This is a genomic window from Nitrosarchaeum sp. (assembly GCF_025699065.1).
GTDB lineage: Archaea > Thermoproteota > Nitrososphaeria > Nitrososphaerales > Nitrosopumilaceae > Nitrosarchaeum.
Genome location: NZ_JAILWF010000003.1, coordinates 55486 through 249269, shown reverse-complemented (window position 1 = coordinate 249269; position 193784 = coordinate 55486). Strand labels below are relative to the sequence as shown.

General features: G+C 32.4%; 240 protein-coding genes, 3 tRNA genes and 1 other RNA gene (1 of these 244 running past the window's edge). 117 read left to right on the top strand and 127 right to left on the bottom strand.

The genetic code is table 11. From position 1 onward, the window contains the following. The 6 genes from K5782_RS05305 to K5782_RS05280 form a co-directional block, all read right to left on the bottom strand. A partial coding sequence (locus K5782_RS05305; RefSeq protein WP_297464618.1) for an AAA family ATPase occupies positions 1 to 240 on the bottom strand: 240 nt, incomplete at its 3' end. Then, complete coding sequence (dndC, locus tag K5782_RS05300) at positions 218 to 1744, bottom strand: DNA phosphorothioation system sulfurtransferase DndC (protein WP_297464616.1); 1527 nt, start codon at positions 1742 to 1744, stop codon at positions 218 to 220. The genes K5782_RS05305 and dndC, both read right to left, overlap by 23 nt. Then, positions 1741 to 2844: a DNA sulfur modification protein DndB gene (gene dndB / locus K5782_RS05295; RefSeq protein ID WP_297464614.1), complete on the bottom strand. Its 1104-nt coding sequence runs from the start codon at positions 2842 to 2844 to the stop codon at positions 1741 to 1743. The genes dndC and dndB overlap by 4 nt, the downstream gene beginning before the upstream one ends. Positions 2845 to 2910: 66 nt before the next feature. Further along, entirely contained in the window at positions 2911 to 3081 is a 171-nt protein-coding gene (locus K5782_RS05290) for a hypothetical protein (RefSeq protein ID WP_297464612.1), read from the bottom strand. Between the two features lie 198 nt (positions 3082 to 3279). Further along, complete coding sequence (locus K5782_RS05285; protein ID WP_297464609.1) at positions 3280 to 4050, bottom strand: hypothetical protein; 771 nt, start codon at positions 4048 to 4050, stop codon at positions 3280 to 3282. A gap of 77 nt (positions 4051 to 4127) precedes the next feature. Continuing rightward, positions 4128 to 4772 carry an HNH endonuclease gene (locus tag K5782_RS05280; protein WP_297464607.1) on the bottom strand — a complete coding sequence of 215 codons (645 nt, stop codon included), beginning with the start codon at positions 4770 to 4772 and terminating at the stop codon, positions 4128 to 4130. A 98-nt stretch (positions 4773 to 4870) separates the two neighbouring features. On the opposite strand from K5782_RS05280, the gene K5782_RS05275 reads away from it, so the two are divergent. Continuing rightward, positions 4871 to 5017 (top strand): hypothetical protein, encoded by a 147-nt coding sequence (locus tag K5782_RS05275; protein WP_297464605.1) that lies wholly within the window; start codon positions 4871 to 4873, stop codon positions 5015 to 5017. On the opposite strand, the gene K5782_RS05270 is transcribed toward K5782_RS05275, so the two are convergent. Next, complete coding sequence (locus tag K5782_RS05270; RefSeq protein WP_297464603.1) at positions 5014 to 5844, bottom strand: hypothetical protein; 831 nt, start codon at positions 5842 to 5844, stop codon at positions 5014 to 5016. The genes K5782_RS05275 and K5782_RS05270 overlap by 4 nt on opposite strands. Positions 5845 to 5860: 16 nt before the next feature. Continuing rightward, positions 5861 to 6661 carry a hypothetical protein gene (locus K5782_RS05265; RefSeq protein WP_297464601.1) on the bottom strand — a complete coding sequence of 267 codons (801 nt, stop codon included), beginning with the start codon at positions 6659 to 6661 and terminating at the stop codon, positions 5861 to 5863. Positions 6662 to 7224: 563 nt separating this feature from the next. Here K5782_RS05265 and K5782_RS05260 point away from each other — a divergent pair. Further along, on the top strand, positions 7225 to 7740 hold the full coding sequence (locus K5782_RS05260; RefSeq protein WP_297464599.1) for a hypothetical protein: 516 nt from the start codon (positions 7225 to 7227) through the stop codon (positions 7738 to 7740). Here K5782_RS05260 and K5782_RS05255 read toward each other — a convergent pair. Continuing rightward, positions 7737 to 8018: a hypothetical protein gene (locus K5782_RS05255; RefSeq protein ID WP_297464596.1), complete on the bottom strand. Its 282-nt coding sequence runs from the start codon at positions 8016 to 8018 to the stop codon at positions 7737 to 7739. The genes K5782_RS05260 and K5782_RS05255 overlap by 4 nt on opposite strands. Before the next feature lie 62 nt (positions 8019 to 8080). Here K5782_RS05255 and K5782_RS05250 point away from each other — a divergent pair, with 62 nt between their 5' ends. Continuing rightward, positions 8081 to 8512 (top strand): hypothetical protein, encoded by a 432-nt coding sequence (locus K5782_RS05250; protein ID WP_297464595.1) that lies wholly within the window; start codon positions 8081 to 8083, stop codon positions 8510 to 8512. A gap of 105 nt (positions 8513 to 8617) precedes the next feature. After that, positions 8618 to 8926 carry a hypothetical protein gene (locus K5782_RS05245; protein WP_297464593.1) on the top strand — a complete coding sequence of 103 codons (309 nt, stop codon included), beginning with the start codon at positions 8618 to 8620 and terminating at the stop codon, positions 8924 to 8926. A 283-nt stretch (positions 8927 to 9209) separates the two neighbouring features. Here the strand turns inward: K5782_RS05245 and K5782_RS05240 are convergent, their stop codons facing one another. Both K5782_RS05240 and K5782_RS05235 read right to left on the bottom strand, forming a co-directional pair. Beyond that, complete coding sequence (locus K5782_RS05240) at positions 9210 to 9335, bottom strand: hypothetical protein (RefSeq protein ID WP_297464591.1); 126 nt, start codon at positions 9333 to 9335, stop codon at positions 9210 to 9212. A 182-nt stretch (positions 9336 to 9517) separates the two neighbouring features. After that, positions 9518 to 9820 (bottom strand): hypothetical protein, encoded by a 303-nt coding sequence (locus K5782_RS05235; RefSeq protein WP_297464589.1) that lies wholly within the window; start codon positions 9818 to 9820, stop codon positions 9518 to 9520. A 308-nt stretch (positions 9821 to 10128) separates the two neighbouring features. On the opposite strand from K5782_RS05235, the gene K5782_RS05230 reads away from it, so the two are divergent. Beyond that, positions 10129 to 11487, top strand: a complete 1359-nt coding sequence (locus tag K5782_RS05230; RefSeq protein WP_297464586.1) for a pyridoxal phosphate-dependent aminotransferase — start codon at positions 10129 to 10131, stop codon at positions 11485 to 11487. A 405-nt stretch (positions 11488 to 11892) separates the two neighbouring features. Here the strand turns inward: K5782_RS05230 and K5782_RS05225 are convergent, their stop codons facing one another. After that, positions 11893 to 12180: a hypothetical protein gene (locus tag K5782_RS05225; protein ID WP_297464584.1), complete on the bottom strand. Its 288-nt coding sequence runs from the start codon at positions 12178 to 12180 to the stop codon at positions 11893 to 11895. A gap of 141 nt (positions 12181 to 12321) precedes the next feature. On the opposite strand from K5782_RS05225, the gene K5782_RS05220 reads away from it, so the two are divergent. From K5782_RS05220 to K5782_RS05200, 5 genes are all read left to right on the top strand, one after another. Continuing rightward, entirely contained in the window at positions 12322 to 12597 is a 276-nt protein-coding gene (locus K5782_RS05220) for a hypothetical protein (protein ID WP_048109645.1), read from the top strand. 262 nt (positions 12598 to 12859) lie between these two features. Beyond that, positions 12860 to 13003: a hypothetical protein gene (locus tag K5782_RS05215; RefSeq protein WP_007550356.1), complete on the top strand. Its 144-nt coding sequence runs from the start codon at positions 12860 to 12862 to the stop codon at positions 13001 to 13003. Between the two features lie 168 nt (positions 13004 to 13171). After that, positions 13172 to 14986, top strand: coding sequence for a potassium transporter TrkG (locus K5782_RS05210; protein WP_297464581.1), 1815 nt, complete (start codon positions 13172 to 13174; stop codon positions 14984 to 14986). A 75-nt stretch (positions 14987 to 15061) separates the two neighbouring features. Beyond that, positions 15062 to 15340, top strand: coding sequence for a hypothetical protein (locus K5782_RS05205; protein ID WP_297464579.1), 279 nt, complete (start codon positions 15062 to 15064; stop codon positions 15338 to 15340). Positions 15341 to 15380: 40 nt separating this feature from the next. Continuing rightward, entirely contained in the window at positions 15381 to 15686 is a 306-nt protein-coding gene (locus K5782_RS05200) for an MTH1187 family thiamine-binding protein (RefSeq protein WP_297464576.1), read from the top strand. A gap of 5 nt (positions 15687 to 15691) precedes the next feature. Here K5782_RS05200 and K5782_RS05195 read toward each other — a convergent pair whose 3' ends face one another. After that, positions 15692 to 16789 carry a radical SAM protein gene (locus K5782_RS05195; RefSeq protein WP_297464573.1) on the bottom strand — a complete coding sequence of 366 codons (1098 nt, stop codon included), beginning with the start codon at positions 16787 to 16789 and terminating at the stop codon, positions 15692 to 15694. 79 nt (positions 16790 to 16868) lie between these two features. Here K5782_RS05195 and K5782_RS05190 point away from each other — a divergent pair, with 79 nt between their 5' ends. Continuing rightward, the gene (locus tag K5782_RS05190) at positions 16869 to 17042 is read left to right on the top strand and encodes a hypothetical protein (RefSeq protein WP_297464571.1); all 174 of its coding nucleotides are present in this window, start codon (positions 16869 to 16871) and stop codon (positions 17040 to 17042) included. Here K5782_RS05190 and K5782_RS05185 read toward each other — a convergent pair. Then, positions 17029 to 17526 carry a tetratricopeptide repeat protein gene (locus K5782_RS05185; protein WP_297464568.1) on the bottom strand — a complete coding sequence of 166 codons (498 nt, stop codon included), beginning with the start codon at positions 17524 to 17526 and terminating at the stop codon, positions 17029 to 17031. The two genes, K5782_RS05190 and K5782_RS05185, sit on opposite strands and share 14 nt — an antisense overlap. Positions 17527 to 17702: 176 nt before the next feature. Between K5782_RS05185 and K5782_RS05180 the strand changes: the two genes are divergently transcribed. Then, positions 17703 to 17858, top strand: a complete 156-nt coding sequence (locus tag K5782_RS05180; protein WP_297464566.1) for a hypothetical protein — start codon at positions 17703 to 17705, stop codon at positions 17856 to 17858. A 256-nt stretch (positions 17859 to 18114) separates the two neighbouring features. Here K5782_RS05180 and K5782_RS05175 read toward each other — a convergent pair whose 3' ends face one another. From K5782_RS05175 to K5782_RS05165, 3 genes are all read right to left on the bottom strand, one after another. Continuing rightward, entirely contained in the window at positions 18115 to 18273 is a 159-nt protein-coding gene (locus K5782_RS05175) for a hypothetical protein (RefSeq protein WP_297464564.1), read from the bottom strand. Positions 18274 to 18366: 93 nt separating this feature from the next. Then, positions 18367 to 19284, bottom strand: a complete 918-nt coding sequence (locus K5782_RS05170) for a TFIIB-type zinc ribbon-containing protein (RefSeq protein ID WP_007550345.1) — start codon at positions 19282 to 19284, stop codon at positions 18367 to 18369. Between the two features lie 130 nt (positions 19285 to 19414). Beyond that, positions 19415 to 19639, bottom strand: coding sequence for a tetratricopeptide repeat protein (locus K5782_RS05165; RefSeq protein WP_297464561.1), 225 nt, complete (start codon positions 19637 to 19639; stop codon positions 19415 to 19417). Between the two features lie 136 nt (positions 19640 to 19775). Between K5782_RS05165 and K5782_RS05160 the strand changes: the two genes are divergently transcribed. Both K5782_RS05160 and K5782_RS05155 read left to right on the top strand, forming a co-directional pair. After that, positions 19776 to 20219 (top strand): Lrp/AsnC family transcriptional regulator, encoded by a 444-nt coding sequence (locus K5782_RS05160; protein WP_297464558.1) that lies wholly within the window; start codon positions 19776 to 19778, stop codon positions 20217 to 20219. A gap of 48 nt (positions 20220 to 20267) precedes the next feature. Continuing rightward, positions 20268 to 20792, top strand: coding sequence for a DnaJ domain-containing protein (locus K5782_RS05155; RefSeq protein WP_297464556.1), 525 nt, complete (start codon positions 20268 to 20270; stop codon positions 20790 to 20792). Here K5782_RS05155 and K5782_RS05150 read toward each other — a convergent pair. Next, positions 20789 to 21193, bottom strand: a complete 405-nt coding sequence (locus K5782_RS05150) for a hypothetical protein (RefSeq protein ID WP_297464554.1) — start codon at positions 21191 to 21193, stop codon at positions 20789 to 20791. The genes K5782_RS05155 and K5782_RS05150 overlap by 4 nt on opposite strands. Positions 21194 to 21345: 152 nt before the next feature. On the opposite strand from K5782_RS05150, the gene K5782_RS05145 reads away from it, so the two are divergent. The 3 genes from K5782_RS05145 to K5782_RS05135 all read left to right on the top strand — a co-directional run bounded on the left by K5782_RS05145 (position 21346) and on the right by K5782_RS05135 (position 23538). Continuing rightward, positions 21346 to 22641: an HD domain-containing protein gene (locus tag K5782_RS05145; protein WP_297464638.1), complete on the top strand. Its 1296-nt coding sequence runs from the start codon at positions 21346 to 21348 to the stop codon at positions 22639 to 22641. 133 nt (positions 22642 to 22774) lie between these two features. Continuing rightward, a complete protein-coding gene (locus K5782_RS05140; RefSeq protein ID WP_297464552.1) occupies positions 22775 to 23236 on the top strand; it encodes a CARDB domain-containing protein in 462 nt (153 codons plus the stop codon). 158 nt (positions 23237 to 23394) lie between these two features. Next, entirely contained in the window at positions 23395 to 23538 is a 144-nt protein-coding gene (locus tag K5782_RS05135; protein ID WP_007550336.1) for a DUF5679 domain-containing protein, read from the top strand. A gap of 16 nt (positions 23539 to 23554) precedes the next feature. Here K5782_RS05135 and K5782_RS05130 read toward each other — a convergent pair whose 3' ends face one another. From K5782_RS05130 to K5782_RS05120, 3 genes are read right to left on the bottom strand one after another with little or no spacing between them, the layout of a single operon-like run. After that, a complete protein-coding gene (locus tag K5782_RS05130) occupies positions 23555 to 23833 on the bottom strand; it encodes a hypothetical protein (RefSeq protein WP_297464550.1) in 279 nt (92 codons plus the stop codon). A 35-nt stretch (positions 23834 to 23868) separates the two neighbouring features. Next, entirely contained in the window at positions 23869 to 24261 is a 393-nt protein-coding gene (locus K5782_RS05125) for a hypothetical protein (RefSeq protein WP_297464548.1), read from the bottom strand. A gap of 1 nt (position 24262) precedes the next feature. Then, on the bottom strand, positions 24263 to 24532 hold the full coding sequence (locus K5782_RS05120) for a hypothetical protein (RefSeq protein ID WP_297464545.1): 270 nt from the start codon (positions 24530 to 24532) through the stop codon (positions 24263 to 24265). A 334-nt stretch (positions 24533 to 24866) separates the two neighbouring features. On the opposite strand from K5782_RS05120, the gene K5782_RS05115 reads away from it, so the two are divergent. Then, positions 24867 to 25445 carry a matrixin family metalloprotease gene (locus K5782_RS05115; RefSeq protein ID WP_297464543.1) on the top strand — a complete coding sequence of 193 codons (579 nt, stop codon included), beginning with the start codon at positions 24867 to 24869 and terminating at the stop codon, positions 25443 to 25445. A 39-nt stretch (positions 25446 to 25484) separates the two neighbouring features. Next, positions 25485 to 26933 carry an FAD-binding oxidoreductase gene (locus K5782_RS05110; RefSeq protein WP_297464541.1) on the top strand — a complete coding sequence of 483 codons (1449 nt, stop codon included), beginning with the start codon at positions 25485 to 25487 and terminating at the stop codon, positions 26931 to 26933. 201 nt (positions 26934 to 27134) lie between these two features. Here the strand turns inward: K5782_RS05110 and K5782_RS05105 are convergent, their stop codons facing one another. The 3 genes from K5782_RS05105 to K5782_RS05095 form a co-directional block, all read right to left on the bottom strand. Next, positions 27135 to 27503, bottom strand: a complete 369-nt coding sequence (locus K5782_RS05105; RefSeq protein WP_297464539.1) for a hypothetical protein — start codon at positions 27501 to 27503, stop codon at positions 27135 to 27137. Positions 27504 to 27612: 109 nt separating this feature from the next. Then, complete coding sequence (locus tag K5782_RS05100) at positions 27613 to 28236, bottom strand: superoxide dismutase (protein ID WP_297464537.1); 624 nt, start codon at positions 28234 to 28236, stop codon at positions 27613 to 27615. A 134-nt stretch (positions 28237 to 28370) separates the two neighbouring features. Continuing rightward, positions 28371 to 28934, bottom strand: a complete 564-nt coding sequence (locus K5782_RS05095; protein ID WP_007550327.1) for a TATA-box-binding protein — start codon at positions 28932 to 28934, stop codon at positions 28371 to 28373. 166 nt (positions 28935 to 29100) lie between these two features. On the opposite strand from K5782_RS05095, the gene K5782_RS05090 reads away from it, so the two are divergent. Continuing rightward, positions 29101 to 29715, top strand: coding sequence for a hypothetical protein (locus K5782_RS05090; RefSeq protein WP_297464535.1), 615 nt, complete (start codon positions 29101 to 29103; stop codon positions 29713 to 29715). On the opposite strand, the gene K5782_RS05085 is transcribed toward K5782_RS05090, so the two are convergent. The 7 genes from K5782_RS05085 to K5782_RS05055 all read right to left on the bottom strand — a co-directional run bounded on the left by K5782_RS05085 (position 29707) and on the right by K5782_RS05055 (position 36621). Further along, positions 29707 to 31431 (bottom strand): DEAD/DEAH box helicase, encoded by a 1725-nt coding sequence (locus tag K5782_RS05085; protein WP_297464533.1) that lies wholly within the window; start codon positions 31429 to 31431, stop codon positions 29707 to 29709. The genes K5782_RS05090 and K5782_RS05085 overlap by 9 nt on opposite strands. Positions 31432 to 31759: 328 nt before the next feature. After that, entirely contained in the window at positions 31760 to 32419 is a 660-nt protein-coding gene (locus K5782_RS05080; protein WP_297464531.1) for a hypothetical protein, read from the bottom strand. Positions 32420 to 32466: 47 nt separating this feature from the next. Further along, complete coding sequence (locus tag K5782_RS05075; protein WP_297464529.1) at positions 32467 to 33372, bottom strand: PEFG-CTERM sorting domain-containing protein; 906 nt, start codon at positions 33370 to 33372, stop codon at positions 32467 to 32469. A gap of 129 nt (positions 33373 to 33501) precedes the next feature. Beyond that, positions 33502 to 33879: a hypothetical protein gene (locus K5782_RS05070; RefSeq protein WP_297464527.1), complete on the bottom strand. Its 378-nt coding sequence runs from the start codon at positions 33877 to 33879 to the stop codon at positions 33502 to 33504. Between the two features lie 36 nt (positions 33880 to 33915). Next, positions 33916 to 34608, bottom strand: a complete 693-nt coding sequence (locus tag K5782_RS05065; RefSeq protein WP_297464525.1) for a hypothetical protein — start codon at positions 34606 to 34608, stop codon at positions 33916 to 33918. A gap of 74 nt (positions 34609 to 34682) precedes the next feature. Next, positions 34683 to 35129 (bottom strand): GNAT family N-acetyltransferase, encoded by a 447-nt coding sequence (locus tag K5782_RS05060; protein WP_297464523.1) that lies wholly within the window; start codon positions 35127 to 35129, stop codon positions 34683 to 34685. Between the two features lie 76 nt (positions 35130 to 35205). Then, positions 35206 to 36621, bottom strand: coding sequence for a hypothetical protein (locus tag K5782_RS05055; RefSeq protein WP_297464521.1), 1416 nt, complete (start codon positions 36619 to 36621; stop codon positions 35206 to 35208). Positions 36622 to 36848: 227 nt separating this feature from the next. Between K5782_RS05055 and K5782_RS05050 the strand changes: the two genes are divergently transcribed. Further along, positions 36849 to 37934 (top strand): carboxypeptidase-like regulatory domain-containing protein, encoded by a 1086-nt coding sequence (locus K5782_RS05050; RefSeq protein ID WP_297464518.1) that lies wholly within the window; start codon positions 36849 to 36851, stop codon positions 37932 to 37934. A gap of 249 nt (positions 37935 to 38183) precedes the next feature. Here K5782_RS05050 and K5782_RS05045 read toward each other — a convergent pair whose 3' ends face one another. After that, entirely contained in the window at positions 38184 to 38423 is a 240-nt protein-coding gene (locus tag K5782_RS05045; RefSeq protein ID WP_297464516.1) for a hypothetical protein, read from the bottom strand. 18 nt (positions 38424 to 38441) lie between these two features. After that, positions 38442 to 38744, bottom strand: a complete 303-nt coding sequence (locus K5782_RS05040; protein WP_366069425.1) for a hypothetical protein — start codon at positions 38742 to 38744, stop codon at positions 38442 to 38444. A gap of 95 nt (positions 38745 to 38839) precedes the next feature. On the opposite strand from K5782_RS05040, the gene K5782_RS05035 reads away from it, so the two are divergent. Both K5782_RS05035 and K5782_RS05030 read left to right on the top strand, forming a co-directional pair. Further along, the gene (locus K5782_RS05035) at positions 38840 to 39886 is read left to right on the top strand and encodes an ABC transporter permease (protein ID WP_297464512.1); all 1047 of its coding nucleotides are present in this window, start codon (positions 38840 to 38842) and stop codon (positions 39884 to 39886) included. After that, a complete protein-coding gene (locus K5782_RS05030; RefSeq protein WP_297464508.1) occupies positions 39883 to 41250 on the top strand; it encodes an ABC transporter permease in 1368 nt (455 codons plus the stop codon). Before K5782_RS05035 ends, K5782_RS05030 begins: the two co-directional genes overlap by 4 nt. A 2-nt stretch (positions 41251 to 41252) precedes the next feature. On the opposite strand, the gene K5782_RS05025 is transcribed toward K5782_RS05030, so the two are convergent. The 3 genes from K5782_RS05025 to K5782_RS05015 form a co-directional block, all read right to left on the bottom strand. Continuing rightward, positions 41253 to 41570 (bottom strand): hypothetical protein, encoded by a 318-nt coding sequence (locus K5782_RS05025; protein ID WP_297464506.1) that lies wholly within the window; start codon positions 41568 to 41570, stop codon positions 41253 to 41255. A gap of 1 nt (position 41571) precedes the next feature. Beyond that, positions 41572 to 41886 carry a hypothetical protein gene (locus K5782_RS05020; RefSeq protein WP_297464504.1) on the bottom strand — a complete coding sequence of 105 codons (315 nt, stop codon included), beginning with the start codon at positions 41884 to 41886 and terminating at the stop codon, positions 41572 to 41574. An 84-nt stretch (positions 41887 to 41970) separates the two neighbouring features. Beyond that, positions 41971 to 42369 (bottom strand): Mov34/MPN/PAD-1 family protein, encoded by a 399-nt coding sequence (locus K5782_RS05015; protein WP_297464501.1) that lies wholly within the window; start codon positions 42367 to 42369, stop codon positions 41971 to 41973. A gap of 93 nt (positions 42370 to 42462) precedes the next feature. Between K5782_RS05015 and K5782_RS05010 the strand changes: the two genes are divergently transcribed. Then, positions 42463 to 42648 carry a hypothetical protein gene (locus K5782_RS05010; RefSeq protein ID WP_297464635.1) on the top strand — a complete coding sequence of 62 codons (186 nt, stop codon included), beginning with the start codon at positions 42463 to 42465 and terminating at the stop codon, positions 42646 to 42648. Between the two features lie 4 nt (positions 42649 to 42652). Here the strand turns inward: K5782_RS05010 and K5782_RS05005 are convergent, their stop codons facing one another. Continuing rightward, complete coding sequence (locus tag K5782_RS05005) at positions 42653 to 43924, bottom strand: exonuclease SbcC (RefSeq protein WP_297464499.1); 1272 nt, start codon at positions 43922 to 43924, stop codon at positions 42653 to 42655. A gap of 74 nt (positions 43925 to 43998) precedes the next feature. Between K5782_RS05005 and K5782_RS05000 the strand changes: the two genes are divergently transcribed. Both K5782_RS05000 and K5782_RS04995 read left to right on the top strand, forming a co-directional pair. Continuing rightward, complete coding sequence (locus K5782_RS05000; RefSeq protein WP_297464497.1) at positions 43999 to 44460, top strand: SRPBCC family protein; 462 nt, start codon at positions 43999 to 44001, stop codon at positions 44458 to 44460. Positions 44461 to 44522: 62 nt separating this feature from the next. Then, positions 44523 to 44831 carry a hypothetical protein gene (locus K5782_RS04995; RefSeq protein WP_297464633.1) on the top strand — a complete coding sequence of 103 codons (309 nt, stop codon included), beginning with the start codon at positions 44523 to 44525 and terminating at the stop codon, positions 44829 to 44831. 168 nt (positions 44832 to 44999) lie between these two features. Here K5782_RS04995 and K5782_RS04990 read toward each other — a convergent pair whose 3' ends face one another. From K5782_RS04990 to K5782_RS04980, 3 genes are read right to left on the bottom strand one after another with little or no spacing between them, the layout of a single operon-like run. Then, entirely contained in the window at positions 45000 to 45374 is a 375-nt protein-coding gene (locus K5782_RS04990; protein ID WP_297464495.1) for a hypothetical protein, read from the bottom strand. A 57-nt stretch (positions 45375 to 45431) separates the two neighbouring features. Next, positions 45432 to 45608, bottom strand: coding sequence for a hypothetical protein (locus K5782_RS04985; RefSeq protein ID WP_007550297.1), 177 nt, complete (start codon positions 45606 to 45608; stop codon positions 45432 to 45434). A gap of 15 nt (positions 45609 to 45623) precedes the next feature. Continuing rightward, positions 45624 to 45854 (bottom strand): Lrp/AsnC ligand binding domain-containing protein, encoded by a 231-nt coding sequence (locus K5782_RS04980; RefSeq protein WP_297464493.1) that lies wholly within the window; start codon positions 45852 to 45854, stop codon positions 45624 to 45626. 277 nt (positions 45855 to 46131) lie between these two features. Between K5782_RS04980 and K5782_RS04975 the strand changes: the two genes are divergently transcribed. Together K5782_RS04975 and K5782_RS04970 are read left to right on the top strand one after the other, a co-directional pair. Continuing rightward, complete coding sequence (locus K5782_RS04975) at positions 46132 to 46488, top strand: MscL family protein (RefSeq protein ID WP_297464490.1); 357 nt, start codon at positions 46132 to 46134, stop codon at positions 46486 to 46488. A gap of 10 nt (positions 46489 to 46498) precedes the next feature. Further along, positions 46499 to 46654, top strand: a complete 156-nt coding sequence (locus K5782_RS04970; RefSeq protein ID WP_297464487.1) for a hypothetical protein — start codon at positions 46499 to 46501, stop codon at positions 46652 to 46654. A gap of 130 nt (positions 46655 to 46784) precedes the next feature. Here K5782_RS04970 and K5782_RS04965 read toward each other — a convergent pair whose 3' ends face one another. The 5 genes from K5782_RS04965 to K5782_RS04945 all read right to left on the bottom strand — a co-directional run bounded on the left by K5782_RS04965 (position 46785) and on the right by K5782_RS04945 (position 52872). After that, positions 46785 to 48371 (bottom strand): peptidase, encoded by a 1587-nt coding sequence (locus tag K5782_RS04965; protein ID WP_297464484.1) that lies wholly within the window; start codon positions 48369 to 48371, stop codon positions 46785 to 46787. 256 nt (positions 48372 to 48627) lie between these two features. Beyond that, positions 48628 to 49644: a hypothetical protein gene (locus K5782_RS04960; protein WP_297464482.1), complete on the bottom strand. Its 1017-nt coding sequence runs from the start codon at positions 49642 to 49644 to the stop codon at positions 48628 to 48630. A 60-nt stretch (positions 49645 to 49704) separates the two neighbouring features. Further along, complete coding sequence (locus tag K5782_RS04955) at positions 49705 to 52026, bottom strand: beta-propeller domain-containing protein (protein WP_297464480.1); 2322 nt, start codon at positions 52024 to 52026, stop codon at positions 49705 to 49707. 304 nt (positions 52027 to 52330) lie between these two features. Next, positions 52331 to 52528 carry a hypothetical protein gene (locus K5782_RS04950; RefSeq protein WP_297464478.1) on the bottom strand — a complete coding sequence of 66 codons (198 nt, stop codon included), beginning with the start codon at positions 52526 to 52528 and terminating at the stop codon, positions 52331 to 52333. A gap of 188 nt (positions 52529 to 52716) precedes the next feature. Further along, positions 52717 to 52872, bottom strand: coding sequence for a hypothetical protein (locus K5782_RS04945; protein WP_297464476.1), 156 nt, complete (start codon positions 52870 to 52872; stop codon positions 52717 to 52719). A gap of 247 nt (positions 52873 to 53119) precedes the next feature. On the opposite strand from K5782_RS04945, the gene K5782_RS04940 reads away from it, so the two are divergent. Then, complete coding sequence (locus K5782_RS04940) at positions 53120 to 54193, top strand: L-threonylcarbamoyladenylate synthase (protein WP_297464474.1); 1074 nt, start codon at positions 53120 to 53122, stop codon at positions 54191 to 54193. A gap of 8 nt (positions 54194 to 54201) precedes the next feature. On the opposite strand, the gene K5782_RS04935 is transcribed toward K5782_RS04940, so the two are convergent. Continuing rightward, the gene (locus K5782_RS04935) at positions 54202 to 54399 is read right to left on the bottom strand and encodes a hypothetical protein (protein WP_297464472.1); all 198 of its coding nucleotides are present in this window, start codon (positions 54397 to 54399) and stop codon (positions 54202 to 54204) included. An 84-nt stretch (positions 54400 to 54483) separates the two neighbouring features. Between K5782_RS04935 and K5782_RS04930 the strand changes: the two genes are divergently transcribed. Further along, a complete protein-coding gene (locus K5782_RS04930) occupies positions 54484 to 54900 on the top strand; it encodes a DoxX family protein (RefSeq protein ID WP_297464470.1) in 417 nt (138 codons plus the stop codon). A 31-nt stretch (positions 54901 to 54931) separates the two neighbouring features. Here K5782_RS04930 and K5782_RS04925 read toward each other — a convergent pair whose 3' ends face one another. Genes K5782_RS04925 through K5782_RS04915 form a run of 3 tightly spaced genes read right to left on the bottom strand, consistent with a single transcriptional unit; the run spans position 54932 to position 56015 of the window. Further along, entirely contained in the window at positions 54932 to 55444 is a 513-nt protein-coding gene (locus K5782_RS04925; RefSeq protein ID WP_297464469.1) for a hypothetical protein, read from the bottom strand. A 2-nt stretch (positions 55445 to 55446) separates the two neighbouring features. Then, entirely contained in the window at positions 55447 to 55740 is a 294-nt protein-coding gene (locus tag K5782_RS04920; protein ID WP_179364973.1) for a winged helix-turn-helix domain-containing protein, read from the bottom strand. Between the two features lie 35 nt (positions 55741 to 55775). Further along, positions 55776 to 56015, bottom strand: a complete 240-nt coding sequence (locus K5782_RS04915; RefSeq protein ID WP_255458159.1) for a hypothetical protein — start codon at positions 56013 to 56015, stop codon at positions 55776 to 55778. Positions 56016 to 56070: 55 nt separating this feature from the next. Between K5782_RS04915 and K5782_RS04910 the strand changes: the two genes are divergently transcribed. Beyond that, positions 56071 to 56769: a DUF3347 domain-containing protein gene (locus tag K5782_RS04910; RefSeq protein WP_297464463.1), complete on the top strand. Its 699-nt coding sequence runs from the start codon at positions 56071 to 56073 to the stop codon at positions 56767 to 56769. 76 nt (positions 56770 to 56845) lie between these two features. On the opposite strand, the gene K5782_RS04905 is transcribed toward K5782_RS04910, so the two are convergent. Beyond that, on the bottom strand, positions 56846 to 57019 hold the full coding sequence (locus tag K5782_RS04905) for a DUF1059 domain-containing protein (protein ID WP_297464461.1): 174 nt from the start codon (positions 57017 to 57019) through the stop codon (positions 56846 to 56848). Positions 57020 to 57174: 155 nt separating this feature from the next. Between K5782_RS04905 and K5782_RS04900 the strand changes: the two genes are divergently transcribed. Beyond that, positions 57175 to 57984 carry an adenylate/guanylate cyclase domain-containing protein gene (locus tag K5782_RS04900; protein WP_297464459.1) on the top strand — a complete coding sequence of 270 codons (810 nt, stop codon included), beginning with the start codon at positions 57175 to 57177 and terminating at the stop codon, positions 57982 to 57984. Positions 57985 to 58000: 16 nt separating this feature from the next. On the opposite strand, the gene K5782_RS04895 is transcribed toward K5782_RS04900, so the two are convergent. Then, entirely contained in the window at positions 58001 to 58813 is an 813-nt protein-coding gene (locus tag K5782_RS04895; RefSeq protein WP_297464457.1) for a hypothetical protein, read from the bottom strand. Positions 58814 to 58930: 117 nt separating this feature from the next. Next, positions 58931 to 59719: a hypothetical protein gene (locus tag K5782_RS04890; RefSeq protein WP_297464453.1), complete on the bottom strand. Its 789-nt coding sequence runs from the start codon at positions 59717 to 59719 to the stop codon at positions 58931 to 58933. A 126-nt stretch (positions 59720 to 59845) separates the two neighbouring features. Between K5782_RS04890 and K5782_RS04885 the strand changes: the two genes are divergently transcribed. Continuing rightward, a complete protein-coding gene (locus K5782_RS04885) occupies positions 59846 to 60904 on the top strand; it encodes a Vms1/Ankzf1 family peptidyl-tRNA hydrolase (protein WP_297464451.1) in 1059 nt (352 codons plus the stop codon). 99 nt (positions 60905 to 61003) lie between these two features. Continuing rightward, on the top strand, positions 61004 to 61396 hold the full coding sequence (locus tag K5782_RS04880; protein WP_297464448.1) for a hypothetical protein: 393 nt from the start codon (positions 61004 to 61006) through the stop codon (positions 61394 to 61396). 143 nt (positions 61397 to 61539) lie between these two features. On the opposite strand, the gene K5782_RS04875 is transcribed toward K5782_RS04880, so the two are convergent. Further along, positions 61540 to 61728 (bottom strand): hypothetical protein, encoded by a 189-nt coding sequence (locus tag K5782_RS04875; RefSeq protein ID WP_297464445.1) that lies wholly within the window; start codon positions 61726 to 61728, stop codon positions 61540 to 61542. A gap of 326 nt (positions 61729 to 62054) precedes the next feature. Here K5782_RS04875 and K5782_RS04870 point away from each other — a divergent pair, with 326 nt between their 5' ends. The 3 genes from K5782_RS04870 to K5782_RS04860 are packed head-to-tail and all read left to right on the top strand — an operon-like array spanning position 62055 to position 62542. Further along, positions 62055 to 62177 (top strand): hypothetical protein, encoded by a 123-nt coding sequence (locus K5782_RS04870; protein WP_297464443.1) that lies wholly within the window; start codon positions 62055 to 62057, stop codon positions 62175 to 62177. Beyond that, positions 62177 to 62317 (top strand): hypothetical protein, encoded by a 141-nt coding sequence (locus K5782_RS04865; RefSeq protein WP_297464441.1) that lies wholly within the window; start codon positions 62177 to 62179, stop codon positions 62315 to 62317. The genes K5782_RS04870 and K5782_RS04865 overlap by 1 nt, the downstream gene beginning before the upstream one ends. Before the next feature lie 54 nt (positions 62318 to 62371). After that, positions 62372 to 62542, top strand: a complete 171-nt coding sequence (locus K5782_RS04860) for a hypothetical protein (protein ID WP_297464439.1) — start codon at positions 62372 to 62374, stop codon at positions 62540 to 62542. Positions 62543 to 62670: 128 nt separating this feature from the next. Here the strand turns inward: K5782_RS04860 and K5782_RS04855 are convergent. Together K5782_RS04855 and K5782_RS04850 are read right to left on the bottom strand one after the other, a co-directional pair. Next, positions 62671 to 62752, bottom strand: a tRNA-Ser gene (locus tag K5782_RS04855). Between the two features lie 58 nt (positions 62753 to 62810). Further along, positions 62811 to 63065, bottom strand: a complete 255-nt coding sequence (locus K5782_RS04850) for a hypothetical protein (RefSeq protein WP_366069400.1) — start codon at positions 63063 to 63065, stop codon at positions 62811 to 62813. Between the two features lie 100 nt (positions 63066 to 63165). Between K5782_RS04850 and fen the strand changes: the two genes are divergently transcribed. Continuing rightward, positions 63166 to 64191, top strand: coding sequence for a flap endonuclease-1 (gene fen / locus K5782_RS04845; RefSeq protein ID WP_297464434.1), 1026 nt, complete (start codon positions 63166 to 63168; stop codon positions 64189 to 64191). Here the strand turns inward: fen and K5782_RS04840 are convergent. Then, the gene (locus tag K5782_RS04840; protein WP_297464432.1) at positions 64188 to 64490 is read right to left on the bottom strand and encodes a hypothetical protein; all 303 of its coding nucleotides are present in this window, start codon (positions 64488 to 64490) and stop codon (positions 64188 to 64190) included. The two genes, fen and K5782_RS04840, sit on opposite strands and share 4 nt — an antisense overlap. A gap of 188 nt (positions 64491 to 64678) precedes the next feature. Here K5782_RS04840 and K5782_RS04835 point away from each other — a divergent pair, with 188 nt between their 5' ends. Continuing rightward, complete coding sequence (locus K5782_RS04835; RefSeq protein WP_297464430.1) at positions 64679 to 65209, top strand: PAS domain-containing protein; 531 nt, start codon at positions 64679 to 64681, stop codon at positions 65207 to 65209. Between the two features lie 2 nt (positions 65210 to 65211). Here the strand turns inward: K5782_RS04835 and acs are convergent, their stop codons facing one another. Together acs and K5782_RS04825 are read right to left on the bottom strand one after the other, a co-directional pair. Then, a complete protein-coding gene (acs, locus tag K5782_RS04830; protein ID WP_297464427.1) occupies positions 65212 to 67128 on the bottom strand; it encodes an acetate--CoA ligase in 1917 nt (638 codons plus the stop codon). A gap of 57 nt (positions 67129 to 67185) precedes the next feature. Next, entirely contained in the window at positions 67186 to 68019 is an 834-nt protein-coding gene (locus K5782_RS04825) for a CdvA-like protein (protein WP_297464425.1), read from the bottom strand. A gap of 187 nt (positions 68020 to 68206) precedes the next feature. On the opposite strand from K5782_RS04825, the gene K5782_RS04820 reads away from it, so the two are divergent. Both K5782_RS04820 and K5782_RS04815 read left to right on the top strand, forming a co-directional pair. Continuing rightward, positions 68207 to 68515 carry a hypothetical protein gene (locus K5782_RS04820; protein ID WP_297464424.1) on the top strand — a complete coding sequence of 103 codons (309 nt, stop codon included), beginning with the start codon at positions 68207 to 68209 and terminating at the stop codon, positions 68513 to 68515. A 160-nt stretch (positions 68516 to 68675) separates the two neighbouring features. Next, on the top strand, positions 68676 to 68801 hold the full coding sequence (locus tag K5782_RS04815) for a hypothetical protein (protein WP_297464422.1): 126 nt from the start codon (positions 68676 to 68678) through the stop codon (positions 68799 to 68801). Between the two features lie 29 nt (positions 68802 to 68830). Here the strand turns inward: K5782_RS04815 and K5782_RS04810 are convergent, their stop codons facing one another. Together K5782_RS04810 and K5782_RS04805 are read right to left on the bottom strand one after the other, a co-directional pair. After that, the gene (locus K5782_RS04810) at positions 68831 to 71662 is read right to left on the bottom strand and encodes a fibronectin type III domain-containing protein (RefSeq protein WP_297464420.1); all 2832 of its coding nucleotides are present in this window, start codon (positions 71660 to 71662) and stop codon (positions 68831 to 68833) included. A gap of 151 nt (positions 71663 to 71813) precedes the next feature. Further along, the gene (locus K5782_RS04805; RefSeq protein WP_297464418.1) at positions 71814 to 72794 is read right to left on the bottom strand and encodes a TerC/Alx family metal homeostasis membrane protein; all 981 of its coding nucleotides are present in this window, start codon (positions 72792 to 72794) and stop codon (positions 71814 to 71816) included. A gap of 451 nt (positions 72795 to 73245) precedes the next feature. Here K5782_RS04805 and K5782_RS04800 point away from each other — a divergent pair, with 451 nt between their 5' ends. From K5782_RS04800 to K5782_RS04780, 5 genes are all read left to right on the top strand, one after another. Then, complete coding sequence (locus K5782_RS04800; RefSeq protein ID WP_048110350.1) at positions 73246 to 73530, top strand: hypothetical protein; 285 nt, start codon at positions 73246 to 73248, stop codon at positions 73528 to 73530. Between the two features lie 20 nt (positions 73531 to 73550). After that, positions 73551 to 75179, top strand: coding sequence for an FAD-dependent thymidylate synthase (locus K5782_RS04795; RefSeq protein WP_297464416.1), 1629 nt, complete (start codon positions 73551 to 73553; stop codon positions 75177 to 75179). A gap of 35 nt (positions 75180 to 75214) precedes the next feature. After that, on the top strand, positions 75215 to 75616 hold the full coding sequence (msrB, locus tag K5782_RS04790) for a peptide-methionine (R)-S-oxide reductase MsrB (protein WP_297464414.1): 402 nt from the start codon (positions 75215 to 75217) through the stop codon (positions 75614 to 75616). Positions 75617 to 75745: 129 nt separating this feature from the next. Next, on the top strand, positions 75746 to 76756 hold the full coding sequence (locus K5782_RS04785; RefSeq protein ID WP_297464412.1) for a homoserine dehydrogenase: 1011 nt from the start codon (positions 75746 to 75748) through the stop codon (positions 76754 to 76756). Further along, positions 76753 to 77229 carry a PUA domain-containing protein gene (locus K5782_RS04780; RefSeq protein WP_297464410.1) on the top strand — a complete coding sequence of 159 codons (477 nt, stop codon included), beginning with the start codon at positions 76753 to 76755 and terminating at the stop codon, positions 77227 to 77229. The genes K5782_RS04785 and K5782_RS04780 overlap by 4 nt, the downstream gene beginning before the upstream one ends. A gap of 229 nt (positions 77230 to 77458) precedes the next feature. Here the strand turns inward: K5782_RS04780 and K5782_RS04775 are convergent, their stop codons facing one another. After that, positions 77459 to 78052 (bottom strand): proteasome subunit beta, encoded by a 594-nt coding sequence (locus K5782_RS04775; protein WP_007550219.1) that lies wholly within the window; start codon positions 78050 to 78052, stop codon positions 77459 to 77461. 96 nt (positions 78053 to 78148) lie between these two features. Here K5782_RS04775 and K5782_RS04770 point away from each other — a divergent pair, with 96 nt between their 5' ends. Then, positions 78149 to 78565 carry a DoxX family protein gene (locus K5782_RS04770; protein ID WP_297464406.1) on the top strand — a complete coding sequence of 139 codons (417 nt, stop codon included), beginning with the start codon at positions 78149 to 78151 and terminating at the stop codon, positions 78563 to 78565. Here K5782_RS04770 and K5782_RS04765 read toward each other — a convergent pair. From K5782_RS04765 to K5782_RS04755, 3 genes are all read right to left on the bottom strand, one after another. Next, complete coding sequence (locus K5782_RS04765; protein ID WP_297464631.1) at positions 78562 to 79911, bottom strand: M20/M25/M40 family metallo-hydrolase; 1350 nt, start codon at positions 79909 to 79911, stop codon at positions 78562 to 78564. The genes K5782_RS04770 and K5782_RS04765 overlap by 4 nt on opposite strands. 5 nt (positions 79912 to 79916) lie before the next feature. After that, complete coding sequence (locus K5782_RS04760) at positions 79917 to 80780, bottom strand: NAD(P)H-hydrate dehydratase (protein ID WP_297464405.1); 864 nt, start codon at positions 80778 to 80780, stop codon at positions 79917 to 79919. 66 nt (positions 80781 to 80846) lie between these two features. Further along, on the bottom strand, positions 80847 to 81695 hold the full coding sequence (locus K5782_RS04755) for a tRNA (adenine-N1)-methyltransferase (protein WP_297464402.1): 849 nt from the start codon (positions 81693 to 81695) through the stop codon (positions 80847 to 80849). 105 nt (positions 81696 to 81800) lie between these two features. Between K5782_RS04755 and K5782_RS04750 the strand changes: the two genes are divergently transcribed. Then, positions 81801 to 82937 (top strand): hypothetical protein, encoded by a 1137-nt coding sequence (locus K5782_RS04750; protein WP_297464400.1) that lies wholly within the window; start codon positions 81801 to 81803, stop codon positions 82935 to 82937. Between the two features lie 68 nt (positions 82938 to 83005). Beyond that, positions 83006 to 83143 (top strand): hypothetical protein, encoded by a 138-nt coding sequence (locus K5782_RS04745; RefSeq protein ID WP_007550213.1) that lies wholly within the window; start codon positions 83006 to 83008, stop codon positions 83141 to 83143. 24 nt (positions 83144 to 83167) lie between these two features. Here K5782_RS04745 and argS read toward each other — a convergent pair whose 3' ends face one another. The 3 genes from argS to K5782_RS04730 form a co-directional block, all read right to left on the bottom strand. Then, positions 83168 to 85054 (bottom strand): arginine--tRNA ligase, encoded by a 1887-nt coding sequence (argS, locus tag K5782_RS04740; RefSeq protein ID WP_297464398.1) that lies wholly within the window; start codon positions 85052 to 85054, stop codon positions 83168 to 83170. Positions 85055 to 85056: 2 nt separating this feature from the next. Further along, positions 85057 to 85752 carry a phosphoglycolate phosphatase gene (locus tag K5782_RS04735; protein ID WP_297464395.1) on the bottom strand — a complete coding sequence of 232 codons (696 nt, stop codon included), beginning with the start codon at positions 85750 to 85752 and terminating at the stop codon, positions 85057 to 85059. Between the two features lie 62 nt (positions 85753 to 85814). Then, positions 85815 to 86240, bottom strand: a complete 426-nt coding sequence (locus K5782_RS04730; protein WP_297464392.1) for a winged helix-turn-helix transcriptional regulator — start codon at positions 86238 to 86240, stop codon at positions 85815 to 85817. A 131-nt stretch (positions 86241 to 86371) separates the two neighbouring features. On the opposite strand from K5782_RS04730, the gene K5782_RS04725 reads away from it, so the two are divergent. Continuing rightward, entirely contained in the window at positions 86372 to 87232 is an 861-nt protein-coding gene (locus K5782_RS04725) for a prohibitin family protein (protein WP_179366079.1), read from the top strand. A gap of 12 nt (positions 87233 to 87244) precedes the next feature. Here K5782_RS04725 and K5782_RS04720 read toward each other — a convergent pair whose 3' ends face one another. Beyond that, a complete protein-coding gene (locus tag K5782_RS04720; RefSeq protein ID WP_297464391.1) occupies positions 87245 to 87538 on the bottom strand; it encodes a hypothetical protein in 294 nt (97 codons plus the stop codon). Positions 87539 to 87624: 86 nt separating this feature from the next. Between K5782_RS04720 and K5782_RS04715 the strand changes: the two genes are divergently transcribed. Beyond that, positions 87625 to 87780, top strand: a complete 156-nt coding sequence (locus K5782_RS04715) for a hypothetical protein (RefSeq protein ID WP_297464390.1) — start codon at positions 87625 to 87627, stop codon at positions 87778 to 87780. Positions 87781 to 87837: 57 nt separating this feature from the next. Here the strand turns inward: K5782_RS04715 and K5782_RS04710 are convergent, their stop codons facing one another. Continuing rightward, positions 87838 to 87975: a hypothetical protein gene (locus K5782_RS04710; protein ID WP_007550203.1), complete on the bottom strand. Its 138-nt coding sequence runs from the start codon at positions 87973 to 87975 to the stop codon at positions 87838 to 87840. A gap of 276 nt (positions 87976 to 88251) precedes the next feature. Between K5782_RS04710 and K5782_RS04705 the strand changes: the two genes are divergently transcribed. The 4 genes from K5782_RS04705 (at position 88252) to K5782_RS04690 (ending at position 90442) form a co-directional block, all read left to right on the top strand. Further along, a complete protein-coding gene (locus K5782_RS04705; protein WP_297464389.1) occupies positions 88252 to 88479 on the top strand; it encodes a DUF504 domain-containing protein in 228 nt (75 codons plus the stop codon). Between the two features lie 2 nt (positions 88480 to 88481). Beyond that, on the top strand, positions 88482 to 89591 hold the full coding sequence (locus tag K5782_RS04700) for a GTP-binding protein (protein WP_007550201.1): 1110 nt from the start codon (positions 88482 to 88484) through the stop codon (positions 89589 to 89591). A gap of 304 nt (positions 89592 to 89895) precedes the next feature. Further along, positions 89896 to 90111 (top strand): hypothetical protein, encoded by a 216-nt coding sequence (locus K5782_RS04695; RefSeq protein WP_297464388.1) that lies wholly within the window; start codon positions 89896 to 89898, stop codon positions 90109 to 90111. A gap of 124 nt (positions 90112 to 90235) precedes the next feature. Continuing rightward, complete coding sequence (locus tag K5782_RS04690; RefSeq protein WP_297464386.1) at positions 90236 to 90442, top strand: hypothetical protein; 207 nt, start codon at positions 90236 to 90238, stop codon at positions 90440 to 90442. Positions 90443 to 90551: 109 nt separating this feature from the next. Here K5782_RS04690 and K5782_RS04685 read toward each other — a convergent pair whose 3' ends face one another. The 4 genes from K5782_RS04685 to K5782_RS04670 form a co-directional block, all read right to left on the bottom strand. After that, complete coding sequence (locus tag K5782_RS04685; RefSeq protein ID WP_297464385.1) at positions 90552 to 91262, bottom strand: peptidase; 711 nt, start codon at positions 91260 to 91262, stop codon at positions 90552 to 90554. A 44-nt stretch (positions 91263 to 91306) separates the two neighbouring features. Continuing rightward, positions 91307 to 92158 carry a hypothetical protein gene (locus K5782_RS04680; protein WP_297464384.1) on the bottom strand — a complete coding sequence of 284 codons (852 nt, stop codon included), beginning with the start codon at positions 92156 to 92158 and terminating at the stop codon, positions 91307 to 91309. A gap of 171 nt (positions 92159 to 92329) precedes the next feature. Then, the gene (locus K5782_RS04675; protein ID WP_007550195.1) at positions 92330 to 92614 is read right to left on the bottom strand and encodes a hypothetical protein; all 285 of its coding nucleotides are present in this window, start codon (positions 92612 to 92614) and stop codon (positions 92330 to 92332) included. Positions 92615 to 92636: 22 nt separating this feature from the next. Further along, a complete protein-coding gene (locus K5782_RS04670) occupies positions 92637 to 94244 on the bottom strand; it encodes a collagen-like protein (protein ID WP_297464383.1) in 1608 nt (535 codons plus the stop codon). A 173-nt stretch (positions 94245 to 94417) separates the two neighbouring features. Here K5782_RS04670 and K5782_RS04665 point away from each other — a divergent pair, with 173 nt between their 5' ends. Further along, positions 94418 to 95536, top strand: coding sequence for a tetratricopeptide repeat protein (locus K5782_RS04665; protein ID WP_297464382.1), 1119 nt, complete (start codon positions 94418 to 94420; stop codon positions 95534 to 95536). Here K5782_RS04665 and K5782_RS04660 read toward each other — a convergent pair whose 3' ends face one another. Together K5782_RS04660 and K5782_RS04655 are read right to left on the bottom strand one after the other, a co-directional pair. Further along, a complete protein-coding gene (locus K5782_RS04660) occupies positions 95537 to 96340 on the bottom strand; it encodes a rhodanese-like domain-containing protein (RefSeq protein WP_297464380.1) in 804 nt (267 codons plus the stop codon). Then, positions 96337 to 98145 (bottom strand): nitrite/sulfite reductase, encoded by a 1809-nt coding sequence (locus K5782_RS04655; RefSeq protein WP_297464378.1) that lies wholly within the window; start codon positions 98143 to 98145, stop codon positions 96337 to 96339. The genes K5782_RS04660 and K5782_RS04655 overlap by 4 nt, the downstream gene beginning before the upstream one ends. 180 nt (positions 98146 to 98325) lie before the next feature. Here K5782_RS04655 and K5782_RS04650 point away from each other — a divergent pair, with 180 nt between their 5' ends. The 8 genes from K5782_RS04650 (at position 98326) to K5782_RS04615 (ending at position 103945) form a co-directional block, all read left to right on the top strand. Then, positions 98326 to 99144, top strand: a complete 819-nt coding sequence (locus tag K5782_RS04650) for a sulfide-dependent adenosine diphosphate thiazole synthase (RefSeq protein ID WP_297464376.1) — start codon at positions 98326 to 98328, stop codon at positions 99142 to 99144. A gap of 23 nt (positions 99145 to 99167) precedes the next feature. After that, entirely contained in the window at positions 99168 to 99953 is a 786-nt protein-coding gene (locus K5782_RS04645) for a DUF6775 family putative metallopeptidase (protein ID WP_297464374.1), read from the top strand. A 252-nt stretch (positions 99954 to 100205) separates the two neighbouring features. Then, positions 100206 to 100559: a hypothetical protein gene (locus K5782_RS04640; protein ID WP_297464372.1), complete on the top strand. Its 354-nt coding sequence runs from the start codon at positions 100206 to 100208 to the stop codon at positions 100557 to 100559. Positions 100560 to 100645: 86 nt separating this feature from the next. Further along, positions 100646 to 101638 (top strand): thioredoxin-disulfide reductase, encoded by a 993-nt coding sequence (gene trxB / locus K5782_RS04635; RefSeq protein WP_297464370.1) that lies wholly within the window; start codon positions 100646 to 100648, stop codon positions 101636 to 101638. A 51-nt stretch (positions 101639 to 101689) separates the two neighbouring features. After that, positions 101690 to 102775, top strand: coding sequence for a sodium-dependent bicarbonate transport family permease (locus K5782_RS04630; RefSeq protein WP_297464368.1), 1086 nt, complete (start codon positions 101690 to 101692; stop codon positions 102773 to 102775). Further along, a complete protein-coding gene (locus tag K5782_RS04625) occupies positions 102772 to 103077 on the top strand; it encodes a P-II family nitrogen regulator (protein ID WP_297464366.1) in 306 nt (101 codons plus the stop codon). Before K5782_RS04630 ends, K5782_RS04625 begins: the two co-directional genes overlap by 4 nt. Before the next feature lie 119 nt (positions 103078 to 103196). Beyond that, positions 103197 to 103415, top strand: coding sequence for a hypothetical protein (locus K5782_RS04620; RefSeq protein WP_297464364.1), 219 nt, complete (start codon positions 103197 to 103199; stop codon positions 103413 to 103415). Between the two features lie 38 nt (positions 103416 to 103453). Next, complete coding sequence (locus tag K5782_RS04615) at positions 103454 to 103945, top strand: hypothetical protein (protein WP_297464361.1); 492 nt, start codon at positions 103454 to 103456, stop codon at positions 103943 to 103945. 11 nt (positions 103946 to 103956) lie between these two features. Here the strand turns inward: K5782_RS04615 and K5782_RS04610 are convergent, their stop codons facing one another. From K5782_RS04610 to K5782_RS04585, 6 genes are all read right to left on the bottom strand, one after another. Next, positions 103957 to 104949 (bottom strand): cysteine synthase family protein, encoded by a 993-nt coding sequence (locus K5782_RS04610; RefSeq protein ID WP_297464359.1) that lies wholly within the window; start codon positions 104947 to 104949, stop codon positions 103957 to 103959. A gap of 9 nt (positions 104950 to 104958) precedes the next feature. Beyond that, complete coding sequence (locus tag K5782_RS04605; RefSeq protein WP_007550174.1) at positions 104959 to 105195, bottom strand: sulfurtransferase TusA family protein; 237 nt, start codon at positions 105193 to 105195, stop codon at positions 104959 to 104961. Positions 105196 to 105265: 70 nt separating this feature from the next. Further along, a complete protein-coding gene (locus K5782_RS04600) occupies positions 105266 to 106180 on the bottom strand; it encodes a PHP domain-containing protein (RefSeq protein WP_297464356.1) in 915 nt (304 codons plus the stop codon). Between the two features lie 50 nt (positions 106181 to 106230). Further along, entirely contained in the window at positions 106231 to 106956 is a 726-nt protein-coding gene (gene cofE / locus K5782_RS04595) for a coenzyme F420-0:L-glutamate ligase (protein WP_297464354.1), read from the bottom strand. Positions 106957 to 106990: 34 nt separating this feature from the next. Next, complete coding sequence (serB, locus tag K5782_RS04590) at positions 106991 to 107641, bottom strand: phosphoserine phosphatase SerB (RefSeq protein ID WP_179366302.1); 651 nt, start codon at positions 107639 to 107641, stop codon at positions 106991 to 106993. A gap of 114 nt (positions 107642 to 107755) precedes the next feature. Continuing rightward, positions 107756 to 107896, bottom strand: coding sequence for a hypothetical protein (locus K5782_RS04585; protein ID WP_297464352.1), 141 nt, complete (start codon positions 107894 to 107896; stop codon positions 107756 to 107758). 247 nt (positions 107897 to 108143) lie between these two features. Between K5782_RS04585 and K5782_RS04580 the strand changes: the two genes are divergently transcribed. From K5782_RS04580 to egtB, 3 genes are all read left to right on the top strand, one after another. Beyond that, a complete protein-coding gene (locus tag K5782_RS04580; protein WP_007550168.1) occupies positions 108144 to 108431 on the top strand; it encodes a hypothetical protein in 288 nt (95 codons plus the stop codon). 70 nt (positions 108432 to 108501) lie between these two features. After that, on the top strand, positions 108502 to 109944 hold the full coding sequence (gene proS / locus K5782_RS04575) for a proline--tRNA ligase (protein WP_297464349.1): 1443 nt from the start codon (positions 108502 to 108504) through the stop codon (positions 109942 to 109944). A gap of 3 nt (positions 109945 to 109947) precedes the next feature. Further along, positions 109948 to 111258, top strand: coding sequence for an ergothioneine biosynthesis protein EgtB (gene egtB / locus K5782_RS04570; RefSeq protein WP_297464347.1), 1311 nt, complete (start codon positions 109948 to 109950; stop codon positions 111256 to 111258). Between the two features lie 2 nt (positions 111259 to 111260). Here egtB and egtD read toward each other — a convergent pair whose 3' ends face one another. Next, the gene (gene egtD, locus K5782_RS04565) at positions 111261 to 112286 is read right to left on the bottom strand and encodes an L-histidine N(alpha)-methyltransferase (protein WP_297464345.1); all 1026 of its coding nucleotides are present in this window, start codon (positions 112284 to 112286) and stop codon (positions 111261 to 111263) included. Positions 112287 to 112382: 96 nt separating this feature from the next. On the opposite strand from egtD, the gene K5782_RS04560 reads away from it, so the two are divergent. Further along, positions 112383 to 113348, top strand: coding sequence for an ABC transporter ATP-binding protein (locus K5782_RS04560; RefSeq protein WP_297464343.1), 966 nt, complete (start codon positions 112383 to 112385; stop codon positions 113346 to 113348). On the opposite strand, the gene K5782_RS04555 is transcribed toward K5782_RS04560, so the two are convergent. The 5 genes from K5782_RS04555 to K5782_RS04535 all read right to left on the bottom strand — a co-directional run bounded on the left by K5782_RS04555 (position 113345) and on the right by K5782_RS04535 (position 119886). After that, positions 113345 to 116869 carry a chromosome segregation SMC family protein gene (locus K5782_RS04555; protein WP_297464341.1) on the bottom strand — a complete coding sequence of 1175 codons (3525 nt, stop codon included), beginning with the start codon at positions 116867 to 116869 and terminating at the stop codon, positions 113345 to 113347. The two genes, K5782_RS04560 and K5782_RS04555, sit on opposite strands and share 4 nt — an antisense overlap. A 297-nt stretch (positions 116870 to 117166) precedes the next feature. Then, positions 117167 to 118261 (bottom strand): inositol-3-phosphate synthase, encoded by a 1095-nt coding sequence (locus tag K5782_RS04550; protein ID WP_297464339.1) that lies wholly within the window; start codon positions 118259 to 118261, stop codon positions 117167 to 117169. A 64-nt stretch (positions 118262 to 118325) separates the two neighbouring features. Further along, on the bottom strand, positions 118326 to 119213 hold the full coding sequence (locus K5782_RS04545; protein WP_297464337.1) for an NAD(P)-dependent oxidoreductase: 888 nt from the start codon (positions 119211 to 119213) through the stop codon (positions 118326 to 118328). Between the two features lie 34 nt (positions 119214 to 119247). Then, positions 119248 to 119628: a VOC family protein gene (locus K5782_RS04540; protein WP_297464335.1), complete on the bottom strand. Its 381-nt coding sequence runs from the start codon at positions 119626 to 119628 to the stop codon at positions 119248 to 119250. A 51-nt stretch (positions 119629 to 119679) separates the two neighbouring features. After that, a complete protein-coding gene (locus tag K5782_RS04535; RefSeq protein ID WP_297464333.1) occupies positions 119680 to 119886 on the bottom strand; it encodes a hypothetical protein in 207 nt (68 codons plus the stop codon). Between the two features lie 122 nt (positions 119887 to 120008). Between K5782_RS04535 and hsp20 the strand changes: the two genes are divergently transcribed. The 5 genes from hsp20 (at position 120009) to K5782_RS04510 (ending at position 123617) form a co-directional block, all read left to right on the top strand. Beyond that, entirely contained in the window at positions 120009 to 120506 is a 498-nt protein-coding gene (hsp20, locus tag K5782_RS04530) for an archaeal heat shock protein Hsp20 (RefSeq protein WP_297464332.1), read from the top strand. Between the two features lie 120 nt (positions 120507 to 120626). Further along, entirely contained in the window at positions 120627 to 120830 is a 204-nt protein-coding gene (locus K5782_RS04525) for a hypothetical protein (RefSeq protein WP_297464330.1), read from the top strand. 413 nt (positions 120831 to 121243) lie between these two features. Further along, a complete protein-coding gene (locus K5782_RS04520; RefSeq protein WP_297464328.1) occupies positions 121244 to 122194 on the top strand; it encodes a deoxyhypusine synthase in 951 nt (316 codons plus the stop codon). A 33-nt stretch (positions 122195 to 122227) separates the two neighbouring features. Beyond that, positions 122228 to 122941, top strand: coding sequence for a PAC2 family protein (locus K5782_RS04515; RefSeq protein ID WP_297464326.1), 714 nt, complete (start codon positions 122228 to 122230; stop codon positions 122939 to 122941). Between the two features lie 58 nt (positions 122942 to 122999). Continuing rightward, positions 123000 to 123617, top strand: coding sequence for a LysE family transporter (locus K5782_RS04510; RefSeq protein WP_297464324.1), 618 nt, complete (start codon positions 123000 to 123002; stop codon positions 123615 to 123617). Here K5782_RS04510 and K5782_RS04505 read toward each other — a convergent pair. The 3 genes from K5782_RS04505 to K5782_RS04495 form a co-directional block, all read right to left on the bottom strand. Next, positions 123614 to 123856: a hypothetical protein gene (locus K5782_RS04505; protein WP_297464322.1), complete on the bottom strand. Its 243-nt coding sequence runs from the start codon at positions 123854 to 123856 to the stop codon at positions 123614 to 123616. The two genes, K5782_RS04510 and K5782_RS04505, sit on opposite strands and share 4 nt — an antisense overlap. After that, positions 123837 to 124094, bottom strand: coding sequence for a DNA-binding protein (locus K5782_RS09720; protein ID WP_338038918.1), 258 nt, complete (start codon positions 124092 to 124094; stop codon positions 123837 to 123839). Before K5782_RS09720 ends, K5782_RS04505 begins: the two co-directional genes overlap by 20 nt. 355 nt (positions 124095 to 124449) lie before the next feature. Next, on the bottom strand, positions 124450 to 124701 hold the full coding sequence (locus K5782_RS04495; protein WP_297464318.1) for a hypothetical protein: 252 nt from the start codon (positions 124699 to 124701) through the stop codon (positions 124450 to 124452). A 66-nt stretch (positions 124702 to 124767) separates the two neighbouring features. On the opposite strand from K5782_RS04495, the gene dinB reads away from it, so the two are divergent. Continuing rightward, positions 124768 to 125862: a DNA polymerase IV gene (gene dinB, locus K5782_RS04490; RefSeq protein WP_297464316.1), complete on the top strand. Its 1095-nt coding sequence runs from the start codon at positions 124768 to 124770 to the stop codon at positions 125860 to 125862. On the opposite strand, the gene artG is transcribed toward dinB, so the two are convergent. The 3 genes from artG to K5782_RS04475 all read right to left on the bottom strand — a co-directional run bounded on the left by artG (position 125849) and on the right by K5782_RS04475 (position 128240). Then, positions 125849 to 126793 (bottom strand): thaumarchaeosortase, encoded by a 945-nt coding sequence (artG, locus tag K5782_RS04485; RefSeq protein WP_297464314.1) that lies wholly within the window; start codon positions 126791 to 126793, stop codon positions 125849 to 125851. The two genes, dinB and artG, sit on opposite strands and share 14 nt — an antisense overlap. Positions 126794 to 126837: 44 nt before the next feature. Further along, the gene (locus K5782_RS04480; RefSeq protein WP_297464313.1) at positions 126838 to 126987 is read right to left on the bottom strand and encodes a hypothetical protein; all 150 of its coding nucleotides are present in this window, start codon (positions 126985 to 126987) and stop codon (positions 126838 to 126840) included. A gap of 95 nt (positions 126988 to 127082) precedes the next feature. Further along, a complete protein-coding gene (locus tag K5782_RS04475; protein WP_297464311.1) occupies positions 127083 to 128240 on the bottom strand; it encodes an Nre family DNA repair protein in 1158 nt (385 codons plus the stop codon). 126 nt (positions 128241 to 128366) lie between these two features. On the opposite strand from K5782_RS04475, the gene K5782_RS04470 reads away from it, so the two are divergent. Next, entirely contained in the window at positions 128367 to 129263 is an 897-nt protein-coding gene (locus K5782_RS04470) for a cobalamin-binding protein (RefSeq protein WP_297464309.1), read from the top strand. Between the two features lie 724 nt (positions 129264 to 129987). Here K5782_RS04470 and K5782_RS04465 read toward each other — a convergent pair. From K5782_RS04465 to K5782_RS04455, 3 genes are all read right to left on the bottom strand, one after another. Beyond that, positions 129988 to 130464 (bottom strand): hypothetical protein, encoded by a 477-nt coding sequence (locus K5782_RS04465; protein WP_297464307.1) that lies wholly within the window; start codon positions 130462 to 130464, stop codon positions 129988 to 129990. Position 130465: 1 nt separating this feature from the next. Beyond that, positions 130466 to 131128 carry a DsbA family protein gene (locus K5782_RS04460; protein WP_297464305.1) on the bottom strand — a complete coding sequence of 221 codons (663 nt, stop codon included), beginning with the start codon at positions 131126 to 131128 and terminating at the stop codon, positions 130466 to 130468. A 372-nt stretch (positions 131129 to 131500) separates the two neighbouring features. Next, positions 131501 to 131866 carry a C2H2-type zinc finger protein gene (locus K5782_RS04455; protein WP_297464303.1) on the bottom strand — a complete coding sequence of 122 codons (366 nt, stop codon included), beginning with the start codon at positions 131864 to 131866 and terminating at the stop codon, positions 131501 to 131503. Between the two features lie 84 nt (positions 131867 to 131950). Here K5782_RS04455 and K5782_RS04450 point away from each other — a divergent pair, with 84 nt between their 5' ends. The 5 genes from K5782_RS04450 (at position 131951) to K5782_RS04430 (ending at position 135792) form a co-directional block, all read left to right on the top strand. After that, positions 131951 to 132337: a hypothetical protein gene (locus K5782_RS04450; protein ID WP_297464301.1), complete on the top strand. Its 387-nt coding sequence runs from the start codon at positions 131951 to 131953 to the stop codon at positions 132335 to 132337. After that, positions 132321 to 133238, top strand: coding sequence for an NAD(P)-dependent oxidoreductase (locus tag K5782_RS04445; protein WP_297464299.1), 918 nt, complete (start codon positions 132321 to 132323; stop codon positions 133236 to 133238). The genes K5782_RS04450 and K5782_RS04445 overlap by 17 nt, the downstream gene beginning before the upstream one ends. A 67-nt stretch (positions 133239 to 133305) precedes the next feature. After that, the gene (locus K5782_RS04440; protein ID WP_297464297.1) at positions 133306 to 134067 is read left to right on the top strand and encodes an SDR family oxidoreductase; all 762 of its coding nucleotides are present in this window, start codon (positions 133306 to 133308) and stop codon (positions 134065 to 134067) included. 241 nt (positions 134068 to 134308) lie between these two features. Beyond that, positions 134309 to 134518, top strand: a complete 210-nt coding sequence (locus K5782_RS04435; RefSeq protein WP_179366041.1) for a hypothetical protein — start codon at positions 134309 to 134311, stop codon at positions 134516 to 134518. A gap of 56 nt (positions 134519 to 134574) precedes the next feature. Continuing rightward, positions 134575 to 135792 carry an NAD(P)/FAD-dependent oxidoreductase gene (locus K5782_RS04430; RefSeq protein WP_297464628.1) on the top strand — a complete coding sequence of 406 codons (1218 nt, stop codon included), beginning with the start codon at positions 134575 to 134577 and terminating at the stop codon, positions 135790 to 135792. 1 nt (position 135793) lies between these two features. Here the strand turns inward: K5782_RS04430 and K5782_RS04425 are convergent, their stop codons facing one another. Continuing rightward, complete coding sequence (locus K5782_RS04425) at positions 135794 to 138760, bottom strand: hypothetical protein (RefSeq protein ID WP_297464295.1); 2967 nt, start codon at positions 138758 to 138760, stop codon at positions 135794 to 135796. A gap of 386 nt (positions 138761 to 139146) precedes the next feature. On the opposite strand from K5782_RS04425, the gene K5782_RS04420 reads away from it, so the two are divergent. Next, the gene (locus K5782_RS04420) at positions 139147 to 139788 is read left to right on the top strand and encodes a class I SAM-dependent methyltransferase (RefSeq protein WP_297464293.1); all 642 of its coding nucleotides are present in this window, start codon (positions 139147 to 139149) and stop codon (positions 139786 to 139788) included. A gap of 22 nt (positions 139789 to 139810) precedes the next feature. After that, an RNA gene (rnpB, locus tag K5782_RS04415) (RNase P RNA component) lies at positions 139811 to 140089 on the top strand. Positions 140090 to 140123: 34 nt separating this feature from the next. Here the strand turns inward: rnpB and K5782_RS04410 are convergent. Beyond that, on the bottom strand, positions 140124 to 141479 hold the full coding sequence (locus K5782_RS04410; RefSeq protein ID WP_297464291.1) for a hypothetical protein: 1356 nt from the start codon (positions 141477 to 141479) through the stop codon (positions 140124 to 140126). Between the two features lie 116 nt (positions 141480 to 141595). Here K5782_RS04410 and cofD point away from each other — a divergent pair, with 116 nt between their 5' ends. The 3 genes from cofD to K5782_RS04395 all read left to right on the top strand — a co-directional run bounded on the left by cofD (position 141596) and on the right by K5782_RS04395 (position 144183). After that, positions 141596 to 142516, top strand: coding sequence for a 2-phospho-L-lactate transferase (cofD, locus tag K5782_RS04405; protein ID WP_366069422.1), 921 nt, complete (start codon positions 141596 to 141598; stop codon positions 142514 to 142516). Between the two features lies 1 nt (position 142517). Further along, on the top strand, positions 142518 to 143156 hold the full coding sequence (cofC, locus tag K5782_RS04400) for a 2-phospho-L-lactate guanylyltransferase (protein WP_297464287.1): 639 nt from the start codon (positions 142518 to 142520) through the stop codon (positions 143154 to 143156). Between the two features lie 118 nt (positions 143157 to 143274). Continuing rightward, positions 143275 to 144183: a TFIIB-type zinc ribbon-containing protein gene (locus K5782_RS04395; RefSeq protein ID WP_007550110.1), complete on the top strand. Its 909-nt coding sequence runs from the start codon at positions 143275 to 143277 to the stop codon at positions 144181 to 144183. 49 nt (positions 144184 to 144232) lie between these two features. Here K5782_RS04395 and K5782_RS04390 read toward each other — a convergent pair whose 3' ends face one another. Together K5782_RS04390 and yciH are read right to left on the bottom strand one after the other, a co-directional pair. Then, positions 144233 to 145225, bottom strand: a complete 993-nt coding sequence (locus tag K5782_RS04390; RefSeq protein WP_297464285.1) for a CPBP family intramembrane glutamic endopeptidase — start codon at positions 145223 to 145225, stop codon at positions 144233 to 144235. Between the two features lie 7 nt (positions 145226 to 145232). Further along, entirely contained in the window at positions 145233 to 145541 is a 309-nt protein-coding gene (yciH, locus tag K5782_RS04385; protein ID WP_048109562.1) for a stress response translation initiation inhibitor YciH, read from the bottom strand. Between the two features lie 103 nt (positions 145542 to 145644). On the opposite strand from yciH, the gene K5782_RS04380 reads away from it, so the two are divergent. Continuing rightward, positions 145645 to 145998: an Sjogren's syndrome/scleroderma autoantigen 1 family protein gene (locus tag K5782_RS04380; RefSeq protein WP_297464626.1), complete on the top strand. Its 354-nt coding sequence runs from the start codon at positions 145645 to 145647 to the stop codon at positions 145996 to 145998. Here K5782_RS04380 and K5782_RS04375 read toward each other — a convergent pair. After that, on the bottom strand, positions 145995 to 146429 hold the full coding sequence (locus K5782_RS04375; protein WP_297464282.1) for a universal stress protein: 435 nt from the start codon (positions 146427 to 146429) through the stop codon (positions 145995 to 145997). The genes K5782_RS04380 and K5782_RS04375 overlap by 4 nt on opposite strands. Positions 146430 to 146462: 33 nt before the next feature. Further along, positions 146463 to 147461: a TIGR00341 family protein gene (locus K5782_RS04370; protein ID WP_297464280.1), complete on the bottom strand. Its 999-nt coding sequence runs from the start codon at positions 147459 to 147461 to the stop codon at positions 146463 to 146465. A 230-nt stretch (positions 147462 to 147691) separates the two neighbouring features. Here K5782_RS04370 and K5782_RS04365 point away from each other — a divergent pair, with 230 nt between their 5' ends. After that, positions 147692 to 147862, top strand: a complete 171-nt coding sequence (locus K5782_RS04365) for a preprotein translocase subunit Sec61beta (protein ID WP_007550105.1) — start codon at positions 147692 to 147694, stop codon at positions 147860 to 147862. A gap of 3 nt (positions 147863 to 147865) precedes the next feature. Then, positions 147866 to 149605, top strand: a complete 1740-nt coding sequence (locus K5782_RS04360) for a DUF2070 family protein (protein ID WP_297464278.1) — start codon at positions 147866 to 147868, stop codon at positions 149603 to 149605. A 221-nt stretch (positions 149606 to 149826) separates the two neighbouring features. On the opposite strand, the gene K5782_RS04355 is transcribed toward K5782_RS04360, so the two are convergent. After that, a complete protein-coding gene (locus tag K5782_RS04355; protein WP_297464276.1) occupies positions 149827 to 150459 on the bottom strand; it encodes a hypothetical protein in 633 nt (210 codons plus the stop codon). Between the two features lie 101 nt (positions 150460 to 150560). On the opposite strand from K5782_RS04355, the gene K5782_RS04350 reads away from it, so the two are divergent. Then, the gene (locus tag K5782_RS04350; RefSeq protein WP_297464274.1) at positions 150561 to 153017 is read left to right on the top strand and encodes an ABC transporter substrate-binding protein; all 2457 of its coding nucleotides are present in this window, start codon (positions 150561 to 150563) and stop codon (positions 153015 to 153017) included. 1 nt (position 153018) lies between these two features. On the opposite strand, the gene K5782_RS04345 is transcribed toward K5782_RS04350, so the two are convergent. The 4 genes from K5782_RS04345 to K5782_RS04330 all read right to left on the bottom strand — a co-directional run bounded on the left by K5782_RS04345 (position 153019) and on the right by K5782_RS04330 (position 157439). Then, positions 153019 to 153513, bottom strand: coding sequence for a DUF367 family protein (locus K5782_RS04345; protein WP_297464272.1), 495 nt, complete (start codon positions 153511 to 153513; stop codon positions 153019 to 153021). Between the two features lie 33 nt (positions 153514 to 153546). Next, positions 153547 to 156837 (bottom strand): lamin tail domain-containing protein, encoded by a 3291-nt coding sequence (locus K5782_RS04340; RefSeq protein ID WP_297464269.1) that lies wholly within the window; start codon positions 156835 to 156837, stop codon positions 153547 to 153549. 135 nt (positions 156838 to 156972) lie between these two features. Next, positions 156973 to 157218 carry a hypothetical protein gene (locus tag K5782_RS04335; RefSeq protein WP_297464267.1) on the bottom strand — a complete coding sequence of 82 codons (246 nt, stop codon included), beginning with the start codon at positions 157216 to 157218 and terminating at the stop codon, positions 156973 to 156975. 144 nt (positions 157219 to 157362) lie between these two features. Then, positions 157363 to 157439, bottom strand: a tRNA-Pro gene (locus K5782_RS04330). Positions 157440 to 157514: 75 nt separating this feature from the next. Here K5782_RS04330 and map point away from each other — a divergent pair. Continuing rightward, positions 157515 to 158411 (top strand): type II methionyl aminopeptidase, encoded by an 897-nt coding sequence (gene map, locus K5782_RS04325; RefSeq protein WP_297464265.1) that lies wholly within the window; start codon positions 157515 to 157517, stop codon positions 158409 to 158411. On the opposite strand, the gene K5782_RS04320 is transcribed toward map, so the two are convergent. Both K5782_RS04320 and K5782_RS04315 read right to left on the bottom strand, forming a co-directional pair. After that, a complete protein-coding gene (locus K5782_RS04320; protein WP_297464263.1) occupies positions 158398 to 158580 on the bottom strand; it encodes a hypothetical protein in 183 nt (60 codons plus the stop codon). The two genes, map and K5782_RS04320, sit on opposite strands and share 14 nt — an antisense overlap. Then, entirely contained in the window at positions 158577 to 159698 is a 1122-nt protein-coding gene (locus K5782_RS04315; protein ID WP_297464261.1) for a DUF1512 domain-containing protein, read from the bottom strand. The genes K5782_RS04320 and K5782_RS04315 overlap by 4 nt, the downstream gene beginning before the upstream one ends. Positions 159699 to 159848: 150 nt before the next feature. Between K5782_RS04315 and K5782_RS04310 the strand changes: the two genes are divergently transcribed. After that, positions 159849 to 160409 carry a TATA-box-binding protein gene (locus K5782_RS04310; RefSeq protein WP_007401319.1) on the top strand — a complete coding sequence of 187 codons (561 nt, stop codon included), beginning with the start codon at positions 159849 to 159851 and terminating at the stop codon, positions 160407 to 160409. A gap of 25 nt (positions 160410 to 160434) precedes the next feature. On the opposite strand, the gene K5782_RS04305 is transcribed toward K5782_RS04310, so the two are convergent. Both K5782_RS04305 and K5782_RS04300 read right to left on the bottom strand, forming a co-directional pair. After that, on the bottom strand, positions 160435 to 160761 hold the full coding sequence (locus tag K5782_RS04305) for a tRNA-binding protein (protein ID WP_297464255.1): 327 nt from the start codon (positions 160759 to 160761) through the stop codon (positions 160435 to 160437). Positions 160762 to 160802: 41 nt separating this feature from the next. Beyond that, a complete protein-coding gene (locus K5782_RS04300) occupies positions 160803 to 161018 on the bottom strand; it encodes a hypothetical protein (protein ID WP_297464253.1) in 216 nt (71 codons plus the stop codon). Positions 161019 to 161162: 144 nt separating this feature from the next. Between K5782_RS04300 and K5782_RS04295 the strand changes: the two genes are divergently transcribed. From K5782_RS04295 to K5782_RS04265, 7 genes are all read left to right on the top strand, one after another. Then, a complete protein-coding gene (locus tag K5782_RS04295; RefSeq protein WP_366069369.1) occupies positions 161163 to 161579 on the top strand; it encodes an SRPBCC family protein in 417 nt (138 codons plus the stop codon). 3 nt (positions 161580 to 161582) lie between these two features. Then, entirely contained in the window at positions 161583 to 162788 is a 1206-nt protein-coding gene (locus K5782_RS04290) for a glycosyltransferase family 2 protein (protein ID WP_297464249.1), read from the top strand. A 37-nt stretch (positions 162789 to 162825) separates the two neighbouring features. After that, positions 162826 to 163968, top strand: a complete 1143-nt coding sequence (locus K5782_RS04285) for a trypsin-like peptidase domain-containing protein (protein ID WP_297464247.1) — start codon at positions 162826 to 162828, stop codon at positions 163966 to 163968. Between the two features lie 42 nt (positions 163969 to 164010). Then, positions 164011 to 165180 (top strand): 7,8-didemethyl-8-hydroxy-5-deazariboflavin synthase subunit CofG, encoded by a 1170-nt coding sequence (gene cofG, locus K5782_RS04280; protein ID WP_297464245.1) that lies wholly within the window; start codon positions 164011 to 164013, stop codon positions 165178 to 165180. Beyond that, positions 165177 to 166442 carry a 5-amino-6-(D-ribitylamino)uracil--L-tyrosine 4-hydroxyphenyl transferase CofH gene (cofH, locus tag K5782_RS04275; RefSeq protein WP_297464243.1) on the top strand — a complete coding sequence of 422 codons (1266 nt, stop codon included), beginning with the start codon at positions 165177 to 165179 and terminating at the stop codon, positions 166440 to 166442. The genes cofG and cofH overlap by 4 nt, the downstream gene beginning before the upstream one ends. 161 nt (positions 166443 to 166603) lie before the next feature. After that, entirely contained in the window at positions 166604 to 166951 is a 348-nt protein-coding gene (locus tag K5782_RS04270; RefSeq protein ID WP_179366016.1) for a hypothetical protein, read from the top strand. Positions 166952 to 166998: 47 nt separating this feature from the next. Further along, on the top strand, positions 166999 to 168180 hold the full coding sequence (locus K5782_RS04265) for a tyrosine-type recombinase/integrase (RefSeq protein WP_297464240.1): 1182 nt from the start codon (positions 166999 to 167001) through the stop codon (positions 168178 to 168180). Here the strand turns inward: K5782_RS04265 and K5782_RS04260 are convergent. Then, complete coding sequence (locus K5782_RS04260; RefSeq protein WP_297464238.1) at positions 168162 to 169244, bottom strand: hypothetical protein; 1083 nt, start codon at positions 169242 to 169244, stop codon at positions 168162 to 168164. The genes K5782_RS04265 and K5782_RS04260 overlap by 19 nt on opposite strands. A 40-nt stretch (positions 169245 to 169284) precedes the next feature. On the opposite strand from K5782_RS04260, the gene K5782_RS04255 reads away from it, so the two are divergent. The 6 genes from K5782_RS04255 to K5782_RS04230 all read left to right on the top strand — a co-directional run bounded on the left by K5782_RS04255 (position 169285) and on the right by K5782_RS04230 (position 172261). Then, the gene (locus tag K5782_RS04255) at positions 169285 to 169488 is read left to right on the top strand and encodes a hypothetical protein (RefSeq protein WP_297464236.1); all 204 of its coding nucleotides are present in this window, start codon (positions 169285 to 169287) and stop codon (positions 169486 to 169488) included. Then, positions 169485 to 170423 carry a hypothetical protein gene (locus K5782_RS04250; protein WP_297464234.1) on the top strand — a complete coding sequence of 313 codons (939 nt, stop codon included), beginning with the start codon at positions 169485 to 169487 and terminating at the stop codon, positions 170421 to 170423. The genes K5782_RS04255 and K5782_RS04250 overlap by 4 nt, the downstream gene beginning before the upstream one ends. Next, entirely contained in the window at positions 170413 to 170661 is a 249-nt protein-coding gene (locus K5782_RS04245) for a hypothetical protein (RefSeq protein ID WP_297464232.1), read from the top strand. The genes K5782_RS04250 and K5782_RS04245 overlap by 11 nt, the downstream gene beginning before the upstream one ends. A 231-nt stretch (positions 170662 to 170892) precedes the next feature. After that, the gene (locus tag K5782_RS04240) at positions 170893 to 171072 is read left to right on the top strand and encodes a hypothetical protein (protein ID WP_297464230.1); all 180 of its coding nucleotides are present in this window, start codon (positions 170893 to 170895) and stop codon (positions 171070 to 171072) included. A gap of 41 nt (positions 171073 to 171113) precedes the next feature. After that, complete coding sequence (locus K5782_RS04235; RefSeq protein WP_297464228.1) at positions 171114 to 171731, top strand: cation transporter; 618 nt, start codon at positions 171114 to 171116, stop codon at positions 171729 to 171731. A gap of 56 nt (positions 171732 to 171787) precedes the next feature. After that, a complete protein-coding gene (locus K5782_RS04230; RefSeq protein WP_297464226.1) occupies positions 171788 to 172261 on the top strand; it encodes a hypothetical protein in 474 nt (157 codons plus the stop codon). Between the two features lie 388 nt (positions 172262 to 172649). Here K5782_RS04230 and K5782_RS04225 read toward each other — a convergent pair whose 3' ends face one another. From K5782_RS04225 to K5782_RS04200, 6 genes are all read right to left on the bottom strand, one after another. Continuing rightward, the gene (locus tag K5782_RS04225; RefSeq protein WP_297464224.1) at positions 172650 to 174380 is read right to left on the bottom strand and encodes a peptidase; all 1731 of its coding nucleotides are present in this window, start codon (positions 174378 to 174380) and stop codon (positions 172650 to 172652) included. 4 nt (positions 174381 to 174384) lie between these two features. Continuing rightward, the gene (locus tag K5782_RS04220; protein WP_297464222.1) at positions 174385 to 175062 is read right to left on the bottom strand and encodes a hypothetical protein; all 678 of its coding nucleotides are present in this window, start codon (positions 175060 to 175062) and stop codon (positions 174385 to 174387) included. A gap of 1 nt (position 175063) precedes the next feature. Next, entirely contained in the window at positions 175064 to 176050 is a 987-nt protein-coding gene (locus K5782_RS04215; protein ID WP_297464624.1) for a plastocyanin/azurin family copper-binding protein, read from the bottom strand. A 158-nt stretch (positions 176051 to 176208) separates the two neighbouring features. Then, positions 176209 to 176493, bottom strand: a complete 285-nt coding sequence (locus tag K5782_RS04210) for a hypothetical protein (protein ID WP_297464220.1) — start codon at positions 176491 to 176493, stop codon at positions 176209 to 176211. A gap of 76 nt (positions 176494 to 176569) precedes the next feature. Next, positions 176570 to 177073, bottom strand: a complete 504-nt coding sequence (locus K5782_RS04205) for a winged helix-turn-helix domain-containing protein (RefSeq protein ID WP_297464218.1) — start codon at positions 177071 to 177073, stop codon at positions 176570 to 176572. A gap of 4 nt (positions 177074 to 177077) precedes the next feature. Further along, positions 177078 to 177461 carry a hypothetical protein gene (locus K5782_RS04200; protein WP_297464217.1) on the bottom strand — a complete coding sequence of 128 codons (384 nt, stop codon included), beginning with the start codon at positions 177459 to 177461 and terminating at the stop codon, positions 177078 to 177080. A gap of 384 nt (positions 177462 to 177845) precedes the next feature. Here K5782_RS04200 and K5782_RS04195 point away from each other — a divergent pair, with 384 nt between their 5' ends. The 4 genes from K5782_RS04195 to K5782_RS04180 all read left to right on the top strand — a co-directional run bounded on the left by K5782_RS04195 (position 177846) and on the right by K5782_RS04180 (position 180869). After that, positions 177846 to 179387, top strand: coding sequence for an SMP-30/gluconolactonase/LRE family protein (locus tag K5782_RS04195; RefSeq protein ID WP_297464215.1), 1542 nt, complete (start codon positions 177846 to 177848; stop codon positions 179385 to 179387). Between the two features lie 117 nt (positions 179388 to 179504). After that, a complete protein-coding gene (locus tag K5782_RS04190) occupies positions 179505 to 180023 on the top strand; it encodes a hypothetical protein (RefSeq protein WP_117439739.1) in 519 nt (172 codons plus the stop codon). A 160-nt stretch (positions 180024 to 180183) separates the two neighbouring features. After that, positions 180184 to 180549, top strand: coding sequence for a YnfA family protein (locus K5782_RS04185; RefSeq protein ID WP_297464211.1), 366 nt, complete (start codon positions 180184 to 180186; stop codon positions 180547 to 180549). Beyond that, positions 180537 to 180869 carry a YnfA family protein gene (locus tag K5782_RS04180; protein WP_297464209.1) on the top strand — a complete coding sequence of 111 codons (333 nt, stop codon included), beginning with the start codon at positions 180537 to 180539 and terminating at the stop codon, positions 180867 to 180869. Before K5782_RS04185 ends, K5782_RS04180 begins: the two co-directional genes overlap by 13 nt. 52 nt (positions 180870 to 180921) lie before the next feature. Here the strand turns inward: K5782_RS04180 and K5782_RS04175 are convergent, their stop codons facing one another. Then, positions 180922 to 181845: a hypothetical protein gene (locus K5782_RS04175; protein ID WP_297464207.1), complete on the bottom strand. Its 924-nt coding sequence runs from the start codon at positions 181843 to 181845 to the stop codon at positions 180922 to 180924. Between the two features lie 255 nt (positions 181846 to 182100). Between K5782_RS04175 and K5782_RS04170 the strand changes: the two genes are divergently transcribed. The 7 genes from K5782_RS04170 (at position 182101) to K5782_RS04140 (ending at position 189525) form a co-directional block, all read left to right on the top strand. After that, entirely contained in the window at positions 182101 to 182826 is a 726-nt protein-coding gene (locus tag K5782_RS04170; RefSeq protein ID WP_297464205.1) for a PAC2 family protein, read from the top strand. Between the two features lie 49 nt (positions 182827 to 182875). Then, entirely contained in the window at positions 182876 to 183898 is a 1023-nt protein-coding gene (purM, locus tag K5782_RS04165) for a phosphoribosylformylglycinamidine cyclo-ligase (RefSeq protein WP_297464203.1), read from the top strand. Positions 183899 to 183972: 74 nt separating this feature from the next. Further along, on the top strand, positions 183973 to 185217 hold the full coding sequence (locus tag K5782_RS04160; protein ID WP_297464201.1) for a cation:proton antiporter: 1245 nt from the start codon (positions 183973 to 183975) through the stop codon (positions 185215 to 185217). Between the two features lie 98 nt (positions 185218 to 185315). Then, complete coding sequence (locus K5782_RS04155) at positions 185316 to 186908, top strand: tRNA uridine(34) 5-carboxymethylaminomethyl modification radical SAM/GNAT enzyme Elp3 (protein WP_297464200.1); 1593 nt, start codon at positions 185316 to 185318, stop codon at positions 186906 to 186908. Between the two features lie 2 nt (positions 186909 to 186910). Next, entirely contained in the window at positions 186911 to 188497 is a 1587-nt protein-coding gene (gene lysS, locus K5782_RS04150; protein WP_297464198.1) for a lysine--tRNA ligase, read from the top strand. 1 nt (position 188498) lies between these two features. Then, entirely contained in the window at positions 188499 to 188696 is a 198-nt protein-coding gene (locus K5782_RS04145) for a hypothetical protein (RefSeq protein WP_007550048.1), read from the top strand. Between the two features lie 37 nt (positions 188697 to 188733). Continuing rightward, positions 188734 to 189525, top strand: coding sequence for a DNA repair protein (locus K5782_RS04140; RefSeq protein WP_297464195.1), 792 nt, complete (start codon positions 188734 to 188736; stop codon positions 189523 to 189525). A 225-nt stretch (positions 189526 to 189750) separates the two neighbouring features. On the opposite strand, the gene K5782_RS04135 is transcribed toward K5782_RS04140, so the two are convergent. The 6 genes from K5782_RS04135 to K5782_RS04110 form a co-directional block, all read right to left on the bottom strand. Next, a complete protein-coding gene (locus tag K5782_RS04135; RefSeq protein ID WP_297464193.1) occupies positions 189751 to 189924 on the bottom strand; it encodes a hypothetical protein in 174 nt (57 codons plus the stop codon). Positions 189925 to 189959: 35 nt separating this feature from the next. Further along, the gene (locus tag K5782_RS04130; RefSeq protein WP_297464191.1) at positions 189960 to 190259 is read right to left on the bottom strand and encodes a hypothetical protein; all 300 of its coding nucleotides are present in this window, start codon (positions 190257 to 190259) and stop codon (positions 189960 to 189962) included. A 29-nt stretch (positions 190260 to 190288) separates the two neighbouring features. Next, positions 190289 to 190438: a hypothetical protein gene (locus tag K5782_RS04125; protein ID WP_297464190.1), complete on the bottom strand. Its 150-nt coding sequence runs from the start codon at positions 190436 to 190438 to the stop codon at positions 190289 to 190291. Between the two features lie 211 nt (positions 190439 to 190649). After that, positions 190650 to 191168, bottom strand: a complete 519-nt coding sequence (locus tag K5782_RS04120) for a ferritin (RefSeq protein ID WP_297464188.1) — start codon at positions 191166 to 191168, stop codon at positions 190650 to 190652. An 81-nt stretch (positions 191169 to 191249) separates the two neighbouring features. Next, entirely contained in the window at positions 191250 to 191621 is a 372-nt protein-coding gene (locus tag K5782_RS04115) for a carbonic anhydrase (RefSeq protein WP_297464186.1), read from the bottom strand. A 48-nt stretch (positions 191622 to 191669) separates the two neighbouring features. Further along, positions 191670 to 192224: a DNA-3-methyladenine glycosylase I gene (locus K5782_RS04110; RefSeq protein WP_297464184.1), complete on the bottom strand. Its 555-nt coding sequence runs from the start codon at positions 192222 to 192224 to the stop codon at positions 191670 to 191672. Between the two features lie 53 nt (positions 192225 to 192277). Here K5782_RS04110 and K5782_RS04105 point away from each other — a divergent pair, with 53 nt between their 5' ends. After that, complete coding sequence (locus K5782_RS04105) at positions 192278 to 192703, top strand: hypothetical protein (RefSeq protein ID WP_297464182.1); 426 nt, start codon at positions 192278 to 192280, stop codon at positions 192701 to 192703. 27 nt (positions 192704 to 192730) lie between these two features. Here the strand turns inward: K5782_RS04105 and K5782_RS04100 are convergent. Both K5782_RS04100 and K5782_RS04095 read right to left on the bottom strand, forming a co-directional pair. After that, a tRNA-Arg gene (locus K5782_RS04100) sits at positions 192731 to 192805 on the bottom strand. Positions 192806 to 192855: 50 nt separating this feature from the next. Continuing rightward, positions 192856 to 193560 carry an MIP family channel protein gene (locus K5782_RS04095; RefSeq protein WP_297464180.1) on the bottom strand — a complete coding sequence of 235 codons (705 nt, stop codon included), beginning with the start codon at positions 193558 to 193560 and terminating at the stop codon, positions 192856 to 192858. A 99-nt stretch (positions 193561 to 193659) separates the two neighbouring features. Between K5782_RS04095 and bcp the strand changes: the two genes are divergently transcribed. Then, positions 193660 to 193784, top strand: the beginning of a protein-coding gene (gene bcp / locus K5782_RS04090) for a thioredoxin-dependent thiol peroxidase (RefSeq protein WP_297464178.1). It continues 340 nt past the right edge of the window; only the first 125 of its 465 coding nucleotides appear in the window; its start codon is at positions 193660 to 193662; its stop codon lies off the right edge, out of view.

Sequence of the window (193784 nt, the reverse complement as noted above, 5' to 3'; positions counted from 1 at the left end):
TTTTGTGCCTAAATATCGATGAATGGACCTCAAAATTGATGCATGGTATTGTTTGAGAGTGATTTTTTGCTCAAAAGAGTTCTGACCATACAAACATAGCATGATGGATTCAAAGAGAGTCGTTTTTCCTGCACCATTTGTTCCCCCACATAAAATGACAGGACATTCAGGTGTTGTTTTAAAATCAAACTCATTGCGTCCTCGATAGACGCCAAGATCATTCAGTGTGACTTTTGTCAAAAGCATTTGATTTCACAGTATTCCTTTTGTCTCTATCATCAGTTAGTTCTTTCATGATTTCAGTCATATCATCACGCCATTCTTTTGTTAATTCAGATTTAATTTTTCCATAAATTTTAGAGTGTCTTGTTGCACCTTGATGTTCAAATTCTAAATTAAGCAGTATGCTAACTAATTTTGCAGGTACATTATGTTTAGTACATACTTGTTGCAACAATTCTTCTTCCATTTTATTAAATCCTCCCATGTCTTCTTTAACTGATTCTAGAGTTTTTCCAGTAACTTTTTTATAAATTTGATAAGCACTATTTTGCCAATCACCTTGTTCCATTCTCCAAATTCTTTGAATTTCATGTATCTCTTCATCTAAGATTAATTTTTGATTTGGATTTGGTCCTTCTTTTTGAATTTTTAGTTGTCCCAAAAGAAGTTTTTCTAAATATTGTTTTCTAAATTCCATCGTATATGGTCCAGGTGTATAATTGATCAGTGGTTCTCCACATCCAGAATTTTTACAATATTCTGCTGATGGTTCATTTAGTGTTTCACATTTTGGACATTTTGAACCATATGTTTTTAGTTCTACTCTACCATGTCTTCTCTTCTTTTCTCGGACTTTTGCCCATTCTGATTGTTCTTGAGTATCTTTTAGGATTTGACGTAGTTCTACAAGAGTTTCCATCCATTCCTCTCCATGTTCAATAAAATTTCCCAAGTGTTTTTGTTTATCTACAACTGTGCATGTCCAGCATCCAAATCTTCCACCACCACATGAAGGAGTGCTAGTATCTACAACTAGAGGACATTCGCTTGCGTTTGCATCTTGGTATAATGCTAATAAGTCTCTATTTTGCTCACCCCATGGATTTTTGTTTTGTAAAAGATAGTTCCAGACATCTTCAGCAGTAAAGTCTTCTAATGGAGTATACACATAGGTTTGAGCATATTTTGAGTGTCTTGAAAGTAGACTATTGTCAATCTTATACAGATTCATTGATTGTTGTCTTGTAGAACTCTCACTTTTTCTCATTCCTAACAGGACTATTGCCTCACCATACTCTGAGACCTTTTCTTGAATGAATCTATCAGCATTGTTAATCTTCAACATATCAGTACACCACCTAAACATAGTAGTTGGTGCAGGATACCCCAAGCCAAGCATTCTAACCCAAAAAGTATCAGTAATCTTTGGTCTCAGTAAATTAGTAGATATCAAAAGGTTGGTATTTTTTGCTGCTTGCTCAATATTGTCTAAAGTAGTAGTGATTCGCTCTGCAATCTTTGGAGTTTCAACTAGAGTATCAGAAGAGATGACATAGATCTTTTTTTGTAATTTTTCTTTTGGTAATTCAGATAATGCATTCCATACAAGTTGAATTAGACATGTAGAATCTTTACCACCACTGAATCCAATTATCCAAGGTCTATTATCACTAAGATAGACTTTTCTTATTTCTTCATAAATATTTGCTAGACTTCTTTTATCAAATATAGATTCACTCAAATTTTAGCCTCATGTTTTAGCCTATCTTCAGGTAATTTGACACCACATTTTTGCATAATTGTATTTGCGGCAAGTTCAATTCCTCGTGCATTTTTGATCATTTGTTTATTAACAATTAATCGACCTTGCCATTCAGGGTTATTTCTAGACCAATCAATATTTTTTAGGCCACGTAATTTTTCTTTCCAAGTACTTGGAAATTCTCGCATCATAATATATCCTACAATACCTAAGGAATTAAGAACATTAGTGTTAGTATGTACAAAATCTTTACGTAACTCAAATGATGAAACTTTATCTTGTATTAGTAATTGCCACTCTGGAATATTTTTAGAAACCGTTTCCCAAAAACTACTAATCATTTCTTTTTCTTCTGATGAAAGTTTTCTTCCCTTAGATGTTCCAAGTAATCGCATTGTAGCATCAGAGATTCCATTTAATGTAAAGACTTTAGTTGAACGATTTGAGATGCTAGTTCTTTCTAGATCAACTCGATTTACAAATATTTCAATTTTATTTACTAAGTCAACAATAAATTTTGAATAGACATCTCGATGATCATATAATATGTTAAGTGATTTGGTTGGTTTTACTGCATTTTTATTTAAATCTGAAAACATTTGTTGGCTTCGTTTTAATCCATCATCTTTGAAAAATACCACAGATATCATCTCGTGACCTAATTCGGGTCTTTCTTTTAGTGCCTCTTCTACGGCTTTTCTTCTATGTTGCCCATCATTTATCAAAAGCCTTGAATCCATGTTGATGTAAAGACGTCCAAGTTTTCCATCTTGACCAAGTGATGCAGCTGGAGTAAATTTCATCACTCCATCAACAGATGCAGTAAGTGAAGAAAAGATATAGCTATCAGGATTATTCAAAATGTAATTTTTGATTGCAGGAATTCTAGTGGAACTAAGGGTTCTTTGTGCTCGAAGTTCGGGGGGAATGTCATAATCGTTGAAGATAAACAATTTTGGGATAATTTTGAGTGGACACATTGCAACATAGAATTCATTTCCAGCCTGGATACCCCTAATTGCATCAAAACCATATGTTTCACTACCCACAAATTGTTCATCAACTCGAGCTCGAGACATGCCTAATCAACATGGAAGTATGTTAAAAGTCTAGTGGAAGTATAAAATTACCAAAAGGAAGTATGTCTATCCCAATGCTTTTTTGAGGATTTCAATGTCCACTTTTGATAATTTTATTGAAAAGACGTTTGCATCGGGATGAGTGGCACCTTTTGCCATAGGATGGAAAACTATCTTGATCTTACCATCTTCTCTTGTAATATCTACTGGACGTCCACCAATTTCAGATTTTACCATGTTTTGGGTATTGAGTAATTGTTTATAGAGTTATTGAATTTCTTCGTTTTAATCAAAAAAACAAACAGATTGGTTAAGATCAAATATTAAATTATAAAATAGCATATTGAATTTTTAATCACATTTTATTTTAGTTATTTTTTTGAAACGAATTTTTAATTTTAAAAAAATTAGAAATATTTGACGATATATTGATCATTAAAAATACGTGTCTAAAACATCAGAGTATATAGATTTGTATTCATCAAAACTTTTATTTTCAACACAAAATTTGTTTTTGTCATGCTCCCAATCTTTTTCGGATTGTACTTCAGATAAAATTGTTTCATGATATTTTTGTTCCCAGTTTAATTCATAAGTAGGTTTTTTGTTAATTTTATTTTCAAGCAACACATCATTGGTAATTTTTAACTTAGATATAATGTGATTAAATTCTTGAATTAAAGATAATAAACGTAATTCTCTTTCTTTTTGAGATTTTTCAAATTCATCAAATGCATTTAATGCAAGAGTATCTTTTGTATTATTAGTTTTAGTAATAGATTTTAATTGTGAAAATTCAATTTCGTTAGATTTGATATCTTTCACCAATAAACTAAATTCACGCATTTTTCTACCTGCTTCAATTATTTCACTTATTTTACGATTAACAGATATCTCATTTTCTTTACTACATGGATTAAATGTCATTAATCTATGAATCATAATTAATTCCAATCTAATTGTTTGATTTATTGGATCTAAATCACCCATAATATTCTTTGGCGTTCTATTGATTCTAAGTCCAATGCTTCCACTTTGAGATAGAATATTAGCTGATGAACTAAAATCAGTATGCCATTCATTTTCAAATGATTTTAAAAATTCTGTAGGGTTTTTCTCAATAAAACGTGGATTTCCATCAGAACAATCAACTTGAATCAGTTTAGAATTACGATTGAGATTACGAAAAAAATTTCCTATACCCATAAATTAATACTTTAATACGATGTACAAAAGGATTTCCAAATTATTTTCGTTTTAAATAGAAGACAAGTTCAAAGATTTTACATATAGTGTTTATCACAAACAATGTGAACATTATCACTAGTTATCAAATCAGTTCCAGTATGAATAAACGTCAGATTATCTGTGCTATGACACTCATGACAGCTACGGCCATGTAGTTCCAATACTTTAGTCATTATATTACTTGGAATAACTTTTCTTCGTTGTATGGTATCAGTATCTTTTACAGTAAATTGACTTCCGTCATGAGCAGTTAATTTGAATTTGAATACTTTTCTTGTGCCATTATGGTGAATCCATGAATCAGTTAGAAAGAAATCTCCATGATAAATCCAAGTTGCACCACCTAGATTTTCATATACTTTAACACGCTCTGCAGTTCTATCACCATTTTTGAACTGAGTTGCAGCCTCATGAAATTTTCCATTCTGAGTAAGTTTTCCTGCAACTCTTTCTGGTTGATCTATAGTTGTAGTATCAACTCCTTCTTTCTGGTAAGCATTATGACCTTCATAAATCAAAACTGTGTTGTTTTCTAGAAATTCATCTTCATATTTTGCACCAGGTATTCTAGACATTAAAACAATAGAGTGTCTTTCACCCAAGTTAAAATTAATGCCTTTTTGAAGACTAGTTTTTTCTCTAGCACACATTTCATCATAACTTAAAATTTCTTCAACCATAAATAATCAAAGGAGATAATGTAGAACTAGAATTTAAGAAAATAATACTTTTATTATAAAATAAAGCCTTTTTTTATAGATACACCATAACATAATTCATGGGTTCAGAAGAAATAACACACATAGATCTGGTTAATGATACACTAAAGTTACTTCTTGAAGAAGTAAAATCATTACATGAGACTATGAAAAAGATTAGCGAAAAATTAGATAAAATTGCAAATGATACCTATAGAATTCCTTAAGATACAGAAAATATTTCCCCAGATACATCAAGAGATTTTTGATTTGAATTTAGAGCAAGTGAGATAAAAACTGCCAAATCATCATTTGGATTCCATTTAATTCCATCACGATGGGATGTAAGTAAACTACTGCTTCCTAATACAGCGTGAGATTCATCACAGAGTAGATATTTTGCATCGTTTTGATTTATTGATAAGTTTTGAGCTAATCTCTTAAACATCTCAGGTTCATCTCCAAGATGAGATTGAAAAGAGGCAATAGATGCATCGATAATTCTTTTCATTCCAACTTCAGATACTAATCGAAGATTAGATGAGGTGATCGAGATGTTTACGCCAAATTCTGTAGTATGATTTTTTTTAAAATGAGTAATGCTACCTTTTTTAATAGAATACCAAATTCTATCAACCTTAGTTTGTGAGTCAAAATTATCTATAGGTAAATTAGAAAAAGTACCTAGAACTTTTTTCCGTTTATGTTCTGATTCTACTTTTTCAACTGTATAATATAGATAATAATCATAATTTTTTCCATCAGGTGTAGGTTTTGGTTTTTGATAACTTCGCTCCATTATAATAGAATCAAGCGATAAATTAGAAAATGTAGAATATGCAACATTGTAAAACAAAACATTATCAAGATCTACCTTGTCTCTTTTTGAAGAGGTTAATTTGGAATAAAGAAAATTTGTAGGTTTTAGTTGTTTTATTTTATTTTGAATTTCTGTTCTAAGGTCTTTTAGCCATCCAGTAGGCTCAAATGGAAGAAGAGCAGTACCCCAAATCTCTATAGACCTATCATTGCTTGAAATAAAATAATTTGACATTTTTTCAAAAATTCAATTAACGTTGAGGTTTTAAGGCCATCTTAACTCCTAATTCAAATCCCTTACTCTGATCCCATAGTGAGCTTAGTTTTTTCAATGTCGACTCTTTCATCATATAGAATGGAACCATTGACGAAAGTTTTCCAATACTGTATTTCATGTTATCAATTATTTCAAAAAAAGCGGGGGTAGATTGTTCCATAGAAAGAATGAATTGTTTTGGCATTTTAGAAATTTCAGAATCAATAAGTTTTTTTCCTTTGACACTAAATTCTTGTTCAAAAGTATCAAGTTCATTAAACATTTCATCAACTTCATTTGGAGACATTTTTTTTAATATTTGATTTGATTTTTTTATTTTAGGATCATGTAAACATTGAAACAACACAATACTAGAAAAATGTCCAATATAATTGAAAAATATAGTTAGTGCATCGATTTTATGATCACCTTTTGGTTGTCTTTTTAATTCTTCAATTGTCCTAATACTAAAAATACCCAAAAAAAAGTTTCCAGATAATACTTTAATAATCAATTTTTTTTCAACATCGTCAAAATATTGGTTTTTTGATTTTAACTGATTCTCTATTTCTAAAAATAATTTTTTTGGATTTACATGGTAGACATTATCAATTTTCTTGAGATATTTAGAAAATTCTAAATCATTTAGATTGCGGTAAATTTTTGACATTGAGGGTGTTTTTCGGCCTTGTAAACGTCTTCCTAGATCAGAGCCAGTATCTGGCTTTAGCATTGCCAAAAAAAATAATTCTGAAGACAATCCAGTTCTCAGTAAATCATGTTTTTTTCTAACCAATCTTATCACCTTATTCTCATTTTGGTCATATGACCATTAAATGGGTTCATCTGTGCAAATATAGTATTTTTAAGATAATTAACATATGGCAAAATCAAAAATGACGACTGAGGCTGCAAAAAGAATCATAGAAAGCAATACCACACCAGACTTCAAAGCCAGAGTGATGAAAACAATAGGTGATAATCAGAAATGATCACAACTGACGGAAATGTATTCAATGAGGAGACTGGGCAGTTTTCAGATTACGTAGAAGATGTAGAGTGGGATAATGACTGAGGAGGTGAAATGACATAGGAAAAGGCGGAAGAGGTGGCGGTAGTGGTAAAGCTGGCGGTGCAAGTAAAACAGGCAGACCATCTGGAAAGAATCCACATAGTTAATTATTTCATCAAAGAAAAATTAACCCATTTTTTATTTTTTAAAAAAATTATAAAACTAGATGAATGTTTGATTTCCCATCTAACAATAAGCACAATAGGCTTAATTAGATTCTAAATTCTGTTGTTCATTTTGCATCAACGTGTGATTAACTACTATATTTTGTAAATTATCTCATGGATATGTCAAATAGATTAATAGGAATGGTGGGTGAATGTTTTGCAAAAGAATGGCTTACTAAAAGAAATTGGGCATATGCATCATCTGAACAAATTTTCAGAGGTAAAAATTATGAAAAAATAGAATTCAAACTAGATATTAAGAGAATTCTAATCTCAATACCAGAAGAATTTCAATTAGAGATAAAGCATATTTGTAAACCTCATGGCAGTATTTTTACACCATACTTTAATTATGATTTTCTTGTCTGTAAAGTTGCATCCAACCAAACAAGATTTCTAGAGGATCCTCAAGAAGATGATTTTTTGTGGATAGAAGTTAAATCAGGAAACAGTGTTCCAAGTAAAGCTCAACTCAGAGCAAAATCAAAGACATCAATTCCTGTAAAGATATGCAGTGTGAAAGGATTTTCAAACATGTCAAATGACATATTTACTGAATTTTTAGAACTAAAAAAAATGCATAACTCAAAAGAAGATTTTCCATATTCTGAGGATATGAAATGGAGAGATTTTTAGATTGTAAAGTCAGCATCAATTAGTCTCTGCTCAATAGTTTGTCTATAAAGATGATTCAATGAATATGTACGTCCTTGCTTTAATTTTAAAACCATTCGATCATTAACTAATTTTGCTAATTGTTTGTCAGTATTTTTTCCATTATTTTTTACTACCATCCCTATTCGCCTTTTCATTTTTTCATAGTTAGTATAACGCTCTCCCCACGCACCCTCTTGCCACAAGTAAAATAATATCGAATCTTGTATCTCTTTATCAGTTTGTGTGCTTTTTACCAATAGTACTCAAATGATACTATTTGGGATTAATCTTTAAGTATATTGATTATACTTGGTATACTATGACCCAAGCAGAATCTGGAGTAATTGCACTTTATGGGGATTCCCCACGTATGAAGATGATTAATTTTTTCATGACATTTCCAAAAAACGAGTTTACTGTACCTGAATTAGTTGAAGGAATAGGAATGAGCCGTACAACTGCATTTAATGAAATTAAGAAATTATCAGATAATGAAATGATCATAAACTCTGGAAATGTTGGAAAATCCCCAACCTACAAAATTAACATCAAAAGCCCAATAGTGTATTCAATGCAAAAGCTGGTCAGTCTTCGAAGTAAAAAAATTGCAGCATCTCAAGTTAGAAATGAAACATTAAACAAATTGCTCAGAACGCAATTGAGATTAGCTGATGAGCTATACGACAGAGAAGCGATGCTCAAAACTGAACTCAAGTTAACTCGTGAAATGATTAATGAAATACCTGCATGATAAGAGAGTCATCACTGATCCAACTAGTCTTAAATGACAATCACAATGAAAAGTTAGGGTGTGACAATTTTAAATAATTTTAAAACAATACACCAATAGAGATTAATGGAAAACTCAATTTATCATTGTGAACATGATGATAGAAAACTAAGACAGTCTGAAGACATGCATCTTGAAATATGTGATAAATGCTTAGATAAGTTCAATGATGTAAAAATAAGACCCATCATGCTTGCAAAATGGTTCTTAGTGATGACCAATGAAGCAACAAGCAAGATAACATCAGGTAAGGGAGATTCACCATATTATCAATCTCTAAAATTATGGGCAAGTTGTAATGAGAAGGTTATAGAACTAATAGAAAAATATCAAAAAGGAAACAAAATAGTAACAAAGAAAAGAAAAATCAAGTAGAGAATAACAAAAAATAGAATCTAAACTCTTTTCGTGCGTACTGTAATGTTTGGTGTTGAGAAAAATTGACTGCGCCTCCAGAAGGATTTTAGAACTTAATTAATTGCAATATGAATTATAAAAAATGCAGTAGTAAAAAATAATTAAAGATATTACAGGATAAAAAAATAATGATTGAATAATTTGTAAGTTCTTTTGGCTACAAAGAAAGAACTAACTATTCAATCATGATTTATCCAATGAGGACAACAGTATAGATTAATACAATTTAGTAATAATTACACTATTTTGTTGCTTTTCGAACATTTCGTTTAGCTGTTCTTGTTGTTCTCTTTGCTGTTTTTGTTGCTTTTCGAACATTTCGTTTTGCTGTTTTAGCAGCTTTTCTGATTTTTCTTTTTATTGCCATACAAAAATTACTAACTACTTACTTTTCTATCCCAAATATGTATAATTCTAAGCTAAAATAACTTATAAAATTCACTAAAAATAAAAATTTGATCTATAAAAAAATAATTAATTTTTTGATTTTAGTTTAAAAGTAAATTACAAACAATTGACAGATATAAAAAATATAAAAAATTTAGAAAATTAAACTCTTCTTTTACCAATGGTTCGTCTTGCAGCTCTACTGTAGGCTTTTTTTGTAACAGATTTACCTTTTTTTGGTTTTGGAGATTGTTTTCTAGGACCTTTTCCACTTAGAGTAACTGTTCGTCTTGCAGCTCTACCATAGGCTTTTTTTGTAACAGATTTACCTTTTTTAGCTGCAACAGTTTTGCGTGGTTTTGGTTTATTTTTAGTAGTTTTGACAGTTCTTTTTGCAGCACGTTTCCATGCAGGTTTAGCAGTTTTTACTTTGCTTGATGTTTTCTTTTTTCTACTTGTTGCCATAAAATAATTAGAAAATTTATGTTCTTTAAGTGTAACAAATAATTTAAATTGATTTATTGTGAATTATATTCAATTAAAAATTATTTTTTAAATTAATTATAGACAGATAAAAAATAATTCAAATTTTTAAATTAATTATAAATGAAGTTTTCATGTTAATTTATTGTAAACAAAATTTATTGCACATAATTTCAGAAAACATTCCACATAACAAAAAATCAATTATTCATATGAATATTATAAAAAATTACCAGAAATTTAATGAAAATGTCAATGACACTAATATTTGAGTAAAAAATACAGTAATCATGAGATTTGTTGTAGACCAGCAAGTTGAAGATATTGAATTACCAGAAAATCTAAAATTAAACACATTTTTGCAAGAATTTCATTCAGACTGCCCTCATTCAGAATGTAGTTTTGGATTTTATGGATTTGCGTTTGGCCAATCACCATTTCCAGTACCAAAAATCATGCAAGATGCGTTGATAAAAAATGCAGATAAAGGAGCATACGCTGCAGTTCAAGGAATTCCCGAGTTAAGAGAAGCAATTGCAAAATACAACAAGCATTATTTTTCAATGGACGTTGATCCAAAGAGGATCTATGTAGGACCAGGAACAAAGGAGCTGATATTTAATTTACTTGAAGTTTTACATGGAACTGTAATTTTACCAACACCAGCTTGGCTTGGATATTTACCTCAGATTAGATTATTAAAGAAAAATTTCCACATGCTTCCAACGCAAGCAAATCAAAAAATTTCACCAAGTGATCTTAGAAAACTTGCGCTAAGATTGCACGATAGACAAAAAGTTCTGATACTAAACAATCCAAACAATCCAACAGGGTTGCTTTACAACAGATTAGAGCTAGAAGAGATTGCAGATGTATGCAGAGAGCAATCAATAGCAGTTATCTCTGATGAAATTTATGCACAGACAACTTATGACTTTTCAAAATTTGTCAGTATGGGAAAAATTTATCCCGAAGGCACATTTGTTACAAACGGATTATCAAAATCACATGCAGCTGGAGGATACAGACTAGGTTACGTAGTATTTCCACAACACGCTTTAGATCTTAAAATACAGTTTAAAAAAATACTTGCTACAGAGTATACTGCAGTATCAACTCCAATTCAACATGCAGCTGTTAAAGGTTTTGAAATTAGCGACGAGATAAACGAGTATTTTGAAATTACAAGAAACATTCACAAAATTATGGGAGAGTATGTGTACAATGAATTATCAAAGATTGAGGGAGTAAAGGTTACAAAACCTGAAGCGACGTTTTATCTTTTGGCAGATTTTAATCACTATGCGCCAGAATTGCAAGCAATGAAGATCAATACATCACAAAAACTATCGGAAGCATTGATTGTTCACCCATATCACACAGCAATTGTTGGTGGAGATAGCCTCGTATTGGAAAGAACTGACTATAGCGCAAGGATAGCATATGTAGATTATGACGGGGTAAAAGTCTATGAAAATTATCAAAAACAGAAACCAAAAACACATACTGAAAAGTTAGAGTTTGCAAAAACCAACGCCCCAAGAATGGTAGCAGGATTAAAAATGATTGAGAAATTCTTTGAAAAACTCAAAACGGATGTGGCAGATAATCTTAATTCAAAAAGAGATAGTCTCAGGGTTCCAAATTAAAGCGGCATAAAACCATTAAAAAAGACCAAGTGTGTTTTCATACCACCCCATGATTCATTCTTAAAAAATGTACACAACAGAATACAACATTAACCTGATTATCATACAAAACAAAATCAATGGACAGTAAAAAAAGAACTCTGACAAAAACTGCTGTCTATAGAGGCTCAACACGGTATTATTGTTTACATTATTATGGGCAACGTCGCATAACATCTATGAAACATCATTAATTACAATAACGTTTAATGTTTTAGCGATAGTGATATATTATTTTCATGAAAGAATGTGGGGCAAAATAAAATGGGGAAATGTAGAACGCAACAAATTGATAAACCAAAATAACAATTTCCAATAGATTCCAAATAGGACAATAATAGTCATAAAAAAGAAGATTAATTTATTTTAAAATGATTTTGTTTTCTTTTTCTTTATTTTAGAATTTTCATCAGCATATTCTATTTTTTCACCGCAAAATGGACAAAAATCAATTGATTGTACTGAATGTCCTTCATATGTAATTTTATTTACTATTGTAAATTTTCCTTGTTCATAATTCCAAACTGTAAATTTTTTACAAAAAGTTTTGAAAAGGTCACAACAAAACTCAGTTTCACGCTTTAGTGTGTAATTTGAATATGTCTTATTTTCAGATTCTGGATCCTCAAGCGTCTCCTTCTTGTACAGTGCCATCATAGAAAAGTCATTTAAATAACGTATTGACGCCTGATAAACCCTTTCTCAATTATGAAGAGCAAAGATATCAAGAATACCACTTGCAAGTCAAGTCAATCAACACATAATTTAAAAAATCAGTGGCTTTGATCTAGTATTATGAGCGTAGAGCGCATAGTCTTTGAGTATGTAAAGTATATCGATAAGGAACCAGGCAAGTGTCCTGCTTGCGGCTTTAAAATAATCATCGAGTGCTGCAGTTTCATAAAAGGCAGGGGGTGGTTTTGCCCAAGTTGTAAAACATTATCAGTTTACGACAAGGATATTCAAAAAATGATAGGAGAGAACGTCTCAGTCTTACCAGTAATTCCAAAGCCCCCATATTCATTTGGGGAGACACTAAAACCATCATCAAAAGTACGATTAATAGAATAGTAATAGAGTCTTCATAAAGAGAACGCCAATTGATAAGGTTGTTTTTGAACCAAGGTTTAATTTTAGTTGCATTGTAGTAAAAAAATGGGAATTGTATCAGTAAAAAAAGGATGGACAAAAAACAGCAAACTTGCATTAATTGGCCTCATAGGAAGCATCATAGTAATTATCATCACATTGTCATTTTGATAACTAATTTTTTAATTGAACAAGCATAAATTTAACACAGAGAACTAACAGCATACATTGTGACGATAAAAGAATGATTGTAGTTCTAAAAGAGAGCATTCTAAATTGTTTTAATGATCTAAAGGAAAAAGACTTTGACGATGAATTAGCTCTGAAAAATCTCAACGAGTCAATAACGGAATACAAAGAGTACAAACTTTCACTAAAAGAAAAATAGTAAAAAACATTACAGATTGGACAAATGAATGGATTTATGCATAAAACTAATGACATATTTTGATTTAGACCAGTAAATTAGAAGAGCCCGATCTGAATTGCACATAGTTTCAAAGATCTAGAATTACTGACCCCAAATTATTTAATGTCAAATAATACAGAATGCTTGATGTCAACAAATCCGGAACGATCAATATCCTACGTTCTAACAAAATATGTTACCGCTTACATGAACAAGGACGTGTTGATGTTAAATCAAAACACTCACACCAGAGAAGCTGCAAGATTACTCCAACATCATGAAAGAGATGACATTATTGTAATTGATGACGATAACAGGCCAATTGGAATCGTAACTGATGAGGACATAATTAACAAAGTAGGCGATACTTCGGTAAATGCAGAATTTACATTTTTAAAAGAAATAATGGCAACGCCACTAATCACAATTAATGAAAAATCAACTCTTCAAGATGCATTACACAAAATGCGAGATCATGACATTAGAAAACTTCCAATCGTAACAAAGAAAAACGAAGTTATTGGGATTATCTACCAAGGAACCATTGCAAATGTAATCAGAGATGCCACCGCTACTGCACCTAGACTTTTCAGTCCGCCAGTAAAGGCAGTATTAGGAAATCTCGGATTTGTGCTACAGTTTGCAGGCGTTTTGCTTATCGTACCTGCAATATTATCAACCATATTAGGGGAAACTGTAACTGCTACAGGAATTTATCTCACAACAGTACTGTTATTGGTGGTAGGGTTCTTTCTGAACTCATACGGTGAAAAGGCAAGTCTTAATCTTCACCAAGCATCCATTCTTGTAGTCTCAAGTCTTTTAGTATTGACGTTATTTGGAACTATACCATATCTGTACATTATTCCGTACGAAGGATCAAGTTACGAGGTATTTGCTAGCGCATTTTTTTCAAGTGCAGCAGGATTTACCACTGGAGGCATATCACTATTTGATCATCCAGAAGATCTTCCTCAGAGTTTTACATTTTATCGAAGTTTCACACAGCTTGTAGGAGGAATGAGTTTTATCTACTTGATAATTACGGCATTTTATCCAGAATCAAAGCTACAGTCTATGCGAGGTTTTATTTCTGGAAAGACACTGCACATGAGAGAGTTATTTGCAACCATAACTATAATTTTTATTCTGTATATTTTCATTGTTGCAATTTTACTATACTTGTTTGGCGAAAGAAACATCATAGACAATTTTTCATTAGCTATGAGCACAATAGCAACAGGAGGATTCGTTCCAAATTCGACGATTCTGGATAATCTGATATGGCAAGAAAAATTAACTTTGATTGGAGGCATGATACTAGGTGCACTTCCATTTACTTTCCACTATGCTTTGGTAAAAAAGAAATTCTTGGCACCAAAACTCGGAAAGGAAGTTTTGGTATATTTTACAATTCTAGGCAGTGCCATACTTTTGTTTATAGGACTTAGCGGATTGGACCCTCTGACAGGGATATTTTATACGGTGTCAGCTAGTACCACCGCAGGATTTCAGATGGATGATTTATCCACATTTAATGTTCCAGCGCATGTGATTTTGATCATCTTGATGTTCATTGGAGGTTGTGGGTTTTCAACTGCAGGTGGAATCAAAATATTTAGATTCATGCACCTAAAAGACATTAAAAAATTAATAAATAAAAAATTACGTTCCGAGTTAACTCCACAGGCAAAAAAAGAGCTAACTTCCACAATAGTCATAATTGCACTCTTTCCATTAATTGCATCAATGAGTGCAGCATACATGACAACTGCTTATGAAGTAAACTTCCAAGATGCATTTTTAGAATCTACAGGAATAATCACAACTGGAGGACTAACAACTGGGATAATTGACATAGATACCGATCCTAATGCCAAAATAATTTTCTCGTTTCTAATGATTTTTGGAAGAATGGAGATTATTGCCATCATCTACATATTTGTCCCCAAATTAATTTAATTAAAAAACCAGACGGTAAAATCACAAATTATCCAATTACCTAATATATGATAAAAATTAACTTTTATTGAAAAGATGTTAATAGACAAAAAAATATTCGCAGCAGGAATTGCAATGGTAATAGTCGGAGTCATCATTGTAGTAAACCTCAACGCAACAATGCCTGTAGGACAATCTGGGATGAGTGAAGAAGAGATTGTGGATTTACTGACAAAACAACAAGAAAATCAAGACATGACCACACTTGCAGGAATTTTGATAGGTGTTGGGTTTTTGCTGATTTTAATTAGTTTTGGAGCAAGAAGAAAAAACAAAGGCAATCTCAAAAAGGAAGAAAAAAAGCCAGCATCATAAACTTCAAACATTTTAATTCCAAAAGTATCATTATAATACATTGATTCATGCAGAGATTAGCGTTTATCCAATTGGAACAAGTGAGACCAGCGTGAGTTTCTACATCGCTAAAGGAATAGAAGCAATTCAGAACATAAAGGAATTAAGATATGAAATTAATCCTATGGGAACTGTTTTAGAATCAGAAAATATCGATAAGATTTACGAAGCAAGTAAAACAATCATGGAAGTGGTCCACAATCTAGGAGTAAATAGAGTAGAGGTTATTTTAAAGATCGATTCAAGAAAAGACAAACAAGTAAAAATGGAAGACAAAGTTGAATCTATTAAAAAGCACTTTAGATAATGAAATTAGAATTTTCTTATAACATTAAAAAAGCTGTCACGTTGTGCAGGATTTCGTCCAATCTCTTTTACAGTTGTAGCTAACTCTTCAACAGACGATGTTGTAGGTTTTCCAGCTGCACGGTAAATTTCCTCAGAGAACGCAGTTCCTACCAAGTCATTTCCACCATTAGACAGTGCAACTTGTGCAAGTTTCTTGCCATATGCTACCCAGTATACCGATATGTTGTTCAAAACATTTGCAAGCATCAATCTAGACAATGCAATAATTCTCAAATCATACACAGAAGAGCATTCATGATTAACAAGATGCTGCTGCTCAAGTTCAGTGTTATCCAAACTGAATTTTAATGGAATCAAGGTGATGAACCCATTTGTCTTTTTTTGTAATTCACGGATTTTTATCAGGTGATCAATTATGTGAGATGGTTTTTCAATATGACCGTAAAGCATAGTCACATTACTTTTGATTCCAAGATTATGTGCCTGCTCTATAGTGTCTAAAAATTCCTGTCCAGTGCATTTACCTCGAACAATTTTTCCCCTAATTTCAGGATGGAATAATTCTGCACCTCCTCCTGGCATAGAGTCAAGACCCGCAGATTTAAGACGGGAGAGAACTTCCTTAACAGAATTTTTTGTAAGTTTAGACAAAAAGAAAATTTCAGCAGCAGTAAGTGCTTTTATGTTTAATTGAGGATGGTTTTTCTTTATAGCTCTCATCATGTCTTCATAATATTCTAAGGGAAGTGTTGGATGGAATCCACCTACAATATGAACTTCAGTTGCACCCATTGATTTAGCAATTCCAACACGTTGTTCTATTTGCTCTGGGGTGAGTGTGTATGCATCTTCTGCTCCATCTTTTCTATAAAATGCACACATTTGACAGCTAGCTGCGCAAACATTTGTGTAATTCATGTAATATGATGCTGCAAATGTTACTGTATCACCAACCAATTTTTTTCTTGCAATATCTGCAACGGCACCTAATACGTGCAAATTATCATAATTCATCAATTCAATACCATCATCATATGTCAGCTCTTCGCCAGAAATTGCTTTATCTAGAGCCTTTGATTCAGATATTAGTTGATCTAACACATAGCAAGTCAATTGTTAAAGGATATATTCCTTAACTATAAGTCTCAAGAAATAAGTAGGCAAACAAACCATATACTTTATGGTACTTCCATTAATTGATGAACACAAGCCAAAGTGTTACTTGTGCCATATGGGATTTGAAAACATTGAGAAGCTTAGAGAACATCAAAATGTAGAGCATAAGGAATTTTTTGAATCGCATGAAAATATCAATAAACGAGAGCCTGCACCTGGCGATGTCACCGTGTTTTAGCTTTTTGTTGTTTGATTGATTTGAGTAATTCTTGTACCATTTCTTTGCTAATATTTGCAAGATCATAATCATGATCAATAGAAAGGGCTTTCTTGAAATGCTTTAGTGCATCAGAAAGATTTCCTGATTCTCCCAGCGACAATCCTTTGTATGCTAAAGCCATAGCGCATTTTTTATCGATTTTAAGAGCAGAATCATAACATCTAATCGCATCAGAATAATTTCCAATTGTATGTAATGAGGATCCCTTGTTTACCAAAGCGTTGATGTTTTTTGGATCAATTGATAATGCCTTATCATAATATTTTATTGCCTGTTTTATTCTACCCAAATTTTGCAGTGTTACACCTTTGTCAATTATGATGTCGGTATTTTTTGGATCTTGTTTTAATGCTAAATCATATAGTTTTAGAGCTTCGGAAAAATTACCATCCTCGCAATACTCATAAGCTTGTGACATCATTTTATCCAATTCTTTACTCATAACATCTTTGATAACACTTTATCAATAATATAGATTGAGTCCAAGCTAGCTACAATTCCACATTTCAATTTAGGAATGAATTAGAACAATTTCAAAATTAGTATTTAATACAATTAGTTAAATCCAAATTTAATCAAAGGTTTTAATCAAAAATATTTTAGGATATTTGAAGTTACATGAAATCTCTTCAAACAAAGAAATCGGCAATTTCCTTAGGAATTATTGCAGTAGCGATTCCTGCAAGAATGCTGCCAATAATTGTAAAACTTGCAAATTTGAAAGTTTCCCCAACAGACAAATGCCAGCATCAGGAAACAATGACTAAAAAATGACTCCGCATGTAACAAAATCAGTATGATCAGAAATTTCCCCTTTTGATCATACTGATTATTTTTTTAATTTCTTACCACGATATTGCCAAATCTTTAATTGAATATGATTAAAAAGAAAATCAATGGATCTTAATGAAATACTCACAAAAGAAAGAGACGTTCTAAGAGATGAAAATATAGAATTAAGAAACAAGATAAAAGAGCTAGAATTGAAAATACAAGAACTACAGAATAGCAGATAAACTCAAAGTATCATCTACCACAAATAATCGATTGTGTGCAATGAGTGTCTCTTTTCTTTGTATTCTATTATCGATTGATGCATGTCGTCTAGAATCTCTTCGTCCAAATCATCTAATTTGTTAATTTTGAGTCCAAACTCACTTGCATTTTGAATGATTTCTGGAATCTTCAATTAGAAAAAATGCCAAAAATTATAGATTTAAAGTTGTTTATTAGATACGATCATCAGATTTGCAAAATTAATTAAAATATTGTTGGAATTATTTTATAATTCCATATTTTGATCTAATTTTAGACCTTTGTATCTATTTCGGATAGTAACTTCAGTCACACTGGCAGCTTCTGCGATATCACGTTGAGTGATGTCTTCACCGTTTTTGACACATGCCAAATACAGGGCAGCTGCAGCAAGTCCCATCGGATCTTTTCCTGCAGATTCCTCATGTTCTTGAGATATTTTTAGAACTTTAGCAGCATAACGTTTTGTTTTTTCAGTGATTCCAATTCTACTTGCAATTCTTGCAACACATTGGATTGGGTCAACTACTGGCATCTTTAGATCTAGTTCTCGATGCAATAATCGATAACATCGTGCAATGTCTTTTTTCTTCAGATTTGCAGCTTCGCCTACATCATTTAATGTTCGTGGTGTTTCAGTGTCTCTGCATGCAGCATAAAGTGCAGATGCAATCATTGCAGATATTGATCTTCCACGTACTAATTTTTTCTCAATTGCTTTTCGGTAAATGTAAGCTGCTTTTTCAATGACAGCATCAGAGAGTGCAAGTTTATCTTTTAATCTGTTTAGTTCGCTTAATGCTTGTCTAAGATTTCTATCAACTGATTCGTGAACTTGACTTCGACTATCCCATGTTCTTAATCGCTCAATGGTACTTTTCATTGATGCGGTTAGAGGTTTGCCAGATGCATCTTTATTCATCGGATTAATGATTGTAGATAATCCCATATCGTGCATAGTAAGAGATGTAGGAGCACCGGCTCGAGCTTTGTTTCCATGTTCATCTTGGGTAAATGATCTCCATTCAGGTCCTGATTCCTGAGATTTTTCAGAAATAACATAGCCACATTTTCCGCAAAATCGCTCCCCAGTTACATCGTCAGTTAGTAATGCATTTTTTGCGCATCGGGGACAATTATCGGCATTAACAGACTGTAAAACCATGATAGTATTCCTTATTGCTTCGATATAATAACTAGTAGGAAACAAGGAATTAATTATTTTTGCTTATTCATAAGCCCGGTTCAGAAGATCGCATTATTTTAAAAATAATAAAAACCAAACAGAAACTAAATCATGATGCGTGTTTATCTCTAGGATCAAGTTTTAGGGATTTGTTAAAGCATTCCAATGCTTCTTCGTAGCGACCTAAACTGCGTAAGGCTACAGCCTTAAAATTCCACAAGTCAGGATCATCTTGATTCAAAAGTAATGCTTGCTCAAAATAACCCAAAGACTCTTCAAAATTTCCAGAGTTCAAAGAAGCCTGACCTTTTAAAACAAGTTCCTTGATTTTCAATGTATCAAAATACAATCTCTTTGTTTTAAGTTTGAACTTGAAGAGTATCTCAAAACGGATCAAAAATTAAGAAAATTAAACATGTATTAAATAAATTAGCTAAAATTTAAATATATTTTTAGAATATAGAAGATACTTGAATTTAGATAAAAACGATGAGAAAATTCTTAAAAATTTATTAGTTGATGCAAGATTATCTGCAAGACAGCTTGGGTTAAAACTTGGAATGTCTACGGTTACGATATTATCTAGAATTAAAAAACTGGAAAGAGAAAAAGTGATCAAAGGATATACAGCATTAATAGACCATGAAAAATTAGGTTATACATTAACTGCAGTAATTGAGATTATTGCAAAAAAAGACAAGATTATAGACATTGAGACGGAGCTATCTAAGATAGAAAATGTCTGTGGAGTATATGACATTACAGGAAATACAGATACGCTAGTGATTGCAAAATTCAAATCGCGCAATGAGTTAAGCGAATTTGTAAAAGGAATAGCATCAATCCAAAATATAGAAAATACCATAACTCACGTAGTTCTAAATACTGCAAAAGAAGACTTTAGACTAGCATAAAAAATGAAAAAAGTCAGCATCATAATATCAAGTGTTATTCTCATATGTATGATTCAAAACGTATCTGCGCAGACAGCGGACACAGAGAAAAATTTGCAAATGAAATTAGATGTTACAGATGAGCAGAAAATTATTTTATTTTCAGGCTTTGCAATAGCAGTGATTGGGCTTTTCATATATCTCGCAAGAGACATAATCTTGAGAAGGAAGACCACATATGACGACAAAGAATTTGATTCAAAGAATGACAAAACATACGAGAAATATCATTCTGACTGGTCTGATGATTATGAAGAGATAGGAACTAGAAAAAATTCAAAGGAGGACAAAGAATTCAGGAAATTATTACAAGACCCATCATTGCCAGATTATTATAAAATATTAGAAGTGTCACATAATGCAACACTTGAAGAGATAAAAAAACAATATAGAGTAATGGCAAAAAAGATACATCCAGACAAAAACAAAGAAGAAAAATCAGATGAAGCGATGGTTCAAATCAATAGAGCATATGAGATATTATCAAACGAAGAATTACGAAAAAAATACGACATACATCTAAAAAGGGATTAAGATGATTCCAGTTTTACCAAAATCATATTTAATTCAATCTTAGATGAGCTTTGAACACTATTTGTCAAATTGGTAAATAATGATAGAGATAATTTTTTGCCATTGTGAATGATTTGAGTAGTAATTTTAATTTCACGAAATTCTGTATTTGGACCTAGCATAGTTTTTGACAATAATGGAATTATTGTTAGATCGTTTACTGTTCCTTTGATCTTATATGCAAATGTATCTGAAAAATAAACCCCACCTCTAGTTGTAGGGGCATTAACAGGAGTAGGAGAATTCACAATAGATACGTCAGTCAAAGGATATGTCATATTATCAATGTGCAAGACATAGTCAAGTGACTGCTTTTCATTAATACTCATAAGCGATTCAAGCAAATCCAAGTCAACAGACAATAAAATCAAAAAAATGATAATTCTATTGAGTCTTTCGCAAAAATAATGATTTTTTAAAAATCGTCATAAAGAGATTTTTAACAAATAGAGTATTCTTTAAAAACAACAATCAGCATCAGTATCTATTGCAAGAGCTTGTCAACTCACACACCATGCGTAATGAGATTTTGAGCCTGATTGTAGAAAGCGGCATGGACCAAGATTGCTATACTGAGATGCTAGACTATACCATCGAGTTATTTGAGACGCAAGGATTAGGAAGCGATTATTATGGATACCACAATATCAATCACGAATTAGAAGTAACTTATGTTGCCCTGTTATCTGCAAATCTAAACAACACATCAAAAAGGTTTGCCAAGGATGATTTGAAGTATCTGTATGCTGCAGCTTTATTTCATGACTTTGATCCTCAAAAAAGTGTAGACAAACCACATGAAGAAAATGTTTTGAGATTTATTTCATCAGATAAAAAATTAAGAAAATTATTAGATGATGCAAAATTAGATATTGAAATAATCAAGGTATTAATTCTTAGAACAACATATCCATGGAGTGGAACACTTAGGGAAAATGCAGAACGACAGATCAAAGAATGTTTTAAAAATTCACCATTAACAAAAGACAATCAATCAAAACAAGAGCATTTTATGAATCTAGGATGGTATCTTTCAGTAGTAGATAGAATTAGTGGTTATTCATTAGGAAATTTTTCAAAAGCAATGGAGATGGCAAAAATGAATGCACATGCTTTAGCATGGAGACCATCACTCATTGTAAGAAGCTCCGTAGCTTATTTTGAAGAATTATTAAATAAAGAAACTGAGATGTGCAGATTCATTTTAGAGTCATTACCAACTAACATGAGAAAGAATTTTTTTGACACAGTGTTAGCATTTATGAATCTCAGACAACAAGAGATCTCAATACAAGCAAACTACACGTATGATAATTTAAAATTAGTTCCAACGATTGAAAAGATCGATACTAGAAAAGATTCTGAGTTTATGAAGACTTTATTTTCAATATTTTTAGAACTACCAAAACCATTACAATTTGCAAAAGATAATTTTGAAGAATCAATAAAAGATCAGAACATAATTCTCAACACTTTAAGATTAAATGATTGTCATGGAGAAATAGTAGGATTTGCAAAAGGAGGACCTTTGGAAAATTATAGATTAAGACCTGAGATAAGAGATGAAAATTATGGATTAAACAATACAATATTCTTGGAGCCTCTTGCATTAAAAATGGGATACTGGGGACTAAAAGGAGGAAGTGAAATGCGTCACATGTTCATCATGCAGGCTCATGCTAAAAAATACAAGTATCTTACCAGTTTTGCCTTAAGAGATGTAATAAAATCAAGGGTGGACAAAGAGAGTGCTGAGTTTGTTACAAGATTTGATCCAGAAAGATGGGATTACTATAGGATCAAGATTTAATCACCAATCATAGAAATAAAGCAATTACTCAAAATATCATATAATAAAAAATACACAACATAACTAAAAGTAAACCAAACAAATCAAAAATAGTGTAGAAATGCTTTATTAACAAAATAATTGCCAGAAAATTATGATAAAGCAATTAGGGATTACTTTTTCAATATTGTTAACATTTACAGTTTTTATCAATCCGGCATTTACAATAGAACCATTAGACAGAGTTGATATCACAAACCCCAGACTTGTAAATTCATTTGGATCACAAATATCAAATCAGATCAATGTCAATCAGCAAGTTCAGATTTCTGTAGATATAAAAAACAATCAAGAAAAAGCTCAAGAATTTGCATATATAGTTCAGATTAAAAATCAAAATGACATAACCATGTCAATAAATTGGGTAATAGGTTCACTCAATCCAGGTCAAACATTCAGTCCAGCATTATCATGGACTCCAAAAGTATCTGGAGAATACACAGCCGAGATTTTTGTATGGGACATAGAGAACATAGTTAACAATGATGGAAAAATTGCAAAGGTAATCAAAAATGATGCATTAGCACAGTATGTAACGTTAAAGATTATCAGTTAACAATGATTACTTACAAAATACACACATAAAAAATACGAAGAAAAAAATCAAGTACAACTAATATCAAATTTACGTAGGAAATTAAGATCAGAGGTTTGCCTCATAGTAAAAAAAAATTAACAAGATCTCGCTAATAGAACCACGTGCCTATTAACGATATGACAATAGGATATTGCGTAAAGTGCCGAGATAAAAGAGACATCGAAGGCGCAAAACCATACACCATGAAAAATGGCAAACCAGCTCTAAAAGGCACCTGCCCAAAATGCAGTACAGCTATTTTTAGAATCGGTAGAGGCTAGAAACTAACAAGTTAAACTAGTAATGCCATTCCGGAGATAGTCCATTCCACAGCGAACGCAGTGGAGATGGATCTTTTTCTATTTCTTGAATTATTCTGTTTTTTACTACAAAGAAAAAATTTTCAAGAGCATCAATTCCACCATCAGAAAATAGTTCTCCACCAATCTCGGTAATTCTTTTTTTCTTTTCTTCTAATTCAGAAGATTCAGGATTTTGCAAACAGAAAGTCAACAAATCCAATAATTCTTCTTCTAGCATAAAGTCCAATAATCTGGTTTCGTTTACAGCTAGCAAAAAGCTTTACTGAAAATAGTCAACAATACAAATTTTTAGGCTTTGGTAGGATCTCTACTTAGAATATTCAAAACATGTTCAATGATTTGTTTTTGTCCTCCTTCATGAAGATCCATTCTAGTAGTATCCGAACCCATACTTACAAAGATTAGATAATCATTTCCTAATGGGAATGTGATCCTAGTAATTTTTTCAAATGCTGCAACCGCATAAAGCCCTCTTCCAATTTTTGGGCTAAGTTGTTTTCGTGCTTTCCATGCACTTGCCGCTCTTTTCAAAGATGCGATTGTTTCGTCTTCAGATAAATAATTCACCACTCCTTGACGATGATTTACTGAAATTATGTTTCCATCTATGTCAGTAATTACGCTATGTCGAATATTAACGTCAGAATCCATAATTATTTGTAAAAGTTTTGCAGCGTCCATATTATCCTCCGTGTGATAATTTATGCGGAATTGATAACTTTTGCAAATATTCATAGTGAGTTCTCAAAAAATCCATGATTTTACGATCTTCATTTTTGTCAATGGGAGCTCCATTTGCAAGTATGCTAAGATATTTTAGATCAGAATCTAAACTATGTAATGACTTTTTAATTCCGCCTACATAACCAGATCGAATATAATCTAAGAGTTTATCTTCAGTTTGGAGAATTTGTTTTTCTAAATTTACAATATCTTCGTGAACACTTCTCAATTATTTTCATATAGAATATTACAAAATAATCTTATTCAAATAATTTCTTAAAATTTATTAAAAAATTTCAATATTTTTAAACAAAAGAAAAAGATGCCAACAATACATCCGGATAGTAGATTAAATACATTGATGAAAATTCTACAACCCATATTATAAAAATTACAATAATAAAACAATAATCATGTGTATTTTTATCATAACATCATAAGATAACAAAATCGCAGGCATGAATCTTGATTGTTGTATGTTATTAAAAATACGAACCGATCAATATTATACTCTATGATGTTCATACCATGTGAAATATCTATTATTGTCAAGTGTGATAATAATGATAGTAACTATAATTCCAATAGAATCATGGGCAGAATACAATCACAAATGGGATGAGCTAGCAGCTTGGAAAGAAGTCAAAAATAATGAAATACAAGTACTAATAATTCGTGACGCAAAGGTCAGTCAAAAACATGTAGATATTGTCGAAGATACTATAAATTCTAAAGAGGTAATTAATTCTGGAAAAAAATTATTTCAAGGATGGAATGAAGGAATTAGACAAATATCAGAATCATACGATGTTACAATTCCCACATTACATGTACAATCAAAACTAGACTCACAAGATGTGATCATCATCTATCTAATGGATAAAATTGACACCAATGGCTATGATGGATATACAAATTTGTATTATGATAAAAATGGCAATATTGAAAAAGCGTTTGTAAAAATATTCAATGTAGACGAATTAAACGAGAATCAGTTAAAGACAATCGTCAGACATGAGTTAGGTCATGCGTTAGGTTTAGGTCATACTAATGAAAAAAATGACCTGATGCAATCAATTATAGATATGAGACACACTGCAATATCATTGTTAGATCTGCAAGCATTAGCAAGAATCTACTAGAGCATTAAAACTTAATAGAAAATCAAGCAGATTTACTCCATGAAAAGTTTTGAACTGCAAAAATCATTAAAGAAGGTTATTTCAGGAGATGTTTTTTGTGATAAAGAGATTTTGAATTATTATTCAGTAGATGCAAGTGCTTATCAAATAATTCCAAAGATTGTTGTCATCCCAAAAAATGAGCAAGATGTGATTAACGTATTAAAAATTGCAAAAAAATACAAAACTTCAGTCACACCAAGGGGAGCTGGGACAGGATTAGTAGGAAATTCACTTAACAAAGGAATCATCGTAGATTTAAAAAGATTTGATGAAATCAAAATTAAAAATAATTATGTCAAAGTGGGTTCTGGAGTAAATAAGGGCCATCTAGACAATGTCTTAAAAGAAGATCAGAGATTCTTCCCACCAAGCCCATCTGTAGGACCATATTGCTCAACAGGAGGAATGATCGGTAACAATTCGTCTGGAAGTAGGAGTTTGAAATATGGTAGCGTTATTGACAATATTAAAAAAATCACATTTATTGACGGTAACGGGAAAAAAGTATCATTACCTCAGAATAAAAAAGTAGGTATAAAAATTCTAAAAATTGCAAAAAAAATACAACAAGATAAATTCCCAAAAGTTACAAAAAATTCTTCAGGATATAGATTAGATTTAATTAAATCAATTAACGATACACAAAAAGTCATTGCAGGTTCGGAAGGCTCACTTGGAATCATATTGTCAGCTGAGCTTAAAATCATCTCCATTCCAAAAAAAAGAATTTTATTTGTAATTGGATACAAATCAGAAATTGAAGCTGCACAAGATTGTAACCATATTGTAACAACATCCCCTTCAGCACTAGAATTTGTAGATAAAACAATAATGAAAAATATCAATCATAATTTTAATAAAATGATCAATTGTCTGCTTTTTGTAGAGTATGATTGCAAAATAACCAATACTCAAAAAAGATTAAAAAAAATAATTACAGGAATAATTGTAAAGACCATCAAAAATGATTCAGAGATACAAAGATGGTGGAAATTTAGAGATTCTGCCCTATATTATAGCTCAAAATCAATGAAAAATAAAACGATGCATGTAATTGAAGATGCCACAGTGCCAATAGAACATCTTCCAGAATTATTCTTAACAATAAAGAAAATTAATCAGAAATTTCATGCTAAATCAATTGCATATGGACATGCAGGTAATGGAAATATCCATATTCGTTTAATTTTAAACGAGAAAAAAATAAAGGATGTAAAATTAATTGCAGATGAGTATTTTGATAAGATAATCAAGATGGGTGGAACCACAACAGGAGAACACGGAGATGGATTGGCAAGATCAGAATATGTCAGAAAGCAATACGGATCAATAAACTATAAAATTTTCAGAGAGTTGAAAAAGATGTGCGATCCTTCAAACATTCTAAACCCAGGAAAAATTATTTCTCATAAAAGTACAATAATTAAGAATTTATCAAACATATAAAACATAGAAAAATAAAGTTAAAAATGAAAGACAGCATAAACTTGCTCATCGAAATTCTCGCAAGTCGCCAAGTCGTCTTTCATCATAGTGAATTAACCGAAATCCAAACTTAAGAGTAACTATTGGCATACAAAATTCTAGAAATATAATCACAGAATTTAGCAATAAGATAAAAATGAAAGTTTGAGATTAGTAAAAAAATTACTTTAAGCGTCTATAAATCTCCAGAAATTCGTCAGCTAGGGTATAAGATATGTTCAAGAGATGAGCCAGTTGATTCATCGTTGTTTTATCTCTGGATAGCTGTCTTAGAATTGTTAGTGCTTTTTGAGGAGAGCTTACGGAAAGCGGCATTTGTCCAGACCAAGTCTTAAACGCGTCATTTACATCCAAACAGAAATTCAAGACGAATTGTTCAGAATAGGGCACATGTTCAGAAGATTTTGCAGTCTTTAAGAGGACACCCGATAGTTCACGAAATTCATTTCTCCTATCAATCAGCAACATATCTAATGCTTGTTTTATTTTAGATTCATCCAAGCCAGATTTTTTTACAATGTAAGTACTCATATCATACTATACGGATGAAGAGAGATAAGTGGTTCTACAATAACATTAAACGTTTATTGAATTTTTAAAAACAGAATAAACAAACGTTAAGAAATTTCAAGAGTACTGTTCAATCAGCTATCTCAGCAAATCGATTTTCAACATAATCCCAGTTGACCACATTCCACCAATTTGAAACATACTCGGATTTTCGATTATTGTATTTTAGATAGTAAGAGTGCTCCCACATATCCAAACCTAAAAGAGGAATTTTCCTTATTGACCAAGGACTATCTTGATTGGCAGTAGTGACTATCTCTATTTTATTAAAAGTTTGATTAAATACAAGCCAACACCATCCACTACCCTCAATAGACAATGCTTTGTTTGAGAATATTTTTTTAAAATTTTCAAAGTTATCAAAATACACATCAATTGAATCACCAAACTTTCCACTAGGATCACCATCGTTTTTTGGAGTCATTGTTTCCCAAAATAATTTATGATTTTCAAAACCACCGCCAAAAAAAGATATATCATTGCGGACAGATTCAGGAATTGTATTTAGATCAGAGAGAACAGATGTTATGTATTGAGGATGAAATTCTCCTGAAATTTTTGCTAGTGTTTTATTTAATCCATCAACATATGCCTGATGGTGTTTTTGATGGTGTATTTCCATAGTTTGAGTATCGATGAAGGGTTCAAGCTCATCATATCCATAAGGCAATCTAGGCAATTCATATTTGACCATACTCGAATTAGATAATGTCCACATATATTTTTCAAGTGGTGACAAATAATCTCGATTTTTTGACGGATTTATCCCCTAAACAAAATAAGAAAATATGAAAATTAAAAAATTTGGAATTAACTTTTTTTCAAAAGCTATTGATCATATATCATTAGATTTTTTTCTTCTAGTAAAGCATGCAAGTTATGAACAGAACGAAATACATCAGATTCATTTTTTGCTCCAGTACAAACAAGTTTTCCAGATGAAAATATCAATATGACAGTTTTTGGGTCTAACATTCTATGAATTAACCCTGGAAATTGTTCAGGTTCATACATGCTTCTAGGTAAGGTTCTAGCAGCTTTTTCAAGATGCACTTTTCCACCTAGATTAATTGAAGCTACAATATTTTGAACCGTAATTTCTGCATCTTTTTTTACTTTAATTCCACCTTTTCGAAGTTTTTGAACAACTGTATTTACCGCCTTAATGGCCATTTCTTCAGATTTTCCACCAGTGCATACCATCTTTCCGGTTCTAAAGATAAGAGTGGCAGTTTTTGGATTTTGTAGTCTAAAGACCAATCCAGGAAATTGATCGGGATTATATTCAGTATCGGGAAATTTTTTAGTAATATCATTTAGATCGATTTTTTGATCCACAGATGCAGATGCAACCACGTTTACAACACTAATAATTGGTTTTGATTGAGGCATACAGATTTTAGATAAACGGCTTTATATATTCTGGATCAATACTAAAAGCTCATTTTTAGATAAATTAATGAGACAAACCCGATATTGCAGAGATTTTTCGGTATGAAAATTCAATTTTTTGAGGTCTAGAGGAAAAAGTGATAACCGCTAGGAGAAATTAACTATAATGACAAAATTAGGTCTGATCGATTTAGAAATACTGTTCTTAGGGATTAAAAATAACGGATCATTTAATGAAAAAGACATTGAAAATTCAGAATTAAAGAGATTGGGGGTTGGGAGGATATTAGACTCGTTAGCATCACTAAAAGATAGAAAACTGTTAACATTGAATAACGATGGAACGTTTTCCATAACAGATTTAGCAAAATACACTTTATGGAGTGAACAAATCCCAACAAGTGTCAAAATTTTACGATTATTAGAAATCAAGTCATTTGACATAGAAACCATTTCAAATTTCTTAAGAAAACCAGAAGATGAGTTAATTGAAGAGATTGAAAAGTTGAGAAAAAAACAACTAGTCCTAATGTCACCTTTAAGACAAGAATCCAGACTAATCAAAATGTACGAAATTCTTCCAGAAGGAGTAGAAGAAATTAAGAAAATAGAAGAGTTTGGATTTCAAAGTAACAACTCGGAGAATACTTCAAAAAAGGAGATTTTTGAATTAATTAATGAATTAATTGAAGAGTTTAGCAACGAGCCAGTTGAACATAACAGAAAGAAAGACATAATTTTAAAACTAGAAAAGATCAAAGAAAAATTAAGTCTAGTTTGACTTTATTTTATCATGAATTTGTGCTAGGATTAATTCAGCTTTATCCCTATTTTCGTATGTGTCAGCTGTTTCATCCATAATGGAATCAATCTCATAACTTTTATCAACTAAAATATTTGCAACGTGATCATCAAGTGTTCCTTTTCCAATAAGATAGTATGCAAATACAGTATTTTTTTGACCGATTCTATGCAATCTATCTTCAGCTTGCCGATGTATAGCAGGACTCCAATCCAGTTCTGCAAAAATGACATATTTAGCTCTAGTCAAATTAATTCCTACGTTTCCAGCTCGTATACCAGCTATCATAAGTTTTGATTCTCCTTTTTGGAATTTATCAATTTGTTCTTGACGAGTCTTATCGGATTGTCCACCAATAATCGTAACTGGAGAAAATTCTTCAAGACTAGTATGCAATAATTTATGGATTACTTTGTGATGGCAAAATACTACTACGCTTTCCTCTATCTCCATAATGTTTTTAACAAAATTAATCACGTGTGGAACTTTGGCAATGCCAGCAATCTGTCGTTCGCTTTGAATTGCTCTTTGATATGATGCTGATTTGTCAAATGCTGTTTCAGCATCTTTTTGTTCTTCTTCAAGCTTATTCCATATTTTTCCTAGTTCATCAAGATAGTAGTCAGTATCAGCATCGATGACTTCTTTGTATCTGACTTTATCTTTTAATTCTTTTAGAACATCAGATTTTTTTCGCCTAAGCATGACATGTTTTTGCAATTCATTTCGAAGTGAGGCTCGTTTGTTTTCAAGTACAATCGCTTTGCCTTTTTCATTGACATAACAAAAGTACTCACAAAATTCTTTGAAACTTCCAAGTAATCCAGGTCTCAAAATATCAACAATTGGCCATATTTCAGAGCCTCTGTTGTAAATTGGAGTGCCAGACAAACCAATCCTATACGAAACTGAAGGAAGTGCTGCCAATTTTTTAACAGCCTTGTATTTTTGGGTAGTCTTTGATCTTAGATTATGAACCTCATCGCAAACAATTGTTCGAATATTTAATTTTGATAAATCAGAAAGACGTTTGTAAAGTAATTCATAGTTTATTATGTAAAAATCAGTCACAGGAAGTTCTTTAGATTTTCCAGTTCTGATGATAGTAGATGTCGGAGATTCGGATTCAATAATTCTTCCATTCCTGCTTTTTTTCTTTAAAAATTTTGAAATTTCTCTTTCCCAATTGTTTAAAGTAACTAATGGTGCAACAACAAGTACTGGAAATGTTTGTTTTTCAGTTGCAACATAAGATAATGTTTGTACAGTTTTTCCCAAGCCCATCTCATCAGCAAGTAATGCGTTTCCTGATGATTTTAATAGGAAATCCAATCCTTCTCTTTGGAAATTCAGTAGTTTTCCACGGAATTGCTCTCCTGTTTTTGCACGGTTGAGATTATATTTTACAGGAGGATGGATGGGTTTTGGAGTATACGTTTTTACAATTTTTCGTTGCCATGCAGATTTGGATAAGATTTCAAGAGGATAACGATCCATAATCAATTTTATCTGTTTTACACTTTCAACACTGTCTGGAATTATTACTTCATCAGTATTTTCACCATACCATGCTTCAGGCACGAGTCTAGATATCATACTGACAGCTCGTTGACCGGTAATCTTCCAACTCCAAATTTTTGAATATTTGTCTAAAACATACTCTAATGTTCCAAAATTTTCCATGGATGTCGCCATAATTTGTCGATAGAATGTTTTATTGCCTTATGAATCTTGATGTTTCTTACGATCAGTTTTAAGATCTTCAAAAATCTACAATGGTTAAAATAAGATGAAATTTTAATATTTAGGCTCAAAAAATTGAGTCGCTTTTAATGATGCCAGATTAATGTGGCTTGTCTACAGGATGAGGTTTTGTATTTTCATCATGACAGTCACAATGACAAAGATGCGTTTTATGATTATTTATACAATCAATACATTCATAGTGCTTTCTTGTTTCACATGCGGCACAAATCATACTAGAACTAAAATGAAGATGAATTTGTATTTTTTCTATTTTGGGTCAATACTCTATTTCACTTCGTTGAAGTAGCTTATGAGTTAAATCCACATATCCTTGAGGGTCAAGTTCCTTGGCAAATCCTTTGTCTATATTTATTAAATAAATTGAATGCAAATGTGCATTTAGAATATCAGAATATTGAATTGGAGGGTTTTTGTAATATCGATCACATAGATCTTTAACTTTTTTCACATCAGACTCATTTCTTGCATTTGGAGGTATGAGGAAAATTTTTGGTATTGGAACTAGACCAATCACCGGAGTTGCCAGAGAAAATTTAGTACAGTGCTTACTATATCTAGCAATTTTACTCATTATCCTTGCGGTGAAATAATCAATGGTATCCAGAGCATGATCAGGAGGAGTAAATCCTGTTTCGATTTCAATAATTGTATTACCATCTCCTTTTTTACCAAAAAGGTCACATACTAAAATATCAGAGATTTGTTTTTCAACTTCGACTGAGTGTCCACGTGCAATAAGTGTAGATGCACAAATTAGTTCTAAAACAGAATGGTTAATTTTTACAAGGTTTTTTTGATACATTTCAATTAATTGTTGACGAACATAATTGAGTTTTGGCAGATCTGATTCTTTCAAATTTTTTGATAGTTTTTCAGTAACTTCATAAACATCGTTACGAAATTTTTCTAAATCCATGTATACATAGTAGATTTAAGGTCGTTGTTTAAGAACTTGACAGTGTTTTAGAACTTGACCAATCTATTTGAAAAAGACTTGCCTACAATCAAAATAGACATTATTGAAGCAACAAGAATCAGAAGAGCAATGGAGCCAAATTCAGGAATAACATGTGTTCCTACAATCTCAAATGAAACTTTGTTACCTATTTGATGAACCAATTTTATTTGTCTAGAATCAGAATCACTTTCTAATTCTTCATATTCTATCATTTTGCCATTAGCCATCGCAACAAAAGAAGAATCACCACCGGCAGGAGATTTTGAATCCAAGATATATCTTGGAATATCAAGTGTGATAGTACCAATGTTTTGTCCTTTGATATCCAAAGTCATTGTTTTAGTATCAGAATTTAATTTTCCTTTGGTTGTACTTACAAGACCATCAGATATCTTATATGGAATACAATAAATTCTGCCATTATTTGCAGTAACTGAAATACTATCTACAGTACATTTGTTAACGCTTCCAGTTAAAGATGGAACTAGAGTAAAATTAGTTTTGAATTGTCGGGTTTCAGCACCGCTTTGAACTTTTAAGATGTATTCTCCATCTTTAGACCATAGAGGACTTTCTGTGTTTAGTTTAAAAGAGAAATTACCATCAGCATCAGGAGTTATTTGTTGTATGGTTACTATGTTTCCTATAGGATTAGTTACAACAACTAAGATTGGTGCAACTGTATTTTGTGGTTTCAAGTATCCAGTTGCGGTAATAGTTGAAAAATGATCATAGGTATGTGAATCAGTCCAGACAGTCAATGGAAAAATCTCTTTGTACAGATCAATTTCGTATGAAGGAATTTGGACACAGTTAATGCATTTGATTTCTTTTTCTCCAAAAGAGGTACCGGTAAATGATAAAGTTACAGTCATGGACAGTATCAAAACAGCTAAAATAGTAATGTGCACGTCATATCGGCTAAGATCATAATATTTATAGATTTTTAATAATATGTTCATTTTTCAGACAAAGGATATTAGAACTATTGGAAAAACTACCAACAAAACTGGTTAGCACAGAAAATAGGCATAAAAAAATTAAAGTTTGTTTTGAGAATTATCAGTAAATTTCTTCATGTGTTCATTCCAAGATGACATGATTAAAAGGCGCGTTTCCAGATATTTCTCAAAGTTTTTTCTTGACGCATCAACATGCATAAGATACAGCTTTGAGAATTCGTTTGTGTAATCTTCAAATATTTTTAGTAATGACTTGTCTGATTTTTCAAAAAAAGTTTCTTCAAATTTTCGCATCACATGAAATAATTGTTCAATGTAATTATTGTATTCTCTGTTCCCATCAGAAAAATTTTTGATTACAAGTGGTAAAAAAGATTCACGATTATTAATAAATTGTTTAATGCTTTTCTCAAAAATATCAGCAAACGTCTTTGATTCTAAAGAAGTTTCATCCATACAAGATACTAATTGATTTTGTATAAATACATACAATCATGACTGAAATACACCATCAACTTTAGAATCTATATCATTAGAATTAAATGTGGAACTTACAATTCCATAGTCCTTATGATCAACTGTAATATCTACATGGTATGTTGATTTAGAGATATCGTTAATTATAGTCTTAAAATTGGAAGTAAAAAAAGTTCCAGAGAAAATCGTGGCATCATTAGTTCTAATGATCACATTAGCACTTTTTGTATTTCCAGTAGCATCCACATATTCCAATAAAATATCACCATTTGATTGTTGAATCATAGATAGTGAAAGATTTTCATAAATTGGTGAACCATCATAGTTGAATTGAATTTCTCCATTATTGGAACCACTGTTTACGACAGGAGATGAATCAGGAGATTCTTCTGACGTGACATCTTTATAAGAATCATCTTTATTTAGAGGGTTAAGGCCAGATATCTTTTCAGATATTTCTTTTGTAGATTCTTTTGCGGATTCTTTAGCATTATTTATCTGAGTGCTAATTTTACCTCCAGTTTCATCAACTGTTTTCATAAATCCAATACCTGTATCAACGGATTCATTAGTTTTTTCTTCCAGCGTATTTGCATGTTCTTTTACAGAATCGATGACTTCAGAGCTGGAATATACGCCATTGTTTTCAGTGATTAAAAATATGCCCAAAGCAAGAATCGAGGTTATTACGATTATTTTAAGTAACATCAAATCAAATTCCAAAAAATATGTTTTAGAGGACTAGTCAAAAAAAATTGGTGGCAAGCTAAAACACATACTTCTCAACGGATATTCATAGAAAAAGATAACGAAGACTGCTCAAATCCAAGATTTTTGTAAAATAAATGAGAGTCTTTTCTTTGATTTCCAGACTCCAGTCTTATTCTATAGCAGTCTTTCTTTTTTGCAAGGATGATACAATGTTCAATTAGTTTTTTGCCAATACCTGTATTCCTATACTCTTTTGTAACTATCAATTCAGGGATATACATTTCCAGCTTTACTCGGTTTAAACGTCTTAGAAAAATAACGCTAACAAGTCCTACCGGTTTGAAACCTTGCTTTGCCAACAATATTATCTTTTGAGGATCTGAAAAATAATCTTTAATTTTATTTCGGAATACTTTGATTTCTTTATCATCAATAGGAGTTGGCCTCTCTAACTCATAAAGTAATTCAAGAATAATGGGAATGTCCTTTTCAGTAGCTTTGACTATGGAAAGATTCACAAATGTATTTTGTGTTATGGAATTTTAAACATATTCTAATTTTTTATTTAATATTGCTTAAAATAATATTTAGAATCTAATTTTTCTTTACTGCTTCATATTTTGAGAATTGAGAATTCCATACCACTTGGATATAGGGATCAAGTTCGTATGTTTGGGCAAACTCTTCTAGATTTTTATCGGTTATTTTGTCTAGTTCCTTTAGTGCATTTAGTTTTTCTTGTATGATATTATCTTTAGTTGAATCATATTGTTTTCTTATTTGGATGATTTTGTTGCTTAGTTCTTCTTTAGACATGTTTGGTCGCTCACTATGGTTCTTTATGGCATTCTTTTCGTCTAGTTTTGATTGTAACAAAGCATCATCGTATTTTTTATCAAATCGTGTTTTAAGTTCTGCTTGCTTTAATGCAAGGTCATCGTAGAACCCTTGTATTTTTTGATTGACTTCAATTATTGTAAGCGATACATCCTTGTCTTTAATCTGGTCTAAGATATATGATTCAGGATTATGTTTTTCTGCTATTCCCTGAGTTATCCATGATTCTGCTGTTTCTTGTAATATACAAGAATACTTGCCAGATTCCAATGCATATACTACAGTAAATCCTTCATCACATTTCGTAAGTGGCGTCACCAAGTTTTCATTTGATTGAGTTGAACCTCCAGAAATTTCGCCCATTCCATGACGAATCCACATCTCTGCAGTGTTCATTGAAACACAAACATAGTCACTTGCATGATATCTATACACAACAACAGAGCCTTTTCTACACTCAGTATCAGGAGTTGTCTTTCCCAAATCTTCCCATGATATTACATCATCTGGATTTGCTTTCAGATATGCAGGATTTGTTCTGTAATCTTCATAATATTCTCTGAGTTGTTCACCGGTAATTGGGGTATCAATGAATTGTCCATTTTTGTTAAATAAAATTTGTTGATTATAATATGCCAAGTTATGATTTACATTAAAAATGCTATTTGCTTCAATTAACTCAATTCGTTTTGTCTCAGCTGCAAGATGATATGCTTGACGTGCTTCACTTAGTGAACCGCCGTTTGCAATAACTATTTTGAGTGCCTCTCTACCTGCATCTACTTTCATTTGATGAAATTCAAATTGATCCCAAAAGACTTCCTTAACAGGAGTATCTTGTATGGTATCTACAAATCTTGAAAACGAGTTTCTTGGAGAATAATATTCCCATAATGCCTCCCATTCTTTAAGATCTTGGTTTAGTTTTTCAAGTGCTTGCGCTCTTTTTGCTTCAAGTTCTTCTTTAGCTTTCAGATCTTCATACTTTCTGTCTTCAAGTTCTTTTATCCATTTTTTAGTCTGTTCTATTTTTTTAAGTATATCTTGTGCAACAGGATTATTTGCTAAGTCTTTTGATAGTGTGGTTTGCTCACTTGTTGTTGCATCATTGTCTGATTGGGCATAAGCTGATTGAATGGCTAGTGATGCACCTAGCACAAATAATACTGTCAAAGTAAACCTAGGCACCAATGCCTGAATCAAAAAATGATGATACATAAACAATTCGTACAAATCCTACTAAAAAATGATCAAATAAAGAATCACCTAAGCATATTCCAAAAGGCATGTGAAAACGACCGATTTTATTAAAAAAAGAATCAACCTGGCTCAAATAAAATTACATACTGGCAAGATTTTCTTTATTCTTTGTTTTATCAATAGAATTTTGAATCGTCATTGTGCTCAAAAATAAAATCATTATTGTCGGTTTATTCTCAATATTTGCATTAAGCGTGCTCATTCCAGCCTCTGATGCTGCATTGTGGAGCCTCATAATTCAATCCAGCATAGACAATCCAAAGATATTACCAGGAGACGCACCAATAATTTCGGGTAGAATTACCGACCATGCATCAAATCCAGTAAAAGATGTTCAGGTTCATGTTAGCACAAAGTATGACTCTTTGTTTACAACCACAAACGACCTAGGAGAGTATAGAGTTCAACTTAGTCACTACGATAGAATGCCAGGGACATATATCGTCAGTATCAAAGCAACATCACCTGACGGAAAAACAGGTATTACAAATACAGAATTTCAGGTTAGAGGAGAGTTAACTACAACGTCAGTAATTGAAGAAAAACTTTCAACCCCAGAAGCAATAAGATATCTTAATGCAAACCCGTCTGATTTTGAAAAAGATCCTATAGGTTTTATTTTATACTCACATTATCAGAAATTATTACAAGAATTTATTTCAGAAAAGAAGATATATGAAAAAATATTAGAAGAGCAAAAATACATCGAAGAACAAACAAGAATTTCAGAAGAATTACTCTTAAAGGAAATAGAAGAGTTAGATCCGGGTTCTGGAGTTTTTTCAGGATACAAGTATGATGATTATGTTAAAAATTTAGATCCGGCAGTAAGAGACACAATTGTGAACCAAATGAATTTCACCAAAAACATATTTGATGAAGCACAGCAGATCAGAAAAAACATTCTTGAAAATGGTGGAACCCAAGAAGAAGCAAATAAAGCATATCTAGAAAAAATCACCATTTCAAGACAGACCATAGAAGAATTTGGGTATAAAACTGAAGAAGAGGCATTATCAGAAGACATAATCACACCAACTAACAGCACTGAACAATTATCAGATGAGATAACAGAAGAGAAAAACGATACAATCAATACAAATATCGCAGGAATGGATGTGCAGGTTGGAAATAGCGGAGCATCGTTTTTTGTAAATATCAATGGAACAATCATAGAATTTTTAGTAGATGGGAATCGTATTATTCAAGTAAATCCTAAAAACTAAATTTCATGGATGATTTATCAGTTCTACGCGCGCCTTATAATTAAAAAAGTAATAACATCATCAATGAAGATAGACATACCGCTACAATGCCCCTCTTGCGGAGGAAAGATGTATTCAGTAAGCTATGATGCATCTTTTTCAATACTGAAAAAAAGAAGTTGGCAAGTATGCAAAGAATGTAATTTTGAAAGGGATTCAGAAAGTTTCAAAAAAGCCATTTGTTGCGTATAACAACTTTTATTTTTAATTCTAAGATTTTTCTTTGAAAATGCGTATTGCTTCCAAATGAGAGCAATTTGCCTTTAGACCCTTACCATGATGAAATTTGTAGAAATTTTTGAATCCAGGACATTCACAAGTATCAGAGGTCACAAAGTAAGATTTTTCTGGATTAGATGATGACTTTATTTGATAAAGGTCATCATCGACTTGAACTACACTTCCACTTTCAACTAGTTTTTTGGCTTTTCGTATTGTACTTGCACTCACAACATAATTACAGCATAGTTATTTTTTATTCTTTAATTTTTTCATAACGCTAGACCAATCAACGTCATCAATTTTACCTTGAGATAGAGCATTCTCGTAAAGTAATTCAAAAACCCAACTGATAATTTCACCCCATATTGCTTTGAGGGAATCTTCATCAGTCCAAATAATACTTGCTTTGACAGCAGTCATTGCCAAAATATTATTGGCATTTTTACTTGGTTCTTTATTCCATTTTTCTATGACTTTATCACAGAAAGCAAGAATTTCATTTTTAGTCAATACGAGCCTGTCGGGGTCAAATGAGTCATTTTTTACCATATAAAGTATAGAATCTCGTACTAAATTAGAATTTTTTTTCAAATTATCACACTGCAATTATTATAAACTGAGTTCACCATTTCTGGTTATTGACTTTGAAGAGGTATGTCGGAACTCGATTAATTACAATGTTTGGCGTGTTAATGATCACACTGCTCATCACAGTTCTTCTAGTAGGATCAAACATGGACAGTATCTTAAAACAAGGAGTTGTGTTTCAAGTAAGATCTGAAATAACTGAAAATCCTAAAATTTCAGAAAGTTTTTCATCGGTAGACGAATTTGAGTCGTTTGTTCAAATGCAAATTGAGCAAAGAGTCAAAACTCTAGGGTTAGATGAACCATGGTATTCACCACAGAGAATAGGATTGACAATGTACAAAATACTTACTTTAGACTTTGGTCGTGCAACATTTCTAACTAGCGACTCAGGATCATCTGATGTCAAAGAAATAATTTTAGAAAAACTTCCTCGAACAATCCTATTGTTTACAACTGCAACAATCATAATTTCTGTAATAGGTATCTTCCTTGGAGCATTTTCAGGAAGTAGAGTTGGTTCAATGATAGATAGACTAACATCAAGTTTTGCAGTTATTAGTTCTAGTTTTCCTGTATGGTGGATAGGAATGCTAATGATATTCTTGTTTTCATTTATGTATCAAATCTTTCCTGCAAGAGCTACACCGTTAATTCCATCATCAGATCCAAATTACATTGGGTCGTTACTATATCATATGACATTACCATTAATCACAATTGTGATGATTGGGTTTGGGTCTTGGGCATATCTTGTAAGAAATTTCATAGTAGGAATTATGCAAGAAGATTTCATAATTGCAAAAAAGACAATTGGAGTTGATCAGAAAAAAATAATCTATTCTCACGCTCTAAAAAATGCCGCCCCACCAATAGTCACTATTCTTGCATTAAGTCTATCAGGATCACTTGGAGGGGCGATAATCACAGAGGCTGTTTTTGACTGGCCAGGCATGGGCAGATTATATTTTGAAGCAATTACAGTAATGGATCTGCCAATAATTATCGGCGCTACTTACATCTTGACAGTTTTTTTCCTGATTAGTATTTTTGTTGCAGATTTACTGTATGGATACTTTGATCCGAGAGTGAGAGTAGGATGAGCAGCGTCACTCCAACAGAGATCAAAGAGGAATTTTTTAAAAACAAAACAGGAATTGCGGGAATTATTATATTGTCAATTTTAATTTTAACTTCAATCATAGCAGTAATTACAATTCCAGTTGAGACTTTTAGAGAATGGAATAATCCAGGAAGCTGGATTTCATATCCTAAAGTTGCCATTCCGGTTTGGGTTAATTTGTTTTTGAGTGATAAGATTCCAGAGCATAAAATTTTAGAAGCACCAAAAATAAACTATGATGCTGCAGAAAACATCTCAGTTACATATCATCAATTTGGGATAAATTTTGACTACGATTATTTTCCAAATGATTTCATATACGAGTTTTCTGCAAAATATTCAGGATCAACATTATTGCAGATGGACGTAATACGACCTGATGGGATTCATCTAAAATTATTATCAACATCATTGCCAAATTTAGATTCTAATTCCATCCATAGTGAAAGAATATTTTCAACGGATGATTCAATTAAAAAAAATCTAATTCTGCAATCAAACAAGTTTTTGTTTTCTTTAAATAATTTATCTTCAGAAGACATTGTTTTTTCTAAAGCAGAAAAACATGAGCCACTAAAAGGAAATTATGTTTTTTTAATAAAGATGTATGGCAACAATTTAGAAAACAAAATTCAAGAGTCTAAACTAATCATAGGCGGTAAGGCATTCGGAATAATGGGAACAGACGAGTTGAGAAGAGATTTGGCAGTAGGCTTGTTATGGGGAACTCCTTTAGCGCTGTTCATAGGACTGGTTGTATCCATAGCATCAGTTGTAATGGGTTTACTTTACGGAGTTTATGCAGGTTACAGAGGCAAAAAAACAGACGAAGTAATGATGAGATTTAACGATGTAATATATGCACTGCCAGCACTTCCTTTCTTGATTATCTTATCCGTTACTATCAGCAATAGTATTTTTGTATTGGTAGGATTTTTGATGGTGTTTGGTTGGGTGGGAATAGCAAAAGTTGCAAGAAGTATGTCTTTGCAAATCAAAACTAGAGGATATGTAGAAGCTGCAACCATGATGGGACAAAAGGATTCAAAAATCGTATTAAGACATATTTTACCACAGTTACTACCATATGCTTTTGCAAGTATAGCCATATCAGTGCCTGCTGCAATCACTACAGAGGCAGGATTAAGTTTTCTAGGACTAGGTGATCCATCTTTTCCGACATGGGGTCAAATTTTACATGATGCTAATGTGTATGGTGCAGCATCCAGAGGATTATGGTGGTGGATATTGCCTCCAGGAGTAATGATTGCAGTAACAGGACTTGCTTTTGTCTTTATAGGAAATGCTTTAGATTCGATTGTCAATCCAAAGTTAAAACGATAGTATTAGAGACTAAATTTTCGAATTAATTCAATAGCACTGTCACTTAATTTTATGGAGTAACATGCAGAATATTCATCGTTTATTGCTGCCAACTTGTTTGCAAATACTTTTTTGCTATGGCCTCCTTCTGATGCTTTATCAGATTCGTCAAAACATATGGACATTTGTTTCATGTTTAGATTGTTTTTTAAAAGAAAAGCAATGAATTTTTTGTAATTTTCAGTGTCAACCCAATCTATGTTTTTTTCTTTGCTTAATCCAATCCAGACTTCAATGGAGTTTTGGTATAGAACTTTTTTTCTAAGTTCATTTAAAGACATTTTAGAAATCAGCACGTTGCATTTTAGAACCACATCTAGGACATGTGCCACCTTTGTGTTTGTTATTGCAAACTAAACATACGTATCGTACACTTGTGCTTCCAGAGTTCATTCCAAAGAATCCACCGCCGCCACTTCCAGAATCGCCATATCCCTTCATGCGACTCATGTATCGTCTTCTTAACAACATTGGAAATGCTATGAAAATTGCCAAAGCCGCACCAAGACCATAAGGAAATGGAAGAATCATTTGCAACCCAATACTAATGCCCAATGATGCAAACAAGAAGATCAGATAAGTTTTATAACTGAACAATTCAACAAAAGTACATTCAAAATACTTATAAAGTTTTGTCAGTGTTTTTTGTATTTTTTTTAGGAAAGTTCAGAGCAATCTAATTTACACAATAGAAATAGGTACAGGGTTTCCATTACTATCCCAAGCAAAGACATCATTATCCCCGTATGGAGATTGAACGATTATAGATACTAGGCCAAAAAAATTATGAAGATCAGTAACTGATGGTTCTGCAGAACCACTAGGATGAGAATGAACTATTCCTACGTAACTCATATCAAAGGGAAGAAAAGAGTGCGGAAAACCTGCAAATGTAGGGCCAGAATAATTAAAGGGTGGAATCACCAACCCGTCAATCATAATATGTCCTTGTTTTGATTTGCCTTTTAAAATAAGAATTCCTTCATTTGGATGTTTCATTTGGCAATAAGACAAAATACTGTCTAAAACTTTTTTTTCTAAAGAAACCTGTCTTTCAATTTTTTTCTTTTTAAACAACATGATAGTACATGTAGTTTAGATCTAATTAAATTTAGAATTAACAATTAGAAACTCTTTTTTGGGGAATTAAATCAAACCAAAATGGAAAACACTATGGATGACAGCATATCATCAAAAATAGCATCATTAGATGTTCCATACAGTAAGGTTATAGAACATTTTAGAATGAAATGTCGCATCTGTGGGCATCAAAGAATAGCACATAATGAATTAGAAAAATGTGAAGGAGTTATGAATAAACCATGCACGTCAGGATGCGACAAATTTATTTCAGAATGATTAATCATCTAGCAATAACATAAACAGTATTAGAAAATTCTCTTAGTTTAACTTCTATTTCGGATATCAGTTTAGAGATAGTAAAACGTGCATCATTCAATTCCGATTCGATAGCATTGATTTTTGATTCAGAATCATCTTTATCAGAAGTAGCATGTTGTAAGTTATGCGTAAGTTCTGTTAGTTCGTCAGATCGAAGTGCAGATAGTTGATTTTCAATTTTTTGACGTTTTTCAGTAAAATCAGATACACGTGCAATGTATCCAGCAAGTGCTTCTTCAATTTCAGTCAAATAAGAAAATGATTTTTCAACATCTTTAACGGATATTGATCCGGATGAAATTCCTTTTCGGATATTTTCTAAAATTAGTATTATAGAATCCTTATTTTTTGGAGTCAATACACCAAAAGGATCTTCGATTAATTTAGACAAGAGAGTTTTTTGTTCTTTTTCCATTGAAGACACGTGTTCATATCTACTGAGGGGTCTAGAAATTTTTGTGAATTGGGAATTAATTTCGTTTTTTAATTGGTTTTTTTCACCAGAAAATGAATCTAAAACTTTCTGTAACTCTAAAAATTTCAGATATTTTTCAGAGGAATGTATTTTTTTAATTGAATCCTCATAATTAGCTATTTTTGTGTTTAGTGAATTTATATGATTTTTAATTTCAATTATTCTGTGTTCTTTTTGTACAATTGCATCTTCCAAATTATCAATTTCTTGCAATGAATCAGTAATTTCTACAGAAATTGATCTTGTGTGAGTATAGTTTTTCAGTAATTGTTGAATTTCAATATTATTTGAGTTCATTTTTTGCAAGATATCCTTTAATTTTTCTGCATATTTTTTTGCAAAGATGTGAATGACTCTGGTTTGCCTCCCTAGAACATCCCCAATTTTTTTTAGCATTTGATTCAACACAGTATGCATGTTTTCCACATCATCAAATGAATTAATTTTTGGCAGATGATTTGCATCCTTTTTTATCATGTCAATTACTTGTTGTTTGCCTCTAACTACAATAATTCGAATGTGCTTATCTATATCATCAACTTGGAGATTATCTTTTTCAAGTGTATTTCCAATTGAAATTAGATCACTGATCAGGGGCTCAGTATTATCTCTGATGGATTTTATATCATTCAAAATTTGATTTGTTCTTAATTCAAGCATTTTTTGTACAATTTTTGATACTTCAGACAATGGAATTTGTTTTTCTGTAGGGACTTCTTCAGATTGTACTTCTTTCTTCTTACCCCATCCAAAGACCATAATGTTAATTGTTTTAATGGGATTAAATATGTTAAAGAAATAAAATTTAAAACTATACCGAAATACAACCAATTATGACAAAAACTACGAAAAAATCATTTCATACAAATACAGTAAAAAAATCCATTTCAGTTAACGCAAGTAAAGAAAAGGTGTGGAGAAAAATCAGCAATATTGTTGGACTCCCATCATGGGTAATTGATGTTAAAAAAACAACATATTTATCAAAAAAGAGAAGAAATGTGGGCGCTATAAGAAAAATTACATTTACAGATGGCAATACAATTGAAGAACATATTGTAGCATGGAAAGAAAGGGAATATTTTACATATATTGCAACTGAAGGTTTACCTCTAAGAGCATATGTTGCAACAATTTCCATCAATGCAAAAAACAAGAACACTACTCAGATAACATGGCAATCGTACTTTAACAGCAAAAAGATGACATCAAAACAATTTACAGAGTTTGTGAATTTCATAGGATCATTTTATGAAACATCGCTCAAAAATCTAAAGGAATTATTAGAAAAATAGCACTAGTAAAAAATTAAATCAAAGCGTAAATAGTATATCATAAAATTAAGAACATGAGCGACATGCGTTTTATCATTTTATCAGTGGGGCTTATTTTTGCCGGTTTTTTGATTTTAGGAGTGTTTGGAGGAAATTATCAAACAGCAAACATCGAGGCAGCTGAATTTGGAGACTGCTACGATTATGATTCAGGACCAAATCCAGTCCCAACAAATTGTTCATTTAAGATATTTGATCAAGTTTTATTTTTTGGTCTTGTTTTAGCATTAATTGTCACTGGCATCGTAGCATTGATCAAAGGAATCAGAGGCAAATGGGATAACGAAGTCAAACCAGAAGACATGGCAGGTCCTAGTAGCGACAAAAAATAAGATTAATTTTGATTAGACAAGGAAGGTTCCTGAAATTCTTCAAGACCGTCTTCTTCTAATCGTTGGAAATACACTTCTTCGTAGGGCATTGTCTCAGACTATACTTACAAAAAGTGTATTTAACTTTGATTCTTTAGCTGTGCTCAAAACAAATATCATTTAATAGATTTACATCTCTATGATTTTTTTCATATTTTCAAATACTTGTTCGATTTCTACCATCCTACTATCAAACTGTTCATCGGTCAATTCGTCAGGTTTTATTAAAGTAATTACAATTTCAGAGTCTTCACCACTTGAGACTATTCGCATTGGAACATTCCATTGAGAGTCTTGATCAATGAAAACATGGTCTAGAATTCCAAGTGAACGATTTTCCTTAAATTTCAACCTAGCATTTCCCCTAGGGGTTGAAAAAGACCACCAACCGTCAGAAGACATTTTTGCATCAGGCATCATTTTTGGCGGAGCGTTCAAAATTGCATCAAATGCATAGCTTGTTTTTTTATTAATAGGAATTGTAATGGTACGAGATCTAGTCATAATAAAACTTGAAATCAATGATTAAAAAGCATATAGTACAAATTATTAGCAGAAAAATCACTGATTAAGAAAATCTTTAATCTTTTTAAGATTGGCAACGTGAGATTCATGAAACATAACCATAGATTCTGAAATAGAATCAGGTAGAACAGTTTTAAGTTTTTGAACAAATTCATCACCATTGTTTATCATAGTATCAATCAACTTTTCAATGTCATTTTTTTCATGAGGCATTTAGTTCACCCAACTTTATTCTTTTTTTATTAGCGTTGAAATCGTTCTAATTTTTTCAATCTTTTGAATACTCCTTGAAGCAAGCTCACGGATTTTTTCAAAATTTTCAGCTTCTAATTTTACCATTAAATCATGAGTTCCTATAGTTCCAAATACTTCCTTAACTTGTTCGATTTCTCGTAATTTCTCAATAATTATCTCCTCTGCACCAAGCTCACAATTAATCATAACATAAGCAACAGTCACATCCAAACTACGGCAGATAGATATTTCAAAGTTTAGATCAAGGCGGGAATATCAGAAAATAGGCATTATTAGTCAATATCTCAGAATAGATGTAAATTATATTCATAACAAAAATTGCTTCAGCATGGGATTAAAGCAAAAAATCAAATCGATGATTCAAGATTGTTCTATCTGTAACAAACTAAAATCAAAGAACAAAGAAACAAAATAATAATCAAAATATGTCATTTTGCAAATTTTGATAACATTTTTTACCACATGAATAACAAGATAGGATATGAGTGAGGCCCCACCTCCAAAACAAAGCTTTGTTCAAGAGTTTATGGGTTTTCTTAAGACGTTTGGAATTATCGGATTAGCAATTGCATTCATTATTGGTGCAGCTGCATCAAAGCTAGTAACTGCTCTAGTTAATGACATAATCAACCCAATCATAGGATTAGCATTGCCATCAGGTGATCTCAAAGCACTTGAAACCGAAGTAGTCAATACTGTATCAGGAGCTGTTTCAGTATTCAAATACGGAGATTTTATTGCAAATGTCATAGATTTCGCAATAATTGCAGTAATAGTATTCATACTTTACAAAGTATTATCAAGATTCAAGCTAGTAGAAGATAAAACAAAAGCATAAAAATAAGAAGTTGGCGTACGAACAAGAAAATAAAATAATTGAATTACTAGAAAAAATACTAGAGGAACTTACAGAGATTAAGGAGAATACAAAAATTACAGCAGATTTTGCTACGTTAAGATCAGAGATAATCAACAGAACAAAAGGTCAACAAGTCAATCCATAAAACAATAAAATCAGTCCTGGAGATAATCTTCCAAGACCAATTTGTGTTTGGCAAGCATTGATTACAAATTTTGTATTTAACAAGGATGGTCGATTTCTACGTGAGATTTGGTATGTCTAACTAATCAGCATCAAGGATTGATTATGCCAACCTTGACTAAAAATTGAATTCCCTGAACAAATGAATTGTCATCAATTTTTCCATCAGCCCACCACTTTGCATTATTTTTAATCCATGACGGAATTTCATCAGAACCATTACCTGAGTTTTGAGTAGATGGAATGTTCATTATTTTTTCTTTTATCAAAAATTGAATTCCCTGAACAAATGAATTGTCATCAATTTTTCCATCAGCCCACCAGCCTGCATTGTTTTTAATCCATGTAGGAATTTCAGGAGATTCAGTTTTGTTCACATCTGAACTTAATTCAAAATCAAATTTTTGAAACATTGGTCTGTCATAGGAGTTTTGTCCTATTCCCAATAGCACAATTTGCATAGAATATTTTCCAGGTATGGGTGTACTTAGCACTTGAGAATCAATGCCATTTGGTAACTCGATTCCCAAAAGGCTAAGGTTTCCACCAGTGTTTACAGTTTCTTTTCCAGTTGGATCTTTTATGCCATATCCATACCGGATATCACTAGAGAGTTCCCCGTTGGAATCAAAAAATACTATTGTAAATAAAATATTTTTACTTTCAGAATATCGTGAATCATAAGATGCAATTGCCTTAATGCCGTTATCAAAGAAAAGGTCTTTAGAAATTATTGATGATTGGGATTCAGGAGTAATAACAACTTTAAGTTTAGAATCAGAGCTTTTGAGTTTTTTTAGCTCATCGTTATGAATCATAAAATGTAGTATGTTACTATCTTCATCAGAATATTTGTCATAGTGTAAATCTATTGGAAGGAGTTGTATACCATTTGCTTTGCCATTAAAACTAACAACATTTTCTAAAGGCAAAAAGTTTTTTGGGATTTCAAAGTAATTCTTTACAAAATCCACATGTGCTACATGTGCCCAATTAAATGGCATCTCAAAAGAAATGGATTTTGATGAATCATCAAACTGAAAATTAGTTAACGGTCCTTGAAAATTTTTTGAAAAAATTTGATAATCAGTGCCAGATGAAGATATTTTGAATTCTTGTTCATTTGGAATAATTACAATTGTTTCAAAGTGAATATCCTGTGAAGTTTGAGTCTTTGGATTTTTTGCACCTATTATGTCAGTTTTTACGGTATACTGACCACTCTGAGTAAAAACAGGTCCTGAGATAACTGGAATACTAGAAGGTGTAGAAGTTAAGGCGTTTGGAACTATAGCATCAACATCACCATAATATTTTGTACATTTCCACAAATCTTCTTGTGTACAATTTGATTTTGGTTGTATTTTGATAACTAGTTCGCCATCTTTATCAAAAAACATTTGATTTGCAACAAGAGATTCACCGTAAAATATCTGAACTCTATAACTTACATTTTCTACATTAACATTAGATTGTGTGTCAAAAAATCTTAATTTTAAATTCACATCAGAGTATTTTTGAGGAGTAAAATCTTCAGGAAACAAGGTGGTGCTTACAGTGACTTCACCAGACCCAAAGCTGATTGGTGGGGCTTGCTCACCTCCATGATGTTGAGCATAAGAAAATGGAAAAGTAAAAGCAAGTGACAGTATTATGTAAAGTAACCAGAATTTGGACATCATATAACATAATGATTACAAATAATGTACAATTTCAACTTTTCATAAAAACATCAACCATGGAAAATTAAGAAAAGGTTAGATAATCATAAAACAAATACAATTATTGAATACTGCCCCATATTGGAATAAAAAAACATGCTCTGACTGTAAAAGAATGAAATGTCAAACTGGATGCAACTGTGATTGTCACCAATTAAGAGATAGACAAAATTAAAACTATTATCTGTTGAAATTAATTGAAACAATCAATATATCATTCATATAAAATTGCAATCTGGTTACCCTCTTCATCCATGTGTTTTACATAGATAATTTCATCCACATATCCTATCCAGATTTGAGAATCATCATTTAGATAATACACGTAGATGTGGATTCCACTTCCAATATCATCATGAGGTTTTCCAAATTGTTCAAAAATAGAATCAATGTCTTGTGTTTCAGACAATATTTTGATAAAATCATCTATAGTCAAGAGAGATTCACATTCATTTAGATCAGCAGACCATGTTCCGCCATATTTTTCACATTTTGATTCTGGACTCATCATTTTCGAATTTATTTGCTCAACAAAGTGTTTTCCATCTGGAGTTGTACATTGTCTTGGATAAGATTCCATCACTGGATTTCCTGCAGATTCACATTCCTCAAAACTACTAACGGTTGATAAAGTGAAGGACCATCCACGTAAAAGTAATTTATTTACAGTTTCAGGTTTTACACATGCAGGACTTGAATTACTCGATTTAATTACAAGTCTCAAATCATCACTGCATTTAGTTTCATTAATTGGAACTCCGGATTTGAATTGTTTTAATGGAGAATCTATCTTCTCTGTCATTTTGGAAATAATCAACGTTGCAACATATTCAGATGATTCTATTTGTTTAGTACTAACAGGATATGGTTTTACATCATATAACATAACATAAAAATTGTCAATTAATTGAGATTCCATACCGTCAGCTAATCCAATTGGAATAACGTATGTACCGCGACTTTCTCCATCTTTTATCATGTTAATTTCTGCCGATACTGAACCTTCCCATATACAAGTAACATCAGAAGGGCATCTAGAGTCATCAAGTATATTCACTAAAATAATTTGAAAGTTTGAATTAATGTCAACGGTTTCACCAATCTTTAGATCAATTGAAGATTCATCACCTGTAAGAATTAGAGGAATTGGAGAACCGAATGCACTTGATTGAAAAGTAAAACAAAGCACAACGATTGCAATTAATGCTGTACATTCTCTTCTTTTAATCATGAACATTTTTATCAATTGTAATTAATAGAGTATGATTATAACCTTTGATTAAATTTGAGTTTAACGTAAGTCAGTAACATATGGAATTATATTTCCTGTTTGCTGAATTTTAATAGAGTTTAGTTCATCAAGAGTATCAATGTCATTTATCTTCATACTTCCATCCATTACAGTATACAGAGAATCATTGATGTAAAATGATCTTGGTTGCATGTACTGACCTCCATAATTATACTGCCATGTATAGTGTTGAATTTGTCCTTTCTCTTCAAATCCATTTGCATCCACAGTATACACGTAAAATCCATACCACTGTTTGTCATAGTCTTCATTTACAATCTTGTTTTGAGGCATAATCGATGCCATGTCAGTCTTTATTGGAATTGAGATGATTCCTTTACCTTTATCCAACAAGAGTGCCTTGTGATTATCTGTAGCTTCAGAATATGTTCCAGTGCTACCAATCACAATAGTATCAGTCTCTTTTGGTTTGTTAAAATCAGATACATCAAACATAGAAATCTTTACTCCTTTCTGCTCTACTCCACCCCAAGAATTTTCTTTTGTATCTCTACCAATTCCAATAATAATATTTTCATCATATGGTTGAAGATAGTTTGAAAATCCAGGAATCTTTAGTTCTCCTAGTATCTTTGGAGTGTTTGTGGATAAATCAATTACAAAAAATGGGTCAACCTGTTTGAAAGTTACAAGATACAGCTTGTCACCCATGAACCTTGCAGAGTATATTCGTTCTTCAGGAGCAATCTTTTCTAGTTTACCTATAATTTTGAGCGAGTCATCTAAAACATAGACATTGTTTGATCGAATGGTCTCACGCGGACCAAAGGATTCACTTGTTGTTGTAATTCTGAAAAATCCAGAATGCTCATCCATTGAAAATTGGTTTAATGGATATCCAGGGACGTCATTATTTGCAACATACTGGAGATTTCCTTCATCTAGTGCAATCTTGTGAATAACAGTTCTTCTTGTGTCATTTTGCCATTTAGAATCATATTCTATCATTGCATCTTGTATCTTTGAAAATAGTTTGTCTTTTTCTTCTTTAGATAGACTGTTGTAGGTATCTTGTAGTATTGAAGATACTTGTCTCCACTTTTCTCTTGAATCAATTGTGGAATCATTTTGAATTAATTTTATTTTGTTTTGAGCATCTTTTGGCAATAGTGGAACGACAACATCAAAGAACCTTTCTTTTTGTATTAATTCATAATCAATGGGGGCAATATTTTTCTCATATGTAATGTAAAGATTATCTTCAGAAACATAGATTGAGTTAGAATAACCCATCATGAATGTCTCTGAATTGATTAGTTTGCCTGAAACATCAACTGCTGTAACGGTGTTAAAGTTGTAATTAGGCTCAGGATTTGGAAATCTATACACATCAGGATACAGTACTGTATCTTTTGTCATTATGGTTGGAACTATGAGATTAGAGTAATCAGCACCAGTTGTTGAGAGGACATAAACTATATCGCCAATCATTCTTGAATTGTAATAATTTCCATCAACCTCATGTGTTGAAATTACCATTGGGTTTTTCTTATCAGATACATCTAGTATGGAGATGATAGTTTTAGAGTTGTAAATTGGATATGGTCTAAAATCAAATTCTGAAATTGCTTGGCTCTCAGAACTTCCATGATACATCAAGATAAGACGATCATCATTTAGAAACATGTTTTCAATATTTTGAGGATCAACATCCAAGGCAAATCGAAGAATTACATTTGCAGATTCGGGAGGATAAGCATCAATTATCGATATAGTGTTTTGTGTTCCAATGTAGATGTATTTTCCATCAGTTTTGAGATAATCTGGCTCATCTACATTTTTGACTTGAACATTAGTAGCAGAATAATCATTTCCACTGTTACTGTTTACATCATCAGCAATAGGACTGCCAGAACCTGCAGTTGGAGCATCAGGTCCGCTTTCAATTCTTTTTTGAAGTTCCAATGCTTCTTCTAAAACAAATGCGCCTTCTCTCATTGAAGATGGTACAGGGCGTGGTTCATTATCTACAAATGCCGTAGGCATTCGCATGGCAGAATCTCGGATGTACATCATTTGTTGCTGATTTTTAGTTGATTGTTTGAGATAATCAGAAATTTCTTGATGTGATTTGAATTTTATCGGTTCATTTGATAGATTTGTGTGATTTGACAAGGACAAATCAAAAACTTCCTTATTGATTTGATATGGAAATTTTGATGGAGTTTCCAATGGCGTTATTATGTTGTTTGGATCACTTGTAACAGATGTAACTTGTGAAGGGATAATTGAGAGATACATGCCTAATCCGCCTACTACAATAATTGCAACTATTGCGGCAAATATTATGATTTTATTCAAAGTGCAGTTCACCTTTGCTTTGCTGAAGAATATTTAGATATTGTGAATAATTTGCATGGTGGGATATTTTCATACTTTGTAAATAAATTTTGCAAAGATAAGGTTTGATTAAATCGAGATTGAACCAAATTATTTTCAACATAATGAAATAGACGATGGGCGGTAACCTAGTCTGGAAATCCTATATCTATTTAATTTGGATTAACGAAGTTTGTATAAAAGAGAAGAGTTGAATTCGTTCATATTAAGTATCAGAAAAATTTTAAAAATATTTTGAAATAAAGTTTTTGTTGGAAAAAATAATTTAGTAACGAGATTTTTTCACAGTTGCCATCTTTTTTTGGGATCTAGGAGTCTTTGTTTTTGCTTTTGCTTTGTTAACTTTGCCTTCTTTTTTCTTAACATTTCCACTTCTTCTGGCAGCACGTGAGAGTTTATTTCGAAGTTTTTGTTGCTTTTTTTGTTCTTCTATTTCTTTAGCTGAGAGTTTTCTACTAACCATAATACAATTATTTGATAATCATAATTAAGTTATACTATATCTAAAAAATAAAATTAAAAAAAGGTTGTACATGAATTAAAAAATTGTCATGATGACAACTGTAACCACACTAATAACAAATATCGCATAATACGATTTTTTGTATCGTGGTATGGATTTTTGTAATAGAGTCATATTTTTGTCTCTATCTACATACCAGCTATTAGGTATACACCGATTCCTATTCCGATTACTACTCCGATTCCCATACATATGAGATCAAAGGCAACTACCTTTTTGAAAGGAGCGTGTACCATTTTGTTCCAACTGCTTTCATTTTTTGGTGAATTTGTGTTTGTATTCATGTATTTAGTTAATGATACTAGTTCATAGAATACGGTAAGCTTGAAAGCTTACTAGGGATCATCAAAACGTGCGTATGAAAAGAGTTTAAACAATAATTTGACGAATTAAACAAATGGAAGAAGGACAAATAATAGTTCCATTATTGATAGCACTTGCAGTAGGAATTTTTGTCGGGACCAGAATTTGGATGATGTTTAGAAAATAAATCACAATAAACCGAGTTAAACAAGTCACCATACTCTTAATATGACTGCAATAGCATTAGTCAAAAATCAAGTAAAAATGCAAACAAAAATTCTTAAAATCAATTCAAAAAATCCACAAATTTCAAAGATAAGACAAGCTTCTAAAATCATAAAATCAGGAAACATAGTTGCATTTCCAACAGAAACGGTATATGGTCTTGGGGCAAATGCACTGGACTCAAAGTCTGTCAAAAAAATTTTTGTTGCAAAAGGCAGACCTTCAGACAATCCCCTCATTATTCACATTTCAGATATTTCGGATCTTAAAAGATTAGCAGTAGACATACCAAATACAGCTAGTAAATTAATTGGAAAATTTTGGCCAGGACCTCTTACATTAGTTCTAAAAAAATCAGAGTTAGTTCCAAAAATCACAACAGGTGGAATTAATACGGTTGCAGTGAGAATGCCAGAAAACAAAATAGCACAATTATTGATACATGAAACAGGTACACCATTAGCTGCACCATCAGCAAATATTTCTGGAAGACCTAGTCCCACAACATCAGGACATGTACTTGATGATTTGAATGGCAAAATAAGTATGATAATAGATGGTGGTAAAACAAAAATTGGAATTGAATCTACTGTGATTGATCTTTCAAGAAAAACTCCAATGCTATTAAGACCGGGAGCTGTAACATTAGAACAACTTCAAAAGATAATCGGTAAAATTTCAATCCATCCATCCATACAAGAAAGAAAAACAAAAACCATACATCGCTCACCGGGCATGAAATACAGACATTATTCTCCAAATGCAAAAATAATTCTAATTGAAGGCCCAAATGATAAAGTAAAAAACAAGACATTACAACTTTTATCAGAATTTAAAAAGAATGGGAAAAAGGTAGGAGTACTTAGTACTACAAATACCAAATACAAATCAGATATGACAGTATTTTTAGGTAAAAAGTTAGATGTGGTAGCATCTAACTTGTTTAAAACATTCAGAGAGTTTGATGAAAAAAAGATAGACGTGATACTCGTACAAGGTATCAGTAGAAAGGGACTGGGTCTTGGGATAATGAACAGACTTGGAAAAGCTGCCTACAAAAAGATCAAGATCAATTAAAAATCAATCTAGATATTCAAATCGGCATCACTAGATGCAGTTTTTTTCTCTTTAGATGGACAAGATTTTCCTTCATGATCTCCATCTTTGTATTCACCATCAGGCATTGCACTAGAAGGTTGAGCTACTGCTGCATCCATCGGAGTAACCATAGCGAATATTGCTGCAAAAGCCAATACAGTAAACAATGCAACAGTATACTTCATGAATAAAATACGTAATAATCACATTTAACCTTTATTCACATTTGTTACCTAATGATAAAATATACTCATAATAATTTTTTACAGATGGCAGAAGCAACAATTCGTAACTCTATCTTTCAAGATATCACTCATTTTGGGATAAGAATTACAATTGGAGCAATATTCATAGCGCACTCGTTAGGAAAATTTGAACCTGGTTTTGCAGAAAATCTTCCAAATATGGGCCTGCCAGCAGAAATGCAAATTCCGATTGCACTAGCAGAATTGGTTCCAGGAATATTACTGATAATAGGAGGGTTAACACGAATTTCTGCATCATTGCTATCAATAGTAATGCTGGGGGCGATCTTTGTGGCAAAAGGAGCTCAGAGTTTTGCAGGCCGTGGTGGAGTAGAATTTGAGACATTGATTCTATCAGGATGTCTTTTGCTCATAGTGATAGGACCTGGAAGAATTTCAATTTCACATATCTTGAAAAAAGTTCCCAGGGTTCTTAAGTAACAAGAATTTAAGCTAAAAAAAATACTAAATTCTAGGATTTAGGTTGTTTTTTATCGGATTTATGGGAATTATTTTCATCGCTAGAATCATCTAAATCATCAGAATCATCTGCAAATTTTTTGTCAATTTCCTTTTGGTTTTCTTTGAATAATTTGTATCTTTTATCCCACTTTGAGAGAACAATCCATTGTCTTATACCAATAGCTAACCAACCAACAGATATTGCAAATATTATAATTTGATGTGGTCGGAGTAACGGATTGGGTTTTTCTTTTTTTGAGATTTTTTCTTTAAAAGTATTGTATTCATCCTCTGTAATTTCGCCATTTTCCAATTGATATTGTAAGTGAGTATCAAGATCTTTTTTAAATCTGTCTTGGTAAGGAGGGTCATATACAGCAGATATTGCCAAAATGGCAACCGGTGGAAGAATTAAAGTGGTGATGATCATAATCATAAACATTTTTTTTGTTCTACTTAGTTGGATCATAATTCCATCTAAGATTTCAAAAATATTTTCATTATTTTTTTTATCTTTAGACAATTTTACTTCTCCCCCTCATCTCTTGGAAATAAATTTTCATATCTTTGCAAAACCTCTTCAAGCAAAATTTTTCCCTTTTCAGAAATTCTGTATTTATGAATACTTTTACTTCCCCAAGACTCATCTCTTCTTTCAATCATTTCTTTTTCTACCATGCTATCTAAAATTTCCTTATGTTTTACATTGTTTAAACCACAAATACTCATCAATCTACTTTGATTCATTTCACCAAATTCGTATAGTTTCAACAAAATATCCTTCCTAATGTAAATCCGATCTCGATATTCACGTACCAAATATAATCTCCATTAAACTCATATTCCATTATAATTCAACTTTGTTCCCATATTCTTTTGTTTCTAGGTTTTGTTCGGAGTCTAGTAGCACAACAAGGACATGTATTATCTTCAGTGTAGAAATAACAATCGCAAAGACCACATCTTTTCTGACCTGATTTGTAACGTAAGTTATTTGGCATCGATGATGCTTTTTTTAGATCACAAACGCCCTTACAAATTTGAGTCATCTCATAATGACGCCATATTTTTGATTGATAAGTGTCAGGTAACATTGTTACGTATCACTTGATAACAATGCCTTTTATTCAAAAATTAATGGAACTATCAATGAAAACCAAAACAAAATACATGATTCCTGCCTTTGCAGCAGTCTTTGCGCTAATGTTTGTAGTTGCTACTCCGTATGTGATGGCAGACGGTACAGACAAAGCAAAATGGGCTGGTGTGAAAGACATGAAAAGAGGACATCATGCTATCTTAGTTGAAGGATTTACTGGAACTATACAAATTCCTGAAGAAATGACCAAAGAGACTCATGATTCATTAAAAAGTCAAATAACAGTCTCTCTAGGTCAAGCCGTTTCTGTTGCTGAAAGTAATGAGGTTACTGATGCAATGAAAGCAGGCATAGGAATTGCAAAAGACGGTGAAGGCAACAAGTATGTTGTATGGACCATCATCAGCATGAATAAAGATGTTGAATCAAATACAAAGACGGTAAACATCTTTGTTGTGGATGCAGGTGATGCTACAAACTTTACCACAGTCACCAAAACATTTGATCATTCAAAAATGAAAGAAAAGATGCATGGGGACAAAATGGAAAAGTATGAAAAATTTCAGCAAAAATTCTCTGAACCAACAGGAAATACAGAAATTGATGCTGCAAGAGCACACTTTCTTGACTTGACTCAACAACTAAGAGAGGCAATTAAGAACGGCGATATTGAAACTGCCCAATCCCTCAAAAAACAACTCGAAGAACTTAGACCATCATTTCTCAACATGAGAAATTCTGGATTCTAATATTTCTTTTTTCTTATTTATAATTAAACTAACTCCATCATAATGAGAACGAAATAAAATATTTTAAAATAAGGATTTATGAATATTTTTTTTTGATTTTATCTTGTAATTCAGGAGTAATTTCTTCTGGTTTCATTTTATGATCTTTTGTGGCATGTGCTGCACACTGTGTTAAGATTTCTTCCTCAGATTTACCCTTGGCAACAAAATTACAATCAAATCCAACCGAGCTACATTTGAATTTTAACATAGATTACTAGAGTCGTATGTTAGTATAAAGTTAATGGTTCTAAATTATCTTGGATTCAATAAAATTTCATTTTTATAGTAATTGACTAAGAATAAGAAATAAGACACAGTAGACTAAGCAAAAATAATTAACACTCTTTACAGGATAAGTGTTGAATGGTAACTAAAAAAATTGAAAATAAAGGTATTGAAAATTTGCTATCACCAAAAACTCCAAGCATAGTAGACATGCTACTTGGAAGAGGTACAGAAAAAGTAGTAGATTCTGAAACTCTAATTACAGAAGTACATGACAGAGTACTAAAATCATTGAATCATGAATTTTTGTATTCTACCGTAACTGAAGAATCAGAAATATTTCTTAGGGAAAAGGTATTGAAGAGCATGAATATGGCAGTGTTGTTTGTAGATCTTGTTGGGTCTACAGATATGATCCTAAATTTGCCAAAAGAAAAACTAGCCATTGTTTTTACTACTTTTGCTCAAGAGATGGCATATGTGATTAAACGTCATGAAGGATTTGTGTTAAAGTTTGTAGGCGATGCAGTTATTGGATATTTTGTTGCAGAAAATCTATCAGCATCAGTTGCAAACAGAGCAGTCACATGTGCAGAATCAATGCTTAAAATTCTCAAACTTGGAATAAATCCTATTTTAAAAAATAACAATTTACCAGAATTGAAGATAAAAATCGGCATCGATTACGGCGAAAATACAATTGTATGTTATGGCGATGATCTACAGGAATCCCATGTAGATATTTTAGGACCTTCAGTAAGTATGGCAGCTAAAATCCAAAATCTGGCTCAGCCTGATCAGATTGTAGTCGGAGATGACATTTACACCAAACTACACAAATCAATTCAAGAATATTTTGCACGTTTGAAATTAGATAAATTAGAATGGAGCTACAAATCTACAAAAACAAAAAAAGTCTATCCAGTGTATACGTATATTGGAAAATAAAAAAAGAGATGCAGAGTTACATTCCAGCAAACTGGTTGCCTAAATGTGACTCAAGCAAACTCTGCGTTTCTTGATTGTGGCCGATGTATTGTACAATTAATTTACCTTTGCTGTAAAAGTGAGGCTCATCAATCCATCTGATTATGCTTGAACCTATCTGTGTTCCATCCTTTGAAACAAGGTTGGATGCGTTTTGTGCATCAGTACCTGAAGAAAATTCATAGATCTGAATCGTCTCATCGTTTACTTTAACAACTATTGTCGGTACTAAAAACGATGAATCTTCCAACACTTCAACTACATTCACATCAATGCCATCTTTTTCAAATGCATCGATGAGTGTAACATAATCATACTCAGTAACTTGATTTGAAGTATCAAGTTCTGTCTCTAGTTGAATGAATAGTTCTCTTTGCTCATCCCAAGTTTTATCAGTAATTGCTGAAATTACTTTTCCCTCAGATACCACAATTTCCATGATGTGAGGCGTAATTGCTTGGATAAGCATTTGGCCTTCTCTATTGCCAAATCCACCCTGACTTGATTCAAAGCTAGCCTTGAAGATATGATCAGATGGGATTGATTTTGTAGAACCGACGTATTCAACTTTGAGTGAATTTATGTCGCCATCAAAAGCAAAAGTTGGACTAGTTACCACATATTTTTGAGCAATTCCTAGTGCATCGTATCTTTCCTGATCAGCCTGAGTTGTAGGTACAACAACTACAGTGCTTTGTGCCGGAATTAGATATGCTCCAGTAACACTTACTGCAATAATTGCTATTGCAGCAGCAATTGCTATTTTTGTTTGTCTTGTTTTGTATGACATTTTTTTGTCAAATTGTAAATAGATGGTTAAATTATAACCTTTGATTAAATCCTAATTGAATCTAAATTTAAAAAATATTTTTACAAATTAGAGTAGATTTTATCAGTCACCAAAAATCTAATTTTCATAAAGATTTACTGTAACTTTTGTAGTCCACGGAATAAGATCATCTGGAAATATCACTAACAATCCGCTATCTTTTGTAATGTTCTTGCATGTACCGCTATAGCTTTGTTTGTTTTGTCCAAAACAACCTGATTCTTTGTAATAATCAAAGTTAGAATTTGCAAAATACTCACGATGTATAGGGGATGAGACAAAATATACATCAAAACCTAAATCTTTGTTATCTGTTTTTATGCTATAATCATAGGATGTAATATTTTTGGATGTACAGATAGGGAAAAATTGCACATAGCCATTTTTAATTTTTGATTGTTGTTTGAAATTATCATAGTTTTGGTTTTCAATATTTGGATAGACAGATACATCAGGATTTGTGCTTAGCTGATTTCCTTGCACATATTCTACCTCATGTCTGATATTGTCTACAACTTTTCTATAGAGCATTGGCTGCCATTCTTCTTGACAATCACTAAATTCATGTTTTAATTCGACATATGATTTTCCATTTATCTTTTGAAATTGATTTTTGTTATAGTCTTTAGATTCTGCATTGAATATATGGTTGACATTATGTTTGTCAGATTTGTACCAAGAATTTGTCACCTCAAATATAATATTTTTAGATGAACTATTCCATTCAGATAGTAAATGTACATACACGGAGTATTTGTTTATCACATGCTCAGTGTCAGACAGGAAAATTAAATGACCAAAAAATGCATTAAAAAGAACTATAGAAAACGCAACAATTGGGAGTATAATATAAAATATCTTTTTCATGATATCAGTGATGAATAGGGCAATAAAATGGATTCACTAAATGTAAAATAAGTTACAAAATCAACTAATCAAGCAATAATAGAGCGAATTAAAACAAATTATTAACCAATAAAAAAATGAAAAATCATGAAAAGAGAGATAGTGTCATCAGAGATCACTCCATCTGAATGGTTGTCGATAAATCAATTTCTTTACGAGATAAAACAAGTCAACAATACAACTGTGTCTGTATACTACCAACATGGAAAAGGAAAGGAAACCATTTCCCTGTTAAAAGAAATAAAAAGAAATAAACAGATTGAAAAAATCGAATCAAAAATTGAAAATAGAATTATAGAACTTAGGAAAAACCCATCATCTACAGGTAAATTTACAAAAACATTCATTATTTTTGGATGGATTGAGAAAGATCAAGTAATCTTAAAAGAAATTGGGATTTCAAAAGAATTACCATATGTCTACATGGTAAGCAAAAAACCATTTCTAAAACCATTTTATGATGTTTTAAAAACACAAAAAGATGTTTTGTTAATTATACTTGATCAAAAATCTGCTCAAATAAAGAGATTTCACGGAACGCAAGTAATACAAGAATCTAAATTAAAAATAGATTTACGTGGAAGACACAAAAAAGGAGGACAAAGTCAAGGTCGATTCTTAAGAGCAAGACAAACTAAGATTCATGTTTTTTACAAAAAAGTAGCAGAAAAGGTCAAAACAATAGATGCAAACTCGGAATTAATTCTAATTGGCGGAAGTGGTCAAGCAAAAACAGAATTTTTTGATGAGATGAATTCAGAGTTAACAGAAAAATGCAGATTTGTAGAAAATATTTCATTCTCCACACCGAAAATTGATTTGTATAAAAAAATAATTCAACATTTGTATCAACATAGAAAAAAACATGTTGAAGAGATCATTGAAAAATATGAAAAACTGGTTAAAGAAGGGTTAACGGCAAGAGTAAACACTGTCATCTATAAAGCATTAGAACAAGGAGCAGTTGATACTCTAATTGTCTCCACACAATATTACACTTCATCTAATTTTAGAAAAATAATGAAAATGCTTGAAATTGCAAAACAAATGTCAACAAAAATAGAATTTGCATCATCTCCAAAAATAATTAAAAAATTAGAAATTGATGAATCAGTATTAGCTATTTTACGATATAAAATAAAATAATCAGCAATATCATAAATACAAAAAAATATCTAGCATTACTTTGTATGGAAAATAAAACTCCAGAACGATATTATAATGATCTTACACAAAAAAATTGTTGTGAAAATACTATTTTCTCCATTATTCAAAAAAGTACTGAGTTTTATCACTTTTTCATTAATCGTGATATTTATTTTTGGGTTAGTAAATATTGAATATTCCTCATTAGGAATTTCCGAACCATTATTTACGATCACAGAACAAGCTATCATCATATTTGATATTATTTTTTGGGCAATAGTAGGTCTTTTGACATTAGAACTATTGATAGCATATTTGAAGATACGAAATACAAAATCATTTGTAAAAAAGTATTGGCTTGAAATAATTATGCTTGTACTTATGCCTGTTTTTGTAGGATTTAAGATATTGAAAGTTAGTTTGAAAATTATAAAACAAGTCAAAATAGGAAAAACAGTGTTTAAACTATTTCAAAAAATGAAAAAATCTTAGCAGGAAAGTATGAGTCCGCCAGGTAAGAGTTAAGGTAAAAAGAATTGACACCCTACAAAAACATAGGCATGAAAATAATTAGAAACTAAGAATTATGAATTGAATACATAATAACAAAAGAATGTAGGAAAATATTTGTAATTTTACTTATCATCACGAATAAATTTATGACATCTTGTACATTCATACATTCCAGAATATCCTGCCATCTTTACTTTTGCGTCATGTGGGCATGTGTCTTGAGTTATAATCGGATATGTCAAAATACATCTAGGGTTTCCAATGACAATCACAGTTACAGCCCTTTTGGCAATGTATTCTCTTGCAATCAATACATGTTTTTTGCCAATGGAATGAGATGGTATTCATAACATCCATACGTCATTTCGTCTTAATTAACCCACTCTGAGGAAGTCCTATAAAGAAAATCAACATATTACTAGTATCGTAGTGGTGTGAGTTTGCATATCTGAAAAGAAGGACTGAATTGACTACTCAGCTACGAAAGAAAATCCATTTTGTCATAATCCTTGCCTTATATGTAAGATATGACCTATGTGTGTATGTTAAAAAAACTATTTGCAAAATTGCAACGAAACCAAAAAAAGACATCTAATGACGTAAACGCATTCAAAGAATCTAAAGAGACAAAACAAAATTGAAGTATAACTGCAAAGATTGTAAATTTCATTGGGAAGGATGGATAGATACTTTTGAACATGTTTTAACCCATGAAAAAACACATTTGAAAAACAAAAAAACAATGGAAGCAACATCATAATGGTTACTCTAAATGATTTGAAAACATGTGAAAACTGTGGCAATGTATTCTCAAAAAAAATATTATCCAAAACAATTAGTCGTTGTCCAGCATGTAATGTATGGAAAAAACAACATAGTGAAGAGAAAAATGAGATATAGCTGTAAAGAGTGCAATTTCAAGTGGGAAGGAACTTCGTATACTTTTGAGCAAGTATGAGAGCACGAAAAAACACACCCAGTAAAATCAAAATAATGTCAACCAAATGTAAAGTCTGTAACGCATCAAGAGTAACAAACGTCAATCAATTAATGTCTGATGAAAAATGGGAATGTCAAACATGTGGGAATTTGCTTGATGTCGATGGCAATGTACCAAACACATAAAATAAAAAACAAAAACCATTTTTTCTAATTTATCAGTAAGAGTGTAAGTGGTAAAGGTCAACGCCCTACCAGAGTTTTTAATTTTTTAAGAAATTTAGGTACAAACTATTTAAAGAAAAACTTGAGTACGCCAGGTAAGGGATTCGAACCCCTGCACGCTTGCGCGTAGCCGTTTTCGAGACGGCCGCCGTTCCACTTGGCTAACCTGGCAAGAAATCTTAGAACTACCACATAATAAAGCAAATCAGAAACAATTTTTAAAAATAATTTATGCTGAATCTATATCAAATAGTTCATTCTGAAAGCGCTTAATTATCTGATGTTTAGTTTTGTTCCATTCTTCTTCAGACACATGATCAGAAAAGATTGAACGAAAATCAACATGTCGAGTTTTTTTCAAAATAGATTGTTTTTCATCTTCAGATAAAGGAAAGTATGAAACAATTTTTAAAAAATTATTTTGGGATTCTTTAATGTCATATATTTTCTCTCTCAAGTTTTCAGATAAATCCAAACGGTTCACCATGTGATTAGATTTTTCTTTTTTATATATCCAATTGCAGTTATTACGATCTGCAATTCAAACGATAAAGACAAAATAGCTCAAAAATCAACAACAATTAATGGGATTAAACCTCAAAGAGTTAGTAGTAAGAGAGAAAACAACTCTAGAATCATTTTCATCAAAAGTAATAGCAATTGACGCGTATAATGCAATTTATCAGTTCTTGGCAAGCATTAGGGGTCCAGATGGATTACAGTTATCAGATTCTGAGGGCAGGATAACTAGTCATCTTAGCGGATTACTTTATAGAAATATCAATTTTTTATCATTAGGGATAAAACCAGTTTATGTATTTGATGGAAAGCCACCGTCATTGAAAACTGCAGAGATTGAAAGAAGAAAGCAGATCAAAAAAGATGCTACAATAAAATATGAAAAAGCAATTGCAGAGGGAAATTTAGAAGATGCAAGAAAGTTTGCGCAGCAAACAACTAGCATGAAAGATGGGATGGTTAAGGAATCAAAACAAATTTTATCATACTTTGGAATTCCATACATTGATGCAGCATCTGAAGGAGAAGCAACTGCGGCCCATCTAACAAATACTGGACAAGCTTATGCCTCTGCAAGTCAAGACTTTGATTCCATACTTTGTGGTGCAAAGAGGTTAATTAGAAATTTTACAAACAGCGGAAGAAGAAAGATTCCAAACAGAAACACGTATGTGGAAATCGAGCCAGAGATTATCGAGACTCAAAAAACCCTAGAGGCATTAGAAATTACCAGAGAGCAAATAGTAGATATTGGAATTTTAATTGGTACTGATTTTAATCCAAATGGATTTGACAGGATAGGACCAAAAACTGCATTAAAAATGATAAAACAGTATTCAAGACTTGAAGACATTCCACAAATTCAAGAGCAACTACAAACAATTGAGTATGAGAAGATTCGCAAAATATTTCTTGAGCCAATTGTAACAGATGTAGATGAGATAGTCTTTGGAAAAGTAGACTATGAAGGAATGACAAACTATCTAGTCAAAGAGAGAAGTTTTTCTGAAGACAGAATTCAATCTTCTTTAAACCGACTAAAAAAATCACTAGAAAAAAAGAGTCATAATTTAGATCAGTGGTTTAGCTAAGTTGTAGGATTCATTAATGCTGCACGTTCTCTAACTTTCTTATCTACTGGTGCCATAACATACTGATTTGGCTCTCCCCTACATTCACCAATATTTACTGCAAATCCATCTGATGTTTCTGCAATACAACCTGACCCGGTTACTGCAACAATTCTAACTAGCTCCATGTTTTCTGCGGGAGCCACATACCACATCAGATATGCAAATAGTAACAGAGCGCCAGCTGCAATAATACCACCAACAATAAAGATCGAGTTGTTCTTTGATGTTTTCTTTGTGTTTCCACCTATTGCTGACATGAATTAATTATACAGATATTACATAAAAAGAAAGTACAATAATATCACATTTGATTTTTAGAAATGGAATTCATACTAGAGTCTAGGTAGATTGATCTTCAAAACACATCATAATTCAATATTAAAAAGTCAGCAGATGTTATTTGACAAGATTTCAATTTAATAACTAGTCAAAGGTAAAATAAAAAATGCCACAGACAGAAGCAAGAAAAATTCTCAAGGACGCCCCAATAATGTGGAGACGAATCAACTCCATCGGAATTATTCTTGATTGCAATTCAACTTATGCTAGTAAATTAGGCTACGCAAAGACAGAGATTCTAGGCAGAACGATATTTGAACACGTGCCTAAAGACGCATGGGAAGCAATGAACAACTCGCTAAAAACATGGTTTGAGACAGGTAATGTCACAGATAGAGAAATTACCTTTAAGAAGCAAGATGGAAGCACATTCCCAGGCATATTGCATGCAGTGAGTCTTTATGATGAGAAGAAAAACTTGCTTGGAAGTAATACTGTAATTTTTGATCTTACAGAATTAAATGATAAAAAAATTAAAGAGTTTGAGGATTACTTTAAAGAAGCTAAAGAAAAGCTTGATGAGATTAAAAAAAGCGAATACAACAATTTAGATGAAAATTCTAAATCAGAATATGATGGCTTAAGGAAAATGTTTGATATGTTAGTAACAACTGATTTAAGATCGTTAAAAAAATAAAATTATTTTGTTTTATTTTGAATTGATTTTTGTATTTCATCAAATGCAGATTGAATTTCAGATACTGCAGCTCCGTCTTCCAAAGTACTGACATCACCGATAGTCTCTTTGTTTGCTATTGCCTTTAGCAGTCTTCGCATAATTTTACCACTACGAGTTTTTGGCAATTTTGATACAAAATAGATTTGTTGCGGAGTAGCAATTGCACCAATATCATTTCTTATTTTTGTAGATAATTCTTTTTCTAAAATGGCGGTATCTTTTGTTATATTTTGTTTTAAAACTACAAATGCAATTATGATTTCGCCTTTGATCTCATCTGGGATTCCACAGACAGCTGATTCTGCAACATCATTATGAGATACAAGACAGCTTTCAAGCTCAGCAGTCCCTATTCTGTGACCAGATACTTTGAGGACATCGTCTGCTCTACCAAGTAGCCAAAAGTAACCATCTGAATCTTTTAGTGCATAGTCACCAGGATAGTAACAATTTTTGTATTTTGACCAATACACATCACGATATTTCTTATCATCCCCCCACAAAGTCAAAAGCATTCCAGGCCAAGGGTTTTTGATTAGCAAATATCCCTTGGTGTTTGCAGGTACGTCATTTCCAGACTCATCGACTACAGATATTTGTAATCCTGGAATAGGCAGAGTTCCAGAGCCTGGCTTTAGTGGAATTGTCTCCAACCCAGGCAAAGCAGAAATCAACATCCCACCAGTTTCAGTTTGCCACCAAGTGTCAATTATCGGGCATTTTTCTTTTCCAATTACTTTGAAATACCATCTCCATACTTCAGGATTAATTGGTTCACCGACACTTCCTAAAAGTCTAAGAGATGAGAGATCAAATGAATTTGGAATGTCGTTTCCAAATTTCATAAACATTCGAAGTGCAGTAGGTGTTGTGTAAAAAATAGTAACTTTGTATTTTTCAATTATATCCCACATTCGTGAGGCATCTGGAAAATCTGGCGCACCCTCATACATTACTTCTGTTGCACCATGTAAAAGTGGACCATAAACAACATAGCTGTGTCCTGTGACCCAACCAATATCAGCTGTACAAAAAAATACATCAGAATCTTTAATGTCAAATGCCCACTTGAATGTAGAATGTAAGTGGGTCAGATAACCTCCAGTTCCATGGAGCACACCTTTTGGTTTTCCTGTTGTTCCAGAGGTATACAAAATGTAAAGAGGATGAGCACTGTCTAATTTTTCTGCAGGAAATACATAAGATGAATTTTCCATTAATTGATTCCAAAGCTTGTCTTTTGAAGAAAGATTGATTTTACTTTTTGTTCTTTCAACTACAATTACGTTTTGAACAAAATCAAGATCACTAATTGCATCATCTATTACTTCTTTGAGTTTAATTACATTTCCACGTCGATATCCACCATCAGCAGTAATTACTATTTTTGATTTTGAATCTTCAATCCTATCTTTAATTGCTGCTGCACTAAATCCAGAAAATATAACAGTATGAGTTGCCCCTATTCTTGCACATGCAAGCATCGATATTGGCAATTCTGGAATCATTGGAAGATAGATAGTTACTCTATCACCTTTCTTTACACCGAGTGATTTGAGGACGTTTGCAAGTTTTTGGACTTGAATCCAGATATCGTTGTAAGTAAGAACACGTGAATCACCATTCTCGCCTTCCCACAATATAGCAGGTTTTTCAGCCTTGTTTTTCTGATGAATGTCAAGGGCGTTGTATGATGCGTTAATTGTACCTCCTACAAACCATTTAGCGAATGGAGGGTTCCAGTCCAATGTTTTGTCCCAACTGGAAAACCAACTAAGATTTTTGGCCTGTTTATCCCAAAAGGAAACAAAATCTAAAGAGGCATCTTTTCTTGTTTGAGTATCATTATTTCCAAGACCGATATTAAATTCGGACATCAAAATAGCATAGAGATTCAGACTTGTAAATGTTAAAGAAAAATAATTTAAAAAAAGTTAAGATGCTTCCATTCTAGCTAGCCAGTCGTCATAGTGTGATGTCTCTTTTTTGACCTCTTTGGGAGGTGTCGGCAGATGTGATTCGGTTTCATCAGCACGTGTTGCTTCTGAATGAATGACTGGATCTGTTGGTGCTTCTGGAAGTATGCTCTGAACTAGTTGCTCTTGTTCAGAATTGCCCAGATATGAAACGGCGGATTCTTGGATTTCTTTTTTTGGAGGTGTCGTCACAGTTATTACTTCTGCATCAAGATCAGCAATTCTTCTCTTTACGTTTGAGATTTCGGCAGATTCGTGAGTTACATGCTCAATTAGTTCCGTAGCACATGATTTCACGGTCTCAAATGTATTCTCTGAGATTTCGTTGCTCTTGTATTGTACTTTTGCATCAAATAACAACATCTTTGTAGACTTTAGCTGTTCCTCTAGCGCTGCTTGTCTTGCATCTAGCTTTGATTTGATCTGGTTTTCCAATTCATCCAATGATTCAAGTTTTGACTTGTATTTTTCATGAATTATTTCGGCATCTTCTTTCATGTCATCATTTTCAGAAACAATATCAATCAAGGCCTTTAGACGACGCAGTGTTAGTTGTTTTTCGCGTAGAAGTCTTTGTGAGTCTAGTCTCCATTTTGGAATGAATATAACAACACTGCCTTGAACTACAAGTTGCTCATATGCGATTTGCTGTAATCCTTGAGCACCGCAGTCAACGCCAACTGATTGGATGCTTCCATCAATGTCAGTTATTGTTCCAATGACCTTACCCATGAATGTTCCGTACATGTCTTTGACGTTTTTACCGATGATATCGATATCGTCGTGTGTCATGTGTAGTGGTTTAGAGATTCGTATAACCGGGAAAGTGTGAGAAAGGTTACTAGTTTTGGTAAGATTATTTTGAGCTGAAATTATACCATGATTTTTTACAAAAAATAAAAAAATAGCCTCATAAAAAAGTTATTTTTCAAATAATCAAAACTATTAATTTGAAAGATCAAATCAGGTTAATTGTAAGATGAAACTGAGCATTGAAGATATCAGAGAACTTGAAAATTTGCTACAGATAGCGACTAGTCAAATTCCAAAATATTTCAATTTGGTAAATTCAACAAAAGAACAGTGGGATATTAAAAACATGCATGAATGTATTTTGGGTATGGTTCTTCAAAAATACATTCATGATTCGGGTCAATATCTAACAAACAAAAGAATCGATGAAAATCAACCAGGCACTGTTGAAAATACAATGAAATTGTTTGATGCAGGAATTGAAATTTTTAATGAACATATTTCTGATATTAAGAGGCAGATTTATGAGAACTGACATCATTTGCTGATAAAATCTTTCAAGGGTTTGAGAAAACTAACAAAGATTAGAACAATTTTTGATTCATCTTTGGAAAAACAAAATAGCAAAACATAATTTGATGAGTATCACAATACAACCTTCTCAATATAATTCGGAATTTTATAAATTAGCAAAAATGAGCTTACCAGAAATTAAAGACTATGTAAGCAAAAACTATCCAAGAGCAAAAGCAAATTTCTTCATGAAATACAAATTACAACAGTATGCAGTATTTTTGTCAAATCCAAAAATTCACGTATAAAAGTTAAAATTAAAATATTTTAATAAAGTCTACCAGAATTGCCACCAAGGCTTTAGTTTTGGTTTTGGCATATCGACAATAGTACATATGCCATCAATTAGTTTTGTTCCAGGTCCACATATTCCAAATTTCGGTTCATCAGTTTTTGGTGTGTCAGTTTTTGGTTCATCGGTTTTTGGTGTGTCAATTTTTGGTTTGTCTAATCCAACTGCCTCATAAATGGAAGAGTATTCTGGGAAATTATTATCAAACCATTTTTTGTAACTTGGTTCATTGTTGTATCTATCAACATAGGATTGTGGATCTTTTGAAGTATCAACAAACGGAGCTAAACCTTTTGGCGTATCTAATCCAACTGCCTCATAAATGGAAGAGTATTCTGGGAAATTATTATCAAACCATTTTTTGTAACTTGGTTCATTGTTGTATCTATCAACATAGGATTGTGGATCTCTTTCAGGATCAACAAATGGGGCTATCTTTGGTTTAGTAGGTTCATCAGTAGGCTCCTCATTTGTTGGTTCAGGTTCTTTGACTGGCTCTTTGACAGGATCAGATTTTTTGATAGAATCATTGACGGTAATTGTAATAGATTGTCTATCACTTAACGAGCCTAGATTTGCAACTATATCAAAGATGTATGCTTTTCCACCCTGTGTATCATTTGGAGTCCAACTAAACATTCCGTTGTTTTGATTAATTGAAGCTCCTGCAGGGGGATTCTTCTCTAAACTAAACACCATACCACTCATAGATGGATCAGTTAACTTTACAGCAAAAGATAGTAATTTACCTTCATCTATCGTCAACTTACCTAAAGGATTTATTTTCAAAGTAGTTGTCGGAATTGTAGTAACTTCATTAGACGCAGTACTTGTACCAGCATTATTTATCGCATATACTTTGTATGTGTATTTTGAATTTGTTGTAAGATTTGTATGAGAGTATGTAGTGGATGTACTGTTTGTATTTGCTACCAAAACAGAGTAAGAACCAGAATCTTTTTTCATTTCAATTTTGTAACCAGTAATTGGAGTATTTCCAATAGATGAAGGTGGACTCCATGACAAATTAATCTGAGTAGATGAAGTACTTGTTGCAGTTAATTTTATTGGAGGTGAAGAAATTTGTATTACAGCAGAATTAGAAGATGTTTGGGTTTGAGGAACATCAACAGAAGTTGTTTTAGGAGTAGCAGATGCAGTATTTGATGGTTCTGTAACACCATATCCAATATTTGCTCGAACTACAAATGAATATGATTTATCAGTTGTTAAGTTATTAACAGTGTATGTAGTTGTTTTACTGTTTGTTGAACCAATATCATCATAGACATCGGGTCCAACTACGCGTTGAATTGTATACCCACCAATGCTCTGTCCAAATGTGTTTGATGGAGCTTGCCATGAAAGTCTAATTTGATTTGGAGAAATTGCAGTTGCAAGCAATCCACTTGGAGTAGTAGTTTCCGCAGGTTTTACTGATGAACTAGAAGAAGGAGTACTTGTTCCTTTAGAGTTTATTGCATATATTTGATAAGTGTAAGTATTACTAGAATCTAGACCTTCATGAAGAAATGATGTTGAAGTACTTTTGGTATCTGCTATTAAAACAGCATATGCAGTAGTTGCTGTTTTGTATTCAATTTTGTAACCAGTAACTGCAGGAGCACCAGTAGATAAAACTGGTTCTTCCCAAGTCAATAAAACAGATGTTGGAGAAACTGGAGATGTTTTCAAATTCTTTGGAGGGTTAGGAGTTTGAGAAGCAGATACAAGTGTAAATGCCTGAATTCTACTGTTGTCAGTATCTGCAACATAAAGTAAATTATGTGTAGTATCTAATGCGAGTCCCAATGGAGAATCGAATTTACCGTCAGATGTACCCAAAGAGCCAAACTTTTCTACAAAACATACACCATCGACAACTTTACTTGTACCACTAGCACAAGTTGTATCAGTAGTTAGTTTGAATATTTGGATTCGGTTATTGTCAGTATCTGCAACATAAAGTAAATCATTTGCAGAATCAATTGCTAGACCTGAAGGGGAATCAAATTTACCGTCAGATGTACCTGCAGATCCAAACTTTTTGATATAGCAAATCCCATCTACAGCTTTAGTAGTACCTGCAGGACATGTTGTTCCTGTAACAAGTTTGAATGCTACAATTCTGTCATTACCAGTATCAGAAACATATAGAGTCTCTTCACTATCATCAATTATCATATGTGATGGATTCGTTAGAGTTTGAGTACCGTTGAATGTTTTAAAATTAATTACAAAAGTCCCTGAAGAATCAAACACCGATATGGAATCGGTTTCAATACTAGATACAAAAATCTTCTTTGTAGACTTTTGTATAGCAATTCCTTGTGCAGAGCCTAGATACTCCGGTTTTGCATTATCAGAAGAACCAAATTTTGATTCAAATTGACCATCGCCGTCATCAAATCTTTGAACTCGTTCATTATCAGAATCAACAACAAAGAAATTTCCAATCCCATCCAAAACTCCACCAAATGGATTGTTAAATTGTCCATCGCCATCGCTGTCTGCTCCATCTGCGTCGTCATTACAGTTTTGAATTGAAGTCATATTACAAAAGGTACCAAATTTGTAATCATAATCTCCATCGTCATCAAATACAACAATTCTGTGATTATCGGTATCTGTAACGTAGATAGATTTACCATCACTACTTACATCAACATCATGTGGATTCTTTAGTTGATTATTTGCAGTTCCAAAAGTACCAAATTTAAAAGAAAATGTAGGTTCAGCATATGCCATTTGTATTGATACAATGCTAATTAGCAACAATACACCAAAACATAGACCAACTGATGATTTTCTATTCAAAGTACACTTATCCAATTGAATTCAAATTTAATAAATAAGATAATAAATTTCACTACCCATTTGATCAATTCAGGTTAACATTTGATCAATTCAGGTTAACATTTGATCAATTCAGGTTAACATTTAACATACAACACAAATAATTCATGAATTATTCAGATTTTGTAGTTTTTGGTTTTTTTAGTAATGAAGCAACCATTACAGTTACAAGAATGACAAATACAATAATCAAAGAAGTCACAGTTTCAATATGATAGAATTCTGAGATTATCATCTTAGTTCCAATAAATATCAAAAGAACGATTAATCCAGGTTTTAGATAATGGAATCGTTCCATCATACCACCAATTAAAAAGTAAAGTGCCCTTAAACCCAAGATAGCGAATACATTTGACGTTATTACTATGAATGGATCTCGAGTAATTGCCAAGACAGCAGGAATAGAGTCCATTGCAAATACCAAATCAGTCAACTCAATTATTGCAAGTGCCACTAACAATGGAGTGGCATGCATTACACCGTTGATAGATACAAGGAATTTGTTGCCAACCAAGTTTAGGTTAACAGGCATGAATTTTTTTAAAATTCTGACTGCAATGTTTTTTTCAAGTTCAATTTTTTTCTCTTCTTTTTGAAGGATCATTCTAATTGATGTAAACCAAAGCAATCCACCAAAAATATAGATCATCCAATGGAAATTATCTAGCAAAGATGCACCAACCAGAATTAGTGCAATTCTCATTACAATTGCACTGAGAATGCCAACAGAGAGGACTCTATGCTGATATTTATGAGGAATTCCAAGAGTAGTGAAAACTAGTAAAAATACAAACATGTTATCTACACTAAGAGACTTTTCTAGTGCATAGCCAGTTACAAATTCAATCATCTTATCATTACCAAGTGCAAAATAGATCATTCCTGCAAAAATTCCTGCAAGTGAAATCCAAGTAATAGTCCAACCAAGTGCCTCTTTGGTAGACATTACATGTTCTAATTCAGATGATGATGCTTTAGTCAATCTTCTTTTTATTTTATGAATCAATCCAAGATCAATTGCAATAGTTACTGAAAGAATTGCAAAAAAGATAACCCACAGTTCAAGTGTAACTATACCAGATTCTATTGGCAAATTGATAGCTCTGATTTGGGCATAATTATAAACTAATCTTGAAAATTATTCTTTATACCATCAGAGTCACTAGAGTTACAACTTAGAAATACATTAGCAATAAAGAGATTAGAAGGGCATGAATCTTCTAATCGGTTAAAACTAGATGGTGTGAGGTAATGGTCGAAAAAACCTCAACCCATCTAATAACAAGAATATCCCAAATTGGAATAAAAGACTCGCGTAGAAATTATCAGTATGATCTAAATACTAAATCATCAAAAAAACAATAATTGGAACTCTCACCAAACAACTAATCGTTTTTGGTCTTAAGATCCAATCATATTTTTAATCATGACATCACACATACAAATCAGCAGTTTCATGCCTAAATCCACATAATTTTAGTAAAAGAAAACAAAAGAGGAAAAACTTTAGAAATTTTAAAATTTAGCATTATATGAAAAACATCATGATCCAAAAAGAAGAATTAGAACAAATTTTGAATTTCGTAGGACAAAGATGGTTAGAGGTAACAAAAGACCCATCTAACAAACTGATGGAGACATTACCAAGTAATTTTTGGATGAATTCTGTAGGTGGAAAGGCAGGAAAAGGCAGATGGGTAACTGCACTAATGTATACAGAAAATGAAGGAGATGCCAATGCATTCAAAGAAGTATTGCTAAGGTGGCAATCAAAAGGACAAGAGAAAAATAAAGCACCCGATCTAATTCAAATTGGAAAAAAGAAATAGACTATTAATAATTGGAAATAATGACAACTATATTGTCAGAATTTTCAAGTAATGAAAAAAAGATTCTATCAGAGCATTTTTCAAACACTGACGAAAATGTTTTTGCAATAATCACACCAAGACAGGTAGATCGTGGCGCATTAATGTCAAGATATAGTAGAACAGACAAAAATATGCGCAGAATTTTCTTAGATGAATTTTTACAAAATGAGAACAGAGGTGAAGAATTTTACAATCGAGTATTGTTAGAATATGGAGATGATTCTGTAGCAGAACTAGGAGAAGCCCAAATTGCAATTGAAGGTCTATCCAACATTGCAGTTAAAAAAATTGAAGATAGAAGAATAGGGTTATCATATTTAGAAAAATCATCAAGATACGTAGCATGGAATAAAAAAGTTAACGGAGAATACAGATTCTATAAAGATTCACAACTAATGAACTCTAAATTTGCTGATTTGTATTTAGAGACATGTAATTTTTCATTTGATACATATTCAAAAAACATCGAACCAATGATAAAATACATACGAGAAAAATATCCAATTGAAAAATATACTTTCAAAGATTCAAAAGATGGAAAAGAAAAAGGATTCTCTAAACTAAAAGAAGAAAAAGACATCAAATCTGCAAATATGATTTACAATGGTTCAACAAAAGCAAAAGCATTAGACATTCTACGTGGTCTTTTACCTGCATCAACTTTAACAAACGTGGGAATTACAGGAAATGGTCGTGCTTTTGAATACCTCCTCACAATACTTGGGGCATCAGAACTTGAAGAAGAGCAAAATTTAGCCTCAAAAATCAAAAAAGAACTAGATGTTACAATCAAGGCTTTTGTAAAAAGAGCTGATGACAAATACGGTAAAGCATTCCAAAGTTACATTCAAGATTTGAAAAAAACATCTAAAGACATAGCAAAAGAAATCAAGCCAAAAATAATTTCAGGAGTTAAAACACAGTTAGTAGATTACGAATCAGAAAAAACAGCCATAGACAAAATCATTACCAGTATAATCTATGAGCAATCTCCAAGTACATCATATCTTAACATAATGCAACAAGTAAAAAAATTATCGCAAACTAAAAAAATAAAGATAATCGAATCATTTGCAAAATTGAGAAAAAATAGACGTCATAGACCATCCAGAGCATTTGAGAGCATATATTATACATTTGATTTACTAAATAACTTTGGAATGTTCAGAGATTTTCATAGACATAGAGCATTGACACTAGAAAGACAATTACTAACAACAGATCATGGATATAACACTCCAAATGAGATCAAAGTCTTAGGAATTGAAAAAGACTATCAGGAATGCATGAATAAGACAAAACACGCATTTGATAAAATCAGAAAAAAATACCCAGAGCAAGGACAGTACGTTGTAAACTTTGCATATAATTATCCGTATTTTATGAAATTTAATCTCAGAGAAGCTTGTCATTTAATTGAATTAAGAACAGTGCCACAAGGACATATTGACTATAGACAAGTTGCACAACAAATGTTCAAAGAGATAAACAAAGTGCATCCAAATTTAAGCAAGATAATGAGATTTGTGGATTTAAAAGAATATGATTTGGAGAGATTTGAATCAGAAAAAAGAACTGAAGAAAAAAGAAAGAAGTTTAAAAAATAGAAAATATTCTAATATAATCAAAAAGAGAGAGAATCATGGCAGAGAAAATTGAAAAAACACCACAAGAATGGAAAGAAGTACTGACACCAGACCAATTTGAAGTTTGTATCAACAAAGGAACTGAGCCACCTTTTTCAGGAAAATATTACAAAAACAAGGAGAAAGGAACTTACAAATGCGTTTGTTGTGGAGAACCACTATTCACATCTGAAACAAAGTATGATTCAGGTTCTGGATGGCCAAGTTTTTGGAAACCGCTTTCAGATGAAAAAATAGAATACATATCAGATAATGCTTACGGAATGGTACGGACTGAAGTAAACTGTAAAAAGTGTGGTGCACATCTAGGTCATGTTTTTGATGATGGTCCTAAACCAACCAATCTCAGATACTGTATTAACTCGATTTCACTTGATCTTGAGAAAAAAGATGGTTAAGAATACTTCAATATCAGGCACCACCAAGCACAGATTGAAAACATACAAAAATTATTAATAAAACACAATTAATGATAAGAAAATCAAAGAAATGAATTACAATAATAAATCAAGAAGGAATGAAAGGGTTTGAGAATAATACTCTGTGGATTTGGGGTTGTTGGTCAAAGTTTAGTAAAATTATTTGATTCAAGATCAGAGGATCTTTATGCAGAATACGGATTAAAACCAAGAGTAGTTGGGGTATTTGATAGCAAAGGTAGTGCAGTAGATAAGTCAGGATTAGAATTAGAGAAATTAATCGAAGTAAAGAAAAAAACGGGAACGGTAAAAAATTATGCAGATACAAAAAACAACATGTCGGGAATAGACATGATCAAAAACTTGGATGCAGATGTAGTCATAGAAACTACTGCAAGTAATTACAAAGATGCAGAACCTGGAATGACACACATAGTAACAGCAATGAAAAGAGGTATGCACGTAATATCAGTAAACAAGGGTCCATTAGCATTAGCATTTCCATCATTGATGGAATTAGCCATTTACAATCAAGTCATCTTCAAATTCAGTGGAACCGTAGGTGGAGGAACGCCAATTTTAGATTATGCAAAAAATAGCCTTAGAGGGGAAAGAATCAGCTCATTTTCAGGAATACTAAACGGAACAACAAATTACATCCTAACTAACATGGCAAATGGACTATCATTTGAGACTGCCCTAAAAGATGCCAAAGATAAAGGGTATGTGGAGGCAGATGAGTCACTAGATTTGGATGGACTAGATGCAGCTGCGAAATTAGTGATTCTTGCAAACTGGGTAATGGATATGAAAGTAACAATGCCAGATATCAATTGTAAAGGAATTCGTAATGTTACAGAAGAAGATATCAAAAAAGCTAGAAAAAATAATTGCGCCATAAAACTAATTGCTTCATGTAACAAAGAACTCATAGTAGAACCAAAAGAAGTCTCAGTAGATGATCCATTATGCGTTAATGGAACACTAAATGCAATTGCATTCACATCAGAGCATTCCGGCACGCAAACAATTATCGGAAAAGGGGCCGGAGGGATGGAAACAGCAAGCTCTATCCTAAGAGATTTGTTAGACATCAGACAAGAGATAGTAAAAATTTGAAATCCAACTTAATTTCAAAGAGTGAAACTGCTACACTTCTAAAAACAGTCACAGAAAAATGGGGAATGGAGTTTCCAAAAATAAAAAATCTCAAAGTACACGAGATTGCAGATGATGCACAAATAATTATGGGTCAGGGAATAAAAATTTTAAAAATTAATGACGAATATCTCCCATTTTTGTCAGAAACTCAGACGCTTGAAAAATTTCCACATGTTACAGTAGACATGGGAGCTGTGAAATTCATGTGCAAAGGAGCAAATGTAATGAGACCTGGAATCAAAACACATGATGAATTTGAAAAAGAAAAAATTGTGTGTATCGTTGAGGAATCACAGCACAAGTTTCTTGCAGTAGGAAAATCATTGGTGTCAAGTGCAGAATTAGAAAAAATGGAAAAAGGGGAAGTCATAAAAAATATGCACTACATATCAGACAAGTTTTGGGAAATTGGAAAAACGATTTACGAGTAATCTATTTTGATCTTTTAATATTGAAAACTTCGTGAGTTCTTACAGAAGTTGGATGGATTTGAGAATAGTGAAATAGACAGACAGAGTTTGAAGTACAACTGCAATGATTGATACTGCTCATAATTTTTGAATGGAAATACTTTGATATGGCAAATGAAATCTAGATATTTTTACTTTAAAGTAAATTTACAGTAATAATTAGAAATCAAAATCACTAGAGTGTTTTTAATTAGATTTTTTCAGTGAATTCTTTAGTACCGTCTTTTGTAACAACGAGTATATCAAGTCCATCACCACTTGCAGAATCTCGAAGTGCTGCAGATCTAACAGCTCGTTTTGCCAGATCAATTGCTTCTTCTTGAGTCATATTTGGTTTGAATTGTGGATCTAAAACACCTAATGCCATTTCAGCACCAGTTCCAACTGCAGCATATTCATCTGGGAGAACAGATCCTAATGGATCTAATGTATACAAGATAGGTTTGTCAACCACACCACCAACAATCACCTGAGTCAATAATGGAAAATATCGTCTTTCATACATCATATTTGACATCATTTTAGCAACAGTGTTTGGAGGAACATCTCTTTTGAGTTCCATTTTTCTAATTTTAGCAAGTGCTGCAATTTGTAATGTTAAAATCTGCATATCAGCTACTAGACCAGCACATGCAGCGCCAACTTTTGAAGTAATTGAAAATGTCTTTTTTGAAGATTTGCTTACAAGAAAGTTACCAAATGCGATCCTTTTTTCACTTGCAAGAACTATGCCGCCATTAAAAGTAATTCCCACAGCTGTTGCTCCTGGCATGTACATAGACATAATTCAAATGATTTCACAGCATAATAAAGGGCTTTCTCCTTTTTTGATTCAAAATATGGATAAAATATTTTATATGGTAAAAAACAGAATTTCGTGTTGACTGAATCCAGTATTCACAATACAAAGCTAAATGAGATTACAAATTGGGGGATTAGAGCCGCAATAGGTGTAGTTTTCATCGTACAAGGATCTGGAAAATTTAATCCAGGATTTGCAGGAATGCTTGGTAATCTTGGCATACCAGTAGAGATGCAGATCCCAATTGCACTTGCAGAATTAATTTCAGGAATATTACTAATCATAGGAGTATTTACCAGACTTTCTGCATCAATGATTGCAATAATTATGCTTGGAGCTATATTTGTAGTAAAAGAAGCATCAAACCTCACAGGAAATGGAGGATATGCAATTGATCTAGTCATACTGGGAGGAGCATTACTAATAATCACAGCAGGCCCAGGAAGAGTATCACTGGCACATGTTATCAAAAAATTACCCAGATGCTTACACTAGTCTTTTCCAAATTTTTCCATAATAAGATAAATGCATTTTGTAGTTTTTTTCAGTAAATCAATTCTAGTAAATTCATTTGGAGAGTGTATACGAGCAAACATGTAGGTACTGCCAATAGAGATGCATGGCGCATGTAATACATTTACAAAAGAATGCATAGGACCAGTGCCAGCATTTGAAACATTAATGATTGATTTTCCAAAGGATTGATCAGCTGCTTCTTTTACTTTAGTTACAAACGGATCAGTAGGATTTGTTCGGGCAGCAGCTTCACCATGATAAATTTTGACAGATATATCTCCAAATCCTTTTGATTTCAAGTGTTTTTTTAATCTAAGAACTTGCTTTGCTGGATCCATTTTAGGAACCAATCTAAAATCAATTTTCACTAAAGCAGCACCAGGAAGAACTGTTTTTGCACCATCTCCCGTATATCCTGAAACAAATCCAGCGATATTGCAAGTAGCTCCACCAACAAGGGCTTTTTTTGCATTCAGTCCCTTTAGATTTCCTACAAATGATTTCACTCCAAATTCTTTTTTGAAAGATTGTTCGTCAAATGGTTCTTTTGATATTATCGCCAAATCTTGTTTAGATAGAGGGGTTGTTTCTTTATACCAGTCTTTAATGAGAATTTTTCCATCAGAATCTCTTAATGTTTGAACAGCCTCAATTAATCGCCATGCGGGATTTTTTATCAATACTGCTAAACTGGAATGAGCATCACGAATTGATTCTTTTACAGACAATTCAACGTACAATAATCCTTTCATCCCAAGACCGATAATTGGTCTATTTTGTGAATCAACATAGCCAAATTCCCAGATTACACCATCACATGAAAATTTCTTTTGGTATTTTTTTAGATAATCATCAATGTGTGCACTTCCTGTTTCTTCCTCACCTTCGATTACAAATTTAATATTGCATGGAACGTCACCAGTAGTTTTTAGAGATGCTTCAACAGCTTTTATTCTAGTGATTAATTCGCCTTTATCATCAGAGGAACCCCTTCCAAAAATTTTGTTTCCTTTTATTTTTCCACTAAATGGAGGATCATCCCACAAATCAAATGGCTCTACAGGTTGAACATCATAATGATTGTAAAACATTAAAGTCTTGTTTGGATTTTTCTTTGATTTTATTTCACCATATACCAATGGTGCGACATTTTTCAGTCTCAAGATTTCAGATTTTATTCCAGATTTTTCTAGTATTTTTTTGACTAATTGTGCACATTCTTCAATTCCCTCATTTTTTGCAGAAACACTAGGTTGCTGAATTAGTGTTTGTAATTCAGAGACTAACCGTGGCATATGACTATCAATGTGTTTTAAGGCATTCATTTTACTCACACAATTCTATCAAAGGGTTTCATTGCATTTGCAAGCTCATCCAATAGATCCATGGAGGTCATATGCAACCCAAATTTCTTTTGAGTTGCTTTGCCTGCCAATCCATTGATAAAAGTTGCAGCAACTGCAGACTCTAATGCATTTCGATTCTTTGAAAGCATTCCAGCCACCAATCCAGACAAGACATCTCCAGTTCCACCTACAGTCATTCCAGGAGTTTTTTTCTCATTAAGATATGTCGTAGTACCATTAGAAATTATATCAGTTGCGCCTTTAAGCAACACAACAATTCCATTATCCTTAGCATTTTTTTCAACTAGATTGATTCTTTCCTTTTTAGAATCAGGTGGCGCAATCCCAAATAATCGCTTAAATTCACCAGCATGTGGAGTCACTACAACATTTTTGTCAGATAATAGTGGCAATACTTCAGGAACAAGTGCACTTGCATCCAATGAAAGTCGAACATCTCTATCTAAAAGAGACTTTATCAAAAGCAACAAAGATCCACGTTCTTGAACTGCTAGCCCCATTCCAATTGTTGCAGAATCTAATTTGTGAGGTAATGCACCAAGAAGTTTGTTAACAGCTCCTCGAGTTAATTTTTGATCAACTAGAGGAATTACAATCAGATTTGGAGATATCGCTCTAGTAGGAGGTACATTTACTTTTGGAACTGATGTGTATACTAGATCAACGCCACATCGTAATGCTGCAATTGAGGATAGGATTGGGGCACCATGATAGATGTAGCTGCCTCCAATAACTAGAACAGTTCCATTATCACCTTTACGAGATTTTGCTTTTCTTGCAGGGATGAATTTTTTAACTTGAGTAGCAGTAATTAATTTTCTAACCAATACCAAGTATTCTAAAGATAGAGGAATAAATCTTGTTTTAATCTAAAAATATGCAAATTAGGTTGATTAAGCATCAGATTCAACGTCAGAGATAATCTCAGATTCAACAAAAGAATCAGATTTCTTCTTTGAGCCTCTACCAAAAAATGCCTTTCGTGCATAACATAAATACGTTGTATGACCAATACCTTGGAATGAATGTCTAGTCTTTCCTTCACGTGCTTCGATTGTTCTTATGATGTGTTCGGTGGATTCAATGTCAGTAAATTCATTTTCAACTAGAGCGATAGTTAATTTTTCAAGTTGATTCATAGTAGGACAAATTGCAAAGATAGCGCCACTTCCTTTAAGCATTTTACGAACTTGTGGCAGAACAGTCCAAGGATCCCCAAGATCAATCAAAGCCACATCGGCTTCTTCGACAGGAAGTTTCTTTGAAGTTTTCAAATCAAGTTTTTGCTGAGTAACATACTTTGACATTCCTGCTTTTTTGATATTTTTTTCAGCTATTTTCATAAAGTTTTCATCAACGTCAAAAGTATAGACATGTCCCCTAGGTTTTACAATGCTTGCAATAAAAGAAGTAAGCGAGCCGCTGCCAGTACCAATCTCTAGAATTTTTTGACCGCTACCAATACCAGATCTTGCAATAATGTAACCAATATCTTTAGGATATACTATTTGTGTGCCATGCTGAATTTTCATGACATAGTCATACATTGTGGGTTCAATTAGATAGACGTACTTGTCTTTGTTGGTAACTAGTCTAGAGCCATACTCTTTTCCAATAGCATCAGCATGTTTTATCACACCTATATGAGTATGAAGTGAGTCTTTTTTGGAAATTTTAACAAGCCATTTTTTTGAGTGGTTAAAGTAAAACAACACGTAAGAGTTTTGCTTAATTTTTACCATATAGTTTTCCTGAAAATTTTAGATAAGAATCTACTGCTTGAATTAAAAGTAAAAGAGAGTATCTAATGGGATAATCATTAAAAAGAGGTAAAGCATAGAAACAGAATGAAAAAAGCTATCGTGGTTTTCTTATCAATAATGTTAATTTCATTTTCATATTCTTTGAATAATGATGTTTATGGATTAGATCTAAAACAAGAAAAACAAAACATTGTAGAGAGTTTAGAAGATTTAAAAAATAACCATGCCATTTCTAAAAAATCTAAAAAACATATCGATGATGCAATTGAAAAAATAAACGAGAGTCTTGATGAAAAATATTGGAAAAATGGTTCAGAATTAAATATCAAAGAAGGAGAAAAAGTTCTAAATTTAGATAAAAATTCGATTAACAAACTAGATAGTATTTTAGAAGATAAAAAAGAATCACCCATTATCAAAAATGAAATTTTTATGATCAATCTAAAAATTGCAGAAATCGATAAGGCATTAGTAAATAATGCAATTATCAGCATTCAAGAAATAATTATGAGTGAAAAGGGATTAAAAAAACTAGATAAAGCAATACAAAATTTTGAGGAAGGAGATGAATTCTTGAGCAATAGCGATTATGATAAAGCAATGAAAAAATTTCTAAAGTCATGGGATCTAATTAGACAGTCACTAAAAGATCCCAATGTAAAAAAAATGAAAATGATAGAATTTGAAGGAACGGGTGATTTTAACTTCGATGGTGTTCCAGACGTATATTTGAAATTAGTTGATGTAGATAAAGCAAACAAACCAAAACAGGTTAAGATTAAGATCACCGGAGACTGTGTTAACGGAGTAATTCATGATGATGCATCAATGAAGATAGGATTTTCAACTCCAGAAAGTCTATCAACAATATTTTTTGATGAAGAGTTTACAGCTACCAATAAATGGTTCAAAAAATATGATCCAGACAAGAAAATCAATCCAGCTGTAATTACTACAGTAGCAGAATATTTTTCATTTCCAAGTAGTGGAGATGATTTGATTCAAATGAATCCTGGAAATGAATTTGGTTCTTTTGAGTTTACGAGTCAACCAATAGGTGAGATCGGAGAACAGACAGGCTGGATAGGTGAATTTTCATTTAATGGTGAACCTGGAGATTATTTCTTGAGATTCTTTTTACCTCTTACCGAACCAACAAATGAAGGAGATAGTTGTAATTTTGTAAGCTCGTTTTCAATTCCTACCACAATCAATCCATGATCAGAATCAAAACATATGATAAAAACGTCATTCGTATTCAATAAATACAGTAGTTTTGTGAATTCATTATGGCAAATATGAAATGCGTATCATGTGGGATAGGATTTTTCTCACCAACAGGCTCAGACAAATGTTCCAGATGTGCAGGACAAGCATCTGAAGGACATGGAGGTCATGATTCTTGTGGCTGTGGACATAGCCACTAAATCATTTTTTTACTAAATTTTTAATCACATTTTATCAGGTGCTGTAATGCCAAGCAATTCAAGTGCTTTTTCCAAAGTTATCTTAAATGAATGTACAAGACACAATCTAGAGATTTCTAGTTTCTCATCACCTAATTCAAGGACTTTAACATGCTCATAAAAGGAATTAAACGCCACTGCCAAATCATGACAGTATCTTGCAATAACTTTTGGAGATAGATTTTTTGCAGCATCTAACACATAGATTTCAAACAAACCAATTATTTTGATTAAAGATAATTCAGAAGCATCATTTAACAAAGAAAAGTCAACATCAATAGATGGCTTCCTAGTAGATTTTTCAATTATTCTTGATGCTCTTGCGTGAGTATATTGGATGTACGGAGATGTGTCACCTTCTAAGCTCAATGATTTTGTTAAATCAAATGTAATCATTTTATCAAGATCCTGTTTAATCATTTCATAACGTAATGTTCCAACAGAAACATAATGAGCAATTTGTTCAATTTCAGAGTCAGACATTTCAGAATGTCTTTTTTTGGTTTCCTCAATTGTTTTATTTTTTAACAAGTCATAAACAGAATCAGCATTAACATAGAGACCTTTTCGTCCAGACATTTGAGCTTGCTTACCATCAGTATCTAATCCCAAAGTTTGTGCCGTATCAGAACTAAGAGTCACAGATTCGTAACCTAGATGAACGTATGCATCATCAGTGGATTTGAATTTTGACATCAATCCAGTAATAATTTTTTGAAGTCGGGCTTGTCTTGAATCAATTACAGTGATCACCTTATTACCAGTAAAGTTTTGTTTTGGCTCAGTACTTGCTGTTAAGGTTGTTTGCCAAAGTATTCTATTTCCAGGTTGAGTTTTTTCATATTTCTTGTATGAAAATGGATCGTCAATCAATCCCAATTTCCATGCAGCGTATGGAATGTCTTTTGCAATGTAAGTTGCAGTTCCATTACTTCTAACGATTACTTTGTCTTCATCATTATTTTCACCACGAATAATCCAACATCCGGCATTCTTACCATCACTTTCAAATTCTACTAGTTTCATTTCTTTGAGTTTTTCAAATATCTTACCCCATAATCCTGAACGAATTATTTGAGATTCAAAATTAAGACAGTCATAATAAACTCCTAAATTCCAACAAGTTTCAAGCTGATTTTCTAAAACACGTCTTGTTATTGTATCAGCAAATTTAGCAGTTTCAGATACACCGTCTTCTAGTTCTTTGAGAATGTTTTTTCTAATCTCTTCAAAATTAGGATCTTGTTCATATCTTTCAGTAGTTTTAACATAAACATCATCTCCACAGTAATGATCAAACTTTTTTCCAGTTGGAGACTTTTGATCAAATCCAAGATGCTTAAAACCTACAATAATATCAGCTACTTGTAAGCCAGAATCATCAACATAGTTTAGAACGTTAACTTTGTAATTTGATTTTTTTAAAATTCTAGCAATAGTATCACCAAGGACGATATTACGAATATGACCTATGTGTAGAGCTTTGTTTGGGTTTACACTAGTATGTTCTACGACGATTGAAGAATTATGACCTAAATCTATAGATCCAAACTCATCTAAATTAGATTCTGACAAAATTAATTGGCTTAGTTTTTCCCAATCAGCAAAAAAGTTGAGATACCCAGTTGGATGTGGTTCAACTTTTGATACGAGTATGTTTTGAGATTGCCGATATTTTTCAGACATCAAATTTGCGATCTCTTTTGGGCTTTTCTTTAGAGATTTGGCAAGTAAAAATGAAATATTTGAACTCACATCTCCAAAACCGGGTTTTGCAGGCTCTACAGTAAATTGGATATCAGATATCTGCATATCTTCTAATATTTTATGAAGATTATTTTCAATTTCATCGATTAATGATTTGAAGGACAATACTATATCTCAGATAATTTGGGTGCTAATTTATCTAATGCTTCTATAACTCCATCTCCAGATTTAGCATTTGTAGTTATTGTTGCCTGAGATTTTACAAATTTCGATGAATTTCCCAAGGCTATGCTTGTTTTTGCTATTTTGAACAAAGGGATGTCAGTAGAACTATCACCTATAGCTATTACATCATCACGAGAAATAGATAATCGTTTCATAACATTTTGAAATCCAGTACCCTTGTCAATTCCTATAGAATTGATATGAAATGCATATTGACTATCTGACAGTAAAACATCCAATTTTTTTTCCAATACTACTTGCTTTGCCAGTTCTAAATCAAAGGTTCGCTCCAATACCACTTCAGTCATTCTAGGAAATACAGGTTTTTCTGAAACGTTAGCAATTTCTTTTTGAATAATGTTAAGGGCGTGTTGGCATTGTTGCATGTTTCCAAGTAAAATATGCTCATTTGTGTCAACTGTAATACATCCACCGTTTTCACCTACAGCAATTTTTGTAGTACCACCAAAAACAGACAGTAAATATGCCTCTACAGAAGATCTTCCAGTAACAAAGATCACATTATGACCTATGTTTGTCAAATGTCTTAAAGCGGCAAGAGCATCCAAATTAATTCTCCCTACACCATTTTCAGTAATGGTGCCATCAATGTCCACTGCAAATGTTTTAGTTTTCATATAAGTGATTTTTAGAACCGAATAATATTTGCTATGATTCTATTTACTAGGTCAAGATATAATCAAGAATAGAATTTTTTTATTCCTTCTTCGGTAGGACGTAATTCAACTTTTGGACCAAATAGTCCTTGCTTTTGTTCAACTCGCATAAACCCATTTTTTTCTAGAGATTCTAAAACAGAATTCAGAGTATCAGTATCAATCCCCAATATTTTTTGAAGAGAATCAAAATTATTTGTACCGCGAGTAAGTTGACCCAATACCAACATCTCAGTAGTCTTTGGTTTAGAGTCAATTTTAGAGGGCATTTCAGGCTTTTTTGGAGGCGATTCTGAAATAACATCATTTGAGACGTGATATTGAGAATCATATTGTTGAGGCATATCACCAGACTGTTTTTTCCATTTTTTTATCAAACGTGGGATAATTCTAGCCAGAGGGATCAAGAAAAATATCAGATAAATCCAGATAAATCCATCTTCGGCCATACTATACGATGTATTTTGTAACTATTTCATCATTGTCTTTTTATCAAAATAATAAAAATAAAAACTAAAAATAATATTTAAAAAAAATCGAATTAACATGGTATATGTATAGTGAAATGTAATAGAAAGGGTTGTCAAAATATCAGCAACCAAAAATGAATGTAAATTTTGGGAAAGTAAAATTAGCAATTTTAGGCATTATCGCACTTGTTATTATTGCAGCCATATCTGCTGCATCGGTACAAATAGTAGAGTCTGGAAATAGAGGAGTTTTACTACATTGGAGTGCAGTAGATACATCTGTTCCACCATTACAGGAAGGACTTCATTTTGTAGTCCCATTTCAAGATAAAGTGGTAAACATGGAAGTTAGAACGCTCAAGTTTGTAAAAGCCACATCTGGCGCTTCAAGAGATCTTCAAACAGTGTCAACTGAGGTCACTGTCAATTACAGAGCAGCTCCAAACTCTGTAAATGTATTGTATCAGGAAGTAGGATTAGATTATGAAGGAAGAATCATTCAACCAGCAGTAGAAGAAGTAGTAAAACAGATTACTGCAAAGTATAATGCAGAAGAATTAATTACAAAAAGACCTCTTGTTAAAGCAGATATAGAGACTGAGATAACAGCCCGTCTAACTCCATACAACATATTGACTGATGCCATATCCATCACAGACTTTCAATTTTCACCGTTATTTTCACAAGCCATAGAATCTAAAGTAGAGGCAGAGCAAAAAGCTCTGAAGGCTGAAAATGACCTTAGAAGAATAGAAGTGGAAGCAAGACAGCAAGAACAACAAGCAAAAGGAATAGCAGCAGCAAATGTTGCCGAAGCAGCAGGAGAGGCTGAAGCAATTAAAATAATCAATGAAGCACTAGCTCAGAATCCAAATTATTTAGAATGGCTCAAAGTTCAAGCATGGGATGGTAAACTGCCACTCGTAGTAGGAGAAGGTGGAACACCATTTATCCAAATTCCAACTAGATAATCATAAATAATTTTATTTTTCTAATTTATCTCTTATAGAATCATACATTGCCAGAAATTGTTCAGGTTCTTTTTGCCTATAGTGTTTAGCTAGTTGAGATATTTTTTTTTCAGAAATCGATTCCCCTTTGTTATCATAGAATTCTTTTATTATTTGATATTGGGTTTTTTTGATATTGTATTTTTTTAAAGTTGAATTAACAGAATAATTACACCATAAATCAAAGATCATCAAGCGATATGTCAAGTAACCAATAATTCCAACAACCGCAGATATCATTAATGGAATTAGAATTACAGCTAGCATAAAGTAGATACATTTTCTTGTTATTTATTGTTAGTTTCTATTACAAAATTTGAATGGTTATTAGCAACTTTATAGACAATTAATCAATGATTCATAAAATACAATATTTTGAAGCAGTAAACTTGGCTCAAGGAGTATTTCTTCAAGACGTAGTTAATGAATTTCTAGCTGAAAAAGGTGAAAACATAATATCAGTTCATCCAGTAATGAAAGACACGCTATTAGTTCACTATAAAGAATAATTGATTTTTTTACAATTATTTTTCATATTTTACAATTACAAAGTCTAGATATTTCAATTATTGACGTTCTCGAATTTTTTGTTCCAAAATATCGATCAACTCATTAACCATAAAATCCCCATCACGGACATGGCTAATTCCAGTGATTGTCTTCATTCTAGTCATTGTTTCTGCAGTAATTTGTAGTTGAGGCATGTAATACTTAGAATGCATTGTTATTTAAAGCAAAGAATCACGATTTAAGGAAATTTCAGAGGGTAAAAATCAAGATATAATACACTTGCAATCACACTTGAACATTCCAGCTTTTTCCATACATTGATCATGATGTTCATGATAACATTTATCGCAAGTAACCAAGTCGTATCTTTACGTTTATCGGGGATAAATACCGATGTAATTGATGAAAAAGAGTGGTTTCAAATACAATTTAAGAATCACAACATAGTAGAATGAAAATAAGTAATAAAAATGACAAAAAAAGGAGTGATTGAAGAAATTTTTAGCAAGGCAATATTTGCAGACGATGCAAAAAAATACACTATACAATACAGAGATTTTAAAAAAATTAAAGAAACCACCTTGCCTGAATTTATTAAAGAATCAAATAATTTTCAAACAATTCCAATCACAAGAATAGTAATAATAAAGAAAAATCATAGGATTTTATTTGAAAAGAACAGACAAAGGAGTGATTAGATTTGGGAATTCCTGAAAAAATTAAAGCCATTCAAGATGAAATGGCAAAAACTCAGATCAACAAAGCTACCAACCACCATATTGGCATACTAAAAGCAAAAATTGCAAAGCTAAAACGAGAACAAGAAGATAGAGAAATTCAAAAAAGTGGTGTAAAAACTGATGGGTTTGATGTAAGGAGATCAGGAGATGCAACAGTTGTGTTTATCGGATTACCAAGTGTTGGAAAATCTACATTACTAAATAAATTAACAGATGCCAAATCAACAGTTGGAGCTTACCAATTTACAACTTTAACAGTGGTTCCTGGAATGATGAATTATAGAGGAGCAAAGATTCAGGTGTTGGATTTACCAGGAATCATCAAAGGCGCATCAAGTGGGAAAGGGTTAGGTAAAAGAATATTGTCAGTTGCAAGGACTGCAGATTTAGTTTTACTGATGTTAGATGTTTTTCAGCCTTTTCACGAAGATGTACTGGTTAACGAATTAGGGAGCATAGGAATTAGATTAAATCGGTTACCACCAAACATTACAATTGAAAAATCCCCGATGGGTGGAATTGCAGTTGCACAACAGGTAAAATTAACAAAAATTTCAGAACAGCATCTCAAAGATATTTTACACATTTATGGAATAGTTAGCGCAAGAGTAGTCATCAGAGAGGACATCACATCAGAACAGCTTGCAGATCACATAGCAGGCAATATTAGTTATTCAAAATCACTTACAATTCTAAATAAAATAGATCTTGTCGATCGAGAATTTTTAGAAGATCTAAAAACAAAAATAAAATCAGAAGTCATAGAAGTATCTGCTAATTCAGATATCAATATTGAACTATTAAAAGAGAAAATTTATGACAAACTCAATTTCATAAGAATATACATGAGACCCAAGGGAGGTGAAACGGATTTTAAAGAACCGCTAATTGCAAGAGAAGGGGATACAGTTGAAGATATTTGCAATAAATTACATCGAAGTATGAAAAGACAATTCAGATATGGGTTAATTTGGGGGAAAAGCGTAAAATTTGGAGGGCAAAGAGTAGGATTAGATCACATTGTGCAAGATGAAGATGTATTAACAATAATTAAAACACGTGGAGCATGAATTAATTTTTAATAATAAAAGAGATCAACAAATAAAATAAAAACACAATCTCACATCATTACAAAAATAAAATCACAAGTATTTTTATTTGAAACTATAACATTTATGCGTAAAAGACAATGCAAATGTGACAATAATTGAGAAAAAGTTACATTGTAAATGAAATTTAAAAAATAATTAATTTAGAAAAATTTTTCCGATCAAAAATAATTTTCATAATAAAATTTCGTTGACAAATAGTAATCAATTTGTGTAATTTTATTTAGTCGTACTATAGAAAAACGATGAAAATGCCGAATTATTAATGGCTACAAAAAGAAAAGCTGCCTCTAAACGTAGATCTGTAAAAAAATCTGCAGGAAAGAAAGCAGCTCCAAAAAGAAAAGCAGCTAAAAGAGCAGCTCCAAAAAGAAAAGCCGCAGCAAAAAAAGCAGCTCCAAAAAGACGAGCAGCTCCAAAAAGAAAAGCCGCAGCAAAAAAAGCAGCTCCAAAAAGAAAAGCCGCAAAAAAACGACGATAAAACGTCTAAAACATTAACAATCGTCATAGGATGACGATTCGTTTTCCTTTTTCTAATTTCTAATAACAAACCTACAATTATCAGAAAAATCCAAGAAAAATTTTAAAAATACGTAAAAGAGATTGTGCCAAATTGGTCTCAAAAAATGAAGAAAAGAACAGTATTAGTTAAATCATCATTTGATAATTATCTAAAAGGGATTAATTTGGATGATGTCAAACAGGACTATAGAGAAGAAATGCAAGAAGTATTGTTGGAATTAAAAGTCAAAACATCCGTATTTCTTAAAAAACTTAGAAAAGAGAATAAAAATCCAAAAGTCGAACTCTAAGAAAACATTTGTTATTAGATAAAAACAATCAAGACAACACGGATTAATTCATAATAAAAACGAATTATTGTAATGTATCAAGTAAAATTGTAACAAGCAGAAAAATAGATTAAGAAACTTTGATTATACCTTGTTGCGCTAGAAATTGTATTCCTTTAACAAAATCTGCATCCGTTATTGCTCCATCTGACCACCATTTTGCATTGTTTCTAATCCATTGAGGTATCTCTTGAGATGTGACAGAAGATTCTGTTGTTTGTTCTATTTTGATTATACCTTGTTGCGCTAGAAATTGTATTCCTTTAACAAAATCTGCATCCGTTATTGCTCCATCTGACCACCATTTTGCATTGTTTCTAATCCAATCAGGAATTTGTGCGCTGTCAGATATTTTTACTGCTTCGATTTGAGACGTCATCTCAAACTCTAGATTCTTTATAATACCATACAAATGAATTGTGTGTGCTCCTGGATTAATAGGTACGAATTTGGCATGATATACACCCAAATTTTCTTTATTCTCTTCTAGTAAAAGAAATGTTTTTGATCCACCTGTAGATATACTGACCTCAATTTTATCTGCAAGTCCAGAAAGATGTTTCTCAATTGCTTTGTCTGTAGAATCATCTATTTTATTAAAAAAAACCATATCATAGATCAGCTTATCAGACTCTTCTGCTAGTGACACTGTAATTTCTATTGCATTATCCATTCCCATCAAAGGTGGTTCGTTTTCCCAACCTGTTTCTATTTTAAAATCTCCAACAACTTTTGTAGAATGGGCAAATGCCGTAGAAAACATTCCAAATGTAAAAAGCATTAATGTAAAAATAAGAAATAATTTAGAAGCCATGTTAAAAAAAATTATTGGGCGGGAATTGCCCAATTGTTTTGGATTAGTATTGACGCTTGGTACGCATCGACACAAACGGGACTGTTATCTGATGCACGTAATAGATGTACATCTTTTGTACTGCATTTGATGTCCTGATTTACTTTGTCAATTAGAGAATTGGAAATGGTTGATTCTTGTGTGGTTTTCTCAGATATTTTTTCAGGCATGGATTTCACAGAATTTACCAAAACGGATGCAGGTTCATTTGAGACTATATCGAGTACGTTATGGAAATAGTTTATACTGGCATTTCTCTTTTGATCCCAGATCTTTGTGACAATTGTATTTGCATCAAATTTTTGTACAGGTGTAAAAGTGAACTTTACACCAACGATTGGATTATTGTCAATAACTTGAACACTGACATCTTTGACTAGTTGTTGTTTGTCAAAAACGGCTGTTGTGGTTTTTCCATCAAACGTCTTACTCCATTCAATAGTAACTGAATGATGTGGAACCATTACTCCAGACAAGAATTTTTCCTCATAACCCAGATTCAGCTCAACATGTTTTAGTGCATCATACCCAGAATCATCATATATTTTCAGGGTGATTTCTACAGGTTCTCCAATTTGAAGAATTTGAGAGTCGAGATCTTGGCGGAATAATTCTACATCAAATGTCTGATCATTGATAGCGAATCCTCCAGAAACCAGTCTTTTACCACTATCATCAACGCCCAATGTAGGAGGAGTACAGTTTGAACATCCACCACCGCCACCGTGACTATGTCCGGCATGAGCATATACTGCAGACGGAGTAAACAATAATGCAATTGCACATAAAATTGGCAACATCATCAAGATAGTTTTTGTCGTCATCAGATATGACATTACATTTATCATAAAAAGAAAATCGGTACATTCTATGAATGTACCAGTACAATTCCAAAAGCAAACGTAATGGCCATAAAGATTAACATGGGTCAAAAACACATTATAGGATATTAAAAGAATTTAAAATAAACAATACATAATTTGTAGAAATTTTGATTACGAGAACATTTGACTTGGCGGTTGTGAGCTTTTTCCTTTGATATTATTTTTTTGAACTGTAAATGTTTTGTTAGGAGGCGTGATCGAAAGCTTTACTGATGTATTAATTGCATAATGAGGAGTACCATCAGGATTTTTGAAATTAACAGCAATTCCAACTCTATCTAAATCAACTTTTACTTTCACGATTGTTCCATCTTCTAATTCAAAAGATACAAAATCATTTTCAAGACGTTTGTAATCTAACATCTTAAATTCTATTTTTTCTGGATTTTCACTCATCAGTATTTCACGTTGTTATTCATTAGTAAAGATAACTCATTAATTTAATTTGGTCCTCAGTACTGATGATATTTTTAGTAGTTAGTATTTCTAAAAGTTCTTTAAACAGAGCCTTTTGTTCAATTGACATTCCACCAGCTGGACCTTTTTCTCCGGGTGGACCTGGTGGACCTCTAGGTCCTGCAGGACCAACTGGACCTTGCTCGCCTATAGGACCGCGTTCTCCTTGTGGACCTAATGGGCCAGTTTGACCTCTTTCGCCTTGTGGGCCTTGAATACCTTGTGGACCTTGTGGACCCTCTTCACCAGAAGGTCCAGATGCTCCTCTTTCACCTTGTGGGCCTTGTGGACCTTGTGGACCTTTTTCTCCAACAGGACCAGTCGGACCTGTTAATCCTTTATCACCTTGTAGACCAACTGGACCTTTTTCTCCCTTTTCTCCTTGTGGACCAGGTACGCCTGTTAGACCTTTTGCACCTGCAGGACCTTGTGGACCTTGTGGACCTTTTTCTCCAACAGGACCTTCAGGACCTCGTGGACCTTTTTCTCCAATTAGACCAGGTGGTCCGATTGGACCTTTGTCACCAAGGGGTCCAGTTGGACCGGTTAATCCTTTATCTCCAGTTGGACCTTGCATACCAATTGGGCCTTTGTCACCAATAGGGCCAGTTGGACCTTTTTCTCCAATTGGTCCAGGAAGACCTTGAATACCTTTTTCTCCTTGAACACCAGATTGTCCGGTAGGACCTTTATCCCCAATAGGACCTGTTGGACCTGTTAATCCTCTTTCACCTTTGTCACCTTGTGGACCTTTGTCACCTTTTTCTCCAGGGATTCCCCGTAATCCAATTGGGCCTTTATCGCCAGTTGGACCAGTTAATCCTTTATCTCCAGGAGGACCAATGGGACCTCGTATTCCTTCGGGACCTTTGTCACCCATTGGACCAGTTGAACCTTTGTCACCTTTTTCTCCAGGAGGACCAAAAATTCCCTTATCACCTTTATCTCCTTTATCTCCAGTAATTCCTTTTTCTCCAGGTGGACCTTTGTCACCCATTGGACCTTTGTCACCTTGTGGACCTTTGTCACCAGGAAACCCCTGAGGACCTGTTGGACCTTTGTCACCCATTGGACCGGGTGGACCAGTGGGTCCTGTGTGACCTTTGTCACCCATTGGACCGGGTGGACCTGTTGGACCTTTGTCACCCATTGGACCGGGTGCGCCATGCATAGAATCAGAAGACGACTTAGCAGTACGTTGTGGTTTTGGAGATTCAATTTCAGATTTAGTTTCACGTTTAGGTTCTGGTTTACTTTCAGGTTTACTTTCACCAGAACCTAATGACACATCAAATACAGAATGTAATGAAGAAAATAGATCAACGACTACAATCCAAATAGTATCAAGATCAGAAATAGATGATGGAATTGGATTTGTGTCAGAACCAAGTGTCTCGGCAAACATTCCATCCTTCACTCTAAGATGGAAGTTTCCTTTCCAGAGTGAAGAAAATTGCTTAGTTCTAATTTTATCAACAGATGGTTTAGAGTCAGTAATGAAGATCTGCACCTCATAGATACCAGATTGTTTGAATGGGGCTTGACCGTGAACCTCCAACCTTGAAGACATAATCGTTTGTGTAAATTCCAAGTATTTCTGTATTTGGTGCAAAATAACCGGTTTTTTTATCACCAGTGAAGTCAATTAGCCTCAAAAAAATGTCCATTAGAAATAATAATTCATGTAGAACTAGGCTCAAATCAGGATAGTATTTATCTAGACAAAAGCCCAAAGATGAGCTAGTGAAGAAACTATTTCAAAAAAAGTCAAAGGATAAAGACAATGGGGAAGAAAAAGAACTCGGAACTGAGACTAGCTTAGTAGATCCAGACTATAATCGTAAAAAATTATTCAAAAAAGGCATAAACCTCATGGCAGATGAAAAGCTTGAGGAAGCAGCAGATATATTCGAGCAAGCATTACGAATAGAACCAGACAACATTGAAACATTGATGAAATTAGGATATGCAAGATTTCATTTAGAAGATTATAATGATGCACTAAAGATTTATGATAAAATTTTAGATATAGATGTCACCAATCCAGAGGCCTGGAATTTAAAGGCATTAGTTCATTATGAGCAAAAAAATTATGCGAAAGCACTTGATGCAATTGAAAAAGCAGTAGAATCAGATCCAACATACGCAATGGCATGGTATAACAAAGCATGTTTTCTGTCACTAGTAAATCAAGTTCCAGAATCACTTGAAGCATTAAAGCGCTCAATTGAGATTGATGTAAAAAATGCAAGAAAATCAATTAGAGATAAAGATTTTGCAAATGTCAGAATTGAAGAAGGTTTTAAAAGAATTGTAGAAGTCGTGGTTTTAGAATCAATACGACAAGGATATCATACACTTGGTTCTATTGTATGGACAACGTTTCTAGATAAAGTTGATGCGGAAGATGCATTAAGAAAATTACTGGAGAAGGGATTAATCGTCCAAAATGAAAAACGAGACGGTCTAAGTAAAATTCCAATATATGATCTTTCAAGAGAAGTTGCAGAAAGAATGGGAAAAGAAAAGAAAGGATTATTTGGAATTACAAAAAAACAATTACCAAAACCTGTTAAGAATCTAAAAGAGATTAGCCAAGCAATACAATCAGTTAGAGAAGCGATAGAAGAAGAAGATATTGAAAAGACAATGGATCTTTTTGAAGTATTTATCGACCCAACAAAATCAGGAGAGCAAATGATTGAGCAATTCTTTGAAGAACACAGAGAGATAAGATTATGGAAAATCAGATTAAAAGATAGAGGTGTAGATTATCTTATTGAAAATAAAACAAAGATGCTAAATCTTTTTGATAATGTAGAAGTGACAATTACCAAAAAACTTAGAAACGAAATAACCTAGTCATTCTGCAGATAAATCCCAATAGTGAGCATCTTGTTGTTTCACTATGGGTTTTTCAAGGCCTTTCCATTCTTTAAAAGAACGGACATACAATTTGACATTTGACAATCCCACTGATTTTAATGCATAATATGCCAAACCAGATAAAGTTCCTACACTACCGCAGTAAGTAATGATTTCAGAATCGCCTGAAATTCTACGATTTTCTAAAAGTCGTTTCATATCGTCCTTAGATCGTAAAATTTTATCTTGAGTTGCAAGCGTTCTATATGGGATATTAATCGCACCTGGGATGTGTTGCTCAAGGTAGTTTAACCTCTCTCTATTATCAATTAGAATAACACCAGAGTTATCCTTAGATTTTTCCAAATAATCAGAAGTAGCTAAAATTTCAGGTCTTAAATGAATGGAATGTTCTTTACTTTGAATATTTGGTACTAGATTATCATTTTCCAAACCTAAGGATTTCCACGTACTAAAAGTCGTTTCAAGCAAAGACACATCAGAATGACCAAGATATTCCAATGTCCAGGCAACTCTAGATGCAAGTGCACCAAATGTATCATCATAAATAACTACGGGAGTTTCATCATCTATACCCATTGAATTTACAAGTTTTAAAACACGTTCTGGACTATCATCAGATAATAAATGTGCCAGTGGAAGATTAACTGCAGTTGGAATATGACTTTGTTTATAATCATCTTCTCTTCGCACATCAATTACTCTGACACTTTTATCCCTAATTTCAGATCTTAATGAATCAACGTTAGTTGTTGTCTTGATTGCTTTTTCTTGGCTCATGCTGCACATTCGCCTTTTCCTGTTTTTGTGTGATAGCTTGAATCACTTCCAAAGTCATTGTAAAAGTCAGGATCATCTTCTTTAGTTGGTGGGATTGTTAATGGGTCCAAAACTTTTCTCATATCTAAAACAGATTTTATTTCAGAATCTTCTTTTCCATTTACGATTCTATGAATCCATTCTTTAAGAGTATCATCAGATTTTTTGTTTTGTTTAAATAATTCTATAATTTTTAAAATTACTGGGATGACTCGTTTAGCAGGTATTCTATGACATGTTACTCCAAGCATTGTTTCACCATCAGAACGTCCACCTAATGACATCTGATAATTAGGGAACATTTCTTTTCCAACTCTACCTCCACCTCCAAAGAAACCTATTGTTGCAATTCCATGTTGACCGCAAGAGTTGGGACAGCCACTAATCTTTATTGATGAATCACGTAAATCGTCATCTTGATCTAATTTCAGTTCAAGAAATTTTCTCTGAATTTCCTTTGCCAATCTATGAGAATTAGTCAAGGCGAGATTACATGAAGTTGTACCGGAGCATCCTATGGGTGCTGCCATAGTCAATGCACCAGATTTTGCCAATCCTACAGCAAGTAATTTTGAGTATAACCGTGGCAAATCATCTTCATGAACGTATCGTAAAGCGATGTTTTGAACAAAACCAGCTCTTGCATGTCCTTCAGAGGAAAATTCTCGGATAATAGTTGCAAGTTCAGATAATTGGTTAGAGGTGATATCGCCAGCCTCTAAAGTAATAAACACGGAGTGATATAGAGATTGTTTTTGTTTTAGGGTATTTGTCTTTAACCACCTTGTGTAACCATCAGGATTAGGACTTCCACTTTCATCTGATATTTTGATTGGTCTTTTAATTACTGACAGAGTATGATCTACTTCAAGATTAGTTACAACTGATTGAGTTGCTCTCACAATAGCTCTTTCTTTAAGAACCAAATTTTGGAATTTATCCCAACCCATATCATTTACAAGATAACGCATTCTATTTCGTGCCATATTTTTTCTGTCGCCAAGTCTGTCAAAAATTCTTAAAACAGCAATTGATGTATACAAAAGATCTTCTTCTGGAGTAAACTCTTCTAACTGATGACCTACAAATGATCTGTTACCTAACCCGCCACCAAGAAAGATTTTAAATCCTTTTTGGATAGAACCGTCCAATTCTCTAGTTTGGGGAATTAATCCAACATCAACCATTCTTACCATGCCATGTTTTTCACAACATGTAAAATTGAATTTAAATTTCCTTGGGAGATTCTGAGACATTGGATTTCTCAAAAAGAATCTTGCAGTTGCAAGTGCATATGGTGTTGAATCAAATTCTTCATCTGGACAAACTCCAGATAAAGGACTGCACATTACATTTCGTACAGAATTACCACATGCTTCACGAGAGGTAAGACCGACTTCGGCTAATCCACGTAAAATTTCAGAGACATCTTCTAGTATTACCCAATGTAATTGGATATTTTCTCGTGTAGAAAAATGAGCACTACCTATAGAAAATTGTTCACTTAGTTGAGATATTTTTTCAATTTGATTAGGATAGATTTCCCCTGCAGGTAATTTAATTCGGACCATTGCATAGTCATTAGTCATTCTGGTGCCATATGCTCCATGTTGGAGTCTATATCGTCTAAAACTGTCTTCGTCGTATTTACCCTGACGGAATAATTTTACAGTATTTGCAAAATTTTCAGCTTCTTCAACCCTTGCCCAATTAATTTTAGGCTTGGGAGAATCAGAATACGATTGTTTAAGATCAGTTACTGTCAATACAATAGAAAGTGCTTTGAGTTATGATATAAATTTTTGATATAGGGAAGTTTAGGAGAAAACGGTTCAATACCATACATGAATTTTCCTCATGTTAAAAATTGCCAGTGATTCAGAATTAGTTCATCCTAATTTTAAAAAGTGGTAAAGTATTAATTGGTTCTATGAATCTTGATTTTCGTGCAAAAAGCTACTGTTGCAGAAAAATCAACAAAAATATTCACAGATGTTAGTGAGGTTGAGATTACTCGAGCAATTGCAAATGAATGGCATTCAGTTCTAATAGATAGGGCACAATCAGATGTAATAATTATCGGTGCAGGCCCTGCAGGATTAACAGCAAGTCGAGATCTTTCAAACATGGGTTTCAAAGTTTTAGTTATTGAACAAAACAATTACCTTGGAGGAGGTTATTGGCTAGGTGGATATATGATGAATCCAGTAACTGTTAGAGAACCAGCTCAAAAAATTTGGGATGAATTAGGAGTCCCATACAAAAAAGTTTCAGAAGGATTATACTTGACACCAGGACCACATGCAGTTTCTAAATTAATTGCAGCAGCATGCGATGCCGGAGTAAAATTCCTCAATCTTACAAAGTTTGATGATCTTGTTTTAAAGAATGGTAGAGTCTGTGGCATTGTTGTTAATTGGATGCCAGTATCAGCATTACCAAGAAATATCACCTGCGTAGATCCAATTGCACTTGAAGCAAAAATGATCATTGATGCATCAGGACATGATTCTGTTGCAGTAAAACGATTAGTCGATAGAGGATTGGTGGAATGGAAAGGGATGAACCCAATGTACGTAAATGAAGGAGAAGAGCATGTAGTTAACAAAACTGGTGAAGTCTATCCAGGACTAGTAGCTGCTGGAATGTCTGTGACTGAAACACATGGATTAGCAAGAATGGGTCCAACATATGGGTCAATGCTATTTTCAGGAAGAAGAGCTGCCGAGATCACAGCGGAAAAAATTAAAGAGTTAGAAAGATAAACTATTACAAGTTTATTGATTCATTGAAGATTTCAAAAGTATTTTTGTATGATGAACCGGCAGTAACTCAAATTCGACTCGATAAATTAGCTGTTTTTCTAAACAAAACATTTTCAATTCCAATTGAAACGAGAGAGAATATTTTAAAATTCTCAAAAAAAGATACAGCTGAAAAAATTGCAGCATGTAGAATTTTCAATCTCAGAAAACCATATCAAAAGCATAATCCAAATAAAGATGAAATTATTTTTGAAGAAGCAAATTTTGAAAACACGGCAAAAACAGAAAACATTGTCATGTATGATGGATTTGAAATACAAAAAGTACTAACAGAATTAATTCCAGAGAAAGAAAGAAATTTAGAAGCATTTCACATATTTTTCACAAATAAATTAACTTGTACCTATGACAACGATGATTATAGATATCATGGTAGAGCATTAATTGGTGCAAATCCTTCAATAATTTCAACCACAGGGATAATTGAAGCTCCTGCAAAACCAAGAGAGTATTATTTAGAATTAATATCAAATTATGCTCAAGGAATAAACGTAGAATCAATAAAACAAAAATACAAAGGAACGTATTTAGAATACAACGACACTCGCTTATCTCAAATCATAGAAGGATATCTTTTACAGGCCATATTTTATTTTGAAACAGGAGATGCATTTTGCAATGAAATAGAATGTCGACTTTTTAATGCACATTGGCAAAAAGATTTATTGTATTCACAATTAGAAAATAGAAAATTATGCGAAAAACATCGACTAGTATTAAATAAACTAAATGAGCATAATAGTAAATAATTAAAAATTAAGACAAGGCATTAATAGAAATTACCTATTTTTTCCAAATGCCCCTTGATGATCAGTCAAACAACAGGGACACTGTTTAGAATAACATTCACTTATAGATTCATGACCGCATAAACCACAATGACAGAAAGAATCAGCAATCATAAATAAATAATAAACTTAATCAGTTAAGAACATCCTATTGATTTTCAGAGATGAAAACAGAAGATTGCTTTTTAATAATGAAAGAACATGGAATAAGAAATGAACAGAATTAGATTGATCGGAGACTATGACGAGAAGAGAGCCAGAGAAACTTTGAATTTACTACTACGAGATAGAAAGAATGAGTTTCAAGAATTAGCAACTACATTAGCAATTCCAAAATCTACAGAAGATTGGGAAGTAATCATTTTAAAGTTCTGCCTAGACTTTGAAGAATGTTTTAAGATTTGGACAGATGAGAAAGAGCCAGATTCGATAAAAAACACCAAATGTATGACCATCATGAGAGAAATTGCTAAAGGTAAAAAAAACATATCAGAGGTCTTCCACATAGAAAACATAGCATACACAATATGCAAAGAGTTTCATGAAACATACAAAATTACAAAATAACTATAATTTTTGGAAGCATGATTTAGATCATAACAATGGGGATTTACGATTAACAACTTAAATTAATGAAATTCAAAGGGGGTTATATGATGGCAGCAGACTCTAGTGCAACAATTCAAGAAAACAAAGGAGATCCACCTAAAATGCCTGATAAAAAGAAAACAAAATTTGACATAATAATTATCGGAGCTGGGCCTTCAGGATATACAGCTGGGATTTATAGTTCAAGAGCAGGGTATGACACACTGATTTTATCTGGAATATTGCCTGGCGGTCAACTAGTAAACACCACTGAAGTTGAAAATTATCCAGGATTTGAAAAAGGAATTATGGGTCCGGATTTAATGATTGAAATGAGAAAACAAACACAAAGAATGGGAACAACAATTATTGATGATGAAGTAGTTGATGTAGATTTTAGACATAAACCATTCAAAGTTCTAACAGCATCAGAAGAATATGAAGGAAGAGCAGTAATTATTGCAACTGGGGCAAATCCTAGAAAAATAGGATTGGAGGGTGAACAAACATTTGCAGGAAAAGGAGTTTCATATTGTGCCACATGTGATGGACCATTTTTTAGAAATCAAGAGTTGATAGTAGTTGGAGGTGGAGATTCAGCAATTGAAGAAGCCACATTTCTCACCAAATTTGCTACAACAGTTCATCTGGTTCACCGACGAGAGGAATTACGAGCAAGTAAAATAATGCAAGAAAGAGCATTCAACAATAACAAAATAAAATTTCATTGGAATCAAGAGATCATAGACATTAAAGGAGATCAAAAAATGCGTCAAGCGGTATTAAAAAATATCAAAACAGGTGAAGAAAAAACACTTGATGTAGGAGGCCTTTTTGTTGCAATTGGACATGAACCAAATACCAAACTTTTCAAAAAACAAATTGAACTAGATAATGAAGGATACATAATTTTGAAAAATAAAACTCATACAAATATCGAAGGAGTTTTTGCAGCAGGAGATGTACATGATAGAAATTACAGACAGGCAATTACAGCAGCAGGATATGGATGCATGGCTGCAATTGATGTAGACAAGTATCTTACAGAAAAATCATAAAAAACACATCTTTAATTTTTATGGGAGCAAAAAAGTAATTTATTAATTCAAATGGATATTTTAGGGTTAATTCAAGCAAACATACTAACTCCAGTAGTATTATTTTTCATTTTAGGAGTTGTCGCAGCAAGAATAAAATCAGATTTGAAGATGCCTGATGCAATTTCAGAATTTTTGCCAATCTATCTTCTTGCAGCAATTGGCCTTCATGGAGGGTTGGAGATGAGAAATACTGGATTTTCAGATATATTAATTCCAATGATAGTAGCTATTGGACTTTCTTTAGTATTCACATTAAACCATTATCAAATATTAAGAAGGCTTGGAAAATTCAATATTTTTGATTCGTACGCTCTCGCGTCAACATATGGAGCAGTAGGAGCCGTAACTTTTTCAGTAGGATTATCATTTTTGAAAAATCAAGGTGTAGAATCAGAAGGATATCTTGCAGCAATTTTGGCAGTATTGGAACCTGTAAGCTTTATTCTAGCAATATTTCTTACAAACATGGCAGTTTCAAAACAAATTCAATCAAAAAAACAATCACTACCAGAGGGAACGTTAGACAATAATGAAAAAGTAGTAGAACAAAATAAAACCAATATTTTCAAGGTACTACATGAATCAATAACAGGAAAAGCAATCGTAATTCTACTCGGAGGAATAGTAATTGGATATCTTATAGGGGATAAAGGATTTGATTCTATTAGCATAGTCTTTGACGAATTGTTTACAGGAGCTATTGCAATATTTTTGTTAGAGATGGGAATAATAGCAGGTCAAAGACTAGATGATATTAAAAAAGTGGGATTATTTTTAGTCACATTTTCAATATTACTTCCTACATTCAATGGAATTATTGGCGTACTTGTAGCGACTGCATTAGGATTGAGTCTAGGAGGAGCAGTGATGTTTGGATTATTGATGGCAAGTGCATCATTTATTGCTGCACCTGCAGTTTTAAGACATGCCATACCACAAGCAAAACCAAGCTTGTACATAACATCTGCACTTGGAATAACTTTTCCATATAACATCATAATTTTATTACCAATAATGTTTACAGTATCTTCAATGCTACATAATTTAGAAGCACCGATAAACTTATTCAATTATTTAGGAATTAATTTGATATGAAACTATTTGATGTTAAATTACTAACTGTAACATGTGAGATACTTGCTCAAAAAAATATTTTAGAAATACTAAACAAACATGGTATTACAGGATATACATTGTATGAGGTTGATGGAAATGGGTCTAAAGGAGTTAGAGGACAGGGATTTAAAAATGAAAAAAATCTAAAGATAGAAATTATTTCCACAGAAGCAAGGCTAAAAGACATAGTTGAAGAAATTACACGTTCTCTATTTTCAGATTTTGCAATTATAGTATATCTTTCAGATGTTCAAGTACTAAGACCAGAAAAATTCATCTGAAATTTAAGGATGAATTTTATTTTATCAATACCATTTTGTGTGTAACAATGCATATGACTAGATATAGATTTTATGAATTAAAAATTACTAAATAACCAACATAGATGATGAAATATTAAATGAAGAATGTTCAATGTAAAAAGTGTTTAAATAAATTTAATGAAAAAGATATTTACACAATTCAGCAATTTCAATATAGAAAAGAGCCACCATATGCATGGACCGTGGAATTTTTCAAAAATTTAGAAGTTGATGAATGGAATTCATTTTGTGAAAAATGCATGATGAATTATTCAAAAAATTCTTTTGAGGTTTGGAAGAATGATTCCAAAAATTAGATTTCAAACTCTTTATTGAAGGAAAATATTGAGAACTTATGGCCGAAGATCTTGAAAAATTAAAAAAAACAGCCAAAGAATACAGTAACAGTTTAGCAAATCTTGGAAAAGAATTATCAGAAATTCAATTTAATTACAAAGTAATTGAAAATGCTACCGAACAATATTGGCAAAAACGTGTCAATGAATTTAAAAAATATAGTGAAAAGGGAACAGAATATTATACTCAAGCTCACGCATTAATGAATTTAGCAGATAAGGAGCAATCAGGTTTATTTTTACTTAACATTAGTAAATTTCGCCAAATAGGATTAAAATTAATTACAAACATGGAAGAAGTAAAACAAAATCCATCAAGCATCAAATCAAATGACAAGCAACAAAGTAAATGGAGTAAAGAACTAAGAGAAAAACTAATAGAAACAAGTAATGCATGTCTTCATCATGAAATGGATATGAATAAGTTTTTTAGAGAATTTTATGAAAAACATTTGAAAAATATGTTAGAAGAAGATGAACCTAAAAAATAGATAACTGAAAATTAGTATGCCAGTTCAGACATATGTTTTGCTTCTTTTAAAGCATCATCAAATTCGGTTTCAGTCATTATGTTTTGTGTAGAATAAACACTTTTGAATTTTCTTCCATCATCTGCAAATATTCCAACTATACATGCCTCTCCATCCACAGGATATTTTTTCATACAGGCATAAACAGCGGCAGAAGAAGGACTAATTAATAATTTATCTTTTCTAAGTACATCTTTTACAACTGAAAAAGCTTCGTCATTATCAACAGATACCCAATCGTCAACTATGTTTTCGCGTTTTAAAAATAAATCAGGTTTTGCCGACTCTTCAAAATTTCTCCATCCTTGAATAAGATGATTTTGTTGTGGTTGACAACCAATTATTTGAATATGTGGATTTTTTTCTTTAAGATATGCACCAATTCCGGTGATTGTTCCACCAGTTCCAACACCAGTAAAGAAATGAGTGACTTTTCCATCTGTTTGTTTCCAAATTTCAGGGCCTGTACCAACATAATGACCCATAAAATTGGCCTCATTTGCATATTGGTTAGGGGAATAATATGTGTCAGGTCTAGATGAGGCTATGGATGTTGCCAGTGCTATACTTTGATCAGTTCCAGCTCCTACTTTAGGACAAAGATCATCACTAGTTTCAAAAACTTTAGCACCCAACTTACGAATTATATCTTTAGTTTCATTACTGGCTTTTTCAGGAATTACAATTTCAACTTTGTAACCAAGTAAATTTGCAATACCAGTTAATGCTATCCCAGTGTTTCCAGATGTTGGTTCAATTATGATACTTTTTCCTTTCGTCAGTTTACCTTTCTCTTCACCGTCTTTAATCATCCAATATGCTGCCCGATCTTTAACAGAACCAAATGGATTATGTCCTTCAAGTTTTGCAAAATAATTAATTCTTGAATTCGAAAGGGAATCTAATTTTACTAGTGGAGTATTACCTACTCGATTTAAAATATCAGAACTAGTGACAGATGCCATGATATTAATTTATTTTACCTTTTTAATTTGAAATGTTATAGTATTACCATCTTTTTTCAAGTCTAATAATTCATGACCATTTCTTGTAACCCATCGGGATATGTCTTCTTCTGCTGCAGGGTCATCTGCAGATACAGTTAACACTTGTCCTACTTGCATTCGTTCAATCTCAATTTTGGTCCTAAATACAGGTTCTGGACAAAACAATCCAGTTGCATCTAATTTTTTTTCAGTTGATTCAGACATAATGTTATCTAATCCATTATGCATGTTTTGTCATATTAAAATCATACGAGTTCTAATATCGTATTTTTGACTATAGTGCCATTTTAAACATAGTTGTAAGATTTCGATCCTTCATAAATCCTGGATCATGATTTTGGAAATTAATTTTTTGAGAAATTCTCTTCATCAAGAATAATGCAATTTTATAAAATAAAGCCCATACATGACTATTTTGATTCACATCGTATATTTTTAGCAGAAAAATCAAAAGCCATTTTGCATGAGGATAATGCTCAGAGATATAATCTATCAGGTAATCTTTTGAATTATGAATTTTGTATTTTAGATGATCAAGTGTTTCATTTTGTAATGCATAGCCAGTTTGCAAAATTTCAATTTTACCATGTTTCATTGAGTGTAATATACTATCAAGGTTATTTTCAGAATCTATTAAATTCACACAGCGACCTAATGTTGAAAGAACATGAGAGTCGCTACCAGATACCTGTATCATTTTATTATCCATTGCAAATTGGGTGGCCTTAGCATTTGAAAGAATATCAATGTTATTACTATTGAAAACCTCAACCATATCACATTTTTTAGCATCATCACGGAGAGCATCAAGTAAACTAAATGGATGTGGTGCAGATGAAACACCACCTTGGCTTTTTACTTGATCAATAATCTCATCCAAAGTCATTCCAGGTTTTATAGCATTATGAATCCCATATGCTAGAACATGAGCTCCAGTATCAGTTGTGATCTCTTCTGCAGGATAAACTTCAATATTTTGAAATTTTGAATGATTTTTTTTATATTGTAATAACTGGTGGTATCCATCCAAAGTATTATGATTGGTAACAAAGATTGCACCTAATCCTAAACGAAAAGAGCGTTCAAGTTGATCTCTTATCGATATATCACAATCATATGGTGCTTCTTTATCCCCCACATGAAAATTTGAGAATGAGTTGTGACAATGTAATTCGGTTTTAATAATCAATTAAATGTAAAATTATATTCTTTGATTATAATCCTATTGCAAATATCTACTCATCTAAATAGATCTTCTTTTTCTGGACGAACAAGACATTTTATGGATGAGGATTCATTTTTGAAATCATAACCACGTATGATTACAGCAGGGCAATTGGTTGTTTTTTTCATAACTAATTCAGCCGCACTACATAATTCATCAGCAATTGCAATTGCTGTTACACGTAATGTTTTGTTAAAAGAGTCTTTAGTGCCAGCATAATCAAGAATTGGATTCATACCAGAAATACCAATGGCGCAATTAGTTTGCCCCATTCTAAATGGACGACCAAATGTATCAGAGATTATAACAGAAATTGTTTTGTTGGTTTTTTTCAATATTTCATTACGAATAGAGTCTGCAGAAAGATCTGAGTTAAGCGGAAGTAGAGTTGCATATCCATTTGGAACATTACTTTCATCTATACCGGCATTTGCACAAATAAATCCATTATTTGTTTCAACTATGATTATTCCACGATCCATTCGTATAATTTGTTTTGATTCATTTAGAATTAATTGTATGAGCTTTGGATCTTTTTCGTATTCGGAGCTAATACCTTCAGCTAATAATGAAGGAACTACAGATGAGAGTTCAACTATACGACCTTCTTGTTTAGAGATTATTTTTTGAGCAATAACTAAAACATCGCCATCATGTATTTCCTGTGAATTTATTATTAGTTCAGATAAATCCTCATCAGGTTCAATTTCTTTTTCTATGTGTATAGGAATGATTTGCAATTACATTAGTTGTAAAAATACAGTAAGATATTGTTTATGCAGGAGTTTGAGTTTCAAGTGTCAGATGATAATGTTTATTTATAATATCAAGGATTTTTGAAAGATCTTTTTCTTCTAATGTGGTAGTTGCCAAATCCTTTACAACATCCTGAGCTCTATATGCAATTCCTAGACCAGATATATCAAATAACTTGACATCGTTTGCACCGTCTACAACACATATGATATCTTCTTTTTTTTCATTCCATTCTGCAATTTTTATTTTTGCGGATTTTGATTTATCAGAATCTACATGTAATACAAGTCCATCTAGTTTACCATCTTTGAATACCAATTCATTTGAATAGACATAGTCCAAGTCTAATTCTTTTTTTAATCTGTCAGTCATTATTGTAAATCCACCAGAAACAGCTAATAGTTTCCATCCTGCAGCTTTTAGAACTCTACACGCCTCTTTTGCGCCAGTCATTATTGGTAATGCATCTGCAATTTCTTTACATGTCTCATAATCTAGTCCCTTTAATGCTTCAACTCTTGTTCTAAGACCGTCTTCCCAATTTATCACACCTTGTATGCCTTTTTTTGTAATTTCCCAAATTTCATCTTCTTTATGGAGTTTTTCTGCAAGAATTGGAAGATATTCTGCATCATATAGAACTCCTTCAACATCAAAAATTGCCAGCAATTGTTTTCTAATTTGCAAAAAAATTACTAATTATATTAAAGTTGAGTGTAAATTCACACTCAATATGCCAGGTACACATTAAATGATCGCATTAACCAAAATAATTCTAAAGTTTCAGAATTTACGTAAGTCTAATGCAAGTTTTAGTCGTTTTTCTTCAATTGTTTTATTTTTAGAGTCCAAAGATTTTGAAGTCACCAATGTTTTTGAGGCAGATTTTTCTTTATCATTAGAAATCTGACGTTTATCTGTCATATCAAATAATAATTTTCTACAAACATAAGGAACCGTATGTGTATTGAATTACATACAATATTTACGCAGACCAGAAATCTAGTATATTTCATATTGAATATATTAAAAAATCAAAAGTGCTTGTTTTTATAAAAATTTGATATTTGTTAGAGGTATTTAATATCAAAATGGTTCAGGATATTAAAGCATAATTTTTTCTAATATCAAAAACGCTAGTAATAAATCAAGGTTGATGATAGGTTATCTCATGGAAGAATTAGAACATAAATATGAAGTAACAATCGACATGACAGAAGATAAACAAAAACTTCCAGAAGATGTCAAAAATGAGCTTAAAGAATCAGGCATGATGGACGACAAAGGAAAATTAAAACTAAAAGGAGTCAGCCCAAAAATGCTTAAAAAAATGAAGCAAGAATTTGTAAAATGCCCAGTATTAAAAGAAGATATTCAATTTATCCAGTGTTTTGTTTGCCCGAATTTTCAAAGCAGAGTAATGGGTAAAGTCCTCTGTAAAGGTGACCCTTTAAAATAAAAAAATTAAACAAAACAGGTAGAATCATCACGAAAGGCTCATTAGTAAAATTATTTCTTTGAATTCTAGTTTGAGTAAAGAAGATATCGGAATTACAGTTTCAAAAGAGGCAGATTTCAGTGAGTGGTACACACAAGTCGTACTCAAAGCAAAGTTAGCAGATTATGCACCAGTTAAAGGACTAATAGTGTTAAGACCAGATGGATATTCTATTTGGGAATCATTAAGAAATACATTTGATGAAAAATTCTTTGAAAAGGGAATCAGAAATGGTTTTCTTCCAGTCTTAATTCCGGAATCACTTTTAGGAAAAGAACAAAAACATTTTGCAGGTTTTAATCCAGAAGTGTTTTGGGTTACACATTCAGGAGAAAACGAAATAGGTGATAGATTAGCACTTAGACCAACTTCAGAAACTTTAGCATACACAATGTATTCAAAATGGATTCAGAGTTGGAGAGATTTACCTCTTAAAATTAATTTTTGGAATACAGCATTAAGAGCAGAGATAAAAGCTACAAAACCATTTCTTAGGACTTCAGAATTTTTATGGCAAGAAGGCCATACTGTACATGCAATTAAGGATGAAGCTGAAAGAGAAGTCATGGAGATTCTTGAAATTTATAAAAATACGGTTCAAGATGAATTAGCAATTCCTGTAGTTACAGGCAAGAAAAGTGAAAAAGAAAAATTTGTAGGAGCTGTATACACCACCACTATGGAATCAATAATGCCAGATGGAAAAGCACTTCAGATGGGAACATCACATTTTCTAGGACAGAACTTTTCAATACCATTTGAAGTAAAATTTTCAGATAAAGATAATGTTGAACAATTTGCATGGCAAACATCATGGGGAGTATCATGGAGACTTATTGGAGCAATGATCATGGTGCATGGTGACGACAAAGGTCTCGTGCTTCCGCCAAAAGTAGCACCGATTCAAGTAGTAATTGTTCCAATTTACAAATCTGATGATGCAAAAAATGTCATATTTCCAAAATTAAATGAAATTCGTCAACAACTAGAATCTAAAAAAATTCGAGTTCATGTAGATGATAGAAACGAACTGACGCCAGGTTACAAATTCAATGATTGGGAGCTAAAAGGAATCCCATTAAGAATAGAGATTGGTCCAAAAGATATTGAAAAACAACAAATTGTTTTAGCAAAAAGATACAATCGAGAAAAAATAAGCATAGGATTCAATGAAATTGAAAAAATATCCACAATATTAGATGAAATACAAAAAGACATGTTAGAAATTGCAAAAGTGAAAGCTAAACAAAATACAATAAATATTTCAGAATATTCAGAATTCAAATCAAAAATAGGAAAAGGTGGGTTTTTCAATGCATATTGGTGCGGTAAAACAGAATGTGAAGAAAAAATCAAAGAGGAAACTGGAGCAGATATAAGAGTAATTCCATTTGATAGTGAAAACACTAATGGAAAATGCATTTACTGTAATGAACAAAGCAAAGAAAGACCAATTTTTGCAAGAGGCTATTAAAAAATGAAAACTGCCACAGATGTGGAAGAAAATAAATCACTTTTAGAGCAATTCAAAGAAACAAGAAACAGAACTTTAGAATTAGTAAAAACTCTTGAAAAAGATGATTTCATAGTACAAACTGCATTTTTTACTAGTCCTGTAAAATGGCATGTCGGTCATGTGAGTTGGATCTATGAAACAATTATGAGTAAGATAAATAACAAATATGAGTTCTACTCTAAAGAATTTTCAGAGTATCTAAACTCTTATTATCAACAATTTGGAGTTCCTCATGACAAGAGTAAAAGAGGAATCATATCAAGACCTACAACTGAACAAATTTTTCAATATTTTAATACGATTAGTCAAAGAGTGAATCATCTTATCGAATCAAATTCATTAAATAACAACGCAATAAAATTAATTATTACAGGACTACATCATGAGTGTCAACATCAAGAATTACTAGTGTATGATTTACAACATTTATTGGCAGATCAATACATACCAATCAAAAAAAATGAAATACCAAAATCAAAAAATGTTGAACAAAAATCAGTTCAAATCAAAGGAGGCATATACACAATGGGGTATAATGGTAATGAATATTGTTATGATATTGAACTACCAGAACACAAAGTATATCTAGAAAATTATTCAATTGATGTGTTTCCGATTACCAATGAACAGTATCTAAAATTTATGGAGGATGGTGGATATGATACCTACAAACATTGGTTATCGGATGGATGGGAAAAAGTAAAAGAAAATGATTGGAAATCACCGATGTATTGGGAAAAAATTGACGGTCAATGGAAAGTTAGAGATTTTATAGGAACTCGAAAATTAAATCCAAAAGAGCCAGTATGCCATGTTAGCTATTATGAAGCAGATGCATATTGCAAATGGGCAGGAAAGAGACTACCAACAGAAGCAGAATGGGAAAAAGCTGCTTGTTGGGATGAAGAAAAACAACAAAAAACAATATTTCCTTGGGGAAATGAACCTCCAACAGAACAAAATGCCAACTTATTAGAATCATATCATTGGAGATGTACAGAAATTGGATCATATCCTAATGGGATAAGTTCATCAGGGTGTCATCAAATGATTGGCGATGTCTGGGAATGGACAGCATCAGAGTTCACAGGTTATCCTGGATTCAGATCTGGATTTGATGAATATAATGACAAGTGGTTTACAAATCAAAAAGTATTACGAGGTGGTTCATTTGGAACGCCAAAGATGTCTGTTCGTGGAAGTTATCGAAATTTTTTCAGATTAGATGAAAGATGGCTATTTTCAGGATTCAGATGTGTTGAAAATAATTAGAACTAAGATCTTTTGGATACCAAAGTCAATGCAAAGTAATTATTTTCGTCTAACCAAATATGCTTAATGTCAAACCCAGTTTGGGTCATTAATTCTTTAATTTGGGATAATTTGTATTTGTGTGAATGCTCAGTATGAATTAATTCATTTTTCTTTAATGTTATTGAAAGATTAGCTTTTTGGATAACAACAAATTGTTCCACTAAAGATTTCAGATACATTTCAATTCTTTGTTCATTTTCATTATATCTTGCATAATGGCTAAAATTATTTAGATTAAAATCAGCATCTAATTCATCATTGATTCTAGATAAAACATTAAGATTAAACTGTGCAGTTATTCCTTTAGAATCATCATATGCATTTTCCAAAGTTTCTTTATTTTTTACTAAATCCAAACCAATTAAAAACAAATCATTATCTTTCATAGTAGAATTGATTTTTTTTAGAAATTTTTTTCCATCTTCAGGAACAAAATTCCCAAAACTAGAACCTAAGAAAATAATTAGATTTTTTTTATTATCATAATTTTTTATAAATTCAAGACCACCCTCATAGGTATCAATTATTCCAGTGATATGCAAATTTTCATAATCTTTTTGAAGTAAAGAAGAACTTTCAGTTAAAATTTCAGAAATATCGATTGGAAAATATTCAATTTTTTCTTGAAAATTATTTAAAATGTCTAAAATCAGCCTTGTTTTAACCGAAGAGCCACTACCAAGTTCTACTAATCGAAATGAACGATCAACATATTTAACAAAATTTTCTTTTAGATTTTGGAGGATATTAATTTCTGTCCTAGTAGGATAATATTCAGATAAATCACATATTTTTTCAAATAATTCAGAACCTTTTTTATCATAAAAGAATTTTGGGTTAATAAATTTACAATTTTGAGTTAGGCTAAAAGAAACTTCATCTGCAAAACTCTTTTCAATTTTAGCAGAATTAGGTTTAAAATATTGCAATTTAGAATCAACTACATATTTTTTATAATTTAGACTGTTTTGGATTGTTTTACTCAAGTAATAAAACAGACTTTTTTTAACATAAATGCCTTATGATAAATCATCAGGCATGAATGATATTTCTTGATATACCTCTTTATCCAATTCTATACATTGGATGAAATTCTAAGAATAGAAAATTTGAAGAAGAGTTTTATTAAAAAAAGTATCTTTAGAACAAAAACAGTTACAATAAAAGCAGTTGATGATATATCATTTAGTCTAAGTAAAGGAGAAGTATTTGTATTAGCTGGAGAGTCAGGATCTGGTAAATCTACAATTGCAAAATTAATTCTTAAATCCATTCAAGCAGACTCTGGAAAAATAATTTTTGAAAATGAAGAAATCAAAGATGATAAAAAAAGTTTAGAGAAAATTAGAATGAACTGTCAAATGATACATCAAGATCCGTATGATTCAATCAATCCACGAATGAATATTGAAGATATTGTTTCAGAACCCTTGGAGATACACAAGATTGGGAATAAAGAAGGCAGGAAAAAAAGAGTCATTGAGGCATTACATGAAGTGAAACTAGAGTCGACTGAAGATATTCTGAAAAAATATCCACATATGTTATCAGGAGGTCAAAGGCAAAGAGTAGTACTTGCAAGAGCCTTAGCGTTAAGACCAAAAATAATCATCGCAGATGAGCCTGTTTCAATGTTAGATGTATCAATTAGAGCTGAAATGCTTGAATTAATGCACGAACTACAAAAGAAATATCAAATTTCATTTGTTTACATTACACATGATTTAGCTACTGCTAGACATTTTGGCCAAAGAATAGGAATTCTGTATCTTGGAAAAATTGTAGAGATAGGGGCAATTGATGAAATATTGTTAAAACCAAAGCATCCATACACGCAAGCTCTAATTGATGCAATTTCCGAACCAAACCCAGAAAATCTCAATAAAGAAAAAATAATTAGAATCAATGATCCTCTCGACATTGATGTTTATTCAGGATGTAGATTTAGAGCAAGATGTCCATATGCCCTCGAGAAATGTAAAATCGAACCAATTTTGGAAAATATAGAAAAAGATCACTTTGTTGCTTGTTATGTTAGTCTAGATTAAGATGTTTTAACTGAAGGCATACGTTTGTCTTTGTATGTAACAACATAGGATACACCATTTTTTGGATAAACACCGTAGATTAGTTTGGCTTTTTGTACAACAGAGTCTTTTAGAGATACCATAATGAATTGGCTCTCTTGTGAACGTTCTTCTAAAATTTTAGCAAGTCGTTCTGAGTTTGGTGCATCAAGATGTGCATCCACCTCATCAAATAGATAAAATGGAGATGGCTTTAATTTTTGAAGTGCCAATACAAAGACAATTGCCGCAAGAGTTTTTTCACCACCACTAATTGATGTTGATTCTCTTTTTGGTTTATTTGGAAATTGAATCATGTAAGATATACCAGAATTGAAAATATCATCTTCATTTTGTAATTCAAGCCAAGCGTTACCACCAGTCATTTTACTGAAGATAAGACGTATTTCTTTGTCAACTTTGTCAAATGCATCCAAGAAGGTTTGACGTTTATCTTTTTCAATATCTTCAATAAATTTAACAATAGAATTTCGTTCTTCTTCCAATGAATTTTTACGTACAGACATAGAACGATAACCATAAGATACTTCAAGATAAGTCTCAGGAGCTTTTGCATTAAGAGCATTAAGAGAGTTAAACTCAGTAGTTAATCCATGAACTATAGGTTCAACATCAAATATCTCTATGTTTTTATCAAATCCAAATGATGACAAAATTGCATTAAGTTTTGTTTCATTTTCATTTAACTCATGTAAATCACGAGTAAGAGAATCAGATTGTCTTTCAAGTGAGTTAATTTCCTTAGTAAGCTCTTTGTCTTTTTCTGAAAGAATTTTTAATTTATCATCATATTCTTTAAGCTGACCAATAGAAGAACCAGAAGTAGAAATTAGTTCTTGTTCTTTTTCTCTAAGTGTTACAAGCATGCTTGTCTTAGATTCCTTTCTTATTTCTAATTCTTTAATTTTATTTTCTAATTCTTCATGTTGTGAATTTAACGAAGATATTTCATCATTAAGACTTTTTATTAGAGATTGTTTTCTATTCTCTTCATTTAGTAATGTTGTCAACTGTGAATCTTTATCACGATATTCATTCATTATAGTTGTGTAAAGTTTTTCAAGATTAGATTTCTTTTCATTAATTTTAGATAGTTCATTTGCAATACGTGTTTGCTCTCCACTTGCATAGTTTTCTTCAACAATTGTAATTCTTGAGTTAAGTGATTCTATATGAGATTCATTGGAAGATACATCTACAAGCAAAGTAGCATGTCGTTTGTTTAATTCAGAAATTCTTTCAGTTAATTGCTGCTTCATATTAATTGCAGATGAAATTCTTGATTTCAAATGAGAATAATTTTCATCTGTAGATGCAAGACCCTGTTCTGAAAGGGATAATCTCTTAGTATAACTCTGAATAGAATCTTCAAGTTTCTTCAAGGAGTTTTTTTTCTTTAAAACATATTTTTTAAGAAGGTTGATAGATTCTAGCAAGCCATCAATATCAGTACTCATCGAGATGATTTTGGTTAATTTAGAAATTTTTGAATTAATATCAATAATGACTGCCCCACCTTTAGCCTCAAAATACTCACCAGTTATAGTCACAGCCTTATGACCAAGTTTAGAGATTCTATACGCAGAATCCCTAGAATCAACTAGAACCACATTTCCAAAAAGAAATGTTTTGAGAGATGAGTGTGATTGATCACATTTCACATAGTCGGAAAGCACACCAATTACACCAGGATCTTTTGGTAAATCTAATTTGAATTTTGGAATTGCGTCAAGCGGTATTATTTTTAATTTTGGTAGATTTTTTGAACGTGCGACTTCTGCAATTCCAAGTAGAGTTGCAAAGTCAGGTACAACGATTGCCTTAATCCAATCAGAGCTTACAGCAAGTACTGCACGCTCATATTGTTTATCCCAAGAAATCATTTCATAAACTAAACCTTGAATTCCAAGCTTATCTGCATCTTCTTTCAATTTAGCAACAGTGTAATCTTCATGCATTATTCCTTTTACAGTTTTAATTTTTGATTCATATTGAGCAGCAGCCTTACTAGATTTTTCTAAAATTAAATCAAGTTCTTCAATATCATTTACAGTTTTTGATTTTTTGGAATTTAATCTTGCTATTCTTGATTGTAATTCAGAGATAGAAGCATTATGATTAGCAATGATAGTTTCTAATCTTAATTTTAAGGTAGAAAGTTTTACAACATCTTGTTCCAATTCAGATAATCGTGTAGAATTGGATTTAATTTTAATTTGGGATTCATCTTTTTCATTTTCAACTTTCGATAGTTTAAGTTTTGTATCATTAAGTTGATCAGAGAGCAATTTTATCTTATTATCTATTTCAGATTTTTTAGATGCTGCAATAGATTGTTCTGTTAGTATTTTATTTCTTTCAGAATCAATAACTTCTAAGTCATCATTGATTTTATTCTTTTTTATGTTAATTTCATTGATTGATTCTTGACATTGTAAAATATTTGATTGGATTTCTTGTCCAGTTTGATTAATTGCTTCAATTTCATTTTGAATTTCAGGAATTCTTATTTCAATTTGTTTTAGTCGTTGGTTTGATGCAACAATTGCACTGTTATCGATTTCGTATTGTTCCATTGCAGCACTTAGTTCAGAATCAATAGCAGCCTTAGCCTGACTGTAATCATTTGCAGCAGTCATTAATTTTGATTTTTCAGCATCTAAAGCATTAATTTCATTTCTAATCTGAATTCTCTCTTCATCAAATGTCTTAATTTCCGTATTAATTTTGTTAAATGTGTCTTCTTTGGAGGTCTTTTGACTTATTATTAGGCGTAGTTTATTTGAGGCGGCAATAGCTTTGTAACGATTTAGTTCTCTTTCAAGAATATCATGGCGTAGTTTTTGATTTCTTTCTTCTTCAAGATCATCAATTCTTTTTTTAATTTCACCCATCTTTGCTAGTGCAATCTCTAATCGTCTATCAGCATCATCAAGTTGTTTGATGGCTTCAGTTTTTTTCTCATCAAAGTAAGACAGACCAATTAAATCTTCAATTGTTTTTCGTTTTTCTTCAGATGTAAATTCAGAAATCCTAGTAACAGTTCCTTGTTGCACTGCATTAAGCTGACCCAACCCAGCATTTGCAACATCCAATAAATCTAATATCTGACTTCGATTGATTGGTTTTTTATTTAGATAATAATTATTTTCACCCTTATCATCCATCTCTCTAGTAATTTCTACTGAATCAGAATCTACAGGAATTTTTCTGTCGGAATTATCAAAATGAACACTAGATCGGGCCATCTTTGGTCCATGTCTATTACCTTCAATATCATGAATAAGAGATCGAAGTTTGTCCACTCTCATCATTTTTGGTTTGTTTTCACCAAGTGCAAAAATTATTGCATCAAGAATGTTACTTTTTCCAGAACCGTTTGGACCAGAGATCGAAACTAATCCTGGTTCAAACATAACTGTAGTATTTTTGAACCCAAATGATTTGAAACCAAAGATCTCTACTTTTTTAATATGAACCAATGAAATTATTTTCTCAATTGGTTGGATAATCGATGGTTAACAAGTTTAGTTGACATAATTGATTAATTTTTCTTGGTTTACTATCATTTTTTTCGTAACGGTGGTTATTATGAAATTAGAATATCATTTAGCATAGATTTTCAACGATTAGAAATACTAAAAATCGAGCCTAAATTTTATATAAAAATAGAATTAGATCATATTTTTACGTATAAAGTGTTGAGCCAAAATAAGAAATCAAAGGGATTCTTTTAAAAAGATAATAGAAATAAATTCAGAATCTAATAATTTTAAGGGTTATTTTCCTTCAACAAACTTTTCACAGTCTTTTTTCGCTTGAACATCTGGCATTTGTTCAAGAGGATGTTTCATTAAATATGCGCTTGCAGGAATAATTGGGCCTCCTACACCCCTATCTAGTGCAATCTTTGCTAATCTAATAGCATCAATTACAATACCAGCAGAATTTGCCTTATCATCTACTTCTAAACGAACTTCCATATTGTACGGAATGTTAGCCCATTGTCTACCTTCAATTCGCATAAACATTAGTTTAGTATTGCCTAAAAATGGAATAAAATCAGATGGGCCAACATAAATTTGATCATCCGCTAATCTCTCCTTGAGTTGACTTTGAACACTTTCTGTTTTAGATATTCTCTTTGAGGCTAAACGGTCTTGTTCTTTCATGTTTAGGAAATCAGTGTTTCCACCTACGTTAATTTGGTAAGTTTTTTCAATTTTAGTTCCACGATCACTGCAGAGTTTTGCAAGTGTTCTGTGAACGATTGTAGCTCCGACTTGACCCTTAATGTCATCACCAATTACTGGAATATTTTTTTCTTTGAATTTTTTTGCCCATTTTTCATCAGATGCAATAAAGGAAGGTATGCAGTTTACAAAAGCAGTGTTTGTGTCAAGACAGATTTGAGCCCAAAATTCTGTCACTTTATCAGAGCCTACAGGCAAGTAAGACACAATAATTTCAACATTATTTTCTTTGATAATTTTTTTTACTTCTTCAGTGATTTGTTCATGGGTTTTTTTAGATTCAAGAGGTTTGATTCGGTTTTCAACCCAAATTCCTACTCCATCTAACAGTGGACTTTCATAGACTTTGGCATTTGTTTTTGGCATTTTCTCTTTTGGAATCCAATCAACCATGTTGGGGTATGCGTAAATTGCTTCATTTAGAGGAGTTCCAACTTTGTTATCGCCCACATCAAAACCACATACAAAATCAATATCATGAATTCCATATCCAGCTAGTTTATCATGAATTATACCTGTTACCTCTTGAGAAGGGTTTTGTCTATAGTATTCAATTCCTTGTATTAAGCCTGCAAAACAATTACCTATACCTACTAATCCTACTCTGATTCTATTTCCCATTCAAAAATCAAAGACAGGATGCAGGTTTTAAGTTTTCTAATTCATAAAAAATATACATGTAGAGTCATAATTTAGGAAGTACGTTACTTAGACCTTCTTTGTAAGTTGGGAACTTGAAATCATAGATTTGGGAGATTTTATGATTTGACGCACTGACTGAACGGGTTAACAGTTTAATTGCATCTGAACCTAATACTAATTTTGCCAAAGCAGTTGGAACCGTTTTTGATTTTTTGACTCCAAGATTATCAGAGATATAATTTAGAAATTCTACAAACGGCATAGGTTTAGAATCAGTCAAAATATAGGAACCAGTTTCTCCCTTTTGAATAATTTCAATTAATGCGCCAACAACATCTTCAACATGAATGAAATTTTTGATGTATTTACCATTTCCAGGGATTCTGAATGTACCTTTTTGCATTCTATCAAGTATCATTGATTTGAAAAATCCACCGTCACCATATACGATATCCCCCAGATATGCCACAGAAAAATTTATTCCTGATTTCTTACAGTTTTCTTCTAGGAATTCTTGCGCTTTGATTCGCGTTTTAATGAATTCAGTATCAAATTTTTTAGGAGTTGTTTCTATAATTTTGTCGTGTTTTGGATCAAATACAGCTAAACCTGAAATATAAATAAACAATTTAGCGCCAGATACAGCAGAAAAAAGATTTTTTACACCATCGTAATTTACAGAACGAATTATTTTTTTATTTTTTTCGAGAGGTGTCACAGATGCCAAATGATACACAACATCAAATTTTTGTTCAAAGTGTAAATTAGGATTTGTTAGATCATCCAGAATTATTTTAAAAGGTAAGTTTTCTTGCTTTCTTCTAGCAAGAATTGTTATATCTGCACCAGAATCATGTAGTTTTTTTGCAAGTCTAGAACCAATAAATCCTGTTCCACCAGTAATCAGTATACGAGTATCTTGTATATTCATTGTGTTTGTCTCATTATTTTTGAAATGGTATTCATTATAATCCATCTCCAAAAACTTCGCTTAGCTCAATATCATATCCATTTGGATCACTTATGTATATAGAACGTGACTTTTCAAATTGAACAGGACCATCATAATGAATTGTAACACCTAAAGATTTACATGTCATTATTATTTCATCAAAATTTTCAACATGAAAACCAAAATGAGTAATTGCACCTTCAGGTTTCATCTCAGGATTCTCATACAGACAGAGTTTGATATTAGCATTACCAATAATTTTTGATTTCTCTTCAGGTTGCTCTTTTTTAATTTCAAATCCAAAAAGATTTTTGTAAAATGTTACACTTTGTTCTAAATCTTTTACTTCCATATTGATATGATCAATAAAACTAGATTTCAATGGTTTAGACATAGGAAATACTAATCGAGGTTGCTAATAAAATATAATTAAACATTAAAATCATTATTTAGATTCTATAAAAATAACATCAACTAGATCCTGATTGCTTCTCTTTGTTACTGTATCGCGATTGGCATTATGATAATTTTGTAAATGTGCTTTTCGTGTTTTTATTCCATACTCTCTACACAATCTACAAAAATATGTCACCTGTCTTTCAGTTCTCGGTTTTGATTGAATTTCTTCATATGCAAGAATGGAATTTAGCATAAGTATCACTCAGAAGAATCATATTTTAACATTGTCATAAAAATGACAATCAGTCATATATCCATATAATTTGCAAAATATTTATATAATGTAATGTATATTACATACATTCGGTGAATAAAATGTGGTTTGATAACCAATTCGAGAGAGCATTTCGAAGATTGTCTGATCCTTTTTTTGCCACGGATGACATCTTTGAATTTCCAAATGATTCAAAAATTCAAACATTTGGCCCGTATTACTATGGCTATGAGATGACCATAGGACCTAACGGAAAACCTCATGTAAAAGAATGGGGAAATGTAAAGCCTAAGGGTTCACTGACTGAGTTAGATGTCAGAGAACCATATGTGGACGAATCCGTTGACGAAAAAAGCCGTACTCTAAAGATGATTACAGAGATGCCAGGAATTGAAAAATCAGACATCAATGTAAACATAGTAGAAGGAGTAGTAGAGATTTCTGCCAAACATGGAGACAGAAAATACAGTACAAAAATTCCATTGAAGTACAAAGTAGATGAAAATTCAGCTAAGGCACAATACACCAATGGAATACTGGAGCTGACCTTGGCCCTTGCCGAAGAAAAACCAAAAGGCAAGAGAGTATCAGTAGAATAGGGAGATTGGAAATGATTATTCAAAGTATTCCATCAACCATTCAAACATTGTCACATCATATGAAATTATGGATGGGAAAGTTTTTTCCACTCATCCAATTTTCAAAACAAGGTGATAAAAATGCCAGATGAATTATGTAGAAATTGTGGAATGAATCTTCAAGTACAAAACAAGTGTTTCACATGCAAGGAACCGATTCAACAAATTTGTTCTGAATGCAGTTATGCAACACTAGAGAGAATTCACAGTAGATGTTCATCAGGATTTGAGATGATGTCGATGATAGAGCCGCCGGTACAGATTTTTCCAATCACAACTGCATAATCTCTAATTCATATATTTTTTAATTACATGATTCATAATTTTAAAATCAAAAATCAGATGGATGATAGAATACATATTTTAAATTAAATCAATTAAAAATTCATGTTAAGGATTTAGAATGTTAACGATAAAGAATTCAAAAATAGACATATTATGAATTGAGGGTAAAATACTTGATAAATTCAAAAAGCAATAACATTCAGGCATTATCAACTAACAAATGATACGCGTTCCTTTTTAGGTAAAAACACACTATATTGGTGAGAAGCAGGACGATCTCTTGTCAGGCTCAGCCTGATATCATGTGAATCTGTTTCTCGTTTAAGGCATTATAAAGATAAACTTGGAATTTCTCCTAGTAAAAATAGACAGATTAAGGCAGGAATTTTATACAGCTCAAAAAAAATCACATTATGATAGAGCCCGGTCGTCCTGTAAAAGACATTCAAATAGATTCAAACACGTCGATAGAAAAAATCTTTGACGAGATATCTAAATCAGGTGGATTTGAATCAGTTAATCTTTCAGATGGTCTTGACATCTTAACAACTATGATTTCGGATAAAGAATGCCTAAAGTTTGTGTCCTTTGTAGGAGCTGTAATATCTACAGGATTAAGAGGGATCATCAAAGACATGATAAAAAACAAGTGGTTTGACGTTGCAATTACAACTTGTGGAGCTTTGGATCATGACATTGCTAGACATTTTTCAAATTACAAAGAGGGGTCATTCACTATGGATGATGGGGAATTGGCAGATCAACACATTCACAGACTTGGAAATATTTTAGTACCAATGGAAAGCTATGGTCCACTCATTGAAGAAAAGATGCAGTCATTTTTAGACGAAGAATACAAAAAAGGAGTAAAAGAAATGTCGACAGCAGAAATATGCAAGATGATTGGAAAACATTTAGGAGAAAATTCATTTCTGTATTGGGCTTACAAAAATAATATTGATGTGGTAGTACCTGGGATTATGGACGGAGCAGTAGGTAGTCAAATATGGTTATTCACACAAAAACATAATGATTTTAAATTAAACATTACGGCAGATTCAGAACTATTATCAGGATTAATATTCAAAGCAAAAAAATCAGGAGCTTTGATGATTGGGGGAGGAATTTCAAAACACCATACATTATGGTGGAATCAGTACAGAGAGGGTTTAGATTATGCATTTTATATTACAACTGCACAAGAATTTGATGGTAGTTTAAGCGGTGCACTTGTAAGAGAAGCTATTTCATGGGGAAAGGTCACACAACAGGCAAGACAGTCTACACTTCATGCAGAAGTTACAACCATTTTGCCTTTTATTTATGCTGCATTAAGTGCAAAATTAAAAAAAATAATCGGATAAAAACTATTATTCACCAAATCTTAACATAATACATTGTACTCTAAAATTAGAATTAAAGAATTAAGACCAATCAATGTAGAAGGAGGATACCTAATAGATGGATTTCCTTCCATGGGATTTGCTAGTGCAATTGCAACCGAATCAATGATTCAGACATCACAGTTTAGCGTAGCAGGAATTATTGATTCAGATAATTTTCCAACTATTAGCGTTGTTAAAGAAGGAAAACCAAACTATCCAACAAGAATTTTTATCAATGATGATCTCAAAGTTTCAATTTTCTTATCTTATCTCACCATTCATGAATCATTACATAGATCGATTGCAAGAACAATGCTCAAGTGGGCAAAAAAACAAAAAATAGAACTAGTGGTAAGTAGTGTTGCAGTAAAATCTCTTGGAGGATTAGGAGGAATGGTTGCTGTAGGCAATACAGAATCTGCAAGAGAAAAATTAAAAAAATCAGGATTAAAAATTCTTCAGCATGGAACAATTCCAGGAATTCCTGGGGTGTTACTTAATGAGGGCAGCATTACAAATCAAGATGTAATTGTGGTTCTTTTTCAAACAGATGGAACTGGTCCTGATTTTAGATCAAGTGCAGAATTATGTATGGGAATAGCAAAATTAATTCCTGGAACTTCATGCGATATTCCATTATTACAAAAAGAGGCAGAAAAAGCAGAGATAGCAATTAAAGAAACAGATGAAGAAACACGAAACATAAAAGATTCAATTTACAGATAATAAAAGTACAACACTGTCAGGTTTATTTTATAACGTAATCAACAACAATAGAAAATCATTGAACCAAATACCAGAATTTGCATTAACTGTTATTTTGATTTCGGCATCAGGGGTAATGGCTCCAGGACCGTTATTTGCAGCGAATATAGCACAAGGCTTGCGTGGTGGAGGAAAAGCAGGGATACAAATGGCAATAGGACATACAATAGTAGAACTACCATTAGTAATTTTGTTAGGAATTGGAGTATTTTCATTAGAAATTTTTCCAGAATTTAGAACTGTAATTTCCATTTTAGGAGCTATGGTACTTTTTGTTTTTGCAGGATTACAGATTAAAACAACATTACAAAGAAAAGATACAAAACAATTCAGTCCAAAACACGGAGCGATATTTTCAGGAATTATTCTTAGTGCATTAAACCCATTTTTTATTATTTGGTGGTTAAGTATTGGTTTTAAATTAATTTCAGATGCAATGCTAATATGGGCATTTGCAGGAATACTAATTGTTTTTGCGTTACATATTTGGATGGATTTTGCATGGTTGTATTCAATAGCATATTTTGCATCTAAAAGTGTTAAAATTCTTTCTAGCAGAAATTATAAAATTTTAATGATTGTCTTGAGTTCTATGTTAATTTATTTTGGAATATCATTCATATCAGATATTATTTAACCACAATCTACAATTTCAACTTTAGGTTCACATTCAACATTAAATAAATTAATTCTTTCAACTAAACCATCACAAAATTCAGGATCAAAAGAAGATTCATACAATTTTAAATCATTAATAATTATAATATGTTGTATCCCACAAGAAGATAAGATAAATCCCAATAACAAGATAACAGCAGAAATGCCTGCAGATATTAAGAATAATGTTCTAATAGTTTTAATTTTTTGTAATGTCAATTTCAATTGTAGAAACATTACGTAATTTACCATCTTGAGAAAGAAGTGAATCAGATAATATTCGTACATCACTAATAACATATCCCACAGTATTCATTCTTTTAACAATCATTTGAGATACATCAACTGCCTGTGTAATTTTTTTGCCTCTAGCTTTAATGGTAACTGTATGTCTTGTTGAAAGTTGTGTTAAAGTAGCTGAGACGTATGTCATTATGGGTTTATTGCCAACAAAAATTACATCTCGTTCTTCAGGATCATGTTTACTTTCAGTGGATGAAGCATTTTGAGAAGATAATGCTGGTTCTGGTGAAGATAATGCTGGTTCTGGTGAAGATAATGCTGGTTCTGGTGAAGATAATGCTGGTTCTGGTTCTGGTGAAGATAATGCTGGTTCTGGTTCTGGTGAAGATAATGCTGGTTCTGGTTCTGGTGAAGATAATGCTGGTTCTGGTTCTGGTGAAGATAATGCTGGTTCTGGTTCAGAGGATACATGAGTGTCATGAAATTCAGACAAAATGTCTTCCGCGTCTTTAGATTTTTTTGATTCACTCAATTTATTGTTCCTTTAATAACAAAATCTTCATTGTCTTTTATTTAATTTTTGGGTCATCACGTTGGATGTATTTTTCAAAGATTTTTTCAACTTCCTCATCAGTTTCGCTATTCTTTACTTGATTTACTAATTCTTCTTCTTCAATCTCATAACAATTTAGGAAATCTTGGGAATCTTTGAACAGCAATAGAACTTTATCTTTGAACACAAAATGATATAGTTTTTCTTTTTCCATCAATTCTGGCTTTATGTTAATACCATTTTCATCAGATGAAATAGGATAAGTCATAATATTGTTAAAAATGTTCAATATTTAGATGATACACAATAGAAAGATAATCATAGGAGGAACATATTGGAGTCTAGAATAATTTTCCATATAGATTTTGATTATTTCTTTGCACAGTGTGAGGAGGTAAGAACGCCAGATTTAAAATCAAAACCAGTATGTGTTTGTGTTTTTTCAGATAGAGGAGGGGATAGTGGAGCAATTGCAACTGCAAATTACATAGCTAGAAAATTTGGGGTAAGATCAGGAATACCAATTATTTTTGCAAAAAAAAGATTAGAAGAAAGAAAAGATGCAATGTTTCTTCCAGTCGATTTTGATTATTATGAAGAGATGTCTCAAAAGGCTATGGACATTATTAAGAAAAGTGCAGACATTTTTGAATATGTAGGAAAAGACGAAGCATATTTAGATGTCACAGATAGAGTAGATGGAAATTTTGACACAGCTAGTCATTTAGCACAACAGATCAAAAACGCAGTTAGAGAAAAATTAAAACTTAGTTGTTCAATAGGAGTTTCCTCAAACAAATTAATTTCCAAAATTGCATCAGATTTTAGAAAACCCGACGGATTAACAATTGTATCACCAGAAAAAATTGAAGAATTTTTAGAACAGTTAAAGATCAGAGTGATTCCAGGAATTGGGAAAAAAACAGAGGCGAGATTTACTGAAATGAATTTTGAAACAATCAAGGATGTTAAAAAATTAGATGTGTTTACTTTGAATAAAGAATTTGGGAGAAAACATGGAACCTACATATTCAATGCAGTTAGAGGAATTGACATTGACCCAGTAAAAGAAAGAGAGGCGAGCATACAATACAGTAAACTTTCTACACTAAAAAAAGATTCAATTGATTATGAATTTCTTGCAGCAAATATTATTGAGTTATGCAAAGAGTTACACGGAATAATTAAAAAAAATAATAAAACATTCAAATCAGTAGGAATACAATTTATTCAATCAGATTTAACAAATAAGACAAAATCTAGAATGTTAAAAAATCACACTTCTAGTTTGGAAGAATTACAGAAAAATGCATTGTTGCTACTAAAAGAATCTTTAGAGGAGCAAAAAAGTACAATCAGACGATTAGGGGTAAAAGTTTCAGAACTTGCAGAAATACGAGGTCAAAGTAGCATTACTAATTATTTTTAGGATTAATTTTTCCTTCAGATTCTGATTTTTTTAGTCTTCTTGTTTCTATAATAATTACTATCAATAAAAATACAAACAGCCAAGGCAAAAACATGATCTCACCTGCAACTGAATGGAATTCCTCCCATTGTTTAGCATCAGTAGTAACTTTGAGCGCATACCATGATAGAGAAAAAATCCTAATCATGTTTACACCTATAGTACCTGCAATTCCTATTCCAAAGTAAATCAATTTCCTATTTCTATGAATATTCATTTTTAGCAAAAATGCTCCCATTACCAACGAATAGATAATTACACTATGTACGCCAGCGGATGGCCAAAACACTTGAAGTACCATCGGTCCAAAATCACCTTTTAAGAACATGATGTTATCTCGAGCAGTAGCAGTTCCTAAATCAAGGACATTTATCAGCCAAACATTGGTTTGAACCAAATAAGGTACAACGTATTGTAGCGGACCAAGTGAGTCATATGGAAAAAATGCATCCAATGAAAGGATTATTGCACTGCCAGCAAGAAATATTGGACCTGCAGGAGCGATTCGAATCCAACGTTTACCAAAAAATATACTCAGTGCAACTACAACAAAAATGCTCATGATGATAAAATCCCACATCCATGTCCAAGAATAAATTAATTGGACATTAAATAATTCTTCACCAGATAAAATAAAATCTCTTAGTCCATATTCTAATCCTACAAGATATGCTATTACAACACCAGCTATTGGGATTACAGATAGTAATCTTTTTTTAGAAATAATAATTTTTAGACCAATTAATTCTGCAACAACAAATACTAGTGCAAAAATAAATCCACCTCGACCTTGATTCCAACTGAGACTAAAGCTATCAGGAAATGCAATAATGGCAAAAACAATTGGACTAGCAATAATAGCAATTCCAATTAACAAGTTCTTATTTTGCACTAAAATTGAATTAAAAAATGGTCAATAAATAGATCAAGATTATATTAACATGGAATAAATAATTTCTCAGGACAACAAAGGTGCTCATAAAATGGATCAGATAACTTACCCTTGACTAAAAACACAGTTATTGCATAATTAGCAGTTTTTGGTATGGGTTTACTACATTTAACACATCTTAGAGTATCCATCATAATTTTTTGGATAAAAACATACTTTAGAAATAGGATGTAATGTTCCAAAAAGACCAAAATTAGAAAATTTAGGCGTGGTTTTTAGTAGAAAGTAATTAGAAAAAATCCGCAATTGTTTTTTGACGAATTAATTTCATAATATTTCCTTTTGAGATCCATTCAAGTTTACTAATACTAGTTTTATTTGAAGCCAATGCAAGTGCGTCATCAAAAGAATCACCAAATATAGGAGAATGACTCATTGCAGAACGAACTCCTTCTCTTACCTGCCATACACCTACTGGAATGGCATATTCAGGTCTAATTTCACGCAGTATTATAACCCCGGCCTGAATTTTATTTTTCATAAGATATTCTAATACGCCTAATTTAGCTGCAAAATATGCGCCATCTATTGCAGGAGGGTGATCGACTCCTCGTGCATCCTCAAAATCATAACCAAATCCCAAAATACCATTTGAATACCATGCCTCAATCATTTCATAGATCCACCTATGGGGAAATAAAATTACAGAAAACAAATTTCCAAGATGGCCATAAGTAAAAATTCTATACGAATCAATTAACGGATAATCCAAAATTTCTTTGACAAGAGATTTAGATATGATATCATCGGTTGCAGTGATGCTCCATTTAGTAGGGACAAGTTTTCTTTTTTGTCCTAGCATGCCAATACTAAAACATTTTTGGATTTTAGAAATGTCAATGCCAGAATTATATAAATTTAGGACAGCATCTTGCGCATTAAGATCTTTATCATAATAGATTTTTTCTATAGGCTTTGTTGCACTTGTGTCATAAAATTTTGCAGATTTGATTTCACCTACAGGCCCAAATGGAGCGCTCTCACCATCAAGTGAGACACTTACAGATGTAGCTTTAGTAAATTGTAAATCAGAATCAGTAGGTTTAGAAGACATTGTAATTTCTTGCAAGTTTTCTATATAACGACCTTCTGTTTGATCTATTGAAATTTTTTGTATTCCACGAATTAAATTTAATCTAAAATTAACAATCTCTTCAAGTGATTTACCTTTCCATTTTTCAGGACTGTCAAGGATGCTTGTGTTACCATGTATTGGTGGAACCATGGGTCCAACGAAAACCTTTGGATAATTATATGATCCTACAAACACAGATGGAGGGCTGGTTCCACTAATAGAATCTGAAGAAAATAAATTTCCATATTTTGATAAATTCTCATGCCATTTTGCTAAAATTGCTCTTCGAATATCCTGAGAGTTAGAAGACAATGAAAACTATGCCTAAAATATGCCTATTAAGTTGCCTAATCATCATATTTGACTAGGGCTTAACGTATAATGTTTAAAGAACAAATTATGACATAAAGTATGTCAGTAAAGAGAATAGTCTCTTTTTTGCCTAGCGCCACGGAGTTACTATATGAGCTTGAGGCAGATGATATTCTATTTGGGGTCACACATGAATGCAAATATCCAGAAAACGCAAAAACAAAATTGCAAGTAATTAGTTCGATAATAAATTCAGAAGAACTATCAAGTAATGAAATAGATACAAAAACATGTCAGTTACTGAGTGAAGGAAAAGAGATTTTTGTATTAAATGAAAAAAACATGATAGAAGCAAATCCAGATCTAATAATAACTCAAGAAACATGTGAGGCATGTGCTGCACATAATAATCAAGTCAACAAGGCAATTCAAATTTTACAAAACAAACCAATGATTCATTCTATGGATCCACATAATTTAGATGAAATTGTTAAATCAGTAAATGAAATTGGCAGAGTAATAAAAAAAGAAAATATTGCAATGAAAATCACAGAATCACTCACAAGTAGAATAGAACATATTAAAAAAAACATACCAACAATAAAACAAAAAGTTCTTGCACTAGAATGGATTGACCCATTTTTTACATCGGGTCATTGGATACCAGGAATGATCAATAATGCTGGTGGAGAAAATATGATAAGCAAAGACGGAGAACGGTCAAGGAAGATAGGCATTGATGAGATCACAAAATCAGATCCAGATATTATCATCATGATGCCATGTGGTTTTGACACATATCGTACAATATCAGAATATAACAAAACATTGAAGAATAATAAATCATGGAATTCTTTAAAAGCAATTAGAAACGGAAAAGTGTTTGCAGTAGATGCAAACTCATATTTCAGTAAACCAAGCATTAGAACAATAATAGGACTAGAAATATTAGCGAAAATTATTCAACCAAATACTTTTTTGAACCTAAATGTGCCTGAGAATTCATTTTTACAGATAAAATAGATTACTCATCAGTGTCATCTAATTCATCATATTCAGAATTTCTTCTACCAGGTCTAATTGGGACATATATTATAGACACAAAGTTCCTAGATTTTTCTACAAAATAGAGTTCAAGGTTTTAAAAATTTGTCCTTCTGGTGTATCTTTTAAACAAAGAAATAATCATAATAAACCAATTTGAAAGATTGATCGAGTATTTGCAAACACTGATAATTCATACGTAAGATCTTTTAAGTCAGAATCAAAGCAAGTTCATGATTGATTTTAGAAAATATCTAAACTGCCCAGAATGCAAAAAAAGTCCGCCATATTGTATTGAGCACAAAAAAGAGGTAAATGCAATATTAGATAGTACATGACACAGTAGATGAACAGGACAAAATTTAGTAAATTATTCTAAGCTTCAAGCTTAAATCAAAATTTTACAAATATAAGAAATGACAAATGTACTAAGTTCAATATTTGGTACAATTTATGATATGATAACTTCATTATTTAGTTAAAAGTCATTAGAGCCGATTTTCCTATAAATAAATTTTAAAAAAATATTTCAAGTACTACTGAATAGAATGATAAGTATCCACAGCAATCATTACTGTCAGTATTGCAAATGGAATAAAGAAACTCAATCCAACTTTGACATTTAACATGTATTAGATTTTTTGCACATCCATATTAACGAATGAATTCATAATGAAAAATATTAAGATATAATTTTAGAATTTTAAATGATCTTACACTCAATTTTTAGTGATTTTACAGTAGTGAAATAAGTAATTACTAACAATACTATTGCAACAATCCTTATTGGAAGTTCATAATTTGTAATAAATGCAAACCCAGTTGCACCTATAGAACCAAATGTTGAGAAGACTGCAAATCCGATTGGACCACAGCTACAGACACCGGCAGCAGAACCAATAAATGAACCAAAAACACTGCCAGTGATTTTTCTTTTAGATTTTTTCAAAATATTGATTCTGTAAATATTCATAGGAATTACCACTGCAGATAATGTAGTAAGTATGACAATCAAAGTAAATCCCAATTCCATTCCAGGTGCAATATGCCCAATGAGATAAGGCTCCAAAAAAATATACTCTGAAAGAAACAACAATCCAAAAAGCATTGTAATGAAAAGCACAGATGCTAAAACAAGATATGCATAGTTTGAAAAAACAAATTTTAGTGCATGAGTCATGCTAAATCATTGAATCCAACACTTGTGTAAAAACAGAATAAGGTTGTGCACCAACTAGCTTTTCTTGTTGTCCGTTAGGACCAATGATGAAAAATGTTGGAGTTCCACTCACACCGAACTTTTTTGCCTCGGCGATATTGGATTGAACCCTTTTGGCATATTTTCCTGAATCAAGACAACTATCAAACAATTTTGGATCAAGACCTAAACTAAATGCAAATGATTTTAAGCGTTCAGAATTTGCCCAGCCATTATCTATTTTGGATTCTTGAGAAATGTATAGTTGGTTATGATATTCCCAATATTTTCCTTGGTCCTCCGCACAGTATGATGCTTGAGCTGCTTTTGGAGAATCCCTACCCAAAAAAGCAAGATCAACAAAAACCAGATTAACTTTACCAGTATCAACATAATTTTGAAAAATAAAGGGTTTCGTATTATGAAACCAATTATAACATTGATGACATTGATAGTCACCAAATTCAACAATAGTGATTGGTGCAGACGGGGATCCAATAATAGGTGAGCCAGTAGTAGTAGAGATAGTACCATGTAGTCGTACATCGGTATTTGCAGTTTCAACTGAAGACGTAGAATAGATTAGAATCACACCAACAGCAATTATAGATACTACAATACCAAACAAAATTCCTGTTCTAGCCACAATAATATGTATTAAAAATTTGTTTAAAAAACTTATTCTAGATTATGTGAGAATTTTTTCTTGAATATGTTTACAAATTTTGAAATTGCAATATCAATGGGGCAGATTTCACATTGAACAGGTGACGAGTGTCTCACTAAATGTTTTTCAAAGGTTTTTCTAGAATTAAAGATCACATCGCATTTTACACAGTAAACTTTTGCAATATTATTTTTAGAAGAAAAATCTGCCACATATACGTTTTATAATCAGATCTTATAAAGATCTTGTTAAAAATCGCAAAATGAAAATCTCATTTACGATTATTTTGAGAGTATATTTCGAATAAAATAGGATTTTTTTAAAATAATGACTCATCATTGAAATAATAGATCATAGATAATGCAATTTCATATGATTTTGTAATTCTACTTCATACCTAGTAAGAAAACCGCAATGAGTACATGAAAACATGTCTGAATTAGGAAGTGAATCACGTTCAATTGTTTTCCCATAGATTGACTTGATCGAGATAATATCATTATTAGAAATTACAGCAAAGTTATTCCCTTCACCAATTGACCCCAAAAACTCTTTGATTGATGTTATTACAATATCTTTATCGATAATTTCATCATCTAATGAAGATAGCATAAAGGCGTGATTTTTCAGAGTAGGGATTGCCGCAACTTGATCAGAGACATAGACCACCAATTCAGATTTTATAGATTCAACATCTCTACAGTCAACAGTAAGCATACTAAACATACCTAAAGAACAATATTTTAGTTTAACAAATTGGTGATAATGATTATAATAGTTTGAGATAATCATTTTTCACAGATGGGAGATTCAGAAACATTTGGAATAGAGAAAGGACATGGTGAAGAAGTAGTCAAATGGTTAAATGAACAAGCTAAAGCAAATGGTTCTAAATTAGAGGCAAGGCTATATGGGTACATAGTATCCACAAAAAACTTTGGAGATTTTGAAATGTTTTCATGGATTGGCGATGTGCAGATTGCAAGAAAAATGATCAATAAAGCTAGTAAAAGATTCAAGATTAAAGTGATTGAAGGAGGGTATAAACCAAAAGAAAGAATATTCCGAATGAAAAAATTTGATTATGCAAAAATTAGAAAGGATGAAAAAACAATAGGACAGATAGAATTTGAAGCATCAAGATTTGGAAAAGGAGAATGGGAGGTAAAAAATGAAGAAAGACATTAAAAAAATACCTAATAAAAAAAATGGAAATATAAAAATTGGAATTATAGGTACAGGAATTCTTGGAAATGCAGTAGGATTAAATTTACTTAAATCAGGTTTCAATGTGACAGTTTACAATCGCACTAAAGAAAAAACTAATGAATTAAAAAAACATGGCGCTAAAATTGCTGAATCACCAAAGATAGTAGCTGAAAATTCAGATTTAGTGATAATAATCATAAAAGACGCAAATGCAGTGAAAAGAATTGCATTTGGAAAAAACGGAATCAGGTTTGGAAATCATAATGGATTAGTAGTGGCAGATATGAGCACAATAAGTCCAATAGAATCAAAAGAAATTACAAAGAAGTTTCTAGAACATAAAATAATAAAATTAGACACACCAGTTATGGGTGGACCCAACGTGGCAATTATTGGAGAACTGGTGTTAATGGTGTCAGGAGATAAAAGAACATTTAACAAGTTCAAAAAAGTTTTTGAGAAAATTGCAAACAAGATATTTTATTTAGGAGATTCTGGAACAGCCCATCTAGTAAAACTTGCAATGAATCTACAAATTACAATGCTTGCTCTTGCACTTTCAGAGGGGATTACATTAGTAAGAAGTTCAAAGGCAAATCCAAAAGTATTTCTAGACATTTTAAATTCAACGTATTTTAAAACAGGAATGAGTGAGAAAAAAGCATACAAAATGATACAAAATGAGTTTAATCCCACTTTCACTCTTGCTAATTTGAAAAAAGACATAAGCACAATTACAAAAACCAGCAAATCACTTGGGATCAATCTTCCAATGATTAAAAAAGCTGAACAGGTATACCAAAACGCATTAACGCAAGGATTTGGAGATATAGATTATACAGGAATCTTAGCACATATTAGAAAAATAAATGATCGATAGATAATAATTAAGAATTACGACTAAGATTTACCAAAAATTCTATAAGCTACAACAATAAAATCTCAATATGAGACTTGCAGATAAAGTTGCAATTGTAACTGGGGCTTCAAGCGATATTGGAAAAGGAATTGCTAAAAGATTTGCTGAAGAAGGAGCTAAAGTAGTTCTCATTGCAAGAAATCTAGAAGGCTTAGAAAAAGCAAGAAAAGAGATAGGACATGAAAAGTCCACAGCATCAATGTCATGTGATCTAACTAACGAGTCACAAGTGATGCAAACGATTAATCAAATTATGGACACCTATGGAAAAATAGATATTTTGGTGAATAATGCAGGTGCCATCAATGATCCAGTTCACTTTCATGAAATGCAAGATTCAGAAATCAGAAAATTAATTGACATTAATTTATTTGGAATTTTTCATATTACAAAAGCTGTGTTAAATAAAATGTCAGATACTAAAAAAGGAGTAATTGTAAACATTGGATCAATCTCAAGTGAACGAGCAATACCAAGGGTTCACCTAGCAGCATATTCAGCAACTAAAGCTGCAATAACAATGTTCACAAAATCAATTGCAGTAGAATACGCAAGAAAAAATATCAGATGTAATTGTGTAAATCCAGGAATAATTAACTCTGGAATGATAAAGCCCTATCTAGATCAACCTCAAGCAAGAAAAGTTTTAGAAGAAAGACTACCATTAGCAAGAATAGGGGAACCTGTAGATGTAGCAAATGCTGCATTATTCTTAGCATCAGATGAAGCCAATTGGATTACCGGAACCATCCTCAATGTAGATGGTGGAAAAACGGCTTCAGAAGGATAGTTGTTATTTAGATCAGAATAAACGATTTTTTCTTCTCAAAATATAAGATTTGTATACAAAGCCGGTTACCCCCATAATTATTGCCGTTACAGCAGACCAAATTACAAAAGAAATCACATCCGATTCTAGCACACATTACATAAGTAAAATAGGAATCTAAAGTTTCGGTTTAAAAACATGACAATAAAATAAAATTCAATATTTCTGAAACATCTAAATAGATTTGATATAAAGAACTTTCATGCCGGAATTAATATGTCCTGATTGTGGAAAGCGTTTATTTCATGAAAATGAAGATACGTTAAAAATAGAAGAAACAATTCACGGAAAATTCTGTAGAAAAAAGCAAGGAGAAACCCAGAGCTTTATGCATAGAGATCCTGGACATATGAGTACGTTTGATCCCGAAAGAGAAAATGACGGAGTAGGTAATCCAATTTTAAAGAAATAATAATCAAAAAAGTCAAGACCTCAAAATTATATCCTAGGTTCAACTAACAATTGAAGTTGGCTTCAGAGTATTACTATGATTTAGTTATAGTTGGAGGCGGACCCGCTGGTTCATCTGCAGCTTTTGAAGCATCAAAAAATGGAATAAAGGTAGCACTAATAGAAAAAGAAGAGACAATTGCACATTCAGTTAGAACAAGCGGAGTAACTTGGATACAAAACATAAAAGAATTTGGGATCCCAGATGATTGCTATAATCCAATTAAAAATTACTCATTCTGTTCACCAAACAACGAAGTCACTATTTCAGATACTGTTTCACACGCAGCAGTTTTAGATGTAAGAAAAACATATCGATGGTTAGCTGAGCAAGCAAAAAATGAAGGAGTGAATATTTTTCTTAAGACTAGTATCAAAAATGCAATAAAAAACAAAGAAGGAGATATCATTGGTGTAAGTGGAACAACCAAAGAGGGAGAGATTATATTTTATGCAAAAATAATAATTGATGCAACCGGATTTTCTTCAACTATTTCAAAAGATATGGGTTTTGTTACTCAGTGGGAAAGATTTGGAGTAGGAGCAGAGTACGAAGTAAGTGCAGAAAATGTAGATTCTGAGACATGGTGGCTCATGGTAGGTCAGAAATATTCCCCATCAGGATATGCATGGATTTTTCCTGTTGGAAGAAATATTGTAAGAATAGGAGTAGGCATAGGTAAACCAGAGTCATCAGTAGACCCAACTGAGAGATTAAAAGAGTTGATGGATTCAAAAATAGGCCCAATTAAAAAATTAGGAAAGATCACACCAATTGAATTTCATTATGGATTAATTCCAAATGACGGACTGTCAAGAAAAACAGTTTATAATAATTTGATTCTAGTAGGAGATTCTGCAGGTCAAGCTAACCCATTAGTATTAGAAGGGATTAGATACGCTATAAAATACGGACGAGTTGCAGGAAAAGTAGCAGCTACAGCAATAAAATCAGGAATTACTGATGAAAGCGCATTGTATCCTTATGAAGAAACTTGGAAAAAAGAGATTCAAGGAAAAATCAAGTCAGCTGGAAAAGTGCAAGACAGATGGATTGGGTTAACAGATGAAGAATGGGATAAAGAATTAGACATAATTAAAGAATTAAGACCTGAAGAATTTTTAGACTTTATCAAAGCAGAGTTTGGATTGACAAACATGATAAAATTGGCAACTCATCACCCAAAGTTAGCAGTTAGACAGTTATTCAATTTAGTAAAAAGTAAAAACAAGTGAATTATCTAACAGTAAAGAAATCAGTAACGATGACATCGTGATATTGGAGTTGAGCAACATAAACTCCAGAATCAAATGGCCTAGTAATAACTTCATTAAAGAGACCAGACGAGTTATCTTTGAGAATGATAGACTCTATCAGGTTACCTCTTTGATCAAAAACATCAACAAACAAATCCTCTCTAAAGGCGATGGTTTTTTGCACTGCACCTGAAACAACAAGGCTATTATCACTGTACTGAACTTCAACTATAGCTGACCTTGAACGTGTTGGAAGATATTTTTCAATCAAATATCTTAAATCGCCTAATTTTTCATTAACTTTTTTCGAATCCTTGCTTGTCAAACCTACCTTTATTTCATTAATTGTTGAAGAAAAATACGAGTCATTATTGGATCGACCAAATTTTTCAATGAATGTCTTTAGTTCTTCAAAATCACGTGCAAGTTCAACCATACTTAGATCAGAGGGAGTGTAAATGTTTTCAAATCGTTCTTTTACATTGACTATCTGAGTTGCTTTAGAATCCTGATATTGAAGCATTACAACATAAAGACCAGGATCTGTTGGAGCGATCCATTGAGTGTAAAAATCACCAAATTTTGTATCTGTAAATTCCAAGGTACTATGAGTACTGCCATCCATATTGAAAACAGTAACATATAATGGAGATCGTCTATCAAAAAGAGATTTTTCCACGGCACCTTGAATTATCCAAATATTTTTTTCTTGATCATAAGATATATCATAGATTATTCTTGGATTATTCAAAATTAGATGATCACTTAAAAATTCACCAATCTCCAAAATTTTGGATTCAGCATCAATAAAATTGCCATAATCAATTAATGAATAAGCATCAGAAATCATTTCATCATACTCACTAGCATATTGAGAAAATTCACTGTTATAGAATTTAGTAACCATGTTGGAATAATTATTTAGTCTCTCACGATAATCAATTCGTTTGATTTCATCCCCACTATAACCAACATTTGAGCCATATGGATCATCAGCATATGCTTTTGAAACTTGATTCCATTCAGTAAACAAAATCCTAACTAATTTATCAGCTTCGTCAAGATCATTTTTTATTACAAGATCTCTAACATTGTCTATTTTTTCATTAAATGAAGATGTAAATTCTATATATCCAGGCAAAAATTTATTGGTACGTAATCCCAATTCAACTAAATTTTCAATAGATTTTGCTCTTTGTAAAATATCGCTTGCTCTAATTTTAAAAGCATCAGAATCATATGAATTCAAATCAGATTTTATTTTAGGGGCTTGTTCACTTACCCATGTCAATAAGACCTCTATTCTATCAATTCTCATAATTGATGGATTTCCAGATTCCATTTGTTCTGCAGTGTTAAGAATTTTCAGTGCACTATCAATCAAATATAGATTATCATAGTCAGCTTGGAGTTCTGCTTTTTGTTTCATTGTTTGATATTCGAATTTTAAAACTGTCAAAGGATTTCTTTTCTCTCTCAATTCAGTCATAGTATGATCAAATTCAGAAACAATAGACAGGATTTCATCAGTAGATTTAGCATTTTCAATTTTTTCTAAAAGGAATTTCCAATCAGATACAAGACTAGAATCAATTTCATTTGACTGTGTAATTTCCACGGCCTTACTTATTCTAGAAGAAATATCAATAATCTGTTTCATTTGTTTTATTTGAATTTCAGATTCAATGATATCGTTTGGAGATGATGCGAACTCTAGATTAGATTTAAGATTATTCCAATCAGGCATCAATAAATTTGCAAGTTCAGAATTTTCTTCAGAATTTGAAGAAATAAAGCGGTCCACATCTTCTAATTCTCGTAGCAGAAGAGCTGCCTGATGAAGCTGATGTACTTTATCTCCAGAAGCAAGCAAGTCTTCTAAAGATTCCTTACTTTCAAGCGATATTTTTGTTCCTTCCCAATCATTTTGAATTAACCGATAAAGATCACTTTGTTTTCTTGAAACAATATCAAGATATCTAGCCTCAGATAATAAATCAACTAGATCTGAAATTTCTTGTACATGTACTGGTGCAGTTCCCCTAGCAAAAATAAAAGCAACTTCTTCTTTCACAAATCTACTCATTACGGTATCAGATTTTTTCATCAAGTTTAGAAGAGTTTCTTCAAGTTCATCAAAAGTAAGAATTTTTGCAGAAGGGGTTTTTGTCGGATTAATGTTTCTAATCTCAACAAATACATCAGACAATAAATCAATAGATTTACGTTTATCATTTATCTCATAATAAAATATAGATGAAAAAATAGTTCGATTAATGGATTTTGCATTATCAAATGAAATTTCTCCGTCAATCACCATTTGAGATACAGAGTTTAAAGATGAGGTAATGGCAGGTCTGATGACAGGAGTTATTTCAGAACTAAAATCATCAGAATAAAATTCATCTAGAAGATCAACATATGTATTTTCTATCGTTGGTAAATCATCAGACAAGAGAGCATTGTCCACATTATTTACAAAGGATTGATCAAGTTCAAATTGTTCATCTAGTACAAATAGAGTTTTTGAAAGTAAATTTTTTGCAGATGTAATTAGCATTTCAGAATCTAATTCTGAAAACACTTTACTTGTTACTTGAAAATTAGCAGTTGTTGAATAAGTACCATAAAACAATTTAACTTCATAATCACCTACAATTCCACATATTCTACCTTTTAATGGGATTGCATCAGTCATAAATTCGCCATTAGGTAATGGAACGAGCTGTTGTATCTGACATAAATCACCTTCAGGATTAATTATTTGCATAATCAAAAAAGAATCATTTTGAATAGAAGCAACTTGCCCATAAATAAAAAGAGATTCGCCTCTATCAAAATTTCCAAAATTATCAATTATGCTTATTCGTTCCGGACTCTGAGCATCTGCATAAACAGGCATAAGCAATAGCAAAATTAGCCCTAAAACAGTACCTGCTCGACTCATAAGGATCAACTCTAAAATTCATGATACTTAAAATTTGGGAAACAATAATACGCGTAATTTCTTAACTTGTCAAGCGATAGTTGTCAAAATAGAGGAATTTTGACGATTTTCATTCATATGATCAGAGACATATCTCCTAAAGACACAAAGACTATGGTATTGTTCTAGGGTTCTGGCACTGCAACAAGAACAGACAAACTGAATTATTTTATTGCAATGTGCACATTTAGTGTATTCAATCAACATTCCACCACAACTACGACATGATTCGTCAGGCATTTACTTTCAAAATATCAATTAAAAATTTGAATTTAAAGAAAACGTACAAGTCGTTCATAGTAAAGATCAGTAAGAAGATTATATTTAGAAATCACTAATAAAAAACGATGGATTCTGTTCGTAAAACCTTTGATAAATGGGCCAAAAATGGGAGAGCGGATTTAATGGAAAAAGAACACGGAAAAAATGTGATAAAAATTTTAAAAACAATTTCTTTTGACAGACCATTTCTGTTTTTAGATTTTGGATGTGGTAATGGATGGGTAGTTAGAAGAATTTCCAAAGATCCTTTTTGTAAAAAAGCAGTCGGCATAGATAAGAGTAAAAATATGATCATAGAAGCTAATAAGAAGAAAATCAATAACAATGAAGAATACATCAACACAGATCTTGAAAATTTTAAATTCAATAACAAATTTGACATAATATTTTCAATGGAATCTCTATACTATGTGGATTCAATTGAATTGGCTCTGAAAAAAATATACAAATTATTAAAACCAGGAGGAAAATTTTTTTGCGGAACAGACTTTTATTCAGATAATAAAGCAACTGTAAAATGGGCAAAGATGATGAAAATTCAAATGCATTTGCATTCAAAGCAAGAGTGGATAAATTTCTTCAAAAAAGCAGGATTTGAAACTAAAACAAAACAAGTAAAAGATTTAAAAAATAAGAAAAAGTGGAAACGAGAATTTGGAACGTTATTTATCATAGGTAAAAAACCAGAAAGACAATCTTCAAATTAAATCAAAAATAGGACTAAGATGTGTGAGCTGGAGCACGATACACTGCTACGGCAGAGGAAACTCCTCCCTCCATACAGGAAATGTGATCCGGAGATGGATAATCAGAGATGATTGGCAACGATGCAGAAAAGAATCTAACCTGGCGCACGATGATGGCAAAACCTGAGATTTCCAGAGAAGGAATGAAAAAGACGTCCCACATGGAGCAAAGCCAAACAGAACTATAGGATCCTGTACCAAGTTCAGGTAGGCTGCAAAGCGTAATATCGTGAAAACAGAAGGAGGGTTACTCCCAGCACACATAATTTTTTTAACAATTTTAAATTTTTACGTATTTAACTCATTGATGAGGCTTGCTCTTTACAAAGGTCTGCACTACATTTGCAGGTTGCATCACACAAACATGAACCATGCATTACGCAATCACATTCAGTACCAATTTCAGCAGATGCTGCACAACCGCATGCAGCCTCTTCTTGATTAGTAACTGCAGGCGGAGGGCTTTGTTTTTGGTCTTCGTAGACACTTCTAGTTTGTTCATAATCAGAGGTATCTGCAAGATATGCTTCACCCCTGTTTGTTTGATAACCACCAGAAGAAGCACTGGTTTGATAACTTACCAATCTACTTGGATCAATACCTTGTTGACCAACTGTTTGTTTCTTTAGTGCCCGGTTACTAAAAATGAAAAATGCAACACCACCAATTGCGGCCATACCAGCCATTCCATAAACAATTGCAATTGGGAATCCACCTGTAGAAGTTGTACCATAATCTTTTGGAGGAGTTGGAGTAAGTCCTACAATCTCCAATCCGTCAAGTACATCCAATGCACCGAATCCAATGGCTGCAATATTTCCTTGATCAGCGGATTGAACACTTCGAATAACATAATTTTGATCAGCTGCTACTTTTGCTTCAAAAATTCTTTCTACTTGTCTACCTTCTCTGAGACTACTTTCTCCCATTGTCCAACTAGATACAACGAATCCTGAGATTGATTGGTCTAATCCAAATGTACCAGCATCTACATTGATTCCAGTAGGATCAAATAAGAAGTGCCAATTAGACATTGGTTGTTGTAAAATGAAATCGGCATTAAGTAGACCTTTTGACAATATTGAATCAGCTTCAGTGTTTTGAAGTATTTCATAAACTGCTGGTTCTTTAGTCTCTAACAAAGAAAGAGGGATGTTAATTTCCACACCATCAATCACAATAGAGTCATTAGTGCCCATGCCTCTCCAACCCAAATCAACTAAAGTTCGAACTTGATCTTTAGTAATTACATAGTCAGTTAGAGTTCCTTTTAGAATTACTTTGTAATCAACAGATGTTTGCAGATTTCTACCTTTGAGATGAAAATCATAAGCAACATTTAGATCAGAAATACGGGCATGACTTCCATCATTTTGCATTTTTTTATTAAGGCTAGCAATTAATTTTTGAACACCAGGATTTGATGCATCTGCAGTTCCACTTACTGTCCATTCTTTAGTATGTAATTCATCAAAAAGTTTTCCACCATTTGGATATTCAATAAAGATGGTTTTCAAATAACTGTAAGTAAAGGGGGATTCATTACTATTAGGATTGATTTTAGCATCCACCTGAGCGGCCCAAACATAAGAACTTGAACCAATTACAAATAAACCTGCAACTAAAACTGCCAAGAATAAAGTCCTAGACACGAATAAAATCGATCACTAATTAGTAATAAACTTATCCTCAAAAATAAGATCGCGAATTTCTGAAAAAGTAATATGTAGTGACGGCAAATGACTTTTCGGTTTTAGGAGAAAATGGAATGATTACAGTATTAGCAGGTGGAACAGGTTCGGTAAAGCTAGTTAGAGGATTAGTATCACAAGAATCCAAAGTCAACGTAATAACTAACGTAGGAGACAATTATTGGCTTTACGGACTATATGTATGTCCAGATATTGATACTATAATCTATGGTCTTGCAGATTTATTAGATCAAGAAAGAGGATGGGGAATCAAAAAAGACACGTTCAACTTTCTAAGACAAATGGAAGTATTTGGTGAAGAGACATGGTTTAGAGTTGGAGACAGAGACGCAGCAACACATTTGATTAGAACTAATATGTTAAAAAATGGTAAAAATTTAAGCGATATTACAAAATGGATGTGTGAAAAATTTGCAGTTAGTGCAAACATAATTCCAGTAACAGATAACAGTATTGAAACAAGAATAACCACAGACAAAGGAGAATTGCATCTTCAAGAATATTGGGTAAAACATCGTGGAAGAGACCCTGTAGAAGGAATTCAATATATTGGAGCTGATAAAGCACGCCCAAATCCCGAAGCAGTAAATGCAATTCATGATGCAGATATGATAATTTTAGCGCCTGGAAATCCGTTAACATCTATCGGTCCAATGTTACAAATTAAAGGAATCAGAAAAGAACTATCAAAAATTAAAAAGAAAGTTGTTGCAGTCAGTCCGCTCATAGGAGACAAAGCAGTTAGCGGACCTGCTGCAAAATATATGGAAGCAGCTGGAATTGAAACAAACGCATATGGTCTTGCAAAAATGTATTCGGATGTCTGTTCAAATATCGTAGTAGATACAAAAGACAGGCTACTTGTTAAGAAAATCCAAAGTTTAGATATGAAAGTATACGAAACAAAAATTACTATGAATAACAAATTAGCTGAAGACGCATTAGCAAATTTTATTCTTAAACAAATACACGTATAATTTGAAAATTGCAGCGATTATTCCTGTAAAGACTTTCTCATTAGCAAAAACACGTTTAGACTTATCATCACATCAAAAAGAAGAACTTTGTAAAATTATGTTAGAAGAAATTTTACACATTTTATCAATTTCACCACAAATTGATAAAACAATAATTGTTACTAAAGAGTCAAAAGCAATTGAACTTGCTAAAAAGTACAATGCAGTTATCATATCAGATAATGAAGAAAAAAGTGTAAACAATGCGGTTGCATTGGCTGACAAATATCTACTAGAAAATAAATTTGATGCATCAATAGTTTTTCCTCAGGATATACCATTTATCAAAACTCAAGATATTGATTTTATGTTAAACTACAAGATACCGCCTAATTTTGCCATAGTGGTACCATCTAGAAGATTTGATGGTACAAACGCCTTAGTAAGAATGCCAATTGATTTGATGATAACACATTACGATGAAGATAGTTACAAAATTCATATGAATACAGCAAAAGAGGTTACAAGAAATGTAGCTCTAGTTTTTGTAAAAAGAATAATGTTAGATGTGGATAATATGGAGGATTTGAAATTCCTCTTAGAACAAAATGAAAAACCGGAAATTTCAAAGAAAATTAAGGGCATTTTAGACTTGAAATAAGAAAAAATATTGTATTTTTTGTAGATCAAATATTTTTTTAACAAATATCACCAGCAAGTTTATAAGAAATAATTCAGCAATGGTTATATATCAGAATAAAATTTTGAAGGAAAAAAATATGGTTAAAAATGTAAATCCAAAAGACAGATGCCCAAGATGCGGTCAGGGCACATTAGTTACAGATGCAACTACAGGTGAAAATTTCTGTGGGAAATGTGGTTTTGTAATCACAGATAAAGTAGATGAGTCAGGACCAGAATGGAGATCATTTTCAAATGAGGGTGAAAATAAAAGTCGAGCAGGGGTGCCAACTTCCTTAGCAATGCACGACATGGGATTGGCAACAGTCATCAATCCTCAAAATAGAGATGCAACAGGCAAACCTCTCACATCTGCAATGAAAAGCACAATAGAGAGGTTAAGAACATGGGACAGTAGAAGTCAGGTTCATGAACCAGTTGACAGAAACTTTAGGCAGGCATTTAGTGAGCTTGATAGATTAAAAGATAAATTAGCAGTAGGAGATGCAGTTATTGAAAAGGCCGCATATATTTATCGTAAAGCATTAGAAAAAGGACTTGTAAGGGGTCGTTCAATTTCAGCATTGATTGCATCTGCACTTTACGCTGCATGTAGAGATACGGAAACGCCAAGAACTCTAAAAGACATAGGACATGCTAGCAACATAAAACGAAAAGACATTGCAAGATGTTATAGATTGTTATTACGAGAACTTAATTTGAAAATGCCTGTAGTAGATCCTGTAAAATGTATTTCTAGAATAGCAAGTAAAGCAGGATTGTCTGAAAAAACAAAAAGAGCAGCTACTAAAATTCTTCAAACAGCTGAAGAACAAAAAATATCTGCAGGAAAAGATCCTATGGGATTAGCAGCTGCTGCACTTTATGTGGCATGTGTTACAAATGGTGAAAATAAAACTCAGAGAGACGTAGCAGAAGCAGCTGGGGTAACTGAGGTTACAATAAGAAACAGATACAAAGGTTTGAAAGTTGCTTTAAATCTTTAACGGTTTTTAGATAATATTAAAAATAATTCAAATAGATAACAAATAAAATTTATTCAATTTTTAACTTTTGTTCTTTTTTTGAATTAAAATAATCAAGCAAGACTACCAAAATTGAAAATGCACCAGAAATAAAAAATAGGATTTCCATAGTATTGAGAAGAGAATGAGAAAATGCAACATCAATTGCGATTTCATTTATTTGAGAAACAAAATTTGCATAAGAAAATATGAAATAATTTGTTCCCCAATGAACGAGAATTGCAGTTATCAGACCAAATCTAACATATAACCATCCAAGAATTATTCCGCTCATACTAGCCTGTACAAGTTTACCTTCGCTCCACGGTTCACCAGTCATTATGTGAGCTAGTCCAAAAAACACACCAACAAAAACTATCAAAAATAATGATTTCTTATGATCAGAAATATGTAAGTAATGATTAGGACTCCAAAGGGATTTAAAAAAATGACTGAAAGATAATTTATGGGAATAAAATACAAAGAGCGGTAACCCAATAAGTATAACTCTAAATCCAAACTCTTCAATGATAGGAGATAGACTTACATACAAAAATTGAGTCAGGTTATTATCTATTGGTGGGGGAACAGTTGGAATTCCAAAGAATTGTTGAACATAATCAATAACAATCGAGAGCAAAATAATTATTGAAAACCATTTAGTAATTGTTATCATATAGTTAGATTTTGTTTCAAATTTTCCACGAGATAAATTCAGAGAAAGTATTTTCAGAAATCCAGATTTAGGCCCAAACATAGCTATTGCAAAAAGAGATGCATAAATTGACCACAAGACAATAAAGACATCGCCTATTTCAATGCTATTTGGAATTAGAAATTCAATTGTTTTAAAAATATCAAGGTCTTTTAGAGGATATTCAAAATTAATGTCATTTCCAATATCAGTATTAAATACAGTAAACAATCCAATTGGAAACGATAGTAACATCATACCAAATATGACAGAAAGAAGTGCCAAATGGGGAATCCCTACCATTTGGAGTATTTTGTTTGGAGATTGCAACGTATATCTAATGAAGTTCGATGCTAGCTTCAGGAAAGCCTAAATGAATAAGGGTTTCCTTGATTGTATCCCGATGATCACCTTGAAGAAATATGTACCCGTCTTTTGCTGTTCCTCCACAAGCATACTTGTTTTTTAATTCTTTTGCAACTATTTCCAGATTATTTAATTTCGGATCCAATCCTTCAATCATGGTTCCCTTTTTCTTGAATCGTCTGGTTTCTAAACGAATTATAATTTTTGTACTATCTTTAGCAAGTTCACCACATGCACAAAGATCTTCTGGTAGACCACAAGTATTACAAATTACTGCCATACGTTCTAAATTAATTCAATTTTACGCACTATTAAGCCTTGTTTGATATAAAAACAAATTACAAAATAATTGTATTTTTTAAAGAGAAATCATAATGATCCACATGTCAAAAGATCTTACAAAAAAAGCAGCAGAAATGCTGTTGAATGGAGCAACATTGCTGAGTGAACCATGTCCATACTGTTCAGGAGTAAGAGTGATGAAAGAAGGGCATGCATTATGCATTAATTGTGGAAGAGAACCAGAGAAAAAAGAGATCCCAATTGAAACGAAACACCAAACTGAAAAAACAAGTATAGAAATAACGTTAGAAAAAAAACTCTCTAAATTATCTAAGGAATTAGAACAAGAAACAAATCATGAAAAACAACAACAAATTCTAAAGTCTATTAATTCAATCATTGAAACAATAGAAAAATTAAAAAATAATCAGACCCCAAAAAAACAACAATCTTAGGAACGTAACAACAATATTGGAATTTTAACGCTATCAGTTATCGATTTTATTATAAATTCATAGTGATCATTTTCAAATTCAGACAAATGAGGATGATCAATTATCAGAAGATCAGTTTTTTTTTCTTTTACAAAGTCTACTATCCAATCAGAAATGGAATCAGTCAATGCAACTTTTGTTTTAATTGGAATATCTTTATCATTTGCAATTTTTTTAAATTTTTCAAGATTTTTTAAAATTTTTTCTTTGGTTTTAGCATATGATTTTTTATCATGACTAGTTTCAAAAAAAACAAATTTAGAGGGTTTTTTATAAACACAGTCAACAACAGTAAGACTTCCATTGAATTTTTGTGCAATATCTAAACCAATTAGGAAGGATTTATTCTCAAATTGTTTTGTGATAAATGCAACAACAATTTTTTTAAACATAATTTAAATAAAATTATATCTTATTAAGATTATTCATATCCAAAATGTCAAAATTCCTAATGCCACACTCATCACAATAAAGACGACAATAGTATATGATTGATATTTTTTTGCTTGTTCTTGTTCATGATATTTTCTAGGAGTTATACCAAGTGCAAAAAAGACAATCATAGTACCCAATACCAACCCCAGAATATTTGCTACAGTTAATGTAAGTGAATTAATGAACATGTCATAATCTAACATGGCAATAGATATGCCTGTAACGACAGCAGGTGGAACTAGGGCTGCGGCAATTGCCACACCTACAAGAATACCTGGAATGTCGGAAGACATTGCAATACCGCCAGCTAATCCTAGAAGAATTGCAACCACTAGAAATACAGGAGTCATTTCAGTCCTTGCAAGAATTTCAGGTGTAATTTCTAATTCGATAAATGAGGATGCAATCGCAGTTAATCCTGCACCTATTGCAATTATTACTAGGGTTAAAACTAATCCAGATTTTGCAGCCTTGTACATTTTTTTCGGTTGACCAACAGCGGCGTTAAAAGAGAATGCAGTTATCGGACCAAGTAAAGGAGATAACAACATTGCTCCAATTACCAAAGATGCATTATTTGCAAACAAACCAACTAGAGCTACTGAAGATGCAATCGCTATCATAAATAATAAATTTTTCTTTAATTCCACAGAAGGTTCTGTAAGTGATTTAAATTCTTCAGTTGTTTTTTTATCTTTTTTTACATTTTTTAGTTTCTCTTCTTCATGTAATTTATCAGAATAATCAGAAATTGCAGAGTCCAATGTTTGACTAATAAGATAAATCTCTTTGATAGTAGTATCAAGAACATCACTTAAAGCATTTATGACATTTCTTGAAATGATATCAGGAACTATTACATTGTAATGAATTAATTTATGATCATCAATCATTGCCAATTTTAAATTGTAGGAAACCTTGTATTTTTTCAATATGTATTCGATACTTGGTGCTTGTTGTTCAAAACAAGTTAATTCAATTCGTTTCAATTAATCGATTATATTTCAAAAATACTAATTAATAATTTCACTGACATCTCAAGGTGTATTTTTAGGCATAGATGGGAAATTAATGAATAATTTCAATTAGATGAGGCATTTTAGGCATTTATGCTAAATTTTGATAAAAATAGTCTTAAATCATCTTATTTTAAGAAACAATACCAATTTTGTTAAGGAATAAAGTATTTATGTCAAAATTCAAGCTTTGAAAAGTAGCAATGAGCAGTAAGAAGAAGGGAGCACCACTACCAGCATCAAGTGGAGGCCTCATGAGATTCTTTGAGGACGAAACCAAAGGATTCAAAGTAGATCCACGAATTGTTGTTTCCGTTCCCATTAGCTTGATTGTGGTTTCTTGGTTAATTGATATATTTTTAGTTCCGAAATAAGACATGGAAAAATCTTCAGATGATGTTTCAAACATACACAATAGATTTTCACTTACATTAATCAATCCAGCGTCACATTATTTTTCTCTAGCTGGATCTTTAGTAATTTCTGCAGTAATCACATCTATAGTTTATTTGGGCTATATGGAAACAAACGAAAATTGGTTTAGGATTCCAATGGTAATTGGGATATTAGCATTATCCCAGTTAATCGACACACGATTCACCAGAAAAAAAGAATATTCAAAATCGCTACATGCATCTCTTTTTGGAAATATGTTATGGATTGCAGTAGTCTTAATGGGATTACTTGCAAGTGTAGTCTTAGTAAAAGAGGCATCATTATTTTTTGTAACATATGGAATGTTTCTATTTGCAAGTTTCAGAATAGGAATTTTTACAACTACATTAGGTGCAAGTATCAAAAAAGCTTGGGCAATTTGCATGGTTCAACCACTTGCCATGTTTTTAGTAATGATACCATTTGATATGTGGTATTCAACTTTGACAAATCCATTGGCAATAGGGTTTGGTGCAGTATTTCTAATAATTGCAAGTGTATGGTCAGTATTAACAGATAGAGCTGGGAGACCAGGTATGGAGAGTACACATAAAACAATACAAGCATACTTGGCGTCACAAGGTAATGACTTTACAGAAGCAGAGGCGATAATTGAACAACGTTCATTTAAAACAAAAGTATCCACATCACAAATTAGATTAAGTGCATCAGATGGAAATATGAAATTCAGAATGGTGTTACCTGAAATTCATCCAGGTCCATATCATCCAGTGGGAGGAAGCAATATCCCATATTTGATGTACAAAAATTTAGAGTCTTCAGCAATGATCATGCATAGCATTTCAGATCACTCATTAAACCTTCCATCAAAAAATGAAGTAGAAAATTATTTAAAAAATCTAGATGCCAGTATAGTAAAAGAGGAAGGATTAGTATGTACAGAGCCAGTAACAGTTCAAATTAACAAAGCACGTGTAACAGGTTTACTTTTTGGAAATAATCCCTTGTTGTTTCTCTCATTATCACCACATGGGATGGAAGATATTCCAAATTATATGAAAAAGGAGATTGAGCAATATGCTAAAAACAGAAACTATGTCAGAACACTGATAGTTGATTGTCATAATGCAATGGGTGAGGAAATTTCAAAAGAAGATGGCGAAGACATGTTAAAGGCAGCAAAATCATGTTTGGATTCACTAATTACAAAAGATAGCTACCCTATAGAATTTGGATACGCAAATTCTGACAGTATGGATGTATGGACTGAAGATTTAGCAATGGGAGGTTTAGGAGTAGTATGTCTAAAGATTAATGGTAAAAAATTCTTTCTTGGATGGGCAGATGCAAACAATATGGAAAATGGAGTAAGAGAAAAAATAGTTGAGAACTTTGCAAAACAAGGACGTCAATTATTAGAAATTTGTACATCAGACACACATTATGCTCCAGTCAAAGCTAGAAACAGAAACGGATACTATCAACTAGGACTCATTACTGGCGCGGACAAACTAACCAAGTGGTTTTTACAAATTGCATATGAAGCAGAATCAAAAGTATCTTCAGCAAAATTTGAAATTTTGGAAAATGAAGCAGATGTAAAAGTCATGGGTCAAGGCATTTACGAAGATTATTCCAAAGCATTAGATAAATCTCTGAAATTAACAAAAGGATTTATGATTGGAAGTGTCACATTATTCATAATTACCTTGTTTCTATAAACAAAAAATAATTCAATTTAGAATTATTGAAGTTGACAACCTTCACATTTCTTCATGCTTCGTTCAGAACGTGTTTCTAATTCCAAATGGCATTCTTTACAGATTATTCTGTTTCTCATGACCATTTTACAAGATAAATAAATTTTAATGATTTTATTCATCACGTATCAACTACTAGTTAACATAAAATTAACATAGACTAGAGAGAGCAGATAGGCGACTTATGTTTCTAAAGTATTCATTTGATCAAGGTTTCCATAAAATTCATCAATAAATGATGAAAATTGGAAAACTGGAACTATAGGCACTCGATCTATAAAATCAATCTTATCTTGGTACAGAGTTACAATTACAGGTACAGCCATAGCACCAGGAGTTTTAGAGATGTAATGTTTTGTTCTTTCTATCTGTTTTTTTACTGCAGATGATAATGCAGAAGAACTATATCTTTTCCAATGTTTACAATCAATTAACATAGCAACGCCCAATCTAATACCAATAACATCTATCTCCATTCGAGGTTTTGTCAAAATCAGATTTTTAATAATCGCAAAGTTTTTTGAGAATAGAATTTCAGCAACCAACCCTTCAAAATCTTTCCAATCAAGTAGAACAGATATCTCATCAAGAGGACCACCATTTTTTATCAATTGGATAGCAGCTTTTAGTTTGTCGCCATCTTCAAAATAATACATATCATCCTGTTTTTTTCCAATTCCATATTTCACATAGCCATCCAAGATATTCTGTGAATCAACAATGTTTGATTTTATAACTACACTAAAATCTTCCACAGATATACCACCAGGAATAATTCCTTTTAATCCAGATAACATTATTTGAGTGAATTTCATATTGTTTTTCTTTGATAGTTTAGATGATATAGGTTTTAGGAGATTATACTAAACTGGTTATTATGAAATAGGTTTTATTACAACTAATCAAATAAACGGTTATGAAATTATTGCTAGTATTCATACTAGCTCTTGCAATAGTATATGTAATCAATAATGAATCATTTGCAGAAAAAAGCACATATTTTGATTCTGTAAAATTTATCCAGTATTTGGATGAAAATACTGCACTTGAAGAAGTTAGAAATGGAAATTTGGATATATACTATGACAGAATTTCATCAGACAGACTAGAAAATCCCAAATTACGTGAAAGATTAGAGGTTTTTGATTCAACAGGGAGATCCTATAGTATATTGGTAAATCCTGCAGAATCAAATGAATTCAATCCATTTTCGCTTAAAGATATCAGATTTGCATTAAACTATCTAATAGATAGAAAATTGATTGTAAACGAATTGATGGGAGGTTATGGTGCACCAATGATCTCAAACTATAGTCCGTCTGACCCAGAATACCTTACAATAATTAAACAATTAGAGACATTCAATTTCAGATACAATCCAGCACTAGCTGAAGAAATGATTTCAAATGCACTAAAAGAAAAGGGTGCAATAAAATCAAACGGACGATGGGAAATTAATCAAAAACCAATAGAGATTACAATTTTCATAAGAAGTGATGATCAGGTAAGAAAGTCTATCGGGGAAATATTGGCTTCTGAATTAGAAAAAATAGGATTCACAGTAAAAAAAGACTACGGGGATTTGAATAAAGCATATGTTGTTGTATACGGTTCCAATCCAGCAGAGCTAAAATGGAGTCTATACACAGAAGGCTGGTCAAGATCAGCATTCGTAAGATACGATTCAGTGGGATTATCGCAGATGTATTCTCCATGGTTCTCAAACATGCCGGGTTCAAACGATCCATCATATTGGAATTACAAAAATGATAAACTCGATGAAATAACTCAGAAAATATACACCGGAGATTTTGAATCTGAAGAAGAAAGAGTCAGATTGATTCAAGATGCAATTGCAGAAGGAGTAGACCAATCAGTTAGAATTTTCATAGCAAGTAAAATTGATCAGTTTGTAGCAAATGAAAAAATGGAAGGAATCGTAAATGATTTAGGAGCCGGTGTTCCAAGTAGATTTACACCGATTAATTCAAGAAATGGAGAAAGCGAATTAGTTATCGGAGTGAAACAGATCTATCAAGGTTCCTGGAATCCAGTTATGGGATTAAGTGATACATATAGTAGACAGATTTGGGGTATAATTTCAGATCCAATTACGTTTAAGCATCCATTTACTGGAAAAACATTTCCAGTCAGAGCAGATTGGAATGTAGAGACTGCTGGACCCAACGGAAAAATAATTTTATCTGATGATGCAATTATGTGGGACCCCATCACACACCAATGGAAGAAAGTAGAACATGGAACTCAAGCAACAAGCAAAGTTAGATATGATTTGAAGTTTAGTAATTGGCACAACGGCCAAAAAATGGATATGAATGATATTTTGTATTCATTGTATTTTGTAATGGAGTGGGGAGTTCAAACAGATGAAAACGATAAGACTTATGATGTAGAATTCACATCTATTGCATCACAATCTGTAAAAACAATTATTGGAATAGAAGTGATTGATGACGATACAATTGAGGTGTATGTAAATTACTGGCATTTTGATAATGATGAAATTGCAGAATGGGCCTCATTGTGGAGTTCAATGCCATGGGAAATTTCAGCAGCCATGGAACAAGCAGTGTTAGACGGAAAAGTTTCATTTTCAAGATCTGGAGCAATTAATAAAAATGTAAATTGGATTTCGTTGATAATTCCTAATGACGCTCAAATGGTACAAAGTTATTTGAATGAATTTAGTGAAAAGAAGTATATTCCAAATTCATTAAAAATATTTGAAAAAGACATCAAATATTTCGATGAGAGATATATGGCATCGTCAGAGTGGGTCAAATCATACAATCATGCAGTGATTAGCAATGGACCATTTTATCTCAGTTCATACTCACCTGAATCACGAACAATAGTCGTAAATGCTTTTGATGATCAGACTTATCCTTTCAAGCTTGGACATTGGTCAGAATTTGAAAAAACAGAATTCCCAAAAATAACAAACGTAAATTTACCAGACATGATTCAAAAAGAGACACGATTAGAGATTGACATAGATACAAAAAAAGCCGACTCCATTCTTTATTTTTTGACTGATAGTAGTAATAATTCAATATCAGAATTAATTAACATAGATAATAATTCCACTAAAATTATAATCGATGCTGAAAAAATTAAAGAATTAGGAATTGGTGCTAAAGATTTAAAGATATTTGCAATTTCAAATTCAGTTCTAAAACCAGATTACTATTCATCTAGTTTCTTAATAGTTGAAAACAACGGAGAATTATCAGATCTTAATCAGAACAACATAGAATATAATCAAAACAATTCATTTGAATTTGCATGGTTACTTATCCCCATAATAATTGGCATAGCAACTACAATTTACATTAAGAAAAGAAAGAAATGAATTATTCAGATAACCCGTATTCTTTTAAAATAATATCAATTTGATCTTCAGATTCCAATTTAGAATATTCGTTTAGGAGATTTTGATTTAAATCATAAAACGTATGTCCCCACTTGAATTTATCAAGTATTGCAAGTGCATCATCTTTAAAACCCAAAATAAATAATGATGCAGCTAATGCCTCAGCAGTAGTAAGTTTGTTAAGCTTTGCATAATTAACTGGATTGCCAGCTAGTAACGGTGGAAGTTTTCTAGTAATTCCACTAAATTTTTTTGAAAATGCTTGGTCAGCTAGAGTCCATGAACAGTCAATTCCAACTATTGAATTTATCAGAGATTTGTCTTTTGGTATAAGAGTTTTTTCAGAAAAAGGATCCAAAACCAGTCCTTTATTTCCAATTTTTTTAATGCTTTTTGCAATTCCAAATTTTACCATTTTTGCAGCTGTACATTTTTTTGGATCATCCTGATAAAACATCAAAACTTGGAGATTCATCTAATAAAATAGAAAATGAATGGTATTTTGAACTTACTCTACCATTTTGTAGTTAATCTTGTAGTAAAATCTCGATATTTGATCTTCTTTGATTATATCCACATTCCAGTTTGCATTAGGCAAAAATCCATCTGATGATACAGGAAGAATATCAAATTTCTCAAGATATACGTCTGGCCCACTGTATCTGACGTTTAGTTCAATTCCATCTACAGATACCACATCGTAGATTTGTCCAGGTTTTCTAGTAGAATTCTGTACAAGACAATCTACATCTTGACCTATAATGCAAATTCCAGATTCAGAAGTAATTCTCAGATTCACATTAGATTGATCAACTTTTGAAGAAAGTAATGAACCAGATAACACGCGTGGAAATGCCTGTTTATCATCAACAGTTTTTTCGTTTGTAATAATAGATATTTTATCCTCTGATATTCGATTTACCTTATCGATTAAGATTGATGGAACTTTTACAGGCTCAACAACAACTGGTTTCTCTATAACATTAAACATTATAGATTTTGTCTGAAATCCAGCATCTACTGTAATTTCATATGAACCAATACTTGAGGGCATGTTAGGAATTATTATTTCATGTGAAAATGAACCGGATGAGCTTGGTCGAATTGTAGTAACTTTACCTACATGTTTACCACAATAAAATGTACCACATGTTATCTCACCTTCTTTTTTCTGAATTACACTAACATCAAATTTTTCAAGATAAATTAGCTTGTTTGGTTTACCAGAGACAGTTACAGTATCACCTGGATAGTAATCAGACTTGTCAGTAGCAAGTAAAAGCGATAATTTGTCAGATGAACCAATAGAAAAATCATTAGCTATAGTAAATACAGATTCGGATTGCTTTCCTGAATACAGTGCTTTGATTTTATATTCACCTTCTTTGAAAACAGTTACTGGTAATTCAAATGAGCTTTGGAAATTTCCTCCTTGATCAGGATAAACAGATGCCTCACTGATTTGTTTGAAAGGAGTCTTGTTATCAAGTACGCGTATTGTTACTCTATCTGGAACTACTAATCCTTCAGACCCTTGATCGCGCTTAATGATATTTCCAATTACCTTTAATTTCTCTCCTGCTTTGTAGAGAGATTTTTCAGTGGTAACATATAATGGAACCAGTGTCAAAGAGTCATTTGCAGGATCAGATGAAACTTTGAAGAAAACATCAGTACCAGCAGATGCTATAGATACTCGAATTTTATAAATTCCATAATTTGATTTAGTAACAGAACGATCATCAGTTTTTATAGTAAGCGGTTTTTCTGTGATAGGAGTCATCCAAGACCAAGAAAATCTCTGATTATCCACTGTTGCGCCTGAATTTACTATACTTCCATCAGGTTTTGTGAGTGAAATGGTTACAGAACTGGCCCCTGTTGGAGGAAGAATTCCAGATAAAACAACTGGTTCGCCTAATCCGTATACCTGTTTATTTAGAGAGATTAGTGCACCACTAGATAATTTCAGAGGATCCAAAATTCCAACTGAAGCGGATGTTGTTAGACCACGATATTCTGCTTTAATCTTATAATTTCCTTCAGCAAATGCATTTTTCAAAACTTTTGTTTGAACTGAGAATTTTCCAGAAGGGTCAGGAGTTGCAGTAAATTCATAGGCAACAACCAATCCATTATTCAATCTAGTTTTAGCATTTGGTGCCTGTGCAACAATTTCTAAAGGGCGTCCATCCTCATGAGATATTGAAATTACTACTGAAGCTGTTTGATAAGTAGAGCTAAGCACAGGATTTTTAACATAACCACTAATTGTCATGGTATCACCTAAATTATAGATCAGCTTGTCTGTGGAAATTGAGATAGGATTACTACTTACAATAAAGTCATCAGGATTTGCTACAGCGTGAATAGTTTTTGATGCAGATCCAAGACTTTGCGATACAGAGATTTTATAATCTCCTAATCGAACGTTGCTATCTGGAATTTTAAAAGAATATGAAAAAGTTCCGTCACCAGATATTTTTATGGTATCTAATATTTTAAAACCAGAATTACCACCACCAAGAGCAGCAGTAGCAAGTGCTGTATTTTTTGTTTGTAATATTTCTAGGTTCATAAATTGAACCCATACATTGTTGAGTCTACCAGTAATTGTAACAGTTTCTCCTAAAGCATATGCATCTTTGTCGGTCCATATCGAAATTGCTTTTTCCTCTTTGGTGTCTTTGACTACTTCAAAAAATGTAAGTGCAGATTTGTCAAAATATTCGGCAGTGATCTGATAGGTGCCAAATGCCGGATTCACAGGAGTGATATACACGTTTGTTGAGAATTTTCCATTAGTAGGATACAAACTTCCTGTTGAAATTATTTTTCCATTGGGATCCTTGATGTTAAATTTCAAGCCTTCAAATGGAATTGCCTCAGTAGTAATTCCTGTCAAAGATAAAGTATCGCCCGGAAGATATTGTGATTTATCAGTAACAATACTAAGAGTATTATTTTTTACAACAACGTCTGGAATTACTTCATCCCCTACCGTAAAGCTTGTTTGTGAAGTTGCTCCACCATATGTAACTGAAACCAAGTAAACTCCTTTGTTTATACCAAGAACTTGTTGAAGATTCAACGAAGTCTTATAATTCAAATTAAGATCAGGGTAAAGTGAAATTGTTTTATCATATTTAGGTCCAGTAATCTTTACGGATATTTCATCAGCATGAAAATATGGCGCAGTGATGAATACTTGTTTTGAGATTTTTCCGGTAATAGATGCAGTTTCACCAAACAGATATGATTCCTTATTAGTAGATACAGTTACAGTGACGTCTGTTTTGGTTTCAGTAGTAGTTACCTTTCCATTAGATGAACCAGCTGTAGGAATTGCAAATTTCCAGTCGTTAGAATTATCAAAGTCATATCCATCATAGATTCGTTGCCAAGAAGTCAAATCATTTTTAGGATCAGACAGTAATGGAGTTTTATCTATAACAACTCCATTCTTGTCTCTTAATTCTACTAATTCATTAGAATCAGCAAACCACAAACTTTGATATGAAAATGTCAGATATTTACCGGGTTCAATAAAAGTACCAGATGAAATAGTCATTGTTTTTTTCAATGCAGTGGTTGAAGCAATTTGCCAACCACTGATATCTACTTTAGAACTTGTCGGATTGTAAATCTCAACCCATTCTAAAACAGATTTAGAATCATCCCCGGGTGGATTAATATCAATTTCATTAATTACAACATGATTAGTACTAGATTGAGCACTTGCTGTAACTGCTAAACCACCAAGTAGCAAAATGGAAAATAAAACTAGAATATTTTTCATGATGTCCAATATAGGGTGCCTAATAGCCTCATTTTAGAATTGAATTGAGCAAAAGTTGAGCTAGTTGTGAAAGTCATATATCTTAATATCATTACAAAATATAGGATTTTTATCGTTTTAAGTAATACGTAGAAGTTATTCCCTAACAGAGTCACAATTTGGGCATTTTTTATTAAATATTGAAGAACCACACTCAGCACAAATGCCTTCGCCTACATCTTTCTTGATTGCTTTTTTCCTGTTAGCCACATAGAATTTGATTCCAAAATACATGATAATGACAATGAAAGCTGCATAAAATGGAGCCATAAAAGGAATCAAACCCAGCATGAAAAAGAAAAGGCCCACTATCAGAATTATGTCACGTTTTTCAAAATTCAATAAAATTAAAACAAGTCATAATTGATAAAAACATGCCGGAGCTCAGAGCGATTAATTTTACTTCATATCAATTCATTACTCTAACTCTTCCTCATTGCTCGGCGATAAATTTAGAATGTTAATTGATAATAAGATAATGATTAGTGGTGGGATCGGCGTGATTTGAACACACGACCTCTGCGTCCCAAACGCAGAATCATACCAAGCTAGACCACGATCCCAGTGAATCCCCAAAGTCGCCCAATTTAAGCTTGACAGATAATCATTTTAAAGGCAGTCAAAAGAACAGAAAATCATTGCAATCCGAAGATTATATCAGAGCTGGAAAAATCGCATCAGAAGTAAGAGAGATGGCAAGAGAGAGAAACTGGGTTGGAAAAACAGTTTATGAAATTTGTGAAGAGATAGAAAATCAAATTAAAAAACGAGGAGCAAAATGTGCATTTCCTGTAAATACAAGCATTAATGAAATTGCTGCTCATTACACAGCAGAACCAAATGATCCAATAACGATTTCAGAATCAGATTTATTAAAAATTGACCTTGGTGCTCAAATTAATGGATACATTGCAGATACTGCAGTTACGGTATGTCAGGATCCGCAATACACAGGATTGATTCAAGCTGCAGAAGAAGCATTAAGCAATGCAATGTCAATGATAAAAGTTGGAGTCAAGGCAAGCGATATAGGACGAATTATAGAAAAAACAATAAAACAAACAGGATTCAAACCAATTGCAAATCTTAGCGGTCATTCTTTAGGACAATACACTATTCACGCAGGCAGATCCATTCCAAACATTTGGTCAGTTGGTGGATTTACACTTGCGGGCGATACAGCTTATGCATGTGAACCGTTTGTCACTACAGAAGATGGAGGCGGTTTTGTAAGAAATGGAAAAACAAAAAACATTTTTGCATTAAACTCTAGAAAGAAAACAAAAAACGATGAAGCAGATAAACTGCTTGATTATATATGGGAGAAATTTAACATGTTGCCTTTTGCCCTTAGATGGATTACAAAAGAATGGGAGGAAAAGAAAGCTCGAGAATTATTAGAATTACTTGTCAACAAAAAGGCAGTACAAGCATACCCAGTTTTAATTGAGATAAATGAGAAAAGAGTAGCTCAAGCAGAACACACTTTTATTCCAAACGATAACGGAGTTACAATAACTACTATTTCTCAATAGTTTCGCCGAAGATTTTTTCAATTACGGTAATCCCATCACATGAATCACATTTTGAAGATTCAGTAAAAAGAAAATCACCTTCATGATATTTTCTTTTTCTTTCCAAGTTACATTTTTGGCATTTTTCTACAGTATATTCAAGAATAATTTTTTCTTTTGAGAATATCATTGTGGGATCCCCATAGTATTTCCAACTCCAATTAACAAAACAGTTTGGCCAGGCTTTGTGTTATCGTGAATCATCTCAGATATTTGAGAGCGAACATCGTCAGCTTTGTCAGCAATGTCTTTAGTCATTAAAGTGATTGCTTCTTTGACTGATTGTTTTATGACAATTGCAAAGATAGGTATGTTATTTTTTGTTGCAATGTCTTCAATTTGAAATCTTTCAGTTCCAATACCACCAATTGCGGCACCAAATCCTTGTGCAATTGTTGCAGAATCTTCGCCCTCCATTTTTAATGCAGCATCAACCATGATGATAATATCGGGTTTATTTTTAGAGAGTATTACATCCATTGCATCTCCAGGTCTTCCCACTGTTGAACCAGGACCTTCAGCTTTTAGTAGTAATAATTTTCGTTGATCATATTGAGTTTCACCTAATATAGTTTGAAAAGCAACCGATTCTTTTTTAGACTCTAACATCATTTTACCTACAACCATAGGGCCTATGCCATCACCTATGGGTTGACCCATTTTAAAAGCAGGAATTGCTTTGTGCATTGCTTCTGCTTCTTCTAGTATGAAAGGCAAAATCATCTGAAGTGGCAAAATTAACGGATAGTTGTTTTGTTTTTTGGCAGTTAAGAACATATGATTAATTACTTTGTGAATCATTTGTAGAGTAGTGGCAATTTCAAGCAGTGTTTGAATTTTAGTTAATTCCAACTCGCTTGTTTGTGGAGATATAGATTTAACATGTTCACGAGTATAATCCTCTCTTGCTCTAACAATATGTCGTACTTTACCAACTATTCCATTAGGATCCATATCGACTGGCATTATTGTAAAATAATCCAAAAAGCGGTCAATCTTTTTAGTAGGATCTTCTGTGGGATTCATATTTTTTTTAATATAATTAATTAATTCAGTTCGTGATTTTGTTTTATAATCTTCAAGTTTTTTTATTCCTTTTTTTATTTCGCCAGAAGTTACCGCCAATTGAATTCTTTGACCATATAATACAAAGATGAAAATAGGAATAATCCAGATCAACATCATTATTGGATTAGTATCCCCACCTGATCCAAAGAGTTGATCGAAATCAATGTCTGTAAAATCCAATAGACACAGAAATTCGAGATTCTAAATTAAATGATTCGTATGTTCAAGAAGGGAAATCTCAATAATTCATAGAAATTATAAAAATAGTCTACTTGAAGGTAAAAAAATGGCGAGTGCTTTTATTATAGTTAGGATAGAAACAACCTGAATATGCCACAAACAAAGCCAATTGTAAGCGTGGAAAATGTTGTAGCATCGGCTTCAGTTGATCAGAAAATGGACTTGAATGAAATTACACGTACATTCCCAGATGTCGAATATCATCCAGATCAATTCCCTGGGCTAGTCTTTAGACTAAAGAGTCCGAAAACTGCAACTTTGATTTTCACATCAGGAAAGATGGTGTGTACAGGTTCAAAATCAGAAGAAATGGCAAGAAAGGCAGTAAAAACAGTAGTTCAGAAACTTCGAAAAGGAGGGATAAAAGTAAAAAAAGATGCCACTGTAGAAATTCAAAATATTGTAGCATCGATTAACTTAGGTGGCAAAATCCATCTAGAACAAGCTGCAAGAACATTGCCAAGAAGTATGTATGAGCCAGAACAGTTTCCAGGATTAATTCATAGAATGTTAGACCCAAAAACAGTAATTTTGTTATTTTCTTCTGGAAAACTTGTCTGTACAGGCGCTAAAAAAGAACCTGATGTATATAGATCAGTTAACAACTTACATGCATTACTAGAAGAAAAAAATCTAATGATCTACGATTAAACGTAGATTGAATTTATTTTCTTATTTATTTTATGGGACTTCCTAAAGGTACGTCCTCATTAACGGTTAACCAAAATGGTTTATCATCAACATCAGCGGCCAAAAGCATTGCATTTGATTCAACTCCGGCCATAGTTTTAGGTTCCAAGTTTGCAATAACAATCACTACTTTGCCAATAATATCTTCAGGTTTGTAATATTGTGCTCCCCCAATTATCACATTTCTTGTTTCATTTCCAAGATCAATTATTCCTTTGATAATTCTAGTTTTGCCAGGAATTGGTTCGGTTGAAATGATTTTTGCTACACGAATATCTAATTTTGCAAAATCATCATAAGATACATGAGACATAAGAATTACTAAATCATCTCATTAAAATCGATTTCGAAATTTCACGACAGTGTTTTTTTATCAATACCGCTTGTTTCAATTTCATATTTCAGCGCAGCTGGTAATTCAACATATTTTTTATTCACTAGAACAATTATTTGATCATCAGGTACATTTACCATTTTTAGTAACTTACCACGTTGATGAGCATAGGCGTTTTTCCAAAATCCCGCTCCGTCAAAGGTTCCAATTTTTGGCATATATCGTGATGGTTTCATGTTTAGTGTAATTGACTGTGACGGAAGTTTGGCAATTGCCGTTAGAACTGGAGTTACTGTTCTGGATTTTAGGCATGTTGCCCATCACAGTCGGTTTCTTATGTTATTGGAATCTAATATATTTAATGCGAAATGATGAAAGGCGTGGCAGAAATTCAGGTATCACTAGAAATTAATTCCCAAATTGACAATGTTTGGCATATTGTCTCAGATATAGATAATGAACCGAAATTCTGGAAAGGGACCAAAGAGATTAGGAACATATCAAAAAACGACAATGTCGTAAACAGAGAAATAACTATAGCATTTAGAGATCAAAAATGCATGCAGGAGGTAAAATTATACCCAAAAGAAAAGATCGAGACACTCTTTACAAAAGGAGTCATAGTAGGGAGTAAGATAATTACATTAACTGCCAAAGATAAAAAAACGATTCTGAATGTAAAATGGGATATCAAACTGTCTGGAATGATGGGAATGTTTACAGGAATGATAAAAAAACACATTCAAAGTGGAACTGAGCAAGCATTGCAGAAGATCAAAGAAGAGATAGAGCGATAATTCATGGAATTAATTTTAGATGTTTTAAATTATTCATTAATTGCGATTTTAATTGGAATTTCAGCAGCATGGACATTTCTAATAAAAACTATGATGGATTCTGCTAGATTTACACCAAAGATTGAAGACTTTGAAAAAAAGGAGCATAACAATCCAAAAGTGTCAATAATTCTTCCTGCAAGAAATGAAGAAGAATTCATTGGAAGATGTCTAAACTCACTAATTGAACAGAACTATTCAAATTATGAAATAATTGTGATAGATGATTCGTCAGATGATTCAACTAGTAAAATTATTTTTGAATATGCAAAGAAAAACTCAAAAATAATTCCAGTAAGTGCACAGACAAAACCAGAGGGATGGATGGGGAAAAATTGGGCATGTATGGAAGGATATAAAAAAGCAACGGGAGATATTTTATTATTTTCTGATGCAGACACAAAACATTCCCAAAACGTTATCTCTCTTGCAGTATCACATTTACTCTCTTTTGATTTGGATGCATTATCAGCAATTCCAAAAATGCGTGCAATTGATTTTTGGACAAAAATCACATTACCAATGATTTCAGTCTTTCTTCACACTAGGTTTTCAGCGCTAAAAGTAAATGACCCTGCAAAGAAGACAGCATATTTTTTTGGCAGTTTTTTCATAATTAAAAGAAAAACATACGAATTAGTTGGAATGCATGAGGGTGTTAAGCATGAAATTATTGAAGATGGGGCCCTTGGGAAAAAAGTAAAAGAATCAGGACATAAAATGAAAATCGTTAGGGGAGATCATCTAATTGATGCAGTTTGGGCTAGAGATAGAAGTACACTTTGGAATGCATTGAAAAGATTAATGGTTCCGCTTTACTTACAGAGTAAAAAAATTGCAATTGGATGTTTTTTTGCAGTATTGTTTTTATTATTTATGCCATTTCCAATTTTAGCATATTCAGTTTTTGGAGCATTCAAAACAACATCGTTTTCATTATTATTTGCTACCTCAATTATTTCCACAATAATGATTTACATAGGAGCAATAATTGAAGTCAAAAAATTATTGCAATTAAAATTAATTGATGCGTTGTTTGCCCCAATAGGTAGCCTAGTAGTAGTATTAGGATTTTTGAGTGGGTTGCTTCAAGCTAAAAATAGTGCAGTATCATGGAGAGGACGAAAATACTATATGAAAGATCATGTTCAAAACTCAATCAGTGTATAGCAATGCTTTTAGATAGAAAATTGGGTACCGATTTTGCATGGATAAATCAGGAGTAATTGTCGGAGCTATAGGTGGGGCAGCAATTGTTGCAATAATTTTTGCAGTAATTTTAGCAGTGCCACCAACTGCAGTAAAATCAAATGTCATTTCAGATAACAAATCAATTCCAAGTGCAGCAGGAACAACAATTACAGATTACTCAAAAAAGCTTTCATTGATTGAAATATTTGAAAAATCAGAACCAGGAGTAGTTAGAATTAACGTTCAGAGAGCAGAGCAGTCAAATGGAACTAGTGGGGTAGGTTCTGGTTTTGTTTTTGATAAACAAGGACACATAATTACAAATGCTCATGTTGTTAAGAATGTAAAAAAAGTAGTAGTTACATTTTTGGATGGAAGATCATATAATGCAGAAATTGTGGGTTCTGATCAATATACAGATATAGGAGTGATCAAGGTTAATGCAGATTTATCGTTATTACAGCCATTGCCACTAGGAGATTCAGCAAATCTCAAGGTTGGAGAACCAATAGCAGCAATAGGAAATCCATTTGGATTATCAGGGTCTATGACTTCAGGAATTATTAGTCAATTGGGCAGACTCTTACCTTCTGGTGCAGGATACTCTATTCCAGATGTGATTCAGACAGATGCAGCAATTAATCCTGGAAATTCAGGAGGACCGCTATTGAATATGAGAGGAGAGATTGTCGGAATAAACACTGCAATACAATCAACTACAGGGGAATTTACAGGAGTAGGATTTGCAGTACCATCACAAACTTTAGCTAAAATTGTTCCAAAGATAATTGTAGATGGAAAATACACACACCCATGGATTGGAATAGCAGGTAGAGATATTGATCCTGATCTAGCTAAAGTTTTGAATCTAAATGATGCGGTAGGTTTTCTAGTAATTACAGTTGTAGATGATAGCCCAGCTGCAAAAGCAGGGATTCATGGTTCAAATGAGACTATAGAAGTCGATGGGATAAAGTATCAAATCGGAGGAGATATTATTTTATCAGTTGATGGAAATCAAGTAAGAAAAATAGATGATATTTTAATTCATTTACAGAGAGCAAAATCTGTAGGAGATGAAATGGTTTTAGAGGTTCTAAGAGACGGTAGAACAACTAATATCACAATTACTCTAGATGAACGACCAAATGGAAATTAACGCAATACAAGCATAAATACCTCTAGACAAAAACACCAACTATTGAATGAGCTTGTATTAAACTCTGAGAGTTTAAACAGTGTTTTAGAAGATAAAATAATTTCCAGAGACAATATAATAGAAATATATCAAAATTCAAAAATAGATTCTAAAGAATTATTTTCAATAGCACAAAAACTAAGACATAAATTTAAAAAAGATTCAGTGACATTTTCAAAAAAAGCATTTTTTAATATTGTAAATTTATGCAAAGATACATGTTCATACTGTACTTACAAGGCAGAACCTAATGAAAATAAAATATCATTGATGTCAAAACAAGAAATAAAACAGTTATTGAGTCTTGCAAAAAAATATCGATGTGTAGAAGCATTATTTGTGACAGGTGAAAGACCAGAACAGAGATATCAAGAAGCTAGGGATTGGCTAAAAGAAAACGGATTCAACTCGACTGCAGAATATTTGATTCATGCATCAGAATTAGCAATAGAGGAAGGATTATTCCCACACACCAACGCTGGAAATTTGAATTATGATGAGCTAAAAGAATTACAAAAAACCAATGTGTCAATGGGCATAATGCTTGAAAACGTTAGTGAAAGACTGATAAAAAAAGACATGCCTCATTATCTAGCTGCAAGTAAAAGGCCAAAAGCAAGACTCGAAGTATTAGAAAACACAGGCAAATTAAAGATTCCAATGACTACAGGAATTCTTGTAGGTATTGGAGAAACACCAATTGAAGTAATAGACTCGATCATTGCAATAAAAAAACTACATGAGAAATATGGAAATATTCAAGAGGTAATTATTCAAAACTTTCAGCCAAAGCAAGACACTAAGATGAAGAATTTTCCCCCAGCAAATGAAAATTATTTCAAAATAATTGTTGCACTAACAAGAGTAATTATGCCAAAAATGAACATACAGATTCCACCAAATTTGTCTCCAAATTCATATCAGAGTTTTCTATCTTTAGGAATTAATGATTGGGGTGGAATTTCACCACTTACACCAGATTATGTAAATCCAGAATTTTCATGGCCAGAGATTAAAAAAGTCGAACAAGATTCAAAGAATGCAGGATTTGAATTAAAATGCAGATTTCCAATTTATCCAGAATTTTTTTCATTTATTGGCAAAGAGTTAAGAGGTAAGATGAAAAATATTGAAGATGAAGAAGGGATGGTAAGGAAGGATTATTGGAAATGAATACAAACATAGATGCACTACTTAAAAAATCAGATTCTTCTATTTCTGAAATTTTGAACAAGGCATTATCTGACAAAGAGATATCAGCAGAAGAAGGACTAAGGCTGTATAATACATCAGGTATTGATTTTCATTTAGTAGGATTAGTAGCAGATGAAATTAGAAGTAGAAGAGTAGGAGATACTGTCACATATGTTGTAAATAGGAACATCAATTTCACTAACGTATGCATTAAGCAATGTGGTTTTTGTGCATTTAGTAGAGACTTTAGAGAAGAAGAAGGGTATTTTCTTCCAACCGAAGAAATAGTCAGACGTGCAAAAGAAGCACAGCAATTAGGAGCTACCGAAGTATGTATCCAAGCTGGCCTTCCCCCAGATATGGACGGAGAACTATATGAGAATATTTGTAAAGAGATTAAAAAAGAGATTCCAGATATTCACATACATGGATTTTCACCTGAAGAGGTACTTTATGGAGCATCAAGATCAAAGACTACGATTAGAGAATATCTAAAGAGGCTCAAGGAGGCAGGAGTAAATACACTACCTGGAACTGCAGCTGAGATTTTAGATCAGAAACTAAGAGATAAAATTTCTCCAGGAAGAATCAGTGTGAAAGACTGGATAGAAGTAATCAAAACTGCACATAATCTTGGAATCAACACTACGTCAACTATGATGTTTGGACATGTTGAGACTCTAGAAGACAGAGTAAACCACATTGTAAAAATTAGAGAAATTCAAAAAGAAACAAAAGGATTCACAGAATTCGTTCCACTTAATTTCATTCACAGTGAAGCTCCAATGTACAAACATCAACTACATGAAGAGATAAGGGAGGGAGGAAGTGGAAAAGATGTATTACTCACACATGCCATTGCACGAATTTTACTGAATAATCAAATTGACAATATTCAAATGTCTTGGGTAAAAGAAGGACAGAAAATGTCTCAGTTATTGTTAATGTGGGGAGCAAATGACTTTGGCGGAACGCTAATCAATGAGAGCATTTCAACTTCAGCTGGTTCCAATCACGGACAATTGATCAGACCAAAAGAAATTAGAAGACTTGTCAAAGAGATTGGAAGAATACCTGCCGAAAGAAGTACGAATTATAAAATATTGAAAAGATTTGATGGGAATGATGAATCAGATGGTGAGCTTGATAAAATTTCAGACTCGTCTAAATTTGGATCATATGCAGAATTAATTAAAATTAACAAATTTAGATATAAAAATCCAAGAAGCAACAAACCATAGTTGTTTCAATAAAATTCCAGTCATATTGAAGTTGTTTGGTTTTTGACATTTTAGGAGCATTATTAGAACAATAGGCATGAAAATGGTGTAAAAAAACCATCTAGATAGAGCAACAAAGCTTGAGATGAACATTAATAAGGTAATGTACCGTACCATACGGTATGATGCGAGCAAGACTAACATACATACCTGTAGAAGTAGCAGACCAATTCGAAGATTTTATTATAAAAAGAGACGTCCAGATACTAGATGCAGTAAAAGCAAGAACAAGAGATTACAGCACGTTATCTCTTCTAAAATTATTATATCAACTTAGAGGAAATCCAATGACGTTTTCAGATCTATATTCAAAATCTAAGATAAGAATGAAAAAATCATTTCTGAATTATCTGCATCTTTGTATAGATTACAACTTTGTGCAAAAAGAAGCAGTGGGAGCAAACATGATCTATTCCATAACAGACAAAGGAAGAACCATGTTGAATCTGTTTATTCATAAAAGTAATTAGACATATGTAATATGTACCTTTTTATTTAGACACATATTAGCAGTTACATGCTACGGGAGAAGTGGATAATCCATGCAAAGGAGCAATCAAAGAAGAGTATAGAGTATCAGAAATTCTTTGCAGGAATGAAGACAGACTCCACTCGTTCCACATATGCATACAACATGAAAAGATTCATGGATTTTTTAGTAGAAAGAAAAGAAATTGAAAATAATGAAGAATACAAAATAGTAGTAGGTTTTGATCAAGAAAAAATTACAGATTTACTGCAAGCATATGTAATGAATCTAAATGAAACAATAAAGACATCAGGTATTAGCACAATGCTTGCATCACCAGAATTGTTTTTTGACATGAATAGAAAATTCTGGCACAGAAAACTAGTAAGAAGAACAATCAAAAAAGAAGAACAAGAATTAGCAGGAAACAAACCAGTAACTGATGATGAAGTAAAAAGAATGATAGACTCTGCAAAACACACAAGGGACAAAGCAATAATTCACTTTATGGCAAGTACGGGTGCAAGACCTGCAGGAATTTCAGACCCGATTCTAAGAATGAAGCATCTAAAGAATATGCCACATGGATGTATGGCAATTAAAATCTATGACGAGTCAAAGGAGGGATACTGGTCATTTTTAACGCCAGAGGCAACAAGAGCATTAAACAATTATTTTTCTTGGAGAAAAGAGATGCGAAAAGAAGAATTCAGTGATGAAACTCCAATATTTGCAAATTTTTACAAAAATAAAACTAATGATCATATGGATGAGATGGGATTGCGTAAAGTGGTAGAAAAAGCAATCAGAAACGCAGGAATTGAACGAACAAAAAAAGGCGCAACATATGACAAAGCAACAATGCGTATGTTTAGAAAAAGATTCAACGGGAAACTCAAAATGAACAATGAAGTAAACTCTAACATCGCAGAAAAACTAATGGCACATAGAAGAGGATTAGATGGAGCATATCTGCAACCAACATTAGAAGAATGTTTTGAGCAATTTTCAAAGGCAATTTTGGATTTGACAATAGATGACACTGAAAAAATAAGAGTAGAGAAACTAAAGATAGAAAAGGAAAAATCAGAATTAGAACAAGCTAAACTGGATAAAGAGCAAGTAGAGAGTGAAATGGACTGGATGAAGACAGAAATAATCAAAATGCAGGCACGAATTGAGAAAATAAACAGGTTAAAGAAAAAGCCTAATCAGGTTTCCCAGTCATAATTTTTAGAGCCATATTGAGAATCGCGTAACTTTTTTGCCATCATGCTATTATGAAATGCAGAGTTTGTAGATTTTGTTTTCTTTTTTCGATTACGCTTAATTGGGAATGGAAATTTTTGTTGATATTTAGTTGGAATTTTTTGCCCATAACTGCCATAATAGTTAACATGAATTTCTCTCATTACTTTGTAAATCAATTGTGCATCAGAGAAGTCACTATGTTGTGAATAAAACCACTTTTGTTCTTCTGTTGGATAATACAACCCTACCCATTTTGATAATAATTTTGAATTCTGCAAATCAAACCAAGTATTTTGTATAAGAACATCTAGCTCTTTTAGTAATTTTAAATCACCTGTTTTCAAATTTGTATCTCCTTTTGAACGTATCCACCACTCTGATCTTTGAATGATTTCCATAATCTTTAGTGCAGTAGCACTTGCAATAATATCAAAGTTTAATCTAAAGTCATCATCAAACCGTATTCTATTTTGTTTAATCATTTTTTTAATTGGATCAAGAAAGAATTCCTTGACAAATGCAAAAGATGTCTTATTCATTATATCATAAAGAAATGCAAAATAAAGACTATTACGAGAAGCATTTTTAATAAATGCACATGTTTCATCATAAGTATACACATAACCTAATGACACTAAATGTGTCAATAAGGTTGGGAAATAAACGCCAATATTTGATTTTGACGAATCTATTAACTTTACATAATTTGTTTTTAAAAGATTAGCATACATCCCAACAGTTTTTTTTCCAATTTTCTTTTTTTCACGACCACTAAGATGATTTAGATAATAATGTCCACGTCTTGTCAGCAATGACTTCCCCATTTCTTTTATCTGACCTTTTGAATAGTGCGATTCTATAGCAAAACGTGCAAGTTCACTTGTAGTAGATGCACCACGTAATTCCAGTGCAGACAAGAGATCCATCACATGTTTTCTCTTTTTTCCTACAAATATCGGAATTGTGCCATAAGGAAATATGTTATCCCATAAAATTGGTTCTTCTACGTATAAATCATCAGTCTTGAGTACTATTTGAACCATTCAATAGTATACAACGAACTAACATTAATTACCTTTGTAAATGAACCAGCGAGAGTCACAATCAAGAAAGGTAACAACAGACACATCAGAAATAATAGTTTACGAGTGTGATTGTAATAATAGAAAACAAATCAGAGTAGTATATGATGGTGGATTTAATGAGAAATTCACAGTAGAGTATTGTCAAGATTGCTATGAACTAGAGAGTAAAAAATTTGAGATTTCAATGGAGGTTATTTCTTGAAAAAGATGGCAGTGAGCAGTGTAGATGTAGAGCAATCTTTAGTAAAATCTCAAGATATAAGAAAAAAGAAAAACATAGATGGTAAAAAATTAAAGAGTGAAATTTTAGATCAGGGGTATAAACTACTATCTGCAATACGTTATGGTGGGACATCACCTAAAGTACTAACAATAGACATGGGCATTTCCAAGCAAAACCTGACCTATTGGCTCAAGAAATTAATAGCAGAGGGAGTTCTCAGACAACCTTCCAAAGGGAATTATTTCCTAACTGAATCTGGTAAAAGAATTCACGACCAGTACGAGCGGTACAAAAACAAACAGTTGATTCGCATTGAAAACATGAAAGTTACATTTCTAGTTGAAGAAGGCGGTAGTCTACTAGAGGAACAACTAATATCTCAAAAACAAAAATTAAGAAACAATGTAAAGATTTACCATGCAATTCTGAATTTCCGTTCCACTCGTTTGATAGTAGGAAAATCTGATTACAAATTTGAAGTAACAATAACAGACACGCTTGGTATTGATCTTAATGAAGCATATCACAGAGCAATGATTGAAGCATATGGGGTTGTTATGTACCTACAACGCCATTTCAAAGTAAAACTTTCTGACGGATACTGTACTGGAAAACCCGAAATTGCAATTCCATCTCCGATTGCATCTTCACTTCTTAGCACCACAGGTGCAAGTCAGATTAGATTTGATAACGCAATAATGAATCGCTCAAAGGGACGTGATGCTGACTGGGAAGTCCATACCATTCAGGGGGCACAAAGAATTGTGGACATGCCAAATACATTAGACAGAATTGAAGCGTATCTTGTTGATCTTAAAGAATCATCTACACCAAATTTAGGAACAATCTACAAAGATTTGGCAGGCAATTTAGCATCGATTTACACGGGAGAGAGGACAAATAATGGTCTATAGAAATTATCACTGTGAAAAAAACAATTCATGCGATGATGATTCCTGCACTACACTTTCTGCATACGTAAGGATTGAAGGTAAGTGGACAAAAATCGGATACTATGGTTCTCTGTGTAAACAATTTTCCCATCTTGACTTACAACAAGAGGAGAAAGACAGACAACTAAAACTTCGATTATTGCAGTTCAAGTCAGATATTCAGCAGATTAAAAATAGGAATTACAGTCCTGATTCCTAAGCATTTTGAGACAAAATTTTCTCAACCAAACAAACTGCTACACCTTGAAATCAAGAAAAATGCATAATACTGAGAATCACATAATTAATTCATGGTAGTTTTACGTTCCGATGTTAAGGCATGTGTAGATTGTGGATGTATATTTTCTAGGACAAATAATAGAAACAACGCAAGTTGTCCTGTTTGCAAGTCTGTGAAGGGCGATGCCATAGAAGGTATCCATTTCTAGAAATGAAAAGACAGTGTCCTAATTGTGAAAGTATCAATCATGCAAAGATTCTTTGGGGATTGCCAGCAGATATGAGAGAAATTGAAGAGAGATTAGATAGAAAAGAGATTGTTTTGGGCGGATGTATTGTGACTAGAAATGAAAAATGGGAATGTAATGATTGCCATCATAGATGGAGATAAAAATAGTTTTGAAATATTATAAATCTTGAGAGAGAAAATTAATGCCAGACGATGATGATTTACCAAAAGATCTTTCCCATATAACACCTGCATATCGTAGGGCATTATGGTTAGTTGTTTTACTCAATGTAGGATATGGCATTGCAGATATGGTTGGGGGATTTTTAGCAGATTCTCAAGCACTCAAAGCTGATGCACTTGATTTTCTAGGTGATGGTTCAATCACATTCTTAGGATTGCTTGCAATAGGTTGGGGGTTGAAATTGCGTGCTCGCTCAGCTCTTCTACAAGGAATTTTTCTTGGTGTAATGGGAATAGCAGTACTTGGTTATACAATATATCGCACACAAATTCTGCATGTTCCTGAAGCTGGATTGATGGGGATCTTTGGCTTTGGTGCACTTTTGATTAATGTAATTGCAGTTATCATATTACTTCCACATAGGAAAGGTGATGCTAATGTACGTGCAGTATGGCTCTTTAGTCGTAACGATGCGTTAGGTAATATTTTGGTGATAGTTGGTGCAGGTTTTGTATTTTTGACAGGAACATCATACCCCGATCTCATAGTAGCTGGCATAATTGCAAGTCTCTTTCTTCATTCATCATTCTCAATAATTAAAGACGCGAGAAATGACATGAAAGAATCTGTGAAGTGAGAATCAACAATGAATATCGTCAAATTTCATATATTTGAGAGTGCATCAGGTTTTTTATGACAAGTCAGTACGTAATCATTGGGATTATTGTTGGTGTGTTAGTAGTAGGAATTGGAATTGGTTATGGTATTTCTCAAAATACCTCGACTTTCAACTATATGCACATGACCCCACAGCAAATGCAACAAATGATGAATGATCCTGCAATGATGAATCGATGGCATCAAACCATGATGAATGATCCAAATGCTATGAATCAATGGATGAGTACTATGATGAATGACCCACAATCTATGACCCAGATGCACAACATGATGATGGGAAATAATCAGCACATGAGTACCATGATGCAACCAATGATGAATAACATGATGAATGATCCTGCAATGAGAGATCAGATGATGGGCATGATGATGCAGAATCAAGGAATGGTGAACCACATGATGAGTAATCAACAAATGATGAACATGATGGGAATGAATAATTCAACGATGATGGGAAATATGATGGGCAATAATATGATGCCATGATCTTATTTTTTAATAGAGTTTTGAATTAAAGTAATTCTATTTGTTATTTCCATGTATCTTTTTGTTATGTTAGTTGTTTTTTCTTTCCTGAAAATCTTTTCTACATCTGTTTGATCTAGGCGTTATGCGTAAAACACAATTACAGCAAGGACATCTTATTTCTGGATAAAGTATGAAAATAGAACACTTTGAGCAGTGTTTCTGACCTATTTCATATCTAATTTTTCCCTTGAAGTCTTTGGCTTTGAATTGCTCACAGATTCCTTTGCACATATTCATTTTTAGATTATTCCACCACACATAACAAAAAATTCTAAACTTTAATAATCAATAGATTGTTTGGTAGTTCTACTAGTTTTCTAAAACATCTATTGTAAATGTTGTTTGTTTATACATTATATTGAAAATTTTTAACATATTTTGTTGATATCATTAGTATTGAAATTATTATCATAAACATAATTGAAATTCCTAGTGGAAATTCTGGTGTAACATTAATTGGAATTTCAACATATTCATCAGTTCCAGCAATATTTTCAATTCTTATGGTAAGATCTCCTGTTTCTTTTTCCACAAATACAAAGTTTTCAAATGTGCCACCTGCATTTGCGATACCAGATTTGCGATATATTTCAGAACCATCTTTGAGTAACACAAAATCATACGTTGCACCTCTTACTGGCAGTTTGGAGTCTTTTTCATAAAAGGTCATAACAAATTCTGATTCTCCAAGACCTAATGTGTTTGGAAACCATGTAAGATCAACTAAATATTGTCCATCCAAAGTATTTGATTTACTTTCCAATGTAATTGGAAATTTTGTAATTTCTTGAGGCTTCACAACTAACAAAAAATTAACATCTGAAAGAGAATTTCCCCCAATGTCTGATATATCTAATTTAACGGTTCCAATGTGTTCAGGAAGAAATTTGAATTGAAATTTATCTAAAGTTTCAGAATTTACAGAACCAAAAATACGTTCGTGATAGATAGAAGTGCCGTTTGATGACATGTCTACCTCATATTCTATGTTCTTGGTAGATTTGTCTGTAAACAGTTCTTTTGTTTCTAAAAAGAAGGTTATATCCTCCCCAGCTCTGATTATTTCTGGCTTCCAAGATAGATACGCCTGATATCTAATGTCAGGAGTGGTTGCTACCAAAGGTAAAACAACATCATTGCTTAAACCCAATTCAAAATACATGTCTGAATCTGATTTTTGTTTTGCTTGTTCTTTGATTTGTTTTAGATCTTCTTGATTCATCACAACGTGAACTGTTCTACCGTCTGATGAATAATCATCTATAGTTACAGCATCATCTTTTATCACAATATTATTTATTTTAACATCATATTTTGTATGGAGAAATTCCGAAAACCCCTCTGGAATTCTAACTTCTTGATGTACTACACTTATCTGTTCAAGATCTTGATTCCAATCAAAAGGCATTGAAAATGAAATTTTGTTTGAATTAAACTCAAAGTTTTCAATTTTATCAAAATATGAAATTATATTTACTATATGAGATGCTTGTTCAGAATCAACTACTGTATACGTATTGTGTTCAGCAAGACTGATTGCCCCTATCAATTCTAGTCTCTTGTCAAGAAAATTAAAATCCGAATCAGCAGTTAAGATTTCTATTTTGTATTCATATAACCCACCTGAATTAAAAACTGAACCTGTCATTGTTACTGGCTCTGTTGCAGTTCTCATCCATGATTCAAGAGCAGGTGATAAATCTCCCTTGATTTTTATTTCATCTGAACCATCATTAATTACTTTAATGGTTAGATTGCCCAAGTCATCATGAAACATTCTTCTGAAAATTCTTTCGCCATCTTTTTTTAATTCAAACATAAGGGTAACGTGTTCTACTACTCCTTGACTTTTTGATTCATTTAGATTAATTGTGATGTATCTTTCCAAATCATTGAGATCAAATGTAGATGGGGAAATGTTAATTGACAAAGTCACATCACGTCCATCAAGTGTTACTGGAGGATGAGTCTCGCCTCCTAATCCATGTCCAGAAACATTTTGAGATGGTATACTAGATATTACAACCAATATCATAATCAACCCAAAATAGGCATGTTTCATTACTAATTTGGACATACAATCATCCCAGTATTTTAAAAGAATCAAGTATTGAGCGATATTCTGATTTTATTTCTGTCTTCATCTCTGATGGAGACAGACCAGTGTATTGAAGCATGTATAGTCGATTATTTTCTAAATACAAAAGCTGTTCGCCATATTCATCTATATTTTCAGAGTGAGCATGTGCTCCAAAAATAGCCCAATCATTAGATTGAGATACTTGCCTGATTTGAATATCCACATCGGCGATATTTTTCATAGTTTCAATTTGTGTATCGACATAATTTGCCAGTTCAAAAGATGATTTTTGTGAAACATCAAAAACAGCAATCATGAAATGCTTTTCGTTATTTTGCTCCAAATAGATCCCATCAAGGAAACCTTTAGTTTTTAGAATCTCCATACTTTCATCATTCATGCTATCAGACATTGGTATTACTTTCCAAGCATCATTTGGTTTTAAAATTTGAAATCCCAATTCATAGTCTTGATAAATATCATTTGAGATCGAATAGCTTTGAACCTTATTAGAAAATGAAATTTTACCAAATCCAGATTCTATAAATGCGGTATCTAAAGGAGTACTCTCATGTGTCTGAAAATATATCAAATCATGAATTACTAAACTCATTACACTAATGACGATTGTAATGATGATACTCCATCGTACAATTTTTAGTTCTTGTGTACTATCCATGTTAAATCGGTGTGGAACTAGATGTGTTCTGGGATGAATTCTTTTTTGATTTTTTCATCCAAAATAATGCGATAATAAAAAGCACACCTGGAACTAAAATGATTATCGGATACAATCCATAATAAAGTTCCAAACGCTGTGCAGGTTTGATTTGCATTTGCTCATGATCCATTTTTTCTTGGTTCTCATAAACAATAGTAGAAAATTCAGTAGTTCTTGCAGCTTTTGATGTGGTGACATCAATGGTTTTATCACTAATCGTGCCTGCGGTACCTTCTATTCCCTCAAATCGTATTATAATTGAGCCAGTATTATCAAATACAAAATTTCGATAGTCCCCGCCAATCTGTGTAAGTCCAGTATCGCGATAGATCTCTTTGCCATTTTGAATTAAAACAAAGTCATACTGCATTTTGGCAAGATTTGCATTTGTTGCACGACTATAAAATTGATAGATGAATTGTACTTTTTCATGTGTTTTGATAACATTTGGTTCCCACGTAAGATCTACCTCAATAATATTGTCAGGGGTGAATTTGATAACTGGAAATGACTCTATCTTATTTCCAAATGCATCATGAGGATAATCTAATACAGATTCTTTAATTGTTATAACGCCATCCATCCACGGATGAATTGTACAATAATAAGAAAAAGTACCTGACTCTTCAAATTTGTATGACCAAGATTCACCTGGCATGAATCTATCACTGTCAAACAAACCATCAGAAATTCCAAAATCATTGTTCATCCAACCAAATCTTCCAGAACCTTGTCCGCTTGTAACAGTATGACCTTCCTTATCGTTATTTATCCAAGTAATTGTATCTCCAACTGTAGCAGATACAACTGGGGGATCATACCACACCTCAGCAGGCGTATTTAATTCGGGACTATATGCTCCAAATGGAATGTTAATTGTGATCTCTTCAGCGTAAGAATCAGAAATGGAATTTGCATCAAAAATAATAAACACAAAAACACTCAATATCACAAATCCAAAAAATCTCAAACGTGTAATAGATGTCAATATGATAAAACTCTAAGATGACTTTAATAATGATACAGTTTGTTTGGCAGTTCTACTAGTATGTTATATTTTATAAAAAACAACATTTGGAACGTCATTTCATGTTGAATATGTAACTAACCTGTAGGATTCATCAGTAGTGCGCGTTCTTTAATTTTTGCATCATATGTAGCAACTATGGTTTCTCCAGATTGTGCATCACATGAACCAATGTTTATTGCAAAGTTATCCATGGTTTCAACGATACATCCATTTTCAGTATTTGCAATTACTCTAACTCTTTCAGTAATCTCGTCAGGTGACACATACCATGTAAGATAAACAAGCAGACCAGACCCTATCGATATTATCAGAATAAACACTTGAATTGTAGTTTTGTTGTTTTTTATAAAATCAGACATTGTTTGCAATCTACTAGATCACTAAATTATATGTCTCTGTTGTTTGATAGTTCTACCATTAATTGGAATTAAAAAATCAATAATAAGAGAAAGTATCTGCAAATCTGTCTTTTAGTACATCAACATTAGATGGTTTTATTGTTTCAATTACTTGTAAAGTTTTTTCGTAATTTTCTAATTCATATTTTAAAGGAAATCCATAAATTTTTCTTATCAATTTTTCTCCAAGCAACATTTTCATAGTAACTGAAGTTGTACTAGGACTTTTTTCAACTGCATCACGTATTTGACTAAAGGTTGCAATTTTAACATCTAAAAGAAAAAGCAGAATTTTTTGACATGTTTCTTTTCTAAAAAAAATTAGAAGATTATCATTATCAGTATTCACAATAGAAGAAAATATCCAAATCTTACGTTTTCCATGCTTTATCCTAATGTGTCCTTCATTTTCCAATCTTTTCAAATGATGACTAAGAACTCCGTTAGCATAACCTGTATGTTTTTGAATATCGACAAACCCCACGCCTGGATTTGATTCCACTATTTGCAGAATAGTTTTTCTTTTGAGTGATTTTATCATCATATCAATCTCTCTTAAAAATCCCTATAGAAAAAAAGGTCAACATCATAAGTATCAGCAAATGGGTAATTACAGAGTCAATACTTGAATAAGATGCCCAAAACAAAAATATGATATTTAGTGCAGATAATGTTTCAGCTATTGTTATAGTTGCAAATGCAAAAAACACTAACAACAATCTTTTTGTTTTGTATTCTAGATATGTCATCACTCCTATAACAGAAAGAAAAGAACCAAGTGAGATGCTGGCTAGGTGAATCCCTGTATGAACTCCATGACCATGAAGAAAATGAGGCAAAAAGACAGGTATGCTAATTGCCATAAGCACGCCAGTAATTAAAATAAGAATATTGAATTTTTGTTTATTATTAAGAGTAGTTTTTTGCACGATATTAGATAATTTTTCACCTACTAAAAATGATTGGTAGAACTATCAAACAAGATTAGCATTAATTAATGGATAATGAGATGAATTACTCAACATGAATTTGTGTAAAGGAATATGCTCACATTTTAAATCAAGACATATGAATGGAAGTTCTAGATACGGAAATGGACAAAAAAGATGTACTCAATGCTCGATTTTTATAATTTCACAAGATTTACGATGTCCATGTTGTCAGACAAAGCTTCGTTTAAGATCTAGATCAAATAATCAAAAAAATCAAGATATAGAATGTTTAGCTAGATATTAACAGATTCTTGATAACTAAAATTGGTAGAACTATCAAACATAATTAGAAGTTATAACTAGGCAATACTAGTTTGATTTGTGAAAAAGTATCTATATTTTGTAGCAGGAACAGTTTTTTTGATTGCTACCCTATTTGTCATTATTGTTTTTAATGAATTACCTGAAGAGGCTATTTCACAAACAACAGAAACAAATGTGATGCCAGAATTAACTGGAACTCCTGCGGACAATTACAGTCCTAATGAAAGGTTGCAACATTGCGGAAGTTCAGATGCAAAAACAAATCAATATATCAAAGAGTTTGAAATTCCCACGCCTTGTTCTCAGCCTCTTTCTATAATTTCTGATGCTGAAGGCAAAATTTGGTTTACTCAGACAAATACTGGTAAAGTTGCAAAGTTTGATCCTGAATCAAAATTATTTACAGAGTATCACAATGATCAATGGTCATTAAATAGTGCATCAATGATGTGGGGGATAGCATATACAGAAGATAATGAAATTTGGTTTACTGATGAAAAAAACGAATCATTGTGGAAATTTTCAATCTCTGAAGAAAAATATTCAAAGTTCCAAATTCCCGCAAAAACAAAAAAATCATTTCCACAGAAAATTGGACTGTATAATGACAATTTTGTGATTAATGATTTTACAGGAAGCCAAATTGTTATCTTAAATCATGAAAAATTAGATGAAGGTAAATTTACTAACGCTACTATTTCAATTCCTGAAGGATTCTTTACAAGTCAAGCAGTTATTGATGATAAAGGAAACATTTGGTTTGTAATGTGGAAATATCAAAAAGAGGTAATTCTTGTTAAAACAAATTCCATCACACAAGAAGTGGAACAGCATACTCTTCCAGATTCAATTCAAGCACCAAATGGTGTTTCTGTTGGATCATTAGGGAATATTTGGATTGCAGATACTGCAGGAAGTTCATTTTACAAATTCAGTCCAGACACTAAAAAAGTGTTAGAGTATACCACTTCAAAGCCGTCCATTTTGACTTATGGTAATGCTTCAGGATTGATTAAAACTCCAATTACTCGCCCATATTGGAATGCATTTGATTCAGAAGGTAACTTGTGGTTTAATCAGCAGACAGGAAATAGATTGGCAGTGTTTAATCCAAATTCTGAATCATTAATTGAATATGACATCCCATCAAAGAATCCCACTTGGTCAGATTGTGGAGAGCTAACTGATTGTGGGATATCCCAAAGTTTTGGATTTACCTTTAAAGATAAACAAGTATGGTTTACAGAATGGGTAGAAAACAATATCGGAGTCTTAGATACCTCAGTGAAAATTCCAATCTCACTTGAAACAGAAAAAGGGGAGATTGTCATCAAACAAGGAGAACAACAAGAAATTTTGGTGACTGTAACACCTCAAACAAGCCAAAGTATGAACGTAGTTTTATTTGGAAACTCAAATTCTGAACTGATTAAAATTAATACAAAATTAGAACCGACACACATTTCAGAACAAGCAATGCAAATACCTGTAACTATTTTTGTTGACGAAAATGCCCACCAAGGAAGCTACAAGATTTTACTAGGAACCCAAATTCCAGATGTATCAGTATCCACTTATGTTACAATCAAAGTTATCTGATTTTTATATGAAATTAAGGATGTTAATTGACTGATTCAAATTTAGAAAAACAACTCAGCGTTGATTTTGTCAGCATGATTTCATTATTAATATTTGAGTTTGTCAATGGTATTAAAAATGAATAAACAAAATACAGTAGGCATTATTGCAATTTTAATTATAATTGGGACAGTGGGGTATTCACTTCTAAATGTATATGCTTTAGACCAACTGGAACTTGGTGGAAGGGATAATCTTTTTAGATTTTTTTCATTTAATACAATAGATGGAAAAATCAACGTATGTAATAATTCTTTTTTTCCAGCAAATTTTAATGAATTAGATATAGCAATATATTTTGAGGAAAAACTTTTAGGAACATACATAATTAATTCTGCAAGTATTAGCCCGTACTCAGTACTTGAATCAAATGGAAAATATGTCTCAGATTCAATGGAATATTCTCAAACCCTATTCATGCATTTTGATCACCTATTTAGCGAAAGTGATACTACGATTAGGATTGATCCAAGAAAAATGAATGTGGTAACACATTTTCAAACAACAATCATTGGAATTCCATATTCAGTATCAGAGAAATATACTGCATTCGATTTTTGGAACATGTTAAATGATGGAGAAAATACAACATGTTAGTCACAATTACTACCATTGTCTTTTTTAGGATTGCATATTTCACAATCTAGTAAGCATGTATCCTCAGAACAATACCCACAAAATTGTTTTTTCTTTGATTCCAAACTATTTTCTCTAAAGTAGTTATAGCATAGAAACTTTCATCCATTTCTGTAGTAAAATGGGCAATAATTCAAGAAATATTTTCACTTCAATTCTATTATTTTTTCTAGCTGGTCTCTGTGAAATTGGCGGGGGGTATCTAGTCTGGCTTTGGTTACGTGAAGACTTTAGCTGGATGTTAGGTGCAGTTGGTGGTTTTGTATTGTTTTTGTATGGAATTGTTCCAACATTTCAGAAAACTCATTTTCATAGAGTCTATGCAGCTTATGGAGGAGTCTTTATTGTAATGTCTGTATTCTGGGGATGGTTAATTGACGGCATAAATCCTGACAACTATGACATTATTGGAACTGTTATTGCAGTGATTGGCGTCTTGATAATTTTCTACTACCCAAGAAAAGGAGAAAAGGTTTGGTCGAAGTAATCTTTTCTACTTTGGGATTATTTTTGTTTGCATCGTTATTGGAAATTGGTGGAGGTTATCTTATATGGAAAGTATTGCGAGATCACAAGGGAAAGATATTTGGGTTGGTTGGAGCATTGATTTTGTTTTCATATGGAATTGTCATGACAATGCAACCTGCAAATTTTGGTAAAGTCTATGCAACATACGGTGGAATTTTTGTCGTATCATCAATAGTTTGGGGTTATTGGATTGATAAGAAAAAGCCAGATAGGTTTGAGATAATAGGTTCGATAATTGTTCTTGTAGGAGTTGCAGTAATATTTTATTTTCCCAGATAGACATCTACCATATCATTTTACATTCGCTGTAAAAGATTAGTAATTAATTCAATCAAAGTCCCTTGTTAGTGCCAATTATCTCATACTGTGTTATATCGTAAGAAAGTTTGTAAACTTCCTGATACCCTTCAGATGAAAATCCGCTTATGTATAGTATTTTGCTTGGTGAATCAAAGGCAATACTGGTAATTGTAAGATCAATGTTTGGCAAGTCTTCCCAAGTCACTCCAAGATCATTTGAACGAACTAATCCAAACGTGTTTACTGAAGCAAATAAAATTCCATCATCATCAAAATTCATAGCATATATGGCTAATCCCTGATATGCAATGTTTGCCCAAGTATTACCACCGTCATCTGACTTGAATATTCCATTTCCTGTTCCTGCAAATATTGTTTGAGAATCAGTTGGAGAAATTGTCAATGCAGAGATGTATTCTGGATATTCTAAAGTTTTCCAAGTCTTTCCAGCATCAATGGTTTTGAATAGCCCTCTTCCACCACTGTCAAAACCTAAAATCAAGTTTGGATCACTCTTGCTTAATGTCATTGCATGAAAATCAACAGGAGGTTCTAAAATTTTGGCAACAGATTGCCAAGTTATCCCACCATCAACACTTTTGATTAATCCAGTGTTTCCACCAGTTGATGGATGTCCACTAGCATATAGAGGAGAATCTTTGTCATGTGGGGCATTAAATGCCATGTAATCTGCTCTTAATTTGTCTACTTTTACTGGCGGTGCACCGTTTCTGCTCTGGTAAAAATCCCCATGCGTTGCAATATACAAAATACTAGAATCGATAGGATCGACACCTAATCCATGAACATGGCGCCATTCTACTATTCTTGTATTAGTTGTTGTGTCTGCTGGCACAGATTTTTCATCATTTGAATTAAAGCTAAAAACAATTGCAATTCCAATTAGGACAATGCCCGTAATGATAAGAAATTTCGTTGCAGTTTTATTTTTCAAAGTATTATCGCTAATTATGTTTTGAATCTAGGGTATAAAAAACAAGTACTTTACATGTGTAAAATATGTAATCCTAAAAAGATAGAAGATTTCATGGTTGTGGTTAAAAAATAACCTATCACATCAGTTCGAAAGCAATTAAAGTTAGATAGATTAAACTATAATCAGATATTTCTAATTATCAAAGACGTCTAAAAATATTGTTACAAGATCCCTATTCATAAAAGTAATTAGACAGAATAATCGACGTAGAGAGTGGCAGATGGATTTCCAGAAGCAGAAGTATTTGAAATAAAAAAAGTAGAACTAAACAGTCCGATAATATTTGCAGGATTTGTTGGAGCAGGTCTGGTAGGATCACTTTCAATCAGCCACATCATCGAAGAATTAAAGATGGAAGAAATTGGATTGATGAGATCAAAATATCTTCCACCATCAACTGTTTTTATGAAAGGAAGACTGCGTCATCCTTTTAGATTTTATGCAAATAAAGATGGAACAATATGTGCAATAATTTGTGAAATAACATTAAGAATGGAGGGATTGTATTCGTTGGTTTCAGCTATTTTAGATTGGTCAGAAAAAAAAGGATCAAAAGAAATTGTAATTCTTGATGGAATTCCAAGTGAAGAACATGATGATAAAGCATATTGTGCAGCAAAAGAAGATTTGGTAAGAATGATGGCAGATAAAGATATCAGCATGATCCCACAAGGATTCATTACTGGAATTCCAGGAGGAATTTTAAACGAATGTATTGTAAGAAAAATTCAAGGAGTGGCATTACTTGCAAAAGCAAATAAAACATCACCGGATCCTATAGCGGCATCTACATTGATAGAAGCATTAAACAGATTCTACGATATGAAAATAGACACTAGTAGTTTGGAGAAAGAAAAAGAGAGAATTCATTCTGAATTTAACGAATTATCTCAAAAATATGTCAAGCATAGAGAAGAATTTTCTGGAATGTACATGTAAGCCATATGGCAGGCAAATTCTTTTATTCACAGCAAATACGCATGAAACTATGGGTTTAACCTACAAAGATGCAGGCGTGGATATTACCAAAATTAAACAAAGTCAGGCAGCAATAGGCAGACTGATTGAATCCACACACAAACTCCAAAAAATGGCAAAGATAACACATGGTTTTGGACATTATGCAGGAATTGTAGAGATTCCAGGAGGACAATTACTAGCTACACATACAGACGGCGTAGGGACAAAGGTAGTAATTGCAAATATGATGAAAAAATACAACACTATAGGAATTGATTGTGTTGCAATGAATGTAAATGACATAATATGTATCGGTGCAACTCCAGTTTCATTTGTAGATTATATTGCTGCAAACAAAAATGATCAGATAATCTTTAAAAAAATTGTAGAAGGATTAGTTAATGGGGCAAAGAAGTCAGCATTACCAATTGTAGGAGGAGAGACAGCAATAATGCCGGATGTTCTTACAGGAAAAGAATTCTCATTTGATTTAGCAGGAATGGTAGTAGGTCTTGTTTCAAAAAAAGATATTGTGTTGGGTAACAAAATAAAACCAGGAGATGTAATTATTGGAGCAAACAGTAGTGGCATCCATTCAAATGGATACTCACTTGCAAGAAAAGCTCTGCTATCAAAATATTCTGTAAAAGACAAAGTGAAGGGAGTTGGAGCCATAGGGGACGCATTATTGACGCCAACAGAAATTTATGTAAAACCTGTTTTAGAAAGCATTCAAAAATGCAAGATTAACGGATTAGCTCATATCACAGGAGGAGCATTTACAAAACTAATGAGACTCAAAAAAATAGGATACAATATAGACAGTTTACCAAAAATACCTCCAATAATGGGATTAATCGAAGAGCAAGGAGTAAAACCAGAAGAGATGTACAAGACATTTAACATGGGTATAGGGTTTTGCATCATATCTCCAAAAGATCAAGTATCAAGAATAAAATCAATTTTTAAAAAATATAAAATTGCAACTCAAGAAATAGGAGAAATAGTATCCAAAAAAGGAGTTTTTGTGAATTCATCAAAAATCACATAATTAGACAAATACGAAATAATTTTCAACCAAATATCGCCTTATATTAGCAATATATCAACAAAAATAGAGAACAGATGGCAGCAGAAGCACATTTTATTGAAACGATCATAGGAGTAGGAATCCTACTCTTTGCCGCAAAAATAATGGCGGAGTTGTTTCTTAGGCTTAAACTTCCTATTGTATTAGGAGAATTAATAGCAGGAATGGTAATTGGCCCATTTGCACTCGGAGCATACATTGTTGGGTCTGGTGGAGTATCACTAGTCAACATCAACAACGAGATAAAAATTCTAGGAGAGATCGGAGCAATAGTAATTTTGTTTATGGCTGGACTTGAGATGACTCCAAAGGAATTCCTAAAAGGCGGAAAAGCGTCGTTTACAGTTGGAACATTAGGAGTGGTAGTTCCATTTGCGGTAGGACTGATAGTGTTTCAGATGTTTGGTTTTGATGCGTTGCAATCAATGCTTATTGCAACAGCACTTACAGCAACAAGTATCGCAATTTCAGTTCAAGTATTAAGCGAATTTGGAAAACTCAAATCAACAGAAGCACGTCTAATTATCGGAGCAGCAGTAGTTGATGACATTTTAGCTATAGCAGTACTGTCAGTGGTAATATCAATTGCAAATGGTCCTGGGGGAGTAGATAGTATTGATATTTCAGATGTAACAATAAAAATTTTGCAAGTGTTAGGGTTCTTTGCAGCAATGCTCATAGCAGCTGTTTGGATTATGCCAAAAGTCATCACACCAAGATTATGGAAAGCTAAAGGAAGTGTAGAAGGAATTGCAACAGCATCATTTTTTGGAGCAGCTGCACTTGCAGGATCCATAGGACTGTCACCAATAGTAGGAGCATTTGCAGTAGGTATGGCATTATCAACTACCAAGGTATTTGAAAAAGTCGAGAACTATGCACATCAAATAGGATTAATCTTTGCACCATTATTCTTTGCAATAATTGGTGCGCAAGTTGATTTTAGACAGGTAAACGCAGAGATATTGTATCTCAGTGGAATAGTTATTGCAATAGCGATTGCGACAAAATTACTAGGATGTGGACTTCCAGCAATGATGTTTTTGAAAAGCAAATCAAAAGGAATGAAAGTTGGAATAGGTATGATATCAAGAGGAGAAGTAGGTTTGATTGTGGCAGGAGTAGGAGTAGCATCAGGAATTTTAACATCAAGTGTGTATTCTACCATCGTGATTATGGTAGCAGTAACTACAATCATAACACCAGTCTGGTTAAAGATAGAATATAAAAAAGAACAGAGACAAGAAGGAGCAGAACCACAAGCAAATAATCTGCCATAAATAAACAGAGTAAAAGAATGAATTTTCAGACAAAATTAGACATCTAACGTCCCAAGATTATTTAACGAATTTATGTTCAATTAGATATGATTTCAAATATGAATAAACTAGATGTGTTATTTTCAACTGCGTGTACTGAAATAACACAGAACCTTTTGACAATTAAAGAACCAACTAAAAAACAAGTAAAGGCAGAAATTAAAAAAATATGTGCAAAATACGCACTAGAAAGAATTCCAAGAAATCATGAAATTCTTTCAACTGTAAAAGATGCTGATTTTTTTAAATTACAAAAAGTGCTGTTAAAGAAACCAATCAAAACGGCATCTGGAGTATCAGTAATTGCATTGATGCCAAAACCTTATGCATGCCCTCATGGAAGATGTACATATTGTCCAGGCGGAATAGAATTCAATTCGCCAAATAGCTACACTGGAAAAGAGCCATCAACACTTAACGCAATACAAAATGAATATGATCCTAAACTACAGATAATATCAAAAATTGAAAAATTAATTGCTTTTGGACATGATCCATCTAAAATGGAAATAGTAATTGTAGGAGGCACATTTTTGTTCATGCCAAAAGACTATCAAGAAAATTTTATCAAATCTTGCTATGATGCATTAAATGGAATTGATTCAAAAAATTTGGAAGAAGCTAAATTAAACAATGAACATGCAAAAATAAGAAACGTTGGATTTACAATTGAAACAAAACCAGACTATTGCAAGCAAAAACATGTTGATGCGATGTTATATTACGGGATTACTAGAATAGAGATAGGAGTTCAATCACTACAAGACAGAGTATACCAAATTGTTAACAGAGGGCATAATTACAATGATGTTACAGAGTCATTTCAAATTTCTAAAGATGCAGGATATAAAATTGTAGCACATATGATGCCCGGACTTCCTACAATGACACCAGAAGGAGATATTGCAGATTTTAAAAAATTGTTTGAAGACCCAGAACTTAGACCAGACATGTTGAAAATTTACCCATCACTAGTAATTGAAAATACACCACTCTATGAGGAATACAAACGAGGAAAATACGCGCCATATTCGGATCATGATATGATCAAAGTTTTAACCGAAGTAAAGAAAAATGTTCCAAAATGGGTCAGAATAATGAGAGTTCAAAGAGAGATATCACCAAATGAGATCATAGCAGGCCCAAAATCAGGAAATCTCAGACAGATAGTACAACAAAATCTAAACAAACAAGGTATTTCATGCAAATGCATTAGATGTAGAGAGGCAGGTTTGTCAAACAAAAAAACTAGTGAACAAGATATTAAATTAAACAGAATTAATTACGATTCATCGGGAGGAAAAGAAGTATTTTTGTCATATGAAGATTCAAATGAATCAATTTATGGATTTTTAAGATTAAGAAAACCAAGTAACCTTGCACATAGAAAAGAAATTGAAGATAATTCTTGCATTGTAAGAGAATTACACGTTTATGGTAAATCATTGAAGCTTGGTGAAAAAGGAGAAAATGAGATTCAGCATTCAGGATTGGGGAAAAATTTAATGAAAGAGGCTGAAAAAATTTCCAAAGAAGAATTTGATGCTACAAAACTACTAGTAATTAGCGCTGTAGGAACAAGAGAATATTATCAGAAAATAGGGTATTCGTTATATGGGCCATACATGACAAAATCGTTGAATAAAGAATAGACATGTCAGAACAAGAAATTTTCGGCAAGGGAACTTGGATAGATAAATTAGCTCATGAGTTACTAGAGCGAGAAAAAACTCTTGGTAGAAGTTTAGAACTATTAAGAGTTGAAAGCGGACTTGGTGCTTCAGGAGTTCCACATATAGGAAGTTTAGGAGATGCAGTTAGGGCATATGGAGTAAAACTTGCATTAGAAAATTATGGATTCAAATCAGAATTAATTGCATATTCAGATGATCTAGACGGATTGAGAAAAATTCCGGAAGGATTTCCAGATGATTTAGAAAAACACATTGCTAAACCAGTTTCGTTGATTCCAGACCCTTACGGTTGTCATGAGTCATATGGAATGCACATGAGCAGTATTCTTTTAGATGGACTGGACAAAATGGGAATTAAATATGAATTCAGAAGAGCAAAAGATACCTACAAAAATGGATTGCTAAAAGAACAAATTCATACAATTTTACAAAACAGCGCAAAGATAGGAGATAAAATTTCAGAATTGGTAGGACAAGAGAAATATCAGAAATTTTTACCATACTTTCCAGTATGTTCAAATTGTGACCGGCTTTACACGGCAGAAGCATTTGAGTATCTAGAAAATGAGAAGAAGGTGAGATACAAGTGTCATGACGCAGAAATTAGCTCAAAAACGATCAAAGGTTGTGGACACGATGGAGAAGCAGACATCACAAAAGATCTTGGCAAATTAGCATGGAAAGTAGAATTTGCAGCAAGATGGGCAGCATTTGATATTAGATTTGAAGCGTATGGAAAAGACATCATGGATTCAGTAAAAGTAAACGACTGGGTCTCAGATGAGATTTTAAATTTTCCACATCCGCATCATGTAAAATATGAAATGTTTTTGGATAAAGGCGGAAAAAAGATTTCAAAATCATTAGGAAATGTGGTTACAGGACAAAAATGGATGGAGTTTGGAAGTCCAAAATCAATATTGTTACTACTTTACAAAAGAATTACAGGGGCAAGAGAGTTAGGATTTGAAGACATACCATCATTGATGAACGAGTATAATGAATTAGAAGACATATTTTTTGGAAAAATCAAGGTTGACAATGAGGCCAAATTAATAAAATCAAAGGGGCTCTACGAATATGTAAATTTACTAAATCCTCCAAAACAACCAAGCATACATGTCAATTATAGATTATTAGTGGAATTGGCAAAAATGTTCAAAGAAAACAGAACGGAAATGGTAATGAAAAAACTATTAGATTACGGTGTGATCAAAAATTCTGATCCACAAATAGAAAAATTAATCGAATTAGCTGGAAATTTTGCAGATGAGTTTGATCAGCAAGAAAAAACACAAGTAGATATGGATGAATCAGCCAAAAAAGTTTTAAAATTATTAGTAGATGCACTCAATGCAGAAGAAGAACCAGAAGACATTCAAAATACAATATATCAAATTGCAAAATCAAACGGTGTTGAACCAAAAGACTTCTTTAGAATTTTGTATCAGATAATACTAGGCACATCAAGAGGACCTAAAATTGGACCACTCATAACAGATATCGGAAGAAAGAAAGTCGCAAAAACAATTTCAGAATATATCTAAAATGGTACACAGTGAGCACAATAAATCAAGAGGAGGTAGCAGTTTTGCTCTAATCATATTTGGGGCATTATTGTTATTTTTAGCACCAAACATTAATCCCGATAATCCAGAATTAGGAATGCTAGCATTGATTGGCGGTATAGTAATTGGTGGAATTGGGTTTTATCTCAAGTTTATTCGCACAAGAGCAAAAAACTAAAGAAAGGTTCATCTTTTGGAGATTTTTGTAGATTAACATGGGTCTTTTTGGAAAGAAAAAGGAGCAAGAAGAAAAAACATATGAAAAAAATGAAGAGAGTGTTCTAAAAGAATCACTTGAAACAGAAGTAGAAGGACTACAAATTGAATTTAGAACAAAACAAGAAGAGATTGGCAATATTACAAAAAAGCTACAAAGTGTAAAAGAAGAATACGATGAAGCAACTAGTAAATTAATGGAGATAAAGAGAGAATCAAATCAAAAAAAATTAGAACTTGATACAATATACTTGGAATACAAAAATATCAAAACAAAAATAAATGATTCAGAAGAAAAATTCAATAAAAATAAAAAAATTATTGAGGAAATAGACAGAGCAGAGATCAACCTTACAAAAAAGAATCAAGAACTTGAAAAGATCACAAAAGAGTATGAGGATATTAAAGAAAAAATTACTGAAGGGCAATCAGAATTACATGAAATACGTGCACAGCAGATTCAAGCACAAAAAGAGTTAGAAGAGATTACTTCAAGACTGTATAATGCAAAACATGATGTAAAAAATACACAGGAAAATATCGATGGTGAAACTGGAATTTTCACCTCTAAAGAAAAAGAATTCATTGAAGGAGAAATTACAGATAAAAAAGCAACTAAAGGCATAATCGAAGCTGCTAGTGCGGTGGTTGGAGGATTAAAATCAAAACTAAGTAAGGCAGAAAAAGAGTTAGAAACACTTCATGTTCTATTAGACAAAGAGCGCAGAGAACATGCTCAAACTAGAGAGGAACTTGAAAAACTAAAAGAAAAGACAGAGTCTAAAGAGTAAAGATAATTTCCAAATTTAACGCATAAAGTCTACGGCATATAATGAGAAAAAGAAAAAGCCAATACCACCACCAAGAATTGCAACCCATGCAATTATTTGTTTAATTTTAGACATATCAATTAACTAAAAACAACACTTATTGAATCTACGCAATTATTAAAAAATCACAAGAATAAATTTTATAATAATAAGAGATAGAAATAATTAAATTAATTTTGAAATGCATTATCCATAAATCAGGCAATGTTCGCATTCACAGTTTTCTTGTTGTTTTGACTTTACCAAACATTTTTTGTGTTGACCAGCTTGGCATTGAACACATACTTGCTCTATATTTTCAACATTAGTGTATTTTTTTGATTGATCAAAACCGAATCCACCATCTTGAGGTCCAACCATGTCAATATTTAGAACAGTGTAGTATTTCTACTTCACTAAGAGAGTGCTTTCTCAATAGAATTTCTCAGATCTGTTCTATATGTTTCAAGAATACCTCTAATTTCAAAAGCATCGACAAACCCACCTGCCGATGCTCGAGTTGCTTTAAGTAAATAATGTAATGTTCCTTCTTCGATCTTTCCGACATAATATCCATAAAGAAAATCAACTTGGTTTTCACATTTCCAAATTTGTTTAACATTTGGAAAAGTTTGATGAATTTCAGATGGAACATCTCTAATTCTTAATTTGACATAATCTTCAAGGGATTTTCTAATTGAAGAATCAGGCATCATTTCTAAAATCAATTCATCATACTTGTTTTTTAGTCATTATTTTTATCAGATTTTTTGTCAGAATCAGGTTTATCCCACATGTGCATAGTTCCACGAATCATAAATGAACCAACAATAATAGCAACAAGCCCACCTATAATAAAAATAAAAAAACGACCTATACTTTTGATATTTGCCATTATAGACAATATGTGTGATGTGTAATTATAATTGTCTGACAAACAAGATTAAAGAATCAACATAAACAAGGAATTTTGTAATGAAATGTAATAATATGAAAATTGGATGTTATCACGACAATGCCATTCATTTTGAAGGAAATGGCAAATGTCTTGTGAAAGGTTGTAAATGTAAAAAATACACAAATGATTAGATTTTTAGAGAATGGAGCTAGACTGATTCGGCAGGTGCTGTTGCAGTAGCAGATGATGCCAAAATTTTATCTATTTCGTTTATAGCAATCTTATCTCTTCCAATCAATTCAAACTTTTGTATCAATGTCTCAAATTTTGTTTCTTCTTGAACTTGTTCATTGACAAACCATTCTAGAAATACATTGGTAGAATGATCTTTATCCTTTAATGCAATTTCAACTAGTTTGTGTATTGCAGAAGTAACTGCTTGTTCGTTTTTTAATGCCAATTTCAAAATTGATTCTAATGATTTAAAATCAGATGTAGGTAATTTAGTTGCAGGAATTTTTGCAGAAATTCCCATGTTGTTTAAGTAATGAATTATTTTTAGCATATGAGTTCTTTCTTCATCGGATTGAGCATAAAAGAAACTAGCACCACCCTCGTATCCAGTTACTTCACACCAAGAGGCCATTGACAAATATGTATTTGAAGCATTTGCTTCCAACAAGATTTGATTATTTAATCCACTTTGCATATTTTTAGAGATTTTCATAATTTACAATTACTATTTGATTAACTAACTAAAAAAACTTGCTAAATATTTGAAAAGTTAAAGAAAAGAATTAATTAAAAATTATAGAAGAACAACATTCCAATTTTTGTCAACCCAAACACCAATCACATTTGCATCAAATTTCCAAGAGGAAATCACTTTAACTCCATCTTTTATTTGAGACATGTGTTTTTCATCAGATACTGGATTTCCAGCACAATCATAATGTCCAGATACAACAATTAATTTAGACTTATGAATATTTACAGATATTCCAATTTTTGATTTTATTGATTCATGACTAGAATCTTCTGCTATTTTCTTGTCAACTCCAGGTTCTGTTATGGTATCAACGTAATCGACAGAATAGTTTTCTTTAATCCATTTTGCCAAAGGAAATTGAATTCTTCCATCCATGCAAGAAATAGAGGTGGCAAATTTTCCATCACCCATTCAGATCAAATCCATACAATAGATCATACTAAGACAAGACATTATAAATTATTTTTTATGTAAAAAACAGTCACTTGTATGATCGTTTACCATACCTACAGCTTGCATGAAAGCATAACAAATTGTTGGACCGACAAAATTAAATCCATATTTTTTCAAATCATCGCTCATTTTTTTGGATATATCCGTGGATGCGGGTATATCAGAAAGTCTTTTGAAATTGTTGGTTATTGTTGTATTATTAACAAAACTCCAAATGAATTTGTCAAATGAACCAAACTCCTCTTGAATTTTTACAAAGAGTTTTGCGTTATTAATTACAGAGTTAATTTTTAATTTATTGCGGATTATTGCAGGATTATTTAGTAAATTTTTGATATGTTTTTCTGTATACTTTGACACTTTAACTGGATCAAAGTCAGAGAATGCTTTTCTATATCCATCTCGTCGTTTAAGAATAGTAGTCCAAGTTAAGCCAGCCTGAGCTCCCTCTAAAATTAAAAATTCAAATAATTTACGATCATCGTGTTGAGGTTTTCCCCATTCATTATCATGATATTCTATGTTAAGTTCATCCTTTGCCCATTGACATCTAGTTTTCATAAAATTCGAATTTGTTTAACATAAAATAATAGTTACTAGATGAAAAATAGAATATGAAGGTTAACCAGCAACTACTACAAATTAACAGGAATTTTATAATTTGTTTTATCATTTCAGCCTCACTTTCGGCAGTCGTTGCCCAATCATTAACGGGTTATGAGAATCACCTCACAACTACAATTACAATAATAACAGGGTACATAGTATATTTTGGAATTTTCTCAGTTTTGTTTTATTGGGATAATAAAATAAGATACAAACAAATGAGTTCAAGTTTAATTAAAAAAGAGATCCTAAGTATGATTTCATCATTTGGAGTAGGTGAAATTATTTATCTTGCAATACGATGGCCTTCTTTGTATTATTTTCTTGAAATGAACATAGAACCATTCATCGCATCACTAGTTTCAGAAATCATAGCTACTGCATGTTACATGATATCAGTAACTATTTTTTTAAGAAAGACAAAAACATTCTAAAAAGATCATTTCAAAGAATTTAAAAAGCGGGCTCGGTCGGATTCGAACCGACGACCTAACGCTCCGCAAGCGTTCGCACTATCCAAGCTATGCAACGAGTCCAACAGAATCGTGCTATCAAATTTTTAAAAACGTTTGGTATTTGAAAAAAATTATGCTTCTTTTTCGACCTTGTTGACATAGACATAATTCATGATCAAACCTGCAATTATGCCACCTAGAATTGGTGCTGCCCAATACAACCATTGAAACTCCCAAGCTCCGGAAATCAATGCAGGACCAAATGTTCTTGCAGGATTTACAGATGCGCCAGTTAATGGAACTGCAACGAGGTGAATCAAAAACACCATTCCACCAATTGAAAATCCATGCCATCCAGGTGATGCTTTTTTATGAACGGCTGTCATGAAAATTACCAGTACTAAGAAGAAAGTCAAAATTGCTTCTATTGCAAATCCAGAGCTTATACTGTTATTGATAAGTTCACTTGGACCGCCTTGCGTACCAAAGTTAACTTTTGCGCCAAGTTCTGGCAAAATTGCTTTAAGAGTTGCTGCTGCTGCAACTGCACCGATTAATTGTGAAATAATATATCCAATACCATCTTTAATTCCAATTTTTTTAGTAATCATCATAGGAATTGTAACTGCTGGATTGATGTGAGCTCCAGATACATGTCCAAATGCATAAACCATAAGAGCGATTGCACCACCATGGCCAAGTGAAATAAACAATACAGATTGGGTTGTCAGAGTTTCTCCAAAAGAGGCTACTGCAATAATTACAGAAAGCGGACCAAAAAATACTAAACCATATGTTGCAATTGCTTCTGCAAGATATGCTCTTGGGTTAACCATTAAGCTAAAGCCATTCTAATTTCCATATAAAACATTCGAAGTGGGATAGATTATCAAAGTCAAAAAGTAATTAACGGTCAAAATATCTTTAGACATATCATGTTAGAAGAAGGAGAATCGGTTCCAAAATTTGAAGTAAAAGATGCAAACGGAAACAGTGTCAAATCAAGTGATTTTAAGGGTAAAAAGCATGTCATCTATTTTTATCCAAAAGATTTCACTCC

Coding starts and splice junctions, on each gene's coding strand:
- dndB (WP_297464614.1), bottom strand. CDS start 2,844: ATGTCTCGAGCTCGAGTTGATGAACAATTTGTGGGTAGTGAAACATAT.
- K5782_RS05290 (WP_297464612.1), bottom strand. CDS start 3,081: ATGGTAAAATCTGAAATTGGTGGACGTCCAGTAGATATTACAAGAGAA.
- K5782_RS05285 (WP_297464609.1), bottom strand. CDS start 4,050: ATGGGTATAGGAAATTTTTTTCGTAATCTCAATCGTAATTCTAAACTG.
- K5782_RS05280 (WP_297464607.1), bottom strand. CDS start 4,772: ATGGTTGAAGAAATTTTAAGTTATGATGAAATGTGTGCTAGAGAAAAA.
- K5782_RS05275 (WP_297464605.1), top strand. CDS start 4,871: ATGGGTTCAGAAGAAATAACACACATAGATCTGGTTAATGATACACTA.
- K5782_RS05270 (WP_297464603.1), bottom strand. CDS start 5,844: ATGTCAAATTATTTTATTTCAAGCAATGATAGGTCTATAGAGATTTGG.
- K5782_RS05260 (WP_297464599.1), top strand. CDS start 7,225: ATGTCAAATAGATTAATAGGAATGGTGGGTGAATGTTTTGCAAAAGAA.
- K5782_RS05250 (WP_297464595.1), top strand. CDS start 8,081: ATGACCCAAGCAGAATCTGGAGTAATTGCACTTTATGGGGATTCCCCA.
- K5782_RS05245 (WP_297464593.1), top strand. CDS start 8,618: ATGGAAAACTCAATTTATCATTGTGAACATGATGATAGAAAACTAAGA.
- K5782_RS05240 (WP_297464591.1), bottom strand. CDS start 9,335: ATGGCAATAAAAAGAAAAATCAGAAAAGCTGCTAAAACAGCAAAACGA.
- K5782_RS05235 (WP_297464589.1), bottom strand. CDS start 9,820: ATGGCAACAAGTAGAAAAAAGAAAACATCAAGCAAAGTAAAAACTGCT.
- K5782_RS05230 (WP_297464586.1), top strand. CDS start 10,129: ATGAGATTTGTTGTAGACCAGCAAGTTGAAGATATTGAATTACCAGAA.
- K5782_RS05225 (WP_297464584.1), bottom strand. CDS start 12,180: ATGGCACTGTACAAGAAGGAGACGCTTGAGGATCCAGAATCTGAAAAT.
- K5782_RS05220 (WP_048109645.1), top strand. CDS start 12,322: ATGAGCGTAGAGCGCATAGTCTTTGAGTATGTAAAGTATATCGATAAG.
- K5782_RS05215 (WP_007550356.1), top strand. CDS start 12,860: ATGATTGTAGTTCTAAAAGAGAGCATTCTAAATTGTTTTAATGATCTA.
- K5782_RS05210 (WP_297464581.1), top strand. CDS start 13,172: ATGTCAACAAATCCGGAACGATCAATATCCTACGTTCTAACAAAATAT.
- K5782_RS05205 (WP_297464579.1), top strand. CDS start 15,062: ATGTTAATAGACAAAAAAATATTCGCAGCAGGAATTGCAATGGTAATA.
- K5782_RS05190 (WP_297464571.1), top strand. CDS start 16,869: ATGGTACTTCCATTAATTGATGAACACAAGCCAAAGTGTTACTTGTGC.
- K5782_RS05185 (WP_297464568.1), bottom strand. CDS start 17,526: ATGAGTAAAGAATTGGATAAAATGATGTCACAAGCTTATGAGTATTGC.
- K5782_RS05180 (WP_297464566.1), top strand. CDS start 17,703: ATGAAATCTCTTCAAACAAAGAAATCGGCAATTTCCTTAGGAATTATT.
- K5782_RS05170 (WP_007550345.1), bottom strand. CDS start 19,284: ATGGTTTTACAGTCTGTTAATGCCGATAATTGTCCCCGATGCGCAAAA.
- K5782_RS05155 (WP_297464556.1), top strand. CDS start 20,268: ATGATTCAAAACGTATCTGCGCAGACAGCGGACACAGAGAAAAATTTG.
- K5782_RS05145 (WP_297464638.1), top strand. CDS start 21,346: ATGCGTAATGAGATTTTGAGCCTGATTGTAGAAAGCGGCATGGACCAA.
- K5782_RS05140 (WP_297464552.1), top strand. CDS start 22,775: ATGATAAAGCAATTAGGGATTACTTTTTCAATATTGTTAACATTTACA.
- K5782_RS05135 (WP_007550336.1), top strand. CDS start 23,395: ATGACAATAGGATATTGCGTAAAGTGCCGAGATAAAAGAGACATCGAA.
- K5782_RS05125 (WP_297464548.1), bottom strand. CDS start 24,261: ATGGACGCTGCAAAACTTTTACAAATAATTATGGATTCTGACGTTAAT.
- K5782_RS05115 (WP_297464543.1), top strand. CDS start 24,867: ATGATAGTAACTATAATTCCAATAGAATCATGGGCAGAATACAATCAC.
- K5782_RS05110 (WP_297464541.1), top strand. CDS start 25,485: ATGAAAAGTTTTGAACTGCAAAAATCATTAAAGAAGGTTATTTCAGGA.
- K5782_RS05105 (WP_297464539.1), bottom strand. CDS start 27,503: ATGAGTACTTACATTGTAAAAAAATCTGGCTTGGATGAATCTAAAATA.
- K5782_RS05100 (WP_297464537.1), bottom strand. CDS start 28,236: ATGGTCAAATATGAATTGCCTAGATTGCCTTATGGATATGATGAGCTT.
- K5782_RS05095 (WP_007550327.1), bottom strand. CDS start 28,934: ATGCCTCAATCAAAACCAATTATTAGTGTTGTAAACGTGGTTGCATCT.
- K5782_RS05090 (WP_297464535.1), top strand. CDS start 29,101: ATGACAAAATTAGGTCTGATCGATTTAGAAATACTGTTCTTAGGGATT.
- K5782_RS05085 (WP_297464533.1), bottom strand. CDS start 31,431: ATGGCGACATCCATGGAAAATTTTGGAACATTAGAGTATGTTTTAGAC.
- K5782_RS05080 (WP_297464531.1), bottom strand. CDS start 32,419: ATGGATTTAGAAAAATTTCGTAACGATGTTTATGAAGTTACTGAAAAA.
- K5782_RS05070 (WP_297464527.1), bottom strand. CDS start 33,879: ATGGATGAAACTTCTTTAGAATCAAAGACGTTTGCTGATATTTTTGAG.
- K5782_RS05065 (WP_297464525.1), bottom strand. CDS start 34,608: ATGTTACTTAAAATAATCGTAATAACCTCGATTCTTGCTTTGGGCATA.
- K5782_RS05040 (WP_366069425.1), bottom strand. CDS start 38,744: ATGGTAAAAAATGACTCATTTGACCCCGACAGGCTCGTATTGACTAAA.
- K5782_RS05030 (WP_297464508.1), top strand. CDS start 39,883: ATGAGCAGCGTCACTCCAACAGAGATCAAAGAGGAATTTTTTAAAAAC.
- K5782_RS05025 (WP_297464506.1), bottom strand. CDS start 41,570: ATGTCTTTAAATGAACTTAGAAAAAAAGTTCTATACCAAAACTCCATT.
- K5782_RS05015 (WP_297464501.1), bottom strand. CDS start 42,369: ATGTTGTTTAAAAAGAAAAAAATTGAAAGACAGGTTTCTTTAGAAAAA.
- K5782_RS05010 (WP_297464635.1), top strand. CDS start 42,463: ATGGATGACAGCATATCATCAAAAATAGCATCATTAGATGTTCCATAC.
- K5782_RS05005 (WP_297464499.1), bottom strand. CDS start 43,924: ATGGTCTTTGGATGGGGTAAGAAGAAAGAAGTACAATCTGAAGAAGTC.
- K5782_RS05000 (WP_297464497.1), top strand. CDS start 43,999: ATGACAAAAACTACGAAAAAATCATTTCATACAAATACAGTAAAAAAA.
- K5782_RS04995 (WP_297464633.1), top strand. CDS start 44,523: ATGCGTTTTATCATTTTATCAGTGGGGCTTATTTTTGCCGGTTTTTTG.
- K5782_RS04990 (WP_297464495.1), bottom strand. CDS start 45,374: ATGACTAGATCTCGTACCATTACAATTCCTATTAATAAAAAAACAAGC.
- K5782_RS04985 (WP_007550297.1), bottom strand. CDS start 45,608: ATGCCTCATGAAAAAAATGACATTGAAAAGTTGATTGATACTATGATA.
- K5782_RS04975 (WP_297464490.1), top strand. CDS start 46,132: ATGAGTGAGGCCCCACCTCCAAAACAAAGCTTTGTTCAAGAGTTTATG.
- K5782_RS04965 (WP_297464484.1), bottom strand. CDS start 48,371: ATGTCCAAATTCTGGTTACTTTACATAATACTGTCACTTGCTTTTACT.
- K5782_RS04960 (WP_297464482.1), bottom strand. CDS start 49,644: ATGATTAAAAGAAGAGAATGTACAGCATTAATTGCAATCGTTGTGCTT.
- K5782_RS04950 (WP_297464478.1), bottom strand. CDS start 52,528: ATGGTTAGTAGAAAACTCTCAGCTAAAGAAATAGAAGAACAAAAAAAG.
- K5782_RS04945 (WP_297464476.1), bottom strand. CDS start 52,872: ATGAATACAAACACAAATTCACCAAAAAATGAAAGCAGTTGGAACAAA.
- K5782_RS04940 (WP_297464474.1), top strand. CDS start 53,120: ATGACTGCAATAGCATTAGTCAAAAATCAAGTAAAAATGCAAACAAAA.
- K5782_RS04935 (WP_297464472.1), bottom strand. CDS start 54,399: ATGAAGTATACTGTTGCATTGTTTACTGTATTGGCTTTTGCAGCAATA.
- K5782_RS04930 (WP_297464470.1), top strand. CDS start 54,484: ATGGCAGAAGCAACAATTCGTAACTCTATCTTTCAAGATATCACTCAT.
- K5782_RS04915 (WP_255458159.1), bottom strand. CDS start 56,015: ATGTTACCTGACACTTATCAATCAAAAATATGGCGTCATTATGAGATG.
- K5782_RS04910 (WP_297464463.1), top strand. CDS start 56,071: ATGAAAACCAAAACAAAATACATGATTCCTGCCTTTGCAGCAGTCTTT.
- K5782_RS04905 (WP_297464461.1), bottom strand. CDS start 57,019: ATGTTAAAATTCAAATGTAGCTCGGTTGGATTTGATTGTAATTTTGTT.
- K5782_RS04900 (WP_297464459.1), top strand. CDS start 57,175: ATGGTAACTAAAAAAATTGAAAATAAAGGTATTGAAAATTTGCTATCA.
- K5782_RS04895 (WP_297464457.1), bottom strand. CDS start 58,813: ATGTCATACAAAACAAGACAAACAAAAATAGCAATTGCTGCTGCAATA.
- K5782_RS04890 (WP_297464453.1), bottom strand. CDS start 59,719: ATGAAAAAGATATTTTATATTATACTCCCAATTGTTGCGTTTTCTATA.
- K5782_RS04885 (WP_297464451.1), top strand. CDS start 59,846: ATGAAAAGAGAGATAGTGTCATCAGAGATCACTCCATCTGAATGGTTG.
- K5782_RS04865 (WP_297464441.1), top strand. CDS start 62,177: ATGGTTACTCTAAATGATTTGAAAACATGTGAAAACTGTGGCAATGTA.
- K5782_RS04860 (WP_297464439.1), top strand. CDS start 62,372: ATGAGAGCACGAAAAAACACACCCAGTAAAATCAAAATAATGTCAACC.
- fen (WP_297464434.1), top strand. CDS start 63,166: ATGGGATTAAACCTCAAAGAGTTAGTAGTAAGAGAGAAAACAACTCTA.
- K5782_RS04840 (WP_297464432.1), bottom strand. CDS start 64,490: ATGTCAGCAATAGGTGGAAACACAAAGAAAACATCAAAGAACAACTCG.
- K5782_RS04835 (WP_297464430.1), top strand. CDS start 64,679: ATGCCACAGACAGAAGCAAGAAAAATTCTCAAGGACGCCCCAATAATG.
- acs (WP_297464427.1), bottom strand. CDS start 67,128: ATGTCCGAATTTAATATCGGTCTTGGAAATAATGATACTCAAACAAGA.
- K5782_RS04825 (WP_297464425.1), bottom strand. CDS start 68,019: ATGACACACGACGATATCGATATCATCGGTAAAAACGTCAAAGACATG.
- K5782_RS04820 (WP_297464424.1), top strand. CDS start 68,207: ATGAAACTGAGCATTGAAGATATCAGAGAACTTGAAAATTTGCTACAG.
- K5782_RS04815 (WP_297464422.1), top strand. CDS start 68,676: ATGAGCTTACCAGAAATTAAAGACTATGTAAGCAAAAACTATCCAAGA.
- K5782_RS04800 (WP_048110350.1), top strand. CDS start 73,246: ATGATCCAAAAAGAAGAATTAGAACAAATTTTGAATTTCGTAGGACAA.
- K5782_RS04795 (WP_297464416.1), top strand. CDS start 73,551: ATGACAACTATATTGTCAGAATTTTCAAGTAATGAAAAAAAGATTCTA.
- msrB (WP_297464414.1), top strand. CDS start 75,215: ATGGCAGAGAAAATTGAAAAAACACCACAAGAATGGAAAGAAGTACTG.
- K5782_RS04775 (WP_007550219.1), bottom strand. CDS start 78,052: ATGTCTATGTACATGCCAGGAGCAACAGCTGTGGGAATTACTTTTAAT.
- K5782_RS04765 (WP_297464631.1), bottom strand. CDS start 79,911: ATGAATGCCTTAAAACACATTGATAGTCATATGCCACGGTTAGTCTCT.
- K5782_RS04755 (WP_297464402.1), bottom strand. CDS start 81,695: ATGGTAAAAATTAAGCAAAACTCTTACGTGTTGTTTTACTTTAACCAC.
- K5782_RS04750 (WP_297464400.1), top strand. CDS start 81,801: ATGAAAAAAGCTATCGTGGTTTTCTTATCAATAATGTTAATTTCATTT.
- K5782_RS04745 (WP_007550213.1), top strand. CDS start 83,006: ATGGCAAATATGAAATGCGTATCATGTGGGATAGGATTTTTCTCACCA.
- K5782_RS04735 (WP_297464395.1), bottom strand. CDS start 85,752: ATGAAAACTAAAACATTTGCAGTGGACATTGATGGCACCATTACTGAA.
- K5782_RS04730 (WP_297464392.1), bottom strand. CDS start 86,240: ATGGCCGAAGATGGATTTATCTGGATTTATCTGATATTTTTCTTGATC.
- K5782_RS04720 (WP_297464391.1), bottom strand. CDS start 87,538: ATGCTAGCTGTAATTCTAATTCCATTAATGATATCTGCGGTTGTTGGA.
- K5782_RS04715 (WP_297464390.1), top strand. CDS start 87,625: ATGATTCATAAAATACAATATTTTGAAGCAGTAAACTTGGCTCAAGGA.
- K5782_RS04710 (WP_007550203.1), bottom strand. CDS start 87,975: ATGCCTCAACTACAAATTACTGCAGAAACAATGACTAGAATGAAGACA.
- K5782_RS04705 (WP_297464389.1), top strand. CDS start 88,252: ATGACAAAAAAAGGAGTGATTGAAGAAATTTTTAGCAAGGCAATATTT.
- K5782_RS04695 (WP_297464388.1), top strand. CDS start 89,896: ATGGCTACAAAAAGAAAAGCTGCCTCTAAACGTAGATCTGTAAAAAAA.
- K5782_RS04685 (WP_297464385.1), bottom strand. CDS start 91,262: ATGCTTTTTACATTTGGAATGTTTTCTACGGCATTTGCCCATTCTACA.
- K5782_RS04680 (WP_297464384.1), bottom strand. CDS start 92,158: ATGACGACAAAAACTATCTTGATGATGTTGCCAATTTTATGTGCAATT.
- K5782_RS04675 (WP_007550195.1), bottom strand. CDS start 92,614: ATGAGTGAAAATCCAGAAAAAATAGAATTTAAGATGTTAGATTACAAA.
- K5782_RS04670 (WP_297464383.1), bottom strand. CDS start 94,244: ATGTCTTCAAGGTTGGAGGTTCACGGTCAAGCCCCATTCAAACAATCT.
- K5782_RS04660 (WP_297464380.1), bottom strand. CDS start 96,340: ATGAGCCAAGAAAAAGCAATCAAGACAACAACTAACGTTGATTCATTA.
- K5782_RS04640 (WP_297464372.1), top strand. CDS start 100,206: ATGAACAGAATTAGATTGATCGGAGACTATGACGAGAAGAGAGCCAGA.
- trxB (WP_297464370.1), top strand. CDS start 100,646: ATGATGGCAGCAGACTCTAGTGCAACAATTCAAGAAAACAAAGGAGAT.
- K5782_RS04630 (WP_297464368.1), top strand. CDS start 101,690: ATGGATATTTTAGGGTTAATTCAAGCAAACATACTAACTCCAGTAGTA.
- K5782_RS04625 (WP_297464366.1), top strand. CDS start 102,772: ATGAAACTATTTGATGTTAAATTACTAACTGTAACATGTGAGATACTT.
- K5782_RS04620 (WP_297464364.1), top strand. CDS start 103,197: ATGAAGAATGTTCAATGTAAAAAGTGTTTAAATAAATTTAATGAAAAA.
- K5782_RS04615 (WP_297464361.1), top strand. CDS start 103,454: ATGGCCGAAGATCTTGAAAAATTAAAAAAAACAGCCAAAGAATACAGT.
- K5782_RS04610 (WP_297464359.1), bottom strand. CDS start 104,949: ATGGCATCTGTCACTAGTTCTGATATTTTAAATCGAGTAGGTAATACT.
- K5782_RS04605 (WP_007550174.1), bottom strand. CDS start 105,195: ATGTCTGAATCAACTGAAAAAAAATTAGATGCAACTGGATTGTTTTGT.
- K5782_RS04585 (WP_297464352.1), bottom strand. CDS start 107,896: ATGACAGATAAACGTCAGATTTCTAATGATAAAGAAAAATCTGCCTCA.
- K5782_RS04580 (WP_007550168.1), top strand. CDS start 108,144: ATGGAAGAATTAGAACATAAATATGAAGTAACAATCGACATGACAGAA.
- egtB (WP_297464347.1), top strand. CDS start 109,948: ATGAAAACTGCCACAGATGTGGAAGAAAATAAATCACTTTTAGAGCAA.
- K5782_RS04550 (WP_297464339.1), bottom strand. CDS start 118,261: ATGGGAAATAGAATCAGAGTAGGATTAGTAGGTATAGGTAATTGTTTT.
- K5782_RS04545 (WP_297464337.1), bottom strand. CDS start 119,213: ATGAATATACAAGATACTCGTATACTGATTACTGGTGGAACAGGATTT.
- K5782_RS04540 (WP_297464335.1), bottom strand. CDS start 119,628: ATGTCTAAACCATTGAAATCTAGTTTTATTGATCATATCAATATGGAA.
- K5782_RS04535 (WP_297464333.1), bottom strand. CDS start 119,886: ATGCTAAATTCCATTCTTGCATATGAAGAAATTCAATCAAAACCGAGA.
- hsp20 (WP_297464332.1), top strand. CDS start 120,009: ATGTGGTTTGATAACCAATTCGAGAGAGCATTTCGAAGATTGTCTGAT.
- K5782_RS04525 (WP_297464330.1), top strand. CDS start 120,627: ATGCCAGATGAATTATGTAGAAATTGTGGAATGAATCTTCAAGTACAA.
- K5782_RS04520 (WP_297464328.1), top strand. CDS start 121,244: ATGATAGAGCCCGGTCGTCCTGTAAAAGACATTCAAATAGATTCAAAC.
- K5782_RS04495 (WP_297464318.1), bottom strand. CDS start 124,701: ATGACTTATCCTATTTCATCTGATGAAAATGGTATTAACATAAAGCCA.
- K5782_RS04480 (WP_297464313.1), bottom strand. CDS start 126,987: ATGATGGATACTCTAAGATGTGTTAAATGTAGTAAACCCATACCAAAA.
- K5782_RS04465 (WP_297464307.1), bottom strand. CDS start 130,464: ATGACTCATGCACTAAAATTTGTTTTTTCAAACTATGCATATCTTGTT.
- K5782_RS04455 (WP_297464303.1), bottom strand. CDS start 131,866: ATGCTTACTGTTGACTGTAGAGATGTTGAATCTATAAAATCTGAATTG.
- K5782_RS04450 (WP_297464301.1), top strand. CDS start 131,951: ATGGGAGATTCAGAAACATTTGGAATAGAGAAAGGACATGGTGAAGAA.
- K5782_RS04445 (WP_297464299.1), top strand. CDS start 132,321: ATGAAGAAAGACATTAAAAAAATACCTAATAAAAAAAATGGAAATATA.
- K5782_RS04440 (WP_297464297.1), top strand. CDS start 133,306: ATGAGACTTGCAGATAAAGTTGCAATTGTAACTGGGGCTTCAAGCGAT.
- K5782_RS04435 (WP_179366041.1), top strand. CDS start 134,309: ATGCCGGAATTAATATGTCCTGATTGTGGAAAGCGTTTATTTCATGAA.
- K5782_RS04425 (WP_297464295.1), bottom strand. CDS start 138,760: ATGAGTCGAGCAGGTACTGTTTTAGGGCTAATTTTGCTATTGCTTATG.
- K5782_RS04420 (WP_297464293.1), top strand. CDS start 139,147: ATGGATTCTGTTCGTAAAACCTTTGATAAATGGGCCAAAAATGGGAGA.
- cofD (WP_366069422.1), top strand. CDS start 141,596: ATGATTACAGTATTAGCAGGTGGAACAGGTTCGGTAAAGCTAGTTAGA.
- K5782_RS04395 (WP_007550110.1), top strand. CDS start 143,275: ATGGTTAAAAATGTAAATCCAAAAGACAGATGCCCAAGATGCGGTCAG.
- yciH (WP_048109562.1), bottom strand. CDS start 145,541: ATGGCAGTAATTTGTAATACTTGTGGTCTACCAGAAGATCTTTGTGCA.
- K5782_RS04380 (WP_297464626.1), top strand. CDS start 145,645: ATGTCAAAAGATCTTACAAAAAAAGCAGCAGAAATGCTGTTGAATGGA.
- K5782_RS04375 (WP_297464282.1), bottom strand. CDS start 146,429: ATGTTTAAAAAAATTGTTGTTGCATTTATCACAAAACAATTTGAGAAT.
- K5782_RS04365 (WP_007550105.1), top strand. CDS start 147,692: ATGAGCAGTAAGAAGAAGGGAGCACCACTACCAGCATCAAGTGGAGGC.
- K5782_RS04360 (WP_297464278.1), top strand. CDS start 147,866: ATGGAAAAATCTTCAGATGATGTTTCAAACATACACAATAGATTTTCA.
- K5782_RS04355 (WP_297464276.1), bottom strand. CDS start 150,459: ATGAAATTCACTCAAATAATGTTATCTGGATTAAAAGGAATTATTCCT.
- K5782_RS04350 (WP_297464274.1), top strand. CDS start 150,561: ATGAAATTATTGCTAGTATTCATACTAGCTCTTGCAATAGTATATGTA.
- K5782_RS04345 (WP_297464272.1), bottom strand. CDS start 153,513: ATGAATCTCCAAGTTTTGATGTTTTATCAGGATGATCCAAAAAAATGT.
- K5782_RS04340 (WP_297464269.1), bottom strand. CDS start 156,837: ATGAAAAATATTCTAGTTTTATTTTCCATTTTGCTACTTGGTGGTTTA.
- K5782_RS04320 (WP_297464263.1), bottom strand. CDS start 158,580: ATGATATTCTCAAAAGAAAAAATTATTCTTGAATATACTGTAGAAAAA.
- K5782_RS04310 (WP_007401319.1), top strand. CDS start 159,849: ATGCCACAAACAAAGCCAATTGTAAGCGTGGAAAATGTTGTAGCATCG.
- K5782_RS04305 (WP_297464255.1), bottom strand. CDS start 160,761: ATGTCTCATGTATCTTATGATGATTTTGCAAAATTAGATATTCGTGTA.
- K5782_RS04300 (WP_297464253.1), bottom strand. CDS start 161,018: ATGAAACCATCACGATATATGCCAAAAATTGGAACCTTTGACGGAGCG.
- K5782_RS04290 (WP_297464249.1), top strand. CDS start 161,583: ATGGAATTAATTTTAGATGTTTTAAATTATTCATTAATTGCGATTTTA.
- K5782_RS04285 (WP_297464247.1), top strand. CDS start 162,826: ATGGATAAATCAGGAGTAATTGTCGGAGCTATAGGTGGGGCAGCAATT.
- cofH (WP_297464243.1), top strand. CDS start 165,177: ATGAATACAAACATAGATGCACTACTTAAAAAATCAGATTCTTCTATT.
- K5782_RS04270 (WP_179366016.1), top strand. CDS start 166,604: ATGATGCGAGCAAGACTAACATACATACCTGTAGAAGTAGCAGACCAA.
- K5782_RS04265 (WP_297464240.1), top strand. CDS start 166,999: ATGCTACGGGAGAAGTGGATAATCCATGCAAAGGAGCAATCAAAGAAG.
- K5782_RS04260 (WP_297464238.1), bottom strand. CDS start 169,244: ATGGTTCAAATAGTACTCAAGACTGATGATTTATACGTAGAAGAACCA.
- K5782_RS04255 (WP_297464236.1), top strand. CDS start 169,285: ATGAACCAGCGAGAGTCACAATCAAGAAAGGTAACAACAGACACATCA.
- K5782_RS04245 (WP_297464232.1), top strand. CDS start 170,413: ATGGTCTATAGAAATTATCACTGTGAAAAAAACAATTCATGCGATGAT.
- K5782_RS04240 (WP_297464230.1), top strand. CDS start 170,893: ATGAAAAGACAGTGTCCTAATTGTGAAAGTATCAATCATGCAAAGATT.
- K5782_RS04235 (WP_297464228.1), top strand. CDS start 171,114: ATGCCAGACGATGATGATTTACCAAAAGATCTTTCCCATATAACACCT.
- K5782_RS04230 (WP_297464226.1), top strand. CDS start 171,788: ATGACAAGTCAGTACGTAATCATTGGGATTATTGTTGGTGTGTTAGTA.
- K5782_RS04225 (WP_297464224.1), bottom strand. CDS start 174,380: ATGTCCAAATTAGTAATGAAACATGCCTATTTTGGGTTGATTATGATA.
- K5782_RS04220 (WP_297464222.1), bottom strand. CDS start 175,062: ATGGATAGTACACAAGAACTAAAAATTGTACGATGGAGTATCATCATT.
- K5782_RS04210 (WP_297464220.1), bottom strand. CDS start 176,493: ATGTCTGATTTTATAAAAAACAACAAAACTACAATTCAAGTGTTTATT.
- K5782_RS04205 (WP_297464218.1), bottom strand. CDS start 177,073: ATGATAAAATCACTCAAAAGAAAAACTATTCTGCAAATAGTGGAATCA.
- K5782_RS04190 (WP_117439739.1), top strand. CDS start 179,505: ATGAATAAACAAAATACAGTAGGCATTATTGCAATTTTAATTATAATT.
- K5782_RS04185 (WP_297464211.1), top strand. CDS start 180,184: ATGGGCAATAATTCAAGAAATATTTTCACTTCAATTCTATTATTTTTT.
- purM (WP_297464203.1), top strand. CDS start 182,876: ATGGGTTTAACCTACAAAGATGCAGGCGTGGATATTACCAAAATTAAA.
- K5782_RS04160 (WP_297464201.1), top strand. CDS start 183,973: ATGGCAGCAGAAGCACATTTTATTGAAACGATCATAGGAGTAGGAATC.
- K5782_RS04155 (WP_297464200.1), top strand. CDS start 185,316: ATGAATAAACTAGATGTGTTATTTTCAACTGCGTGTACTGAAATAACA.
- lysS (WP_297464198.1), top strand. CDS start 186,911: ATGTCAGAACAAGAAATTTTCGGCAAGGGAACTTGGATAGATAAATTA.
- K5782_RS04145 (WP_007550048.1), top strand. CDS start 188,499: ATGGTACACAGTGAGCACAATAAATCAAGAGGAGGTAGCAGTTTTGCT.
- K5782_RS04140 (WP_297464195.1), top strand. CDS start 188,734: ATGGGTCTTTTTGGAAAGAAAAAGGAGCAAGAAGAAAAAACATATGAA.
- K5782_RS04135 (WP_297464193.1), bottom strand. CDS start 189,924: ATGGTTGGACCTCAAGATGGTGGATTCGGTTTTGATCAATCAAAAAAA.
- K5782_RS04130 (WP_297464191.1), bottom strand. CDS start 190,259: ATGATGCCTGATTCTTCAATTAGAAAATCCCTTGAAGATTATGTCAAA.
- K5782_RS04125 (WP_297464190.1), bottom strand. CDS start 190,438: ATGGCAAATATCAAAAGTATAGGTCGTTTTTTTATTTTTATTATAGGT.
- K5782_RS04120 (WP_297464188.1), bottom strand. CDS start 191,168: ATGAAAATCTCTAAAAATATGCAAAGTGGATTAAATAATCAAATCTTG.
- K5782_RS04115 (WP_297464186.1), bottom strand. CDS start 191,621: ATGGGTGATGGAAAATTTGCCACCTCTATTTCTTGCATGGATGGAAGA.
- K5782_RS04110 (WP_297464184.1), bottom strand. CDS start 192,224: ATGAAAACTAGATGTCAATGGGCAAAGGATGAACTTAACATAGAATAT.
- K5782_RS04105 (WP_297464182.1), top strand. CDS start 192,278: ATGAAGGTTAACCAGCAACTACTACAAATTAACAGGAATTTTATAATT.
- K5782_RS04095 (WP_297464180.1), bottom strand. CDS start 193,560: ATGGTTAACCCAAGAGCATATCTTGCAGAAGCAATTGCAACATATGGT.